Below are 230,686 nucleotides of genomic sequence, written 5' to 3'. Positions count from 1 at the left end.
ATACCGAGGAACATGGTGCGGCTATCTGTAAAGGTTCAAAAGGCATTTTGCACGGAGCTTACACGTTTATTATGCAAAACCAAGACGGCCAGATAGAGGAGTCGTATTCCGTATCTGCTGGACTTGATTATCCCGCCGTAGGTCCTCAACATGCGTATTTGGCTGAAACTGGTCGTGCGCAATACGTTGGCATCACAGATGACGAAGCGCTGGATGCGTTCCAAGCCTTAGCAAAAAATGAAGGGATTATCCCAGCGCTTGAATCAAGCCATGCCCTTGCGTACGCGCTAAAATACGCCGAAGCGCAAACCGAAGAGACCATCCTTGTTGTGAATCTAAGTGGACGAGGCGATAAAGACCTAACCCATGTTCACCAAGTATTAGCGAAGAGAGGTTCACTATGAGACGCTATGACGAACTGTTCGAACAGTTAAATAAGAAAAATGAAGGCGCATTTGTACCGTTTGTAACACTCGGTGATCCTTCTAAAGAACAGAGCATTGAAATAATCAAAGCCTTGATCGATGGCGGTGCAGACGCGTTAGAACTGGGTATTCCGTTTTCTGACCCTATCGCAGATGGTCCAGTAATTCAGTCTGCCAATATCCGTGCTCTGAACGCACATATTAATACCCAAGACAGTTTTGACATAATTAAAGCCATACGAGAGTACAACGCAAACATTCCTATTGGTTTGCTGCTGTACTCAAATTTGGTTTTTGCCAAGGGCATAGACTCATTTTATGAACAAGCTCGCGCCGTTGGTGTCGATTCCGTGCTCGTTGCTGATGTGCCTCTGCATGAATCTAAACGTTTTAGACAGGCGGCTATGGCAAATGAAATAGCCCCTATTTTTATCGCAACACCGAACGCGGACGATGATACGCTTCGCCAATGCGCGTCCTATGGTAGAGGTTATACCTATCTGCTTTCTCGTGCTGGCGTAACAGGTACAGACACCGTTGCTGAAATGCCTGCTGGGGACATTGTTGATAAATTGCTAAGCTATCGAGCGGCGCCTGCACTTCTTGGCTTTGGTATTTCCACACCGGAGCATGTAAAGGCTGCGTTAGAGGCTGGCGCTGCTGGAGCAATCAGTGGTTCGGCCGTCGTCAAAATCATCGAACAAAATCTTAGTGACTTTCCGAACATGCTCACTACGTTGACTCAATTCGTCCGTAGCATGAAAGCAGCGACACATCGATAAGTCCCCCCTCTTTTTGGCACTTTCTTTAATTAGAAAGTGCCTCTTTCAGCGCTTTGGCAGGCTTAAACAACACTTTGTTTGCACCCTCTATTAAAATTTTCTCACCTGTCTGTGGATTACGACCCTCTTTGGCAGGATGATAACTCAGGGTAAACGTCCCCAAATTGTGAAGTTGGACTTGGTCACCTTCAGATAGACGTTTTGTGATGATTGCAAGTAGGCTATTTAATGCAGCGTTTACGTGAGTTTTCGGTAGTTCAGCTTGTGCTGACATAAGCTCAACAAGCGACTTTTTGTTCATCCGTTTTCCTTCTGTTTCTCGCAACGACACTCGAAAAGCTCGGCAGGCTATGGGAATTAAAGAGTAAAGTCAATCTTGAACTTCTTTGAACAACTTGGTAAAACCACGTTATCTTATTAGGAGAGACTTATTTTATGGCACTGTTATTCGAGTATTTGCCACTTATTTTATTTTTTGTCGTTTATAAAGCCGTCGACATTTTTTGGGCAACTGGCGTTTTAATCATCGCTGCGATTGTCCAATTGGTGTATTACAAAGTTTCTACTGGAAAAATAGAAACCCGACACTGGATTTTTGCGGGGATTGCCGTGGTGCTTGGAGGGATGACTCTGGCATTTCACGACGAACAGTTTATTCAATGGAAAGTCTCTATCATCTACGCACTACTCGGCTTGTCCATCTTATTTGGGAAACTGCTCTTTAAAACCAACTTAGTGGAAAAAGCATTAATGGGCCTTTTCTCTTCAGTGCAGAAAGAGCAAGAAGTTGAAATTAATATTCCTAACGCAATTTTTAATCAGCTTCTGGTACTTTGGGTTTTCCTATTTTTAAGTATTGCGGTCTTAAATCTTTACGTGGCGTTTAACTATTCGCTCGATACGTGGGTGAATTTTAAAGTGTTTGGATTGATGGGTATTACTTTTATCGCAATCGTATTTACGATGTTTAAAGTGTACAAGTTCTTACCAGAAGAACAGTAATCACATTCTGCCGCGCCTAACTAACTTAATTTTAGGCGCGGCATTCAAAATTTTCTCAAGTCTGTGAATTTCGTCACAAAGCTGCCTTTCTTGGTCTATAGTCTGAACATACAGTCCATAAATTGAACAAGACCTTGAACTCTTCTCAATATCGGTGGTGTGAACTGATTTTTGTGTTTTTTGGTTTGCCTTTAATGGCATATCAATTCCGAGCACAACTTGCTAACTGGCTGCTTCCTGCATTAATAATCCTTATGGCGATCTGCGCCTTTTTGTTACTTACCGACCCGCATTTCAAGCGCTTTAGGTTAACAACCTTAGGTACATTTTCCGCAGTGAAACAACGTCTTTTCACCTTTTTCCTAATCGGTGCGCTATTCTCTGGCATGCTTTATGGCCTTATCAATCAAGACAACTGGTTTGCCCTACCACGGCAATCTCCATTAGATTGGCTAAGACTACTGATTGTGTACCCGCTGCTCTCCGTGTTGCCACAAGAGCTTATATTTAGGAGTTATTTCTTTCATCGCTACAAACGAATTATTCCGAAAAAATCACACCGTGTGATCCTAAGCGCGTTAACGTTTGCTTTGGCTCATTGCGTCTACGATAACTTGATGGCTATTCTGCTGTCGTTTTGTGGGGGCTTGTTATTTGCGTACACTTACGCACAAAGCCGTTCACTTTTGGTGTGTGTACTAGAACATAGTTTGTGGGGGCTTTGGATATTTACGTTGGGATTGGGTGGATATCTAGACTCTGGGGCAAATTGGTAAGGTGTATACACACCCTACCAATTTGAACACTTAGAAACCGAATAGACTGGTACCGAAAAATTTCGTTGCGACAGTATTAATAAAAATGGCGAGCAAAATCACAGGAATAAAGGTCGATAGCGAGAAGTTAACGTACTTCTCCATCCAACTGCCTTCATAGCCTTCACAACCTTGAGCTAGCTCTTCAGAAAGTTTCGCTTTTTTCCATTTATACATAACAAAAATACACACGATTAACCCGTTCAAAGGCAAAATAGTGTCGTAGAAGATATCGTAAACCAAGTCAAACATGCTCTTGTTAGCACCACCATACCAAGTAAACTTGGTTAACCATTCAACCATGCCAAATGACATCGTACACATCACAGTAAGAATACCGATAGATGCAGCAAGCACCATAAGTGCCTTTTTACGACTCAGGCGAGCTTCTTCGATTAATGTAGCGGTAGGTACCTCAACAATTGACACAAGCGATGTAATAGCAGCAAAGAAAACCAGCAGGAAGAACACACCCGCAACTAATGATGCGCCAACGTAGCCAATGTCTGATTGCAATGCGAGTAACAGTTTAGGCAAATAGACAAAAATCATAGAAACTGACGAGTCTGACAGTTCTTCAGGATTGGTGTTTGGGTTAAAACTGAAAATTGCAGGCAGTACCATTAATCCCGCGATAAACGCGACCAGTGAATCGGTAATGGCAACCATACGCGCACCACCAACTATGTCGTCTTTTTTAGATATATAAGACGCGTAAGTCATTAGAATCCCCATACCTAATGACAACGAGAAAAACGCTTGTGAAAGCGCGCCGTTCAATACACCTGCATTAAGTTTGGAAATGTCCGGCACAATATAAAATTTCACACCAGCCATCGCGTTATCAAGTGTAAGCACATAAGCCACTAAACCAATCAATAACACAAACAATGCTGGCATTAATACTTTAGATGCCTTTTCAATTCCTTCTTTAACGCCACCAACTAATATCAAATTAACAATGACAGCCACTACTATCATGTACCAGAACACGTTGGTGTTGTTGATAAATGTATCAAAATGTTCAGGTTGCGCTAACAGGTCCAAATTACCGAGTGTTGTCTGAGCAAGATAACCGAAAATCCAGACAGTGATGACCATATAAAATACCGCGATCATAAATGGCGTGATCACACCAAGCATACCCGCTATTGACCATTTCGTTGAACGGTCCGACAGTTTCTTGTAGGCACCATATGGGTCTTTTTGGGCTTTTCGACCCATCGCCATTTCGGCCATCATGACAGGTAAACAAATGAACGCTACAAACAATGCGTAGATGAGAAGAAATGCGCCACCACCGTTTTTTGTTGCAGAGACAGGGAAACCCACTAGGTTTCCAATACCTACTGCCGATCCTGCGGCCGCTAAAATAAACCCTAGTCGCGAGCTAAAATGCTCTCGATTGCTACTCATGCGAACTACCTTATTATTATTTTTTCCAATATCCGGCCGACTCTACCAGTCTTAGCTCAACGATTTCAAGTGTTATGCCGTTAAACCCGACTAATTACTGGCGCATTACGTTTACACATACCCATGAGACAGTCTAAGATACGCCATAGAACCACATAAAAAGTGCCAAGGATTAATATGTTGTACATGATTTACTCTATCGATGTTGAAAATTCGCTCGATAAACGCTTAGCAACTCGCCCACTACATCTTGCACGATTAGAAGCGCTAAAAGAAGAAGGAAGATTATTTACTGCGGGTCCTCTTCCAGCTATCGACAGTAATGATCCGAGGCTCTGCTGGATTCACAGGTTCATTGGTTATCGCAGAGTTTGACTCGCTTGAAGCCGCTAAAACTTGGGCTGCTGCTGACCCTTACCTAGACGCTGGCGTCTACAAGGAAAGTATCGTAAAACCGTTCAAACGCGTGTTTTAAGGTATTCATTTTAATTCAGGAAGAGTTCAGAGCGTCGCGACTAGGCTTGTACCATGCCTTGCATTTGTAGTCTGTGTAAAAGCCTACGATGTCGTAACCCAGAAAATTGGAGTTAGATGATGAGATTGTTCACTTTAGTTGCGGTGATTGGACTGAGTATTTGGTCTTTGCCACCAGCCTTTGGGAAAACAGACTCTGACACATTGACTAAAAAGGAAGCCGTTGAATTAGCATTAAAGGAATACAGCGGTAAGACACTTAAAATTACAGATCAAGGCTCGTACTACATCATTCGAATTCTCGGTTCAAATGGCCGGGTGCTTGATGTACAAGTAGACAAGAAGACAGGCGCTGTGCGTAAGGACTAAACCATGCGAATTTTGGTAATTGAAGACGATTTGCATTTGGCAGACAACCTGCGAAATGCTCTAGAAAAAGAAAAATACAGTGTTGATGTTTGCCATGATGGTGAGTCTGGCTTATTCCATATAAAAGAGTACCCGCTCGACATGGCGGTTATCGACTTAGGTTTACCTAAACTTGATGGTATTGAGCTGATTAAAAAAGCAAGAGCTGCTGAAGTTGATATCCCAATCCTCATTTTAACAGCTCGCGACAGATGGCAAGACAAAGTTGAAGGTCTCGACGCTGGCGCAGACGATTACTTAACGAAACCATTCCATGTAGAAGAATTGATTGCGCGCTGTAATGCGCTTATACGTCGCAGTGCAGGCCAAGCGAACCCTGAAATTATTATCGGCCCAATTAAACTAAATACCCGCTCTCAACAAGTTTGGGTGAACGATGAAGAAATGAGTTTAACGGCTTACGAGTATAAAGTCCTCGAATACATGATGGTAAACCCACAAAAGGTTATTTCTAAGGCTGAGTCTCACTGAACATATCTATGATCAAGACTTCGACTTAGATTCAAACGTTATCGAAGTTTTCGTACTACGCCTTCGTAAGAAACTTGACCCATCGGGCGAACTTAACCCTGTTGAGACGCTTCGCGGTAGAGGATATAGGTTAAAAACACAGTGGTAATTGGACCGCAAATATCCCTAAAAATAAGACAAGGATTTATCCTTGTCTTTGTTTTAGTTGTTGCTTTACCTTCGCTTTTCTTTTCGATTGGTCGTGCTTATTACGATTCTCTGGTCGAAGCCACGCGCAATACACTTGAAGCACACTTATATTCGCTTATCTCAGAAGTTGAATTTTTGGATGAGGGAATTGGCATGCCCAGAAGCATCTTGGCACCCGAACTCAATCGCCTCAACTCAGATACTTACGCGCTAATTTATCAAGGTAACGAACTCATTTGGTATTCCGAGTCTGCTGTAAATCTCTCCGTCTCACCCGAATTCAGTGATGCGCAGGCTGGTAACTCAGATTTTAGACGTGTTGATTACCAAGGCGTTGCCTATTGGCAACTCAGCTTAACGGTTATCCTCGGCAACGCGGAGCATTCACAGCAAGCCCGTTTTATCTTATTAAAGCAAAACTCTGCTCTACTCGCTCAAATGGGTCGATTTAGGGATACACTCGTCACGTGGATGCTGATAATGGGGATTGTGATTGCAGGACTCATGGCGCTTGGCTTTATTTGGAACGCACGACCGCTGCAACGACTGGACAAAGAAATCAAAGAAATTGAAGCTGGCAATCGAGAACGAGTGTCAGGACTCTACCCTGTCGAACTTCGAAATATCAAGCTCGACTTAAACCTTCTACTGGAATCACAGCAACGTCAGAAAGAACGGTATCGAGCCTCATTAAGTGATCTCGCGCATGCCTTAAAAACACCTTTAGCGGTTTTGAAATCGAGTCTCCTTAGCAAACGATTTAGACGCTCAGGAGCAACTTGACCGCATTAACGCAATGATTGAGCATCAATTAAAGCGAGCTGCAACGGGTGCTTCTGATGCTTGGAAAAAGCAAACTGAAATTGAACCTATTGTACAGTCTATACTTAATGCAATGAGAAAGGTTTATCACCAAAAAGACATTGAATTTACGTTTTCATGTGAAGAGAAAGCCGCTTTTCTTGGAGACAAAACAGATTTAATGGAAATTTTTGGCAATTTAATTGATAACGCGTGTAAAGCTTGCGCATCCAAAGTCGATATAACGGTGACCCGTTTGCAAAACAAAGGTGTTCGCTTGTGCGTTAGTGATGATGGGCCTGGTGTCCCAGAGGACAAGCGAGAAGATCTTCTTACCCGAGGCAAACGGCTAGACACATATGAAGCAGGACATGGCGTAGGTATGGCGATTGTGTCAGACTTGGTCAATTCCTATCACGGTAATTTAGTGATAGGTCAGTCAGAGCTCGGCGGCGCAGAATTTGTGGTAGAATTTAAAAATGAAAAGAACTAATTTAATGGCTTTGAGCTTACTTTTAGCTCCTTCTGTACATGCTCTAGACAATTTGCGCGATTGCAGTGCTCTTGAAAGTGATCATCCTGAAAAAGCTAAAAAGTATATCCAATGTTTAGATCAAAATATCGAACTGTTAAAATCATCTGAACAGACTTGGTTTCAAAAGCTCAAGCTAGACATTGAAAAAATACAGGAAGATACTGGTAACACTCAGCTCCTGCCTATCATTAAACGAGCTGCCAGTAACCAAGTAAATTATATGGAAGACACCTGCAGATGGCGTTATTTGCATAAAATGCCTAATCCAACGAAGGCGGCAATTGCCTATAAAACCTGCGAAATTAATTTACGTAAACAAAACTTAGAAACGCTTAAGATGCCCTATTAGTGGGCATCTTTGTTTTCATCAACGTTCCCTAGTAAGACCGCAAGCCACTTCCCTTTCTCTGTATTTTCTAAACCTATCTTAACGACCATAGTGAGAGGAACCGACAACAACATACCCACCGTTCCGAGTAGCCATCCCCAAAAAATGAGTGATAAGAAAACAACCAACGTTGATAACCCAAGCCCTTTACCCATAAATTTCGGTTCAATGATATTGCCCATCACCGTATTAATGATGACATAACCAATTGCAACAATTCCAGATTCCAACGGACCGAGTGTAACAAGTGCAAGTAAAACAGCGGGCACGGCGGCGATGATTGAACCAATGTTTGGAATGTAATTCAAAAAGAAAGCAATAACGCCCCATAACAGAAAATAATCCAACCCGAGGATCCAGAGGAAAACACTCACCAACACACCGGTGGCCAGCGAAACAAGCGTTTTGATGGCAAGATAACTGTTGATAGACTCTAAGAATCGGTCAATGGCTTTCATTTTCATTTCAGGGTCATCTAATGCGAGATGCACTTTTTGACTTAAGGTTGGCGCCTCGAAAAGCATAAAGATAACAGTTAACATGATGAGGAATATGTTTGCCATCACACCACCTAGGCTCGACAAAGTATTTGTAGCCACATCAAATACTTGGCCTGGATCAAAGAGCTTAATGAGTTGCTGCTTGTCAACCGGTACGCCATACGTTGCCGCGATATTAATTAACCACACGAACTTGTCTTGTAGCTGAGCCTTGTAACTTGGAAGCTGTTTCGAAAAATCCGTTACAGATTGCCCGACCAATCCAGCTAAACTCACACCTATACCAACCACGATTGCGATAATAAGCAAAATAGAAATGCCTTTTGGTATATGAAACCGAGCAAAGAAATGAAGCATTGGACTACAAATAATGGCGATAAACGCTGCCAATATAAATGGAATAACTATGCTACTAGCAAGCTTAATTCCGGCAAAAACAATAACCAGACAAGCGAGTATTACTAGTGTTCGATGTGCGGGTGAAACTTGAGACATCTTTTTCCCTTTCAAACGGTTGAAACACGCATATACCACAATGTGTTTCAAATAAATTCGTGGCGCTCGCGCTAATCTAAACCATCCACTATACCGTATATAGAGTATATTTCAGTCACATAAACTTCTATGAAAATATTAATAACAGGTGGAACTGGTTTAATCGGTAGCATGCTTTGTGCTCAATTAAACGCACACTCGCTTTTTGTGTTAACAAGAAACACTGACAATAAACTGTTCAGTGGCTCAAATCATATCACTCCAATCTCACACATTGAAGATGTTGATTTTAATGATATTGATGCAGTAATCAATTTGGCTGGTGAGCCTATCGCTGAAAAACGGTGGAATGAGCAACAGAAGCAGTTAATTGTGCAAAGTAGACTTGGGATAACGCAATCGCTCGTTTCGAAAATAAATAACTGTGTAAATCCACCTAGCGTTTTTATCTCGGGAAGTGCAATTGGCTACTACGGTAGGCAATCGCCAAATCTACTGATAGATGAATCGTTTGAAGAAGCCTTTATTGAGTTTTCACATGAATTATGTTCGATGTGGGAAAATGAAGCACTTAAGACCAACCAGAATACTCGCGTATGCATACTCCGAACTGGCATTGTGTTGAGTAAAGACGGTGGAGCACTAAAAAAACTGCTGCCGTCGTTCAAGCTAGGAATAGGTAGTGTAGTTGCGGATGGCCGGCAATTAATGTCTTGGATCCACATCCAAGACATGGTCAAAGGCATCATTTTTTTGCTTGAAAATTCAACTTCAAACGGCATTTTCAATATGACTGCACCAAACGCGGTTAACAACCATGAATTTTCAAAAACACTCGCTGCACAACTTCACAGGCCTTGCTTACTCTCTATGCCTGCATGGGTAATGAAATTACTATTCGGTGAAATGGCAGATTTACTCATCTATGGGCAGGGAGTTTATCCAAAACGTCTGCTTGGCGCGGGCTTCAATTTTGACTACCCTACATTAGACAAGGCACTCAATGACTTATTGTGAAAGAAAAAACGCTCCAAATACTGATACCTAAAGAACGGTGAAAAGCGCAAGGTCTCACCGTTCTTGTACAGGCTAAATAATTTCCGCTTCAAGCAATGACAATGCTCTGCGTTCTTTGTCATCAACCGTGCCATCCGCTTTTGACACTTCAGTAGCTAGTTTCAAAGCCAAGTCTCGCATTGGTGCATCTACAATATGCTTCAAACGGTGTTGAATAAATGACTCAACCTCGTTACTTTGGATGGCAAGAATACACTTCCCTTGCATGTCCGTAATGTAATCATCGAGGGGAATAACAGAATGCCAGTCTAAATTGCGAGCAAACGATTTAACGACAAGCTTTTCTTTATCATCAATTGCGCCATCAAGTCCCATAAACAAAATAGCAATGTCTAACAGTGATTCTTTCTGTAATTGCTCGATGCTAATGCCCATATCAAAGTGTGTAAGTAGCTGTTCAAATTTCATTTTTTATTCCTTTTAAATTTGAAAAGCCGCACCAGACTATTCTCTCTTTGATGAATGCTTTTCGTTGCAAGTTTATTTTTATAGCAGCTTTTACCGCGCTCAAAAATAGTATCAGCATATGATTTTTTTTCATTTTGCAATAAACGAAAACTGGTCTAGCAAGTTTATTTTTTTAACCAAAAATAACACTTTACGCTACACTCATAAGGGAATCGACGGTACTTATTCATGCAAAAAACCTGTTTAACCTTTTTGACCCTCATGTCGTTATGCACATCCGCTTCTGATGGGTTGGAAGTGCCTATAACTATTGAAAAAGATATTTACGAATATACCCAGACACTCTTAGGTAGTGACTCACCACTGACCATCGAGCACTTTCAACACGAAGTATGTCAACGTGATGTTGTTGACTTTATACTGGTACAAAGAGCAATTGCCTTGGGGGGATTGAACTTACAGTTTGAATTTGAACTTGGCAATTATGACGCGCGCAATTTAAGACTTTTAAAAGATGGCTTGTTATTAATTAGTTTTGACACCATTTGGTACAGTGACGCAGCAAAATACGAAGACGAAGTTTACATTTCAGATCCTATAATTCGTAAAGGGGAATACTTTGCCGGTATCTTTACCTCCCCTTCTAGAATAGCTGAAGTAAGTAAAAAGATAACCTCCGATTTAAGCGGTGTCTCAATTGTTTCTAGCCAAGCGTGGTATGTTGATTGGAAGACAATTAACGCGCTAAAGCCAAAAACACTTGTTGATGAATCAGATTGGATAGTCATGGCTAAAATGGTTAGTCGCGGCTGGGTCGATGTAATGCTCGTACCTTTTACGAATCATCCCCCTTATGAATATCAAGGTACAGGCTATAAAATTGAGGCAATTCCAAAATTAAAAATTGCACTTTTAGACAGTCGACATTTTGTTGTATCAAAAAAGCATCCTCTTGGAGCAAACGCATTTCAAGCATTGCAAACAGGGTTATCGATTCTTCGTAAAACGGGTTTTATTGAACGAGCTTATCAAGAGTGCGGATTTCTAAATCAAAGCGTAACGAACTGGAAAACCTTAATGCCGCCTCAGTAAAATTGCACTTTCGAATACAATTTCTTCAAGCCACCATCGAGTTTATACCGCTGCAGATGCTTTTCGATATATTTAACGTGTTATTCATTTGTTATATTTCAATGTGTTATAACTAATATCAAAATACAACCTCAAAAATTAGTGATTTTGTACTACCTCCACATTTCCTCCATTTTGTTCCATTAAGCTAAACACAATCAAAAATGTAGTGAGTTGATGACATGAGAGAATTACAACTAAACATTAATAAATCTTTTTATGTGCTATTGTGCGTATTCGCCGTCGCGATCTGGGGATTTGGCGCGTTGTTGAATGATTTTGGAAAGTCGTCATTCAATCATGTGGAGCTGTTTCTTGCATTAGTTATTGTTCTATTTTGCGCTTTCCATTTAGCCTTGTCTCTGACAGGTCAGCGTAAAGCCGTCTTTTGCTCTCAAGGACTATACTACATAAATGCGCTAGGCAAACGTCGCTATGTTTTAGCAGAACAAATTACTGGAGTAAAAGTACTTTCTGTTTTTGGACTAAAAGTTACTAAAATCTCACTTGTTGATTCGACCTTACTGTTCGTTGCGTTCAATCCATGTGAAAAGCAACTTGCACAACTTCGTGTGCAAGGATACGCGATTTAGTCTAACCACCCTATTTCACTTGCTAAGAAAGCGCTGCTTTCTTAGCATAATGGCTACCTTTCAAAGTAATGGCAGCTTAAATGAATAACATTTATCCAATTGGCACACCTGGTGAGCCATGGCAACAACACCACAAAGAAATGTGGTTTTCCTCGCAAGTATCTCACCGCAGTTATTTTAACGAAGTTGTATCTAAGATTGATGAATTAACTGAGAATTTTGATAAAGTTCAGTACGGAACGTTAGACTATGCTCAGCGTTTTCCTCTTTTTATCCTTAAAAGTAAAGTTTGGGATAATACAAAACCCAATGTACTCATTACCGGAGGTGTACATGGCTATGAAACGAGCGGTGTGCATGGCGCGCTTGATTTCTTAGCGCGTTTTGGCAAAGAGTACGAAGCTAAATTTAATCTCATCGTTGCACCTTGCATTAGCCCTTGGGGTTATGAAACGATAAATCGCTGGAATCCAAATGCAATCGATCCAAACCGTTCTTTTTACAGCAACAGCCCAGCGCCTGAAGCAGCTTCATTTATCAAATACCTAGCTGACAGTGAACTCTCCTTTCTAATGCATATTGATTTGCATGAGACGACTGACACTGATAACTCGGAATTTCGTCCTGCTTTGGCAGCCAGAGACGGTAAAGTCAACCACAACTGGAATATCCCAGATGGGTTTTATTTGGTCGGCCATACCCAAAAACCACAACCAGAATTTCAAAAAGCGATCATTGAAGAAGTCCAAAAGGTAACTACGATTGCGCCAGCTGATAGTAATAATGAACTAATTGGAGTTGCACTTGAACAGTTTGGCGTCATCAATTATGACGGTACAAAGTTGGGACTTTGCATGGGCGTAACTAATGCTCCTTATGTCACAACGACAGAAGTTTACCCAGATGGTGAACTTTCCACGCCAGAAAACTGTATTGCGGGGCAAGTTGCTGCAATTGTTGGTGCACTAAATTACGTGGGACAATTAAATCGAGAAGTGCAATAGCGTAAACGCGAATTTGGCTGAACAATACAGGTTGGCGCTCTCCAACCTGTATCTAAATAGATTTTGCTAGGCGTCTAATTCTTCTCTATCGTGGATAATTTCGAAAATCGACTTAAATGACCGAGCTTTTTCTAAGATATTCACCGGCATGTGCAATGCTCTTGCAATGTCACTTGCCGAAATCATACCTCGCAATGCGCCTTTGTCGTCAACCAATAACACATGTTGTTGACCTATATCTTGAAGTGTTTCAACGACGTCGCCAATTTTTGCTGATTCCACAAGACGATATGGCATTGCTTGAAGCTCAAATCGCTTAGTCATCATGTCTTCTACCGTTAAATCAGCACGACCTAAGCTTTTCTTTTGTGCTGTTGCTAATACTTTTCGACCCGTTAAATCTTTCGCGGTGATCACGCCAAGAAACGTATCATCGTGATCAATAACCAACTTCGATCTTACATGCCCATTTATCATCATATACAACGCATGGTCTACATCCACATCTTTCATGATGACTTGAGGTTGTCTACGAGTGAAATCTGTAACGACTTTAAGCGCTGAACTCGATAGTGAAAGCGGTTCAGAATCATAGTGGTCGCAAAACTGGAAAACCTCGTCTAGTTTTATGGTTTTAATTGCGCGGTATTCACCCATAACGGTACTCCTTAGCGGCAGTGCAGTGCCTTTCAAATCACTGCAAAAAAAGAAGGGAAAGGAAAATTTCGTGGTCCTTCTGATTAAAATATGGTCCATCCTTTTTTTGGTCGCAAGTAAAAAAAGCGCTAATTTGAAACAATCATGGTGTAATCCGCTGTAATCGTATAATCAACAAAATTACGGTATCATCTGGTCAAGACAGCAAGAATCAATTTGATTGATACTCTCCATTAACGATATGGTAGCCTCGAATAACAATGCCGACCAAGCGGCGTATACAAAAAAGGCGCTATTTTTAGATAGAAGGAATTTCAATGGCTTACTTAATTGATGAACAGAAATTAGAAAAGGTATATCTAAAGAGCTACCATACCGTTGGCAGACAGAAATTAAGCGTTGATACCATCATTGATAAGCCGACGATTTCTCGACATCATGCAATTATCGAATTGGCTGATGGTAAATGGCAAATTCGTGATGTAAGCACAAACGGTGTGTGGCTAAACGACAAAAAATTAGACAAAAACTTAAGTTATACGTTAGCCGTAAATGACAAAATCGATTTCGCCGTTGCCGGAGAAAACTCCTATGTTGTTGGAGATTTGGACACAAACTGTCGTTATCTAATTTCACAGTCCATTCCTCGCCAAGTAATCGAAGTGACGGACCAACACGTTATACCAAATGACGACGAACCCTCCTTCATTATTTACCATGACAAAATCATTAATTATTGGTTTATTGAAGACCTAAACACCAACGACCGACAAGCTCTTTTTGATGGTGGAATCGTCAAAGCGTTAGGCACTCAGTGGCAATATATTTGCGCAACAGAACACCAATCGACTGAGATCATGAACAACGAACACAATATTGCGCCTTGCTCACTGATGTTCAACGTAAGCCAAGATGAAGAGAACACCCAGCTTTCGATTAATGTCGATAATAAAGAATATGATCTCGGTACTCGCAGCCACCATTACCTTCTTTTGCTTCTCGCGAGACATAGAATCGAAGACAAGGAAAATGGCGTTGAGCTATCACATCAAGGTTGGCAATATCGTGAACACATGGCAAAAGATTTAGGTATTCAAATGAATCACATGAATATCATGTTGCATCGTGCTCGTAAGCAACTTTCTGATTTAGCGGAGCAAGGTGCGCCAGACTTAAGCTTTTTGTTAGAAACCTATTTCGGCAAAATTCGATTGAATTGTCAGGACTTAAGTATCATTAAAGGGGCACATTTAGAGACCCGCGTTACTTTTTAACTCCCTCATTTGACGCATTCTTGCCTGTTCAAGAATGCGTCATTTTAAAACTGACTCGGTTTAACTGAATCTAACGGTATTCACCTGCTTCACGAATAATGTCTTGTTCTAGTGGTTTGTGAAAACCTAAGATAAACAAAAATTCAGCCATCACGAACAGTGGGCCAATCGCAAGCCCAATCAAGTCATCAACAAATGCAGGCTTTTTACCTTCGTAATAGTGACCAACAAACTGAAATATCCAACCGACCACGAACAATATAACGCCCATAATAAGCATGCCGTAGTGTGAAAAAGAACCTAGATATGGTGCTGAATAACAGACAATCGCATACATTGCTGCAAACGCAGCGGCCATCGCGAAACCTAGAGATAGACTAAGCATAAGATAGTAAACAAGTGATAATGCAATCACGACTAACGTTGCGGTAACGGTGAATGAACCGACTTCCAAAACCGGAAAATAAAGCAAGTACATCACTGCAATCACAATAAGCGGAATACCGATAAAATGAGTCGCGATATTTCTTTTATCACGATGATAGCGTGCGTACTGACTGAGTTGTTCAACTAATGTTTTCATATTCTTGTTCTTAGAGTAGTTACTTTAAACTTAGGTTAAAACACGTCCAAAGTGAAAAGTCAATCGTTGCTATTTCACTCAGTGCATTCTTCCTTCTTAAGGCACTTGCCTTTGATGTTTTCTCGATGTTATTGCTTAAATCGACTCAAAGTTATGGTGTTTTAACGCAAATTTCTTTCATGGTTTACAATTGCGCCATACGCTAAAAAGAAAAAGGAAGCACAATGCGTCGCTCATCACTTTCTCTACCCTTCGTTCTAGCAATCTGTACGATGTCAGCATCGGCCAAACAAAATTCAACCATTACCGTATCCGCCGATTTACAGCAACAAGTTATCGATTGGCGCAGACATTTTCACGAGTTTCCAGAACTGAGCAATCGTGAATTTAAAACCAGTCAAACGATTTCTGATAACCTCAAAGCACTAGGCTTGGATGTTCAAACAAACATTGCACACACCGGTGTCGTTGCAATGTTAAAAGGTGCAACGCCTGGCCCTACAATCGCTTTTCGCGCCGATATGGATGCTTTACCTGTCAAAGAACAAGTCGACCTTCCCTTTGCTTCAAAGCAAACGGCAACTTATCGAGGTCAAACGGTTGGCGTGATGCACGCGTGTGGACATGATAACCACGTCGCAATTTTGCTTGGTGTGGCACATCAATTAAACGAAATGAAGGATCAGCTTTCAGGGAATGTGATGTTCATTTTTCAACCGGCAGAAGAAGGAGCACCTGAAGGTGAAGAAGGTGGCGCAGCATTAATGCTTAAACAAGGTCTATTCAAAGACATCAAGCCGGAGGCTGTTTTTGGATTGCACGTAACCAACCGTTTGCATTCTGGACAAATCGGATACCGAAGCGGCCCTCTGATGGCGAGTGAAGACTCTTTCGAAATGACCATTCATGGGAAACAAACCCATGGTTCACGTCCATGGAATGGCGTAGACCCTATTGTTACAGCTGCTCAAGTCATTATGGCTACACAAACTATCGCGTCTCGACAAGTTGATGTAACCAAAGCACCGTCCGTCGTGTCATTTGGCGCGATCAATGGTGGGATCAGATCGAACATTATTCCTGACGAAGTATCTTTGATTGGCACTATCCGTAGTTTCGACCAAGATATGCGCGCCGATATCAAAGAAAAGCTGGTGTTTACTGCAGAAACAGTAGCTAAATCACAAGGCGCAACGGCAGAGGTCAAAATTAAACATGGCTATCCTGTAACAGTAAACAACCCGACTCTGACCGAGAAAATGATCCCATCGATAAAACGAGTAGCAGGTGATGACAACGTCATGGAAGTTCCACTTGTCACAGGCGCTGAAGATTTTTCTTATTACGCGTTGGAAACACCCGGACTCTTTTTCTTTCTCGGTGTGACACCAAAAGATATGCCTTTGGATAAATCTGCAAGCAACCATTCACCTCGCTTTTATGTTGATGAACCGGCGCTTCAAGTTGGTGTTCGCGCCTTGACACAAATTGCTGTAGATTACTTAAAGTAGTTATTCAAAATCTTCCTACATAATGGGCGCTAAGCAAAATGCGCCCATGTATGCTCAACCAAATTAACTAATTAGTCGTTCATAGAGTCCTGAACTTCGCTGCACAGATTTTCGCATAGCCAGTTTTAACACCTCAGGTTGAGCCACCAATTCGAGCTTAAGCTTTGCTCGCGTTATACCTGTGTACACGAGTTGTCGATTGATACCTTGCTGTGCTTTTTGCATAGGTGGAAGCAGTATTGCAGTGTGTGGGAACTCGGAACCCTGAGATTTATGTATGGTCATAACATAGGCTAGCTCAAATTGAGGTAACCGTGCAGGATAGAAGAAACGCGTTTCACCTGCATCGTCGATAAAGCTTGCTTTAAGCTCCCCATCATCATCTAACATCAAAATGCCAATGTCACCATTAAACAATTTAAGTTGGTAATCGTTGTGCGTGATCATGATTGGCATACCCAAATAAAACCGCCCTGTTCGCAAAATCAAACCTTGCTGAACCAGCGCCTGTTCAATCTTGAAGTTCAACTCATTTGCTCCATATGCGCCTTCTCGCACTGCACATAGCAATCGGTATTGGTTAAACAATTCATGAACCATACTCGGTTTTTCATTGCGTGCTATCGCGGTTAGATATTGTGCATAGCGTTGTGCAGAACCAAGAATGAGATTCGTGTAACTTTGCTGTGACAGGTTTTCTAATTGGATATCGGCAAAGCCTTGTGCCAAGACCCAGTCTAGATGTCTGGAGTCATTGTTGTTAACAGCAAGTGCCAATTGACCAATGCCACTTTGCTCATTGAAGCGGTGACTTTTTTGCAAGAAGGACAAAGAATCTCTAAGCTTAAAATCATCTTGCTCACTAACCGCAGCCGAAAATACCGCTTCGCATAAGTTCTCTAGTTGGAGTCGATGTTCCGGCGTATAACTGGGGGTTACACCTAACGTTAATTTTTGACACAAATCACCCAACACACAGCCAGTATCGACCGACGCAAGCTGATCTTTATCTCCCAGTAAAATCAAGCGCGCGCCTTTTGGCAACGCCTTCACTAATTTTGCCATCAACGATAAGTCAACCATAGACGCTTCATCGACGATCAACACGTCTAAATGCAAAGGATTGGATTCATTGTGTCTAAATTTATTTGAAAAAGGGATGACTCCCAGTAAACGATGAAGCGTCTGCCCGTCTTCTGGGATCAGCGTCGACAGCATCTCAGGCAGCGCCAATTTATGTTTGGCCGATTTTATCGACTCGCTTAACCTAGCCGCGGCTTTACCGGTTGGTGCCACTAGCTTTATGTTAAGCGGAGCACCTTGATACAAAGACTGCAAAATCGCCAATAATTTGGTTACCGTCGTTGTTTTTCCAGTTCCTGGGCCACCTGTAATAATGGAGAAGCCGTTTAAAACAGCATTTGCACATGCGACTTTTTGCCAATCTACTTCATCGCTTTGTTTTGGAAAATACTCTGCCAATAACCATTTCAGTTGTTCTGCATCCACGTTGATTTGACGATTAGCCATTTCAAGAAAGCGCTGACTAAGCGTTGCCTCGTAACGAGCATGCCTCGAGAGATAAAGTTTTGAACCAAACAGTGAAAGTGGTTTGTTATCACCTACCGCAGGGTGTTTTTCGAGTAAATCGATTGCTTCAACCGCATCCTTAATCGAAATAACATCAAGTGGAAAATCAATGACCTGCTCTTTATCTCTAAGTCCGAAAGGGTTCATCCAATCAAGGTGACGTAACTCTAAACAGGTATGCTGTTGTTGTTCGGCAATGAGCAGCAATAAAACTAAGAAATAGACAGCATCGTTATCAAAGGCGACCATCTTTGCTAGTTTTACATCGCTGTGCCTTATTTTTCCGAGCGCTAAGAGGTGTTTGGTAATTTGCGTGACATCTAATTCACGAGCATCGAAATCAAAACCAACTTGCATGGACATTTTAACCCTCCCCCTCAACAAATAGTGCGTCAAATTCAGCCAAATCTGAGCTTGTGAGTCGATTGAAATAAATCCCTTGGTTATCCGGTAACGCACGCAAAAACAAATAGAGCGAACCGCCTAAATGCGTGTCTGGGTCATAATCCGCAACTCGAGATTTAAGCAAGCGGTGGAGAGCCACTGTATAAATGATGTATTGAAGATGATATTGGTGGCTATTCATCGCAGTTTGTAGATTTTCAAAATCATAGTCAGCAGGACTGTCACCCAAATAGTTAGATTTATAATCCAAAACAAAATAGCGCCCTTGCCATTCGAAAATTAAATCGATAAACCCTTTCAGTAGGCCCTGTACCTCATCAAAATGAAGATAAGCAGAGTGCCCAGTGATCCGAGTTAAGAGCTGATTGAGTTTCAACGCCGTAAGTGGTTTTAATGGCAGATGAAACTCCATCTCAACTAAACATTGCGCCATCGTAAGCTTTTGCAGCGAAAGCAACTGCTCACCGTCAACAATCAATGTGGCGTTCAAGCATTGCAGAATCCACCTAGACGTTGTTTCTTGCCATTTCTCATCAATGGCATATTTAGCCAGACATTTCTCTACAGCTTCACTTAACGTGATTTTTTCGCCACTCGGTGTATTCGGCGCATTAAAATCTATTAGCTCGAAAATTTCATGTAGGCAACTACCTGCTTTGGCACCTTTAGGAAATGTGTAACTTGATAGTGCGTCATCAGCTTGCGCGGGTAAATCTAGTAGGTGATTTTCATCTATTGCACCGGTAGGCCTTTCATCAGAGCCAGTATGGTAAGTGAGTTGACTGAAACTGGTTGAGCGCCAATTCCGTTCAACCAGACCGCCAAATTCTCTTACGGCTAGAGGCGTTTTGCTGCTGGTTTCAGCCGGTAACATGACCACGTCGATTTCCCCCTGCAACATACGCGACGTTAGGCCCTGCTCTCTTGAGATTGTGTCTAATGCTTGATGCCATTCATGTGCAGCAGAAAATTCTCTGGCTCCAAACAACACAAAACCAAGCGCAGTATGCGTTATCGCCAATTTTTTACTGCGTCCCATACCGACGTTAAACAGACCGATTGAACAATGGTGTACAGCTCGCGTTAACGCAACGTATAAAAGTCGAATATCTTCTGCCAATCGCTCTTTTTGTGCAGCGGCTAATGCCGCGTCTGATTTAAGAAGGTCAACGAAAGTCTTGCCATCTTTGTGGAACTTCGCTTCGTCGGTTTCGCGATAGCTTGTTGCAAACGGTAAGTAAACAATTGGATATTCTAACCCTTTCGACGCATGCATCGTTATAATCTTGACTAAGTCTGCATCACTTTCTAGGCGTAACTGCATTCCCTCGTTAGCAGTATCGGCAAGCTGTTGATTAAGCCATCGTATAACTCGATGTGTGCCTTCCAGTTCTAACTGTTTTTGCTGTAGGAGTTCAGCTAAATGTCTATAATCCGTCAGAATTCGTTCCACATTGAAACCTCGGGTTGCCCAAAGTCTCGGGAGCGCATTGTCGACCAATAATAACTCCAGCATCGCCATGGCCCCTTGGCGATCCCAAGACTTCCTTAACAAGAAGAATCTATCTAGGTAATGTTGCCAAGCTCGCTCGTCTTGTTGGAGATTGTAAAGCTCTTGATGAGTTAGACCAAATAACGGGCCAGCTAACACGCCTCGGATCAGCCCTTCGTCATATTTACCGTGTAGTACGGAAACAAAGTGATATAAATCTCGTGCAATTGGTTGGTTGAATACGCTGTCTCTAGAGAGAAAGACACTACTGACACCGACGGCTGACAGAGCCTGCTTCATTGCACCGGCTTCTTGTCTATCGCGAACCAAGACACAAATGTCACTTGCTTCAACAAATTTGTCGCCAATTCGAGCATGACCATGCTTCGCTTTACTTAACAAAGCAGCGATTTCTGTCGAAAATGCTTTGGCTAATTGCGGTATAGCAAAACTTTTAGCGGTGACATCAACGTCATCACACAATACATTAAAGGCCAAAGGAGAAGGTTTTTGTCCTTCGATGGTCAAAGTATCTGACTCTGATTTTCCTTGCGCATCTACTTTTTGAAAAGGAATATCTCGGTTAAAAATAAAGCTGTCTTCATGCTGAGTAAAAACCGCATTGACGGCATCCACAACGGCCTTGTCTGATCGGAAATTTTTCGCAAGTGTAAATTGTCTTTCCCCATCAACGGTATGCTTCGCCTTGATATAGGTGAAAATATCCGCACCGCGAAAGCCATAAATTGCTTGTTTGGGGTCGCCTATCATCGTCAATTGTGGCAGGTCATTGACTTCCGCGCTTGAGTTGTAGATAGCGTTAAATATGCCATATTGAATGGGATCGGTATCTTGAAACTCATCAATAAGCGCAACGGGATATTGTACAGCAATATTTCTTGCCAGTGTCTCGCCAAGCTTACCATCCAGTGCAAAATGCAACCTTGTTAACAAATCATCTGGTGTTAGGATCCCAAATTTTTCTTTTTGACTAATAAGCTTCGCGCGAATAGCCACCAGCGATTCTTGCATAATCGCAATAGGTAGCTGATGTTTAACGATATGGTGCAACTTTGCAAAATGATCAAATTGTGCAGTCAGCGCATGCTGAAATGGTTGCCCATTTTTCTTATAGATTTCTGGCTGAGAAACACTCTCTGTTGACCAAGTTTCAAATGATTTGTGACTTGAGCCAAACTCGAACCACCAATCTGTGCTGGTAATATATGACTTTAAAGCACTCAGATTAGCTTTGTGTTTAGGCGCTTTATTTCCGCTAATGTCCGATGCTTCAATCGCTTCAATGAAGCCTTGTTCAACGAGGGCTTCTTTAAAATCAATAACGTCATTTCGATAAGTCGTTTTCGCCGCGAGGACTTCTGACAACGTCACTACAGGCTCAAGTACAACTGAAGCGTTACTGATAAAAGGTGCTACCGCTTTTAACAACTGAGCAGGGTTTGCAAAAACATCAAGAATGGTTTTCGTTTTTTCCAAATCTAACGGGTATACAAACTGACGCCAGTAATCATGAACCGCTTGTTCAATAAGCTCTCGTTGATCCAAGATAAATTGCTGATTAAATGCAAGATTGGACTCAAAAGCATGCTGTTTCAACATTCTCTGGCAGAACCCATGAATAGTAAAGATAGCCGCTTCATCCATACTTTTCGCAGCCGCATCCAGTAAATCAAAGGCTGCATGCTTATTCTCTATGCGCGACAAAATCTCATTGATCAGCGCATCTTTCACTGGCGCACCTATGAGAGCATCCCTTGCATCAACAATGCGCTTTCTAACTCGGTCTTTAATCTCTTGGGTTGCAGCATCGGTAAACGTAACAACTAATATTTTATCAATCGATAGTGGTTCAGCTCCCTCACCGGTAGCGCCATACATACCCAGTAAATAACGCAGATACAACCCCGTAATAGTGTAAGTTTTTCCGGTGCCTGCACTGGCTTCAATGAGCGCATGGCCGGTAAGCGGCATAGTAGACGGATTAAGCACTCTCATGTTCAATCACCTCACAGACAGCAAGAATCGGTTTCAATAGATCATTTGCAAGTTCAATAAACTCGCTTTCGTAGGCTTGCAGCACTTCACCAAAACACAACCTCACGTAGGGGTCTTCGCAATCTCCGCGACCAATGTATTGACCTCCTTGATATTTCTGGATTGCTTTTCCCATGTCTTCCGATTGTGCGAATATTAAAGACGAGGTTGGGAAAAAGGGCTTCGGCGTTTTCATTGCAGACAAATAAAATTTAAGCCAACGCGTTAATTCGAGCATGGCCGCTTTAGCATCCAATGGCTTAAATTCGGCGCGTTCATCCAATCCCACGACACTCGTTGTAATGGCTTCATTTAGACCACAAGCAACACAATGCCAAATAAATCCAGCAATGAGGTCTTTCGCTTTAATGGATGCACTCCGATAGAACACCTGCTGACGCTCATAAAGTGAGGAGAGCCACCCTTGCAATTCAACGCCCTCTATAGATAACGTTACTTCTACTGGTTCTTTAGAGTTAGCAAGTAAAGGTTTGAGAAAGTTGGCTTGACGTTCAACTCGTTGATGCATTGTGGTGAGTTGCAACTTGCCAACGTTAGACTGTGGCAGTGCACCTCGTTGCAACCACTGCTCATCGTCGACGTGTTTTCCTTCAAGCATACATTCGAGGAATTCGCTCAAGTATTGATAACGCGATAAAGCATCTAACGAAAACGGTTCATCATCACCATCTAAATCCTCAATTTGTTGCAAGCGAACACCCAGAGTTTGTTGATAAAACAAGGCCTGAGGGTTTAACACCCCTCGAATGAGCTGGGTAACGTCAAGTTGAGGCAAGGCAATTTCCGATAACACTTCTTTTAATTGTTCTGCTTCATGTTCACTTTGCTCGTGAGTGACAAGCCAAGTAGGGTTATAACTATGAAACTCGCCTTGTTGATAGTGCAACGCATTAAAAGGTTGAAGCGGAGCTTGCTTCCAAATAAATTCACTGACGGATTTAGCCTCCTGCTCAACATAGAACGCTCTGTCTAAGTACTCTAATAACTCGCTAACAAGCACCGAAGGCACCTGGAACTCGTTATTGAAGCAAGAACGCCCGTTGAAACTAATGTAAAACTTGTCTCGTGCACTTAACAAAGCTTCTAAGAATAAGTATCGATCATCTAATTTTCGTGATCGGTCACCTTTTTGTCGAATGGATTTCGCAACCAAGTCAAACCCTATTGGTTGGACTTGGCGAGGGTAATCTTGATCATTCATACCAAGCAAGCACACAACTTTAAAGGGAACTGCCCGCATAGGCATAAGCGTGCAGAAGTTCACTGAGCCAATTAAAAATCGTTGACCTACTCCTTTTTCGTTAAGGCCTTGTTGTACTAAATAAGTTAAAACTTTTGGCGAAATTGCATCGACATAATCACGATTACTGTAGTGACTTTCTAAGCCATCAATTACGTGTTGAATTTGCAGAATATCCCAACTCGATTCCGAGTCCGGATGGTAAAAAACACTTACAATACCAAGTAGTACTTGGGCTTTCTCGGCAAGAGAAGCTTCAAGTGCCAACGCACTTTTCGCTTCAATAAGTGCGTCGACGAACGCAATGAATTTGCTGAGCGTGTTAACTGACATGCCTTCAACTTCATCAAGGCCAAAGACACCATTAAACTCAACAGTTTCGTCTGCCATCGCATAACCAAGGAGCAGTTTGTTAAGTCCTAATTGCCACGTATTCAAATCAAGTTCTGGTAACTCAAATTCTTGTTTATGTTGGCCATCTATACCCCATTTGACCGCGGCACGATCTAGCCACACATTCAGTTGTTCAAATTCTTCTTGCTCGATGCCAAATTGTTGTGCAATCGGCTCTACCGATAGAAGGTCCATAATTTCGGACCGTTTAAAGCGACTAAATGGTAAATTAACTAGCTGCAAAAACGACTGCAAGATCGGTTTTTCTTGCTCCAAAGAGAGATCCGCAATTGCATAAGGAATACTGCGTTTGCCACCAGCTCCGCCAAAGACCGCTTCAATGTATGGGCTGTAACTACCCACGTCAGGCATCATCACGATTATGTCTTTTGGTGTCAACGTGGAGTCTTGTTCTAAACAGGACAGCAAATAATCGTGAAGTATTTCCACTTCGCGAAGAGGTGTATGGCAGTCTTGCACTCGGATAGAACAATCATCTTTCTTTATTTCAAATCGACCTATATCGGAGACGTACCAATCAGGCTCTTGTCCTATAGATTGTCCTTTGAATGCCAGTTCATATATTTCCCGTTGCACATGACCTAATAATCCATTGTCAAAATCAGCAACAAATCTATCTAACCATGTCGCATCGAGTGCCAAAAGTTGTTCTAAATACTCTTTGCCAAGTTTACCCCAAGAGCTCAAAAGAGGATTACCAACTTGAAAATACTCGTCAATCCCCACATCGAGATTAGGCATCTTTGCGTACTTCGCCTTAATCTTCGCCTGCGTTTTTTCGTCAACCAGATCGCCCCAATATGAATCTGAGGGATTAAAAAAATAGAGTAGTACGTCGATACGACTTGCAAGTTGATTAATAATTTCAAGTTGGCTAGGGGGCAGCGCTGAAATACCAAAAACACTGATACGTTCTGGGAGTTTAGCTAACGGGGATGTTGCAATCGCATCGAGTAAACTCTGATGCATGTTTGCTCGATGCCATGGACTTTGTCCGAGATTGGCGGTGTGAGAAACCAATTTGCGCCATAAATCAGGTTGCCACGGAGCGCTTTCAACATCGGTATCATTTAACTCATTAATACCACTTTCCCATATCTCTAACCAATTCGGGCGGTACATTAAGTATTGGTCGAACACGTCTGCGATTTTTTCACTTAACATAAACGACTTCAAACCATCTTGGTCGTCTTCTAAATAACGCGCAAGCGGCTCATAAAGGGGATCCGATAAACATGCTGGTAAAATAGCGCTAATTTTCCACGCTAAGTTCGGTTTATTAAATGCCGATTCGGCAGGAATATTTTCAAGTAATTGTTGGTAAAGACGCCAAATAAAGCTTGAAGGGAGCGGAAAATCAATTTGCGCCGCGACACCAAGGTCTTCACACAGACCGATTTTCAGCCACTGCGACATACCCGGAGATTGAACAAGCACAACTTCTTTTTTAAATAACGAATCTAAGGGTGCATGCTTAATGACGGCGTTGAACTGAGTTTGCAACGCTTCCATTCGGTTTGACTGAATAATACGCAACATGTTGTGTGCCAAGCTTTTTTATACTTGGCACTAGTGTAAGCAATTTACAGTTAAGACGGTAGCGGTTTAAAACAAGTCGATGTCAGACTGCTCTTGATTCGATTGTATTAAATCCTCAGCCACTAATTCATCATAGAATCTTAACTGATCACGACCATGATCTTTAGCGTAATACAGCGCTTTGTCCGCATTCTCGAGTACCGTAATTGGGAAATCGTAAGGGCTGATTGGTGACATGCCCACACTCACCGTAAGCGCTTTAACAAAAGGGAAATGTGTAGTTCGGATAAGCTCCATAAACCCTTCCATTTTGGCTTTGATCGCCTCGTAACTTGTCGGCTCAAAAACCAAAACGAATTCCTCGCCACCAAAGCGGAACAGCAGGTCTGTTGCTCTAAAATACTGTTTCATTTTTTGTGCAAGTAACAGCAAGACTTCATCGCCACAGACATGCCCATAGGTATCGTTCACGCGTTTGAAATGGTCGATGTCCATAATAGCAAGCCAAGAACAGGCTGCCTGGTGCTTTTTACGGTTGTCCTCATTCCAAACTCCACGATGCTGTTTAAGAACTTGCTTTTCAATCAACTGTTTTAGTTTGCTTTCAAACGTTTGGCGGTTAAGTAAGCCAGTTAATTTATCGCGTTCGTTTTCATTTAGAATCGTAAGGTAGTTTTCAAAAATACGGCAAAACGCATTGAGCAGCACTTGATCACTACTTTTAAGTCCTTTACTGACAATCGCTATCGCGCCAACAGGCTTGTCATGTAGATTGATGGGAACCCATCTACGCTCGACACCATCATTAGATTGTACAGTGATAATACAAGCACTTTGCAAACAACTCAGAAGTTCAGGGGGCGGATTTTTAATTAACGTACGTTCACCCCACTCAAACTCACTTTTACCAATCAACTTTAGCGATAAACTGAGTTCGACGGTAAGCTCTCCTGGCACCTGCAAGTCTTTAAAAACAGAAATTTCATCACAGCCAATAAATTCCTGTATCGTTGATATCAAGCTGTATTCTAACGAGTCAATATCACGATTTTTGGTTATCTTAATAACGGAGTTAAGTAGTTCTTCTTGCATAGTGACCTACCGCATAAGGCACGGATTTATAAGCTTTCAAGCCAAGGACTATATCATTTATGTGTATCACAAACGACATTCGTCCACGAATTATTGTTGCAACAATGCTTTGGGGTCGAGACGGGTGAACAAGCCAACAACCTCACGCCATATAAAAGCATCGCGCTAATGCTCTTCATTATTCCCTAACTATACTCTCTGAATCCCGATTAATGAAATCAATCGCTTCATTTAGCGGTAGCGCCTTTTCAAAATACCACCCTTGGATCTTTTCTATACCGAGACTTTTTACATATTCGTATTGTTTGTGACTTTCAACCCCTTCAGCAACAAGCCGATGTCCTTGATCATGGAGTAACTTAACCACATTACTATATAGCGTAAAGCCTGAGCTTGAATCACACCTATCGAGAAATTGCTTGTCTAATTTCACTAAATTCACCGGTAAATCAGCCAGCATAGACAGACTTGAATAGCCAGAACCAAAATCATCCAGTGCTGTTTCTATAAAATGTTCACGTAACTTCTCGATATGGTGGATAAAATTAACTCTATCACTTAAATAACTCGATTCGACTACTTCAATAATGAGCTGTTTAGGGTAACGCTTAAAACGACGTATGATACGATTTACAATGTCGTCTTTTAACAGACTATCAGGATGTAGATTAATACTTATGCAAGGTTTTAAGCCAACCTGTTGAAAATGTTCTAAATCTTTTGCTGCTGTGTCAATGACCCATAAGTCAATTAACACTGACTGATGGTGAGCACCGAGAACATCCAGGAAATACGGTCCCACTACATTACCGTCTTTTGTTTTTAGCCGTAATAACGCTTCAAATCCACAGCAAGTGGTTGTTGCACTGTACACCTGCGGTTGGTAATACAGCATTAGGGTCCCTCGAGAGAGTTCAGTAATAACCGCTCGAATCTCCTTATTTATGTGCCCTTGTTCTGATTGTCTTGCGATATACTTTGACTCTTGTTGCATATTGAATGCATTCGTTAACGCAAGCTGTTCCGATAGCTGCTCCAACGACTGTTGGTAATTCACTCGATGATGATGCCAGCTCAGGAATGGGTAATAAATTGCGGTGTTAATCAGTATCAAAAAGCCCTGCAAAGCAACTGCGTGCCAACTATTTCCGACAATCCAACCGTTTACGAGTGTCGGTGTCATCCAACTAATTTCAATGTCATTAAAAGGGATCCACCCTGCATCCAAAACCCAGTAAGCGACCACAAAATTAAAAATGGGTGTCAGAAAAAAGGGAATCATTAGAATTGGATTCAGAAAAATAGGAAGACCATAGAGAATAATTTCGCAGAAGTTAAACACACTGAACGGAATTGATAAAAAAGCAATGTGCCTTTCATGTGACCTTTTCGGCAATAACATCGCGGCTAAGACCAACCCGACAAAACACCCTGTTCCTCCAATTAACACAAAGGTATCATAGAACGTTTTTGCGCTTATCCCTGGTAAAATATCTTCCGTTAAAAAACGACTGTCAAAAAGTAAATTATACGTATTGTCGCCGTGTACACCGACAAACCAGAAGGCATGAGACAGCAGCATACGCTGTGCGGTCAATTCAACAACACTTGAATCTTTCATGAGCGATTGCAATACCGCCGCGATATACAAGCCGATTAAATCAAGTAGTGGCAGCCAGAGGAAAAAACTAAAGAAAACGAGAGAGAAAGGTAGCAGCAACAGTAACTTTTCTTTAAGAAATGGACTGACACTGCCAAGCCAAATCGGAAACTTCGGTGACCACTTTAACAATGCTTTAAGTTGGATGCTGCTTAATATAGGGATCACGATTGAATAGGCGCTTGCGCCTTGATAGTTGACAATGAAATTCCCTTCGAATTCTGTGACAAAATGCCCATGTATTGCGAAACACAAAAGTGCTAATAGCCCGCCAACGATGCCACTAGTTCCATAGTTTTTGGACAGAAAAAAACCAAGAGAAAAGCTCACCATGACGGGAAATAAAGCGAGTATGAGACTCAGCCCCCTGCTTTACGCGTGAGACGACTCCACTGTCGCTTTGATACCAGCCAAATGCTGTTACTGTATTGAGAAGAAGAATGGCAACCGCACTACTGACAAAGTAAGGAAGTAAAGCAATAAATGCTTCACGCACTGAGAGTATAAAACGGCTCTTAAGAAACTGGTCTACCGTACTAAAAATTGAACGGATAAACTTTTTCAATGGACAACGCTCATACAGCTATTACCTCTGAACACTTAATGTAATGGCAAAAAACCAATTTCGCCCCTTTCAACGGAATGAAATCGCTAGTTAATTGCAAGCGATACATCCGTGTTCAAAAATCATCCATGCTCGTGTTCAGTATAATAACTGCTAGAACGTTATAGCAAAAAATTTACAACTTTATTATTAAACTAGTGAAGTTAGCATTTCATCAGAGTAAGCAACAAGTTCATCGCCACGTTTTGCTTTTGCTATTAGGTCTGGGTTTGCAATAAATGGGCGACCGATTGCGACAAGATCAAAACGCTTATCTTCAATCGCTTTAGCCCCAGATTCAATGGTGAATCCACCAACACCAACTAGCGTCCCCTGATAAACTTTGCGCATGTAATCTGAAACTCGGCCATCTAAGTAATCAAACTCCATGCCGTCGTCAAATATACCGACATGCAGGTATGCTAATTTCACGTTGTTTAATTGTGCAATCAGAAAATCAAATACTTCCCTATCTTGCTTATCCGCCGGCATATTGAAGTACGCGCCAGGCGACAATCTAAGTGCCACGCGATCGTGCCCAATCGCAGACGTTACTGCATCTACAACTTCTATAGCAAATCGCGCCATATTCTCAGGTGAACCGCCATATTGATCAACGCGCGCGTTGGAAGCATGGTGTAGGAACTGATCAATTAAATAACCATTCGCACCGTGAATCTCTACTCCATCAAAGCCTGCCTCGATTGCGTTTTTTGCAGCAGTAGCATAATCAGATACTAACTGTTTAATTTCTTCAACCGTAGCTGCTTTTGGTGTGACATACTGTAAATCTCGCATACGCGGAACTGTGCCTTCAACACCGATGGCAGATGGAGCAATGACATCGCCACCAAAGAAATACGGGTGTGCTACTCGTCCAACATGCCAAAGTTGCGCGAAAATCTTGCCACCTTTTTCATGGACTGCTGCTGTAACCTTTTTCCACCCTTCTACTTGAGCCGCTGAAAACAAGCCAGGCGTGTTTGGATAACCTTGTCCATCTGGGCGAATGATAATCGCTTCACTGATAATGAGACCTGCATCCGCCCTTCTAGCGTAATATTTTGCCATTGCATCAGTTGGTACTAGATTGTCACCAGCCATACACCGTGTAAGCGGTGCCATCAAAATATGGTTTTGTAGTTCAATTGATTCGTTTAATTTAAATTTTTGAAACAGTGTATTCATAAACTCGGACTTCTTTATTGAATGTACGTTCAAGATATTTTATTTTGAATGTTCATTCAAGTTCTTTTTTTGAATAAGCAATCAACTTTGGTTATGATGTCCATAAGTTAAACTTAAAATCACAATTGAGAAATGAGAACCGCTGAATTCGACAGAACTTTTGTGCTGCGCCAAGCAATGATGACATTCATGCAGTTTGGCTATGCCAAAACCAGCATGCAGAAATTAACAGAAGCGACCGGTCTGCACCCAGGTTCCATTTACTGTGCATTCAAGAACAAAAAGGGACTACTTCTTGCCTCAATCGAGCAGTACCAGATGGACAAACGTGAAAAAATGCAATCGCATTTCGAACAATTTACGTCCATCAAAGAAGGTTTGAAGGCGTTTTTGTCAACTATCGTGTTTGACTGTACTCAAGAAGAATGTACAAAAGTGTGTTTACTAACAAAAACCTTGTCTGAACTTGACGGTCAAGATGATGAGGTGAGCAGCATTCTTTCTAAAAATATGCACCAATTTGAAGAATCAATCACAGCGCTCATCGAAAAAGCGGTAGAACTTGGTGAATTACCTGAGACGACAAATGTAACCGCCAAATCTCGTTTTTTAACGATGGGGATACACGGTTTAAGAACGTACGCGTATACCAATCCAAATGTAGAATGTTTGTCAGAACTTGCGGATCAGCTTGCGGATTATGTGTTTCAAACTTCTCGTTAAGTTGAAGCACGAGTCCAACGGCGAAAAATAAATCGCCAAATCACAAAAACGACCTGTTTAGAAATGTTAAAAGAGAGCACTGCTCTCTCTTTGTACTTCAAAATTGCCCAACATCCGTTATTTCGAAATTGAAAAGTCTACTTTTTTTATTTTAGACTTCTAGACTCAATCAAAATTGATTTAACAGTTCGGGTTAGTCAATTTCGCTTAATTTCTGCCAGTCACTTGCTCGGTTAGAATTCCACTTTGAGACTGCCTAAGCGCTTCTTTTGAGGCCTCGCGTGCTTCATCTCGTTGTTTCTTAGTTGAACATAATTTAGAAGGAATGGTTGTACCAAGGCTTGACTGCTTTTCACATCGAAACCCCTGATCCGATTTAACTGACGCTGTTTTGTTCGTGTTAGCGCAGCCGGCTAAGACACTTACACTCAACATAGCTAAAAGAATTGTTGCTTTTTTCATCGAAATATCTCCTTTTCAAAAAAATAGGCTGCAATGCAGCCTATTTATCAAATCAATTCTTAGAATGTGTATTCTGCGTTTACGTAGAATGTTCTTAAGAATTGGTCATAGTAACGGCCTTCATAACCAACTAAGTGACCAGCTGGGTCGCCAAGTGACAATGGAGGCTCTTTATCAAAGATATTGTTCACACCAACAGAGATAATCGCGCTTTCAATACCTGTGTAATCCAACTTGTAGTCAACCGTCGCATGTGAAGGGACGTCGCGTTGAATTGTTGTAGACGCAAGGCTACCGTCTTTGTTGTAGTATGGGAATGCAATTGAACCAACACCAACAGATTTTTCAGCGTCTGTCCAACCAGATTTATACTTCCAACGTAGGGTGTGAGCAAAATCACCGTGCGTGAACACGTTTTGGATATTAATAATGTTACGGAATACAACCGCATTATCAACGCCGTAACGGCCTAAGCTCGTTGCCCACTCGAATGGAAGTACACCACCAACAGTGTATTCTTGCTCATCGATGTATGTACCTTGAACCGTTGTCTTAAGAGTACCTAAATCGAAATCGTTACGGTATGTTACTTTCCAGTCATAACCAGCAGTAATAGACTTACCGATGTTGATTGAGCCTTGAACAAGCGCAAGAGTTTGCGATGTAGAGTCAGAACGGTCTGGCTTCACAACAAAGAACTTGTCAAATAGTTCACGATTTTGGAACATAAACGCTTCGTCTGGCGTCTGTACCATGTCTTCGATTTCTACTTTCCAGTAGTCTAATTCAAGAGACAACTCTGTCGATGGTGAATATACAAAACCAATTGAATGTTGCTTCGACGTCTCAGGCTTCAGATCTTTGTTACCAAGTAAATATACATCATATTGCATATTATCTGGTGGACAGTACTGAGCACGAGGGTCACTTGAAGGAACAGGACAGTTGTAATTATCTCCTGTTACGCCCCACGCTGATAATGGACGCGCAATTTGAGTCATTGTTGCAGCTTTAAAACCTGTGCCATATGACGCACGGAATACTAAGTCTTCTGTTGCTTCGTAACGTAAGCTAACTTTGTATGTTGTGTCTGACTCGTCTTCGTTCACTTTACCAGCACTGGTCAAGTTATCTTCAACACCACCAATGCTGTCATAACGTAGAGCCGCATTCATGCTTAAATTCTCAAGAATTGGAATTTGTAGTTCAGCGAATGCACCGTAGCTTGAACGCTCTAATTCATAGTCGAAATCACCACCGCCGTCACCGAACTGCGTGTCAGCAACATTTTCTGCAGAACGAGTTAATGCATAAGTATTATTACGGTATTCAACACCGTAACCAATGTATGCATCACCTGCTGGTAATTCAAAAATAGGCTGAGAAGCACGAATATCGAAAGACAAGTTTTCGGTTACTGTTACGTCACTATTGTGACGCCATTGTGCCGCTTCTAAAGCATCGATACTCGCTTGATCTTGAGCAAATTCTTCTGGTGTTAAGAAGATATTTACGCGACCACTGCTGATAGCGTCAACAAACTTGTCTGCGTAGAAGTAACCGTTTTTAACGTCTTCTGTACGTGTACTTTTTGAGTACACTACCGCAGTATTAAAGTCGATAGTATCAAATAACACACCGTCCAATCCAAGAATTGTGTTGTACGTTTCTGTGTTATATTCACTCGAGCGGTTACCACCTGGAAGTGCACGCCATGTAGCGCGGAAACGTGTTGCGTTTGCAGCTTGCTCTTCAGTTAAGTAAGGTTTTACGTAGTTAGTGTAAAGTACGCTATCTAGTGGAATGTTGATAAAACCAGTTGGGTTAGGTGCAATACGTGGCGTTGTTGTGTAATCAGTGTAAAGTGCTGATGCGAACGCTTTGATATCGTCGTTTACTTTGAATTCACCTTGTAATACGAAAGATTTACGGTCGTATTCTGGGTAAATTTCTAATGTGCTAGTAAAGTCGTACGAACATAGCGGGCTGTTCAAAGTCGCATTGTTATCAGCGCATTGACCATTTTTTGCTAAGTAAGGGTTTAACTGAGCTAACTTAGATACTTCTTTACCATCAACTGTCGTTTTGTAGTCAACGAACGCGTTTGCTGGAATCGCGTTTGAAGAACCGTTGATGTCGTAATAGTTTTGACCATCGTATTCAAACTCAAGGAAACCTGTTTTAGCAAATTCACGTGCTGTTGATTTAAGTGCAGAACGCTCATCATAGCTAAGTGATGCAACAAGGCTAAAACCATCTGCATCATAATCGCCAAAACCTGTCGTAATGCTAGCAGAATATGACTCTGCGCCACCACGTGGTTGATCCGTGCGAACTGAAACTGTTGTTTCAGATACTTCTTTCTTAAGAATAAAGTTGATAACACCAGCGATAGCATCTGAACCATATAGTGCTGACGCACCATCGGTTAATACTTCAACACGTTCAACTGCTGCAATTGGAATACTGTTTAAGTCAACAGAACTACCCGAGCCTGAAGGAGCTAGACGACGACCATTTAATAATACTAGCGTGTAACCGTCACCGATTGAGCGCAAGTTCGCAGTCGCAACACCTGCACCACCACCGCCTACTGATTGAGCTGGCGTAGTAAAACCTTGCATTGATGGAATTTGAGAAATCAACTCAGGAACACTTACTACACCTGTTTTTTTGATGTCGTCTGAACTGATAACACTGATTGGAAGCGCACCTGCAAGGTCAGTACCTTTGATACTTGAACCTGTTACTTCAATACGTTCAACTTTTTCAGCTTCGTCAGCAGCGAATGCTGACATTGAAGCAACTGAAGCAGACGCTGCACCAAACATAAGTGCCAAACGTACCGCTTTAGATACTTGATTGTTTAACATTAATTATCTCCCTGAATAATTACGTTATAGTAATTAAATATTATTAAAACCCGCTTAGTGTTTTACTCCAGCTAGAAGAAAAACAATTTTATTAATTTATTCACGAGCGAAACCGATACTAAACCCGAACACACTCAACAGTCAACAACCATAAAAAATATAATTAATCACCCACACACAACAACTTTTCATTTATAACCCATTGTAAATACAGCTTTTGAACAACACGCACATGCCATTAACAAGGATACAAAAAAGAAACAAGTCATATTATTTAACATATTTAGATCAATATGGCCCACTTTTAGATACGTGCGAAATCATCAACAATCCGAAGTTAACATAGGTTTATTTAATGTAAAATACTATTTTACCCCCAATTTGGGTAACTTTTTATTTAAACAATTAAAGTACATCGACACCCCCTAAAGGTGCACTTTTTATTGATATTTAATGATTTATATTTACATTGGAAACACTCGTAAAATGCACTTATCACGGGCTAATACGAGTAATCATCAATCATGTTCAATTTTGAGAATCAAACTTAAAACTAGAATTAAACCTTATAAATTCAAAACATTACAAACATCCTCCATTCCTGAAAATAACAGAGCACCAAAAACACTTTGCTTTAATGAGAGGTGTATAGCTTTGGAGATTGCGTATCTTGGGGATCCAATGAACTCACAGGAAAGAACATGTGCTAGCCAACAAGCTTTTCATTAACAAATGTGGCGGATGTAAGATTGACGATGGTGTCGTCGTAATTTGACACTGTATTGGTAAATGTTGCCGTCCTACACTTTGCTTAAAATGTAAAGTGCTAAAAGAATCTATTTGCTTAAAAGAAAGTTAAGAGGTCACGCATTTGATGAAGGAACGATCGAGTGGATTTTGGGGTTAGCTGTAAATTTCACGTTTTCATTATGAAGTGAGGCGAACTATACCGCACAAAATTCTTAACAAAAAAAGGGGGCCTCAGCCCCCTCTTTTGAATGTAAATTAATTACCGTTGACTGTTCTGCGTTCACTTTTCATATAACGAGCAGCTTCCTCTTCGTCTTTTTTCATCTGAGACTCGAGTCTTACAAACTCGCTTTTTCATGTGAGAACCGACTGAGGCACGTGACTCACAAACAACATCATTATCAGCCATCTGCGTATTGGCTTCTTTGCCTTCTACATCAGATTGTGCCGACTCTGTGGAAGCACAACCCGCTAAAACACACAAACTTAGAGCAGTGAACAAAGTTTTCAATTTCATTATTTTTATCCTTACTTGTATTCATTTCACTAAAGGCCTGAGTTAAAAATGTCGGCCTTGCAATCCCTAAACATTACCAATTCCAAAATTAGCAATAAATTCATACTACGCCAGTGAAACAGAAAGTCAACAAAAGTTAACCAATAAAGGTACGCGCTTAAAATAGTTCAAAAATAGCCTATACTCTCGCGAGCACAATATTTTTCTTACCCGTTTTTTAGAAACGCTGTCTGTTAATGATGTTCATACTTGAACAACCAGCCTATTTCGGCTAGAAACTGGCTGTTGTCGCTTCAAAAATCACTTTTCATCGCTTTTACTCAATCCCAACAGAGAGACCTTCTGTTATATGTAGCTCACGCTATCGAAACGAATCAAGATGTCATTGATATATTCCTGTCAGGAATTACCTAAGAGGTGTAACTAAATAAAATACAACTCAGCAATAAAATCTAGGCAATAAAAAGGCCAGCAATGCTGGCCCTTTTCAGTTAACTTCTAACTCAAGTGATTAGAATCTGTAATCAGCTTGTAGGTAGAATGTACGACCGTATACATCAGCATAACGTGGGTCGAAACCAACTTGGTGACCAGCACCACCTGTACGTAGTGACATTGGTGGTTGCTTATCTAACAGGTTGTTAATACCGAACGTAACTGTTGTGTTATCGTCGAAGTTATAAACTGTTTGATAGTCCATTAGAGTGTAAGAAGGTACACGTAGTTGTACGCTTACACAGTCACCAAACGCATCAACCAATGAAACCGCACAGTCATCAGCTGATTGGAATTGGTCTTGGTAGCCAGACTTATAGTTTAGACGTACAGTGTGAGCGAAGTCACCGTGGCTCAACGTAGAAGAAATCTGTTGAGTCAAACGGAATGTAACTTCTTGGTCGTCACCAAAACGGCCTAAGCTAGTGATCCAGTCGTCAGTTGTACCTGGACGAGTATATGTACTTTCGATTGTGTAAGTACCAGACCAACGAGTCTTCAATTGACCGAACGATAGGTCGTTAGTCAAATCAACACTCCAGTCAACACCTGAGTATTTTGCACTACCTACGTTAGCTGAAGATTGGATGATTGCCAATTCTTGGTCACCCGTTGCAGCATTTGTACGTGTAGTAAATAGGTCGCGGTAACGAACTGGATCTGCGAAGATTTGGTCTTCAGTTAACTGAGTAACACGATCTTCCATTTCTACTTGCCAGTAATCAAGTGTGATACCGAAGCCAGTAGATGGAGCGAAAACGATACCAACAGTTGATTGCTTAGACGTTTCGAATTTCAGGTTTGTGTTACCTTTTTGGTATACACCGTACTGTACGCGGCCACCTTGCTTATCAGGACATGCTTGATATAGCGCGTCTGATGGGCTGAATGGACATACATAGTTACCACTTGTTACACCGAAATCAACTTGTGGACGTGCGATTGCAAGTAGTGAAGGTGCTTTGAAGCCTGTACCGTATGAAGCACGTAGTAATAGGTCTTCAGTTGCCTGCCAACGAGCACTCAACTTGTATGTGAAGTCGCTGTCACCTTTACTGATTTCGCCAACTTCACCAGTGTAGTTACCAACTTGAGCAGCATCTACGCCTGAGAAATCATCGTAACGACCAGCGATGTTCACTGTTACGTCATCGATAACTGGCATATCAAGTTCTGCGAAGATACCCATTTGTGAACGTTGTAGATCGTATGAAGTACCAGCTTCTAAGAATAGTAGTCTAGCTTCTTGGTTTGCTTCAGATAGTGAGTTTTCATACGTGTAATCACGGTAATCAACACCAGCAGCTACGTAAGCAAGACCACCTGGAAGATCAAATACTGGCATTGAACCTTTGAAGTCCGCGCCTTTCATCGTGATCTTTGTATTTTCCCAGTTACCGTGGTAGATAGCTGGAGCTAGCGCTTGACGGCTTGCATCGTCAAGTTCTTCGTTAGGAACAAATACGTTAACCGCACCAGTACCGATAACGTCTAAGAACTCGTCAAGTAATAACCAACCTGTTGGGTAGTTTTGATCTTGATCGCTCACAGAGTAAGTGAACGCACCTTCCCAATCGATTTCGCCAGTTAGACCACGAAGACCTGCTACGATATGTGTCGCAGTTGTTTCGTACTCAGTTGTACGGTTACCAGCAGGAAGTGAACGCCATTGAGCCTGAACACGGTCAATAGACGCGATTTCTTCTGCTGTCATACCTGATGGTAGGTTAGCAAGAACTTCATTCTTAACAAGATCAGAGACTCATATCAAGGTTGAAGAAACCTGTTGGGTAAGGAGCAATACGTGCTGTCATTGCTGTTTTTGTGTACATTGCAGTAGCAAAACCAGTTACGTCGTCAGCAACATTGAACAAACCGTTTAGTACAACGCTGTCCAATTTGTTTTCAGGCACTAGTTCGATTGTAGACGTGTAGTCAAACCAACATGCAGCACCGATTGCAGATGTGTCTTGTGCACAAGCACCAGTTTTGTTTGCATATGGGTTGTAAGTAGTTTGAGTTGAAACTAGCTCACCATCAGCGTTACGTGTTTGGTAACGGATACGCGCGTTACCTGGAATAGCGTTACCTGAACCGTTGAAGAAATAAAGTGGGTCAGCGAAATCTGGGTGTTCAAAGCTTAGGATACCAGTTTGACCAAATTTACGTTGTTTTGCTTTTAATTGCTCTTGGTCTTCATGAGTGAATGCAGCAGTTAAAGAGAAACCGTCACGGTCTAAATCACCAAAACCAGTAGACACGTTGAAAGTGAACGTAGAACCACCGTCTTCTTGTGGACGGTCGTAACGAGCTGAGAAAGTAGTTACATCAACGTTGTCTTTAAGAATGAAGTTAACAACACCAGCAATAGCGTCAGAACCGTAAAGTGCAGATGCACCATCAGTTAGAACCTCAACTTGCTTGATAGCAGAAACAGGGATTACGTTAAGGTTAACAGTACCGCCTGACGTTGCAGGAGCAATACGGCGACCGTTTAATAGTACAAGCGTGTAAGATTCACCGATATCGTGGATTGAAGCAGTAGAGATACCACCACCACCGCCACCTACTGAATCAGCAGATGTAGTGAAACCTTGCATTGCAGGAAGTTGTTGGATTAGGTCAGTTACGTTAGTAACACCAGTTTTTGCAATGTCAGCTGCACCGATAACTTGAACTGGTAGTGAACCTTCTAAATCAGTACGTTTGATTGCAGAACCTGTTACTTCAATACGCTCTACCTTTTCTTCTTCGGCACCTTGTGCTGCAGCACTTGCAGATACCATTGCGGTAGAAGCCGCACCAAAAGCGATCGCTAAGCGAACTGCTTTTGTAATTTTATTGTTTAACATTTATTTCTCCCTGGGCCACTAGCTGTGGTTTTTTAATAATATTTAGCTTTGTTAGTACCTATTGCTTACACAATAGAAACCAGACAAACGAAATACTAAACAAATTAACAACATCAGGTCAACACTATTTAGTTATATATTTGCAACATGCACAAAGTGTTAGTTTTCATTTTAGAAACAAATGAGAAATATTGTCAATGAATCAGAAAGTTATTAACGATTAAAAGCTGAGTACTTGTTGGGCATCCACAGAGGTCGAAGAAAGGTCAAACGCTTTAACCATGTCAAAAATAGGGTTCAGCTGCTTTTCTATATAGTAATTATAATCTATTGATATTAATGAAGGAAAAAGTCTAGGACCTTGCATAGTCTGAACGTATTCGACCATAAACCCAGGCTTTGGAATTGAGATTTCGCCATTTGCGATTGCCTGCTTAAGCGCTTTAATGTGAGGAGGTATATTTTTTGTGTAAAGTTCTAGTGATTGTTGCATCCTCTTTTTGTAAATTAATAGTTCATCAAACTCCCCTGCTGTTAATTTATTTTTGTAACGTAAATAAATATCTGCAAGCATCTTTGTTTCAAATAATGAAACAAAGAGTTCTTGTTGGAACAAGTGTGCTAACTTTGTCCAGTCACTTCGTACCGTCTCCATACCTTTGAAAACCAAGTCTTTATCACTACTTCCTGCGACTTTTCCGACGTAACGTTTCTTGCTGCCCGTCGCAAGGTGCCGAATTGTTGGCATAAAAAAAGGCTGATAATGTACTTCAAACTCAAGCTCTAAATGACTCTCTAGTCTGTATCGTTGTTGAAGTTCGCATCGCCAATTATGGTTTATTTTTTCAACAATTCTTTCTCCAATCCTAACACAATCTTGATGCTCTAAGTGTTCAGAAAGGTTTACAAATGTACTATCCGTATCGCCATAAATTACTTCGTACCCCATTTCTTCAATCCAATGTCGAGTCTGCTGCATGATTTCATGCCCTCGCAAAGTAATCGAGCTGGAGAGTCTGGGGTCATAGAAACGACAACCTTTCGATCCGAGCACACCATAAAGGCTATTCATGATAATTTTGATTGCCTGCGACAGTTGAGCGTCTTTTTCGCTTTTAGCTTTTTCTCGAGCCTCTCCTAATGTCGCAACTAGGCTGGGCAAATGATGATCAATCCGGGAAAATTGAGCATGGTTAAAACCCTCAATTGTATTTTCAGAATTATCGTTAGCTAATCCCAATATAAGACCCAAAGGATCAATCAAAAAGGTACGGATAATGGATGGATAAAGGCTTTTAAAATCGAGCACAATAACATTCTGATAAAGACCCGGCTTTGAGTCCATCACGTAGCCACCGGGGCTGTCGAAGCTGAGTCCATGCTCACCTAAATTGGGCGCAATGTAACCACTTCGATGTAACAGCGGTAAATATAGATTAGTAAACGCGACGACCGAACCGCCTTTTCGTTCTAGTTCCAGCCCTGTAAGCTGTACTCGGCGAATGGCAAATTCGAGAAGGTGTAGCTTATCAAAGATTTTTAACACCAAGTCACAGTCTTGAAGGTTATATAGCGCGAGAGCCTGCTTATCTTCTTTGAATAAGCGATTGATTTCTTCCATCCGATCGTCATGGCTGATTAACTTATTTTCACCCAGAACTTCTCCGGCGACTCGATTGAGTTTGAAGCTTTCAAATTGGTAAGTTGCGTTTTTGAGTGTATCAATACCATCTAACACGACACGACCAGGCACCGTCAGTTTGACAAATTGGCCTTGCTGTAGATACACAGGTTCATTGTTACGACCAATATTGAGAACGATCCCCAATGCATCTGCGCGCTCTTTTAACACTCTAAAATCGAATTCTATTACGTTCCAGCCGATGATGATGTCGGGGTCAAGTTGCTGAAAGAACCCATTTAACCGTTCAAAAAGCGCAATTTCATCTTTTACCCATTCAAGCTCGCCATTTACAGCAGCATCAGAATTGTCTCCAATCATGATAACTTTGTTACCGAACTCGCCTTTCAAACCAACGCAGTAAAGAACGCCACTAATACTGCACTCAATATCTAAAGAAACTACGGAAAGTTCGGGCACATAACGTTCATTGGGCTTAACTTTTGCGTTACGGATTTCTATGTAACTGTGTTTAACCGTCATTTCACCCGCAGCCCAAACTCCGCCTTTGATAAACCGTTCCATTAGAAATCTATCAGCTACACGAACGTCATCTTCATAAATTGGCAATGATTCTTCTAACAACGCTCGAGCGGTGTAAAATTCATTTAGAACGTCAAAGTAGCAGGCAGATACAGCCTCGCCATTAAAGTGCTTTAAGTTTAACGTCCGAAACGTGCTCGCAATTCTATTTGTCCGTAAAATTCGCTGTGCTCGTTCAACATGCTTATTTAGTATAAAAAGCACCGCTGGCTGTGGTTCTGAGATAACTTTAATTGGCCCTTGCGATGAACTCAGCCACAGCACAACATACGTTTTACCGTTTGTTGTGACTGTTTGCCTCGATAACAAGAACCCTTCGATTACAACTTGTGTCAACTTACTTCACCACCTACAATGTCGAACACTGTAAGTATATACATATTAATTTAAGAACTCGAATTCACACGAATGCTATCCGACAGACTTAAAAAAACGATTCGCGATGCTCATTTACGGATCGCAGAGCAATTACCAGACTATAAAAGTAGACCTAGTCAAAATTTTTTGGTCGCGGAAATCGCCAAGACGCTGGCTGGTGAATATCATCGCACGCAACGCATCTGTGTTATCGAAGCTGGCACCGGAACGGGTAAATCATTGGCGTATGGACTTGGCGCGATTCCGCTTGCCCTTTCTCAGAAAAAGAAACTGATTATTTCAACAGCAACTGTCGCGCTACAAGAACAATTAATCGGTAAAGAATTACCTTTCCTACAGCAGCATTCTGGCTTGGATTTTAAGTTTGATTTAGTTAAGGGTCGCCAACGGTACATTTGCGCTCAAAAATTATCGAGCGTTTTTCAAGAGGATTCTCAGAGTAGCTTTCTTCCAACACTCGCATCACCGCTAACGAATCAAGAACAAACCTTGCTTGAAGATCTTCAAAAAAGCTATTTTAGCAAAACATGGAGTGGGGACAGAGACTCTTGGCCAAGTGCTATTCCCGAGACGGTTTGGAATCTCATCGTTTGCGATAAACATGCCTGTCAGAGACAATTAAAGTCGCACCAAACTTGCCCATTCCACCTCGCTCGGCAAAAAATTCTGCAGATGGATGTACTCGTCATAAATCATGCATTGTTACTGGCTGATTTAGAGTTGGGCGGCGGGAAGATTTTACCTGAGTTAGAAGACTCCTATTACGTCATTGATGAAGCCCATCATTTACCAACGATTACTAGAGACTTTTCTTCTGCAGCAGCGACTATCAAGGGAACAATAGAATGGCTCGAGAAACTGTTAAAGTTTAGCGGTAAGCTATCCGCGCTTATCGTATCTCAAAAAGCAATTGGGCAGAACTTCAAGTTAAACGACGCAATAAATGATGCAACCAAACACTTAAAACAAGTGAGAGACATCCTCGACAACGCTGACTACGAATACAACGACGATGAACACTATCGCTTTGCCCACGGTCAAATACCTGAGAGTCTATTAAACCAGGCAAGTAGTATTGCAGAAGCGACATTGGACGCACTTCGATGCCTCACAAAAATGCATGATGCGCTTACTTCTGACATGGCCGATGGCGACGTTAAAGGTCCTATTGGGGAACCTGCACTATTAGAATCAGGCCAATACATTTCTCGCTTAGAATCTTTAAACAAACTCTGGTTTTGTTACGCATCAAAAGCTGAAAGTAAAACCCACGCACGTTGGATAAAACGGTTAGTTTATAAGAATCACCACGACTATTTGCTGTGTGATTGTCCGATAGAAGTGGGCTTTTATTTAAAAGATGAGCTTTGGCAAAAGTGTGCAGGTGCAATCCTCTGCTCAGCAACATTAACAGCTCTTGGAAACTTTGATCATTTTTCCTATGAAAGTGGATTGGCGAAGGAGCCTGGCGTGAAATTCATCAAAGCGCCCTCTCCTTTTGATTATCCGAAACAAGCTATCTTACATATTCCAAAAATGGATGTTGAACCTACTGACACAAAATACAGTGACTATCTAAGTCAAATCTTGCCAAAACATTTAGACAAACAAGGGGCAAACCTTGTTCTTTTTGCGTCTTATTGGCAAATGGAGCATGTTGCGAAAGCACTTCGGAAAAAAGGATGGTCGTTACTCGTTCAAGGTGAAGCGTCACGAGAATCAACGCTGCAACTGCACCGCTCAAAAATAGATGGTGGCAATGGCAGTATTTTGTTCGGCACGCAAAGTTTATCCGAGGGCCTCGACTTACCGGGTAAGTATCTTGAAAATTTGATTATTACAAAAATTCCATTTGCAGTGCCTACCTCACCCGTTGAAGAAGCTCAGGCAGAATTTGTCCAAAGTAAAGGCGGGAACCCTTTCTTGACTATTACGGTTCCCGAAGCCTGTAAGAAATTAGTACAAAGTTGTGGTAGACTCCTGCGCAAAGAGTCTGATTTTGGCAGAATTACTATTTTGGATCGTCGACTTATCAGTAAGAAGTACGGTCAATCTATGCTGGATTCACTCCCGCCTTTTACTCGGAAAATAGAATATTAATGATGGAATTTGCCTTAGAACCAGCTACTTGGGCTTTGTTGTGTGCCGTTGCTATGGCTGCAGGCTTTATTGATGCAATTGCCGGTGGTGGCGGTATGCTTACGGTGCCTGCATTATTAACCGCTGGCCTCCCCCCTCATCTTGCACTCGGCACAAATAAACTCGCTGCAAGCTTTGGTTCAGTGACCGCGAGTTTTGCCTACTATCGTCAACGTCTGTTTGACCTTAAGTTTTGGATGCAGTCGGTATTTGCGACTGCAATTGGTGCGCTGTTAGGGACGCTTTTAGTTGATCATTTGAGCATCGACTTTCTCAATAAGCTTATTCCCGTTATTATTATTGCCGTGGCGTTTTACAGTTTGTTTGGAACGTTAAGCCACTCAGATAGTCACAACTTACCTCACGTTACTCGATCTTTGAAACTTAAACAGTGGATACAAGGACTCAGTCTGGGTTTTTTCGATGGTATGGCAGGCCCAGGTACAGGTACGTTTTGGACCGCTTCAAACAGCCTACTTTATAAAATGAGCCTTTTGTTGAACTGTGGTTTGGCTCGTTCAATGAACTTTGTCTCCAACTTTATCTCGCTCATTACTTTCGTTGCACTAGGCCACGTTAACTTCTTACTGGGCATTTCAATGGGGGCTTTTTTAATGTGTGGTGCGTGGTTTGGCGCACAATCTGCGATTAAGTTTGGCAATAAGCTCATTAAGCCTATTTTTAATAGTGTGGTGATAGTTCTGGCAATAAAGTTAATTTACGAGGCCTATTTATAAATGATGAAAGCGGTCGACAAATTAACATGGCATGTCGAAAATCTCGTTTCTCAAGCGGAGGAATTTGATAAGGCTAAATGGTTTGATAAAAACCGCTACATTCAGTCTCAGCCAAGCCTTTTTAGTAATCGATTGTTCGTAAGTAAAAGTCTTAAGTTACGTGATTACGTTGATGAAATAGTACAATCACTCGCATCACTGCCCCCTGAAACTCATCGTCATGCGTATCAATTTGCTATCACCAAAATCGGTGAACAAATTGAAGCCGTTATTAAAGTACTAAAATCAACACCTGTTTGGGCAAAAGAAAATAAACCCAGCACTCAGAAGCAACAACAATATCGAAAAGCTGTTACGAGAATCATGCAGTCATCGCATGAACTTTATCAAGAGCTTTCACAGAATCACGAATTTGAAAGACGTCTGATGGACATGATAGAAGAGCGAAAACGGCTCCTCGATGACGCAAGCAAAACTGACGTAGAGAAATTAAATAAAGAAATTTTCGCACTACATATGCGACTTGGTCGATGTCGAAAAGCCATCGCAGCAACGGAGGAGAAAATTCTTTTTGCTGAGAAACAAAGTCGGTCATGATTTTCTATTCCTCAAGTTACTCCAATCTAGACTTACCTGAGCGGCATCGTTTTCCAATTGAGAAATATCGAACGCTCTATGAAACCTTGTTAGCGTCAGAGCTTGCGCCTTTACTCCGACTTCGTGACGACCCAATCGACGTAAGTAAAATTAAATTATGTCATCAATCCGATTATGTCGACGCGTTTCTAGCTGGATGCTTAGACCCAACAGCGGTTAAAAAAATGGGTTTCCCTTGGTCTCCCGAACTAGTAAACCGCACTCTCATTTCTCTGGAGAACGCTCGGCAAAGTGCCTTATATGCCCTTAATCATAATTGGGCTGTAAACTTGTCAGGCGGCTACCACCATGCTTTGCCCGCCGCAGGGGCTGGATTTTGCATATTTAACGATTTTGCTGTGGTTGCACATGACTTAATACATCAAGAGTTGGTTGACCGAGTTCTTATTTTTGATTGCGACGTTCACCAAGGTGATGGTACCGCATTACTTTGTGAGCATAATCCAAGTATCATTACCTGTTCTATTCATTGTGAGCAAAATTTCCCACGTTCAAAAGCTCAATCTGATCTCGACTTTCCCCTACCAATCGGAACGAATGACACTCCGTACTTAAACACAGTGCACGAAGCATTAGACTTAGCTATTCGCCTTTATCAACCCGATATTGTCCTCTACAACGCTGGAGCCGACATCTCAACACATGACGAATTGGGCTTATTGAAGGTCAGCCTCCAAGGTGTAAAAGACAGAGATAACATCGTACTGAGCCGCTGTTTTGAAGCATCCTTACCCATTGCCATCGCGCTTGGTGGCGGTTATCAGCGAAATACTGAACGGCTAAATAAAACGCACAACCAACTTTTTAATGCATTACTCGATAACCTGATTAACTTGGTATAAACTCATTTAGGGTTAACAAGTTAGGGAAGGTTAAAAGATGCGATTACATGATGATGTTCATAACTACTACGAAAAGATCATGCTCGATAAAATCGTCGCGAAAGGACTTGATAAACAGTATGACGAAGATGTGATGGCTGACTTCTGTTGCACTGTATTAAACCAATTACCGTCTCGATATATTCGTTATGATGTTGATATGGCTTTTTATTTGTCACAACACGAACGAATTCAAATGGAGAAGCGAGTCGATGTGGCGATTGATGTCGCAATTTCTCAAGTTGCAAAAAAACGTACCGAGGTTAAGGAATGAGCGAGTTGAAAAGTGCCCCTGTTCATATTCAACTTGCCGTTGATTTAATCCTGTTGCTTGAGCAAAATGACATTCACCCAGCTCAAGCACTGGACGCACTAGACATCGTTAAGCAGGATCTAGAACGTAAACTCGCACATTCAAGCGCCGCGGTTGAGGGCTAACGCCGCTCGTTTAGTTTATGCTGAGCAAAAAAGGCTGCATCTTGTTCACCTTCTGAATCACATAAAAAGTAGGCTACATCATCTCGAGTTGGTGTTGGTTTTTGATGTTTGCCGTTTTCCCAATAAAGCACCGCAAACTTAATGAGTTCCCGTAAATAACAATGATCCCAAGCATAGTGGCAGTATCCATGATTTGGGCTTAGATATGGTTCATAACTCAGTGATACTGAATTCACTAAACGGCTATTTTTGAATTCAGCAAACGCCTTTGCGTCATGTTCAGCGGCTTCTCCACAAAAATAAGCGACATCTCGCCTCGGAGGTAAAGCCTGAGGTAAACCGAACTTTTCACCTACCCCCCACATTCTACGACAATCCATGAGATAAAGTGCTGTGCTATCGCATGATCCCAGCTTAATGCAATAAACATATTACGACTTCCTAGTTAGTTGTTAAAACCTTATTTTAGCTAAAAACGAGACAAACGTTTTGAGTTAGCGCAAGCACACAGATAACATTTAGTGCATATCCATATACTCAAGGTGAATTTTTAACCACCCTTTCACTTTGAGTATTTGCAACTAAACTCCCACAAAAACGACATTATTATGCAAAAGGCAAACTGTTAACATGAAAACAAAACATACCTACTCCCTGTTTTACATATTTAACAACATTATAATCCAATAAAATTTTGCAATATTTTTTGCATAAAAACCCTTATAATGTGGGTAAAAACCTATATAATCCCATCTTTCTTGCATAATCATATTTGTACCACTTTTGCTGGTCTTGTTTATCTGTTTACACAATGTTTAGTTATTGGGTTGCTAAAAACAAATAACAGGATTGAGGATTAAAATGTTGATAAAAAAACTACAACCGAGTTTAGTTGCGCTCGCCATTGCTGCGAATATTTATGACGTGCCGAATGCCTACGCTGATGAAGCGTCGGCAGACAAAGGCATTGAAACTATCCAAGTTACAGCCACACGTCGTGCAGGCACGGTCCAAGAAGCACCGTTAAACATCACAGCTGTTGATGCTGATGTAATGAGTGATCAAAATATTGGCGACTTGGAAGATGTTGCGCGTTGGGTACCTGGTCTAACCGTAACGGACCAAGGTGGCCGCGAAGGGTCACCGATCATTGTTCGTGGTCTTAATACCAACTCTTCTGAACGCGCTTCTGATTCCGGCACAGTCGCAACTTACCTTGGTGAAATCCCTCTTAACCTCAATCTCAGGTTGACCGACATCGAACGTGTCGAAGTTTTAATTGGGCCACAAGGTACGCTATATGGTGCAGGTACACTCGGCGGTGCTATTCGCTATATGTTAAAAGCCCCTGTGTTGGACATGATTGAAGGCTCAGTCTCCGCGGATGCTTTTTCAATGAATGAGAGCGGTTCAACGGGTAATGAACTCGGTGTGGTCTTTAACTTACCCTTGATCCAAGATGAACTCGCTGTGCGCACGAGCTTGAATCGTTATCACAATCCAGGCTTCATTGATTACAACTATGTGTCGAAAAATCCAGGCTTTAGTAATCAAGATCCAAATTGGACCGACAAACAAGACGTTACTGAAAACATACGTAAAGTCGAAGACGCAAACGATGAAACAATTACAACTGCACGAGTTTCTGTTCGCTGGGAAGCAACTGAATCAGTCAACGCGACACTAAATTACTTTTACCAAAAGCAAGAAAATGGCGGCAATGCAATAACACAATACCAATCACTCGCATCAAGCCACCCGCTCAATGGTACTATTGGCCGTTACGAATCAGCATATCGTGTTGAAGAACCAAATGAGCAAAAAAATGATCTTCTTAGCTTAGAAATTAATGCTGATTTAGAATTTGCCGATTTAGTATCAGCGTCCGGTTGGTCAAGCTATGACCAAGTAGGTCAACGCGATCAAACGGATCTTCTTTACGATATTTGGCCAGGCTACGCTGACTACCCAACATTTACAGCTTTAACAAAAGATACCAGCAAGCAAGACAGCTTCACGCAAGAAATACGGTTAGTTTCAAAGGGTGATAGCAAGCTTAACTGGATCGCGGGAATTTACTACAACAAGGTTGAGAGTAAGTCAGATGACCGTGAATACACTCCTGGATTGACTGAGTTTTGGGGTGGTGGCATCCCAAATATCGAAACGGATTTGGAATATATTGCGCTGAGCGAAACCAACAGCAAAGAGTCTGCGTTGTTTGGCGAGATTGGTTATGAAATCACAGATGCTTTCAATGTCACACTTGGTGCGCGTTTTTATAAGTATGACGTAACTACGTCATCGGGTTCGGCTACACCTCTTTATAGTGGTGATGTTAGTGATTTCAACCAAATTACACTCGAGTCTATAAATGCGAACGACAACGGTAGTTTGTTTAAATTTAATGCTAACTACACTCTAGATAACGGTGTTCTTACGTATTTTACCGTGAGCGAAGGTTTCCGTCTTGGCGGCGGTAATGGCTTAGAAGCCTGCCCAGAAACATTACCTGACCAACAAATTATTTGTGCTCTGCCTCATGAATTAGATTACCAGCCTGACACAACGACAAACTATGAGCTTGGCTTTAAGTCAACATGGTTTAAAAATCGCCTGCATTTCAATGCTGCGCTCTTTAGCGTTGATTGGAACGACGCTCAAATTTCAGCTGTCACGGTCAATGGTCAAGAAATCATTACCTCAAATGCTGGCGCTGCTAATTCAAAGGGGGTTGAATTATCAACTCGCGCAATTTTATCGGATAACTGGACTGTCTACGCAACCTATTCCTATGCAAAAGCAGAGTTAACGGAAGATGCCCCTGCATTATTTAGAGTGTTTAAAGAAGACGACGGTTACACTCCTGAACAAATCGCGCTTTATCAGCCTTATTATAACGGCAGTAAAGGCGACCGTTTACCTGGGGCGCCTGAACACCAAGCATCATTCGGTGTTAGTTATGAACAGGAAGTCTTCGGCGATACCATGGTGAACATTAACTACGGTATTACCGCTCAAAGCGACATTTACACGAAAGTTGGTTTGAAAGCCGATGGCGAAATTTTACCGGGTTACGCACTTAGTAACCTAAGTGCAAAATTTGCCAAAGATTCGTGGTCAGCGACCGTATATGTCGATAATCTATTCGATAAATACGCGTTTACCTCTGTGCGTCGTGATAAATCTTGGGCTGGAATGGGTCACTTTGAAGAGTTAAACAAAGCTTTGCCTGAGCTTCAGCGAGTATATGGTCACTATACTACCAAGCCTCGTACGATTGGTGTTAAAGTCACCTATAACTTTGAAATTTAAATGGTGAGGGGCGGCAGCCCCTTTCTTCTATGTTGAATTACCAAGCCTTACTTGACGCAATCGAACAAAACAAAATTAAACCTGTGCATGAAGCTATTGTGTCACATCTCAGTCAGTATCCTGAAGATCACGTTGCGTATTATGTGCTCGCGATACTTAACATAAAATTGAGAAATATTGCGAAAGCCATCGCCATTTTAGACAAATGCCTTAGCATCCAACCTTGTTCAAAATACACCGTAGAAAAAGCAAAACTCTTATTGTTTTCGAATCAACCATTACAAGCAAAAGCAATCTTAGATGCTATTACGCCCGAGAGTACCCTCGTGGCGGTGGAGTTAGATACCATTGCTAACATGCACCTGCGTTTGAGCCAGTTTGCAAGCGCCAATGTATTTTTCGAGCGAGCTTACAATGCCGCATCCGACAACCCCAACATCAGTCTTAATTTCGCAATAAACGAAAAAATGAGAGGAAATGTAGAAAAAGCACATAGCATATTGGTCAAACTATGCAAAAAACACCCTGCATTCATTCGAGCTCAAGTTGCTCTTTCTGAACTTTCTGACTCAACGAGTTCTCAGGAAAGAATTGGTGAATTAGAAAAGTTGTTAACCCAAAGCAGTACTATTCCACAGGCACAGTACGACCTATACCACGCCCTTGCGCTCGAATTTGAAAAACTAGGAGAGCTTGATTCTGCTTGGCATTGTTTCAATCTAAGTAAAGTTGCTGTTGAAAGTCTAATTGGTTTTGACAATGCAACATATGTTCGTTTCATTGAAGAACTTAAAGGGGCTACAAATACCCCTATTCAATTTGAGGCCTTTGATGATATTGAGCCAATCTTTGTCGTAGGCGTGCCTCGTTCTGGCACAAGTCTTACTGAACAGCTTTTGTCTCATTCAGACCATTTTAAAGCGCTAGGTGAACTCGCTACCTTCCCTCAATGTTTAGGTGTCAACAACAACTTGATTCAAACTCTAGAAGCATTAAAACAAGAATACATCACCGGTGAGGCATGTCGTCGATATCGCGAAATGTATCTATCGCTAAGCCAAGGAAAACGCGGCATTGACAAGTTTCCATTCAATTATTTGTTTGTCGATATACTCGCAAAAGCGTTCCCTAAAGCCAGTTTTGTCTTTGTACATCGAGACTGCAAAAACTCTGCTATTGCTAATTTTAGACAACATTATCAGCCAAATAGTCCTTTTCATCACTACAGTTTCAACTTTGAGCATTGCCAACTCGTCACAGAACTCGCCGACAGTTTAAGGCTACATTTCACCAATAAACACCAGCAAGTGTTTGATTTATCTTATGAGAAGTTAGTACATAACCCAAGTGAAGTGTTGACGGATCTATGTCACTTTTTGAACGCTGACTTTGATCCAGAGATGCTCAATTTTCATCAAAAAAACTACTATTCTGCGACGGCGAGTAAGTTGCAGTTACGTAAGCCACTGAACCAAGACGGTCTATCTCGCTACAATGGATATATAAAATTGATTGGTGGGAAAAATTAAAGACTAAACACGTTCGCGACCCATTATATAAAAGTAGCGAGTCTCACGAACGTGTTTAGGCTTACCTACATTTTTTGTATACCGTATTGGCGTATTGCATTTAACACCTGACGGTTCTTTTGTAACTGTTGTTGTGCTTTATGTTTTAACTGTTCTACGTGGGCAAAACATTGTTTGGCGACTTCATCTCGGTGACAAGCAAACTGATAGGCTAGCGCATCAACCTCGAATCCCATGCCATTTAAAACGTATTGATAACTATCTTGAGGGAATGGCTCAAAAACATGCTCAAAATCGTATTTACTCACCGGCCTATCGTGCCAGTCTTCTAACATTAGACTCAAACTTTGCGGTATAGACTTTGGCAACTTATTCGCTTGCCAAAACGGCTCTTGTCGTTTGGAAAGCACGTAGTGCATCTTGATAAAATCGATGGTTCGTTGCCAACGAAAGTGAAAGGACTGATTGTATTTTTCAGCAGAGCGGTTCATCTGACGGTCATTGCGAGGAAAAAGTTCAGCGATCATATTTGCCGAAGCTTCAATCAAAAAAATAGCCGAGGCTTCCAGTGGCTCCACAAATGCGGCAGAAAGCCCTACCGCAACACAATTTTTGTGCCAGAACTTTTCTCGATAGCCACAATTCATTTTAATATGCTTGGCGTTTAGTTTTCCTTTTTCGTCTCCGATGTATGTTCTAAGAATGGATTCTGCTTCATCGCTACTCATATAATCAGAACAAAAAACATGTCCCGTGCCCCGCCTTGACTGAATGCCAATATCCCAGATCCAACCAGCGGATTGGGCTGTAGAAATGGTCGCACTCGCAATATCTTGCTCTGCTGATTCATAAGGCACTTGTATCGCGATAGCTTGATCAACCAATAGCTGATCTTTGATAGAGCAAAACTTTACGCCAAGACTCTTGCCAATCAATAGTGCTTCAAAACCCGTGCAATCAATGTATAGATCGGCAATCAGACGCCCTGCATTGTCGGTGTCAACCGAAGCAATTCCCGTATCGTCAGAATGAACTTGCACTACATTTGCGATAAGGTGCTTTACACCTAATTGTTGTTGTGCATGTTCTTTAAGTAATTCCACAAGCTTACCGGCATCTAGATGATAAGCGTAATTCTGAAGACCTTCATAGGGCCGATTTGTAATGAGCTTGGGTGACAACCCTGCTTCACTTAATGCGGGTTGTACACTGACAGTATCAGCATAACTTTGACCTTCCGAATACTTATACCAATAAGGTGTAAGGTTGAGTTCAGCGCTATCTAAAATGGAGGTAAAAGCATGATAATAGTGATGATTCACGCCATTTATTGGGGGCTGATGCCAATTTACAAACTTGGTGCCTTGTTTAAAAGACGCGTCAGTTCGATTTAAAAATGTTGCTTCATCAATACCAATACTCGCTAGCGTTTTACGCATAGTGGGCCAAGTTCCTTCCCCTACACCTATCGTTGGTATATCGCTCGATTCCACTAAGGTAACTTGGACCCCTTCAGGTGAATTCGCACTCAGTGTCCTTGCCAATTTTGCTGCTGTTAACCAGCCCGCGGTCCCCCCTCCAACAATTAGAATTTTTTTCATAATTTAAATCCTCGTAAACCCATGGAGTTGAACTTTTTTAAGTAAGTCTCGGTGTGAAGGCAGATGTTTCACGAGCTTTTCTGATAACTCAGCAACAGCCGTCATTTTTTTAGCAGCAAGATGTTCATCAACAATCAATGGGTGGCTTGCCTCAATCTTTGTGTCAAACTCTAATCCATAAAGCACGTAAAGATAGCTATCTAAATTAAAAGGCTCCCATGCTTGTTCGAAATCATAACGAGTAGGAGGACGAGTTTTCCAGACCTTAAGGTTTTCTTGAAGGTTAACAGGGATAGAATTCAAATCGCAGTTGTCTTGCCAATATGCTGTATCTCGTCTGTCAGAGATACAGTAATGTAACTTAATAAACTCAATTGTCCGCTCCATTCGCATTGTAAATGAACGATTAAATTTATTTTCTACGTACAGCATGTGTTCTCGCGAGGCCGGCATTTGATCCGCTAACATATTTGCTGCCGCATCAAACAAAAATATGGCTGATGCTTCTAACGGTTCAACAAACCCACCCGACATACCAATTGCGACACAGTTTTTATGCCAAAATTTTTCTCGGTAGCCTAATTTGAGCGGAATAACTCTTGCTTCACATCCCTTTGCATCATCACCTAAATAATCTCTAAGCGTTTGTTCTGCAGATTCAATTGTCGTGTATTTGCTACTAAAAACATGACCGACTCCACGACGATTAGTCAACGCAATATCCCAAATCCAACCGGCATCTTGTGCCGTCATTATCGTATGGCTTGGAATTGTGACATTTTCTGATTTATACGGGACCTGTATAGCAATCGCTGTATCATTAAAAATAACATCACTAATGTCATGCCATGGAATACGATACGTTTTTTCGATAAGAATTGGGTTACTTCCGCTACAATCAACAAATAAATCACCGTCAATTGTTGGTGCAGTATCACTATCGGTATGAAGTTTTACAATGTACTCTTGTGCATCAAGTTCAACCTCTTGTACATTCGCAAGAACATGGTTAACACCAAGTTTTTCAACGCAGTGCTTAGTTAAAAATGCCGCAAATTTACCTGCATTTAGATGATATGAATATTCTTGTACCGCCATATACTCTGGCGTGGTCATTTCCTTAGGGCCACGATTAGCATCACAAACATGGCTTTGCGATGCTACAGCGTAGTCGTAACGCTGTGAGGTTCTATTCATTAACCAATAAGGCGCTAAACTGAAATCGTATGAAGAATGATTAACTGTATTTAGAGGATGGTAGTAACGATGAGTTTGACCATTTTTGGGCACATTCCAATTAACAAATAATGCCCCTTGTTTGAATGTTGCGTCACATTCCCGCATAAAATCCGCTTCAGCAACACCTATTTTTTTGAGTGTTGCGCGTAAATTAGGCCAAGTACCTTCTCCAACACCTAAAATAGGAATATTTGGCGATTCAACCAATGTGACTTTCTTATTTGTATTTGACGTCACTTTAAGTTGTTTAGCAAGCGTCGCTGCAGTTAACCACCCTGCTGTGCCGCCGCCCACGATAACGATGTGATTTATTGGCTGTGTCATTTTAACTCCCTAACAACTCAAGTTAAATTAAAACAGAGTAGATATAATGTGAACCAAATCTTTTCAATTTATTGAAGTGTCGCTGACGAATCATTATGTTTCTAAGCGACTAAAAACGGAGATACTCTCATTGACTTCAGTCTATTTCGAATGGTTTGTCGTCAGTGAAAAGTTGCATAAAAGGAAGGCATAAGCCTTCCTTTTAATACGACCTTAAAAGCGATAAGACACTTTTAAGTACGTGTTACGACCATTGTCTGCATGTAAACGCATGGCGTTGTACACACTGAGACGTTGGACGGTTGTTTCTTCAAGCAAGTTTGTCGCTTCTAAGCTTAAATCTACATTTTCATTTACATGCCATGTCGCAGAAAGGTCAAGGAAGGCATGCGCATCCCAGAATGCATTACCACCGATGCCTGTACTTTCTGCAATGTAATCATCGCGATAGTTATAAGCTAGGCGAAGTGCAACCAGTTCAGTCTCATAATAACCGGTTAAGTTATAGGTGAGTTTAGAAAGTCCTGGTAAACCTTCTTTTTTAACGCCAACAAGCGCACCGTTGCTATCAAGTTGGTTAGCAAGCCCATATCCCTCAGCATAAGTAACGTTAGCAAGTAATCCAAAGTCGCCAAATGACTGCTGATATTGGAACTCTATGCCTTCTATCTTGCCACCTAAGCCTTGAACGTTCTCTTTAAGTATTCTGGTTTCACCGTCCACTTCTAATTTACTCACCTTACCACCTGAGATAACGAATGATGAGATGTCTTTATTGAAGAGTGTGACAGAGAAAAGTGAAGACTCGTTGAAATACCATTCAACACCGATATCCGCTTGCGTGGCGCGATATGGGTCTAAGTCAATCGAACCACGTGTATAGGTTTTCGTCGTATCGTTATAACTCGAAGCTGGATTCATATAGCTGTAGTTAGGACGACTCATCACTTTGGATGCAGAAGCGCGAAGAATTACATCTTCCGCAAGATCCACAGCTAAGTTGAAGCTTGGCAACCAATCGGCATAGTCATTCTTTTCTTTTTCAATGCTGCTTAAGCTCACGAAATCATAATATTGTGCAGAGGCTTCTGTTGATACGTAACGTAGACCAACGTTTCCTCGGTAACTTTCACCAGAAAAATCACCTTGCACATAAGCTGCAAAGATATCTTCTTTAACTTTACCCCAACCAGCTTTTTGAAGCGTTGAACCCGTCTTGAATTTGTCAACGTGAGCACGTACTTTATCGCCATCAACACGAGCAACATTGCGTGGAGAACCGTCAATTAAACCCACACCAGAGTGATCAAATGTACCATCTGCAAAATCAGCTTTAGTAAGCAAATTGCCATTAGCATCAAGATTTACTCCAGCACCTAAATCCCACTTATTAGCATAACTAGAAAATTCGTGGTCACGGAGTTTTAGACCGGTTTTGATATTCGTCACAGCGCCAAACTCAACTGGGAAATCGAAATCAATTTGTGCAAAAGATTCTTCGTCTGAACGAATTGTTTCAACAACGTTAGGTACACCCATCACGTATTCTGCATGATTACTTGCATCTGTTCCAACTGGCTGAAGTAACATGTCTTTTGAATGAGTCATATCAAAGATGATTTGTTGGTTAGGTGCTTGCGACGTCCAACCAATTCCATAGTTGCCGCCATCACCACCAGATGCTTCTGTTTTACCAATCTTAGCGTTTAGTGAGTAGTTGTCCGCTTTATAGTCGACATCAACTGAATACACTTTTGTGTCCACTTCAGCATTTCGTGTATTTTGGTCATCATAAGGACCTCCCGCAAAAGTACCATTTACAGCGAAACCTTCTGTTGGGGAAAGACCTGTCGCACCGGTAACTTTACTATTAAAATCTGCAGCATCACTGCCTGCGATAATCAAATAGTTTTGGTTCGAGTTACCAGCATCTAAGTCGACACCGAAATAGTTTAACGAGATGTCTAAATTAGCGCTTGGGGCGTACTGGACAACGAAATTCAGCGCATCACGTTTACGAGTTTGATTAAACTCAGCAATACCTGCACCCGCCCAACTGTCGTCTAAATAGTTTTCTGCTTTATGCGCACGGCCAACCGTTTCAAGCGTGGATAGTGCACCTAAGAACCCCCACGTTTCTTCATCGTTTTTCCAACTTACAAGCCCAGTTCCACCGTAACCTGTACCATCAGAAATGCTATTATCTTGTGCTTCAAGTGATCCAAAAATAGTTAATGAATCTAATTGCAGAGGTTTACGTGTACGCATGACCACCGTACCACCTACACCACCTTCATCAATAGAAGCAGTCGGCGATTTGTATACATCAACGCCCGCAACCATTTCCGTTGGCATGAGATCCATGTCAAATGAACGTGTCATTGCTTGTTGAGAAAACCAACCCGTCGATGCTACGTAATTACCATTTAAAGATACGTTGGTTAGCTCAGGGTTTGTTCCCCTAATTGACACTGAACCACCTTCACCCGCAAAGTTACGAGTGATCGACACACCCGGAATACGTTGCAGCGACTCTGCAATGTTCTTGTCCGGCATCTTACCAATGTCTTCTGCCGTAATAGAATCGACGACTGCATTAGCAAAACGTTTGGTATTTAATGACGCTTCCAAAGAGCGTCGAATACCGCGAACTTCGATGACTTCAACACTTTCGCTAGCTTGGTTTTCGTCTGCGGCATAGGCGATGTTAATGGATGCTGTACCAGACAAAATCAAACCAACGTTTACCGCCAGTAAGCTTTTCTTAAAATTATTGGTAAACACAGAATTCCCCTTGTTATTTTTTTGCATTCAACCTTGCAATAATGACAACGCTGTCAATCTTACTTTGTACAACATAGCGCCAAAAGAACAAATAATCCACAACTTATCCAAATAATTTATTGTAATTTTTTCATCTTTAACATTTAAGTATCATTTTCTAGGGCGGAGTATTGAAGTAGAAGATTAAAACATCAGAAGGGATAGAACAAAAAACATACTACCCAGTAAGGAGAAACCGCTTTTGCATTATTGAAAAGCGGTCTTTATTGCTAAAGGAGTATATGGATGCTCAGCGCTCTAGCCGCGCCATCGCTTTGTTAAGCCCATCGAGCCATTGGCGGTGTAGCATTAAATTACGCTTTGCATTATCTAAGTGTACCGGATTTTCCCCAAGTATCTGCTCACATTTCTCAAATTCAATATTGTTCATATTAGGTAGATCAGTCGAATACTGCATGCCATACAACACATACTGGAAGTTTTTATCATCAAACAACTCAAAACGACTAAAAAAATCGGATTGGATGGGAGGCCTTAGCTTAAATTTCTGCAACTTTTGAGTTAGTTCCTTCGACCACGTTCTAACATCCCTATTTTCTTCCCAAAAGCCGCTGTCTTGTCGGTCAGAAATACAATAATGCAGTTTGATAAAGTCCACAGTTCTATCCCACGCATACCTAGTCGCTCGATTAAAATCTTCTTGGAGCGTAGGAATATCTTCAATTGTTCTTGGAAAATTGCGACACAATAATTCCGCAGAAAAATCTGTCAATAAAATTGACGTAGCTTCCAATGGCTCAACGAACCCCTGTGCCAGTCCCAACGCTACACAATTTTTATTCCAAAAAAACTCTCTATAACCAACTTCCATTGGTATTTTTCTCGGATTGAAATCGGATTCAGGGATTTTTAAATACTTCGCGTATTGTGTTTTAGCCTCCTGTTCACTCATGTATTTACTGGAATACACAAATCCAGTGCCACGCCTATTCGTAAGCGGTATATCCCATATCCACCCAGCCGAATGGGCAGTCGCGGTCGTGTACGGCCTTATTTCTTCATTCGCAGCCAAATCCACTTGTTGAACGAGCGCGGTATCCACAATGAGTTCTTCTGACTTAGAAACAAAAGGAGTTTGCAGTGTTTTATCGATGACAATGGAAGAAAATCCACTGCAATCAACATAAAAGTCAAACTGAAGCTCCTCGTTATCTCGCGTGACTAAACTGCTTACATTACCAAATTCATCTTTTGTCGCTGATTTAATTGTCGCGATTAAGTGCTTAATACCAAATCTTCTTTTTGCATTGTTCGATAACAGCTCTGCGAATTTAAGTGCGTTGAAATGATAAGCATAGGACACGACGCCCTCGTAATCACCATTGGATTTATGCTTTGGCGACAACCCAAGTTCGCATAAGTCTGCTTGAATACCTACAGAGTCAAAACGTAACCCTTTGGTCAACATATAAGAGGTGACATTAAATCCCTTCGGATAAGGCACATCAAATGGATGATAGTAGTGATTATCACCATGAATGTTTGTATCTAACCAATTAACAAATTTAATCCCTTGTTTGAAGGTCGCATCGCATTTAACAAGAAACTCCGCTTCAGAAATTCCAAAGCGCTTTAGGCTGTTCATAATATAGGGAACAGTCCCTTCCCCCACACCAATAGAAGGCACATCTTGCGATTCAATTACGGTGATTTCCAACAATGAATTGTGGCTTAGTTCTGCACCAAGGTGATTTGCAGCTAACCACCCTGCCGTACCGCCACCGATGATAGCCACTTTTTTTATTTGCATACGCTATCTCCTACCAAAAAAAAACCCAGCATACACTGGGTTTTTCTCAACGTTCGAGCAATTAGAACTGGAAGCTTACACCTACACGGTAAATCGCTTCTCCACGGAATGACCACGTTGGGAAGTCATCTTGTAGAGCCGGTTTTACCGCAGTGCCAACACCCGCTGCACCGTATTGAACATCGTCTTCTTCTGTTAAGTTAACAATTTCAAGACGTGCAACTAGGTTCTCGTTAATGTTCCAACCGAATGTTAAATCAAGTGTACCGAAGTCATCATGCATACGGTTACCATAGTACGCGCCGTATTCACGGATCATGTACTCTGAACGCCAGTTATATGCTGCACGAGCTGAGTAAACATCGTTTTCCCAGTATGCCACAAGGTTTGCACTGTGCTCAGATGCTTCTGTAAATTTGCTTAGGTTATCAGTATATACTTCTGCTGGAGCTTGCGCATCCGCGTATGTATAGTTCACGTTGACGCCAAAACCATTATCCCAAGCGTGGTTGACTTGAAGTTCAAGACCGAAAATCTCACCACCGCCAGCATTCTTATAGTTGTTGACTGTCCAAATGTCTGCAGGCGTAGGAATATCGTTATTAATTACACCGATTTGTTGATTTGTTTCAGTTGTAGCAACGATAAAGTTTGAAATATCTTTGTAGAACAACGTTGCAGATGCAAGGTTGCCATCACCATAATAGTATTCAAAACTTAAATCAGCTTGAGTTGCCTTCATTGGTTTAAGGTCTGGATTACCATATGTAATTTGTTCGTTGAAATCACGATCATCAGGGTAACCCGTTGAAGCAGATAAGAATAAGTTATCGTAGTTCGGGCGCGTGATCGCTTGACCAGCTGCAAAACGGATAATCTTATCTTCAGATAGGCTGTACGCAACGTTCAAACTTGGTAAAAACTCACTGTAACTGCCATCTACAGAGTGTAGCTCTTCACTCCAACCAGCGTTAACGCCTAAAATATCTGCTGGAGAGTTATCGATTACGTGGCCGCTCGATGTTACGTCAGTCTTAACATAACGTACGCCAAAATTACCACGATAATCTTCAGAAGCAAACGAGAACATACCGTATGCAGAGAAGTTATCTTCTTCTATTTTTCCGTAAGCTGGACGGCTATAAGCGAATTGATCAACGAGTGACAACGTTGCATTAATCATTGCATCAAGGTTTGCTTTAGGAATTGTCCAACCGTCATAACCTAAAGGCATTGTGCCGCTATAAAGGTCCGACGTTTGGAAACTATTTTCTTTGTTTGCATCGTAGATAGCGCGATATTCTTGTTTAACAAATTCATGTTTAGTAACACGCACACCTGCTTCAAACTTGTTGATTACATCAAAATCTAAATCAAGATCTAAATCAACCTGAGCGTAGGTTTCTTTATCTTCGTTTGGACCTTTAATACCAGTCCAAGTTGACGTGCCTACTGTTGTATCAAGTTGCTCGCGTGTAAAGCCCATGTCCTTACCATCGATACGGATTTGTTTACCCGTTGCATCAACAGTACCACTCCATTTTACCGCACCAAACTTGTCACCCCACCAACCGTAACCGAAGTTCGCACTCATCTGAGTACCGCCTTCCGCTTTTGTACGGCCCACAGTTGCAGCGATTGAATAGTTTTCGCCCTTGTAGTTTCCATTGAACTCATAAGTGTCAGACGTCATTTCGCCTTGACGAGTTCCAGTTTTGGAAGAAGATTTTAGACGCTTTATCTTCTGGTGTTACGCTAACTGTACAAACACCAGCACCATTGAATTTTTGACAGAATGAATCACCATCACCCCAATCTGTGTCAGTATTGATGTACATGTTAGCACCAATACTATCCGCACCCAGCTTTAGTTTTAATACATGAAAATCAAAGTCTAAGTTTTCAGAAGGACGGAATTGGAAAGTTGTATCTAGCGCTTTGCGCTCTTGTGATTGGAGGAAGCTTGAAGGCTGGATAGACGAACGACCACCCCAATCTAAGTCAGCTTCTGTACCTTGGCGTAGATATTCACGGTCAACGTACGCTCCAGCAACTAGAACACCAAAAGACTCTTCTTCGTTTTTCCAACTGTACAATGCAGAAATATCAGGAGCTACATTTTCGTTTAGCGTGCCGTATTCGCCTTTTACAGATGCAAACATTTGGTTAGCTTTTAAATCAAGTGGCTTACGAGTTTTAACGATAACCGTACCACCGATACCGCCCTCAACAATGTTTGCCTGAGTTGATTTGTAAACTTCCATACCACCAATCAATTCTGCAGGTAGCATTGAGTAGTTAAATGAACGGTCAATGTTCATTTGGTCGTACCAACCCGTTGACGCAACATTTTGACCATTTAACGTGGTTAACGTCATACGAGGATCTGTACCACGAATCGATACTGATGAACCTTGACCAAACGCGCGACCTACGGTGATACCAGGAATACGGCCAAGTGCTTGACCTACGTCTGCATCAGGTAATTTACCGATGTCTTCCGCATTCACCGCATCTACGATGCTGTTTGCAAAACGCTTTTCATTGATGTTGGCCTTATTTGACGCTCGTAAACCACGAACTTCAATAACTTCAACACTTTCTTGAGCCTGCACTTGATCAGCAGCTTGAACAGCACCAATCGAACCAGCGCCTGCGAGAACGATACCTACATTTATAGCAAGTAAGCTTTTCTTAAAATTATTAGCTAACACAGGATTCCCCTTGAATCATTTTGTTGGTTTTTAAATCACTTCTGCCCAGTGAAGATGACAACGCTGTCATCTAATAACAAACCATACACCCAAAATTACAATTTAGCTACACTTTTTTTCGTAGTAAAACACTACCAAAAAGAGTCTATTAGCCATTGTTTTTATTGGGTATTTTAAAAATTAGTTGTGATTTGTTACATTTAAACGCGAGGAATATAACACAATAAAGACAGAAATTAGAAGTAAAACACGGCAAAAACAACGCCAACTTTACCTTTTTTGGGTATGTCGATAATTTAAAGAATTGCTCACTGGGCAAAGTTTGCGATTCAGGGAATTGAGATTACCTATCAATGACAGCGCTGTCATTATATAACCCAAGCATCATTATTTCCACCATTAAATGACAAAAATCGCGTTAAGATGTTTTTCAGATCAGTCACGTCTAGTCTGTTCACAACGTTTTGCTTTAGAAAAAGGGCAAGAGCTTAGCGGTTCGTTTAGTGTTGGCTAAAAAAATCGAGAAAATAAATATAAGCTTTTGATTTATAGTTTGATTTTTTTAGATATGCGGTGTGTGTGCTGTTAAAATTTAAAAAGCGCCTTTCGACGCTTTTTATGATCTGATTTTGGGTCTTACGGCGACCAAAATACGGTTAATTTCAAATCTTTTTGATTCAATACAGCTCGAAGCGGCATGTCTTCTACTACCCCACCCGCTTTAGCTTGTTCATAAACAGCTTTCTTATCTTCACCACTAATGAGTAAGATAACATGTTTACTTGTTGCAATACCATTTAATGAAAGTGTCATTCGCTCAGTAATGGAACCTGTCACTTCGCTTTCAATCGCATTAATCGCAGCGGTCAGATTATCGGTTTTTAGTGCTTCTTCGAGTCCATCTGCGTGAGGAAATAAAGACGCAGTGTGTCCATCAGAGTCCATACCAAGTATTGTTACGTCGAACGGTTTTCCGATTGCACGATACGCGTATTCGACATCACTATGCCCTAGGATTGCCGTTGGTGCCGAGTTTTTCATCGTAACAAACGATGCTGCTGCGCCGAAATTTTGTAAAAGCGTCGCTTTTATAAACGCCTCATTTGACTTTTCATGTGACGCATCAACCCAACGCTCATCAACCATAGCAACGGTAATATTGGCCCAACCAAGATTGACGGTCGACAAATATTCATAAGCCGCTTTCGGTGAAGAACCGCCAGACACGCCAAGTACAGCTTGATTTGATGTCCTAATCGCTTCTGAAAGTTCATTTTCAAGCAACATTGCAAGCTTAGATGTCATTACCTCTTTGCTTTCGAAGAAATGTTCCGTGATTGTCGCCATTAACACTTCTCTCCAGCGTTGAACCAAACGTGATTGTTTTCTTGAAGTAACTCATCAGCGTCATCCGGTCCCCAGCTCCCAGCTCGGTAAAGTGCAGGACTGCCTTTTTTCTGCCAGCGTTCGATGATTGGATCAATCCATTGCCAAGCTTGGCGCACTTCGTCACGGTGAATGAACAATGATGGATTATTCGCTGCAGCATCCAACATTAGACGCTTATACGCATCTGAATAATAGGTGTTCGTATATTTTTGGCTCAGTTCAATGTTTAACGTAACTGGCTCAAGTTGCATTTCTAAATTGTCCATTCGCTTTGACATCAGCGTTAATTGAATGCTTTCTTCTGGCTGTAAACGAATGACTAAGCGATTTGGTTGAATAGGACCTACCCCCTCGCCATAGACGTTATGAGATACCTTTTTGTATTCTACAACGATTTCGGCACAACGCTTTTTCATACGTTTACCCGTTCTAAGGTAGAATGGCACCCCAGCCCAACGCCAATTATCGATGTGCGCGCGAATAGCGACAAAGGTCTCTGTTTTACTTGACCCTTCACCGAGTTCTTCCAGGTATCCAGGCACCAATTTACCAGCTAAGTCACCCGGTACATATTGGCCACGAACAATATTTTTGTCTACGTTATCATCAATAAGAGGACGTAGCGCTTCAAGCACTTTAAGCTTTTCTGCTCGAATACTGTTCGCATTTAATTTGTGCGGAGATTCCATAGCCACAAGGCAAAGTAGCTGCAATAAGTGATTTTGGATCATGTCTCTCAGTGCACCAGCTTTATCATAAAAGCCAGCTCGGCTTTCTAAACCGACCGTTTCTGAGATGCTAATCTGAATATTGTCGATGACTTTTGCATCCCACATGTTTTCAAACAATGAATTTGAAAAACGCAAAGCCATTAAGTTTTGAACGGTTTCTTTACCTAAGTAATGGTCGATTCGGAAGATTTGGTTTTCTTCAAAGTATTGTGCTATTTTCGAGTTAATTTCTTCTGCAGACTTACCACAATAGCCAATTGGTTTTTCTACCACGACGCGTGACGTTTCGGTAATCAGCCCTTTAATAGATAAGATTTCGCAACAACGACCATAAACAGCAGGAGGTAACGACAAATAGAATACGCGAGAGCGGTCTTCAGCTTCCGTATCCAAAATTGATTTTAGCGTGTCCCAATGGTTATCTTCTTCTGTAACATTAATAACAACGGGAACTAGATAGGCAGAGAAGGCTTGCCAATCCTTTTTATTGTATTCGCCTTGACCTAAATGAGCCTGAAGCGCCTGATTTGCCATTTCAACGTATTCTTCTTGTTTGGCCGGCTCTCTGACTGTAGGTAGGATACGCGTCCCTTCAGGCAAGTTCCCTTCTTGATATGCTCTGTACATTGCAGGAAGCAACTTGCGAAGGGCAAGATCTCCACCACCGCCAAAAATCACAATATCAAAAGGATTAAGCATAGTCGTCTCTCTACTCGTTGAGGCCCATCAGTCATACCTGATTGGGCAAGAATATGGATTACTCTAAATTTAAACAGTATCAAATGTTTGTTTAAATGAACGTTGAATTCGATTGCAATAGTCAGGCTGAAGTTGTTGTTATTCGATTAAATGAGCCTTAGGGGCACTGTAATTCCTCTCACAAAAATACAGGCCCTAAGAACTCCAGCGCTACCCGTTCAAAGGTATTCTATCTCACATTGCGTGAATTCGTTTCTGCTGCGTAGTGCAACCAATTCTTTATCGGCGGGATTTATAGTAAGCAATTAGACTTGACGTTGAACTATCATGCTCATGGTTTACATCTTCGTTCAACAACTCGCTTTCAATCTTCGAAGCAAGACCTTTGCCTAACTCTACGCCCCATTGGTCAAAAGAACAAATTTGTAACAAGATACCTTGGCTAAAGATCTTATGTTCGTACATCGCAACTAAGCGACCGACCGCCTTAGCATCAACGGTATCCAAAATAATAGACGTTGTTGGTCTATTACCTTGATGAATTTTATGCGCGAGTAAAGCCTGAATTTCGTCTTCCGACTTTCCTTTAGCGACTAAATCTGCACGTACAGCTACTTCATCAACACCGGCCATCATAGCTTCGGTTTGCGCAAAGAAGTTCGACATCAAAATATCGTGATGAGCTCCCATCGCCACTTGTGGCTTGATCGACGCGATAAAGTCCGCAGGCACGATTGTATTGCCTTGATGTAAATACTGATAAAACGCGTGCTGACCGTTAATACCAGTCATGCCCCAAATAAGCGGGACCGTAGTGTAAGGTACAGTTTGTCCATCAAAAGACACTGATTTACCATTACTTTCCATCTCACCTTGTTGCAAATAAGCAGGCAACATGTGCAGCGCTTGGTCATATGGGAGTATCGCCTGAGCTTTATGACCGAGAAAACTCGTGTTCCAAAGACTCAATAACGCCATTAACAGTGGAATATTTTCACCTGCTTCTGCCGTTTTGAAGTGCTCATCAATCTCAAATGCGCCTTCAAGAATATCTTGAAACGCCTCAAAACCAAGATACAACGCAATTGGTAACCCTATCGCACTCCACAAAGAGAAACGGCCACCTACCCAGTCCCACATTGTAAACACGTTTTCATCTGCTATACCAAATGCACGTGTTTTTTCCAAATTTGTACTGACAGCAACAAAATGTTTTGCTATTGCAGCGTCGTCTTGTGCTGACGCCAAAATCCATGCTACTGAAGAGCGTGCATTTGTCATTGTCTCTGACGTGGTGAACGTTTTAGATGACACGACGAATAACGTTGTTTCTGGGTCTAGCTTGTTTAACACATGAGCTAATTGCACCCCATCAACGTTCGAAACGTAATAGATATCCAGCGTATCATCAGCAAATGAAGCCAGCGCTTCAGTCACCATTTGAGGACCGAGATTCGAACCACCAACCCCGATTGCAACTACGTTTTTTACCGCTTTGCCTGTATAACCACGCCAATCGCCAGAACGTACTTGTTCTGTAAATTGTTTTATTTTCGCCAGTTCAGCATTTACTTGTTCCGTAACATTCACTCCATCAACAATCAATGGAGTGTTGTCGCGATTACGCAACGCTACATGCAACACAGAACGATTTTCAGTGAAATTGATTTTTTCACCTGAGAACATGCGATTGCGCCATTGCGCAACATTACATTCTTCAGCAAGCTGAATTAACTGAGATTTAACTTCAGGAGTTATGAGCTGCTTTGAATAATCAAACAACACACCTGGAATTTGGCATGAAAATTTTTCAAAACGCTGTTTGTCTTGTTCAAAAAGTGATTTCAGGTGAACACCACCTAATTTCTTAGCACTTTCTGACAACACTTTCCAACTGGTAAGTTGTGAACGGCAACTCATATGTAACTTTCCCCTAAAACACAACAAGCTGAATAATAAGATTTTTTATCTAGCTCATTGCAAAATCTGCAAAAAGATATTGTTCGTTGTAGTTAACGATAAGTTAAAATGACAACGCTGTCAAACATCTTCTTTTCCAGTTTATATTGCGCATAATAGCTGAATTTTTCGCTTTTGACACCGGTATCATAAATTTATTTATGATCTTTTTGCTGCTAATTCTTTTTGACTTCCGATAGACTAGCTATTAAGCATGATATTTTAATGAAACAATTGCTCATTTTCTGATAGAAAGGTTTAAGAATAATAAAATGAAAGTCACTATTAACGACGTAGCGAAACTCGCTGGCGTGTCGATGAAGACCGTATCGCGTGTTATAAACAATGAGCCTTCGGTTCGCAAAAAAACCTATGACATCGTGATGAGCGCAGTAAAAGAGCTTAACTATCAGCCTAATTTAGCCGCACGAAATCTAGCAGGTACTTCATCGTTTACCGTAGGACTCGTGTATGATAATCCCAACGCCTACTACGTCATTGATATGCAAAATGGCGTATTATCACGATGTAGAAGAGAAGGTTATGAACTGGTTATTCATCCGTGTAGTTACTCAGATGAGAACATGGTTGAAGAATTCCAAACAATGATAAAGCGTTCTCGCTTAGCCGGACTTGTCCTCACGCCGCCTTTGTCTGAACAACAAGATATTATCGATTTGCTCGAGTCACTCGATGTTGAATTTGTTCGCATTCTTTCTGGACGCCCTTCTCAAGACGAAAATGAATCAAAAAACTGCATTTACGTTAACGACTATGCGGCCTCATATGAAATAACCGAACATTTAATACGCCACGGTCACACGAACATTGCATTTTTGTGTGGTGACGAAGAACATAAATCAACTGCTGAGCGCTTAAGTGGATATCAAGATGCACTCAAAGACAACCGCTTAGTCTTCGATGAAAAACTCGTCTACCGTGGTAACTACTCTTTTGAGTCCGGTGTACAAGGTGCTAAGGCGTTTCTGGAAGATGGCAATAAATTCAATATTTCTGCGATTATGGGTGGTAACGATGAAATCGCCGCAGGTGCGTTGTTCGCAGCAAGATTGATGAATGTCGCCATTCCAGCACAGTTATCAATTACTGGTTTCGAAGACTCTCCATTCTCGAAGCAAACTTGGCCAAAGTTAACTACAGCGCATCAGGAAAACGACGTCATTTCACAGCACGCTGCCCGTTTATTGTTTAGTAAAATTCGTGGACCTCGGAATCTGGACAAAGAAATCATGACGGTGTTCACCCCGTCTATGGTTGTACGAGAAAGCTCTAACAAAAGTGAGTAATTTCAGATTACGATTGCGGTGGCGCTAACTTAGCGCCACGCCTCCTTTCAAATTGCACACCTTGGTGAACCCCAAATTGCGTAAAGTCGTTGCGGCTTGTCGCGAACGATTGCCTGTTCTACAAAGCAACACATACGCATTATCTGGCGTGATAATCCCACGCAATATCGCATCCGCCATACGACTGAGAGGAATATTTAAAACTTCTTCGGATTCTTGGATCACTGAACAAGGGGTGCATTGAGCGCTGTGCTCATAGGCTTCTCTCGTATCAATGAGCGTCGCGTTATTTGCGTGCATCCACTCGACTGCATTTGTCGCATTCAACTCTTCGAACGCACTGTTTTGTACTGCATTGATAAAACCACACAGATCCAATTGCTCGGGTTCCGCTTCTTGAACACTCTGTGCAGCCTTATCCGCGACGAAATCTTCGACACTTAGCGCACCGGAAGTTAACGCAAACAACAAAGGCAACTGACCTTTTTGCACTTTCCACGTGATTGCAAAGCATTGTTTGTAGTCGTGTGCAGAACACATAACGGTATCAGGACTTAGAACCGTATCTAAATTCATCAAACTGCTGGCCATTGAGAAGGCATCTCCACCCTCTTTGTGTGTCGCCCCTAACCCATGCGGTAACACCAAGTCGCCACAAAAGCACAGCACAACTCGCTCAGTCTGATAAAGCAAATAACTCACACTGTCCGTAGAGTGTCCCGGTGTTTTCACTGATTTTAACGTTGCGTCACCAACTTTGATTTCATCTAGGTTGCGAGGCCAACCCAAGGCATCGCTTTGTGAGCTATCAAAACCAAGCATGTCACTTAATATCACGTGACCTGATGATCTGTCTTGGTGGTTATGCGTGTCTAGTACCGCTTTGACAATTAGTTGTTGCTTTTGAATTAAGCGTTCAAGTCTTGGCAGAAGTTCTACAATTGGGTCAATAATCACAGCTTCTCGATTGGCAGCTACATAGAGCCAACAACATGCACCTTGATGACGAAATTGGGTGACTCCAATTGCGCATGCCTCCTGATTGGGGTATTGGCTGTCTGAGACGATTAAACAATTTTGCGCTAGGATTGGTTTTAAAGAGCGAATACGTCTGCACGCTTCCTCTATCTGCTCCATAGTATCCGCTGGCCCAAAAGACATGCGGATCGCATTTTCACTCTGCCAATCAGATAATCCCATGGCATCCAGCACGAAACTCCGGTTTGACCCTGAACTGCACGCAGATCCACCACTCACACGAATGCCTGCAGCATCAAACAAATCGATAACCTCTTTAGAGGTTAAATTATCGACGGAGAAGTTAAGCGTAGTCGGCACTGAACGTGCAAAATCATGATGAAAAGACACTTGCTCAAAGGTATCGACAACCGCCTCTTTAAGCATGTCACGGTAATGTCCGAGTTGCTCATGTGATTGAAACGGCGATTGTTCCGCGTCAAGCAGTAGGCGACATAGCTCATTTAAACTCGCTATACCGGGCAAATTTTCCGTGCCAGAACGCATTCCACTTTCTTGCCCACCTCCGGCGATAAACGGCGTATACGGTGCATTATGGCGGATGTATAACATACCAATTCCTTTTGGTGCATAGAGTTTATGCCCAGAGAATGGTGCGTAATCAATGGTTGTTTCACTTAAAACTAGATTCCGTTTACCTAACGCTTGAACACAATCTACCATCCAAGCACATTCCATATTTTGGCTTCGAATTACGGCTTCTATAGCATTCAGATCTTGAATAACACCAGTTTCGTTATTCACAGCCATAGTACAAAGCATTAGTGCATCTTTGGCATGCGCTTCGATAAACGCGAGATCAAGTAAGCCATTTCTATCAACAGGAATGGACAAAATTCGTGCGTTTATGCCCAGTACCTGATTCCAATGTTTTAACGTGTTAGGTACCGCCTTATGTTCTGTCGCCCCGTACAGCAACACAGACTCCGGAGTAACATTTTTCTTCGCATTTAGTAACGCGGAAACTATTGCGGTTTGAATGCCTTCGGTTGCGCCAGAGGTGAAAAGAATATCACCATGCCCTGCCCCAACTAGTTCTCTCGCACGCTGTCTCGCCTGTTCCATGAGATGTTTCGCTTGCACTCCCGTAATATGGGAACTTGAAGGATTACCGAAACAAACCTGCATGGCATGCGTCACAACCTCAACGATAGAAGGCAAAACAGGTGTCGTAGCGTTTGCATCTAAATAGACGGGAGAACCGGCGCTCATGGACTCTAAAGACATTAACGGAACCTTATAATAATTTGAAATATCTTATACCCATTTTTACATTACTAAATCAAAAAGCCTAATAATGATTTGCTTGGACACTTTTCTCTTTTATGCGATTTTTAATCGTTTCACTGCTGAATTGCGCCATGAGAATCAGCCTTCTGCCGCTTGGCGGCATTGAGATAAGTATTGTTTAGATAATTGATAAAGGAAGATGCAAAACGAAAAAAGGCACCGAAGGTGCCTTTGACAAGTAACTGAAATCTTTATTTCTCAAGTGGAGCCGTTGACTCTCTGCAAATGAGTTTTGCTTCAAGAACGGTTTGGAACACCATATCCGGCGATTCTGTAATCGATAGGATCAAATGCTCTACCGCCAATCGCGTCATTTCCTCAACCGGTTGAGCAATCGTCGTTAAGCCTGGCCAAATATGGCGCGCAATAGGTGCGTTATCAAATCCAGCGATGGAAAGTGCTTCTGGTACTTTGAGTTGACGTTGTGTTGCCAATTTTAATACCGCAGCAGCCATGTAATCATTTGACGCAAAAACAGCCGTAGGACGTGGATTTAGGTCCAAAATGGTCTTCGCACTATCAGCCCCTGAATGATAACTAAAGTTACCTTCTGCAACTAATCGAGGTTCAAATGCAATACCATGATTTGCTAGTGCTTTCTTGTAGCCACTAAAACGAAGTTCCGTCGCCGAGTGATCAGGGTGGCCTTTAATAAACGCGATTTCTTTGTGCCCGAGTTTAATTAAATGCTCAGTAAGCTCAAGCGCCCCCTGTTCATCATTACTACGAACGCTGATTGAATCGTCTTCTTCAATAGCAGAAGCTACACGCGCGTATGGCAGTCCTTTTTTCTTCAAAAAGGCAACAAGCTCTTTTGAATCCGAAAAGGGTGGAGTGAGCACTAAACCATCCAAACGTGACGTTTGTAAAAGTTGTTCAATGTTTTCAATTAGTGCTTCACCGCGAAGTTCGCACGGGTGAATAAGAAGGTTGTAACCAAATTTATGGCAAGCCTCAAGCGCACCACTTTGGACTCGTGTGATGTAACTTTTACTTGGATTGTCATATAAACAACCGATAATGAAACTACGATTTCTCGCTAAACCACGCGCAATTGGATTTGGCGTGTAGTCCAATTCCTTAAATACCTTTAACACCTTTTCACGTGTTGCAGGGCTTACGTTTGGTTCATTATTCAATACGCGAGACACCGTCTTTTTAGACACACCCGCGTAGGTTGCTACACTATTAATGGTTACTTTTTTCATAAACGCCGACTACTTACCTCGTCCATGTAAACACGCTGCCGCCCCAATAAACGGAATGTTTTCTTGAGTAACGAGTGTCACTGGGATTTGTTTAGTATATTGAGACATCAATCCCTTTTCGCTAAAACGGTCTACAAAACGACTGCGCAACAAGCGTTCAGTCATTCGTGGCAATATCCCACCACCTATATATACACCGCCTAATGCACCAAATGTCAATGCTAAATCACCCGCTACACTGCCAATCCAATCACAAAAGTGATTAAGTGTCGCATCACACATTTTGCATTCCGGTGCTTTCGCTGCTATTTCAGCAGCACTCAAATCTTCTGGTTCTTGTCCATGTACTTCGCACATTGCTTCATACAAACGCACGATGCCGGGGCCAGAAAACACCGTTTCGATAGAAACGTGCTGATTATTTGCCTGCAACACCTTTAATAATTGTTTGTCTAGTTCTGTCACCGCTGCAAGCGAAATGTGCCCTGCCTCACAACTCATAACCGCACTGCCGTTAATATCACGAGCAAGACAAGCCGCACCAAATCCGGTACCTGGTCCCATAACGGCAATGTTACTATTTGCCTGAGACTGTCCTGATTTAATTTGTAAATTTTGTGATTCGTCCAAATAAGGCGCTGCAAACGCAAATGCAGCGAAGTCATTGATCACGAGGAGTGATTCAAATCCAAATTCCGCTTTCACTTCTTCTGCATTGAACTGCCAACCTAGATTTGTAAGATAGACCTGCTGCCCTTTTATTGGCCCCGCAACGGCGAGACAAGCACGTGTCGGCCTATCAATATCAAGCTCATTTAAAAAACGGGCGATTGCTGCTTCAAAAGCGCTAAAGTTGGCACTTGGATAAATAGAGAGGTGTTCAATAACAAAACTATTGGTTTGAATGTCGAAATCAGTAGCAACTGCAAAACGAGCATTGGTGCCACCGATGTCAGCTACTAAGATAGGTGAAAAGTCAGTTTGACTTTGATTCGTTGTCCTTGGACTTGTTGTCTGTGTCATGTTGTTTTCTCGTTTGTCGTGGCCTTATCGACCGTTATTAAGGTGCAGTCACCTTTTTGCTCTTATTTACTTTGATTTAATTAGTTGCACGCCTATCAAAGTAAAAAATGCTGCCCTCGGCAAAGGGCAGCCAATACGTTTTGACAACAAAATGATAAAACAGTGACATTATGACACCGGTGTCAGAATTCAGCAATAAAAAATTTCCAGCAAACGCAAAATTGGTTGAAAAAAATGTCAATTCACCGACAATGACGTAATGATTTTAGTTGAGGTAGTTTATGAAAGGTAAAGCAACTTCCTTTGACATCGCGCATTACGCTGGCGTATCTCAATCGACTGTTTCTCGCGCATTGAGAAACAGCCCTCTGGTGAATGAAGAAACCAAGCGTCGAGTTCGCGAAGTTGCGCGAGAGTTAAACTATAAAGTCGACAAAAACGCAAGTAATTTGCGCACGCAACAAAGTAGTACACTTGCTTGTTTGCTTTTTGAAGACCCCACAGGTGACGACTCTCAAATAAATCCTTTCTTCTTAAACATGCTAGGCAGCATTACACGAGCATGTGCAAAAGAAGGTTACGACCTACTCGTTTCCTTTCAGCAAATTAGCGATGACTGGCGAGCTGATTACGAAGATAGCCATCGAGCTGACGGTATTATTTTACTCGGGTATGGTGACTATGTGGATTACCAGTCACGACTCCAGCGGTTGCTCGACAACAATACAAAATTTGTATGCTGGGGCGCAACCGTCGATGGTCGTCCGGATCTCACCGTCAAGTGTGATAACTACGGTGGCGGCAAACTCGCCGCAGAGCATCTAGTACAAATTCGTCGCACGAACGCCGTATTCATCGGGGATGCGTCCAATCACAGTCCTGAATTTTTTGACCGTTATAAAGGGTTTCGAGACGGTTTAGCCGAACACAATGTCTTGTTTAGCGAGCGGAATATTGCCAATGCAATATCAACTGAAATGTCTGGATACCATGCAACTCGGTCACTCATCGCCAACAATGTCAAGTTTAACGCTCTGTTTGCTGCAAGTGACCTCATTGCAATCGGCGCGATTAAGGCTTTGCAAGAAGCCGGGATAAACGTACCTAAAGAAGTCAGCGTCATTGGTTTTGATAATATTTCAGCGGCAAGTTATGTGTCACCCGCATTAACCACCGTACAACAAAATACTACGCTAGCAGGCCAAATGATCGTCGCGAATTTACTTAACCTGATCCGGGGTGAAGCCGTAGAGTCAACGTTGCTCCCGCCGAAACTAATTGTACGTTCATCGACAAGTTAATGACCTCAAATATAATGGCCTAGAAAGCATAACTCATTGCGACATCTCCCAATAAAAAAGCCGGCATTTGCCGGCTTTTCACTATTTATTCAGCTTTTCTTCGACAATCGGGTAATAGTCCCAAACTTGTTTGTCTGACACCGAGCGAATTAGCTTAACATACTCTGCATGTGTCCAAGCCAGTGGCGTCGCTGAGTTTGTCCCTTCGCCAAATTGATAGTGTTGAGTATTTTTTCCTACATTATCCCACACCTGTTCTGGCAACATCATGCCCTCATTGGCAAACAACTCCATGCCTTTGACATAAGTGTGACGAATATCATCTAGTTGCTGTGTTGTTACTTCACCCTTTTGAGTTACCGCTGCGAGTTCATAATGACCACGTTCACCTGTGAAGAATGGCCAAACTCGGCCACGCTGGTTATCCGAATTGTGACCCATGGACGCGTAATTTGCACCACTCACCAAATCTTCTCCGTAACCGTCATTGCCGTATCGGCGGTATCCAGGAAAAGTACCTTCAACTCCGTCGAACGAGAATGAGTAGTGAACACGTAGATTGTCCTCAAGGCTTTCGTCGTCATATTCAGGCAAACTCGCAACGATGCTCGGTGCTGTTGCTTGACGTACGCCATAACGAACTAACTCTAAAAAGCCACCATCAATGATTTGCTTTTTATCCATCCCAATTCGACCATTATTTGGATTTAATGTACTGTCGCTATTCGGATTTGCATCTTGACCAATGCGGATGAAATACTGACCATCCGATTGTTTAGACGGTAACGTACCTTTAGTGGTGAACATGGTTTCTTCAACCGCATCGTCATATCGCATTGCAGTCGCAAGATACAACGTGCTGTTTTCATCGTCTTTGACTTGTTTCGCAATATCACTTGCGGTAATCAAGCCAGCAATAACTGCGGCTGTCGTTGAAGGCGAATAACCGGGTTGTTCCTCCCAGCGCTCCTGTTGCGTCATTGGTGGTTTAATGTCAGTGTCATTCCACAGAATTTTCGCTTTTCCACCATGAACAAGAAAATCCGCTGCAGGTTTCAGCATATTGAAGTACCAGTATTCGAGCTTTTCGGTACTTAATTCCCCTGCTTGCCAAAGTTTCCATGCCAACATAATTGGCATTGCGGTTTGGTCGAGTTGTACTCCAACCCACTCAAGCTCACCGTCCACATGTGTTTTCTGTAGAAACCAACCTGAATCGCCTTGATTGCCCGGAGTCGATTCAGAGACTTGCACTTTTTGTAGATATTCAAAGGCTGTCAGTGCTGTTTTTGTATCGCCCATCGCCATAAACGCCATGGCGACTTGATAGAAGTCACGTACCCAAACCGCTTTGTAACCTGTTTTCCCTTCTTCTGCTGAAACGGTGTCCCCCCAAGGATTAGATAGCGACGCGATAAGAGCGCCCGCATACGTTTTATCTTCCTGAGCTTTCAATACCATCGCAGATGTATTTAACAACTTGCCATTGTCGGTTGTCGTCGCATACAAGGTATTCAGGGGTTTTAAACTGGCTAAATAATCTTCCCAACCATAGGCCTCGCCAACGCCGTTAAAGTTACTAAGTACCTTTTGATAACCTGCTTTTAGCGACTTTTCACCTTCGGCAAAACTGAGTTTTTCGCTAAGCCCGAAACTCAAGGCGAAATCTACTGCCTCACCGTCCTTAATTTTTCCGACCGAAGCTAACCAATTGATGTTACCTGTCTCTTGCCCAGTATTTTGATAGGCTTTTTTAATTTTCTGCGACGCTTTGAGGCTCTGCTAAATTGTCACTTTGACCCGTAAAGCCCACACTCGCTACAGCAAAAGGCTTACTTGCTTGGAGCGTGAGGTATTTATCTGCCTCATGTGCAACCAAACCCTCTTTTGCAACAAACGCCGTGTCACCAATTCCACTGTTATTCACGTATGGATTCACATTCACGTAAAGTTGAAGGTCGGTCCTTTGAGTATGCAAAATGGAGCGTACGAAAAGTGTTTGGCTGTCAGGATCGGTGAAAATGTGCTTTTCAAGCGAGAATCGGCCTTTAGGATCTTTGCTGACTACTTTATAGGCTAATGATAGAGGACGTCCTTGCGAGTCTTTGTAAAGATAATCCACCGACACGTCCAATGCATCTTTTTCCGTTACCGTAAAATCGTCGCCCACAACGACAAATTGCATATCTCGGATTTGTGCTTCATGGATAAGCCCAAACATGGATTCAGTAATGATACCTTGGGCAATTGAAAACCATACTTTCGAGACAGGCCCAGTGACTTCATTCTCACTGTATCGACCTTCATGATAGGCTTCATAGGAAGTACCGATGCCTGTTTTGCCTGAATATGCCCAAAATGGCTTATCACCAGGGGCGCCTGGCGCAACAGATTCAACCGACTGTGTGACTGGTTGACTACAACCGACTAAGTTACCAGCTAGCGCCAATGCACTGATAATGCTTATTTTTTTCATATTATCCTCGTTTATCATTTTGAACGATGACAGAGCTTCTTCGTTATGTCTATGCTCTGTCATGTGCATTTTTGCTTTACACCTTAACCCTCGAAACCGCGATGGCACCCAATAAAAACGCCACACCACCGATAATCAACGCATATATTGGTTCGTTTCCAAACGCATGCTTTAAAATTAGACCGAGTACGCTCGCGGCCATTAATTGTGGAATGACGATGAAGAAGTTGAAGATCCCCATGTACACCCCCATTTTTTTAGCTGGTACAGCGTTACTTAACATAGCGTAAGGCAGTGATAAAATCGAAGCCCATGCAAAGCCGACCCCAATCATCGGGACCCACAACAACGTCGGATCGCTTATAAACTTGAAGCTGACAAGCGCAACGCCCCCCAACACTAAATTGAACGCATGGGAGACTTTTAGCCCAAATCGACGTGTTAAAAACGGAATACACATGGCGGCCAATGCCGCAAATCCATTGTAAGCAGCGAATAAAACGCCCACCCAATCTGCGCCATCATTAAATGCTTTAGAGGTTGCATCTGTACTTTGGTAATGAAAGCTTGTAACGGCAGCGGTGGTGTAAATCCACATTGCAAAAAGTGCAAACCACGAAAAAAATTGCACCCAAGCAAGTTGACACATGGTTTGTGGCATAGAAATTAAGTCGTACATCACGTGAAAAAAGCCATTCTCAACGTTTTGCTTGTTCTGCATGTATCCGGCAATCAACAAAACAGCACTGAAACCCAATAACAAAATTGCCAATAAATACAGCTCTTTTTCTAAATGCAGACTTGCCACAGTTAGCAATACCAAGCCACCCGCGCGCCGAGGGCCAATGCAACTTTACTAAAGTTAAGTGTGCGTAGAGCGGCGCTTTCTTCAAAACCCTGTTCCGCCGCCTCAAAAGAAGCCAATTCTTCAGGGGTATATTCTTTTGTTTTGAAAATGGTCCAAAAGACGGCAAAAAACAAAATCGCGCCACCAAAGTAAAACGCATACTGGACTGATTGAGGAATAATCCCTTCTGGTGCGGTATTACTTAAACCAAACCAATTTGTCATTATCCACGGCATTAACGAAGCAACAACGGCACCGACACCAATAAAGAAACTTTGCATTGCGTAACCTGATGCTCGTTGTTTTAAAGGAAGGTTGTCTCCTACCAACGCACGAAATGGTTCCATGGTGACATTGATGGATGCATCCATGATCCAAAGCATTCCGGCCGCAATCCAAAGTGTCGGTGAATTAGGCATAACAAACAAAGACAACGTGGTCAGGACCGCCCCGAGTAAGAAAAAAGGTCTTCGTCGACCCAATCGACCCCACGTTTTATCACTCCAATAACCAATTATTGGTTGGACAATAAGACCTGTAAGTGGTGCCGCAACCCATAGGATAGGAATGTCATCGACCTGAGCACCGAGAGTTTGAAAAATTCGGCTCACGTTGCCGTTTTGTAGGGCAAATCCAAATTGAATGCCCAGAAAACCAAAGCACATGTTCCAGATTTGCCAAAAACTCAACTGTGGTTTTTGTTTTTGCATTATTCTTTCTCAACTTGATAAACCGCGCTTGAAAGTGGCGCGAGTGTAATATTCAGAGTCTCTGAACGTAATTCTTGTTTTGGGTTATTCTCTAATATGTCGACCAAGATACTGTTTAAGTGCTTTGGTAAAGACAAAGCGATGTCTTGCGGCTGTGCAGAGAAGTTACTTACTACGATTAAATTCGTGTCTTTATCAGCACGCTCGAAGGCGATTACGGGTAATGTATCGTTGGATGGTAATAGAGGATATGTCTGACCTGATTTTACAACCTCCAGCGACCGTAGATTGAGTAACTTTTGATAGTAATCGCGCAGTTCTCGTTGCTTTGATGTCAGCGCTCCACCATCAAACTTCCCCCCATTCATCCACGCTTGATGAGCAGGAACCCCAATATAATCGAAAATACTGGTACGACTTGGCTGCCCAAAACCGGCATTTTCAGACCCATCCTCGCCTTCTGTTTGACCGAAATAAATCATTGTCGCGGCAGTTGAGATCAAGTGCGACACAACCATCGCAGGTTTGCCCTTTTCGGCACTTCCAGCAAATTCAGGAGACGCAATGCGTTGCTCATCGTGGTTTTCAAGAAAGTGCAACATGTGCGATTCAATGTCACTTACGGATTCATATGCTTGCCAAACTGCCTTTGCATTACCATGACCCTGCATTAAATATTTGAGGTTGTCGTAGAACCCGACTTTATCATAGAGGTAATCCATTTTACCTTGGTGTACAAATGGTCGATAAAGAGTTGGGTTATAAACTTCCGCGAGTAAAAAGGCGTCAGGATTTTTCATTTTTATGGAGGAATTCAAATAACTCCAAAATTCCACAGGGACCATTTCGGCCATATCATAGCGAAATCCATCGACCCCTTTATCTAACCAATACTCCGCGATTTGTCTAAATTTGGTCCAGCTACTCGGCACCGATTTTGTTGCCCAAAAATTTGCATGAGCTTGATAAGGCAACGACGAAAAGTACTCTGGGAGCTGTTCGAAATCATAACTGCCATCAGGCTTTACCCCGTAGTTTACTTTAACCGTTTCATACCAATCATGAATTCCCGGTTGTGCTTCTCGACTACCGTTTCCTGTCCATTTGGCAGGCATCTCTTCGAATTTTCCGTCAAGTAAAGGGTGTTCTTGTCCGCCGAGAGGTCGATAATTCACATCTTCGGGTACAGCAAACGCTTTGTTGGGAATGTAGTAAAAATTATTGTCACGGCGGTACTCAACTGTGGTGTCATCCGTTTCACCAAAGTTTTGAACTCCATGTGGCAATGTGATCGAATGATAATTTCGCGCAATGTGGTTGGGGACGATATCAATGATGACCTTTAATCCTGCATCGTGAGAGCGCTTTATTAACGCCTCGAACTCTGCAAGACGCTTGGCTGGATCCTCTGCAAGATCAGGGTTGACGTTGTAATAATCCTTAATTGCGTAGGGTGAACCGGCACGTCCTTTTACGACATCGGGATCGTCATTTGTGATGCCGTATTCTGAATAGTCTGCAATAACATCATGATGCAAAACACCGGTGTACCAGATATGCGTTGCGCCTAACGCGCTTATTTCCTTGAGTGCCGTTGGAGTAAAATCAGAAAACTTACCAACCCCGTTTTCCTCCAACGTCCCCCAAGGTTTGTTTGTTGAATTCTTATTACCAAACAAGCGCGTGAAGACTTGGTAAACGACAGGCTTGTCTAACGACTTACGCGGGTTAACCATTGCCACGTTATCCGTGACAGAGCTAGAGGCGATAGCGGATACCGAGACACTATTCGTCATTAGTCCTGCCATTAACGCAAATAGACCGCGCACATGATGCTGTTTTTTAAGTTTTATCATATGGATGTTGTTGTCATCTTATTATCACATTGAGTCTACTTTTATGACTCTATGACGGAAACCATTTGCATACGTATTCAACCTTTAGTCACGCAGTTTTGCGGGCAATTTGCCTTTACCAATGGTCCAACCTCTGTTCTGGATTTTAGAGGATGAACCATTTTTTCCGTTACACTCGCGACGTAATTAGAAATGTTCATAAGGATACTTTTGGATTGCCCCTAGTGACTTCATATTCCTCAAAGCGCCAATAATAATGCTGACTTTGCACCAATCATCACGTTTTCGAGTTCATATTTCTGACCACTCAACAACTCTGTAGCTGATACTTTTCCACGTATAATTTCTGCGAATCGATTCATATCCACGGTTTTCTGTACATTACCTTTGTTCAAAATAATCAGAATGGGATGTTCGTCTCCTCTTGCATAGGCGTACATTTCGTCAAATGGACTAAAATGAATCAAGCCGCCATTTTGCAATGCAGGATAGTTATTTCGAATCTCAAGTAACTTTTCTGTGTATAGTTGCATCTCGCGCTGTTCGCGCGACAGTCCTTCACCCGTAAAGGCATTCGCCTGCTGATTTTTAAAACCACCAGGAAAATCGATACGAATATCACCATGGTCGTCCGATTCACCATTATCTAACAAGACTTCAGTGCCGTAATAAAGCTGGGGGATACCTCGCATCGTTAACAGCAAGGTCATCGCAAGTTTTGTATTTTTAACATTCTGGTGGAGCTGAGTATAAATACGGCTCATATCATGGTTATCACCAAAAATAAGAAGATGATTTGGGTCTGCGAATTGAAAATCTTTCGCAATTGACTGATAAACATGGATCCATCCTGTGTTCCAGTTTTCCTCCTCATTCAGCGCCTTAACCAACGCTTGTTGTAATGAGAAATCCATCATCGTAGGTAAGTAAGACTCATACCCATCTTTATTTTGATGCCCCTTTTGCCAATAAGCAGAGATTCCGGCTTCAGAGGTCCACTCTTCACCAACGATATTAAAGTTCGGGTATTCCGCAAGAATGGATTTTAACCAGAACTGCAAAAAGGTTTTATCTGAGTAAGGGAAAGTGTCGACTCTAAATCCGCTTAAATCAGCAAATTCAATCCACCAAATTGCATTTTGCGTAAGGTAATTGCCTAGGAATGAAACACGTTGATTCATATCTGGCATCGTCGGCACAAACCACCCGTCCGTAAAGCGTTTTTTATCAAATTCGCTCGCATGAGTATCTTGTACCGTTTGCCTAGCATGACTAGTACCAACAAACTGGCCTTTATAGTTAATCCAATCTTGTGTCGGTAAATCGTTCATCCAAGGATGTTCACTTCCGATATGATTGGGAACCATATCCATAATAAGTCCAATTCCTCGCGCTTTTGCTTCTACTGAGAGCGTTTTGTATAGCGAGTTATCACCCATGCGAGGATCGACCTGATAAAGGTCGGTAATCGAATAACCATGATACGAATAAGTTTCCATATCATTAAGAAGTGCGGGGGTGAGCCACAATTGAGAAACTCCGAGCTTCTGTAAGTAGTCTAAATGCGTTATTACACCAGCAAGGTCTCCACCATGACGCCCACCGCGGAAAGTGGGGTCCGCTTTTTCTTTCATGGTTGGGAGAGAGTCATTGTGTTCATCTCCATTAGCAAATCGGTCTGGAGTAATTAGGTAAATGACGTCTTTGGTTGAAAATCCCTCTCGATCTGCACTGCCTTTCGCTCGGGCTGAAAGCGTGTAGTAAAAACGATATTTATCATCGTTACTGGATAACTCTAGTTCACCGGGTTTAGCTTTTTCTGAGATATTTAAATTAATAAAGGCGTAATTTGGGCTATCGCCAAACTCAACCGATTCAAGTGTCACACCATCATAGCGTTTTAGTGCCCATGACTGTTTTGCGCCTGGCGCGGTCACCATAATCTGTAACTTTGGATTGCTCATGCCAACCCACCAATTGAGTGGTTCAACTCGTCTTACAGAATCAAACGCAAACGTCACAGGGCTACAAAGTAACATCGAAATTAAAATAGTATTGATTGATTTACGCACGTATTACTCGCTTTAAAAACTCGTTGTGTGAAGGCAAATTTCTTACTGTTTGTGTGACCAACGTATTGAGACTTTCTAACATATCTTGGAGTTGTGCTTTTGAAAGCATCTCACCTAAAGGGTGATAGTCATTGGGTAAAAAACCTTGTCCAATGAGAACTTGCTGCCAAGCTATTTCGGTAAATAGTTCTTCATCGTCTCGGTATAACTTGCCTGTATCTTTGAATAATGTGAGCTTATTTGCCAACGATTCAGGCACATCCATTTGGGCGCAATGTCGCCAAAATGCACTGTCATTTCTCTCATTTAGTTTGTAGTGCAAAATAATGAAATCGCGAATACGTTCAAACTCAACCCGACTCTGTTCGTTAAATTTTTGAACCTGAACTGAGCTAATGCCATGATGAGGAAAGTGTTTAATCAACCTAACCGCGGCAGTTTGAATTAAATGAATACTGGTCGACTCTAACGGTTCCAAAAAGCCACTCGATAAACCTATTGCAATGACATTTTTTGTCCATGGATTATGGACTCGCCCCGTTCTATACTTGATCAGTCGTGGTTCACCAATTGGGTTTCCAGGTAAGTGAGTTAAAAGCGATTGTTTCGCTTCATCATCCGTCATGTAGCGACTCGAATAAACGAGGCCATTCCCGATACGGTGTTGAAGTGGGATTTGCCACTGCCAGCCAGCCGAGTGCGCAATCGAGCGCGTGTAAGGCACAATATCCAATGTCTCATGTTCACAAGGTATTGCTATGGCTCGGTCACATAGTAACCAGTGAGACCAGTCATCGAATCCCGCATTAAGTGTTTTGTCGATTAATAAGGCGTGTAGTCCCGAACAATCGACAAACAAATCCCCCTGGATTCGCGCTCCATCTTCCAGTTGAAGCTCAGTCACATAGCCTGTTTCTTCCTGTTGATTGACATGTTTGATTTTTCCTTCAATGCGCTTTACACCAGATTGCTCGGCAAAATTACGAAGAAAACGAGCATATAACCCTGCATCAAAATGATAAGCGTAAGAAAGGCCAGGTAATTGTGTATTCGGTATATTGGACAGGTGGCTAAATTTACCCGCTTTTGCAGCTTGGTAGTTTAGTGAGTAGTCCCAAAAATCTCCGCCAAAGCCTTCGTTTCTAGCCTTCAACCAATGGTGGTAAAAATCGCAGAATGGGAAGTTCTTACCAATCCCCCCAAATGCATGCATATACGAATCTGTACTTTTTCCCCACCCTTCAAATTGGATACCAAGTTTTATAGTGGCTTTGGTTTGACTCATAAAAACCGATTCATCTATACCCAATGCACTATTGAAGGGTTGCATAGGAGGAATGCTTGCCTCACCAACGCCAATGGTTGCAATGTCATCAGACTCTACAAGGGTAATGTCAACGACTTTGCCTAAAACTTTGGAGAGCAAGGATGCCGTGATCCATCCAGCAGTGCCACCACCAACCACCACAACTGATTTGATTTTATTCTTATTCATTGCGTAACCCTATTATGGAAAAGCCCCTGTCGTACAAGTACAACAGGGGCTTTTGATTCATTCCGCAACTTTGTCACGAATTAATATTTGTAACTAAAGCCAAGTAAGTAAGTACGACCATAATCTTGGTAATCACGAACTTGCAGTGCGTTATCGCCAGATAGCGATGTAAACGGCTCTTCGGTGATATTTTGAACTTGGAACGTCACCGTTAGACCTTTCAAGCTGTCAATGCCACCTTCACTGAAATCGTAACCAACTTGCGCATCCCAAATTGTTTCACCAACGATATCTACTTGATCTGTGTTAAAACCAAGACCGTATACTTCGCCTTTGAAATCATCACGCTTACGCATGCTAGTACGGGCTTGGAAGCCGTTACGCTCATAGTATACCGTTAAGCTTTGAATCGTATCAGAAAGACCTGGTAACTGATAATCATCGCCTTTGTGGTCTTGAATGTCAGACTTCACCTTAGTGTGACTAGCAATTAAACCAAATCCCTCTAAACTTTCGTGGAATAGGTTGAACGGCAGTGCAAGTGAAAGCTCGTAACCCCACAGAGTACCGCCACCACCATTTACCTTACCTTTACCTGTACCTTGGCTGTTTGGTGGCACTTCACCTGTAGATGGGTCAGCAACACCCGTCATATCAATCGCATAGTTACCGTCAAAGATCCAATTCGTTAGGTTTTTATTGAACACCGCAACGGAGAAGTAACCTTCTGGGCTGAAGTAGTTTTCATAAGTAAGGTCAACACCAATCGCTTCTTTAGGCTCAAGAGTCGGGTTACCACCCTCTACTTCCCAGTAATTACCATTTGAATCTGGTGTTAGATTGTATTTTGCATTAATCGACGCATTCATCTCATCCAAACGTGGGCGAGAAATTGTTTTTGCAGCACCAAAACGTAGTGTTTGAGTATCATCAAGCGTCATCGACAAGTTTAGGCTCGGCAACAAGTGAGAATAATCGTGCTCAATGTGAGTTGGTGATAATTGCACTTTACCTGCGACAACACCAAAAGCATTACCATCTGACGCTTGTTGTGTACGAACGTAACGAAGACCTGCATTACCTTTTACAGGGAAACCTGCAACTTCAGCATCAATATTTGCCTGAACAAATGCCGCAGTCACTTCTTCAGAAACAGACCATGACTTAGTTGCATGGCTTGGATTCGTTAGACTTTCCGCAAGTAACCCAAACATGCCATCTGCAACCATTTGACGTGAATCATAGGCAATCATGTTACCCATGCCGATAAAATCAAGATTGGCAGTACCTAAACGGTATTTCTCAGGCACAGTTAACATACCTGGATTATCTGGGTATGAGAATGAACTTACCGTCATGAAGTAACCTTCTGACACTTTCGTTTTCTCACGGTCACGGTATGACACACCAAATTCTACCGCGTTGACAAAATCACTTTCGATGGTCTTTTTAGCAGCCAATTTTAGTGACTTAAGCTCATCGTCAACCGTCGGAGCGTTAATAAAGCCGTCTTGAAGTTGGTTTTCATATTCAGTTCCAACCACGCCGTATTTTTCATTCAGCGCAGAGCTCCAACCCCATGACAATGGACCACCGATTTTGATCAGGTTGTAATCACTATAATCAAGGTTGTGCCCGAACTGCGCACCAGCATTGCTGCCATTGAAAGCGTAAGCAATGTTATCTGCCTCACCGCGTCCATCACCACGACCAGTGCCTGAATAGCTTTCTAAACTCCAAACTTCACGCTCTACTTTTGAATAGCTCGCATCAAACTCAACACGCCATTGGTCGTCGATATCGTATTTGGTATTGAAACCGAATGATTTTAGGTCCGCTTTACGATCTTCATAGTCATTACGAACTACAACTCGTTGTCCAATCGTTGCTGCACTGGTGATAAAGCCTGTAGCATCATCTACTGTCGCGTATTCTGCTGGAATTTGACCTTGGCCCCACGCAAATGGGATTTCGATACCACGAAGAATCTTCTCGTCTTTAAAATCAACATAAAGCGCATCGAAAACCATCGACAATTTGTCTGATGGCGCGGCTTCTAGTACGAACATAACCGAGTCACGCTCAAGCGTAGACGAACGTACAAATGGTTTTGCACCACCTAGAATAGAGTAGTTTTTACCACCCGCTTCAAACTCAGGGTAACCCCACGCATTCCAGCGTTTTTCTTGGTTTGGCGAGCTCATTGACGTGTACGCAAACGCAATACCAATCGTATCGTCTGCAAATTTATCAATGTAAGAAATCGTGCCACGGTATCCGCGCTTATTTCCATCCGGATTCAGTTTGTCAAAACTGGTTTCTTCAACTTGGCCATTAAACTGCAACGCACGCTCATCAACACTCAATGGCTTGATTGTTTGCATGTTAATAACACCAGCAATACCTTCAGCTTCGAGCGAAGCGCTTGGTGTTTTATACACCGTAACCGCACTCATGATTTCTGATGGGTAAAGATCAAATTCTACGCCACGGTTGTCTGAGATAGACACTTGCTCACGGCCATTAAACATCGTAGCACTTTCGTTTTCACCGAAACCACGAATAGACACGCGACTTGCACGTCCATCAAGACGCTGAGCTGTCAAACCAGGTAGTCGAGCAATTGACTCAGCAATTGAAGAGTCAGGCAGTTTACCGATATCTTCTGCTGATATTGACTCTACCACTTCAGTAGAAAAACGTTTGGTGTTGATTGATTCCACCACACTTGCACGGAAACCTTTTACTTCAATTACTTCTACCGCTTTTTCGTCTTCTTTTTGTGCTTGCTCTTCTGCTGCATATGACGAGTAACTACTCACACCAGCAGCAACAAGTGCTAAAGTGAGCATACTTGGTTTGAACATTGACATAGTGTTTTATCCCATTAAGCCGTTTATTTGCCAGTAACCGCATATCGCGGTGTATTCAACTTTGATTTTTTGTGTTTTTTACTAGCGACGTTTGTTGTCATCGCAAATAGTAGCTCTCACCTTTTTTCTTAAACAACTTTATGCATACGTATTCAAACGTAGGTCAAAATCTTTAACTTCACAAAATATTCACATGCGTTTTGCGTATACCTCTGTTTTAATTGAAAAATTATATGTATCGATAGAACTTTAAAAAGTTCACTTTTATTTTAAACTTTTTTGCCCCAAATTTAGGTTCAGAATCATATACTTGTCATTTATTATTGTTAATATGGGTGATTAATGTGTAAAACCAGCACCTAAAGTAAATTGGTCATACCAATGAAGCATTCGCTTCGCACAGCAAACTATCCATCTCAATAAGGCTACAGAGGACATCAGACCTCTACATCAATTACTCCTTCCTTTATTGGTAAACTAATCTGACAATGTACTTTCTAATTTCAGTCACATTCTTTAACAAAAACTGAAAGACGATTTCCCGTGCATACGTATGCAGGCTTTTTACTCTCCAAAGTCTATAACGTATTCTTCATACAACTTAAGAAGGCCTATGGACGCAACGACGGAGAAGGTGCATGGCAAACAACGAGTGGTGGAAAGGTGCTGTTATTTATCAAGTGTATCCACGTAGTTTTCAGGATACGAATGGTGATGGCATTGGTGATCTGCAAGGGATCATAAAGCGACTAGATTACATAAAAAGCCTGGGTGTGGATGCTATTTGGATTTCACCATTTTTCAAATCTCCGATGAAAGACTTTGGCTATGATATTTCGGATTACCGTGATATTGACCCAATGTTTGGTGATTTAGAAGACTTCGATACGTTAATTGAACAAGCGCACGCACGTGACATTAAAATCGTAATAGACCAAGTGTTAAGCCACACTTCTGATCAACACCAATGGTTCCTAGAAAGTCGCGAAAGTAAAGATAACGACAAGTCAGATTGGTACGTTTGGGCCGATTCTAAACCAGATGGCACACAGCCTAACAATTGGCTATCCATTTTTGGCGGCCCAGCATGGCAATGGGAACCACGACGTGGTCAATATTACTTACATAACTTCTTAACAGAACAGCCAGACTTAAATTTCCATAACCCGGAAGTAAGGGCTGCCGTACTAGCCAATGTTGAATTTTGGCTTGCAAAAGGAGTAGATGGCTTCCGTTTGGATGCAATTAACTTTTGCTACCATGATAAACAGCTGCGCGATAATCCTGCGAAACCGAAAGAGTTGCGCCAAGGCCGTGGTTTTAGTGAAGATAACCCTTACGCCTTCCAATATCATTACTACAACAATACACAGCCCGAAAATTTGGCATTTATGGAAGAGATCCGCACCCTTCTCAACCGCTATCCGGGGACTGTCAGCCTAGGTGAAATTTCGTCAGAAGATTCTCTCCAAACAATGTCTGAGTACACGTCTGATGGCAATAAATTGCATATGGGTTACAGCTTCGAGCTTTTAACCAATGACTACAGTGCGAAATACATTCGTGAAACCGTGTCGCGTTTAGAAGAAGTGATGACCGAAGGTTGGCCGTGTTGGGCGTTTAGTAACCATGACGTAGAACGAGTCGCGTCGCGTTGGGACCAATCTGGCGGCAATGGACAACCACTCCAAGCTGCTATGTTGACTTCACTACTGGGCTCTTTACGTGGCAGTATCTGCATGTATCAAGGGGAAGAACTTGGGCTTGGTGAAGCCGATGTTGCTTTTGAAGATCTACAAGATCCTTACGGTAAAACATTCTGGCCGAACTTTAAAGGCCGTGATGGTTGCCGTACTCCGATGCCTTGGACTGCGGATGGAGATCATTTAGGTTTCAGTAAAGCGAAACCATGGCTACCTATGGGTAAACAACACGCGAATCTAACGGTTGACCAACAAGCTTCAAAACCCACGTCTGTTTTAAACCGCTATCGTGAATTTATGGCGTGGCGAGCGGACAAATCCATTTTGAAGTATGGCAACATAGAATTCATTGACACCGATGAACCGATACTAGCGTTTTACCGTACGTTTGAAGGTGAAACAATGTTGTGTGCGTTCAACCTAGGCGCTGTCGAAGCTTCTATGGACATTGATCTTGCATCTATGTTTGAACACAAAGAGCTTACTCACCATAATGGCGAATACAGCTCTGGTGAACTTAGACTTCCTGGATTTGGTTGCTTTTTCGCAACTATCTAACTCTATAGGCCCACAGAAATCTGCGGGCCTATCTTCTCTTCCGACCGAGAACTAAAAAACAGGCAAATCAGGTTGTTATTGAACACCCTCTTCATGCCAAGTTGCTAAACTCGGATACTCTTTTAATACTTCAACAAGTGTCTGATTTAAAGTTTTAATCACTTCGTCATCAACCGCTTTATTGCACGCCATCCCCAAAAACGATTGATATAACGGTGCGATGATTTTGTAATTGTTCGGATCTATATGTGCCCGTGAAAACTGAAAGCGTGCAATTACATCTCCATATGCAATCAGATCGACCCTTTTTAATTTCAGCATACGGACGAGCTCATAACCTGTTTTTAGATAAACAAATTGATACTCATGAAAGCCTTCTTTAACGAGAAGTTGATGGCCAATATCATTTTTCACAACGCCAACTTTGAGTCCAGGTATATTTTTCAAATCGACATCTGAATAATCGCTTTCTTTATGCCCGATCAGTGAAACGGTGTTATGGATCATCGGTCCAATAAAATTAAATTGCCTCGCTCTTTCTTCTGTATACGTTATGGAGAATACGCACGCGTTAGGGCTATCTTCGAGTGTTTTATAGACACGTGCCCAAGGCATCAAAAGAATGTCTTCTTCATCAAACGTCCAATCCAATTGCTTGTACATAGCACGTAGTACCTTAATTGAAATGCCTTCAATTTGTCCTTCATGCATGTAATTAAAGGGAGGATAGTCTTCGGTATACCAATTAATCTTAGGCTGTACCGCACTAGCGGGACACATAAAGAAAATACTCAACATAATGAATAGATTAGCCCGGTTCAACTTCATCAAATGTATCCGCAAGTTCAAAATCATGGAAAACGCAAAATGGTTTATCGTGCCGAATTACAAAACTAAGATGGTACTGTCACGCCGAGTGACAATCATTTAATAAACTAGACGCTAGTATAATGCTAGTCGAAAAGGCTTAAGATTGATGTACTTTTTAAGAATTCGGTTAAATTATCAGCAATACACAAATAAAAAAGCGATAGGTTTCCCCTATCGCTCAATAACACTCGCCTAGGTTGCAGTTATTTAACTGACACACCTAAGTCTCGTAGATCGAGGCTTGCAGACAACACTGTTCCGTCCTTTTTCAACGAAGTAATAACATCGTTCAAGTTCGTCTTTGACGCTGTAACAATATAATATTGCTTATAAGCTTGTTTAAGTGTCAAACCATGTGTCTGTGCTAATTTGTCAGCATCTGCAACAGACGCGAGTTTGATAACAACCTCACCAGTTGCTCGATAGGCATCTAGACCATTCTCCCCCACGAGGATCTGGCCTTTTTGTACATTTTCCGCGCCATCAACTGTTACAAAAGCAGAACCATCTAATACAGTCTCTGGTTGGATCTGTAGCCCTTGAAGTTCTTCTACATTGATTGGTGATTTGGCAAAAACACTAGGTGCAAGAACCAAGACTGCTAGCAAAGATAAATTTTTCATTGATTGCTCCTTAGTGACCGTAAATTTTCAATGACCAGTCTTTCAATACACCAGCTAGCTCATTGTTTTTGTTATTATAACCAATTAGACCAGCTGATTGATTGTAAATTAAGGTGTAGGAATTACCTTTGTCAGTATCAAGCACTTTGATAGTCCAATTGCCTTTGGAGTTTTCACCGTAGAAATGGTGAGTTAACATCAGCGCATCCGTGAATCCGCCTTCGTTTCCACGCAGGAAACCCGTTCTAGGGCTTAAAACTACACTTCGTGTGCCAGACGGCGAGGTCAGTTCAATAGCGATGTCGCGAACGCGCTCGTGGTCAATGTTCACTTTTAATTGAACCGCTTCGATTGTTAAATCTTGATCAACTTGCATCGCACTTACTGCGCCAACAAGACTCGCGTCAGGAATTGCAATGTCTGCGACTTCTTTTTGCCAATCGGTCACTTGCAGCTTTGGTAAAGATACGCCCGTAAACAACGCTTTGAATACCGCATCATCGACATTGACAGCGCCGAGACCATAAAAATAATGGAAGTTGTAACCTGCCGCGTTAGTTTGCCAACTCGGTATAGCGTCATAGGAAACCATCTCTCCTTGAGCATTCTCAAACTGTAGCATCACACCCGGATTTGTTGGGTCGGTTTTTCGTGCTGTTGACGCTAACAGATGGCGAATAGTGCGAGAATCCAGTGCAGGATTTGCAGACATGACGGTCGCGATAGCACCTGAGGTGTTTGGCGCCGCGGAAGACGTACCGTTCATCGTACCTGCGTAGTTACACTCTGGGTCAAGCTCGGTGCCACCATGAAGCGAATTTCCATGCGGTCCTGTCCGGTTCATCCCTTTGTCGCAGCCCGTTAGGTCTGTTGTAACCATAGCAGGTGCATCTTCACCGTATTCGCCACCAGGTGCACTTAAGAAGATATTAGACCCGACAGATGAGTAAGAGGCTAATTTACCGTCCGCATTGAGCGCTGAGACGACTAAGTTCCAATTTGACGCATTATCTACCGTGATATTTGCATCATGAAATGGTAAACCTTGGTTATTGAAAAACTCTTTATTTTCATAAGGCAATACGAGGTATTTCACACCATTGATGTATGTGTTGTAGTATCCAAACGAGTTACCTGCAGATTTCACGTATATTGCTCCACGCCCCCAATGGCTGTTGAGCGTGATATCTTGCATTATAGCTTCTTCAAGTTCAGCGGCAGGATCATTTGATAGATCACCATTGCGAGGTGATGCCGGTGTACTTCCGTAACTTTGGTTGAACACGCGAGGATCAGTAAAGCGATCTAATGCTCTAAAATCCTCAGATAGGCCGTGTGAAACCATCCAAGAAGCCATAGACTGTTCATCTAGATAGTTGAAACCAACTAAATTTGCGTATGGAGCAACGCCTCTACCACCAATATTATTGCCCTCTACTGCAGCAATAAGTCCAGCGACGGATGTACCGTGACCATGGTTATCTAGAGGGTAGTCCGAGCCATCGATTAAGTTACGAGAACCAGGTACCACATTGTCCGCGAGATCTGGGTGACTAATTTCTACTCCCGTATCGATTACAGATACCGTAATGCCACGACCTTTAATGCCCATTCGATCAGCAAAATCGACGTTAAGGTCCTGCCCCACGGTGCCCGCCGATTTAGAGAAACCTGTTTGGCCAGTATTTTGTAGATGCCATTGTTGGAAAGTGAGCGGATCTCGTTTCGTTAACGGTAACTCAGGTGACGTGTTCGCATAGGCACTTGTTGCTGTACTCAGTATCGAGAGTACAATTAAATTCTTCTTATAATTCATGTTATCCTCTGACTATAGACCCCGAAAGGGGAACTATTGATAACACCTTGTTCACCATATAGCAACAACAAAAGACAGCGCTGTCAGCCTTTATATTGCAACCCTATGAAATATATGTGAATTTATTTGATAACAATTTTATATAATTTATACCTAATACAGGTCTTTACTATTCTGAATAGACCAATGACACTTAGAAAGAAATGTCTCGATTTTTAGCTATATATATCATCAAGTTAAATTTTAATCGCGTGATTAAATTCGGAATGTAAACAGGAAAATAAATGAATAAAAAGCAATAAAAAAAGAAGAGCGACTAGGAGTTTTATTGAAAAATTAGACATGCGTCTTGAGTGATGGCGGAGCGGACGGGACTCGAACCCGCGACCCCCGGCGTGACAGGCCGGTATTCTAACCAACTGAACTACCGCTCCATAGGGGAATTTTAACGCGTTTATTCGCAGCTGTTTAAGACTGTGCTGTCTAAATTGGCGGAGCGGACGGGACTCGAACCCGCGACCCCCGGCGTGACAGGCCGGTATTCTAACCAACTGAACTACCGCTCCATAGGGGAATTTTAATGCGTTTATTCGCAGCATTTAAAGACTGTGCTGTCTAAAGTGGCGGAGCGGACGGGACTCGAACCCGCGACCCCCGGCGTGACAGGCCGGTATTCTAACCAACTGAACTACCGCTCCATAGGGGAATTTTAATGCGTTTATTCGCAGCTGTTTAAGACTGTGCTGTCTAAAGTGGCGGAGCGGACGGGACTCGAACCCGCGACCCCCGGCGTGACAGGCCGGTATTCTAACCAACTGAACTACCGCTCCATAGGGGAATTTTAATGCGTTTATTCGCAGCTGTTTAAGACTGTGCTGTCTAAAGTGGCGGAGCGGACGGGACTCGAACCCGCGACCCCCGGCGTGACAGGCCGGTATTCTAACCAACTGAACTACCGCTCCACTTTGGGTATTTTTAAGTGTTAATTCACTGCGTTTGAGACTGTGCTGTCTGAAAGTGGCGGAGCGGACGGGACTCGAACCCGCGACCCCCGGCGTGACAGGCCGGTATTCTAACCAACTGAACTACCGCTCCACTTTGGGTATTTTTAAGTGTTAATTCACTGCGTTTGAGACTGTGCTGTCTGAAAGTGGCGGAGCGGACGGGACTCGAACCCGCGACCCCCGGCGTGACAGGCCGGTATTCTAACCAACTGAACTACCGCTCCACTTTGGGTATTTTTAAGTGTTAATTCACTGCGTTTGAGACTGTGCTGTCTGAAAGTGGCGGAGCGGACGGGACTCGAACCCGCGACCCCCGGCGTGACAGGCCGGTATTCTAACCAACTGAACTACCGCTCCACATTTCTTTGCTGCTGGGCATGTGCCCTGACAGCGGCGTGAATAATACGAATCACCCCTATCTGAGTCAACAGTTTTTTTGAAAAAAACTGCGAAATTTAGCGTTCCTTCATCGAAAGGTTCAAAATATCACCTGAGTCGTTGGTTTTTTGTTCAGAATCACTATTCTCACTTTGTTCAATTTCTAACTCGTCCAAATCTAAAGACTTTTTCTTGAACAAATTCGGCATGCTTGGCATCGCTAATTTTGGTAAAAGAGGCTTGTTTTGGACGAAAACGCGCACAGCAGCCCAACCTAGCAACAAGATGACCATGTTACCAAGCACAATAATCGTCACCATCATCTCAGTAGAAATTTCGGGTTCCGGCGGGAGTTCTGGCTCAAGGGTCGTTTCCACCAGTGGTTTCAGGATCTCCGGCACTTTTTCTATTGGGCGTTCAATTTCAAATTTATAAAGCGGCAGCGTCGCCATAAATTCTCGACCATTAATATTTTCACCAAATGCCGATATCTCAATACTGTAACGTCCCCAGTCATAGTTTTTAACTGAAAGCTCTCGGTATAAACTCGTTTCCTTCCCTAATGTAAAGAGTTGCTCTTCGCCATTGGGGTAGAAAATTTTCCCTTGGAAAATCACAGTATCTGGTTTGGCGACATTGGGATCTATGCGAATTTGTAATAAATGATCAGATGGGTCTCCATCTGAAGCCAATGTCATGTTGAAGTTAAACGGAGGCTCTGCAACCACCAGCGGCGCTTTGACAACGCGACGTTTGAGGATTGGCGTTTGTATTGAAAACTCAGGCCTCCACTCCCCTGCAGGAAACGACAACTTAAATTCCCCTGTAAATACGCCATCCATTGGACGTTCATCAAAGTCTTGTCCATTATCTCGAAACTCAGTAACACTTTTTGTACCCGCTCCGAAATTGTCGTACTGGTCGTTGTTCGTGCTAACAAACTCAACATACAGCGTTACGACATCACGAAAATAACCAACGCTAATTGGGCTGCCATCATTTAATACTCGTGCGGTTACTTTAAGCGTTTCACCTTGGAATATCAGTGGAGGTAATGGGTCAACATCTAGCGTAATGTCGCCCAAAATCATAATTCGACTGTCTTTTTGAATTTGTCCGACGACTTGCCAAGGACCCGGTGTTGGGTGGCGGATAATCACTAAGTCGTAGCTGACTTCGTCATACCAATCTAGGTTTTCATTATCCATAGCATGTGTAGGATAGAGCTTACTCCCATCAGGTTGCACAAGCACAACTGGCGGTGCACCAGGACGACGGAAGAACAGCATGGTAATTTCTTCGACCTTATAATCGATACGAAATCGATTGTTCAGTAGCGGTACTTCATTGACTACACCATCACGCTTCAACATGGTCAGGCCATATTTCTTTGTGTCTTCGTCAGTTTGAGCATGTACAAACGAACCAACTAAAACCAAAACCGCGAAAAAACAAACGCGAAGTATTAACGTCATTTCTATCCTCTATTGTTTAAACCACAAAGAGCCACCTGAGGCTTTTTCTACTAATTGCATACGTTCTTCGTGCGCAATTACTTCATCGGCAGATGCATAAACAATCTTGAGTGGTTTTCGATTTTCACTAAGACGAACAATCCCGCCCTGCTCGCTTTGGTTTGACGATTCCACATTTTGGCCCAAATTGAGCTTAGCTTGGCCACCTGTCATACCTAAGTAAACATCAGCTAGGATCTCAGAATCCAGCAAAGCGCCGTGAAGTGTACGTTTGGAGTTATCAATGTCGTAGCGGCGACATAATGCATCAAGGCTATTCTTTTGCCCTGGATGCATCTTCCTTGCCATATCGAGCGTGTCTAAAACCTGACACATTTCGCGAGTTGGTTGAATATGCTGGTTCAGTGCGGCAAATTCATGGTCCATAAAGCCAACGTCGAACGGCGCGTTGTGAATGACCAACTCGGCACCTTTTATAAAATCGATAAACTCTTGTGCTATCTGGTGGAAACGTGGCTTATCGCGTAAAAACTCATTCGTGATACCGTGTACATCAATCGCTTCGTCTTCTATGTCGCGGTCAGGATTAATGTATACGTGGAAATTATTGCCTGTTAAGCGTCTATTTATGAGGCTCTACGCAACCAATTTCGATAATGCGGTGCCCTGCTTTTGGGTCAATACCCGTCGTTTCTGTATCTAGTACTATTTGTCTTTTTAGCATGTCTAAACGCCGTAACTTTGATATGGTTAGCGATTAATAATGTCATTCTACATAAAAAGCGGTAAATACGTGCAAAAAACAGTAGAGATTTATACAGATGGTTCTTGTTTAGGTAATCCTGGTCCAGGCGGTTACGGCGTTTTAATGATGTACGGCAAGCATAAAAAGGAACTTAACCAAGGTTATACATTAACAACGAACAATCGCATGGAGTTAATGGCTGCGATTGTTGGTTTAGAAACCCTAACTCAGCCTTGTAATGTAAAACTCGTCACAGATAGCCAATATGTCAAACAAGGCATTGAAAGTTGGTTAGAAAACTGGAAGAAACGAAATTGGCGTACCGCCTCCAAACAACCCGTCAAAAATGTTGATCTTTGGCAACGCCTTGATGAGGCGGTAAAGCGTCACCCAAAAGTTGACTGGTTCTGGGTTAAAGGTCATAGCGGTCATGATTTCAATGAACGCGTTGATACGCTTGCACGTGAAGCCGCAACGTCGTCCAATTTAATTACAGATGTTGGCTACAAACCGGAATAGCAAAAAACATTAAGCTCGATGCTTAAATATTAATCATGACTCTCACACTTATGATCGCACGTTTGGCGCAGTCCCGCATTTTTAACCTGTGCAAACGTCGGTCTTGTGCGAGCATGCCACTTCGGTTTTATGGGCGTAAGCGGTGTTACGCGCTTTCTTGCGACCAGCATGTACACACTTCCCATCGGCCTTAAGTAATGCTTACAAAATCTTCGCCAGGGTGCAAAGCGGGATAATCGACTACCTCTTGCGAGTGAAGAATGTATAAAACGCTCATCGGCAATAATTTCAAACCCCAATAAATCGAGCCAATCCTTAACGCGTGCTGGCGTAAAAAAGCGCCCTGACCAAGGTAACTTTTGACTGCTAAAGGGCAGTAAATGTGCAAGGCCTGTTAAACTAAACGGATTAAATCCTGAAATCAGAATATATCCACCAGGAATTAACGTTCGATGGGCTTCACGCAAAATGTGATGTGGATCAGAATGGTATTCTAAGCATTGGCTTAAAATACAGGCATCAACGCTATTTTCAGCAAAAGGTAATTCGTCTATTTCCGCGTAAACACCCACATGCTTACCAAAGGGGGCAACACAAACTTGATGTTTAATCGGACTTTTAGATGTATCGAGCTGGCCACTTAAACTACCTAGTTTTAGCATATGATAACCAAACATTCTTGGCAGCCAAGGCGCCATTTTCCGTTCAATATCACAGCGAATATAATCGCCATGCGGAAAATCTTGCCAATCCAGCGGTTTGAAATCTGCAAGAAACTAAGTGCTGGTTTCATTTAATATGCTCGTTATACTAATCGCACCAACACTTTAACGAGCTAATCACAATGGTGCAAGTAGAGGCAATTCCCGCCTTTAATGATAATTACATTTGGCTTATCAAAAATAGCGCGACGCAAACCGCTTTTGTTGTTGACCCAGGCGATGCACAAGCGGTAAAGCAGGCTTTAAGTCGACATGCTTTGCAACTTGAAGGGATATTATTGACTCACCATCATTGGGACCACACGGATGGTGTAAATGAGTTAAAAGCAGCCTACCCTAACTCGTGCGTGTATGGCCCAGCAAATAGCCCATTTACCGGTATTGACGTAAAACTGAGTGAGCATGATACGGTGAAGGTGCACGACAAATCTTTCTTCGTTTTAGAAACGCCCGGTCACACCCTTGATCACATTTGCTACGTTTGTGATCAATTTGCGTTTACTGGTGATACGCTCTTTCATGGTGGATGTGGACGACTTTTTGAAGGAACTGCGACGCAAATGTGGCAGAGCCTTACAAAACTCGCAGGCTTACCCGACTCAACATTGGTATACTGCACCCATGAATACACGCAGGCCAATCTCGGCTTTGCTCTATCGGTAGAACCTGACAACACTGATTTACACCGTATCAAGCAGCGGGTTGATACGATGAGAGCCAGCGCTGAACGGACTATACCCACAAGTATTGGTGAACAAAAACGCTGTAATCCATTTTTAAGAGTACTCGCTTGCCCACATTTTAGAGAATTGCCCTCCTCAATATATTGATGACACAGCCTTACCTGAGAATCGATTTGCCGCTCTTAGAAAATGGAAAGACCATTTTTAAAGCGCAATATGACAATAGGCTTACAAAAAATCACCAAACTGAACGTGCCTTATACTTCAAAAATTGCAATGAAGCGGGTAGACTTGTCGAGTTTTTGCCAACACAAGGGTTAATAATGAGCAAGTCCCCTCTTATTGTATTACTAGCGGCTATTTTGGCTGGGTGTCAAATGTCACCTGATCAAGCGCAGCTAGATAATTCTTCAAAGAACTTAACCTTTGCATCACCGCAAGATGTATCGGATGCCTTGATGGCATCGGAAGAAGTTACAGAAGAAGAGGAACCCGCTCCAGTATTTGACGACGTGTGGGAACGTATTCGCTACCAGTTATCCATCCCAGTTCCTCAAAATCGCCCTGTTGTTGCAGAACGAAACTATTATCAAGCACACCAAGCGTACCTAGATCGCATCGCGAAACGCGCAGAGCCTTATCTGTATTTCATCGTTGAAGAAGTTGAAAAGCGTGAAATGCCGATTGAAATTGCGCTATTACCAATCGTCGAAAGTGCATTCGACCCGTTTGGTTTTTCGCACGCAAGTGCATCTGGTATTTGGCAGTTTATGCCTGTAACAGGCGAACGTTTTCAGTTGAAACAAAACTGGTGGTTTGATGGGCGTAGAGACATTGTGCAATCAACTCGTGCTGCGCTCGACTATTTAAGCTATTTGCATAAAACGCTGGAAGGCGACTGGTTGAATGCGATTGCTGCATACAACTCTGGCGAAGGCCGCCTGCTTAACGCTATTCGAAAAAACCGTAAAAAACACTTACCCACTGATTTCTGGTCTTTAGATTTGCCAAGAGAAACAACGGCATACGTCCCAAAATTACTAGCCTTGTCAGATTTACTAAGACGACAAGACGAGTTTAGCGTGAAGTGGAACCCAATAATCAACGCACAGGTCGTCGATACTGTCGATATTGGTGGCCAAATTGATTTAGCGCTCGCGACGGATATGGCAGAAGTTTCTTTAACAGAATTATACCGCTTAAACCCAGGGTTCAATCGCTGGGCAACGGACCCGGATGGCCCGCACGTTTTGTTACTTCCTATCGACAAAGTGGACGCCTTTAATGAAAAATTGGCCAAAACCGAGCTTAAAGACCGTTTGCGTTGGCAATACTATCAAGTAGCGAAAGGTGATAGTTTGTCAGTGATTGCGAAGAAGTTTTCAACCTCACCGAGCGCAATCCAGAAGCTGAATAACCTCGACAACAATATCATCCGAATTGGTCAACAATTGTTAGTGCCTCTGAGCGAAGGCGCTCTGCAAAGTGAGCATTTACCGAATGCAGTTCGTGTCGCCGCAAACAAAGTCACGCAAGAAAAAGTGACTCATGTCGTGAAAAGTGGCGATACGCTTTGGGACATCAGCCGCGAGTACGATGTTACAGTGAAAGAGCTAGCACGTTGGAATAAATTACGTGACTCTGCAGTATTGCGTTTGGGTCAAAAACTCACCGTATTTAAAGACACTAAGACAGCAGCTCAACAACCGTCGGAAAATTTGCAATCGGTAAACCGCACGATCACATACAAAGTGCGACGTGGAGATTCTTTAGCGCGAATCGCGAGTAAGTTTAATCTCACTGTCGATGAAATTGTGAAGTGGAATAATTTGGAAGGTCAGAAGTACCTACAACCTGGCCAGAAATTGAAATTAAAAGTCGATGTAAAAAGAACCTAAAAAAGGCCCCTTAAGGGCCTTTTTACATTATACCTAGTACATTACTGCTCGTTTAAAACTACTCGAGATGAGTTATCCAATCGGCTACCCACGTTTCTGCCGCTTCCCATGGTTCAAAATACTCACAAGCATCAACATCAAGCCGTTTTACGGGCAATGTCGCATTAAGTTCCTGAAGTAGCGTATCAATTTGACGACCGGCTCCGCAGTAGGTGTCGCCGTAACTGCTATCACCAAGCGCTATGACACCGCACAACTTGCCGGTCATCATTGGAAACTGACTTTGCATTTGTAAAAACAGTGGTTGCAAGTTGTCCGGAATATCGCCTTGACCCGTCGTTGAGCTGACAAATAATGCAGTGCTTGCTGTGGTTAAATCGGCCAAGGTTGCAGACGAGTACACGTTAGCTTCATGACCTGCAGCTACTAAAACCGACCGGATCTTTTCCGCCAGTCCTTCCGCATTACCATACATACTCCCCACAAATATTGCGACGTGTGCCATTATTGATAATCCTCTTCTGTCGTTGGCCAACCTAATTTTTCACACACTTTAAGCATCTCTTCTCCAAGATTTGCTCGTATGACAATCGGTTCATTGGTATAAGGATGTACAAAACTCAGTCGAGTTGCAAATAACATCAAACGTTGAACACCAAACTCATCATAGAAAAAATGATTTTGCGTGTTGTCACCGTGATTTACATCACCAATAATTGGATGAGCCAAGTGCTTAAGGTGGCGCCTTATTTGATGTTTTCGACCCGTTTTTGGAAAACACTCAACGAGACTGTATCGGACGGTAGGAAATTTACCCAGCGGGATGGGCAACGACGCTTGATATAAACAGCGAAAATCCGTAACCGCAGGTTGAGCCTCTTTGTCTTGCTGAGCGAACTTATCTGCAATCTTGTCCAACTCTTCTTTTAATGGCTTATCGAGTGTAATTTCCTCTGGCGCAAAACCCCGCGTCAATGCTAGGTAACGTTTTTGTATAGTCCCTTCGATAAACAATTGATTGATGACTCGAGCATCTTCTGAACTTAGTGCAAATAATAGTACGCCTGACGTTGGTCTATCTAGACGATGAACCGGAAACACATGTTGACCAATTTGATCTCGAAGCATCTGCATCGCAAAACGAGTTTCTCGTTTGTCGAGGAATGATCGATGGACTAATAAACCAGATGGCTTGTTAATGGCAACAAAATGCGCATCTTGGTACAAAATTTCTAATTCATCTTGCATAGTTCGTTTACTACTTTGTAAATAGTGCATCTAGTCGCGTAATAACGCCGTATACACTGCTCAGTCTTTGTGAATTTGGATAACTCATTTCAAGCATTGGGAGTAGCGACAGTTGACTGGGTAACGCTTGTTGACTATTGATGAGTTCATTCATTTTGGGAATAAAAACAAATTGTAGCCACTGCCCAAATGTCATCGTATCGCAGCAAAATGGTGCGCTAGAATGATAAGCACTGTGACTCAAAGGTTCACTTTGCCACAGATTTTCCTCGTGCATGGCGAGCTGCAGCGCAACCAACAAATCAGCGACTAATTCGTGGCGATTTTGCATTCTTAACCCCATCTAACTAAACATGCGAGTAATTGTACCTTGAATAAGAAGACTTCCCAACATTCTAAATTCTCAGCAAAACCAGTATAATAGGGATCAGCGGCATTTTGGGAATGTTTCGCGACTTTGAGCTACTCCCGCCGTATTCAACATGACCAAGACAGTTTCGTGCAAGTAATCAAAAGACGGTATAAATAATGAATTCAAATATTTCGACATTAGGTGAACTCTTAGAAGCGGCGGGCACACAATGGCGTGCTTATGACATCGGCCGACGTATCACTAAACTCGATAAAGCTGAATTTACACAAATTGAACTTGGCGCGCGCCCCTATCCTTACCCGTTAATGGGCCATGCCCACATTGCCATTCAATTCTGGGATAAAAATGCCACACAAGACCCTTATGTCTGGTTTTTAAAATTCCCGATTGACGAGCAAAGTAAGTTGGTTTTGGCTACACGTGATCATTTCGCGAATTTAGTGTTAGAGGCACTTGGCACAGAACTTACCAGCGAAGATGCAGATGGTAAATTGGATAACAATCCGTATGTATTCACACCGAATGCCAACAAACTAGCTGCATTCAACGCCCTGATGAAAGTAGAAATAAAACGCCCTGCTTCACAATATTATGAAGCAGTAGAAAATTATTTCCATGCGCCACTCATTCATGATTGGCAAACACTCGCAGTACAGGGCTTAGCGGATTTTGCGATGCGTTTAGAGCACGGACAAAACCAAGCACTTTTACAATCTCACTGGCAGGTACTTCCGGGAGAAGTTCAAAATACGCTTGCAGCGATGTTAGAACACGTTGCCATTTCAGTTTCCATCACAGAATTATTGTCGAAAAGCATAGATGATGCGCTTGAAAACCAGAATAAAGCAATGTTGATCAATAGTCTAAGAGCGATTAGCGGTTCTTCATCGAAAGGCATTTTAGAGAAATGCGTAGACAACGTACTGGATAGCGTCTTTGCTACTGACATAGAAATCTTGCTCATTTTAGTGGGAAGATTATGGCAAACGTTTATCTTGCCTGAACGACTATATGCATTGTTAGATAATGCAGCGCAAGTCAGTGAAGGTGACTTTTTCGCAGGTGTATTTGCAGATTTGGTTGCAATTCCAGCACTTCGCCCCCAAGTATTAAGCATTCTTAGGGCACCAAGTCGCGACGAAACGCTTTCGCGCGCAATCGGAAAGTTATTTAACGCATGATAACACTATGGATGATAATGGCTGTGGCGGCCGTGATTGCCTCATTCTGGATGAGTCGCGTCGTTGCTGACGCAGCAAAAGTACACGCAGAGCGTCAGGCCGAGTCATTGAACGTCCAACTACTGAGTGTTGCGATGAAACGATTTCGTTTAGGTATCAACCGGACGGGTAAACCCGGTATTAAAGCTGAGTTTGTCTTTGAGTTTTGTTCTGATGGTGATTCCGTTTACCAAGGTTTACTGTTTTTAGAAAACGAACGACTCGTTAAAGTAGATATTCCTCCACATCGCATTCGATAAAAAAGGAAGCGCTTGCTTCCTTTTTTAATTTCACTCTTTAAGGCACTTTTCTTCGACCAAAAATAAATGAAATTACGGTTAGAATAACAAAAATAAAGAAAAGTATTTTTGCCATACCTGCGGCTGCGCCTGCTATACCACCAAATCCCAATGCCGCTGCAATTAATGCTAAAATTAAGAATGTCACTGCCCAGCTTAACATAACGTTTCCCTCCTATTGTGTGATAACGTCAAGTGTACGCATTTCGTCATGACATAGCTTCATGCGCTCTTTAATTTGATATAGTGCTGCTTCACAAGGTGCAGGCACCGTTGTAGCGAGTGCTTTATTCACCTTTTCTAGTACTTTGTCTTCAAGCTCCTCAAGCTGACTTAAATAGAGATGGATGTTGTCTTTTTTAAACATGCCAATAAGGTGCGTGTAAGACTCACGAATTTCCACCGCAAGTGCATTACCCTCTTCAATACTACCTTCGTCCGCGACGACAAAAGGTTGGAGTAATGCTATAGCTCTTACTTTTTCCGTGATCATTCGTGAAAATACATCGTTATATCGATTGTCTGTCGTTTCACTTGCTGCTTTTTTGTAAAAATCAATTCCACTATTTAAAACTCGAATAAGTGATTTCACTGCATCAAAGTTATAATTTGAAAGTGTCATTATAATGCTCCTTTTATTTAATCAAGTCATATTACTCCTTTCAATTTACAGGCCAGATTATAACGTTCTGTATTTTATATACTTTTTTATAATAGACTTTAATACATCGGTAAATATTTCAATGGCAACCATTACACCTCGGTAATTTTTTCATTAACTAAAAATGAATATCCACAATGAAATTTTTACCGGAATATTTTTCTTACCATTCTCATCAAATCACATTCGACAACTAGAGCAAAATCATATTAACCTTACATTTCAACAGGTTATAATTTGGCACATTGTCTGCAGTATTTCATTCGAACAAACTTCAAAGGAGAGTAAGTTATGAACAAGTTAATTATTGCAGGTGTAATTTCTACTACTTTAATGACCGCTCCAGTTTTTGCAGCGCAAAATAGCTGGGAAAAGGAAGCAAATGATGCGTGGATTGATGGCAAAGCAGAAGCAACCTTGCTATTTAACGGCGAGTTGAACAACTTTGATATTAATACGGACGTGAAAAACGGTGTGGTAACTCTGACCGGTAAAGTAGAAAACAGCGTTGAGAAAAAACTCGCTGAAGAACTCATTATTGGTATTGATGGCGTTAAAGACGTCAAAAACGACCTTACGATTGTAAAAAGTAAAAACACGGAAAAGAAAGCCATGGAAAAAAATGACAAAGGCGCAGACTTCACTGACGCGAAAATAGCGACTGTCATTAAAACACGTTTTCTGTTTGATGGTGATGTCGACGGAACCGATATTGATGTCGACGTGGTTAATCGTAAGGTTACTCTGACAGGTACGGTCGCAAGCGAAGCGGAAAAAGACCTAGCTATTACTATTGCTAAGAACGCATCGGACGTGACAAGCGTGGATGACGAATTGGAAATCGTAAGCGAATAATTCGGACATATCACCTAAAAGTGGGCAATGTTGCCCACTTCTCTCGAAAACGCTAAGGACAAACTATGAAAAAATCATTGACGAAACTACTACTCATCTCTGTCGCTACTTTCTCTCTCTCCGCTACCGCGGCCATAAACAAAAAGCCCATTGAACAATTTGATGTCTACGCAGGTATCGGCTACGGTCAATATTCTCTCCAATGGGAAGATAGAGAACGAGACATGGAGTTTGACGACGATTCAAGTATGCTCAAAGCGTACGTTGGTACGTATCTCACGCCGTACTGGAGTGTCGAGCTTGGCTATGAAAACTTCGACGAGGCAAGCGATATAGACAACTATGCGGAGTTTGATGGGTTTACGCTCGGTACTCGTTTTATCGCGCCAATTACAGATTACGTAAGCCTCTATGCAAAAGGTGGCTGGTTCGAGTGGGATGGTGAATTCTATGCAGATGTCCCTGCACTTGGCCGTATCTCTTCAAATAGTCGCGGTGGAGACTGGTTCTATGGTGCGGGTATCGGTTTCGATCTTTCCTCAAATTTAGGTGTGCGGTTAGAGTACTTGCGTTACGAACTTGAAGAGAATATTGAGCCTGACCTCGATGTTGCCTCTATTTCTTTAGAGTACACATTTTAAGTTGCTAAGTATTTCCCCATTGACCCTTCAAGTGCGCTTATGCGCACTTTTTTTGTGGATAACATTGAACGCAACAGCGTTCTTCCTGCATAAACTAAGACGCTTCACGCTCAAATCCTTAACTTCCCCTCATTGGATAATACAGTGGATTTTCGTAATGAAGGTTATCCCAAAAATACCTTGTTATTTTTAGTCGGTAATTTTTACACGATTCCTGAAAAACATACTGGGCCACCGTTTTCCAAAAAGACAAACCTCTTGTTTTATATACAAAAATAAGTGGCAACCATCTTGCAATTATCAAAGAGAAGAATCATTCGTTATAAGGAAAGAAACATGGCAACTTCAACTCAACCAACTAAAGGAAATGGTGCTAATGACGAGCACCCTGTCTCAGATAACCTAGCGAAAACATTGCACAATTCAGTCGATGCACTTCATGAAACAACCGCCAATGCTGAAACAACAATTCGTGACAAGAGTGAGCATTCTAAACAAGCATTCGATGCTCAAGTAACTGATCTGAAGAAGAAATGGAACAAATCAGAATTGAAACGTTATGCGAGCGAAAACCCCATAGCTACCGCAGGTGTCGCTTTCACCATTGGTGTATTAACGACGCTGCTTGTAGGGAAAAAATAGTATGAACTCGACAAATACGCCCCTAAACACACAACGTCCCTCTGCGTCTGCGCAGGGGGGCAGTGAAGATAATTGGTTTATGTTATTACAAAGCCTACAAAACACTTCGTCCGCTTACCAAGACCTCCTGAAAAAAGGGATTGGTGCATTGCAAGCAAAATGGAAAGCCAACTTACGTGTATTGCTCATCGCTTTTTGTTTGCTCTGCTTTGCGGTGACCGTGGGTGTTGTATTGTGGTTTTGCTTACATGCATTACTCGCCTACTCCTTAGTTTACTTAGGGGTGAACTGGCTTGTAAGCGCAGGCCTTTTAATGACGATCAATGTGTTTATTATGTATTATTTAATTTCGACGGCAATGAATCTATTTAGCGCCTCAGCTCGTTCAATATTTCAAGATGATGAACACATCAATACGCCTTAAACCCCTTTTGCTGATTGGGAGCTTTGAAAAATGACTCGATTATCAAACTGGATTTGAGACTCAATGTCACGTGAAAAGCCGTAAGAAAAAAGCAGTTTTCGAATGGCAACGTCAATATTGTCATTCGAAGAAAGCCGATACTTTGAAGCAGATGAAAGCTCAATTTATGACGCCAGTCGGGATTAGCGCTATCGTCCTACTCGCATTGACCCTAAATAAGCTACCGAAACGACAGCTTCTACGTTGGGCTGTTTTCATAAAACGTGCATTATAAACATGTTTGACATACGCCACATTATGCTAAACACGATTTGAGCATGTCCAAACTTACCGGCTTAAGTAGGACATGTTCAATACCTAACTTTTCCAACTCCGCTTTGTCTGGCTCGTAACCGCTGGTGATGGCAATTCGCATGTTGGGGTATTGCAAACGAAGTTGAGTCGCCAAATCAAGACCATTTTCATCGGGTAGCCCAATATCCATCAACACCAAGTCCCACGAATTTAGCGATAATGTTTCTTTACAGTGTTTGGCACTTCCAACCCCCTGCACAGTCAAGCCCATTGCGTTTAACAAACGCTCTAATAATTTTCGACTATCTTCGTCATCTTCTACAACCAAAACACGTTTTATGGTTTCACGCTCAAGTACGTCGGATTTTTTCAATTCATCAATCCGCTCTATCACTTTGACAATAGCAGCCTTCAATAACATAGGTTCGATTGGTTTATTAATGACATCAAGACAACCCAAAGCACTTAACTCTTTGAGAGTACTCGCTTGTGCTGCCGCGGTTACCGCAATGACAGGAATTGACAAGTTCTTAGAATAGAGTGAGGCGAGGACTTGCCTGCCATCCATCTGTGGCAAATGTAGATCGAGTAAGAGCATCGCATAGTTTGAAACACCTTGTTCCAATTTATGAATGGCCTCAACGCCATTACTTGCAACATCTACACTAAAACCCCAATCTTCGACATGTCGCTTAATGAGCTGTTGGATGTCGAGATTGTCTTCAACAACTAATATCTTGGTATAATGTTTTGCCTGCCAATTGAGCAGGTTTGGGTCGAAAGAATGGCCTAAATCTAAATTTGTATTTTCACAGACTACACTCGGCAATGTAAAAGAAAAGCAGCTGCCCTCGCCGAGCTTTGATTCAACTTTTAGAGTTCCACCCATGAGTTCAACTAAATTAGCGCTAATTGCAAGACCGAGTCCTGCTCCTTCATGGGCTTTACTCGTCACATTTTGAACTTGGCTGAAAGGTTCAAAAATTCTGGCGAGATCGTCTTCAGGGATCCCAATTCCAGTATCTCGTACGAGACAAATAAGTTGTCCGTCTTTTTGTGTTACGTCCAAACAAACTTCACCTGAAAACGTAAATTTAATCGCGTTATACAACAAGTTAATTAAGATTTGCTTTAAACGTGTTTGGTCGCACAAAATCCAATAATCTTCCAGCGAACGATTTACGATGGTAAATTGCACACCTTTACTTTGAGCATTTAACTGGAATAAATCACTTAAGTTATGGATAAGTGCATGTAAATTTGTAGGTTTGTTATCTAATCGGATTGTACTTGATTGAAGCTTTGATAAGTCAAGCACATCATCAAGCAACTTTAACAGATGCTCACCATTGTTATATATAATCCCTAATTCTGAGCGGATTTCTTGCTGATCATTTTGGCGCATTAACAATTGTGTGTAACCCAAAATAGAGGTAAGTGGTGTCCTTAATTCGTGGCTCAAATGGGCTAAGAATTGATCTTTGGCACGATTTTCAGCTTCTGCTTTAAGTCGCTCCACTCGCTCTTTTTTCAGTTCCTTCCGAGCAAGTGCATATCGAATTGCCCGAATAAATCGAGCATTTCCGAGTTCAGATTTCACAACAAAATCTTCTGCCCCTGCTTGCATTGCAGCTTCGTCTAACGCCGAATCAGCCTGACCGGTCAGCATAATAATAGGTGTTTCGACGTGATTTTCTTTTGCTATTTTGAGAAGAGATAAACCGCTTTCATGTCCTAGACGAAAATCCAATAAACAAAGATCGAATGACTCGTCAATAAGTGCAGCGATTGCACCATCTAGGCGACGGTGCCAGGAGATGTCGAAATGAAAGTCAGCAATGTCTGAAAGCCTGTCCTGCGTCAACACAAAATCATCTTCATCATCTTCGACTAAAAGTATTTTAACGTGCTTGGCATTTAGACTCTGACTTAAGTGCTCTCGGTTCACATTGCTTCCTTTCAACGAAACTATCTAGGTAATTCGACTATCTCTATCCAATACTTGCCAAGCTCTCGCATCAATGTAACGAGACCTTGAAAATCAACAGGTTTACTAATGTAAGATGCCGCGCCCAAATCATATCCTTTCAACTTATCTTCTTCTTGAAGTGATGTGGTTAAGATAACAACGGGGATCGAACGCAAGTTTGCATCTTGCTTTATTTGTTCAAGTGCTTCGCGACCGTCCATCTTTGGCATATTCAAATCAAGTAAAATTAAATCAGGGCGTACATACTTTGAAACATCATCATATGGTGGGTAGTTTCTTAGGTAATTAAGTAGCTGCTCGCCATCTTTAACAAATTCAATTGCATTCAACACTCGACTTTCCGCAAGTGCATCTCGTGTGAGCAATTGATCGTCTTCGTCGTCATCAGCCATAAGAATTTTTATTGGAATGGCTTTTCTATTCATATTCAGGGATCTCTGTATTTATTGTCGGTTGTATATCACGTTGCAACGTGATGTAAAAAGAAGCACCTATACCCACCTCAGAATGAGAGGTAATTACTCCTCCATGTCGTTCCACAATCCTACGACAAAGCGTTAGACCTATCCCGGTTCCTGGATATTCAGAACGTTCATGTAAACGTTGGAAAGGCGAGAAGATTTTTTCTTCGTATTGCGGATCAAAGCCAATTCCATTGTCCTTCACTAAAATACACACACTTTGGGGGTCGTCCGTAGGCACTTCTGCGATTGATATTTCAGGTACTACGTTTGATTTTCTGAATTTCAGCGCGTTAGCTATCAAGTTAAAAAACAATTGTCTGAGCTGACTGTCATCACAACTGACGGTCGGTAATGATGCTATCTGTATGTTTGCCTTTGTTTCTTCTATTACGACTTCTAAATCGTCAAGGACTCCATCGACGATTGGCTTAAGCGGTTGAGTCACAAACGGTTTCCGTTTTGTTGCGACCCTAGATAAAGCGAGTAAATCATTGATAAGTAAAGACATTCTCGCTGCTGCATTCTTCATTCGCATCAGGTAGTCTCGACCTCTGTCATCTAATTCATTTCGATAACTGTTTTCCAAACGGTCACTAAAAGCCTGAATTTTCCTTAGCGGTTCTTGTAAGTCATGTGAGGCAACAAACGCAAAATCTTCAAGTTCACGATTACTTTTGTTAAGTTCATCTGCCAGTAGTTGAAGCTTAGCTGTTCGAGCTTGCACTTTTTCCTCAAGATCTGCATTCGCGTTTGATAACGAAACTTCTGCTCGCTTTGAGTCGCGTAAATTTTTAAACACCAAGGCCATCGTCAGCAACACTAATGAAATACTGATAAAGGAAAACCACACAATGTTACTAATGGCCTCACGCTTCACGTTGTTCAGAAAGTTACGCTGAATATCACGAATCGCCGTTTCTTCCTCAAGAATCCGGTTATATTGCTGTCTCAGATCTAACGCCGTTTTTTCAATTGTTCTGACCAGCGCCAACGCACTTTGTTTATCTTCGCTCGCTTTGTCTGCATGTTGTTTAAGTTGAGAAACCTGAAGAATAGCGGTATTTAAGTATGTTTTTATTCGTTTTTGTTGTGGGAGACTTTCTGATTTTTCTGCAGTTACTCGTGCAATGTTTTCATCAAGCTCAGTTAAACTTTCAAGCAATGGGCCAAGCGTCGATGACTCTTTTGTCAGTAAGTAGGACTTAGTACTCGACTCGGCGTTTAACGATGCTATATGCAAATTGTCGATTGCTAGGATTAACTCACTTGTGTTTTCCATCCCTTTTTGCAAAGTATCTAAGTCTTCAACATTCTTAAAACCAACAACAACGTTACTAACTAGAAAAGCAGTGCAAATTGCCATCGTTAACCAAACAATTAACAAGCTTGAAGACAGTCTATTAAAAGCATTCACTAAAGAACTCATGGCTCTTCCTTTGGGTTAAACGCTTTAAGTAGCTCACTGCAATCCAACACACTTTTTAAGATATTGTCAGCGATGCCTTGGATTTCTTCATTTTCAGGTCCAGTCGAGTTGACCAGTTTTAACAGCTCAGCGTTCATCGAAATTTGATTGAGTGTCTTTCTGACATCATGCAAGAGTTCATCCTGCTTCATGGTGTCATCCATAATAATCCTTATCTTTATTCAGTGATTTGATAACTTGTAAGACGGTTGTACAGTGTTTTCGTACTTATCCCAAGCATCTTAGCTGCAGAAGTCTTGTTGCCATCCACCGATTTCAGTGTTTCAAAAATAAGCGCCTTTTCAACTTCTTCTATCGTTTTCCCCGCCTGTACATTGTGCAAAGTAGCCCCAGATGAAGGTGACACGATATTATTTGATAACTCATTGAGACTAGGCTCAGAACGCGGCGACGAATACAGTGAAAAGGGGGATGAAAATGCGTTGTCAAACACCAGCTTATTTGTCCTCTGATCGGCCAAAATATAAGCCCGATGAACACAATGCTTTAACTCTCGAACATTACCTGGCCAATCATATAAACTCAGTTTTTTCAGATCCTGATCGCTCACTTCATAACGCGTGTTTCCCTGTTGATTAAATTTGTCGAGGAAAAATGCGACCAACAGTGTGATATCTTCTTTGCGATCTCTCAACGGGGGAATAGTGATAGGAAAAACGGCAAGTCGGAAATAAATATCCTCCCGGATCACATTTTGGCTCGCAAGTTCTTCCATTGTGCGGTTTGTCGCGGAAATTATACGGCAATTTGTTTTTATTACTGATGTGCCACCAACTCGGGTTAGGGAATTTGTTTCCAATACCCTCAGCAGGTTCGGCTGCAAATCAATTGGCATTTCCGTCACTTCATCCAAGAACAACGTCCCTTTATTCGCCTGCTCAAATACACCCATTTTTTGCGCTACAGCGCCTGTGAAGGCTCCTTTTTCATGCCCAAACAGCTCACTGCCGATTAATTCTTTTGCAATTGCTCCGCAGTTAACACCAACATAGCTTCCTTCAACTTCACTGGAATTGTGAATAGCCTGCGCAACCATTTCCTTGCCTACCCCACTTTCTCCCTGAAGCATGACATTTGCATTTGTTTTGGCCACTCGTGCAATTAAATCATAGAGTTGGTTCATCGCTGGCGAATTGCCTATCAAACAACCAAACTTGAGTTTGCTCGTGATTGCTGGCTTTTTCTTGGGAGACAAAATGCTCGCGAAGTCTTCCGCAACAAGGGGCTTCAATAAATGCGTGATGCCATCTACGCATAATTTATCAAGCGCTGTTTTTACCGATGGATGCCCAGAGATAAGCGTTACAGGAACTTGATTCCCTTGTTTTCGTAGCCAATCCACAAGATGGAGTCCACTGCCATCTGGCAGCATGAAATCGATGAAGAGATGATCATAATGTTGATGTTGGAGCAATGCTTTTGCTTCTTCCACACTTAATGATATATCGCACAAGCAACCCAGATGTTCCAATATACGAGCTGCTATTTGAACAAACTGATCATCATCATCCACTAGTAAAACGGTTTTCACTGACTCTCCTTGCTGAACTTCACGCTTTTGGCACCATCATGACCAAACTTTTCGGCCGAATTTCAAAAGACATTTCGTCAAATTGATGCACTTCGCCATCAATCGCAACATTTAGCGATTCTTGAAATTGTAAATGCAGTTTCTTGCAACAAAAATGGCGTACCATGTTGTCTTTACTTGGTTTTTCACCAAGTAACACTTGAGCAACACTTAAGTAGTCTTGTACATTTTCTTGATGAGGTACAATTGTTACGTCCAATTGACCGTCTTGATAGTCCGGTTCGGTCTGTCCTCCTTGCGCTAGAATAGTGACTTTAGGTGCTGCGTTTGCAACAACCAGGCTTGCACAATGCACGACCTGCGTTTTATTTTCATCCACAGTAACCTGTACCGTGATGTCGTCATTGTCCAGCAAGGCATCCATGAAGTGTCGGATATAAGCGAATTGCCCTTGCTCATTTTTACTTTCTCGGTCTGAGTCGGCAATCATTTTTGCTTCAATGCCAATGGCCGCCACGAGTAACATGGTGATGCCATTACAATCTATGGTGTCGATAGTTTGTAATTTGCCGGAAAGTAATGTACGACAAGCCCTATCAATCGGATCAAACTTGGTTACTACACCTTGCAAAACATGCGCAAGTGAGTTGGCAGTACCAAGTGGAAGTATCCCAAACGTGCATTGATTTTCCATTGCAATTTCAGACGCTGCTGCGAGCGTGCCATCACCACCTCCGGCTACAAAAACGTCGAACTCATGCTCGTTAAACAAAAGCTTAGCCGATTCGCTGGGTGTTTTATCTGGTTGTGTTTTAGCAATCACTAAGCGATAGCGTTTGGTTAAATACCCCAGAATATCGTTTTCGTAGCTCATCCATTTTCCACCTCCAGCCACTGGATTGACCAACATTCCAAGCTGTTCTTTATGTTGTAAAAGATCCTTTTGGTGCAAGGCAGTCAAGGCCCTGCGTTGTTGTTTGTTCAAACGAGCCTTTATTCGGTGCTGTTGAATACTTTCCATTACCGTGTCTGTGTTCGAAGAGGCACTTTGCGCTAAAAAATAGGCAGCACAGACAAACACTGAACGACCTCGCCCAAGTGCACAGTGCACTACAACGCGGCGCGATTCGTTATGCATAACTTCAATCCAAGCGAGCGCTTGCGCTATTTGAGTTGGACTTGGAATATGATGATCGAGAATGGGAATATTGAGGTAGAAAAAACCTTCGTCGCTTTGACTTAAGTTAAGGCCATCGTATTCAGCCGTGACATCTAATATGGCCGAGATCCCCTCAGCTCGGAGCATTGGCACATCCGATTTTGAAAGTCGGCTCGCAACAAAGACGTTGTCGCTTAACTTTGAACAGGCAACATGACTTTTTTGTCTGCAAACAATCCAATTGTAGGATTGAGCGACGAACAGGTAAGGAAGTAAAACGAGTTTTACTAAAAGAGGTATTTCACCCGTACTGCGCTTTCTAAATATGGTTGGTCGATTAAATAAATAAGCTTCAGAAACGAGGGCTACCGCACTGAACGCCCAGAGCAACGGATAAACAAGCCAAGAGTTTTTAAAGAAGACAACACATAAAGCCAACACTAATGAAATAACAAAGTTGTATTTGAACATTTTCACGTAAGCTCTCCCTTGTGTGGTGTGTCCTTGCACTTTCAGGTTGAACGTTTACTGTAGCTTTTTGTTCCTTAACCACAACTGATTTCGCGGGTCTAAAATGAATCCTTACTTACCCTTCATGTGAAACAGGCTCGTTGCGTCATAAATGGGCTTGAGTACCTGTGAAAAATTAGTCTTTGGCTTATTAGCAGCCAACTAGATAGGTTCTGCGGCAATGAATCGATTTTGAAGACAAGGGAAACGAAAGAATGGAACTTAGGATGCGTATGTTTACGTGTAAATAACTCGTACAGACATAATTACAATGCAAAAACGAGGTGAAACGCTCAGCACCGAGTTGAGTCTAAATGTTGTCAAACGCAGAAAAAACTAAGGCGCAAACAAAAGTCGCGCCTCAATCTCTAGTAATCCTATTTTGGTATCCATTCCTCGGATAGGTCCATTTTATCTCCCCTGATCGGGTATGTGTCCAGTATACCCGCCGTCACTCCATTTTGCTCCATCACTAACGCATCCCGCGTATCTCGCTGCATCCTACATGCGTCCCTCACACAGCCTTGTGTTCATTCCCTTTTTAAGCGTCCCTAAATGCTTCTTGCTGTCCGTAAGAGGTAACATCCATGCCAACTACTTCCTGTAGTTTTACCCCATCGCTTCCTGCTTGTCCTTTGTTATCCTAACTAGTGAATTTCCTATTCACTACAATTCAGTCCTTGTGAATCCATTCTAACTTCCACTGTCTTTGACGTCCTGTCCTAGGCTTCCTGCCGTGTCCTTTTGTCGTCTTGACGGTATATATAATAGGACATATGTCCGCCAATCCAACCTATCAATTCAAATTCAATTTTAGTCACATTAAAGAAATAAAACTTACCTTATTGTTTTTACTGAATTTTAAATAAAAAAATAAGCCGTAATGTGCGGCTTATTCCTCTACTACTTACAATCTCGTGAGATATATCTCACAGTATAATTTCCAATTTACCCTACACATTTTACTTGGCAATGGCTTTAAACATTACTTCGCCACGAACTTTATTGAATTCCAAAATGTCGTGAACCTGATAACCTAAATGTGCGAAAAACGACTGATGCTTTTCATGAGTAACGAACACGCCAATACCAGAAGCAGCAGGCACATCGTGGATCATTTCTTCCAAACCTTGCAGCAGAGCTTTGCCAAACCCTCGCCCATGTACATGCGGGTCTACGGCAATAAAAGCAAGGAAGAAATAGTGCCCACATGGTGCTAGAGCTTCTCGAATTGCCGATTCTTTGTCTATAAGGGCTTGAGTTTGCAGGTAACCCGCACTCATCATCAATCGTAATCGCCAATGCCAATAACGCTGAGCTTGCAGCTCGCTGTCCGCTTCAATTAGGCATGCCACAGCTCGCAAACGGTCGTCTTCATACAGACCAATCATTGGCTGCTGCCCGTGTCCAAAGCTCGACAACTCTTCGCGGATCAACGCCCTGAGTTTCGTTTCAAACTTCGTTTCATTGCTTGAATCTAAGACACTGCGAAGCACTGGGTCATCATGATAGGCTTGATACAACAAACTCGCGGCAACATTTGTGTCTTCTGGACTCACATACCGAATGGTTAACTCAGTCTGTAATTCTACATTCATAATCGTTCCTTTATTGTTATTCTAAACATTCGCGATATGCGCTGTTCCAACTATAGTTAGTGTGTGATTTTTAATCAAACGGAGGACAAAAATGGATACAACTACGCCTTCTATAGAAAGTTTGTTTGCCCAGCTTGGTTTACCAAATGGACAACAACACATTGATAAGTTCGTAGAGCAACATTGGCTCGAGGCCAGCATTTCATTATCTGATGCCCCTTTTTGGACAGATTCTCAAAAACACTTTATCGAGGAATCACTAAGAGAAGATGGAGCTTGGAGTGAAGTAATCGATGAACTGGATAGCATGCTCAGATAGTGTGTGTAAAATCGCTCATACCTTGATAACATGCGCTTTATTTTATGTAAGTAAAGCGCATGGATCCTATCGTATTAGATGCCTTGTTATCGCTAATTTCTGAAGGCAAAACACCTACCGTCGCAACGACGAAATCCAGACTAAAATCGCCAGTACCAATGCCGACAATTATTGCGGGTATCGCTGCTTATAGGCAGGATCCAGAAGGTGTTGCAAAACTCGACAAACCATCCTTTGGCACTACAGCTAAGGCAGATTTAGTGCACCAATCCCAGCTAGATAGAATCGAGGCGAAATTGGACAAACTCCTTGCTTTACTCGAAAAGGATGCCTAAATGTTTGTCGTTGATTTAACTTTCGATTGCTACCAAGACACAACTTTAGACAACGCGGAAGCCGCCATCAATCGAGTGGTAAATGCACTGCGCTTTAACGGCCAAATTATTGGTGAAGAGTTTCCCACGGTATTGAAAGATGGCTTCTTTATCACCCGAGTCATGTGCCCAGAGGAAGATTCTCTTCACCCACTTAATCACAGCCCTTTTGTCAAACACAGCATTGGATTGCTACAAGAAGCAGGGTTACTAGCACCCAAGGTGAAAGTAATTGGACAAGATATACATTCGAATGGCGCGGATATGTGTCATGAGCCGAGCTGTTTTATTTTGTACACGACATACGTGCACACTTGCAGTCCGCTTTATTGTGGTGATGATTTCCAACCGGTACCTTTATACAAGATCCCTGCTATTGCAAACGGGGATTACAAGGCTCTAATCAAATGGCAAGAAGATTGGCAAGCATGCGATCAAATCCAAATAAACGGCGCGACGCGTTGCGAATTTCCAGCACTCCATGAGATCTCAGATCCAACAAGCGATCTATCACGGCGTGGTTTAGATTTAAGTAAGCGTATTCGTTATTTGACTCAAAAACCGGTCTATTACTATTTATATCGCGTCGGTGGAGAGAGTTTAGACACCGAGTTAGCTCGCAAGTGTCCAAGCTGTAATGGCGATTGGGCTTTGCATGAACCTTGGTTTGGTCTTTTCAATTTTCGCTGTGACAGCTGCCAACTCGTCTCAAATTTATCGTGGGATTTCCAGTAAACCGGAATAATTCCTTCCAGCGGGTAAGTTCACCTGCATTGTTTTTACAAGTGAACTTATCCAGCGTTATATAATAGAAAGCTGCTCTACAAAAGCTTCTAGACTGCTTGCTAGTATATGATGTGGTTTTTTACCAAGTTGTTCTAGACACACATTTCCCGTTGCCAGCTCTACGGTAATGAGCACATCGTCTTGCTCCGTTAAACCGATAAACACTGTCTCAGGCTGTTTTAAACGTCGCTTCATCAATACATGTCCCGTGATATTTTCTTGCAAACGTTCAAAATCGTCTTTCGACCATGGTTGAATTAACTCGATGCCATGACCTTCGAATGTTGCTTGGATATTAGGTGCAAAAAACTCGCTGTAAAATTGATGCAGTGCAATAGGGAATTGCACTTCTAATGCCTTAGCCAAAGCGTTTAGAGACTCACCTTCACGTGCGACAGGTAGCCATGCTATCTGCTCATCGTCGAGAAGGCCCCCGATTTCGCAAGGACTCGGCCAAGCATCATCATGAAAAGTCGTTGGGTGTAGTTGATTAAATTGGTTTAAAGTTTGTTGCAATAACAAAGTCTCAGACATGCTGTGAACACCAGTATAAATTGTTATAATTGCGTCATTGTAACGAGATTAAATTGAACATGACAGACTACAGCAACGCACCAGAACTAAAAGCCTCCGTTTTAGGCAAAACGACGAAATACGCAGACCAGTACGACGCCTCATTGTTGCACCCTATTGCAAGAAAGCTAAATCGCGATCAAATCAACGTAAGTGATGACGCATTGCCATTTAAAGGTGAAGACATTTGGACAGGCTATGAACTTTCTTGGTTAAATGCAAAAGGAAAACCCGAAGTAGCTGTTGCGACATTTGCCTTTGCGTGTACGAGTCCTTACATCATTGAATCCAAGTCATTTAAGTTATATCTAAACAGTTTCAATCAAACACGCTTTGACTCTTTTGATGTCGTAAAAGAGACGCTTACACGTGATTTATCTGGTGCATCAAATTCAAATGTTATAGTAAATCTCTTCAAAGCTGATGACTTTAACTGTCTCCCCTTTAGTGCTTTGCCTGGGGAGTGTATTGATGACCTTGATATTGAAGTTGAAACCTATTCCCCTTCCACTGCGCTATTAAAAAGCAAGAGTGACGATGTCGTTACTGAAACGCTATATAGCCACTTGCTTAAGTCAAACTGTCTGATCACTTCTCAACCCGATTGGGCCAGTATCATAATCCGTTATACTGGACGAGAAATTTGTCGAGAGGGCTTACTAAAATACCTGATTTCGTTTAGAAGTCATAACGAGTTTCATGAGCAATGTGTGGAGCGCATTTTTTGTGATTTACAAAATGCCTTTGCTTTTGACAATTTAGAAGTATGTGCTCGATACACGCGTCGTGGTGGATTAGATATCAACCCGTTTCGCTCAACAGACAGTGCAACGACTACACTGAACGTTCGCACTAATCGCCAATAATTTGCATCAATGTTGCGAGCAGTGTGTTTGTTGCTCGCAACTTTGACTTGACGGCTTTATTCTTTTTCTAAGCGTTTAGTTGGTATTGCGACGGAACAAACGTCCGTAAAATCAGGTCGAGCTAGAAACCACGCCTCAGGGCGATGTGCTCTTGCTTTAATTAACGCACTAAACTCGTCAGACTCTGTGTTCATCACCTGAAATTTGGTCTGCTCCGAGGCTACCACATCGTTCAAAACAACCACGTCGGTGATTAGGTTAAACACTTTGCCCTCTGCCGCTTCTCGGTCCAATTTTTGAACATGCTCCATGCCCGCTAACACACGTCCAAAAACCGTGATATTCAAATCAAGATATCGTTGAGGTGCTAGAGTAATATAAAATTCCGTACCGCCCGTATCAGGACCATCGCCACGGGCCATTGCAAATGCACCTGTACAATGTGTCTGCCAAGTTTTCGTTCCTTGCGCATTTTGTGCAACAGCAAAACCATGATAGAAACCAGTGCTTGCTGCATAGCCATCTTGGTAACCGAGTTTATTGATTAAAAGCGGCTGTTTGGTGGATAACGCAAACTCGGCGGGAATGGCTTTTTTACCTAGTTTTGGCGTTTTGGTTTCCAAGGCATCGCCACCTTGCGCTACGAAGCCTTCAACAAATCGATAAACACTCAGTCCCTTATAAAAGCCTTCTCGTGCGAGCGCTTTGATATTGTCTACATGACCCGGCGCCAGCTCTGGGTTTAACTCCACATAAACATGACCTGTAGGCAAAGTGATACGAAGTACATTTTCATTGGCGACCGTGCGCCATGCGCTTGGTGGCGCTTTTTGAATAATTTCATGTGGAGACAAATTACAGTACCCTTGTTGAGAGCACACTAACATCGCAGCCGCCACGATTGATTTCAATCCATTCATTTTATTACCTTTCTTGTTCTTACTTTGTGGTTATCTTTGGACTTTTGTTGTGAGCCAGACCCATTCTATTCCCAATCAAAACGGTACAGTAGGTCGATACTGTTGTATAAACCGCTCGTAATTTCAACATACAATTTGGACATAATCTGGTAGCGAACGGCGATTTCACTCAACGAATCAAACACCCCTACACTGTACCTTACCTGCACACTTGGCGTTAGAAAACCTGTCAACTCAACTTGTGTATCGACGCCTGATCCTTTAGTGCCGACATTTACATCTTGTAAACCAACCCCGCTTCCCACTTTTTGTAATAAGCCCTCACTCCGGCCGAGTCCTTGACTTATCAACAAGTTTGCGAGTAACACGCTTTTATCCGCATCATCACCACCTAATGGTCTTCCATTTAATAGGTAGGATAACGCCTGCGCTTGGTCCATTGCTGGCTCCGAATACACGGTTAATACAGGTTCTGTCGCAAGACCTGTTAGCTGTACTCCAGCAATAACACCATCTTGGGTTGTTTGTGGATTACGAATCGCATTTACGTGTAAGAAAGGTTTATCTAATGCACCACTAAAGCCAACTTGACCTTTACTGATAATTAAGTCTTGTCCAAACGCTCGAAATTGACCTTGTACTAAAGACAGTTCACCACTCCCCACTAATGGTGTATCGTTTTGCTTGTTGATCAATAGATTACCATTTAGATAGCTTTTAAGGCCGAAAGAATCGATTTTTACATCATCCACGACCGACACCTGCAGTGAGATATCGTACTTTACCGGTAACGATTCAGTTTCCAATTCAGCTTCATCTACAAACACTTGATCCGAGGAAACAGCAATTGCATCTTCTGGTAACGACTTGATGGCAATGCGTCCATACGGAACGGTGACTTTACCCTTTAACGTCGCTTGATCTCCGGCCCAATCTAGGTGGACATCGGTATCAACTTTAAACTCAACACCTTCTTGTGGACGCAGCCAGAACGACTTACCGTTGATATGCATGGCTAGGTTTAAAGCGTCTTGCCAATTTACATCACCGTCTAGGTTGAGTGTTCCTGCATCTAGGTCTTTAAGTGCACCATGTAATTTCATGGTTTGCCCATTGAGCGTAATGACAAGCTCTGAGTCACTGAGTTTTACAGGACTTCGTTCATTTTGTGCAGCAAGACCTGTGACACGCAAATCGCCAAAGATCTGTGGAGACTCAATCTCTCCCTGTACTTTTAGATCACCTGATAAATCACCTTGTAATTTAAATTCACGATTGAGTAGCTGAGTAAGCATTGGGTCTAGGTAGCCTAAATTAATGCGGTTAAGTGCAAGCTCCGCATTAAGCGATGGTTTGGTTTGGCCAAGCTGCGTTTCAATATTTGCGAAAATACGACCTAAAGGACTCAACGTATTTTGCAGTTGGACATTTATCTTCGCGCCTCTGCCTTTTACATCTAAATCAATCGTACCTAAATCAACCGCATTTAAAATACCTTCTTGTGACACCAAGACCGTTGTTTTCTCACTCGTTAAATTAGCGAACAATGACGTTTCTTGATTGCCTTTCGCCTGGAAACTTGCCTTGCCCGATAAATGCCCCAGTATATCAATATCCTTAGGCATGAAGTCCTTAACGATGGCTAAATTGATGTTATCCAACTTCACATTTGCATTAAATAACTGCGCGGCACTATCGCGCTTCGAATCTAAGCAGAACATATCTTTACCTGATTTAAAGCACATAGGTGATACGGTAAAATCCCCTTCTTTTGCAACAATCAGATCTGCCGTTTCGCTTTGAATAAAATCGTGTCCATTTAGTTTTAAGGCCGATTGACTCAGCGTGGCATGCCATCGATTTGACGCATAAGTACCTGCAATATTTGACTGAATATCACCCAACTCTGTTTGGACATTGATACTAATATTCTGTTCTTTCAACGTACCTAACGCATTGGCCGTGATTGAATCAATTTTAATGTCTTGGACTAACCCGTTATGCGTTTCGAATCGCACATTCAGTGCTTCTTTGCCTTTCTCATTAAAATCAACAAAGGCTATAACATCATTAAGCTCAAAATCAGGTGATGAAATCTGTGCAAAGGTCGCATCTAGAAAAAGGCGTGGCAGAACGCGTGTACCATTCACGTTTAGCGACCCTTTCCCTTTCAACGTGTAAGGTAAAGAGGACGTAGGGCTTAAATCGATGTCCCAATCGCCTTTGATCTCTAATTTATCAGCCACTCGGCCTGACAAGGACACTTCGCTTTGCCCAAACTTTGCATTTAAAGAGCGAATATTAACGTCGTAGTTTTCATTTACCGACGCACTCAGTTTCGCGTCCAGAGGCAACCCTTCCACATTACCTTCTGCCGAGAAGTCTTTGACATCAATAGAATAGCCTTTATCAGAGTTATTAAGTTGAAACTCGAATTTTCCTGATAAATCAGTCTGATAAGGTACAAATTTAGCAACTTTAAGGTTTTGCCATTGTATACCGCCCTCAAGACTTAGGCTTTTCTCGAATCCCAAGTTAAAGTCAGCTTTTGCATTCACGAAATCACTTTCAATCAGTGTGGCGGCTGATGAAAACTGAGTAAGTGAACCTGAAAAAGTCGTTTGTAAAGACAACTCACCAAGCTTTTCGTGCATGGCTGACAAACTTGCATTTCCTTGATAGCCGTCAACTTGGCCTGCCAGTTCAACGGTTCCCGTTAGCGCACTCACCTCTGGCAATGTGATAAAAGGCAGATCCTGCCAAGTACCAACGTTTAGCTTCGCTTGAAATGGCCAATTGTCTTCAAGCGGGTTTACACGGGCAAGCAGCATTCCCTCATGGATTGTCTCGCTTGTTAAAGACAGATTGACGGCGTTCCAAGGACCCTTAAGTTCTGCTGTAAGGGTGTGATCATATCCTTTTATCTGTGCATGGAAATCCACCTCAGATAATGAACCAGATCCGCTAATCGAAATTGAACCATCATCAATACTCAACGAGGTATTTTTAACACTCGCAACATGGTCCGTAAGTGCAATATTGGCCATGAAAGAACGTATTATGAGCGGAGCAGCTTCACTATTTTCACTTTTCGATGTGACGCGGATCTGCTCAACAGATGCTGCGTTCAAGAAAACATCAAACGCAATGGGCAGCGACGCAGGAAGCGCTAATTTAGGCACTTTTGTGAGCCTAGTTTGTTCAGGCTCGTCGGCGTTTTTATTTTGCTGTAGCGCAATGTCTGCAATGTTGATGTGCTTAATATTTACTTCTGATGGCTTTATACTTGCTTCAAACTCGGTGTGCTTGATCTGCAAATGGTTGTTTTGGTCTTCATAATTGAACTTATCCACCAAAACATTCAAGTCGATAAAAACATTTGGCAGTGTAATGAGCGATACCGATCCGTTTTCGCTATTTTCACTTGATTTAACTGCTCGGTTATTGTGAGTCTTAACACTACCTTGACCTAACGTAGCTCGGATTTTCCAGTTAACTATTCCACGAGGCGTGAGATCGATAGCAAGATCCGTAAGTTCCAGGTCTACGTCTTCGCTGTGATAGGAAAGTGTAAAAGGTTCATCGTCATAGAAACGGTGTTCTAATTGAGAAATGGTAACGCCAGATATGGTGTGATTGACGACCCAAACTATTGCTTTGTTGCCAGGAATTGTAAAAACAACACAAAATACGATTGTCGCCAGTGCAACGAGACTATACCCAAATAAAGTAAATAGCTTTCTTAACTGCCTATTTTTCATAGTTATATTTCAGGCCCTAAAACAATGCTAATCCGTGGACTGCTTCTATCACTATTAAGTGGCCATGCTAAATCGAATCGAACAGGGCCTATTGGCGTTAAATAACGTACACCAAATCCTGCACCAACGGACACTTCTTCACTAAAATCATTCGTTGCAGTCCCTGCATCCACAAAAAGCGCTGCTCGCCATTTTTCTGCGAATTGATATTGGTACTCCATTGCCCCCGTCACCATGTAGCGACCACCTGTTTTAACGTCGTCTTCAGTGGGCGATATGGTTTGATAATCGAATCCGCGAATACTTTGATCGCCCCCTGCGTAAAAACGCAAAGAATATGGAATATCCGTAATGTCTGGGCTAATAATGGCCCCTAAATCAATTCGGCTATAAAGGTAGTGTCGTTCATAGCTGCGCAGCCACGCATTCTTCCATTGCACTCGGAACATGTTACTGGAGGAGGCCAATTTTTGACTCGCGCCTTCAATTGCAACCAATCGCTCTTCGCCCCACGTAGGTAACGTGCCACCACGTTTTTGCTTCTTAGCCCAGCTAATGCCAGGAATTGTCATGTGCGTCGTTCGAGAAAGACCTTCCAAACGATAGTTTTCTTTTTCGCGACGAACAAACGCGGTTCTGACCCAATTAGATGAAGTCAACCACTGACGTTGTAGCTGGACCGTAAGAACCTCACTGAAATTGTCTTCAACAAGCTCATCTTCTAGTTTATAACCGGTGTTAATACGCCACACATCAGCTACAGGGTCATCCACTGGTATTGTATAACTAGCCGTAACATCCCGTTGTTTTTGAGAAACAGACAAATTGGTATCAACATAATGTCCGTCATCTGAGATCCACGGTTTACTCCACTTGAATCGTATTTTTGCACCAAGGTCAGTACTGAATCCTCCCCCGATTTCATAGCTATTAGCAGGCTTATCGACGACTTCTACTTGAACATCAATTTTGCCATTTTTACGATTGTTTAAAAGCGGGTATACCCTGACGGAAGTAAAATAAGGTGTTTGATTAAGTGCCAAGCTGTATTGCGACAACTTAGCGGAAAGGTAAGGTTGCCCTATGGAAAAAGGCGCTAGACTCAAGACAAACGTTTCCGCTTGAGTAGACTTCGAGACGATAACTTGCCCAAATTGATAACGTTCGCCAGTCTCCACGTGCAAAACCGCTGAAGCCTTTGCTTCCTTTTTTGAGACTCGCAACTGACTTTTAACCCATCTAAAATCAAAAAAGCCCATTTCAAGCAAGGCATCTTCTATTTGTTTTTTACTTGCATCAAACGTTTGATGGGATACCGCTTCGCCCTGTTTTAAAGGCAGGCTCTCAAGTAGCTTATTCAACAAGGGATCCTGTTTGCCTGCACCTGAAAGGGTTATCGATACTTTGCTCCAATCGAGCTGCTTATTCGGAGACACTTGCACTATCAAAGCCGTACCTTCATTTGCCCACTGTAATTGCACATCCGGTTCATAATAACCAAACACACTTAACGCGAGACTCAGCTTGAGAGATGACATAATCAGCATTAATTTGCTCAATCCCTTTGTTTAAAAGCGGGTTGAGATACATGCGAATGTTTTTAGCGATTGGGTCAGGAAGGTTTGGTACTTCGATGGATTTTAGACTGACAACTTCATTTGCACGCAAAGGAGATACAAAAACGACGCACAGTAGCGAAAGCAAAATGAAAAACGAGCGCAAAAGTTCATTCCGTTGAGTGGGTTTTGTGCATACTAACATATTTAAAATTAACGCCACATAGACGTATAACTTAAATTTCAAGCTTACCCTTTTTATTTATCTGTAAATCACGGACAATAGCGGCAATTCGAACACAGAGTTATACAAATGCAATATCCTAATGACGAAAATGGTCAGTTACTCGCCGAAATGGCTGAAGCTGGCATTGATTTGACGACACTTTTACCAGTCGATTTCTTTATCTTATTCGAGCAGAAGCCAAGCGCTGAGTCGTTTATTAAAGCAATGAATGAAGATGAACTGGCACCAAAAATGGAATTGCAAAAATGCCCAGATACAGGCGTTTGGGAAGTTAAAACAACCGTAACAATGGTACCTGAACATCAACTGCTTAGCCAAACAGAACAATACTTGGAAAGTATTGCCGATCAACACGACGGCTATGGCGATGGTTGGGGAATTCTTGCCGACTAAAGCGAGTTGGCGGTTCTAAAACGACCTTGGTAGTCAAACAGCTTATCTGTCACCTGCCAACCAAAACGTTTGTGTTTATGTGCAATCACAAAATCCGGAGCGGTAAGTAGCCGCTCTGCTGCAATTACGTCAGCTACGCTTGCCAGGGCATTATTTGGGGTTTTAGTGTTTAAACGCTTTAAATAATCAAACTGAAATGCCAACTTGCTCGCCGGCTTGGTAAAATCATAACGCTCAGTGAGTTCAGCGCCTTCCTCATCATGATAAATTACTTTAAACCGCTGGCAGCTTTCTTTTTCGATTGAAATACCCTGACAACGTAGCACCATCGCATTTTTCAAATTCAATGCTTCGCGCAATTTGTCATCAGGATCCACCAATACCAACGAACATTGGTGGCAACGCTTTGCGGCAATGTCATTTTCTGCACCACAACCATTACACGTTTTGAATCGAAATCGGAAATCACACTGCTGTGAGGTTTCATCATCTTCGAGCAATCCTTGGCAACGACGTCCAAAATGTTCCGTTACTTTACCGTCAGCGCCCACCCTACCCCAGAAGGTGTTTGCAAATCCACAGCCAGGACAGAGCACTTGTACAGGTTCGGTGTCTGGAGCAGGCTTAGGTGACCCAACTTCAGGGTAAAAAAGGTTAAATCGATTCCCAGCATAGTCAATCAATAAACAATCCTGTTTATCTGGAAATAAGCGAAGTCCCCTCCCCGCAATTTGTTGGTATAGGCTTATAGATTCTGTCGGTCGTAAAATAGCAATAACGTCCACATGTGGCGCGTCAAATCCGGTTGTTAAAACAGAAACATTGACCAAATATTTAATTTTTTGCGCTTTAAATGCATCGATGAAACTTGCTCTTTCAGTCTTAGCGGTCTCTCCCGTGATAAGCGCCGTTTTCTCGCTAGGTAGATAACCCGTAATTTCTTTAGCGTGTTCTACTGTTGCTGCAAATATCATTACTCCTCGCCGCGTTTCGCTTAATTGGACAATATCCTGAACAATTGAAAATGTGGCTCGTGTTTGCTGATTCAATAAACGATTCAACTCAACATCACTATAACTGCCTTGAGGACTTGGTTGAATTGATGAAAAATCATAATGTTCTATCGCGGGGTTAATGGTTTCTGGTGGGCACAAATAGCCCGACTTGATCATATAGTTGAGCGGTAATTCAAATATACATTTATTAAATACCGCATTTTTTTCACCACGCACAAACCCATGGTAATGCTCGTGGTAAATCCAACCTGTGCCCAGACGATACGGGGTTGCAGTTAGTCCCAAAATCTTCAAATTTGCGTTGTTTTTTTGCAGTTGCTTGATCACTTGCCAATACTGACTTGTGTCATTTTCACTAATGCGGTGACATTCATCTACTATAATTAGTGAATAATATTCGTTTAATTGCGCTAGATTACGCGCCAAAGATTGAATACTTGCAAATGTTACTTGTTCCGATAATGACTTTTTGCCAAGTCCTGCTGAAAATATACTGGCTTTTAATCCGAAACTTTCGTATTTGTCTGCATTTTGTTCAACAAGCTCTTTGACGTGAGCGAGTACTAGGATTTTATGTTTCGCGAGTCTTGCGAGTTCTGCGATAACAAGACTTTTCCCAGCCCCAGTTGGCAACACGATGACGGCAGGATTTGAGGTCTTACGAAAATGTTGAAGGGTTCGTTCAACCGCTTCCTGTTGATAAGGACGAAGAGAATACTGCATAAACAAAAATAAAAAAACGCATGCTAATTAGATTAGCATGCGTTTTTTTAAAACTTAAATTAAATTAGATGTTCTTCTAATTTTACACCTTGGAAAGCTTTAGGTGTTTTGCCACGTCCAGTCCACTCATGAACTTGACCGTCAATTTCAATACGGTATTTAGGTTCAACTTTTGAACGTTTGTCTTGAGCGACTGAAGTTCCACTAGGTCATCTAACGTTAGTCCTTTTTCTTTTAACATTGCCAAAACTTCCTCTTTGGCTTTTTCTTGTTCGCGTTGTGAGTCAATAGCTTCACTGATCAACTCTAAAGCTTTATTTAAATCTGCGAAACTTGCTGATTTGATAAAGGATTTAATTTCACGCATTTGCATCTCTCTTTGTTAAAAACAGGACCTTATATAGGCACTAGTAAAATACTCTACTAAATATAAATAAAAATCCGTTTATACGCAAATTATTTAAGGAAAATGATAAATTAATAGGAGACAATTTAAAAAATGAATGTATTTCATATTTCTTGATTGTCAAAGTGAGGATACTGTATTCCTAAAAAACGTAAGATTTCCGTAGGGAATATTACCGCGTTAAAGTCGCATTCATTGAAAAAATGTGATTATTGTTTCCATACAAAATGTGACGTGAAACAGAATTCAAATACCATTCCGAATTATATAAAAATAAAGCACCCGAAGGTGCTTTTATTCTATTTTACCGTCCAATGTATTTGGTCACCGGCTTTAATCGGAACGACATTGCTGTCCCCCAGAGGATAAGACTCTGGTACGTCCCAGCTCTCACGTTCCAACGTGATAAAATCTGAATTTCTTGGCAAACCGTAAAAATCCGGACCAAAGAAACTAGCAAACCCTTCTAGTTTGTCTAACGCGTTTGCATCCTCAAACGCTTCAGCATACAGCTCAATGGCCGCGTGAGCGGTATAAGCACCTGCACAACCACAGGCCGCTTCTTTCTTATCTTTAGCATGTGGAGCCGAATCGGTACCCAAGAAAAACTTTTTATTACCGCTTGTCGCCGCTGCAATAAGCGCTTGCTGATGAAGATTGCGTTTCAATATCGGTAAACAATAAAAATGTGGGCGAATGCCACCAGCCAACATATGGTTGCGATTGTACAACAAATGGTGTGCCGTAATTGTAGCCGCCACATTCTCTGACGCAGCTTCGACAAACTCGACGGCATCTTTTGTGGTAATGTGTTCTAATACAATCTTTAAATTAGGGAATGCATTAACTACTTTTGCTAATTTCGTTTCCAAAAACACTTTTTCTCTGTCAAAAATGTCTATGCTGGAATCCGTTACTTCGCCATGCACCAAAAGTAGCATGCCTACTTCTTGCATCGCTTCCAGAACAGGATAAATGTTCTCAATATCAGTAACTCCAGAATCTGAATTGGTCGTTGCACCAGCTGGATACAATTTTGCGGCGACAATATGTCCAGTTGCTTTCGCTTTTTTTATTTCTTCTGGAGATGTTTTGTCCGTTAGATAAAGTACCATAAGAGGTTCAAATGAACCGGTTTCTCTCGCGGCTATAATACGTTCACGATACGCCAACGCCGTAGCAGTATCTGTTGCTGGAGGGACAAGATTGGGCATGATAATCGCACGGCCCATGTAACGACCTGCATCTCGTACTGTGTCTTTTAACACCGCGCCATCGCGCAAGTGAATATGCCAATCGTCCGGTCTGGTAATCGTAATTCGCTCTGTTTTATTCGTCATTGCCTTTTTCCAACGGTGAGTTTGCACGATCATAGGCAGTTGCTACTAAGGTGTAAAGCCCAACACGGGGAAATGACAACGCTGGCATGAAATTTACACATTTTTTTACGCGGAAAACTCGAGATTATTTGTCATTTTAGTGACAAGTAAGTTAACTTATCGTCTCACTCTTTCTTCGGTGTTGTTATGTTTTCTGAAAAAAAAATAAAACTAGAATCGAAAACGGAACAGCTTGCTATCATCAATCAGTTTTCATCGAGTTTATTGCACATCACGCAACTGGATGAACTCTTTGATTACGTTACACGCGAAGTCGTTAGCAAACTCGGTTTCGTAGACTGCGTTATTTATTTGACCGACAAATCGAGCTCAATGTTGCAGGAAGTCGCGTCGATGGGCGTTGGATATACCATGCCAAGCGACACATCGATGCATTTAAGCGATAACGACGCGACACGTGCACTAAGCGACACGCCCTACCAAATTGAAGTGACCCAAATTCCTATTTCTGAAGGAATAACAGGTTTTGTTGCAACCAGCCAACAACCGTTTGTCAGCGGTGATGTGTCACAAGAAGCCCGCTACGTCGCAGATTCTCGTCCGGCACTATCGGAACTATGTGTCCCTTTAGTTTACGAATCAGAAACCTTAGGTGTCATCGACTGCGAACACCCTGAGCGAGATTACTTTACCGAAGCACACATTCAAATTTTATCAACCGTTGCACACTTACTTAGCGCAAAAATCTACCAACTACGTACTTTTGCAAACCTTCAAGCAACGGTAAAGCAGCTAAACGAAGCGCAATTAATAGAACAGTCACTATTGAAAATTGCCAACGTTACCTACGGCTCGCGTAAGCTCGACCAATTCTATGATGATATTTATCAAGTAATCAGCGCGTTGCTGCCTGCCGATAATTTTTTTATTGGACTTTATGACACCACTCAAGATGCCTTAGAAATCGATTTTCTTGTCGAAGCCGGCATCAAATGTGATGCACATCATCGAGTGTCTAAAGACCAACTAAAAAACACAGCATCATATTATTTGTTAACAAAGGGGCAATCCCTGCTATGTAGCGAGTCACAATTTCATGCACACATAGAAGCTGGTGATTTTACCCTTGTTGGACGAGCACCCAAGTCGTGGCTTGGCGTCCCTTTTCAAGTCAATGATAATGTCAAAGGCGTGATCGTTATACAGAGTTATCACAGTGAATCGACCTATGACGAACACCATCAAAGCATTCTGACCTACATCAGCCGACAAGTCGCGATGGCAATTGACCGTCAACTCTCTAGGCGAGCTTTGGAACATCGAGCATTGCACGATGAACTCACGGGGCTTGCCAATCGTTATCTACTAATAGAACACATGAAACACGCTATTTTGTGTCTTGACAGGAAAGCGTCTGAGCAACTTCATGCATTACTTTATCTGGACTTTGACCGCTTTAAGAGTATCAATGACTCTTTGGGTCATGATGTCGGCGATCGTTTTTTAGTCGCGATATGTGGCTTAATTAAGTCGTGCATTCGTAAAACAGATACCTTTGCGCGCCTTGGTGGTGATGAATTTGCGATTTTTATGGAAAACGTTAACAGTAAACAGCAAGTGGCCATCGCGATTGAACGGATAATATTGGCGCTTTCTAAACCAATACAAATTGATAGTCACGTTTTACAAGCTTCCGCAAGCATTGGCGTTGCGTTTACAAATAATGTCGATGACAAAGCCCTCGAGTTACTGCAACAAGCTGATGCAGCAATGTACGAAGCAAAAAGCAGTGGTCGAGGCCAAATTCGTTACTTCAATAACGCCATGCGGAAGAAGCTAAAACGCCAAGCAGACATTGAAAATGACCTTCAAACAGGCATTAAAAATCAAGAGTTTGAATTATATTACCAACCAATTTTCAGCCTCAACAATCCTAAAGTGATCAGTTTTGAAGCGCTCGTGCGTTGGCATCATCCAAGAAATGGTCTTGTGTCACCGATGGAATTTATTCCTGTGGCAGAACAAACCGGTCAGATCATGGAACTTGATTTGCATCTGTTACGCCTTGCCGCTAAGCAGCTTTACGCTTGGCAATGTGAAGGCATGCTGACTCGAGTAACGGTAAATGTGTCATCTCGCCACTTTGCGAGTCTCGACTTTGTGAAATATATTCACCAACTTTACGAAGATTACGACTTGAAGATGGGCAGCCTGAGTTTAGAGATCACAGAGTCTGGCCTGATTGAAAACCTGAGTTTAGCCACTAAGATTATCAAAGGTCTAGAACCTATGGGGGTGAAGCTTTACCTCGACGATTTTGGTACAGGTTATTCAGCGCTTGGTTATCTACATCAGTTACCAATCCATGTCATTAAGATTGATAAGAGTTTTGTCGACCAATTAACCAATCGGGCAAATCCTTTGGTCGACGCGATTCTATCGCTTGCACGATCACTTGATTTAGACGTTGTTGCGGAAGGTATCGAAAATCCGAAGCAGTGGGCGTTGTTAAAACGTAAAGGCTGCCAATTTGGTCAAGGTTACCTAGTCTCTAAACCTCTGCCAAAAGAAGAAGCGTATCGTTTTTATCAAGAATACGAACATCAAGAAGAAGCACACCTCTAACTGTTTTTTCACGTTTGTTTGCTATCACGTTCGTTTCTTTTTGTCACACTGCGCTAATTGGCGCAGTGTGAGTGTTAAACGATTCCTTTTTGCGCTTTACTCACGAGGCTTAACACTGAGGCTCCTCGCGCAATGCCTTCAGCTGCGCTTACCATATTTCTGAGTGCTTCGCGGGTTTCGTGCCAGGCTCTCGTTTTTAAACCGCAATCCGGGTTAACCCATAAACGTTCTACCGGTATTTTCTGAGCCGCTTTGTTCATAAGTGATTTAATCCATTCAACCTCTGGAATATTGGGAGAATGAATGTCATAGACACCAGGGCCAATGTCGTTTGGATAGTCAAATGATTCAAACGCACTAAGCAACTCCATATTTGAACGAGATGTCTCTATAGTAATCACATCAGCGTCCATGTCAGCAATCGCTTCTATAATGTCATTAAATTCCGCATAGCACATATGGGTATGGATTTGAGTTTGGTCTTTAACCCCACTCGCACTGACTCTGAAGGCATATGCAGCCCAGTCTAAATAATGTGACCATTGCTTTCTTTTTAGTGGCATACCTTCTCGAAATGCGGGTTCATCAATTTGGATAATATCAATACCTGCCTTTTCCAAATCCAAAACTTCGTCTCTTATCGCCAAACCAATTTGCTTCGCTATCGTAGCTTTATCTAAGTCATCTCGAACAAATGACCAGAATAAAATGGTCACAGGTCCTGTCAGCATGCCTTTCATTTTTTTAGCGGTAAGCGACTGAGCGTAGGTTGTCCAACCAATCGTCATTGGATTTGGTCTCGACACATCTCCCCAAATAATTGGCGGTTTTACACATCGTGACCCATAGCTTTGCACCCAACCAAACTGTGTAAATGCAAAGCCATCAAGTTGTTCGCCGAAATATTCAACCATATCGTTACGCTCAGCTTCACCATGAACTAAAACGTCAATATCAAGCGCCTCCTGTTCTTCTACAACATAACGGATCTCCGCTTCCATTTGTATTCGATATTCACTCTCATCCAATCGACCAGCTTTAAGATCTCGACGAGCCTGTCGTATCGCCAACGTTTGAGGAAAAGAGCCGATTGTAGTGGTTGGCAATAGTGGTAAACGTAAATGCATCTTTTGTTTGACGATACGTTGCTCGAATGGCGATAAACGTCTTCCGTCGTCAACCGTCAACGCCGCCACTCTTGCCTGCACATCGACATTATTGACTGCATTCGACGTTGCTCTCGCTTTGACCGGTGATGAATACGCCTTGAGAGCGGTTTTGTCCTCAGATAAAAGTGCCTCTTTTAATAACGCAAGTTCTTGCCCTTTTTGTTTCGCGAAGGCGAGCCAAGACTTTATGTCCTCACTCAGTGTCTCTTCTTGATCTAGGTCGACAGGCGAATGGAGTAAAGAACACGATGGCGCTATCCACAGATTGTCGCCTCTCTTTCTTGCGACTTCAGCTACTTGCTCATAGACCTCTTCTAAATCGGCACGCCATACATTGCGTCCATTTATCACACCAAGCGATAGTACCTGATCTTCACGAATGAGCGCGTGCAGCTCATTAGCGTCTACGTCACTGTTTACAAGGTCAAAATGCACACCTTGAACAGGGTACGATCTGATGTCTTCAAAATACGCGGACACGCTATCAAAATACGTTGCGAGCAGAAGTTTTATATTCACCTCACTCAATGCATTAAAACTGTTTTTCAATGCCTGCCGATATTCCTCACTAAGCTCTAGCGCTAAAATCGGCTCATCAATTTGCACCCACTCGACGCCTTGTTCAGTAAGCTTGGATAAAACCGATTGGTAAGTGACGAGAATAGCGTCTAAATGTTTTAGCTTATCAAACTCAGTGTTAGCGCATTTTGCAAGATACAAAAAGGTCACTGGTCCTAGAAGTACAGGCTTGACTTGATACCCTTGCGCTTGGGCTTCCCGAACATGTTCAAATAGCTCTGTCCAAGCATTTGAGAAACGTTGATGTTCCTCCAATTCAGGCACAATATAGTGGTAATTTGTGTTAAACCATTTCGTCATTTCACTTGCTGTACAAGCACATCCCGAAGGAGCTCGACCTCGCCCAATCCTAAACAACGTGTCGATATCCACATCTTTGGTTTCCTGTCTATGACGCTTTGGAATTACATCTAGCATTAACGCTGTATTCAATACATGGTCATACCATGCAAAATCACCTACAGGTAACAGCTCTATGCCGCTGTGTGCTTGCAACGCCCAATTCTCTTTACGGATTTCGTACCCTTTTGCCAACAACGCTTGCTGAGAGAGTTTTCCTTCCCAATACGCCTCAATTGCAAACTTCAACTCTCTTCGTTTACCGATACGAGGAAAGCCCAAATTGTGAATCAATGCCATGTCACGCTCCTTTTTAGATGTTTAGACGTCTAAAAAATAAGGCTATCGGTTGAATTCAACAATTGATGCTTTCTCAGTAACAACTTGAAGAAAACTAATTTGGGTAAATTACAAAAAAATTAAAATATTTAATGACAACGCTGTCATTATTGGTGTTATAGTAGAAATGTGAAAACAAGGTAAATTTACCCTCTTTTTTTAGACGTCTAGACATTGAAACGTAAGTTTTAAGCGCGTAGACTGTGTTTAACCTGAGCTGAGTTTCACTATTTTTATGAGATTTATTAAAGATGATTGATGTAAAGCACCTAAAGACAATTTCAACACTCAAAGAAACGGGTTCTTTGGTTAATACCGCGCGTGAATTGTACTTAACGCAATCCGCCCTCTCTCATCAAATAAAGGATCTCGAAAATAAGTTGGACTGCCAACTGTTCGAACGGAAAACACAGCCAGTTCGATTTACGCCTCAGGGTATGCTTTTACTTGAGTTGGCGAATGAAATTTTGCCAAAGATAGAAGCAACCAAATGTCGCTTGAAAGAAAGTCTCAATCAGCCAATCTCTCAATTGAGATTGAGTGTTGAATGCCACGCCTGTTTCCACTGGTTATTGCCAACCATTCGTGAATTCAATAATTTTTGGCCTGATATTAAAGTCGATTATGAGCGAGGCTTTAGCTATGACGCCATACCAGAGCCTCATGAACGATGAACTTGATTTAGTTTTAACCTCAGACATGCGCGAACCAGAGCATCTAGAATATGCTCATTTATTTGATTTCAAACTCAAATTGATCGTAGCGCCTGACCACGAGTTAGCGAAGAAAGCGTATGTTACGGCCTTGGACTTGAAAGATGAGACCATTATCTCATACCCTATCCCAAGAGAGCGCCAAGATATTTTTAAGCATTTCATTCAAAATGCGCGTTTTGATGGAACGTTGAAAACGGTTGACCAAGGCTTACTTATATTCCAATTAGTCAGTGCAGGTATGGGCGTTGCAGCTTTACCAGACTGGTTAGTAACCCCCTATGAAAGCCAAGGGTTAATAAAATCCATTCCTCTTGGCGCTTTGGGCCTTTCTCGTCCTATGTATCTTGCAATGAAAAAATCAATGAAAGATAACCCTGTTTATCGTCATTTTTTAACCACTTGCAAACAAACCAATAGCAGATAAAGGCTCAAAACGTTAGACTCTGCAATCAAAGGATACCTGTAACTAGACGTCTATGTTTGAATTAAAGAAAATCATTGGCAGCTTGCTTATGCCGCTGCCTTTTATACTCATTGCCCTGTTCATATTGCTGATGTTGAGCAACAAAACGCGAAAAGTGCTATGGTCTATGTCACTCTTATGCGTTATATCACTTTGGTTGATTAGCTCACCTTGGTTTGCCCAATTTATCGTTGCACCGCTTGAAGGACAATATGTTGCTTTCAACAACAAAAAGCACCCTGAGATCGATCAAATCGTCGTCCTTGGATGTGATGTCCGTTCAAATCCTAGAGTACCGCCAAATAGCCAAATGGGTGGTTGTGCATTAAGTCGAATCGTTGAAGGTATCCGCATCTTAAATCTTTATCCAGATGCCAAGCTGATAGTCAGTGGTGCAGGTATTGGAAAAGTGACAAACAGCAGCTTGATGACCAAGGTTGCAGTATCAATGGGTGTATCAAAATCACGTATTTCGCAAAACCCTTTGGCCAAAGACACAGCCGAAGAAGCAAAACTATTAGCGCCTAAACTCGTTGACCGCCATGTTGTACTCGTGACAAGCGTAAGTCATATGAAAAGAGCACAAGACTTATTTGCTAAACAAGGCGTAGAAACTATCCCTGCCCCGACAGAATTCGCCAGCCTATCCATGTGGGCTGACTACAAATTGTTCATCGCCAATGCGGAAGTGCTGAAGATTGTCACCACGCACATTCATGAGTGGGTAGGACTTGCATGGCTCGAAATTGTTCGCTTTGTAGATCCTGAAGCGATGTAATATTGTGTAAAACTCGACGTTTTACGAACCATTTTCTACGCTAATTGAGTAATATTACGCAAAAAATTGAAAATTGGTGTAAAACTAGGTATAAATAGTGTTTATTCTCAATCCCGCGATTTCGCGTACAGAAGACTAGGAACTAGCATGAGTAAACTAGACAAAACTGAAGTGTTGAGCGCTTTTGAAGCGGCTTATGAAGCAAAAAACGGCAAAAAGCCAGATATCGTTGCTAAGTCAGGCTGGTTCAGTGTTGATGGTGGCAAAAATATTCGTTTAGCTGAAGTAGCTGCTCTTACTGAAGAATTAACTTCTGGTTCAGCACCTGCTGCAGAAAAGAAAGCTGCCCCTGCTAAGAAAACGAAAACAACGAAAAAAGCAGAAGCTAAGTCAGCTAAAAAAGGTTCGTTTACCGTAATTAAAGCAAACGAAGATGGCGATAAAGCTGAAGAGTTATGGATTGCTATCCTTGCTCGTAAAGACCACGATTGTCGTTTGCCACGTGGTGTTGTATAAGAGAGTAATCTCATAAAAAAAGCCGCTTTAATAGCGGTTTTTTTTATGCCTGAACGACGTGTTATGAAAGAATAGCGTGTTTTCAACCACCCTATTCTTTCATTTAAGTCCTCAAACTAACTGACTTATTGCGCCTCGAAATACAATTTTTCGCGCGCTTGTTTGCCGATCTCATTCATTGTAGCGGCATCAAACAAGCGTCCATTTAGCATGGTGTACTCGACTTTGTCCGTATCTCGAATATTGGCCAGTGGATCGCCATCAATAACAACCAAGTCAGCCAGCTTTCCAACTTCAAGCGACCCAATATGCTTATCAAGTCCAATATATTTTGCAGGGTCAATTGTCGCTGCTCGGATTGCTTCAAGTGGTGTCATACCGCCTTGTGCGAACATCCAGATTTCCCAATGTGCCGCAAGCCCTTCACGCTGACCATGTGCACCTAAATTCACTGTTACACCTAAATCTTGGAGCTCAGCCGCGATGCGCGCACTGTTAAAGTGATTGTAGTGATGTTCAGGCGCTTTAACTCGACGCATAGATCTTGGCAACAACTGGTTTTTTGGCACAAATTTACTTAAGCGCGGATGATTCCAAACATCCGTTTTGTCGTACCAATAGTTTTCACCCCAAATGCCGCCATAAGCGACGCCAAGCGTTGGTGTATAACCCACATCTGATTGAGACCACAACTGACGAATATCATCGTAAATTTTTGCCGGTGGAATAGAATGTTCAATCCCCGTATGACCATCAACAATCATAGTTAGATTGTGCTGAAGAAGAGAACCTCCTTCTGGCACAACCATCATGCCAAGTTCGCGGCCCGCCTCAACAATTTGCTGGCGTTGGTCACGACGCGGCTGATTGTACGATTTAACGCTAAATGCACCGACTTTTTGTAAACGTTCAATATGGAACTTCGCGTCCTCAAGCGAATCGACTTGAGAAGTATACCCTGCCAAATTCGCGCCATACAAAATGGTCCCTGTCGAGAAAATTCGAGGCCCAACAATCGTCCCTGATTTTTGCATTTCGCTTGCCGTAAAGACTTCACTCGTGTCGTTCGAAGGATCATGTATGGTGGTCACACCAAGCGCTAGTCCAGCCAAGTTTTTCCAATTTTGCTCAGGAATGATTTCATCGCTGCCTTGATCGCCGTGTGCATGCGCATCAACAATACCCGGCATGATTGTTTTACCCTTAACATCAATGACTTTGGCGTCTTTTGGTATGTTAACTTCAGTCACACTTCCAACCGCCTTGATGTGCTTACCATCGGTTAAAATGACACCTTGTTCGATGACTTCCTTGCCGTTCATCGTGATGATTTTCGCACCGACCAACGCAATCATTCCCTTGGGTTCATCCATCTTCTGCTTGAACCCAATGTTTGTCCCATTTGCCACTTTAAAGTCGGTTTTTTCGTCCGCTTTAATATCAAAGATATTTTTCAAATCAGCATGATAAAGTTCCGGCCCTAACGTCCAGTAGAGTTTATTCGATGAAGAAGTCCAGCTCAGGCTCTCACCCGCTCGAACAGACAGTTGCTCGACAGGAATTTGCTTATCATCAGGACCAATTTCAATGGGACTACCGCGCTCAACCATTGGCGTCACAAAGACTTTAAATCGTTCTGCAAATGCAAGGTACTTACCATCTGGAGAAACCCTAAATTCCGTTGCATGTTTAGATTTGTAAAGCGTATGTGTTGTTTTCTCTTTTAAATCAACCACGTTTAATTGCGGCGTTGGCGCGCTGTCCATCAAGTATAATTTATCATTGCTTGCGCCAAATTGAGGCTGAACGCCCTCTTTTGCGACAAGGGTAGATTCCCCTCCTTTGATAGACACTTGATAAATCCCTTCATGCAATGACCAATCTTTTGGCAAAATTGAAGAGCCTCGCACCTTGCGATAGACCACGCTATTGCCATCTGGGCTAAAAGTGGTTTCAACGTATTTACCTGGTTCTTGGGTCAACACGGTGCTTTTGCCACCTTTTGCAGAGATAACGCGAACTGCTCCTTGGTTTTTATCATCCCAAGTTGCATAGACAATCTTCTTACCATCACGAGAAAACTGTGGGAACAATTCAAAATGTTCGCTTTGCTTAGTCAACCGCTTTGCTTTCCCAGATTTTAAGTCACGTACATATAAGTAGCCCAACGCTTCAAACACCGCTGTTTTACCATCTGGCGCGATTTGTACGTTGCGCAGCATTTTTACATCGAAATCTGCAGTATCGATATTTTGAGCAAATCGCAATGCTTTTTGTACTTTCTTTGTCGTTTCAACATTAAACTCGATGGTATCGACCTTCTTATCTGCAACATTTAAGGAGTGGATCTTGCCAGCTGCCCAAAATACAAGCTTTTTATTATCCTGACTCCATGCAATTGTCGGGTAGACGCCGTGAATTGCCCAGGTTTCTTGCATGTCGCGGTCGAGCTTGTCATAAAGTTTGGTTTCTTTACCCGAATGCAGATCATACAAATACAATGTGGATTGGAAATCATCACGCTTTATGTAAACCAGCGATTTTCCATCCGGTGATGGTGTCGGTCTGATGGCACCACCAGGGCCTGATATTATCGTTTCCATTTCTCCCGTTTCTCGGTCAAGGCGCTTAATTTTGTAAATACCAGCCGTAGAGTCTTTTGAATAGTGGAAAGTTTTCCCAGGTGTATCGTCTTGTGAGAAATAGACATAACGTCCATCAGGTGAAAATGCGGGACTCACCTAAGTCCTTTTGATCATTCGGTCGTTTTGTGAGTTGAACACCACTGCCACCTGACTTGTGGTACATCCAAACTTCGCCAGCTCCTAACGAGCGCGTCGCCGTATAATGTTTACGTGCGACAATAAATTCACCATCTGGGCTCCACGATGGGCTATTCAAAAGACGGAAAGTTTCCTTTGTGACGGGGCGTTGATTTGAACCATCTACATCCATTATCCAGATATTATCGCCACCCCCTTGATCTGAGGTAAACGCGATGGTTTTGCCATCTGGGCTAAATCTAGGCTGCATTTGCCAACCAATGTCTGAGGTCAATAAAGTCGCCTTGCCACCGCTGACTGGCATACTATAAATATCACCTAGTAAATCAAACGCGATTGTTTTGCCATCTGGACTTAAATCCACGTTCATCCACGTTCCTTGGCTCACGTTGATTTTCGCGTCGTGGAAATCACCTTTTGGCGAGTCAACTTGCCACTTCTGCGTGTCCTCTTGTGCGTAGCTAAAAGAACTGAGCGCTAGGGCAATACTCGTTGCAACAACGGTATGCAGCATTTTTTTCATTATTCTTACCTTTCAAGTGTGCTTTTCCATATAAAAGCAAATTAGACGAAGAATAACTAGAGAAATGCTACGGATACCCGTTTAACAGGGTCTAAAAGGTTGGTGTAGGATGCCAGTTTTCTGGGTCGAAGCGGAAATATTCAACCATAAGGTGATAAAGTTCAGGCTCTTCATGCTTAAATTGCCTTGGTTTCTCTATAAACGTTTCTGTAGCAACAGCGAAAAATTCCGCTTCATTCGTCGCGCCATACGGGTGGAAAGTATGTGGCATATGATACGCAATCTGTGTTTTCAAACGTTGATAAGCACGTGTAAACACCGTTCCCCAGCGCCCGTAAGTAATGCTTTTTGGTAAAAGAGGCGTACCATTCGTCTGTCCCGTCTGCTGATCTAGTTGGTGTGCAAACTCGTGAAAAACCAAGTTGTGACCGTCTTGCGGAAGGCGATTGCCTTCAAGCACATCATGCCAACTTAGAACGAGCGTTCCACCCGGCCAAGATTCGCCTTGTCGAATGGTAGTGTGATAACTCACTAAACCGGCACCATCTCGACTACTTTCAGGAACGTAGTAGCTGCTTGGATAAAGCAAAACTTCCTTAACATTTGGGTATAAAGGCCATGACTGATTTATCACAAGTAAACACGCATCAGCGGCCACAATTAACCCCATCGGACGGTTAACTGTCAAACCATCCTTACCTAATATCCGCTTCTCACCTAGAAACCATACGATATGTGATTCCAATCGAGATTGCTCTTCATTGGAAAGTTGACGATAAATGGGCATATATCGCCGCAGTATTTCTTTATCTTGGGCTGACAGACTATGTTGTTGATATTTACGTTGCCAAAAGTAACGTTGAATGTCGTTAATTCGCCAATATGCGACGACAAATAGAATTAATAAGAAGATCAGAATGACATTGACCATGATTAAACTCTCGCTGTGTTCAATTTCTACATCCAGCCAAGAGTGCACTTTTTCGCCAAGGCCATGATATTGTCATTAATGGTTATCCTTTTCTTGGTTTTCAAGGATTCTTTGTTAGGATCAGCGAAAAAGAATTATATAGTCTGAAAATGCCGTTACCCATAGACCCATTAAAAGCCCCTTTTTTAAACGCGCTTGAGCAAGGCAACGTAGTCGTCAGCGCTGCGACAGGTTCAGGTAAATCAACTCGTTTGCCAATTTGGGCCGCAGCATCGGGTTCAGTCCTTGTTGTCCAACCTCGCCGTATTGCCTGTACCGCATTGGCTGAATATTTAGCAGAGCAATCGGGGGCACCTTTGGGCCATCACATTGGCTATGCCATTCGATTTGAGCAGGCGATAGAGGAAAACTGCAATGTTGTTTTTGCCACGCCCGGTGTTGCATTACGTTGGTATTTCGAAAATAGGCTAGAGAAATATACAACGGTTATTCTCGACGAGTTTCATGAGCGCCGCTGGGACATGGACCTGCTTCTCGCTATATTACAAAAACGTGCTCAGCACCGCCTTGTATTAACCTCAGCGACCTTACAAGGTGAGTTGTTCGCCCAGAAACTCAACGCAACCCTGCTAAATTCTGACGGTTCTCTCTTCCCTGTTGAGGAACACTTTATCGCAAGCGACATGCGTGCAATGCCAACTAAAGAGCATTTAGCTGAGCGAGTAAAACAGGCTTGTGAAATTGCACTTGAAGACACAACTGGCGATATCTTGGTGTTTTTGCCTGGAAAAGGTGAAATCCAGTTCATTAAAACGGCACTTTCATCACTTAACATCGAGGTGATCCCACTGTTCAGTGGCTGTGATAAGCGGTTCCAAGAAAATGCCCTCAAAGTCCAAACTCATCGACGAATAATACTCGCGACCAATGTTGCGGAAACCTCTCTCACCATCCCCAACGTCACGTGTGTGGTTGACAGTGGTCTTGAACGACGAACCCATCTTCGACAAGGGCGCACCGTTTTAGGGCTGGAATCTATTGCCAGAGATTCTGCAAAACAGCGAAAAGGCCGAGCAGGCCGAACCCAATCTGGATTGTGTATTCGGCTTTACGGGCAACATGCGCCACTCATCGAAAAAACGCCGCCCGAAATCCATCGTGAATCTCTCACTGAATTAGTACTCGCGGCGGCATGCTTGGATGACGGAGTTGATGGTTTACCGTTTTTCGAGCCTTTACCCGAAAGCGCTAAGCAACTCGCAGTAAATACATTACAAAATTTAGGCGCTATCGATTCGAGTTCTGGTCAGGCAACTGAACTTGGCAAAAGTCTCTATCCTCTTCCTTTAGACGTAGAGCTTGGGCAGCTTATCATATCCATGCCCTCTTCAACGCTCAGACAAGCCGTTATTGACTTAGTGTCTGTCATTGCAGTTCCAGCAACCGTGTATAGCTTACCGACTAGTGTTGATGCATTAGACGCTTTGAATAAACAGTTTCCAGACGCTTGCGATATAACCATATCTATTGCGGTACTACGTGGGCTTATCCCTGACATGGCTGTTGACGCGGAAGCCCTTAAAGAAGCGAGGCAATATAGTGAAATGCTCAGAGCACACTTCTTATTGCCAGAGCTTGCGAAAGCGTCTAGTTACGATAAAAGTGCATTATTACATGCCATTATTCAGGCCCAACCTGAACGATTATTCATTAAACGAAATAACCGCCGAGACACTTTTGCCAACGGTAAGATTGAAATCAGTTTAGCAAAGCAATCTTACGCGCAATCCACTGCGCAAAGTCTTCTCGTCATGAGCACATTTACGCTTGCAGGCCGAGGCACAAAAAACGCCGTCACCTTGGCGACAATTGCCAGTCCCATTGTTTTGAATCGCGTTTCTGAATTAATTCCTACTCAAGAATCGATAGTCAGTGTTCAATTCATCGACTGTCAGTTAAGCGTTACCATTGAAAAACGTTATGCCGATGTTGTGCTTACGCAATATCAACGCTCTCCTTCGACTGAAGAATTTCCCAGTGTTTTAGCTAAAGCCATTGAACAGCAAATGCTTATGCCCAGTCTCTTTGAACAAGTAAAGATGGCCATCCGCTATCATCAAATTTCAAATCAATTGAAAAAAGATCTGAGCCAAGTACCTGAACCTATCGATTACTTAACTCAACAAGTCATTAAGTTAGGTATAGAGTCTTTCGACGACCTTGAACTCGTCACCGAAGCGGATTTTCAATACGATGGCATCGAAGCTTGGGAAATAGAATCCCTAAAAGACAAGTTCCCGCTTAAGTTAGTGCTTGCAAACCAGAACCTAAATGTTCGCTATGCTCTACAAGGCAAAAAGGTGACGATTGAATATGAAAGCGGTAGCAGAAAGGAAGCCCCGAAACGATGGGAACTCCCCGCATGGAGCGGCTTAGCGATTACTTATCAACGGGCAAGCAAAGTCGTTCCAATCAAATAGCGATTACTTACCCTATACCTATAAAAAAGCCTCGTTCAAAACGAGGCTTTTTTCTTCTTTAGGCTACTAGCCAATGTGCCATTAAAGTAATAACGGGTAACGTAACAATTGTACGTAAAATAAATATCAGGAATAACTCCCAAAGATTCACTGGGATTTTACTGCCAAGCAGCAACGCGCCCACTTCTGACATGTAAATCAACTGCGTTACACTCATCGCGGCAACAATAAAGCGCGTAACATCACTTTCAATGCTGCTCGCAGCAAGTATGGATGGTATAAACATATCCGCAAAACCAACAACAATGGTTTCCGCCGCTTTCTCTGCTTCAGGAATTTGCAGCAATTCTAAGAATGGAATAAACGGTTTGCCCAAGTATTGGAAAATCGGTGTGTATTCAGCGATGATGAGCGCGGTTGTACCTACCGCCATAACTACAGGCAATACAGCAAAAACCATGTCCAATGCGTTATGAGTACCTTCTTGCAACGTTCCTTTCACGCCGGGTGCTTTTTGCGCTTTCAGTAACGCTACATCTAGCGCGTGTTTAAACAAGGTTTTGCCCTCAGGCACCGCTTCTGCGTTTTCATCTGCTGGCGAACCATCAATGTAAACTTGTTTTTTGAAACGAAGAGGTGGAAGACGCGGAACAATAAACGCGGCAACAAAACCGGCCAAACAGACGGTGAGATAAAACGGCGCAAATAAGTATTCTAATTTCACCTGTCCGATTACCACTAGACAGAATGTAATAGACACCGCTGAAAACGTCGTACCGATAATCGCAGCTTCGCGCTCAGTGTAAAATTTTTCTTCATATTGGCGTGCAGTCATCAAAATACCTACGCTACCATCACCTAACCATGAAGCGACACAGTTCACCGCACTTCGGCCAGGCACACCAAACAACGGACGCATCACCTTAGTAAAAAGCGTACCAACGAGTTCGAGTAACCCGAAATTAAGCAGCAATGGTAACAATAAACCTGCCAAGATAAAGACAGAAAAGAGTACAGGTAGCAGATCATGTAACACTAAGGTCCCAGTATTGTCTGAGTGAATAGCATGGGGGCCAACCTTAAAATAGGTCATCAGAATAAACACCATGCCTGCCAAGCGAGTCACTAACCAAATAGGGCTTACTTTGAACAAATGCTGGATGATATGTACATGACGAAACGGTTTAACATTAAATACCGACACCGCAAGGCTCATCAGCCCCGTAATACAAACGATAGCGACGATCAGCGGATGAATAAAGGGCGCAACAAATTGTTGAACATTTTTTGCCATTACAGCAATAGGAATGGTGACAACATCGCCAACAGGCACTGGAGTCATAAACAAGAAAACCCCAATCAATGAGGGGACGGTGAACGCAAACAGCGTACGCCAGAAGTCTGGCGAGGTGCGACTGATAGCCATAGAATTTTCCACTTAAGTAAAACGAAGAAAAGAGCTTGCGCTCTTTTCTCTACCCTATATTTCTAATTATTTTAGAGTCTTACGTCCTTTTGACGCACTGCATTTAGAAGGCCTTGTTGTAGCGCCTGAACTGCTTGAGCATCGAGTACTTGGTCATTTCCGTTTTGCCAAGTTAACACACTTCCACCTTCTTTATTGGAGGAAATCTTGATGGTGTACTTGCCGTTTTCCAGAGGTAGTGATGGTATTGAATCACCCCAAATTGAATTCCATATGCTGTCTTCCGGCTTCTCGTAGGTTACAGCTATCGTTGATTCATCAACATTCACTTTGTCGACCGTGAAGCTTAACCCTTCAAGTAAACCAGATACTTTATCGAAAACATGTTCGAACGCCGTTGACAACACGAGTGCCGAATTACCTTCTTCATCTGACCCGATTTCAATCGCTAACTGGCCTTCCGATTGTCTTATTTCTGCTAATAAACGGCGATATTGATAATCGTATTCAGTGACGACTTCGTTTAGCGCACGCACTTCAAGTTGTTGCTTCAAAAGGTCGGTTAACGGAATATCATCACTACGATAATCAATCAATTCGACAACTAAACTCGCTGTACGTTTGTGTTCTTGTTGTTCGATGCGAAATTTGAAACGCTGCTGAGACGGTGACTTGGTATCTTCCCAAAACCAGCCATCTTTTGGCTTGATGAGCGTGAACCAACCACTTTCGATTGTCCCGGTTGCTTTATCTGAGCGTTCCGCAGTCACGTTATTTGAAGTCAGTGCACCTTGGGTCGCCATCCAAATTGAATCCGCTAAATCTTTGATGCCATCATTTTTGTCAAAATAAACGCGTGAAACTTTATCGCCCTCTTCTATCCATGTGCCTTGCGCAACAGTCAATACTTGCTGTGGCGGACGAAACCCTTTGGGTTCTTCTTGGCTCTCATATTGAGCGATATCCATTTTAAAATCAGGATCGATTTCTGGAGCTTTTAATGTACTTGGAACTTTGACAGGCGCATTTGCTCGGTAATTACGAGGATGGTGCGCGTCATTGGTAAAAATACTACAACCAGATAGTGTTAATAGAACACCGCAAGCCAATGACGTTTTAACCCAATACTGCACTAAATTTCTCCTTAGCAAACCCTTTATTGTCGTTCTCGTATATGAGTGGGTAATGCCGAAATGGTTCATTTACTTTGATAATTTTTTTACCGCTAGCCTAAGGTATTCGCCAATCTACGACGGCGATTAGTAAAATTGAGCCTTATGTTACTTTCAGCCGCATACAAACACAAGTAACTATGCCAATGATGGTCGTAAATAGAAAATTTGCTATAACGCGGTAAAGTTTAGAGATGGCGATAAAGAAAGCATCTATGTTATTCTCGGACGCTTGCCATCTAGATGGTGGCAAAAATAGCAATTTATAACTAGGCTCTGTCGCAACACTAGGTATTTTTCATGGCAACTTTTGCAAATCAACAATTAGTTTTGACAGCAATTGGCGAGGATCGCCCTGGAATAGTCAGTGAATTAACAAAATTAGTGAGTGATTGTCACTGCAACATCATTGACAGTCGCATCGCAATTTTGGGAAATGAATTCACCTTTATCATGCTTTTATCTGGGGATATGGCGGCATTGTGCCGTGTAGAGCATTTGCTGCCCCTAAAAGGTATGGAAATGGGTTTATTGACGATGATGAAGCGTACTTCACAGCATATTCCGGGAGAATATAGTGCAGGTTATACGCTCGAATATCACGGTGTGGACACACCGGGCACACTCAGTAAATTTACCGGATTTTTTGCTGAGCAGAACATCAGCATTTGTTCTCTTAAATCGGATACTTACGAAGAAAATGAACAGTTAATGATGCGCTGTGAAATAGAAGTAAATATTCCTGTTGAAGTCGACAGTGACGAATTCAAAATGAAATTTGAAGATCTTTCTCGCAAGCTAAACGTAGATTATATTTTCAGACGCATTCGCTAAGGATATCCAATGAATAGACTTCAAGCGGGCGACAAAGCCCCTCTTTTTACACTATTAGATCAAAACGGTCGTGAGGTAAGCCTTGCTACACTGTTAAAAGACCAACAAGTACTCGTCTATTTTTACCCCAAAGCACTTACCCCTGGTTGTACTGTTCAGGCGGAAAACTTAAGAGATCAGAAAGATGCTTTGGCACAGTTAAACACCATCGCGGTTGGCATTAGCCCTGACGCGGTTAAAAAGCTAAAAAACTTTGAAGATAAAAAAGAACTAAACTTCCCCCTTCTTTCAGATGAAGATCACGCAATTGCAGATGCATTCGGTGTATGGGGACCAAAGAAATTTATGGGTAAAGAATACGATGGAATTCACCGTATTTCCTTCCTAATCGGTCAAGATGGCCTTGTGAAGCACGTATTCGATAAGTTCAAGACAAAAGACCATCACCAAGTGGTAATTGACTTCTTGTCAGCGTAAACCTTTAAAAAAGCCCGCATCTGCGGGCTTTTTTAATTGATACCTAAATACTTATGCACTTGCACGGAAAGGCGCCAGTTTTTCGCTTTACATACTTCAATCGCCAGTTTCGTTGCTTTCGCTTTTTGGCTAATAGGCTGCAGATATACTAGCGCTGGACGTGTACCAGTACGCTCAAATAACGCCTCTAACTCTTCAACGTGCTTGTTCATAGCAATTGGGTGCTTAATTTCGTTTGCTCGCTGCATAGCTGACGTTAGTACTTCGTATCCGCCACGCATATTTATCTTTGGTGATACAGTTACCCACGTTTTCTCTGGGGCAAGTATTTCAAATGTGCCGCTTGTTTCTATTTGAGTGGTATAGCCATGTTCGTGCAGCATATCACAGAGTGGATTTAAGTCGTACATACACGGCTCTCCGCCGGTGATGACAACGTGTTTGGCTTGATAACTACGTTGTTGGAATAATTCAAATATTTGCTGTGCTGATGCATTCGCCCAAAGATCAGAATCTGCTTTCTTTTCTACGGTTTGCTCAAGACTAACTAAATACGTGTCATTCACTTCCCAAGTTTGTTTCGTATCGCACCACGCACATCCAACAGGACAGCCTTGTAGGCGAACAAAAATAGAGGGCGTGCCGGTGTAACTCGCTTCTCCCTGGATAGTTTCGAATATTTCGTTAATTTTATACAAAGCAAATCTCTTCTTTACGACTCAATCAGTTTCTTAATTTGCACAGGTAAATTTGTCATTTCTCGTGCGGCCGTGTAGTATATCGCGCCCTGACTTAAACCTCTATCAAAATCGAGGCATTTATCTATGAGTGAAAAAGTTGTCGTAATCTATTCTGGTGGTATGGATTCATTCACCGTATTAAATAAAGCCGTACAGCAAGGATACGAGGTTTACGCGTTGTCGTTTAATTATGGTCAACGACATGTAAAAGAATTGAAGGTTGCGGAAGATGTTTGTCGTAACCTAGGTGTTAATCATAAAATCGTTGATATTTCGGCCATTAATCAATTAATTGGCGGTTCGTCACTGACCGACAATATCGACGTGCCTGAAGGCCACTACGAAGAAGAAAGCATGAAAAGTACGGTTGTACCAAACCGAAACATGATCTTACTTTCTCTTGCTGTGGGCTACGCCGTTTCGTTAAAAGCGAACAAAGTTTACTACGGTGCGCATTCAGGTGATCACGCTATTTACCCTGATTGCCGCCCCGAATTCGTGAAAAAAATGGATGATGTTTGCCGTATCGCAAACTACGAAGAAATCGAAATTGTTTGCCCATACCTAAATGAAAGCAAAATTGAAATCTTAGCCGATGGTTTAAAAATGGGTCTCGATTACGGTCAAACATGGACATGTTATAACGGTCGCGAAAAAGCTTGCGGCAAATGTGGCGCCTGCCAAGAGCGCCTAGAGGCGTTTGAAATTAACCAAGCTCAAGACCCGCTTCCATACGAAGTTTAATAATCGCTTTTTATGAGAATAGCACAACATAAGTGCTATTCTCATCGCCCCCGACTATTGATACCACCTGCATTTCAGACGCGTTTATTGCCTGTCAAACAAGTCGTCCTGAAAATCGCCAAGAAGTCGAATTGTAACAAATGACTTCTGTCACTATTTCTACAAAGCGTTTCAACCTATACTACTGTTCAAAACAGAAGGAGAAACGTATGGCTTCAACAACAATGGCTTTTCTAATCGCGACCATTGCTATCGTTTTTAGCGTGATAAGCAAAATATTTACTCGGTATTTTGACTATAAGAAAAACTCAGCAAAGGATGCAGAAGACAATGCCCAACTCACGAATGAAATAATCGCGCTAAAAAAGCGTATTGAAGTGCTTGAACAAATCGTGACGGAAGATGGTTATCAGGTAAAGCAACAGTTTAAGAGCTTATAAAAATAAAGCGGTTTTAAACCGCTTTATTTCCTTCCATATTCGGTTTTTTCGTTTTGTCGAATATCCCTAAGCGAATACGGATAAAATGCAAAATTTCACGAGCAACATCAATATCAAGCGCGTTTTCTAATCCTTCAAATCCCGGACTTGAATTCGCTTCGCATATTTTGAAATGTTCATCATCAAAGAGTAAGTCTATACCTGCCACATCCAGATTCAGAATATTTGCCGTTTGTGTTGCTAACCATTCTATTTCTGGCGTGATTGGGTGTGGTGACCCCTGCGCACCAGCGCTAATATTGGCTTTGAAATTCTTGCCACCTGAATTTCTTTCCATGCATGCCACCGCACGACCACCAATCGTGAATACACGCAGATCGCGCCCGTGACTTGATTTAACAAACTGCTGTAAAATAATGTTTGCTTTAGGGTTAGTCGCTTCAATTAGTTGCATTAAATCATCAAATTCGCTGCGCGTTTTTGATAAAAACACGCCACTCCCCTGAGAACCAGACAACGTCTTAATCACAACCGGAAAGCCTATCTGTGATTCGACTAAATCGATGTTCACGGGAAACTTGACCAACATCGTCGTTGGCGTAGGCAAATTTTGCTGCGCAAGGATCTGCTGTGCATAAAGCTTATCTTTTACCACTTCGATAGAATGCGAACTGTTAAAACAATGCACGCCTAATCGTTCTAAATGACGAATAATAGCTAGGGCAAAGTATGTTGTTCCAGCACCCATTCGAGGTAATACGAAATCAGGAAGCTCCACAGGTGTACCATCGATAAGTACGCTCTTCTCGTCTTCTCTGGTAACCATCAAGTCAAATTGATCGGGTGAATAGACTTTCAGATCGATGTTTTCTTCTTTGGCTACTTGCATCAATCTATCAATTTCATAGGTCTCTTGTTTGATTAGATTGGCAACATCTTTATAGATTATCCATCCACGCATGTCATGCTCACTTAAATTTGAAGTGTATGCTGGAATAAACTTATCGTCGCATTAAGAAAGTAGCTTTTGTTAAAAATCAAGCTACTAAATGCACAAATTTGAGTTTATCTGGCATAAATTTTTGCAAAGACGCGAATTATCTGAGTAATTTGACACCCTGTACAACAAAAATATTTTATCTTTTCGATATATTAATCAAATCAGGACGGTCGCACATATGGGGTGAAACCAAACTTTCGCTTGGCAAGTATAGCGCGTAGCCAACAGCCTGTTATGACAATTCTGCGATAAAATCACTTGGGTTTGATTTGTCGTAAATAAGGAATACCTGTTTTTTGGCACGAGTTAATGCAACATAAAATAGTCGTCGTTCTTCAGAATCTGGAAATTGATCCTGCGGTGGTAATAGTTTATCGAGCAAGCCGGGTAATTTTCGTCTACTCGGAAAGCCATCTGAACCATTTCGTAGCCCTAACACTATCGTGTAGTCGGCCTCTTTACCCTTTGCAGCGTGAACCGTCATTGTGGTGATAGAGGTGTTTGGAAAGCGTACACGCAGTGTTGTAAGCATTTCCTGAGATGGTAAGTCTTTTGAAAAGCGCGCGAGTACAAGCAATGTGTTTTGTGTATTGGGCTGCTCTTTTGCTATTTGCTCTAGTGTTACGTGGATCAATGCGGCTAAATCATCCAATTCACGATCCTGTGGGATTAAGCTAAATGGCGCGTGCAGAGCTTTGTCGAACGCACTCAGCGCTTTGACACACTGATTCGGATTTCGACAGATGAAATCACTCGATACCGATAGTAAATTCTGATGGAATCGAAAGGTTTTATCCAACGCTTGTACCGTCGATGGAGAGAAGTAGGCTGAGAAATTCGTTGTTAAACGAATATCAGAACCGCTAAAACGGTATATTGCTTGCCAATCATCGCCTACCGCAAACAGTTGTACGTGGCGACCACGTTGCTGAATGACTTGCAACAGCTTGGCGCGACTTCTTGAAATATCCTGAAATTCATCGACTAAAATATGTGTCCACGATGGAACAAATTGTCCTTTTTGAACGTAACCAATGGCTTTTGCGATCATGTCTGAGAAATCAATTTCGTTTCTAGACTTCAGATGCATGGTGTACTCAGAGAGTAGTTTGAGCACGACATCTAATTCATCCGAATGATTAACGCGCAATGCATCCAACGATTCCGTGATTTGATATTCTTTAAAAGCCTGCATCAAGTCGGTTAGGAGTTTAATGGTACGTTTACCCGCGAGAGTACCTAAAAACACTTTTAGCTCAGAGTTCAGCTCTTGTTTAATTGGGTTAAGAAAGTCACTATTTAACTCAACAAATTTTATAAACTGAAGTTTAAACGCACTTTCATCAAGCAAAGTAAGTAAGGTGCGGTAAACAAATTGGTGAAATGCATTAAGGTCCGTTGCGAACACGCTCAATTTCGGCGTTTCACCCTCAACTTTTCTCAGAATGGACAACCCTAAGCTGTGAAAAGTTTGCGCCTTGACACCGTCTGCTGATGAGGATTTAGATAAACGCTCTTGCATTTCTTTTGCCGCATCGTTGCCGTAAGCTAAGAGGAGTATTTGTGATGGTGAAGCATACCCCGCTTTAACTAAATACCCTGAGCGAGCCACCATGACACTGGTTTTTCCACTTCCCGCAGCAGCCAGCAACAACTGATTTTGTTCTTGCCGGATACAGGCTAATCGCTGCTTTTCCGTTAATGGATTACGCTCGATGGTATCGAAATAAGACTTATATTTTTCAAGATAATGAGCTTCAAAAGACGCTTTAAACTCCTCAGCATCTTGCAATGACCACTGTGCAATTTCTTCCAATGTACAAAGTGCGTGCGTAAGTTCGCTTTCCAGATCTGCTGTTTTCCACCAGTGTCGCCAAGGCTTAAGTGTGGTTTTTGCCTTCGTTTGAATTTCGTTGAAAATCGCCTCGGACAAATAGCGACGAGAAAGGAATGACTCCAGCTTAGCGACTTGCATTTTAACTCTAGAGCCATGTGCTTGTGCCCACAACGTTTGACATGACAGGATAAACGGCTTGCTGTTACTCGCCAAACCCGAAAATCGACTTTCATGAGTTTGCTTTGACAAACCTAACGTACACCAAGGAAAGCGTCGAGCTAAACTAGGAGGCGTTTCAATTTGAGTCCATGAATAGGATTCGCTACTTGTTGGACGAGTGATTACTAAGCCCTCATCTGTTGCAACAAGGCGTTTCCATCGGACAAACGGGCGAAAAATACGACTGGGGAACTGAGAAAAAGCGGCCAAAGCGACAGTCCATTGAAACTTTGTGCCATGATAGCAGATTCAAAATAGGGAGCAAACGAGAACGTTGCTCCCTATCGTCTTAGGCAAGTGTGGAATTACAGTTCGAATTCTTTTTTGAATTTGATACCGAATTCGCTGCGGTCGTTACTGCGCATTACGCCAACAAAACCACTTTGTTGTAAACGACCAACGTCATACACTTCATTAAAGATATTCTCGCCGTATAACGTGACTTCCATATCGCCGTATGGGTTTGTGTACGACAAGTTGAAGCCGAATAACTCTCGAGATTTAATTTTCTCACTCGGGCGAGATACTGACTGACCTTGCATATCACTGCGATACGAGTAGTTTGCGTTAAACGCGATCGTTGCACCGCTATCCAAATCATAGAAATAAGATGGGGCAATCATCACTGTCCAACGAGGTGTTAGCGCTGGTGAATCACCTTTGCCAATACCAAGAACACCGTCGTCTACTTTTGTGATTTCAGAATCTAAGTAACCTACCGCTGAGCGAATTGAGAAATCATCTGTAATTGCTACGGTTGTCTCAAGTTCAATACCTTGAGCTTTTGATTCACCTGCGTTTTCAACGATTGTGACAAAGCCACCACCCGCTGTTGGGTCATTAAATGGTAGCGCCAAATCGGTGTAATCAGTCACAAACATCGCCAACATCATTGAAACACGCTCGTGGACTTGTCCTTTGAAACCAACTTCGTAGTTAATTGCTTTCGTTTCTTCAAACGACACGAATTGAGCAGGACCACCAAAAGGACGTGGTGGGAAGCCGCCACTTTGATAACCTTTTTGGACTTGAGCATACACGTTCATATCATTATTCAGTTGATACGACGCGTTCATATCCCATGTAACTTCATTGAAGTTAGCCGTTTCGTATTTACGAGCAGGAAAGCTTGGGAACAATGCGTTCGCCGCCTTTTTATCTTCCGAATAGCGAAGACCACCACCGACTTTAAGTGCGTCACTTAAGCTATAACTTACGTTAACGTAAGCCGCATAAGCATCCGTTTCTTGATTTACGTCGAAATAGCCATAGTCACCAAACGAGGCTGTTGTACCATCGTTTAGTAGGCCGTTAGGCGTGTTCCATGGGCTGAATACGAATGGACCGGATTTAGTAAATCCGTCTTCGTTAAAGTAATAAAGACCAGATACAAAATCCATGTTATCGAAAGAACCGTTAAGTTGAAGTTCAAACGAGTATTGGTCTGCGCCACCCTCTTCTGGGAACTCGGATAAATTTAATGCAACTGCATCATCATCCAAACCACCTGTGTAATCAGACGTACGGTAGCTGGTAATAAATTTCGCTGTGTAATTATCATCTAATTGCCACTGTGCCGTAATTGCAGAACCCCAGCCAGAAAAATCTGTACTTTCGATACCCGCAACAGTTGTTGCTAGGTCGTCTGGGTTACTTGGTAGCATATCAGGCGTTAGTAGCGGGAAATCACCATTAAACGGATCATTTGCATCAAGTGGTGCCGTAAATTCGATTGTGTATGGAGATTGACCTGATTCATTGTTTACCGCATCAAACGAAGCAGTCAAAGAGAAATCTGAGGTTGGTTGCCATTTGAATGCAACACGTCCGCTCACTTCTTGCTCTTCACCAATTTCTTTTTCAGGATTCGCTAAATTGATGGCTGTACCAACGCCATCACGTTGTTTGTAAGACAAGCTACCAGAGAAGCTAAGCTCATCATTTAAACGCGTGTTTGCGTATAAGTCCGTCGCAAGACGGCCACGTGAACCAACTTTTGCTTGTACCGTTGCGATGTCTTCATCACCAGGTTGTTTTGTGATGACATTTACCGCACCACCTAGCGTATTACGGCCATACAGTGTGCCCTGTGGACCACGTAGTACTTCTACTCGCGCAATGTTAGGTAACGAAAGGTTAGAACCCATCTGACGACCTAAGTAAACGCCGTCGACGTATACACCAACGCCTGGATCCGTCGTGATGATGTGGTCCTGAAGACCAATACCACGGATGAATACAGATGCGTGTGCCGCATTACCCACACCGTAACGTGTAATATTTAGATTTGGAACATATTTGCCAATGTCATCAAGATTACCGATATTGGCTTTCTCAATGGTGTTTTCACTGATTGAAGTAATGGCTGTTGGGGTTTCGAACAGGCTTTCTGTACGTTTACGCGCGGTAACTTCGATTTTTTCGAATACGTTATTTTTTGCTTCTGCGTTGTCAGCAGCTAGTACTGAAGCAGGCATTGTAAGCGCGGTTAAAATGGCAGCCGAAATGGCAGTTAGGCCTCGACGAGGGAAAACTGAATTCATACTATCTCCAAAGGAAAAATCACCGTGTGTTCATGCAAAAGCATGTTGAAACAAATTGCACTTTGTTTCGGGCATAAAAAAAGATGCTGACGCATCTTTCCTCTGGAAGGGTATTATAATCATCTTTTCTACAAATTTGAATAAATAAATTATAATTTCCCATTTTGTCGACTAATCGTTTCAATTCACGAGACAAAAACAAAAAAGCCAGCAATTAGCTGGCCTTTTTAAATTGGTGCGAATGGAGGGACTTGAACCCTCACGCCCGAAAGCACTACCCCCTCAAGATAGCGTGTCTACCAATTCCACCACATTCGCAAAATTCAATAAAACAACTTGGTGCAGATGGAGGGACTTGAACCCTCACGCCCGAAAGCACTACCCCCTCAAGATAGCGTGTCTACCAATTCCACCACATCTGCGTAATTAGTTGTTTTTTTTAACGTTCACTTAGTTAGGAACGTCTGTAGCTGGTTTCTCTTCGCTAACCGGCACGTCAGAAGCTGGCGCTGCCTGCTCTGTCGCTACTGGTGCTTGTAGGTTTTCCCACTCATCAGTCTTTTTAATTTGACCGGCAGTTAGGTTACCAAGAACAATGCTAAGTACGAAAAACACTGTCGCTAAAATCGTTGTTGTTTTCGTCATGAAGTTGCCAGCACCTGATGAACCGAAAACGGTTGCTGAAGCGCCCGCGCCGAATGACGAACCCATGTCTGCGCCTTTACCTTGCTGAATTAACACCATTCCGATCAGGGCTAAAGCAACAATTAAATAGACGACTAATAATACTTCGTACATCTACACATTCCCTACTGCACTTTCACAGATACGTTTGAAAGCCTCTGGTTTTAGGCTTGCGCCACCAATTAGACCACCATCAATATCTGGTTGTGCGAATAATAAATCACAATTTTCGTCGTTTACACTACCACCATAAAGTAGTGGTAGTTTAGCCGCGAGAGACGCATCAGATTGCGCAATCAACTCACGAATAAATTTGTGCACTTGTTGTGCTTGCTCAGGCGTGGCAGTTTTACCTGTCCCAATTGCCCAAACGGGCATCGTATGCTACCACAGAGTTTTCGAGCGACGCTACACCTAATTGGTTTATTACCGCATTTAGCTGCACAGAAATGACCTTTTCAGTCAAACCAGCTTCGCGCTCTGACTCTGTTTCACCAACGCATAAAACGGGCGTTAATCCTGCTTCCTGTGCTTTGGCAAATTTTGCAACGAGTACTTCATTTGATTCTTTGTATAACGTTCTGCGCTCAGAGTGGCCAACGAGACAGTACTCACCGCCAAGCTCTGCGACTAACTTCGCTTCGACTTCACCAGTGTATGCACCCGCATCATGTTCTGAAACAGTCTGGCTGCCTGTTTTAAGTCCTTTCGCTGCAACGTTAGATAGCAGTGGAAATGGAGGAAAGACAACAACTTCTACACCTGGAAATTCTTTTGGTTGAATTGTGCTAGAAAATGTCTCAATTAGGCTTAAATTGCCATTCATTTTCCAATTACCAGCGACAATTCGCTTTCTCTGCGTCATAGTTAGCTCCGCACGTTAAGCGGACGAGATACTAGCTAAACTCGTCCTAAGTTACAAGAAGATTTTTATAGTTTTCAATTAGCTGCTCACAGATTCGACAACTTTAGCAATTTCCGTTGCAAAATCGATCACCTGTTTCTCTTGAAGCGCTTCAACCATTACTCGGACCACCGGTTCAGTTCCCGATTTACGCAGTAATACACGCCCTTTTCCGGCCAACTTTTGCTCCACATTTGCCACGGCGGCAAGAACTGCTTCGTGAGTTGTCGGATCCGTTCCTTGAGGGTAACGAACATTAATCATTTTCATTGGGTATTTAGTGAAACCCTCACGAAGATCATGAAGCGTCTTGTTTTGTGCGACCATTGCTGCAAGTACTTGCAAGCTTGATACAATACCGTCACCTGTGGCGATCAAATCCAAATTCAGTACATGACCTGAACTCTCACCACCGATTTTCCATCCTTTTTCTTTCAATAGTTCAAGAACATAGCGATCACCCACTTTTGAACGAGCAAACTCAATACCTCGCTCTTTCAACGCATTTTCAAGACCCATGTTCGACATCACGGTACCGACCACACCACCACCTAGTTGGCCAGTTTCATTGGCTTGATTTGCGATAATGTAAACAATGTCATCACCGTCAAATACGCGACCTTGATGATCGACCATCATCACACGGTCACCGTCACCGTCATACGCAATACCAACATCGGCGTTGTGTTCTAGCACCTTGCGTTTTAACGAATCTACGTGAGTCGCGCCGCATTCTAAGTTGATGTTTACGCCATCAGGAGTACAGGCATGACAAATTACTTCCGCTCCCAACTCTCGCATTACAGCAGGTGCGATGTGATACGTCGCGCCGTTCGCACAGTCTAAGACAATTTTTAAACCTTCTAGCGACAGCTCCTTGGGAAATTGGCCTTTACAGAATTCGATATAGCGGCCATCTGCATTTTCTAGTCGACGTGCTTTACCCAATTTATCTGAAGCCACGCACGTCATCGTCTGTTCAAGCATTGCCTCAATTTGCAGTTCAACTTCATCAGGCAATTTAGTCCCTTTACCGCTAAAGAATTTAATCCCGTTGTCATGATATGGATTATGCGAGGCACTAATAACAATGCCTGCTTCAGCGCGGAACGTTTGGGTTAAATAGGCAACGGCAGGCGTCGGCATAGGGCCTAACAAGACAACATCGATACCTGCAGCGATGAGTCCTGCTTCTAACGACGTTTCTAGTAGATAACCTGAAATACGCGTGTCTTTTCCAATAATGACCTTTTTAGTACCTTGCTTAGAAAGCACTTTGCCTGCAGCCCAACCTAATTTAAGCGCAAATTCTGGGGTAATTGGGAATTCCCCAACAAGGCCACGGACACCGTCCGTACCAAAATATTTTCTATTACTCATGCTCTACTCCGTTGCACGCGGCATGTAATACATTTAAAACATCAACTGTTTCTTTCACATCATGGACTCGAATGATATGAGTCCCTTTCTGAGCACATAACATGGCGCCCGCGAGGCTCGCGGCCAATCGCTCATTCGCGTCACGACTTAATAATTGACCAAACATCGACTTGCGAGACAATCCAGCTAGCACTGGCAGTTTTTGTTGCTCGAAAGCCTCAAACTGACCCAAAAGTTCAAAATTATGCTTAAGTGTTTTTCCAAAGCCAAAACCGGGGTCAAGAATAATTCGTTGTCGTTGAATACCGGCTGAAACACAGGCTTCAATTCGCGCTTCCAAGAAAGCCTGGATCTCGGCTAATAAGTTGTCATATTGAGGGGCGACTTGCATAGTTCTTGGTGCACCTTTCATATGCATCAGGCAAACTGGTACATCTGGATACCTAGCCAACACCGCTAAAGCGCCTACTTCTTGAAGTGCGCGAACATCATTAATGATGTCAGCACCAGCTTCAATTGCCTGCGCCATGACTTCAGGTTTACTCGTGTCTATTGAGATAACACAATCTGAGATAGCTCTAAGTGCTTTGACAACTGGAATGACACGTTGCAATTCGTCTTGAAGGGAAACATCAGGTGCACCTGGTCGTGTACTTTCGCCACCGATGTCAATAATCTGGGACTCCTTCATCAAGCAGCACGAGTGCCTGTTTGACAGCGTTGTCGATTTGATTGAACTTGCCACCGTCTGAGAACGAATCAGGAGTCACATTCAGTATGCCCATCACAATAGGGCGAGCGAGGCTAAGAGTTCTGCCTCGGGGTAATTGCAAAGTAAACATAATCACCTAAAAATCTAAAGTGTAAACATCCTGTTTAGGTACCTTTCAAATACTCGGTACTGTAGCCACCTGACGAAGACACAGCATCTAAGTAAGTAGAATGAGAATATGCAACACCTTACCGCTTTGTAGAATGTCGCTCTCTTTGTTTACTCGATTTCACTGTGTTAATGAAACATGGCCTAACTCATTCCATTAAACGCTTTGCTATAAAAAAGCCCCTGAGCGGGGCTTTTGAAGATTGCTTATTCTAACGCTTGTTACAGGTTATCATCAAGCTTGGTTTCAGTATTTTCTGAAACAGGCTTTGCATTTTCGTTGCTTGACGAAGGTTTGCTTGTCGTGCGCTTATCGTGAGCGTCACGAGGCTCGCGAACTTCAACTCGCGCCATTAAGTCATCAATTTGAGCCGCATCGATCGTTTCATATTTCATCAATGCGTCTTTCATTGCGTGCAGGATATCCATGTTGTCTTTTAGGATCTGCTCAGCGCGTGAATAGTTACGGTCAATAACTGATTTGATTTCTTCATCAATAAGTTTAGCCGTTTCGTCTGACATCGCCGTAGCTCTTGAAGAACCACCGCCCATGTACATTTCACCACTTTCTTCGATGTAAAGCTGTGGACCTAACTTTGTGCTTAAACCCCACTGAGTGACCATCTTACGGGCAATTTCTGTTGCACGTTCGATGTCATTGCTCGCACCCGTTGTCACTTTGTCTTCACCGTAAATAATCGCTTCAGCTAAACGGCCACCATAAAGACTTGAAATCATTGACTCTAGGTGTTGTTTAGAGTGACTAACGCGGTCCTGTTCTGGCAAATACATCGTTACACCAAGTGCACGACCACGAGGAATAATTGACACTTTATAAACAGGATCGTGCTCAGGAACCAAGCGACCAACAATAGCGTGACCAGCTTCGTGGTACGCTGTCATTTCTTTCTCTTGCTCGCTCATGACCATTGAACGACGCTCAGCACCCATCATGATTTTGTCTTTCGCCGCATCAAACTCTGCCATGCTGACGAGACGTTTGTTGCCACGGGCAGCAAACAATGCCGCTTCGTTAACTAGGTTTGCAAGGTCTGCACCTGAGAAACCAGGTGTACCGCGTGCAATCGTTGCAGCATCAACATTTTCATTCAACGGCACTTTGCGCATATGCACTTTCAGAATTTGCTCACGGCCACGAACATCCGGTAAACCAACAACGACCTGACGGTCAAAACGACCTGGACGTAATAAAGCAGGGTCAAGTACATCTGGGCGGTTTGTCGCAGCAATAACGATAATGCCTTCATTACCTTCGAAACCATCCATTTCCACAAGCATCTGGTTGAGTGTTTGTTCACGTTCATCGTGACCACCGCCCATACCCGCACCACGTTTACGGCCTACCGCATCAATTTCATCAATAAAGATGATACATGGGGCTGCTTTCTTGGCTTGCTCGAACATGTCGCGAACACGTGATGCACCAACACCGACGAACATTTCAACGAAATCAGAACCTGAAATCGTGAAGAAAGGTACTTTTGCTTCACCCGCAACCGCTTTCGCAAGTAGCGTTTTACCAGTACCTGGAGGACCCACCATCAAAACACCTTTCGGAATTTTACCACCAAGCTTTTGGAACTTTGATGGATCGCGAAGGAAATCCACTAACTCTGTTACGTCTTCTTTCGCTTCATCACAACCAGCGACATCCGCAAATGTGGTTTTGACTTGGTCTTCACTCATTAAACGCGCTTTGCTTTTACCAAAAGACATCGCGCCTTTACCGCCACCGCCTTGCATTTGACGCATGAAGAAAATCCATACACCAATAAGCAGTAACATCGGGAACCATGAAATGAAGATATTCGCGAGTAGCGATTGTTCTTCAGGTTGAACACCTTTGACGTTGACGTCATTGCGTAACAGATCATTAAGCAGATCTGGATCATACATTGGCATTGTTGTTTGGAAACGTTCGCCGTTGCTCTTCACACCGGTAACACTTAACGTACCACGGTCAATCACCACTTCGCGGATTGCTCCGCTGCGTGCTTCTTTGACAAATTGAGTGTAACTAGTTTGACGATCGATTTGATCGCCACCGTTAAAACTCTGAAACACTGACATTAGCACGACCGCTATCACCAGCCAGAGTATGAGATTTTTCGCCATATCGCTCAAGGAGTTAACCTCTTTAATCCAATTATAATGAAATCTGCTTGAAACTCTTGTTCACTGTACTACAGTTTATAGCCCGTCGCCACTATATACACCTCACGTGAACGTGGTCTTGACGCTTTTGGCTTGCGGATTTTTACTGTTTTAAAACAATCGCGCACACTTTGTACAAATTGGTCAAAACCTTCACCTTGGAAAACTTTAACCGCAAATGCACCATCTTTTTTCAAAACTTGGTGACACATGTCGAGCGCCAGTTCGACCAAATACATACTACCCGCTTGGTCTATAGACATGTTTCCGCTCATATTCGGCGCCATATCTGAAAACACCACATCAATGTTTTTGCCATCAATGCGTTTTAAAAGCGCATTAAGCACTGCCTCTTCACGGAAGTCACCTTGTAAAAATGCAACACCGGCAAGTGGATCCATTGGCAAAATATCACATGCGATGACTTCACCACGTTCACCAATTTGCTCAGCCAAGTACTGTGACCAACTTCCCGGTGCTGCACCAAGGTCAACCACATTCATGCCTGATTTAATTAGTTTGTCTTTGATTTGAATTTCTTCAAGCTTAAAAACCGCTCTCGAACGGTAGCCTCTACGCTGCGCTTCGTGTACGTAAGGATCATCAAAATGCTCTTTTAACCAACGTTTCGAGCTTGCAGAGTGCTTTTTATTAGCCATATTTACGTTTAACTCATTAGTAATATTGTTTAGATGGCGGTAGAATAACGATTATTCAAGCCTATTTATAAAGTAAATTGTACCAATATGACATTATCAAATAAACAAAAGCAGTTCCTTAAAGGGTTAGCACACGATCTTAAACCTGTGGTATTGCTCGGTGCGAATGGACTCACTGAAGGTGTATTAGCTGAAATTGACAGCGCTTTAGACATTCACGAACTGGTAAAAGTTAAAGTACCAAGCGAAGACCGCGAGATGAAAAAACTCGTGATCGAAGCGATTGTACGTGAATCAAAAGCAGTGAAAATTCAGACTATCGGCCACATTGTAGTGCTATTCCGCCAAACACCAGATAAGAAAATTCAGCTACCACGCTAATCTTCTTCTGCTACGAGTTGAGCCGAATTCCGGTTCAACTCTTGTTCTCGTTTAAGCACCTGCTCAACAAAATCTGTCGTTAACTCGTTCAACACAGCAGCTTCGGCGTTCAGCAATAAGCTAAACCCAATCTGTAGGCGAGGCATAATCACCACATCCGTTCGGTATCCTTGAACCCATCCACTGTGATAATAAATAGTTTCTTGGTCAAAATCATAAATCCGCCACCCTAAACCATAATGTGCGTCATTCACAAAATTTCGCCATGTACGACGTCGCAATTCCCGTTTAGTCAACGTATACGGACGACGTTGATTAACTAGGCCATCAAGTGGCAACACCGCCGGTTGTAACCCTAACTGCGCTTCAAGCCACTTTTCCATATCGGCTGCACTTGCATTGACCCCAGCTGCAGGTAACACTTTATAGTAGTTAGATTTGAGTTTTGCCGTATACCATCGCTTGCGACCCTTAACGTGAGGGAGCGCGTAATTGCCATCTCGCACCATATTGTCGTAACCAATCCCCCCGTCTTTCATGGATAAGGGGGCAAAAATGAAATCTCGGATCCATGTTTCATAGCTGATGCCCGTTGCTGCAGCAATCACATCACCAACAAGGCTAAACATCACATTTTGATAGCCATAACATTTGCCCGGCTCACAAATAGCCTCGACATTTAACAATCGTGCCTTAATGTCTTCATAAGGCATTCTAGACTCAATTAAATTGTCATAAGCATTAGGTACTAACCCACTAGAATGGCTAAGCAAATGGTAAACACGCAAGGTTTGATAATTGGAACCATGAAAGTACGGCAAATAGTCGGATACTAAAGCATCCAGTTTCAATTTTCCTTCCGCCGCAAGTTTTGCTGAAAGCGAGCCGGCAAAGGTTTTAGAGACGGATGCAAGACGAAAACGAGTGTGAATATCGACCTTCGAACCGTTTTTAATTTGTGTAACGCCAATCCCTTTCACTAAATTTTGATTGCTAACACTTACAATTGTCAAAGCAGCACCAGGTACCGATTTTGCTTTAAGTTTGCTCTCGACCTGCTTAGAATAGTCGCTCAGAAATTGTTTCCAACTTGTCGCAGGCGCTATTTTTGTTGTTGCGAAAAGTGGAGTCGAGAATAGTAAAGTTATAAAAATCAGATACTTCATGTTCGGATACAGTAAAAAATTCGACACAATAGTAACATGAACTTTGCAGACTTCTCACGTACAATGTCATTTTTTCAAACTCATAGGCGGACGTGCATGACCTTTCGGTTTAGTTTAATTTTAGCGATGCTTTTGCTTTCTGGCTGTCAATTGACTCAAAAGCCGGCTCCATTAATGGCTATTCCAAAAAAGCCGCCTTTGGCTAAGCGTGTATACGAAGTCGCTTACAACACCCCTGTTGAAAGTGCGCGCGTAAAATCCGTACAACTGCCAGCTCATCCTATTGCACGTGGCGATACCGTGAGCTTAAGTGCAAGTAAAGTCAGCTTAACGGACACATTAAAGGACTTTATCGTGTCAAACTTAACAGCCAAAGGGTTGAAAATCGTTGATGGCAACCAAGGGCATTACGTGCTCACAATTCACCAACTTGATTTGGAATTTGCAAAAGACCGCCTATATCAGTTGCAAGTTTCGGGTAACGCAGAACGCCTTGAAGTATTAAGTTCCATACCACAGCAGATGGAATGTAAATCTATTCTAGCGTCTGTCAGCATGCGCTTAACACACCAAAAATCCTCGGATGTCGTGTGGTTTGCAAAGGCATCCATTGACTCAGCAAGTTACCAAGCCCAGCCCTTGCGCTTCCAAATTAGTAAAGAACAACAAGTATCAAACGAGCAACAAGTGATGGAATTCGTTGAGTCACAAAATACAGAAGAAGCCCGAAAATCACGAAGCTCAACCCAAGTAAAAGTGCCAAAGTATGTCGTTAAAGACGTCATTTCACCACTTCAAAAACAAAGTGGCGCGTGTAATGAAACCGAAGTGAGTGCGCTAACTGCGGATATGCAAAAGCAGCTCTCGAAATTACTTATTGATAAAATCAACGTTAAGTAATTTCATTTCATCGAAGAGGAGAAGACCATTCTCCTCTTTAAAATTACCTCTCTCGCGTAAACGCCCACTTAAATCTTTATTCACTTTCCGAGTGACACGACCTCTTACATTTTTTTACAACCCAAAAACAAGACATTGTTTACAATGGACAAGTTAAATCGCTCGACCTATAGGCCTATTCATTTTGCTCCGTTTATTTAGTCTTTTATTGCTACTCATGGCTTTTACAAGCCAAGCTTCCAATCGCTTGTACGCCGACAATAATTTAGACTCTAGCGATGGCTTTTTGTGGGACTGGACGTTTGGCGCAGAGTACTACCACGAAGCACCCTTTCTTGTTGGTTTAAAAAACGACAACAATGGTCTCGAATTTAACGTCAACCTAGCCCTTTCATACAACGATTTCTATCTCGATTTTGATCAAAGCCAACTGACCGGCGGTGCGGTATTGGGCTACAAGCTATTTGACTCAGAGCCTTGGACTTTGGACATTATTGCCGTGCAATTACAGTCCGGTTTTGATGAATACGGTGGTGCAATTTATTCTGGACCACTAATTAAAGAATTAGAGGGTATCACTCCACGCCAAGCCGATTACGACGCAGGTCTTCGCCTTACTCGGACGAATGGAGACACTCAACTTAACCTTGAAATATTGCACGACATTGCGGGTGCGCATCAAAGTTTAATTGTTTCAACATTTATAAGTCACATTAGACCATGGAAAAACTGGGAGTTTCGCAGTGGCGTAGGTCTGAGTTACTACCCTAAAACGTATACAAATTACTATTTTGGTGTCACGCCAGAAGAAGCCCGAGCATTTCGTCCCGTCTTTGAAGCATCAAATGCCTTTGCGATGCAATTTGAGTTTCATGCAGAGTATCCGCTCAGTCGACATTGGGTCTTTTTAGGCGGCTGGCTTACAACTTGGTTTTCAAGTGGAATTGGGGACAGTCCGCTTGTAGAGCAACCTTATCAGCATAAAGCCAAGGTAGGCATCCGTTATGTCTTTTAAGTGGATCCCGACAAAAATCTGGGTCTTGTCCCTGTTTATTCTTCCGCAAGCAAAAGCGGACAATACTTCGTTGTCTGTTTCCGATCCGCTTTTCGAAGTACAACCAAACATCTGTGTTGCGCTTCGCGAAGGACGGCCTTGCTACACTGAAGTGACGTTCCAATGGCAATCTCCAGAAGCAAGTTCATACTGTATTCGTAACACGGAAACGGAACAGCTCATTGGGTGTTGGGAGAATCAATTAAAAACGCTGATTTGGTTTGAATTTAATGAAACCGAAACGCAATCCTATGAACTCATCAATCAGCAGTCTGGTCACACTGTCGCAACTGCAGAAATTCAGGTACAGTGGGTTTATACGAACCGGCAAAAGAAACGTCGATGGAGACTTTTTTAATGGAAAACTACGGCACGATTTTACTTGTAGAAGACGACGCTTCACTCGCTCAGTGGGTTGCGGAGTATCTCACCAATCAAGGCTATCAGACCTTTTGTTGTCCAAGAGGTGACCTTGCAGTCGAAGAAGTGAAGAAACTAAATCCAGATATTGTGCTGCTTGATGTCATGTTGCCAGGTCAAGATGGTATTAGTGTGTGTCGTTCACTGCGTCAGTTTTATCACAAACCAATTTTAATGATGACTGCTAAAGACGAAGAAATGGACGAAGTCATCGGCCTCGAAGTGGGTGCCAGCGATTACATTATCAAACCCGTAAGACCTCGTGCTTTGCTCGCCCGAATTAAATCGTCTATGCGTCCAGCGGCTGAACATGAACCGCTTAAAAGCAACAATAAAACCATTGCCGTTGGCGGACTTACTATTGATACCGAGGCTCGTAAAGTGCTGTTAAAAGGTGAGGAAATCAATATTTCCACATCAGAATACTTACTCCTTTCGTTTTTAGCCTCTAATGCAGGTGAAGTACTCTCTCGAGATGCGGTGTTCAAAGCCACTAAAGGTCGAGAATACGATGGTCTGGACCGAAGCGTTGATGTCCTTATTTCTGCACTGCGCAAAAAGTTTAATGACGACCCTCAAAACCCTGAAAAAATTAAAACCATTTGGGGTAAAGGCTATTTGTTTGTTCCGAGTGCATGGTAACGGTGTGGAGCAGTTGATTGCGTAAGCTCTATCTTTATTTGCTCGCCAGCGCGATATTGTCCCTCGTGATTTTGGGCTGGCTTATCGACAGTTTTAGCCAGACAACATTAGAAGTTGAAGACCGTTTCGCTTGGGAAAGTAAAATTGCGGCAGGTGTCGCCACGCATGTTTCCACCCTTCCAAGTGCTCTTCGCGCGAAAACAGCAGCCGCCTTAGCAAATGAATTCGATATCGACATACGCTTAAAGGAAGGTGCTACTCTCGCGCTACCTAAAGAACTCAAAACGGCAATGCTCGACCCTGAAGGGTTAATCCTTGAAGATCAAGCTGGTTTCTACCTATTGAAAAGTACACCAGATTTATTACCTGATTATCTTGAATTTCGTTTGGATAAAGTAGAAGACACCAGTGAACGCGACGACATGGCACTCACTCTCCTTTTCTACGCGGGTGTCTGCCTGTTTATGTGGTTTATCCTCTCACCACTTGCTAAGCGACTCACGGCCTTGACCAACGTTGCAAAACGATTTGCATCCGGTGATCTCTCTGCACGTATCGAAGTAAACCATTTTACGTACATTAAGGATGTTGAACTTACCTTTAATCGCATGGCAAACCAAATCGAAAAACTGCTGGCCGAAAACAAGTTGATGGCGTCTAGTCTCTCCCATGACATCCGCACGCCCGTTGCATGTTTACGTTTTGGTGTCGATGCGGCGCAAGACGCAGAAAGTTTAGATGAGGCACAATCGTATCTAACACGAATGGAGAACGATTTAGATCAAATGGAAGCGATGCTAAAAAGTTACCTTTCATTCGCAACGCTTGAGCAAAAGGCACAAGCGTTAAATTTCGAAGAAACGGCGCTTCGCCCTTATCTTACTTCATTGGCCGACCAACTCATGCCAAAAGCAAAAGAACGACATGTACAAATCAAAGTAAGCTGCCCAGTAAACTTTCCCATTGTCGCTGATTTGCATTGGCTTGCTCGTGCGATAGGTAACTTAATCAGCAACGCCTGTGATTTTGCCAAAGAACATATTTTGCTGAGCGCGTTTATCAAAGATAACCAAATTTTTATTACCGTTGAAGATGACGGTCAAGGGATTGCGAAAGAAAATTGGGCGCAAGTGTTTAAGCCGTTTTATCGGGAACAAACTCATCGAAATCGCGAGGGACAAAGCTATGGACTTGGACTTGCAATCGTTGCCAAGGTTGCGGATTGGCATCATGGCGATGTGTCGGTAGGACAAAGCGATGAATTACTCGGAGCCAAGTTTGTTTTTTCATTTCCATTGAAGCCTGTTCGAAAACTGTAAAATTCGCAGTACAGGCATACAATGGACACTAACATAATGATTTTAAATAGTTAAATTAGACATTAAGTCAAATAAGCGTTAAAGCTTGCTTTACAGCGATTTTTTGCCTCTCGCGTTGCTTTAGATCAAACAAAATAAGCCTTTTTATTTGCGTTTTTTTCCAGTAGATTGTGGGCGCAGTTAGGAATTTGAGAAATATAATAATATGAGTAGTGTACGCGGAGAGTTCAGCTCTCGCTTTGGTTTTATTATGGCAGCAGCGGGCTCCGCTGTTGGTCTTGGCAATATTTGGGGCTTCCCAACGCAAACAGCGAGTAACGGTGGTGCTGCGTTTGTTTTGGTGTATCTCGTCCTTGCATTCTGTCTTGCCTATCCTGCTTTAATGGCAGAGCTAGTGATTGGTCGTCATGGACAAGCCAATGCAGTATCATCTTTGAAAAAAATCGCACCAAATCAACCTAAAGCCGCTTTTGTTGTTGGCTTCGGCGGTATCATTTGTGCAGGCTTGATTTTAAGTTTTTACGCGATTGTCGCAGGCTGGATGTTGTCTGCCACACTTTCCCCAATTGCCGAAATTTCACAATTATCAGCGACTGCAACGTGGCTAAATACTCAATCTTTAGGTCGTGACCTTATTTTCACTGCAATCTTTATCATGATGACTATCGCCATTATCAGTAAAGGTGTTGAAAACGGTATTGAAAAATGGTCTAAGCGTTTGATGCCGGCACTCCTTGGTATTTTAGCCGCACTCATCGCTTATGTGCTTACACAAGATGGTGCAGAGGCGGGCCTTAAAGCGTATTTGGTGCCAGACTTTTCACAAATTTTGAATCCAGATCTACTCGTAAGCGCGTTAGGGCAAGCGTTTTTCTCGCTGTCGCTTGGTACGTCGGTGATGATCATTTATGGTTCATATATTTCAAAACAAGAAAACCTCGTTTCGCTTGGTGCTTACGTCACCTTAATTGATGTGTTAATTGCTTTTGTTGCAGGTCTGCTTATCATTCCTGCAATGTATGTTGCCCAAGAGCAAGGCGTGCAAATTTTCTCGGAAACTGGCGCGTTGCTTTCAGAAGACACGCTTGTTTTCCAAGTGTTACCCGCACTTTTCAATAGCATGGGCGATATCGGCTATCTCGTGGCATTGGCCTTCTTTGCGTTGATGAGCATTGCAGCCCTCACGTCATCGATTTCCATGCTAGAAGCGCCTGTGAGCTATACGGTTGAAAACTTCGGTATGAATAGACTGCAAGCCACATGGATTATTGGTGGCCTAATCTCCATTATCAGCTTTGTCATCGTTTTTAACTTCAGTACGTTATTTGGTTTTGTAATTTCGCTAACCACACAATTCGGTCAACCGTTAATTGGCATGCTGTGTTGTATATTTGTTGGTTGGATGTGGAGCCGCCATAAACTCCTGACTGAAATACAAATGGGCTATGGCGACGTTGAACACAGTGTGTTTTGGAAAATATGGCCATGGTACATAAAGTTTGTATGTCCAATTGCCATTGCGCTGGTGTTTTTCAACTCACTGTAAGTGACATATCTTGGTGAGGAATTCCATCTTCTAAGTATTCCTCGCCAACTTCCATAAATCCATAGGATGCATAAAACCCCTTTAAATACACCTGAGCACTTAAAAAGCAGCAAGTAACGCCCTCTTGGTTTTTGCACACAGACAACGCCTCATCCATGATCTTCTGAGCTAACCCTCTTCCGCGAGCCTCGACATCAACGACAACTCGGCCAATAGCGAAGGTATTGTCTTTTTTGCGATAGCAGCGCGCATATGCACTAAGCTTGCTGTTTTCCCATATCATCACGTGTTGAGTTTCCGTCTCTCTATCTACCGAGTCGAGCTCCGGATACGGGCAGTTTTGTTCCACGACGAAAACATCCACACGCAGCTTTAACACTTCATAAAGTTCATCTAGTGATAGTTCACAAAAGGATTTCGTTATTATAGTTTGCATGTCTACTCCAAGAAAAAGCCCAGCGGATGCTGGGCTTGAAGATACTAGGCGAATAGCCGTTCCAGCTGGTCGCATAACTGCGACAAATTGACCTGATCATGTTCTATGGTGAGATCAACATAACCGTCGCCACGAAATGCTCTATCCAGTTCAATCAGAACATGGGTTTGATGTGTTTCGGGAATAAATGACAATTCCACTTCTTGGATCCCAAACATTGAGCGCGTTTGAGGCCTAAACTCAAGCTCTTGATAACAACCTGAGACAGAGTGGAAATTACTCGCGTTAAGAAAACCTTTTTCAACGTCGGCTTTTACCAAGGCAAAACCCAACTTCTCCATTGCCATTAAACACGTTTTGACCGCATCATTTGGATAAATATGAAGGTAGTCTCTATCTGATGGGTCCATTGCCAAATCAATATCAAGTCCGGTTTCTAACCATACATGCGTTTGGTTAAAACCCGTGGGTAATTCAGTAATAGACGTTTCTGAGTGTAAGCGAGCTTCGAATGGGACAATTTTCGTTTCACCGGGTGCAATCGTAAATTGTTCTGCAATGCGCCATTTGTCAATGACGTGGTTTATAAAATAACTGCCATCATCGCCCTCTACTTTCACTTTTGTCATCAGGGCTAACTGTAGACCGGAAATATCTTGCGCTACGTTTCCACCAATGATGTGGATTTTCGCTTGAAACTTTTGACCTGGGTGTAAATGTTCCGTTTCTAATATCGTATCTACTTTCGCCGCACCGATACCAACTGATGCGAGTACTTTTCTAAACATCGTCTCTCCTATCGAGAATGTTCCTTTCACTGCATCTTAACCACATTTTTTCTGGCTTGTCAGCGAAAATTTGCTGTTCGTTACATCAAAGTAAACATTCTGAACAAATGCTCATCAATTAAGACGAGAATATAATTTATATATCAAATAGTTTTGATACACTGACCACAGGAATATTTACTTTGGAAGGCTTATGGAACTCTTGTTCTTCGCTGTCGCGTTCCTCTGCGGCTTCTCGGTTTACCAGCTGAAATTACCCCCTCTCATCGGGTTTCTTATCGCAGGTTTTTTATTAAACGGCTTAGGGTATAGCTCAACCCCGTTGCTGTCACAACTCGCTGATCTTGGTGTCACGTTACTGTTATTCAGTATCGGCCTCAAATTGAAAGTTGGTACCTTGACCAAATTACAGGTCTGGGCACCTGCGACATTGCACATTATCGTGAGTACCTTCCTGTTCACGAGCCTAAGCTTAATGCTCGCATCGTTGAGTTTGCCTTTGTTTACTGAGTTGAGCTGGCAAAGTGCTGCGTTAATCGGATTCGCATTTAGTTTTTCTAGCACCGTTTTTGCCGTAAAGGTTTTAGAAGAACGCGGTGAAATGAATAGTTTCCATGGCAAAATCGCAATCGGCATTCTTGTTATGCAGGATATTTTTGCGGTGATTTTCCTTGCGGTAAGCACCGGTAAAACTCCTAATATTTGGGCACTCGCGCTTTTGATTGGATTGCCGCTCGTACGCCCAGTCATGTTTTGGATCTTAAATCGCTCTAAGCACGGTGAATTGCTTCCGCTTTTCGGCTTTTTCTTTGCGCTTGTACTTGGCTACCATGCATTCGAATTTGCCGGACTCAAAGGTGATTTAGGCGCGCTCATCATTGGTATGATTTTCGCGCCACATAAGAAAGCGGGTGAACTCTCAAAATCTTTACTCAATGTGAAAGACATTTTACTTGTTGGGTTTTTCTTAAACATTGGCTTGAACGCCCACATGAGTTGGGAAGCGCTGATGGTAGCCGTGTTGTTAGTCCTTGTATTACCAATCAAAGTCGCGATTTATTATGGCTTCATGAATATCTTTAATCTTCGTGCACGTACGTCGCTACTCAGTTCATTTTCGCTTGCGAATTACTCTGAGTTCGGACTCATTGTGTGTGCCGTTGCGGCAACTGGAAATCTGATTACAAGCGAGTGGCTTGCCGTCGTTGCAATCGCCGTGTCCATCACCTTTATCATTGCTTCTCCGCTTAACAAACGTTCCAACGATATATACGTCAAAATTGAAAACTGGTTACTTAAGTTTGAGTCAGACACTCGATTAGAAGAAGAAATGAACGTCAGTTTACCAAAAGCAAAGGTACTGATTTTCGGTATGGGTCGTGTGGGTACAGGGGCGTATGAAACCATAGAACAAAGTCATCCTGGCCTGATAACTGGCGTAGACATTAGTGCAGAAGTTGTAAGTAAACATACCGAGCGCGGGCGTAGAGTAATTGTTGCCGATGCAACCGACCCTGACTTTTGGCAACGAATTAATCACTCCAGTGTTGAAATGGTCATGTTGGCTATGCCTAAACATAACCAGAACTTGTTTGCCCTAGAACAGCTCAAAGCCTCTGGGTTTGGGGGACAAGTAACCGCTATTGCAAACTATCCAGATCAACAAAAGGAACTTGAAGATTTGGGTGTTGATTCGACTTACAACTTCTACCTAGAGGCAGGTAGTGGTTTCGCCGAACACGTTAAACAAAAACTTTTTAGTTAACGTAAACAATTGTTCTCAGACCCGCGATGGGTACTGAGAACAATTTTCATTTCACACTCAACACGTTACATTTAACCGTTTAAAAAATCAGCGTTTCTAAAACAGAAAATGATTGCAAGTTGATTTACAAACCTTTACATCGAAATTGGCAATTCTCAGACTAAACAGAGTAAACTAAACTTATTGAAGGCATGTAAGTCTCGATTTTTAAAACAGAAATCAATTTTCTTCTTATCGGAACTCATTCCTACGTATTCAGTCGAATTCACATGTAAGGGGGCAGCAATGTTTAAAAGTAAATCAACTTTATCATTGACCGCAGTTGTAGATGATGTAAAAGCAAGTCCGTTCACGGATATTCAAAAGCAGCTAGACCTTCTTCAGGATAATGGAATGACAGCGCTAGACATACGCAACGTGTTATTCCACAAAATGCTCGACTTGCATGCGGTACCGAAAGACCACTTTTTAAGAGACGCTGATACACCAGAAAGATTGGATGATCCTGCGATTCTTACAACGTTAAATGAACTTGGTTTTCATCGCAAAGCACGTTATCCAGTTCACTAGTTTTTAAAATTGGGAGCCTACTCTCCCTTTATAGGCTGGCAATGCCCGTCGCCAGCCTATTTCCTCCAAATCCAAATCCAAATCCAAATCCAAATCCTTGTCTGCATGTTCATGCATAAGCTTTATCTCTTTATTCGAAATCGTTAAAAATTGTAAAAATTACGCGAGATACGATTCGAAATGTTTGCGAGCAAAGCATAGCGTACTTTACTTCCCATTTATTCTTTTAAGGATTGAAAGGGACTTTTGCACAACAATGAGAGGTAGTCAGAAAGAGGAAAGGAACTACTTGAACGTTGTTCCTTTTGCAGTTGAATAATATCGACAACTAGAAGGCATCTGGGATCAGACAATAGCCTTGTTTCCAAACCGTTTTTATCATTTCAGGACTGGTTTCATTGTCCCCTAATTTTTTGCGAAGCTTCGACACTCGCACGTCAATACTGCGGCCAAGTCCATCATATGGACGACCTAAGATCTGTTCAAACAGTGTGTTTCTATCAACGACGCGACCCGCGTTTAGAGCAAGCATCACAAGCAATTCAAATTCGTGACTGGTGAAGTTCTACTCGCAGTCCATTTAGCTCTATTTTGCGGCTTATTTTATTGACAACTAAACCACCGATCTGAATAGTTTCATTGCCTGAATCAAAGGTTGTTTCAGAAGATTTGATGCGTCGTAAGAGTGCGTTCAATTTTGCAGCCACCATACGAGGTTTAGCACTGCGAGCGACAACATCATCGGCACCCAGCTCTAAACTTATTATTTGCGTTGCATCGTCACTTTCTTTTGTCGAAACGACGATCCCGCCTTGGTAATGGCCACGTATTTCTGGCAAACATTTAGTGAGATCTTTAATTTCACCGTCGATGATTACAATTGATGCGTTGGAATATTGCTGCCAATCTTGCAGGTCCACAAGCTGAGATGTTTCAAACCCATAACGTGCTAGATACGCGCTGTATTGATTAAACACATCAGTGTTGTTTTCATTAAACAAAATTTTAGTCATAACGCACACTCATTTGAATTATTTTCAACTCAGTGTACTTTCGTTGACTGAATACTGGCTTTATGAACCAAATATTTCCTCGCTGCAGGACCAAAAAGCCGACACAATGGACTCGTTCACTCGACGCTTCTGGGCAACCAAGCCGATATCAATGTGTCCTAAATCCTTAACCGGCAAAATGCTAACTTTCTCTTTAAATGGGCTTCTGCTCCAACACAACCTCTGGCACAACGGCCAGTCCAAATCCCAGACTGACGAGTGACACTAACGCTTCATGACCGGCAACGTACGCGTAAACAGTGGGAACAAATTGGCGCTTTTTAGCCCATGCCTCGAACCGAGTTTTAAGCACACCTTGTTCGGAAACAATAAATGCTAATTCATTGACCGGCGCACCTTCCTCAAGTCGTTGTTGTACAGGACAACTCACCTTTGGTGCTATTAGCCTAAGTGGAGAGCGACCTAGCCTTTGAAAACTTAAATTTTCGGCTAATGTGGCTGGCTTAACCGCCACCGCGATGTCAGTCTTGTCCTCTTGAACTCGTGTTATCGATTGTGCCGGGTCGCCTGTTGTTAAATGTAACTCGACTTCAGTGTGTTTAGCTCTAAATTTAGACACGAGTTCATAAACGAAACTATAGGTCGCCGTTACCGAGCAGAATAAATGAAGCTTACCAGTCAAAGGAGCTGACTCGTCTAAACATTCATTCTTAAAGTGTTGCCAGTTTGACAGCGTCGATTTTGCATAGCCAACAAATGCTTTACCCATAGCGGTAAGTTTCACGCTTCGGTTATCACGATAAAAAAGCGCCCCGCCCACTTCTTCTTCGAGCTGTTTTATCTGTCGACTCAATGTTGGCGCACTGACAAAACAACGCTCACTCGCTCGGCCAAAGTGAAGGGTTTCAGCTAACACTAGGAAGTTCTGTAAATGCTTATGGTCCATCGTTATGTTTCATAAAATGAAATATTATATTTTAAATATATCATTTTACGTAAGAAAAGAAGACTTATATGCTCAGAGTCGTTCAAATTCTTCTTTTGTGAAATAGGATCTAACATGGCGAACTACTTTAATTCTCTACCTTTGCGCGAACAGTTAGCGCAATTGCAGCAGTGCGAATTTATGGACCCACAAGAATTTAATAACGGCGTAGAGGCGTTGCTTGGTAAAAAACTTGTGATTGTGGGTTGTGGCGCTCAGGGCCTTAACCAAGGCCTGAACCTGCGTGATTCAGGTTTAGATGTAAGCTATGCACTACGTCAATCAGCGATTGATGAAAAGCGTCAATCTTATCTTAATGCTTCTGACAATGGCTTTACTGTTGGAACGTATGAAGAACTCATTCCATCGGCGGATCTTGTCCTTAATCTAACACCAGACAAGCAACATACTTCGGTGGTGAGCGCTATCATGCCACTGATGAAACAAGGTGCAACGCTTGCCTATTCTCATGGCTTCAACATTGTTGAAGAAGGCATGCAAGTGCGTCCTGATCTTACCGTAATTATGGTTGCGCCTAAGTGTCCAGGTACCGAAGTACGTGAAGAATACAAACGTGGTTTTGGCGTACCTACGCTTATTGCGGTTCACCCTGAAAACGACCCAGAAGGTAAAGGACTTGAACAAGCTAAAGCGTATGCCGCAGGCACTGGTGGCCATCGCGCAGGGGTACTTAAGTCGTCTTTTATCGCGGAAGTTAAATCTGACTTGATGGGCGAGCAAACCATTCTATGTGGTATGTTACAAACCGGTTCTATTCTTTGTTTTGACAAAATGGTTGAAGAAGGCATTGATGCAGGTTACGCGTCAAAGTTTATTCAATATGGCTGGGAAGTGATCACCGAAGCACTGAAGCATGGTGGGATTACCCACATGTTAGACCGTCTAGACAACCCTTCCAAAATTAAAGCTTTTGACTTAAGTGAAGAACTTAAGGGAATTATGCGTCCTTTGTATAACAAACACATGGATGACATCATCAGCGGTGATTTTTCTGAAGGTATGATGGCCGATTGGGCTGAAGGTGATGCAAAACTTCTTGCTTGGCGCGCAGAAACTGCGGAAACCGCCTTCGAGAAGCAAGAAAACGCTGCAGTGGCTATTACTGAGCAGGAGTTTTTCGACAAAGGTATCTTGATGGTGGCAATGGTTAAAGCGGGCGTTGAATTGGCTTTTGAAACCATGACAGCAGCAGGTATCGTGGAAGAGTCTGCATACTATGAATCGCTGCACGAAACACCACTGATTGCAAACACGATTGCACGTAAAAAACTGTATGAAATGAACCGCACCATTTCAGATACTGCGGAATACGGCTGTTACTTATACAACCATGCGTGTTTGCCTTTACTTAAGCCGTTTATGGCAACAGTCAAAGCAGACGTCATTGGTAAAGGCTTAGAAAATTCAACCAATCAAGTTGATAATCAAAAATTAATTCGCGTAAACCAAGCGCTTCGCAGCCACCCTGTAGAAGTAATTGGTACAACGCTTAGAGGCTACATGTCAGCAATGAAAAGCATTGTTTAACATTCGGTTCGCTTGTTAGAAACCAAGCCCACTTGCTTTATGCAGTGGGCTTTTTTTACAATTTGGTGACAAATGGGATTGACGAGATGCGCAACAATCCGACACTATGCTAGAATGAAATTTCCAGAAGTAACTATATAGACGCCAATGCTAATCACGCGTTTTACGATAACACAAAAAATTACCCTTTTAGGGAGCCTCATTGCATTATCTGTTTCAATCTTAATCGGAGCGACTGCACTATATCGCTCAGAAAATATGATTGCGCGACGAATGATGCAGTCTGAATTGCCAAGTAAAGTTGAAAATATCAACCGTGCACTGGGCGAGCAAATTAATGAACTGAAGAATGCTGCAGAGCAATTGTCGAGCAATGAACTTATTTTGGCGGCTGCGCGAAATAATACGTTGGACGAATCGGTGCTTATATCCGAGTTGACACGTTTAACGAAGCAATACGACCTAGTTACAGCATCTTGGGCAAATAGAAAATCAGCACAATATTGGAACCAAAAAGGGTTTTTACGTGTGCTAAACCAAAACCAAGACGGTTGGTTTTTCGGTTTTACCCAATCTTCAGAACCTTTTTCCATCAGTATCTACCAAGAGTCGCCTGGCGACGTGAAGATGTTTGTTAATCATCAACAAACCAATGGAATTGGACTGGCGGGGCTTGCCAAAAGCATCGATGACATGCAAGCAATGTTGTCAAAAATGACAATTGAGAAAACCGGCTTTGTCTTCGTTGTTGATAGCCGTGGGCAGGTACAATTGCATCGTGATGCAAGTAAAGTGGCTAAAGCAACCCTTAGTGACTTTTACGGTACTTCTGCTTCACGATTACTGAATGGCCAAACCTTTACCGTTGAAGAAATTAAACTCAATGGCGAACAAACCATTGTTGCATCGAGTTCCAATTAAAGGCACCGCACTTTACGTTATAGCTCAAGTACCAAGTAAAGAAGTCTTCGCAGGGATCACCACACTGCAATGGCAGATTGTTAGTTTTTCAATCGTAATTGCTGTGATAGCCTCGCTGTTAAGTTTTTTCCTTGCGAGAACCTTAAGCGCCCCGCTGTCCACGATGGCAAATACGTTTAGTCGTTTAGGCAGCGGTGAAGCTAAACTGAATTATCGCGTGCCAGAGTCCCCTCAACCGGAGCTGCAAGCGCTTGCAACAGGGTTTAACCAATTTATCTCGAAGATTGAACAAGCGATTGCTCAAGTTGCTTGTGAAAGCAGTGACATTCGCCAAGCTAGCGAAGAAGTATTCAAGCAGAGTAAACGAAATTCACAGCAATTGGATGAACAGAAATCACAGACTATTTCTGTCGCCGCGGCTATCAATGAAATGGGTGCCACTGTTCAAGAAATAGCAGGTAGTGCAAACAACACAGCCAAACTTACTGAAGACAGTAAACTCAAGTCAAACCAAACTCATGAACATGTTCTATCGAGCCAAAAAACCTTGCTGGTGTTGGCAACAGACATTGAAGCAATGGCTGAACAAGTGGGCATGCTGGCGACGAAAACTCAGGCAATAGCAAATATTGTTGATGTTATCCGCGGAATTTCAGAGCAAACCAACCTGCTTGCGTTGAACGCTGCTATTGAGTCTGCTCGTGCTGGTGAACATGGTCGAGGTTTCGCGGTGGTTGCCGATGAAGTTCGCGCACTTGCGAGTCGTACTTCGAAGTCAACAGATGAAATTCAGTCGATGATTTCGGAATTGACTTTGGCCTCCGATTCAATTGTTGCGCGCATTGAGCAAGGTAAACGTCAAGCCGATAACAGTGTTTCTACGATGCAAACGTCTGTTGAACTGATTAAAATTATCAGTGATACCGCAGATCAAATTAACGACATGACTACGTTAATTGCAGCTGCAACGGAAGAACAAAGCAATGTTGTGGCGGATGTTGGAAGAACGATTGAACAAATTAGTGGTATTAGTGACGATGTCATGAGTGATCAGCTTGCCACTGAAAAATCAATCCAAGCACTTGCCGATTCCGCTCGCGCATTGGATACACTGGTTGCCACGTTCGAACGATAACATTACGTTACAATCTAACATAGTCTGTCCTCAATTTTCGTACTACACTGAAATGAACAGTAGTAAAAAGTTGAGGACAGTGCCATGCGCCAAACAACTTTTAGAGTTACCTCCGTTTTAATCATTTTTTTGTCGCTTGCGGGATGCCAAACAACTAATCAAACAACCGCCTCGCACCCTTATGAGCTTCTAAACCAGCCTCAATTTCGGTCTATGCCCGTTGAGTCTCAAAAGGAAATTTTTGCTTTAGATCCCGATATTCGAAGCAATTTAGACCGATTGTTTGGCGATGAAGATGGCAGTGTAATGCGCGCCAAACAATTAATGGCCTTTTTGATGAAAAATGGTGATAACGCCATGTCGTATCAATCTGGTGCCAATTTAACGGCAAGTGAGACCTTTAGAAATCTCAATGCTAACTGCTTGTCCTTGTCTATTCTCGCACACAGTATGTCTGAATACGTTGGCTTAAAGTCTCAATTTCAACGGGTCATGATCCCTGAGTTTTGGGATCAAAGTCATGGCTATAGCTTGTTAACTGGCCATGTAAATTTAAAGGTCTCTCAAAAACGTCTTCGCAATAATGGCTACTATTCTTACTCGCTCACCGAACCGGATTCGCTGATTGTTGACTTTGATCCAAACAGTAGACAACAGCACTTCAAAACCGAATACATTACCAAAGATCGAATCACCGCAATGTTTTACAACAATAAAGGCGCAATTGCCTTAATTGAAAGAAATTATGACCAAGCGTTTAGTTATATGAAAGCGGCTATTGAACTCGATCCTGAATACTCTTCATCGTGGGGTAATTTGGGGGTACTGCTTCGAGCAAGCGGCGCAATGGAGTCTGCAGAGAAGGCTTATGATCACGCCTATGAACTCGACAACAATGTTACCGCTCTTGGTAATTTAGCAATTCTCTATCGCATGACAGCAAGAGAACATAAAGCGGCCAACATAGAAAGTCGGTTAGAGCAGCGTCGAGCTGCAAACCCCTACTACCAAATCATGTTAGGGAATGAGGCATTTGAGAGCCATGATCTAAATGGAGCGCTTGCACACTATCGAAAAGCACGTACGTTAGACCCTCAACTGCATTTCAGCTATTTTGGCATCGCCAAGGTTTACTACATGTTAGGTGATAGCTCAAAAGCCCGAGAAAACTTAGAAGCTGCTTATAAACTCGCGGATTACGACCACGACAAGCTAAAATATACCAATAAATTACGGTGGTTGAATGCGGTTGTTAAGAATTAGCTTTGTTGCACTTATTCTTTCGAGTGGACCATCTGTTGCAAATCCTCAGTTAATTGGGGATTTGCAAACCTTAACAAGTCCAACGTTTCTAGGTCGAGAGTCGGGGTCATTAGAACCGAACCAGAGTGCGCAGTATTTGTATACTCGTCTTAGTGAGTCAGGCTATAAGCCTCAAATTCAATCGTTCGATTTCCAAGCTGGATGGTCCGCCAGTCAGCGAGGCCATAATGTTCTCGCGGTTCTACCCTGTCAGAAAAATCCTTGTCTACCGAGCATTATCATCACCGCACACTATGACCATTTAGGTGGAATAGAAAGTAGATATTATCCAGGTGCAAATGATAATGCGTCAGGTGTGGCTGCCTTGCTATTTCTCGCAGATAGACTGAAACAACAGCAAACTAATCGAGACATCGTATTTCTCGCGACTGATGCAGAAGAAAAAGGCTTATTCGGTTCACATTATTACACGAGCAATGTACCGCTTGAGAACATTGGGTTGAACATTAATCTCGATATGCTGGCGGTCAACAAAAAGCGAACATTGTATGTTTTATCAAGCAGACACTCAGGCTACGAACAAATCGTGCAACAGTTAGCACCTCGAAATATTAGATTTCGCTACACGGAATCCGCAAAACGATTGGGAAAATGGACTGACACACCAAGAACTGATTGGCTTCGCGCATCCGATCATTACCCTTTCTTTAAACAAGGGATCCCATTTCTTTACATTGGCATGGGTGAGGATGAAAAACATCACTCTGTTAAAGATACATTTAAAAACGTAGATGTTGACGCGTATCAAGATGCTGTCTACGCGGTTTCAGAACTGATCGATTCAATTGTCGCACCACAGGTTGATACGTAGAGGCGTTTTTTCGCTTTAGTTAGTCGTTTTACTTTATATTCAAGTATTGCAGCTTCGCTTTTGCTACCTACCACTTTTTGAAAAATAAGCTTTAAAGGACCCTTCCCTCGTAAGCTTTTAGCACCTTTGCCAGATTCGTGTTTTGCGATACGCATTTCGACGTCTGGCGTAATGCCGGTGTACCAAATCCCTGTTGCTGTTTCAACGATGTACAATGACCAAATTACCGCTTTTTCTTCACTCACAATAAACTTTCTTCAATTTGAATGGTCGAACTTAGCCAAAAGAGTATTTAATCTTCTTAGCCACTACAGTATGATGCTCGCTATAAAAAATAAGGATACACCAAATCATGTTGTCTTATAAAACGCTTCTAGCGCGACTTTTTTCAGCGCTACTCATTGTTTCTTTGTCTGGTTGTGCAAACTGGGTTTATCGTATCAACATTCCTCAGGGTAACTATTTGGAGCAAAGTGATATAGATAAGCTACGGATCAATATGACACGTGAGCAAGTGTTGTTTGTACTTGGTAATCCTGTTGCAAAAGACGCCTTTGGTAACGACTCATGGCATTATGCATATACTCTGAATTTAGGTCGTGACACTGAAGAACGCCAAAAGCTCACCGTTTATTTCGAAAACGACAAATTGACCAAAATTGAAGGTGATTTTGAAACACCTAAAGATTTTAACGTACCGCTTGAGAAATAAGTAAACTTAGCGTGGACATTGGACTTGCTCACAGTCAGTCTAAACAAAACAGGCACCATATGGTGCCTGTTTTGTTAGCGTCATTTAAGCGGTCTTCCGCCTGTCACCGGGTTTGCTCGACCTTCTTGCTTGGCTTTTTCTGCTCGGTTTCTACGAGCTGCTTTAGGGTCTGCAATCAACGGGCGATAAATTTCAATTCTGTCCCCTTCGCGAACAACTTGATGACCTTTACAGGTTCGATTCCAAATGCCCAACGTTAAGTTAGTTGGGTCAATTTCTGGACATTTATCCAAAATACCAGACTGTAAAACCACCTGCTCAGCTGTTGAACCTTCTGCCACATCAACAGACAAACTCGTGGCCTGCTGTGGCAATGCATAAACAACTTCCACCTTGATCACTATCGGACTCCGTATACCTGTTTAGCTCGTTGCGTAAAAGCCGCCACCATATTTTTGGCAACCTCGTTAAACACTTTACCAAAAGCAAGCTCTACCAACTTATTCGAAAACTCAAAGTCTAATTTAAGTGCTACTTTACAAGCGTGTTCATCCAACGCGATAAATTGCCAACGACCTTTTAAAAATTTAAAGGGACCATCGACTAGCTGCATAGCAACTTCTTGATTTTCTACCAGCTGATTTTCAGTAGTAAACCATTTACTCATACCTGCTTTGGATATTTCCAAACTCGCAGTCATTTTTTGACCTTCTACGGAAATGACTTTTGCGCCAGAACAATGCGGTAAAAACTCAGGGTATGCATTCACTTCATTGACTAAGTCGAACATCTCTTTGGTGCTATACATGACCAATGCACTTTTTTCTATCTGCGGCATAGTTACTCCAAATACTTTGCGGTATTCTATCAGCCTTTCTCGTTGATATGCCATGTTTTAGTCGCTTACGACATTTTTGAACGGAAAAGAAAAAGCACTGTCAAGTTTTCAGCTTTAAAGGTAAACTACGTCATTATGACAAAGAAAAAATCTCCTAAATCAACCAGTAATACCATCGCGTTAAACAAAAAAGCACGCCATGAGTATGCACTGCACGACAAATACGAAGCTGGCCTTGAGTTACAAGGTTGGGAAGTAAAAAGTATTCGCGCAGGTAAAGTAAACATCTCAGATACCTATATCCATTTAAAAGATGGCGAAGCATTCCTGTTAGGCAGCCAAATCCAACCTCTCAACAGTGCATCGACTCATGTTATCTGCGATCCAATGCGCTATCGTAAACTCTTATTGAGTCGTCGAGAATTAGACCGTTTAGTCGGTGCTGTCGAACGCGAAGGTTTCTCGCTCATTGCAACTGCAATGTACTGGCGCAAGTGTTGGGTGAAACTTGAATTCCATCTTGCCAAAGGTAAGAAAACTCACGATAAGCGAGCAGACATTAAAGACCGTGACTGGAACTCGAGACAAAGACAGATTAATGAAACATAAGGCAAGGTAACTTGCCTTTTTTGTGCCTGAATCCCCCCAGCCCTTAAACGACTCTTCGCTACGCTGTACTCAACTCATTTTTCTGTTCGTTCATCTTAACGATACATGTTTTGTTGCAATTTATGCGTTATCTAGACACTCATTTATCACTACACTACAGTCAGGCAGTGGTATACAAAAAATAGAATTATGAACTTAACCAAAATTGCACTCAAAAATCCAGCAGGCGTCATCGTTGTGCTGGTGTTAGTTGCCTTGTTTGGCACACTCAGTATTTTTAAACTCCCTATCCAACTCACACCGGATATCGAGCAGCCTCAAATTACCATTATTTCGGGATGGCGACAGGCCGCGCCAGAAGAAATGGAATCCATGATTATTGAACCCCTTGAAAACGCGGTGAAAAACACCCCTGGGGCACTTGAAGTCAACACTGATATTAGCCAAGGTTTTGGTTCAATTAATCTGACCTTTGCTGTTGGCACAGATATGCAGCAAGCAACGCTCGACGTGCTTACTAATTTGAATCAAGCTCCTCCGTTACCGCTTGATGCAATGGATCCTATCGTTAGTGCCGGAGGCAGTGGTCAGGCAGGCGGCCCCAATGTCGCCACTTTACTTGTCGTGCCATTGATATATGGCGAACATACAGATATGGCACAGTACCAAAAAGCCATCGATGACTTAATAGAACCACGTCTTGCTCGTATCCCTGGTATTTCTCGAGTCAACTTGGCCTCCGAGCGTCCCAAAGAGCTTCGAGTCACATTCGATCCTCACAAAGCGGCTGCGCTGGGCATAAGCATTAACGATATTCGTCGGACACTCGCTTCTGCAAACGACACTTCTGGTGGCGTCGCTGATGTCGGAAGACGTCAATATACAGTGCGATTTACGGGGAAATACGATGTCGACAACCTTTCGCAGATGCGTATAGGCTATTCTCAAGAAAGACCTATTTACTTAGGGGATATCGCGGAAGTATCTGAAACCACAACAGATCGCAGAGCACTTACATTAAGAAATGGAAAGCCCGCCTATTACATTACACTGTCGCGAAGCAATGGGGCTAATACCGTTGCAGTTCTCGATGAATTGAACCAAACACTCAAAGAGCTTAATGAAGGTGTGTTGAAAGAAGCAGGTCTATCAATCGAGACTCAGTTACGATGCATCCGTTCATATCCGTAATGCTCTGCAATTGGTGAAAAGCAACCTAGGTCTCGGTGTATTACTCGCTCTCAGTATCTTATGGTTATTTTTACGCGGTATTCGAACCACGTTGATTATTGCCTCGACGATACCCGTGTCATTGTGTGTCTCATTTCTTGCGTTAGCGGCATTTGACCGTAGTTTGAACGTCGTTTCTCTTGCCGGACTCGCCTTTGCCGTTGGCTTAGTGTTGGATGCGGCCATCATCGTGCAAGAAAACGTAAGCCGTCTTAAAGCGGAAGGAACTGAAAACAACAAAGCAGCGCTTCGTGGTGCAACACAAGTTGCAGGTGCCTTATTTGCATCAACAGCAACCAGTGTAGCTATCTTTCTACCCATCTTATTTATGGCAGGTATCGAGGGCCAACTTTTCTCCGATTTAGCACTAACCCTATCTATCGCGGTGGTTGCCTCGCTGATTAGCGCAGTTACATTAATTCCTATTGCAAACCGCTATTGGCCTGAAACACCTAAAGTCGACCCTTTTTCTAAGTATTGGCATCGTTTAACCGCAACAATCATGAAATCGACCAACACTAAAGTAAAACAACTTACGTGGATAGGTGCGCTTTTGGGCGGTTCTGCAGCCATTACCATTTTAATGCTGCCACAAACAGACTTTATGCCAAGAGCACCAACTGACGGATTCTTTTATTCACTTATCACACCTCCGGGCGGCAACATTGGTTACATGGAGGACGAACTTGCGAAACGCGTCAAAGCAAGGCTCGACCCACATTACCGTAAAGAGAAAGCGCCCTATATAAAAGATTACAATTTCTATGTTTTCGGTTCGAATGCCGGGGGCTTTGTCTACTCCGCTGACCCACAACGTGTTGAAGAATTGATGAAAGTCGCACGTGAAGAAATTTTCACGGACCTACCTGATACACAAGTGTTTCTCTTCCGTGGCTCGATGATCCAAGTCGCAAATGGCGGAGATGGTCGCACCATTAACTTAGATTTGAGCGGCCCAGACATGCCCGCATTGTTGGATGCGGCAAAAACTGCCCTAGCTGCGGTAACTGAGGCCATGCCTGATGCAACGGCTCAACCACAGCCCAGTCTCGATTTATCCGAACCAGAATTGCGGCTAGCACCAAACGATCGTCGAATCACACAAGCGGGACTAACACGTCAAGACGTCGCGCAAGCAGTGCAAGCGTTCACCAATGGTATGTTTATCAGTGAGTACTTTAACGGTAATGAACGCATGAACGTCATTTTACGTTCCAAACCATGGCAAAATCCGGAAGAGTTGTCCGAACTCCCAATTTCAACACCGTTGTCAGGAATTCAAACTCTTGGTGAATTGACGTCGATTGAACGCACTGTGAAGCTCTACTCAACTTCGTCGGATTAATGGAAAACGAACCGTGAGTGTCCTAATTACACCACCTGCGAGTATGAGCTTACAAGAAGCGCAAACAATCCTTCAGACCCAAGTATTACCTAAAGTGAAAGCCGTACTCCCCGCAAGTTCCAGCGCTATATTGGCGGGTAATGCACAAAAGATGAATTCTGCTATTGATGAAATGACCATCAATTTCTTCCTAGCTCTGTTTATTCTTTTCTTATTGATGACGGCATTATTCAAGTCTGCAAAAGACAGCATCTTGGTGTTGCTTGTAATGCCTATGGCCGTTGCCGGTGGAGTCATTGCGCTTTGGTTACTCAATTTGTTTACTTTCCAGTCTCTCGACTTACTCACGATGATTGGTTTCATCATTCTGCTGGGTCTAGTTGTCAATAATGCCATTTTGCTCGTTGATCAAACACGCGAAGGCGAACGTGACGGTTTAACAAAATCAGAAGCGGTGAAACAGGCCGTACTGATTCGAGACTCGACCCGTGTACCTAAGTACTTTAACGAGCCTCTTTGGCATGTTGCCATTGATGCTTATGCCTGGAGTGGAACTCAGAAATTTATAGGGGCCTCGCGACCGTCATCGTTGGCGGCATGGCGATCAGTGCAATATTTACGCTTTTCTTGATGCCAAGCCTGCTACTTCTTGGGAAACAACCAAAACCAACAAGTAAACAAGAATCGCAGAAGCCACATCTCAATTTAGTTGCCAATCAATAGGAGTTATTATGTTAGGCAAATCAAAATTTCTATTATTGTCTGCATGTTTGTGGATTTACCCAGAAGCGTGGGCAGCACTTCCCGTAAAAGTGGAAAACTTAACATCGGATCCCCTTATTTCTGAGTTACAAATCCATGGCACGGTCAATGGCAAAAACGATGTTGAACTAGCTGCGGGGACTGCTGGATTGCTTGAAATGGTGATGCCTCCGGGTTCCTATATCAAGCAAGGTGAGCTGATTGCAAAAATTGATACCATTCCGCTCGAGCTTGAAAAGGCGCAGTACCAAGAAACACTCAATCGCGCCAAAATCAATTTACATTTTTACGAGCAAGAACTTACCCGATTGACGTCGCTTGCCAAAACGAACAGTGCCGCAGTGTCACAAGTGGACTCCATGCGAAACCAACGCGATCTGGCTAAGTCGGACATCGCGATGGCTGAAATTCGTTTGCGACAAGTCGAAGATAAGATAAACCGCGCTTCGCTTCGCGCCCCTTTCGACGGTGTGGTAAGCGAACGGATGAAAATGGCAAACAGCGAGGTTAATCGTGCAGACGAACTTGTAAAATTTATTGATATTAACAACTTAGAAGTCAGAGTGTTCATCCCAGTGAAATACATTGACGCTGTCTCTTTGCAACAGGTTTTAAAAATTCACTCGAGCAGTAGTTTCAACACTGCACGAGCGGAAGCTCAAGTTGATGCCATTATTCCTGCTACAGATACTCGTTCTCAAACATTTGAAATTCGCGCAACACTTGAAAACCAAGCATCAGGGAAATGGGCAAGTGGCCAGTTGGTTGATGTTACCGTACCTCTGTTAAACCAAAAGAATGTGCTGCTTGTAGACCGAGATGCGCTTATCCTTCGTCAAGGTGGCGTACATATTGTTAAGATTAACGATGACAATACAGCGAAACGAGTTACGGTTACAGTCGGTAAAGGGCAAGGAAATCGTGTCGAAATCACCCCTGCAGATACGTCATTATTAAAAGTCGGTGACAAAATTGCGGTGCGTGGTGCTGAACGTTTAAATGACGGACAAGCTGTAGAAATCCAATAACCTCTACGCAGGCAGGTTGTGATTCAACCTGCCTTGTGACCTCATCTTTCTAAAACACCAACTCGACTATAAAAATGCAAGTAATTGATGTCCTGCTGCAACCGAATGTGTTTCACCATCAAATACATTGTCTGCAGTTTGGCTGACGAATACTCCGCTTAACCAATCAAATACTTCTTTGTTGAAAGCAATCAAAAAAGGATAAGGAATATCTTGTGTATTTTCGACAATCGTCAGTTTTTTCGCTACTTCATCAATGATGAGCGCCCCATCGTTGAACTCAATACAAAAATACAGGTTGTTAGCCACTTCTTGAAAGCGTTGAGCGATATTTTTAATTCGTTGTGGTGATATGCCTTGTGATTCCAAGAATCCAATTTCTGTGTCCACTTCTTCAATAGATTCAAGAAGTGCAGATAGGTCACTGGCTTCGATTGGCTGCTCAGACATAAATGCTTCAGCGGAGATCGGGGGTTTTTCTTTTCTGCCTGAAAGCGCTCCATTCGTACCGGGCGAAAAGTCGAAGAATGCCTCTTCAAACAATTCGCTGGCATCTGCGTCTCGCAAACTCGATGCGTAAATTTTTTCGTTTTGGATTAGCGCATCGACCACCTCGTGCTCATCCTGTACTCCGCTCTCAATACTTGCTCTGTGTTTTATATAGAATTGTTTAAAGATTTTATTTGAATCGCGGATCTGGGTCGCCAAATGCTTCATGTTGGTCAAATCTTTTTGAATTGAAATGTAATGCGTTACCTTTCCGTCCGTATCTTTAATTTCACTGATATTCCATTCAACAGGATAAATCGAACCATCTTTGCGGTAGTTTATCGACGCACCATAGAAAAACCCCTTCTCGGCTAATTCTGGTTTTATCCTTTTTATCACTTGAAAATTGCTTTCAGGGCCTTGAAGTATTCTCGGTGACATGCCAACGAGTTCCGCCAAGGAATAGCCTGTATTTTTACAAAACACCTGATTTGCATAAACAATTTTATGCCCTCTGTCCTCATCGGCGTCAGTAATGACCACTGCATGGTGCGAGTGCATTAAAAGCTGTTTCAAAAGTTCTAGAGCCGAACATTGTGCGACGAGTTGACCGAAGAACATGTGTTCTTCAAGTTCTTGTTCTCTCACTGACATACAAATTCTCCAAAGCAGATTACTGAAAGTCTAGTCAGCAATTCGTACCTTGTCAGAATCTAGCGAAAGAATTATTTCCCATTACTTCGCTGTTGCCACCGCAAAAATTCTTGCTGTTCACGTGTAAGACTTCCCCCCTTAGATTCCACAACCTGACCATGCTCGGCAAGCATAGTTTCAGCGTTGTGCTCAATGGCGGCAAGAGTCACTTTCAATCGTTCGATATCATCATTTTCCAAACCAGCAAGCAGCTTCTCTGTCCTAAATTCAATTAATTCAACCAGTTTTCGATAGAGAACAACGCCTTCGTCACTCAACATTACGGGCTTTGCTCTGCCCAAGGAAAGTTCTGCCGGTTTAACTAAACCACGTTTAGTTAAGTCGTTTATTGCTCTGGTCACAGAGTACGGATCCAGTCTCGACTGATAGGCAACGTCTGCTGCTGTAATCGGTGAGTACGACCCGATGTTTAAAAGTACTCGAATTGAACGCGCATCGAGATCCATTTCGTAGCGAATTAAAGGATCTCTATCCAAGATCAATAAGTTGCTTACTATCGCGATTCGATACGGAAAATGTGCCAACAAATCAAAAGGCTTTTCAATCTCTGTCGAAAGAACAAAGGCATCTCTTCTTGCTTGCGTTGGTTTTTTTGTAGACATTTATTTAAAACACTCTTACATTATGTTGCATATGCAACATAAATAAACAACAGGAAATATACCATGCCATTAGTTACCCCTTTGCCGCAAGATGCAAATGAAGAAGTCAAAGCGCTCGCGACCTTTTTCAATGAAACATTAGGGTTTTGTCCAAACAGTGTATTAACTATGCAGCGTAGACCGCATATTGCAAAAGCGTTCATTAATTTAAACAAAGCGGTAATGGAAAATCATGGCCGAGTCACCTCCGAACAAAAGCGACTCATTGGCTATCTAACTTCAGCAAACACAGGATGTAACTACTGCCAAGCCCACACGATCTTAGCAGCTCAGCGCTATGGTGGTAGTGATGAACGCTTGGCTGCCATTTGGCAATTTAGAGAAAGTGCTTTGTTTAGTGCCGCGGAAAAAGCAGCATTTGAATTTGCACTTGCCGCTTCAAGTGTTCCTAATGCGGTAGATGAAATCATTGAACGCAATCTATCTTTGCATTGGGACGAAGGAGAAATCGTCGAAATTCTGGGCGTTATCTCGCTTTTTGGCTATTTAAACCGTTGGAATGATTCTATGGCAACAACATTGGAAACCGGTGCAATTAATGCAGGAGAAACCTTATTAACCACATCGGATTGGCAGGTAGGTAAACATACCCAGTAATGAAATGAAAGCGCGCTCGGCGCGCTTTCTTATCGCGCTTGTGTCAATGCTGACAAATCTAGCTTTAGAATTTTTGAGCGACGTTGGTAGTTGTATAGCGACTTTTTCTTCGCCGGTAAATCTTCAACATCCGCAAATTCAAAGCCCTGCTCTAGAAACCAATGAATACTGCGTGTTGTTAACGCAAACAGTGTTTTGAACTGCATGTGTTTCGCTTGGTTAATCACGGAGCGCAGCAACACACTGCCTCGGTCAGCATCACGATATTGAGGGTGTACCACTAAACACGCAAACTCCCCAGCTTCTTCTTCAGGAAATGGGTAAAGCGCCGCGCAACCAATAATCAGACCGTCACGGTCTATTACGCTAAATTGTTCAATTTCCATTTCAAGCTGTTCACGAGAACGACGTACCAAGAAGCCTTGCTCTTCAAGTGGACGGATCAAATCCAGAATACCACCAATGTCGCCGATACAAGCGCGTCGAAGTTGCTCCGAACTCTGTGGTGCGATTTGTGTACCAATACCATCGAGTGAGAACAACTCCTGCAGCAATGCGCCATCTTCGCAGTAACTCACTATGTGGCAGCGATGCACGCCTCCTCGGCACGCCTCAATGGCGGCTTGTAAAAAGGCAACGGTACTCATGCATGGTGGAATAATTTTGCGGTAGCGCTCAACGACTTTCTCGGCTTCGTTTGGCATAAGTTCAGGAATAACTTCCCCTTTCTCATCGACCACACCACTTTCCATACAAAAACCGATCATTTTGTCGGCTTTCAACTTAAGCGCTACTTGAGTCGCCACTTCTTCTGCCGTCAAATTAAAACTTTCACCGGTAACAGAGGCAGCTACAGGACCCAGTAATACAATTCCGTTGGTATCTAATTGGCGACGAATACCATTTACATCAATGCGCCTAACACGCCCGGAATGACAATAATCCACCCCTTGGTCAACGCCCAAAGGTTGAGCAATTACAAAGTTACCACTCACCACGTTAATGTGATTTCCCGTCATTGGCGTACTGCTTAAAGAAGTACTCAAACGCGCAGTAATATCTAATTGCATCGCGCCTGCAACTTGTTTGATCACTTTAAATGAAGCATCGTCCGTCACTCGAACGCCTTCATGAAATTGACTATCAATGCCCGACATCGCCAATGCTTCATCAATCTGAGGACGAGCGCCGTACACCAGCACAATTTTAATCCCAAGACTATTCAATAGCGCCACATCGTTAATAATACTGCGGTAACCTCGTTGATTTACCGCTTCACCACCGAGCATAACCACAAAGGTCTTGCCGCGGTGAGCATTAACATAAGGTGCTGACTGACGAAAACCATCAACAAGTTCGGTTGTACGCACTGATTTACTTTCCTCTTTATGAAACGTGAGCCAATCTCAACAATAGAAAGGCGACTATAGAGAATTTATATTCACAAATAAAGAATTAATATTCGTTTTTGCCATTTTTTTATCTCGTTAATTTATGTCCTTCTCAATTTCCCCGTAAACATTTGTTTATGACCGCTCTACCATAAAGTTTATGCATGACACTTTGACGATTCTTTAAATGCTAACGTGGGCTTAAACGTAATGCGACAAGACTCACAATGCGTATTTATTCATCACTAAATTGTATTATCACGTTGCTGCTGTATTGGAGCACCTATTTTTACCTCCACAAGCCATCTGAAGACACGCCTTCAGCTTTTTGATAGCTAAAATAATAGTCAGTGATTTTCTCTCCGCCAATTTGGAAGGCTTCTTTCTCAATCGACATCAGTGTAAAGCCCGCACGCTCTAGTACTTTCATTGACCCCACATTGCCCTCAGAAACGACCGCGGCAAATTCGGTTACTTTTATCTCTTTTTCACACCAACGAATCAGTGCATTTAGTGCTTCACTTGCGTATCCTTTACCATGAAATTCAGGTAAATAAAGATAGCCAATTTCACGGACCTGTTTTTCATTAAGTGAATACCCCAAAATCCCAATTTTTTGGCCATCCTGCGTAAGAACACATAAACACAATGGCATTGATGTGCAATTGTTCCAACTCCCCAAACGAGCAGCAAATTTCTGTTGAAGCTCTTTGTTGGTTGGCGGGTCAAAACATTGAGCGATAATACTTGGCGTTCGATGCAATGTTTCAAAAAGCATCCAATCTTCCTTTGCCAAAGGCCGCATAAGCAAACGCTCCGAGTAAATTTCCAATTCCTTGTTCATTTTAGAATTCCTTTAAAACCATATTGATAAACTGATAATTACAATTTCTTACTTGAATCTCAAGCATGGCTTGGTTACCGTCTAACTTAAAGCTTTTACGTTCAAGGAATGACATGCTCAAGCGAATTACCTTTGCAATATCCTGTGTTGTCATAATTTGCGTAGGTAGTTGGCAGTATAAAAATTCAATTGCGCTGTACGCGATTAACCATTATCTGAAGCAGTATGACGCCCAAGTGACATGTTTGGCCTTTTCGTTGGATAAGCAAGCAAACATCCATATTGAGTCCATGTGCATGAGTTCCCCTGTCGTTACTGGGGTAATCAACGATATCGACATTAACTGGACCCTCGAAGATAGACTTGCGCCTCGCGTCCACTCTATTTTTATTCAATCTGCAGCCATCGAGCAACTGACTATAGCGCCGAAGCCAAGTGCTCAGCCAGAGTCGATAGAAGACCAAGTCAATTCTGCGTTTATTCAACTGACCTCGATTGAAGTCCCCTTCACCGTAGAGATCGCCCAGTTGCAAATGCTGCTGCCTGTTATCAACGAGCCTGTTTTGCTTCGCGCAAATTTAGCCAGCACAAAAAAGTCGTTCGACATTAAAAGCACGGAGCCAGCACAAAACCTTGCTTTGGCAGTAGTGATTGGCGAAGACGAAATACACGCCGAGGGTAAGATAAACCTCCATTCAATTCATAACCGACTCAAAGCTGTTCCCACTTATGATGAGTGGTTAAATACGATCGCTAAGCTGGAAGGCAAGCTCGCATATGAAATAATGTGGGACAAAAATAGATTGAATGCGCGTGTAAAGACAAACGGTCTTGGCCTTGCGCTTAGTAAAAAGAAGCCCGACGATCCAATCTATGTATCAGGTGAGACTCAATGCCGATTTTACCCTAGAGAACAGCCTACTTTCGATTGATATGCGTGAACAGCCTAAATTTAATGTGCATTTTTCGACGCGCCACTTCAAGGAATTGCTAGCAACGTACCAGTTGTCCGCCGCCTCATCGCAGTTCATTTTGGAAAACATATCTCCTTTATTCGAAATTCAACCGAAAGGACAACTTACATTAAACCTTAACACGCTTGAAAGCACAGCCGACGCGTTCCTTATTACGAACCAAAATCTCCAGTTTGAACTCGGATCGTCTGCGTTATCACTTGAACAAGGAACTGGTGGTTTTATCTATACTAAGCAAGGGAGAGCTATCTCTTGCATCTCTCTCACCCCAATTTGTAAGTCCTATGCATTACAACGGTCACGTTCAACTGGTCCATGCAAAAGAACAAACGAATGTCATCATCGCACCTATTGAGCTATCGACATCTTTACTGAGCGATGAGTCAACAGCGCTAAAGGTGCAAAAACCAACTCTCTCTTTAACTGGCCATGTGGACTTGACGCCGAATCAAGCACCTGAGTTTGAGTTAAAACTTGCTGCGAAAAGTGAGAGTGTGACTAAAAACTCTGACTTCACCATACCGAAAGCAATGACAGCTCTCACTGTTTTAGGTTCTGATGGGCATGTTACGATAAGTGGTGATGTGCTTAGTGACACACTGCCCCTTGGCCGATTAAACGTGCAAGGCCCGATTAACGCGACTCATATGTCCTTCAGTGGTGAAAAGTTAAATGTGGCAAAAGTCTTAAAACAGGTTAAAGCTCACGCTCTATCTCCCTTAAAGCCAACCAGTGGAACGCTCACTTATAATTTTGAATTAAACAAATTCAATCTATTTGAACCAAAACTAAATACCGCAAACGCGTCAGTAACCCTTCATAGGCTGTCAGGCAAGTGGCAAGATACGGCGTTTTCAACTTTAAGTTTCCACGACCAATTTAGTTTTGAAGACTCTCATTGGCAGAGCCAATCCACTGATGGAGTGCTTACTGTTGCCAGCATGCTGCCAGACAATACGCTGACGTCCTTGCGTACAAACGTAAAATTACGTCAAGTTCAGGAGTCATTCACTGTGCAATTGCAAAATTTATCTGTAGAGATGATGGGCGGGAAGTTGAGTGTACCAGCCTTGCTATTGCCATTTGGTGACGTGCAATCTGTTGTCGTCTCCGTTGATCGCTTAAATTTAAAGGAATTGGTCTCGGCACAGCAGTCGCAAGGTATTGTTATTGAGGGAACGATTTCAGGTCAGCTCCCCGTGGAAATTAGCCAAAACACGAAAGGCGATGTTTCCATCCTTATTGCCAAGGGCTGGTTAAAAAATGATGGAAATGGTGTGATAAAAGTAAAAGATAATCCCGCGGTGTCTAGAATGAAGTCGCAACAAAGTAACTTGAGAATCGCATTTGAAGCCCTAGAAAATCTGCAATATCACTTGCTGAGCGCAAAAGTAAACATGGATGAAACAGGAGAAATGATACTGGATACCAAAATCCAAGGATATAACCCAGATATTGATAACGATGTAAATTTTAACTTGAACTTGAACTACGATTTACCCGGTTTACTTCAATCTTTGCTGATTGCCGAGCAGCTTGAGAAGAAGTTAACGGATCGCCTGATCCCAAAGGAGTCAAAATGAAACAGTTACTACTGAGTTTGCTTGTTGCAAGCGCACTTGCTGGCTGCACACACCGAATTGAAGTTGCAGCAAAAGAGCCAATCACCATCAACATGAATTTGAAAATAGATCATGAGATCCGCGTCAAAGTAGACAAAGAACTCGACACATTATTTGAAGAAAACGAAAGCCTATTCTAAGGAGCAGACATGAACTTATTACGTGTAATTAAAACTTCTGCCATGACTATGATTGCATTGGCGTTCAGTGCAAGTGTGTTTGCTATGAGCTTACAAGACGCCAAAGACCAAGGTTTAGTCGGTGAACTAAGAAATGGCTATTTAGGTGTTGCTGTCTCCAGCCAAGAGGTTGAAAGTTTGGTCAAAGATATCAATCAGAAACGTAAGATAGCTTATGCCGATATTGCTGAGCGCAATAACCTCACGCTGGACCAAGTTGCAGCTAGAGCTGGGATAAAAAACCTCGAGCGAACGCAAGTGGGATTGCTGGTCGAAAATGCTCAGGGCCAATTAGTAAAAAAATAAACGTTAAAAACAAGGGGCATACCGATTGCCCCTCAGTGTTTTAAGACCTGCTAATAAATGCAGTAAAGTTTTTAAGATGAATTCGATTAACAACACACCGTCTAGTCTAACATCCTACATCCCTAATAAAGGAAGGTGTTTGCGTTGGTGATAGGTAAGCGCTATTTCCACACAATGTCTGATAGACGAAACAGGCCAAGGCTCTGCTAGATTCAATACAATTGCTCGATTGCCCTGAAAAACCAGCTCTGTGCCATACACTTCTTTGAACGTCTCAACTAATCGTGTTTGACAATGAAAAAAGAGAAAGCAATTTGTCGGCGAAGATGCTTTCCAATCCATTCTAAGCGGACTACCTTTGCTTACACTGAAACTGGGCTCACCCCATTTAAGGCATTCCGTCACGTCCCCCAATTGCAATTCATTGGCAAGTTCGATCACCATTTCACGAAGGTGGCCTAACCTCACACGTACATCTTCAGGGTAGTTTGCAAAATGCTGTTCAACATCTCTGTTCATTTGCACTCCTTGTCATTGCTCTTGCCACTTTGTATAACGCCTCAACAATACCTTGGATAACAGAAGCCTAATTACTGGCTTCGGTTCGCTTGCAGTTGTTGAAAGATACTTAGACGGTCCGCAACTTGCCAATGTCCCGATATTTTATTATTTTCAAAAAAATACACCGTAGCGCCTGACATATGAAGTGTCTTTCCTGTTGGAGGAATACCCGCGATTTCACCTAAGTGTGTCCCTTTCCAAAGCCATGTCATACAAACACTGTCTTCATTTTCAAACAGCGATTGTATTTCAAAGCGTTGATCCGGTACTGGAGCTCGTGAAATCGATACCCTATTCTGAAATCCTGCAACATCTAATGTCATGCCATTCCATGGATCACCTGGATCGTGCATAACGTGATAAGAATCAGCCAAATATTCTGAGATAGCGCTAATATCACCCTCATTCCAGACTCGTTGAATAAAATCTTTTAATATCTCTTTGTTCATCGCATATCGCCCTTTTTATGATTAAACATCCGTGTATTGCATCCGTTACAGTAAGGTCTTCAACAAAACAGAGAGCTGATTTTGTTGAGTGTTATCTAACGTTGAAAACAACACACGAGACGATTCAGTAAATGACACTTTAGCCTCTTCATAAATCTGTTTTCCCGTAGCTGTAAGTTTGACTAAGCTTACTCGGCTGTCTCGCGGATTCGTTTCTTTTTCTACTAGACCGATTTTTTCTAGCGGATTTAATAAACGAGTGATCCCGGACGGGCTTCAAACCGACTCGCTCTGCTAATTCATTGCGACTCATTATGTGTGAAGTCGTAATATACAACTGATTTAAGACGAAATAGTCTGATAAACCTAAACCATGAATAGACAGCGAACTGCCTACACGCTTTTGAATCTTACTTTGCAGATTCATTAAATTGATCACCAAAAGATCGACTGACTCTTCTAACATTTCACATATCCTTGATATATCTTTGACTAAACAAATATATATCAAGGATACTTGCGTAGTCAAGCATATATCTAAGATCAAGCATCGAAATTCATCCAGCTCAGAATTATTTGAGGAATGAGGCATGTAGAAAATGAAAGGATTGAATTTTTTATTATATAATATCAATGCATTACATGAATACCTCATCATCCACGAACAGTGATAGCAGCCGTCCGATGAGCCGCCATTTTAGCAAAATTAACTGACTACAATATCTGCGATGTTTTTAATACAACGCCTAGCCGTTTCGCTTATCCCTGATAATTGGAAAAATCCATGTATTACACCGAGATAACGCTCACAGTACGCATCAACACCATGCCTCAACAAGTCTCTATACAACGCTTCACCTTCGTCTCGGAGCGGGTCGAATTCGGCCGTAAAAATGTAAGTAGCAGGCAAACCGCTATAATCCATTGCTTCAACTAAATTAAGTTCAGCTAACGTTTTTTGCGATGCCCCGTTACCCGCGTAGAGTGAAAAACCAGAAAGTAACATTTGTGCGGTAATGACAAAATCTTCACCAAATTGACGGTAACTTTCAGAGCGACCAAATGGGTCAAGCATTGGATAAATTAAAACTAATTTGCGCGGCTGTGCAAAGTTATTACGTTTCAAACGTAGTGCAGTTGCCAGTGCCAGGTGTCCACCTGCACTGTCTCCAGCGAAAATCACGTTAGCAACGTCGCCGCCAACAATACAACCTTGCTGCATAATACCTCGCACAGCATGAAACACATCATCATGTGCTGCGGGGTAAGTAAATTCAGGCGCGAGACGATAAGAAATACACACGACAATTGCATGCGCCTCAGTTGCAATTTGCCGCAGCTGCATTTCATGGGTTTCAGTACCACCGCTGATAAAGCATCCGCCGTGAAAATAAATGACAATAGGTAACGTTTCGCCATGAACTGGACGATACACTGTAATTGGGATGCCATTCGCTACATCTGTATGCTTTTCAATCGCACCGTGACATTCCCCCGCTAATACCGTACTGGCTAGGTAGCCTGCTCGTCTTTCGTGGATACTGCTTTTGGAGGGACAAGGCTTCCCGATTGCTTGAAACTCATCGACTAGCTTTTGGATCCCAGATTCAAGAAATTTGCTCATGTTAATTTAGTTTAAATTACAACATATGGCCTCAATCATACCGTAACAACTCATGTATATAAACACAGTAATGATCAAGAAACTGTGGTCGATGACAATGTGTATTCCATGGTGAAAGGTCAATCAACCTATTGAGAGCGTTGGAATTTGAGCGTTGCATCCGCCGTCAAAGTTCACGTATGCTAAACAGCACAACGCCAATTCTTTGAGCTCATCTGTTCACACTTCAAAAGGACCATACATGAAATTTCCTCTGCTGACGCTACTTCTCATATCCACAAAGTTGTTTGCGTACACCGGTGAGATACAAGATGCACGCGAGGGCGCACCAGCACATATTTCGGCTAAAGCGAGCATCATGACATGTAACGATGGAAAGTTTGCTGTCGCCGAACAAGGCGAAAACGGCTTTGTCTGCCTCGTGCTCCGAGATGAACAAGGTCGATTTGAACCTTCTTGTCTAAATCGGGCAGCCATGACCGCGATTTTTCCCGTGTTCGAGTACCAAACACAAATGCTTTCGAAAGGGATACACATAGAGCAAATTTACAAGAAGATTGAAGAAAAATACCAATCCGGCGAGTTTTTAACACCAGAGGCTGGCGCACTAGTTTATATGATGTCACCGCGCAACAAATTCTACGATCACTTCAATCAGCGTTTGATGGAGGTAAAACCACATATCATGCTTTACACGCCAAGGCTTGACCCAGCGCAGCTTGGGTTGAATAACAAAGATGGTCTACCCGGTTACTACAACGAATATCCCCATTTGGGCGTTGTGCACATTCAGACAACTCCCGTGCAGTTAACTAAGCAATAAATTTCAGCATTTTCTTGACTGCAAATCTATTGTGATGGTTTCTGAATATTTTCGTTTGGTTCTTTTGTGTCACTCTCTTTATCAAAGGTGCTGTCACTAACCCAATCAGTAAATCGGCCTCGTACAACGACTGTATTGGATATTTTATCTTGAATGGCCTGACGATTCGGATCCCAATAAATTTGCAAAAAGCCCATTAAGCCTGTTGCAAATCCAGCACCGTAACCACCATAACGACCAAACGAGTCCATTAACGAAAGTGCTTTACCGTTGAGGTTCACGACACTGATACCGAGAAGTCGTTTACCTGGTGTTTGTCCATCCCAAAGTAAGGTAAACAAACTAAAATAGGCAGCAGCCCATCCAAATCCGAAACCCAAATCTTCAATTAAGTCGCGGCCATAATCTAAAATGCTGGTTGTGGGCTGTTGTGTGTCTTTTGTTAGAGCGGCAATTTCAGCTGGTTGACTCGTTGCTGTATCCTTGGGCGCGACAAACGGCGTTGTACTCTCAGGCTGTGTCGAAACCAAATCAACCATTTCACCAACAACAACCAATGAAGTGATGACCATAATTCCAATCGCAATCAGTTTAGCGGGTTTTCGCCAAAGGAATTCTAGTCGGTGGCTCATACCTCGTTTTTGACTCAGATAGAAACCATAAGAGGCAAACAACCATAAAAGTGTACCGCTCACCTCCGTAGCAAAAAAAATTAAGGCCACATCAATCATTATCGCTAAACCGCGCTCCCAAGGCTTCGCAAGTGGAAACCCTAAAAGCGGTTTGTGCACTTTAAATGCATAAGGTGTAATGATTTCACGCGTTTCTTTATTCGTGAGGTGTAACGCTTCAAAATCTTTGGGTTCCATGTCTAAAGTCTCTTTTTTATTTTTGCACTACCTTTGCTCAGTTTCACTGTGCCATGAAAGCCGCTAAGATAGAGTTGACGCTAGCATCTTAACGTGTCCATTTGTTGTCAACAAGTTGGACTTTACTAAGCACTTGAGAGCTCGCATTTTGAACCTAATAGACCACTATCATCTACGGAGAGCGCCATGGATAACGCAGCTATCGAGTTTTTAAGCTTACTCAAAAATCGAAGCAGTCAGCAAATTCGTGACGCGTTTGTGCAGCTGGACGATTCTGCCAAAAAACACGTTTTAGAATGGCTATTTAAACAGAGTTCAAACCCAGAAGTATACTCGGACATGCAAGGACTCAGCGTTTTACTCATCGATGGTGACTCAATCCCAACGGGCTTTATGTCTTCGCTCGTAGAGGAAGATAGATTTGCCTTTTTCTACCTTGCTCTGCAATCAAAACAGCTGCTGCAAATGCAAAATCACCAAGGTAATACCCTACTCCATCTGATGTTTGCGAACCCAAAGAAAACCACGCCACCATTCAATTTTATTCGTTCCCTACTGCTTTTTGAACGCAATGAAGACATCGCAAAATGCTTGACGGTTCGCAATCAGCAAGGCCTAACGCCGATTGAAACCTATCTAGCCCATCACGCATCACTCGCGCCAATCGCCACACCCGAAATGGGCGCACTGATTGGTCTGATGGAAGCAGAGAAATCGCGACGAGCCTCGGTAGATTTGAACAACTTAGGGTTGATCTTAAAACACCTTTGCCATGTTCATGGCAAGACCACGCTGCTTAATGCAAAGCATCGCCTAATTTTGCTTGGTGCGTATTTCAATTACAGTGAATCTGACATAGAGCAACGCATACACGCAGCTCTATTTTAAGGAGAGACAGTTACAATGCCGTTTGTCCGACATCAAAGACAACAAGCGCATTATTTTTCCCAAGAGCCACAAACAATAATTGTTTGTGTTCATCCAACGTAATGGATGAAATGCCGCTGAGCTTTACTTTTGCAGTATGAACAAGCTTGCGTTGTAAACTTAAATGCCCTTTTTTATCAATATTGAATTCTAATAACCCTTCGCCCCCTTCTCCTGCGGCGAAAAGTCGTTTTCCATTACCTGAGAGTGCCAAACTACTAGCCCCCTCCAACCCGCTTCCGCCGATGTCTTTGCTATCAATAATGTCGAACGGGACAAATAAGTCATCTGGAGAACGCTCAAACACGTTGATTACCCCACTTTTTGCAGAGGCAATGTAAAGAAAACGCCCATCTTCAGACGCGATAATTTTTTGCGGTTGAAGTAATTCCTTAACACCATTTTCGCCATTTTTGATGACTTGCTTTAAAGCCAAGGCTCCGTGATCATCACGGTGAAACACGGTGACTTGATTTCCCTCGAACCCGCTGACATACAGTTCATGATCGTTGTCAGCTAATGCAAGCCCAATTGGATTACCAAGTGATGGTGCACCATCCTTAGTTGATTTTATAATGTGTGATAGGGTCAACGTATTCGTCACTGAGATGTTAAATATCACAACTGCATTACTCATGTAACTTGCAACAAATAATTGGGTCGAATCCTTCGTTTTAACGACATCCCATGCGCCAAGCAGTCCAAGCTTATCTAAAGCACCAACAGACTCGTTGCCATGGAACACTTGTTCATACCCAAGTTTATCTGAAAGAGTTTGTAATGAAAGAAGGCCATCACTATTGGCCGTAAAGATTGAGACTGCGCCGTCATAGAACCCTGAGACAACAGCCGAACGTTCACCTAGCGCAACAACACCGGTTGCACCTTCTAGACCAAAGGTATTTGGCTGCGAATTCTTAGCAATACCTTGAAACGATAGTGTTCCAGTGGCATCAATTGCAAATGTAGCTAACGCATTGTCATCACCGCTTGCAACAAAGACACGTGAGCCATCACCCGATACGGCTATATTACGAGGGTTTCCTAGTCCATCTACTCCCTTCACGTCATCTTGAAGATATTGTTTCAGAGCCAATGGATTTGTTGCCTCGTTTGCGTTGCACAGCCAAGTTAAACCCACGCATAACCCAAGTATTACGCTTCTTTTTCGCATAGTAAGATTCAACTTCGTTTCGCTCGTATCGTCTTTATTTTGATTGATGCTTGGTCATGTCGTGATATTGCCAGAGCACATTGATAATTTGCCAGTTACCTTGTTCATTTTTGACTAGATGCATGTAATCTATCCAATCATCCGCGGTCAATTTAACTGAGGCAACGCGGTTGGTGATATCTAAGATTTGGATATCCTTTTTAGGCACCTTGGGGAATTTATCCCCTGCGATATTGTACGTTTTCGCGACATTCAACATAACCTGTTTGTCAGTTTCCAATATGGTGTCTTTACCCTCTGCGTCAAGCCAATAAGTCCGTTTTGCAAGTTGAGAGTGTAATGCCCTATCCATTCTCGCTTCATTTGGTTGATGTTGTGATTCAATGTAGTCAAGAGCGGCTTGTCTAACCTTGTCCTCGTCTGAAGCCTGAACATGTCCCGCTATGGATAAAAATAGGAGGCTTCCTAACATCCACAATTTCATTTTCTCAATTCCTTAATAAATTCAATTTCACCGTCATCATACTGCTTAACGAGCTTCCAGCCGTTTTTCAGATAAAAACGAGCAGCTCTCGTCTTGTTGTCTGTTGATAGATTCGCCTGTGTATGGCCTAAGTAAGCTAACCAGGTGAGCATTTGTGACATTAATTTTTGACCGATCCCCAGTCCTTCAAATTCAGGGTCGATAAACAGTGCCCAAATGTTCGCTGTTTCACGATTCGCTGCAGCAAAACCCACAATTTTACCTTTGCTTTCACACAGCCAAGTACGTCCACATTTATCCAGATAGTCTTCGTACATCTCTGCCGTCACTTTTCGAGGGTCGCTCAAAATGTTCTCTTTAACTGCTCCACGGATAACTTGTAATTGAGGTATGTCGTTAGAAACGGCTAAACGATAGATAAACTGACTCAATGGGATTCCTTATGAAAGTTAGGTCTCAGTACTAGACCTTTATATTGTTGAATTTATTTCAAGTAGTTTACCTGATTAACACGCATTCGCCTGTCGTAAAAAAGTTTGCATTTCGTAACAATATGTTAAGTTTGATTAGTTCGGGTCCAACATATCAAGTAAGGAAGCACATTGTGGAAATAGCTATTTATCAGATAGACGCATTCGCAAGTCAGGTATTTTCAGGCAATCCAGCCGCGGTCTGTCCCCTAGTTGAGTGGCTTGAAGACGGCATATTGCAATCAATAGCCGAAGCAAATAATTTGTCTGAAACGGCCTTTTTTGTCGTAAAGCAGAACCTCGTTGAACTCCGATGGTTTACCCCAAATAGCGAGGTTGACTTGTGCGGGCACGCCACGCTTGCAGCCGCTCACGTGTTGTTCCAGCATCTCAATTACAGCAGACCAGCCATCCGTTTTCAGACTCGTAGCGGTGAACTCGTTGTGGAGAAAACCGGTGACGCTTACACGTTAAATTTTCCAGCCTCAATGCCAACCCCTGTAGCACCACCACCGGCGCTTATTGAGGGTTTAGGCGTTACGCCAAAAGCAGTCTATTGTGCATTTGATTATATTGTCGAACTGGAAGATGAAGCGAGTGTTAAGTCGCTCGAACCTAATTTAACGGCGTGGAAACAATTAGATAAACGCGGAGTCGTCGTCACGGCGCCTGGCCTAAACGTTGATTTTGTGAGTCGCTGCTTTTTTCCTCGTCTTGACGTAGATGAAGACCCTGTAACGGGTTCAGCGCACTGCGAAATCGCTCCACTTTGGTCAAAAGTACTGCAAAAACAAATATTACAAGCGAAACAATGCTCAAAACGAGGTGGCAAGATGACGTGTATCGTCGAGAGCGAACGAGTTACGCTCATAGGTCATGCGGTTGACTATATGAAAGGCACCATCACCCTAGAGTAGACTTGGCGGTAACTGTTTTTTGTCATTACTTTGTGGCGACGCATAACACGGCATGCTTCGCCATTCTTAGATTTCATTAAAACACATTAAACATGTTCAAATTTGTAGCCCACCCCATAAATAGAATGAATGAATTCAAGTTCTGGAGCGATGGTCGCAAGCTTTTTACGCACCTTTTTTATGTGACTGTCGATTGTGCGGTCGCTCACAATACGGTCATCTTCATAAATGCTATCCATAAGTTGGTCGCGGTTATAGATTCGCCCAGGGTGCATATATAGTTTATGCAGCAATTGAAATTCAACGGCTGTCAGACTGACTTTATTTGACTGAAAGGTCGCGAACAACGTCGTTTCATCAATAACTAACCCTTCATTTTGCTGGACTTCCACGGGTGTTTGCATAAACGATACCCGTCTCAAAATGGCTTTAACACGGGCAACCACTTCTCTTGGGCTATAAGGTTTACACACGTAGTCATCGGCCCCCAGCTCAAGCCCTAACAAGCGATCAACCTCTTCCACTTTTGCGGTAGTCATCACAATAGGCACAATTGAACGTTGACGAATGTGTTTACAGATTGTGATACCATCAACGTTTGGCAGCATAAGATCCAAAAGGATCAAATTTGGTTGGAACGCTTCATAAGCCGATATCGCCTCACCGCCGTCGTACACCACTTTTACCGAATAATTACTCTGTTCAAGGTATTTCGCTAGTATATCCGCAAGTTTCTTTTCGTCCTCAACTACTAGAATGCGCTCAGACACCTATCACTCCTTAAAAAACTCGATTTGCATTGACACACCACCTAATGGACTGGTTCTAGCTTGAATTTCACCGTGGTGGGCAGACACAATGCTACGACAAATCGCCAAGCCGAGTCCAGACCCACCTGAAGCCCGGTTCCTATCGTCTTCAACGCGATACAAACGCTCAAATAGCTTCTCAATTTTATCCGCACTCACACCCGGCGCACTGTCTTCCCAATTGACAAAAATACGCTCAGCCGATTCAGCAATTGTTACCTGAATTTGCCCTGGCGCAGCAGTACTTGAATCAGTATAGCGCAATGTATTTTGCATGAGATTATCAAAAAGTTGAGTTAAGCGCTCTGCGTCGCCGAGCAACTTACCACTTGAAACCGCATCAAACTGCACTTGGAATCCCCTTTGCAGCAAGATCCCCTCGTGTTTATCCAACACCCTGCGCACCACATCGCTGACATTGATTGTTGCCATGGTATAAGTCAGCGCGCCTCGGTCTGCAAGCGACAATTGATGTAAATCGTCAACTAAGCGGGTCAATCGAGCCATTTCATCGTGCAACGATTTAACCGCATAGTCATTCATTTCAATAATACCATCCATCATGCCTTCGAGTCTCTGCACGAATAACGGCGATAGGCGTACGCAATTCGTGGGAAATATCCGCAATCCATTGCCGTTGCGCCAACCTATTTGCGCTCAACGTTTCTGCTAGGCGATTCATATCGCGTGCAAGCTGCCCAATCTCATCTTTGCTTTTGGGTTTTAATTTTACTTGATAGTTTCCACTTGCCAGTTCACGAGCGTTGAACCGCAACGTTAGAATGGGTTTGACCAGGTATTTACTGAAAGGCAATGCAACGACGAAAGACAATACTAGGACAATGATTGCAATGTAGGTAAACTGCCTTTGTTGTTCTTTTTCAAACAACAGGTCAAACTTTGCGTTAACGCGAGAGCCATTCTCAATGCCCAAATAGCCTAATAGTCGGCCAGTTCCTGCTGTTTCACCGCTATCATCGCCTTCACGTAACGGTATCCAAAGTGCGGATTCCGCCATTCGCTCAGTACCAAGAATGATTAAGTTCGACGCTGTTTTGAACATTAAACGCTCTTCACCCGCTCCTCTACCTGCGGGTCTAGGATCAAATCCTGAATCATCTCGAGGCCGGCGGAATTCACCTTCGTCCTCTGGTCTTGGTCTTCTTGGTCGGCCTTCATCTTCAGGTCGCGGTCTCGGAAAGCCATTATTGTCATCAAACCTTGGACGTCTTTGCCGTTCTCCTTGCTGATCTTCCCTTGGTGGAGGAGGTGGTGGCGGCCTTCTTGCGAAGCCATCCTGTTGATTTTGCTGATATCCAAGCTCATTTCTGCGCTGTATGGCACTCGGAGAAAGGTCCCCTTTTTGGCGATAAACCATCACGATAGCTTCAAACGGCTCACTGCCTGGATGGATCCAGTCAACATTTTGTTGTTGCTTGAGGCTCTTTAACGAATGCTTCAATGACGGGAATCAACGAAACCCGTGCAGTACCTTGAATATATTGAGAAAAACTCTTTTCGAACGCGATTTGATTCGCAATAAAAATAGCCAATACGACAAGCGTATTGGCTGCTAAGATCATTACAAGTAGTTTGGCTCGAATCGAGTTCAACATTTTAAAGCGGATTGCCTCGCCCATCGGTTGCATTAAGCCTTAAATTATCAGGATTAGTTTGTTGATTGCTAGGAATAAATTGAGAAATACACGTTTTATCTTTCGCACAATGATCAGTAAGTGATTCTAAGAACGCCACCAAATCCTGTTGTTGCTCTTGGTTTAGTCGAGCGGGTTGGAAAGGTGATTGCCCAAGTAAACGCAATGCTTCTTCCGAATTTTCAATTGCATTTTGGTTTAAAGACTCACAATCGGTAAAACGACTGAACTGACGAAGGCTACATGCACCACCTCTTGCAAAGAACGCATCAACACTCGCTGGCGGATTGGTATAATGGCGTACAACTTCTGGTAAATTACGATAAGCGCCAGCATGTCCGTACGGTGCTGTAAGAGCGACGTTAATCAAACTTGGTACTTTAAAAGCAAACTGGTCACGTGGTACGTTTGACACTAGACCTCGACCCTTATCACTGTGATCGGCTTCCTTTCCAGGACCAAGCTGCGGAAACGCTAAGTTAAAGAAACCGTCATTGGTAAAGCGCTCGCCACTATGACATCCAACACAACCTGCTCCACCTTGGTTTTGCGGTGTAAAGAATAAAACCGCGCCGCGTTTTTGCGCGTCATTTAACGCTGCTTTGTCACCACGAACATAACGGTGCCAATCCGTATCCACAAAGGTCATGGATTGTTGGTAGCTACTTAGCGCCATGGCAACACTGTCAAACGTGATCAACGATTCTCGGCTTTCATTCGAATTAAATGCACTTCTGAATTCTGCGAGCCAATCATTTGTCGCTAAATCACCTTCTTCTGAACCATAATCCCCAATTCGAGAAGCGATGTGTTGGCGAATTTCTGCGGTAGTCGTAGCATCTGGAAATCCAGTACCACGCATTTCTTCTGTAGACGTTACTGGAAAACGAGATAACGCATCGACTAAATTATCTGGTACGGCCGTATCAATCACACCTAACCCTGAGTCTGGCGTACTAACACCCGTTACAACACTGCCATCCGGTTGTGTCTGAGTCACTCGCTCAACACGCCCGTCCCAGAAAAGCGCTCGCGGAGCGAGTCCTGTGTTAAATACGGTGGGTGAGTTGCGAGGAATATTAATTTCCTCATCCGCTGGGCGACGACCAGGCCCTACAACGTCTTCTCGAACGGCATTCACGCCGACGGCCAACGACAACGCATCCGTGCCGCCGAGCGATGGATGGTGACAGCTTGCACAGGCAACCGATTTCTCGCCACCGATCCCTTTGGTAAAGAAAAGTTTCATACCAAGTTGAGCAATCGGATCGCTAATATTAGGTTGATGTTCTGCTGCAGGGATAACACCTGTCAGCCCTTGATTTTGAATAATTGTCGCCAGTGTATCGTCTAGCGCACCAGTCTCTACCGTTGGTGGAGGCGGGTTACGTGGCGGAGGCGGTGGTGGTAATGGTCTAGGTGCAAACGCTGCTACACTCGGTAAACTCACGACCGCAGTTGATAAAATTCCAATCGCTAAAGCCTGTTTCATGACGTTCATTGTTCTTCTCCAACGGTATCCTTACCATGAAGATGAACCAGAATTGTGCAAACAATATGCACAATTCAAAAATAGTACAAAAAAGCCTATTTAATTTACTCGCGTTCATTTGGGTAATGAACTACGGGAAAACTAAAGGCAACTTTCGTCATAAATAAGAAACTAGCAACAAACATCCAACGTGGTAAATCGAGTGCAGAAACAAACAGTAAGCCAACAGCCAAACACAACCCAGCAACAAACAATTGCAAACGGTGACCGTTCAACAAGTTAACTAGAGTAGCCGTTAAAATGGTCACTAACCACACTGAACTCGCTTCTAGAAAAAACGCATTCAATAATAAAGAAAAGAGAAGAATATGAACGTGAGAGGCTATAAACCACCAGCGACTTTTCGCGTTTTCCATGTAATAGCGATTTGTCCCTCGAGTGAAATTTGCCAGGCAACCGCAAAGGACGTCCGCGAGAATAATATATGCAATAACAACACGCCAAGGGCTGACCGAAGTGTTCGTCTCAAGCCACGGTGTATAGAAATACAACCAAATAAATAGTGTACCAACCACACCAAATATTAATGTGGCCGTGATTTCAAATGGACTTTGTTGCTTGCCAAATACCTCATGAAGAGATTTTGGCATCGGGTTAGGTTCAAACATAAACAACTCCTTGCCGTTCAAAAAAGTTTGAAAACAGTCAGCGTGAATTTGACACTGAATGAGTATGACACCAGTAATAGATTAACTCGGGGTTTTGGTCAGCCGCCACCCATTTCTCACCACCATTGTGCTCAATGACTTGTTGTGACGCCCGATTTGATTTATCTGCAATAACAAGGACTTTGTCTAATCCCAAGTTTTTCGCTGCAATCAACGCTTGTTTTAGCATTTTTGTCGCAACACCTCGGCCGCGAAAGCTCGGTGCGACGTCGTATCCGATATGCCCCACTTCCCTTTTTAAAAAAGGACTGTCGATATGATGCCGAATCCTTATCGCGCCAACAATTTGATTTATTTCATCACAAAACCAGAAATGATGGCACGGTGGCATATCTCCGTGGTTTTTATATTGCTGAGCATGTAACCATTCAACATATTCAGAAAACGAAAGTTTGGATTGATAATATGTCGCATTGTCAGGGTCTCGCGCTTTAAAATCAGCTAAAAAGGCATGAAAAGCGAATTCGAGTTCTTCGCAGGGTGACACTAACCGCATGGGATTTCCTTATTTCAGATTTGACGCTCAACGTGCATTTCCAATACAAACGTCTAACTCGACAGCATTAATAGCCATGTCGATGTATAAGCCGTAAGTTTGGAAAGTAAATCTGAGATTAGGTAGGCAAATTTCGGATAGCAAAGTGATTGCGACAGACGCACTTTCTGTCGCGTTAAAGGTATGGAACTAAAACAAAAATCGCTGCAACTGTAACAATTTTCGACTTATCTGAATTTGGATAGCAGATGATTTTTCACACTAGGCCATTCGTGGGCTAAAATTGAATACACCGCAGTATCTCGGATTGAACCATCCTTTAAAATTTGATGACTGCGCAAAATCCCATCCTGTTTGGCACCCAGACGCTCAATCGCTTGTCGCGAAGCCTGATTAAACACATGTGTTCTAAACTCAGCTGCGATAGCCTTTTCTCGTTCAAACAATTGAGCTAACAACATCAATTTACATTCCGTATTTACCGCTGTGCGTCTAACCGCATCCGCGTACCACGTATAACCAATACATGCCCGTTTATGTTCATGACTTACGTCGTAATAGCGGGTTGTACCTACCACCAGACCTGTTTGATTCTCACGCACGGCGTACGCAATATTCCCCTTCTTCGCCATTTCCATCGCGTTTAACACATACGCACCCATTTCTTGCGGCTTAGGCACATTCGCATACCAAAGGTTGAAATGTTGGCCGTCCATAACAGCTACTTCCAATGCTTCTATATGCGCTTCACTTAAGAGTTCAAGGGTTACGTGCGCCCCTTTTAATTCAGAGGGTTGTTCAAACATTTTTATTCTTCTTCCGTTATTTGAGTTACATCCGTCATGCTCACTGTAGCGGAGTGTAAGGCATCCAGTTTAGCAACCCAAACATTAAATTGTGGTTTTTCGCGCGTAGTTAACTGCACATCACTCACGCCTTTTAATGAAAGCGGATTAATGGCTTTGTCGAATTGATGAACTTCATAGTGGAGGTGGCGACTTTGACTCAAACCAGTATTGCCAAGGTATCCAATGACTTGCCCCTGCTTTACTTTTTTACCAACTTTGACGCCTTTGCCGAAGCCTTTCAGGTGCGCGTATAACGTGGTGTAACCGTTATTATGTTTAATTTTTACCATGTTGCCAAAGCTACCAGCTCGACTCGCGTGCACGATTTTGCCATTTCCAGCCGCCATAACAGGTGTACCGAGTGGCGCACTAAAATCTAACCCTTTATGTAGGCGCGTATAACCGAGTACGGGATGATGCCGCTTGCCAAATTTAGAAGATAGCTTGGCGCCATCTACTGGCGTTTTCAAAAGAAAACTTTGTGCCAGTGTGCCATCTTTATGGTAAAACGCGCTGTTTCCCTCTTTATCAGTAAAACGGTAAAGCGCTAACTGATGTAATTGTCCCATTAAGGCAACTTGTTGCAGCTCACCGACCTGCCGCTCTCCACGGCTATTTTCAAGAACTTCATAGACAATATTGAGCGTATCACCTTGCCGAATGTCTCGTTGAAAATCCACAAAGTGTGAAAGCGCTAGCATCATTTGGTTAAACACATCCATAGAGACATTTGAGTTGCTGACTAACTCATACAAACTCGACTCTATTTGAACAGACGCCGTGGCGAGTTGACTCGTGACGTCAAAATTCTGATCTTCTCGATGCCATTCAGAACCGACTTTAGCCAAACAAATTTCCGTTTTAAAACTGCTTTTCGTGCATATTTTTGTAAGAACATTATGCTCCTGTGTAATTGTAAATTGCACTCCAGACTTTAATTTATCCACTTTAATGTCGGGTGATACCAGTTTTGCAAACAAATAGAGCTCTTGCGCAGAAACCCCTAATGGTTCAAACAATGACGTTAATGTTTGACCTGAGCGTAATGTTAAAACCTCTTGATGTACTGTTTCGAGTGCCAGAGATCCATCTAATTCACGTTGCAAACTTGGCGCTTTCGATTCGCCTTTCTCAGTCACAATGTCGGTTTTTTCAACTTCAGTTGGTGTTGCATTGCTTTCCTCCTCACAACCTTGTAAGAAAAAAAGCATGCATAATCCTAACCCTCTAACCAATTTGGCCAAGGACTTCGTGTTTAACGTTTTCATGTTTAATCCAATGCTATAGGGTTTACGACTCGGTTGTTTTCATGAATTTCAAAATGAAGATGGGGTCCTGTTACCTTCCCTGTTTGCCCAACCGTACCTATTATTTGACCTGCTAAAACATAACTCCCTGCTTTAACCGTGATGGAGTCTAAGTGAGCATAAACAGACTGAACATGAACATCATGTTCAATCACAATGACATTACCGAAATTTTCTGGGTAAGTCTGGTTATCCGCTATACGAACACGACCAAATTTAGCAGCTAAAACAGGTGTCCCCACTGGCGCAGCAAAATCGACACCGCGGTGAGGATTGTTATTACGAAAAGAATGCACATGGCCAAATCGACTGCTGATGTTTGGCTTAACAACGGGAATAACCCAATCACTGATTTCTTGTGTAACCAACGTGCACCCGAGGAAGGAATAAATGACAGTGCACACAATAAGCTCATAAACACCATTGAGAGCACAGTAGCGCGCGTAGATTTTGGACGTACAATCACTTTGAGCCGCTCTTCAATCATGCTACTTGGTAACGCATGTGCTGCAATTACTTGATGGAAATCATATTTCAGTTGTTGCTTGGCAAATTTTAGATTTTCAATAATGGTGTTTGCATACAAGCGACTCGCATCAGTGAATGAAAGCTCATGATGTCGAACTAAATGCTTTACTACATTCTTATCACAACGAAATTCTATCGCTTCGTTATACCAAACCGGCAACGCACGAAAAAGCGGGTTGAACCACAACAATGACTTTAAGACAGAGAATAGCGATAACCACATCGGATCCCTAAAATGAATATGTGTTTGTTCGTGCGTTACAACCACTTGCTGCTGCACAGTCGTTAACTGATGAAAATAGCTTGGTACGTAAATTTTCGATTGCCACCAACCAATAGCAAATGCACTTGGCATTTCATTTGATTCGTAAAGTGCAGGTCCCAACACATATGCACGTCTTAATCGACACCTAAACTGCCATTGCCGATAAAGTAGGCACGTCAGGTTTATTAAGCTCATCGCCAGGATTGATAAAAGAAGCAATGCCTCGTCCTGCAGCCCCCCAAGCATAGAATCTGATTGAAGCTCAACGACATCCAACGCGTTGACTAAAGAAATACGCTGAAATGACGTCGCGTTCAAGTTAGGTAAATTAGGGGATGGCGAACTAAAACAAAGGTACGTGACCGTACAGTTTAAAAGTACGAATAATTGCAGCTGACGCGGTGAAAACTGGATTGCACAACGCCTGCAAATAGACACGCCGAACCAAATGAACACTCCACTACTAAAAAATAATATCAAGAGCACCAAAATATCAGTCATGATCTTTCTCATGCTCAATATTATTAACAAGCTGTTCGAGTCGTTTGATTTCATCTTCAGACATCATTTTACTGTCTGAAAACATCGCAACAGGTAACGGTCCTTCGAAATCAAAGACTTTCTTAAAAAAGTCTTTGGCGACGCAAGCGAGTGTTGGTACTTTTTCAAGAGGCGTGCGATAAAAATTTTTATTGCCATGACTGACTACACTCAAAAGGCCTTTGTCGGACATTCTCTCAAGCGTTTTTCGCGTTGACGAGTAGGTCCAATCAAATTGGGCGGTCAGTTCGTCGTGGATTTGTCTTGCACTGCGAGGTTGCTCACGCCACAACGATTTGAGAATTGCTAATTCTGGCTCGGTTAACATCTTTACTTTCCAACTTCTTCCGGATACATATATAGTGCGACAAATGTCGCACTATATCAAAGGAAAAATCCGATGAATGCTGATTTTTATAATAAATCTATTTAAACCATAAAGTTAGAGACAATACTAAAGGCGTTAAATTGGCGCAGGCGACAACCATAGCCATTGTTTTTGGCGAGCGCCGAATATCCTTTTTGAGTTCAATTAATTTGGTCAACGCCACAACACCTAGCAGTAAAGGCATTAAAGTCAGCAAACTCACGACAGGCAACATTGCTGATGCTACTAGGCTTATCAACAAGATAATGGCTAACAGGAGAAAAACACTGTACACCGTAATTGCCATGTCATCTCCATAGGCTATCGCCAAATGACGGCGCCCCCCTTGACGGTCAGCTTCAATATCAGGAAGTTGATTGACTATCAGTAAATTATTTATTGGAAAAAGGGAAACAAACGAGACTAACCAAATCAGCATGCTTGCTGGGGCATTTTGGGTTAGATACCCACCAACGGACATCAACACGCCAAATCCAACACCCGGCGCTATTGCACACAGCCAAGGTAATTTGTTCAGTTGTCGAGTGTACGTCAACACAATAACAACACCTAAACAGCCAATGGGTAAGAGCGAAGTGCCTAACTCATAGACAAGCACTGTGCCGATTAACAACGTGACCACCGCACTGAGGTAGAGCCACCCTTTCACCGCGTTAAAAAGCGCTGGTGTTTGCACCAACACACCACTTCCACCGCTAAAGGGGGTACGCAGTGTTAGAAAATCCAATCCACTGGTAAAATCCTGGAGTTCATTAAGCGTATTCACCCACATCGCAGCAAAAATGGCCCCAACGAGGGCGAGTATGGCAAACCACGCCGAAAATGCATGACCTTCATAGTGCGCAGTTGCAAGCCCTACGTTAACACAAATAGGCGCAAGAATAAGAAACGGCGGTCGAATTGCGGGGATCGCTTTGATAAATGATCGCATAAAAAACTCCCTTTAGCCGCGATACACTTCAGTTTAAAAAATCGCCTCAACTACCACAACCTTTAACGCTTTTCCCTTTGATAAAGATCATGACTCTTAGGCTCACTATTTCGCCAATGAGTAAAAAGGCTTGGCGACGCTATAAAACTTGAGATAACCATTGTTCGAATTGAACTCGTGGCAAGGCGCCAGACATTCGAGCAACTTCCTTGCCCTGTTTAAACACCATAAGTGTAGGAATCGAACGGATCTGATAGGTGCTTGAAACCTGTTGATTCACATCGGTATCCACTTTAGCAAACACCGCTCGGGTGCCCCAATGCTGAGCTACTTCTTCAAAAATCGGCGCAAAGTTTTGACAAGGACTACACCAAGTAGCCCAGAAATCAACGACAACAGGCAAATCCGTTTTCTCAATACTACGCTGGAAATTACTATCAAGTAATGCGATCGGTTTACCAACCAAAAGCTTCTCTTTGCATTTACCACATAAAGGGTTAGCGTCAATTTTTGCACTTGGAACTCGATTAATACCGCCACAGAAGGAGCAAACAAGTTGTATCGAAGAATTCATTTAAATAGCTCAATAGGTAATCTAGGTGTGTAAACTAATAAATGGGGCTGCGTTAAGCTTTTTCAAGAAAGCGTGTCGCCACACGCAGATCAATTACTCGTGCAAATCACGTCTCATCAGCATAGCATGTTCGCCATAAGTGGCTGATAACTGCTCTCCAACAACACATTTGAATTCAAAACGAGACCAAAAACCTTGACTGTTTTGAATGGAAATTAACATCGCCTCTCTCAGCCCACATGATGTCGCTGCTTGCAATACCGCTTGAACAAGTTGTTTACCAATAGAGCGACCACTACCTCGCTTTGATACCGCTAAGTCATGAATAAACAACACGGTTCCTTCATTTTTAGTTGTGGATGTATAGAGAGATGGAGGATGCGACTCATTCCATTGATGCGCGAGAATATAAGCGATAGGAACGCCTTTTTCATCTCGGAACACGAAGCAAAGCTCCGGTGACGTACTCCACTTGCTGCGCAAAGTCTCTAAGGACTCTGGTTCAACGTCAAAATAAACTTGTGACTGAATAGCAAGAATGTCTTCCCAGTCTGAGGTTTCAATACTCGATATACCGATCACGCCGTGCTTTCTCCTGAGATAACGACAATATAACTCTGTTTAGCCATGGCATTTTAACTTCTGTGAACCGATTTTCCGTAAAGATGAGACCAAAACCTAAAAACTAGAGTTCGGCATGGAAAGGAAGGCAATTTCCTCGTCAGTGGACTGCCTACCCAGTTGTTTATTTCGGTGTGGATACCGACCGAACTGCTCGATGATACAGCGGTGCTTGCGTTCAAAATCAACCGTCGAAGCGGATGTAAACTCTTGGAAAAATGGCTCGGCATAATGATGAATAGCGAGTGATTCACTGTGCATAAAAGGTAATAGCAAGAAATTACATTCAATTTGCGTTAATCGATGCAACGCTCCATGAGAGATAGCCTCTTGAGCTAGCACCAACGCCATCGCGTCATTTTTAAATGCATCGGCCTGACCTCGATACACATTACGAGAAAACTGATCCAACACGATGATTTCCGCCAAACGCCCTTCTGAACTGTTTCGCCACGGAAATAACTCGCCAGCTTCAGCCTGTTGTAACACGTCACCAAATCGCAGTTGGATTAATTCATCAAACTGTTCGTCAACCGTAAACCATTGCTTCGACTCAACTTCTTCAAACCAAAAATGCAGTACTGCTTGTTGCATAATCGTCCTCCCTGAAAGGCTTTGACCATACTGATGTTAATATCTTGATCCTAGCCTACTGTGAACCGAGTTGCCAAATTCACGAGTGGGAATTGGCCACCTTGTGAGGTGGTCTGTGTGACAGACTCACGCGTTACAACTTAGAAGTCTAAACCAATAAAAGCGCCCCGATTACGCTTTGCCACGGCTTGCATGAACGCGGCGAATTGTGCTGCATTACCATCATGAGGCCGATAAAAACCAACACCATGTATACGCATTTTCGGTTTTCCCTGACTATCCCGATTTAGACGCGTGATGTCCGTGACGACATCATCCAATGTGCCTGGTCGGTAATCATCTCCAAACACATACAGCGAGACTTTGCCCGACTCTTTTTTGTACAAAGTGAGCGCTCGTTTTATGCCTACTTCAGGGGCACTCGCGCCACCAGTAAAACTGGTCAAGCGTGATATCACTTTCTGTCTGAATGTTGGTGTATCGGTTAACCAACGCCCTTCTCGGCCTGAATACATGTGTTCACCATCTGCCGCTAAAATCTGAAAGCCTTTCATTTGTGGATGATTTTTCAAAATGTCAGAAACAACAGACACAACTTGTTTCCACTTTCCGCCCGATGACATCGATCCAGAATTATCAATAACGAAAATCACGTAATCCGCGTCAGTTGGTATTCCTCCAACAGCCTGATCTGGCAAAGCTGGTTTACTTTCGTTGTTGAGACGGGCATTGGCAATTTGCAATTCCTGCTGAAGACTGGCTGCTTGGTCACGCAATTGCTGGAGTGTTGCTTCTGCTCTAGGGACAGCACCACTCATTTGGTTCGCCTGCGCCTTACGTTCTGCTAAAGTTAACTCGGCATTATTGACCTCTTGTTGGGTTTCGTTCACTTGCGTTACGAGGCCATCAAGCGATGCTTTTGCTTTCGCAACCTCTTTAATCAAATTTTGGATTGGAGTAGAGATGACGGCGACATCCTCGTCACCTTTTTTGGACATCAACACGAGCATCACTATCGCTGCAAATGCACAGGAGATAATGTCTAAAAAACTTAACGTGAAAATCTCAAGCGGCGGTCGGGCTATTTTCCTCATTGCGGCCACTCCTGTGCAGGCGCTAAAAATCGACCTCCTGTGACTTGAGTCCAACTCCAATACATTGACGAAGCGTAGGGATCGCCTTCAATTGGCAGCAGTATCACGTTTAAATGAACTGACTTTTTGAATCGCGAGATAGTTTCTAATAGCAATTGCTGTCTGCATTCTGAAGAAATGGATTTTTTATTGGTGAGTAATCCTTTACAGCGAAGATTCAAACCATCTCCAAGCGTCGGTAAACCATCCGTAATTAAGTAAATATCACTCACGCTCGGCTGTGTAGACAACGCGGTTTGCAAGCCTAGTTGTAAATTTGTTCCTCCGTCTGGCAGCACAGCGTGTGCAGACTGCGCTAACGCATTCAACAGGCGACTGTCCTTTCCATTAATTGTTTTACTTTGTCCGAGCGTTTTCGCCGTATCTGAAAATGCGATGAGAGAAACTTCCGAATCAGGTGGCACTCGTGCAAGCAGCCAATTGACTACTCGTAAAGTTCGTTGCCATTTTGCTTTCGCCTTTCTGCCTTTATCATCGAGCGCCATCGCACTCAACACCCCCACCAAATTGTCGTCCATCATCGAAGCACTTTTATCAAGCAAAACAACAATGTGTTTGCCTTCAACTTTCATACCTGTCAGGTACTGCTGCGCAAATTTACCTTGTATTTCAAGCGCAGATTCTTTGGCTGGAATACTCGATACGGCTTTGAGTTCTGCTTCGAGTTTTGAAACTACAGCTAGCTGGGTCGATATCTCATTGAGAAGCGCGGCTTGCTCATCATTTGCAGCCGCATCCTTCGCATTTTCGGTTTTCAGCTTAGACTTAATGGTCTCCAGTTGAGCCAATAACGAGTCATGAGCACGTGTGTATTCTGTAATTTTTTCTTGAGTCGACTGCAGTGATTGCTCCAGCCGCGTTTCTTCCTCCGTAGGAGGTTGCCCACCCGAAAAATCCACCAAAATAAAAATGAGGATAACAGCCCCCAAGCCACATGCCATTACATCTAAGAATGACATATTAAAGCCATCAACTACCGCTCGCTTTTTTCTCATGGGCAATATCTTCTACTGATGAAGATGAGCAAGTAAATGGCGCTCACAACTTTCTTGAGTTTTCAACACCATAGAATCTTGGCGACTGTTAAGTAAATGCATGAAGTACATCAAAATAAGCGAAATAAACAGCGCAACTAACGTGGAGTTGAAAGCAACACCGAGTGAGGCGGTCATTCCTGAAATGTCGCCTGCAAGCGCCTTATCTGCCTGCGCTAACGCTTGTCCTATTCCTCGAACCGTACCGACGAAACCAATGCTTGGAATTGCCCAAATAATATATCGGATCATGTTATTTCCGCTTTCTAACTGAGCAGCAAGACTGTCAACAGAAGCTGCGATGGCGCTCGCGGCATGCTGTACATTGCGGGTGTTTTTATAACGGCGGATACAATTAATCCACGTTAACATCGCTGGATTTTCACAGAATGTAGACGACTCCAACTCATTTAGGGCAATGTCTATATCCAATGGTTTTGACTTGTCGTAGTCTGCAAGAAAATCACAGGTATAAATGGCTTCTTCATCCAGTAATCGCCAGAGTTTATAACCCATCAGAAACAAGCAATAAAACAGCAGTGAGAAACAGATCTGCTGTTCCATGTCTTTCAAAATAACCCAAATAGAAGAAAGCGATTGCGACCCTTGCGCCATTAATACCGCTTCAGCTTTAGGCGTGATCCACCCTGCGAACAGCACCTGCATCAATGTGAAACAGCCGAGCAAGACCAAAGCGCTTAACCATAAAGGTGGGTTCATTGTTGCATTTGATGTTCTGTTACTCATACCACTGCCTCTAAATATTCACAGGAAAATCTTGTGGTGCGTCCAAAGACACAAAATACGCGCTGGCGGCGCCCATCAACATGAGCAGCGTCAAGCCAAGCAATAGTTTCTTTTTCATCTGTAATCCTATTTCCTATAACCAGTTTGACTAACGTGCTACGTAGCGCGCAATCCTAAATCCAACGTCATCTAATTGACCATCGCCTTTCCCTTTGACGCTTGCACGGAGCATCTTTAGCCGTCCTGTTTTGAACGACCCCCCCTTAATAACGTGGTTCACTTCTTCTATTGCCATAATAGGATTTATCAAAACATCGGAGTCATCCGCTTTTATTACTTGATACCCATCGCTCACCCATTCACGCACGTTGCCATCAAGATCATAAAATCCATTTCGATCAGCATTAAAACTTTTTACAGGGAGCTCTTTGTGCAAAACCATCTTGATACTTTTCTAAAATAAAGGTCTGCTTTCCTCGTATACTTTCATCAGCAAAATTGCCTTGTCCTTTACGAACACGTTCCTCATTGCCCCACACAAAGGTGGTGCGCGCCGCACGTTGAAAATGTTTAGCAACAAATTCCCACTCGGCTTCCGATAGCAGACGGTAACCTTCTGTTAATTCTGGAACTGACACTCTGGAGCCTTGTACTCGATAAAAAGGTCTCAACCCTTCTTGTTCACTTAACCAATTACAATAGCGTACTGCGTCAAGCCAAGTCACATTCACAAGCGGTAAGTTGGAAGGCGTAACAGACTGATCAAACTTGTGATATTGCGCTTCTGTAATTTCAGTTGCTGCAACCAAAAAAGCCTTCGTCAACTCGACAGGTAACTGATGCTCATCTCTGAATCGCTCGGCTTCATTGACCGGCGACCCGGTTTCAAATTTGCCTCCTGTCACTTTGATAAAATCAATACCGAGTTTAGATACAAATGATGGCTTGCCTTCTTTTCGACGCGCCTCAAACTCAGTGAGTAATTCCACCTCAACATTCAGCACTTTTTTACTCAACGGCATAATGGTTCTAGTTTGGCTTCGGTAGCCTTGTTTTGAAAAGGTGACTTCGAGTGGCACAGTCTGTAACGACAATGACAAAGGCGCGTGACCGAGCGTTTTACCGTTGACACTAACTGTCGCATTAACGTTGCTTGAAAACTTCACTTGACCCAAATCGGGTTCAAGCGACAACGCCAATGCGCCTTGTTGCTTTGGCGATAACGTAACGCGTCGAACTTGCGTAATAAATCCTTGTTTTTGATATTGCACAGTGAGCAACGTATTTGCATCAACACTGATTTTAGTGCCTTCATCGGGTGTTTTCGGTAAACCGTTGACGGTTAACAACCCTCCTTCTGGCGTAAGTGCCAACTCGAGTGACGCTTGCAATGGCAGTAACGTATAGGTGCGTTCAATTGCCGTAATCGATTTATTGAGCGAAAATTGGTCCAACGATTGCTCGTAGCCTCCAGCTTGGATACCAAGTTGATAATCACCAGCGCTCCACGTTGCTTGATACGGCGTTATTCCAACTACCTCTCCATTTATGCTGACGGCAGCCCCCTTTGGCACAGAAGCAATCGTAACGGTCCCCACTCGTTTCGTCGGATGAAGTTGAACTTCGTCGTCACTCGCTTTGACTGCATCGTAATTGAGTATGGTGTTTTCATACCATTCATGTTTGGCGATAATTTCATGACTTCCTGGAGCCAACTCAATTTCAAGGTCATTGCCACGTGTTTTCCAGTCTCCATCGACCAGCCAATCGAACTGCACCGATTCGACATCGGTCGTGAATCGCAGCACCGCTGGTTTGGGCAATAATTCAATTAATAGATTCGACGGGGTTTGTGCGTTTACCTGAATCGATGTTGATTTAAACGTCGTTGCTTCAATTTGAAGTTCCGCTTCACCAAATAAAACATACGCGGTTTGATTACGCACAATGCCAAGGCCTTTATGTATCGAAATGCTTGCTTCCTGCTGCGCGTCTAAGGGTGAAATTGAAACGTTAAAACCCTTCGCTAAAAATAGAACCGACAAATAAACACTCAAAAAGGCAATGAATACGGTAATGCCCGCAAGCACTACACTTTTTCGACGTGTTTTTGCCTTTTTTATTTGACTGTCGATGGTATGCTCAGATGCCATACTACACTTTCTCCTTGCACATAAGTGTTACTTCGAGTGGCTTTATCGTCTGCTGGACATCAACCTCTAGAATTTCAGTTTTGTAGCCTTTTCGGCTTGCTTCAAAACGATACCGACCTGGCTTAAGCTCAATTTGCTTATTGTTAACTTCACCTATTACCCCAACCCCTAAAACTTTAAGTGTTGAGCGGTTATCACTGTGTACTATCACATTGATTTTTAAACTGTAACTCTCAACTTCTCTGCTCAACAGGTCTGCACGCGTTGACAATTTTGGACTCTGGAGCAACAACGGCTCAATGGATTTTAGAAACTCCGTGGCTTTCGTTTTAATCCCAACATCACTCAACCTTTCAGGACGCGATAAATAACTAGCGAGCTTTTTATCCGCACGCAGTATTTCTTCCGCAGTCTGACTCAACTGAGCAAAATTCACATTGTCAGGAAACTGAGCAGTTGCTTTGTTGGCAATAAGTGCCACCGTTTCCCACTCATCACTTTGTTGGAACAATTTGAGTTGTTCGCTAAATTGCTGGGTCTGTTGGTTATCCGATAAAGTCTGAACTTGTGTTTTTAACGTCGCTATAATTGGATTTTGTGGCTCGGCTTGCTGGGCTTTGCGTAGCGCATTTTTAGCCTCTTCAACCTGTTGGTTCTTGATGGCTTCGAGCACCTGCTCAACTAATCGCTCAAAATGGTTAATTGCACTCTGTTGTTTTATTTGCGCGAGCAATTCGTGTGCTTCGTGATTTTGTGCATCAGCACTGACTATTTGTTCCAACGCCCTAATTTGCGTTTGAAAGTCACCTTTTGCTTTTGCTGCTTTGAATTGTTCAAACCATTTCGCAACGTCGCCCTGAATAGCAATACGTGTCAGTAGATTTTCAGCATCAACGTAGCTTGGGTTGATTTGAAGTACTTGTTCAAGCAACCCCTTTGCGGCGTCATATTCCATCTTTTTGAACGCAATAACACCAGCCTGATAAGTGCTTTCTAGAGTGGATTGATAGTCTTTTGCGATTTGCTGTACGTCATCTAGCAACGCCTCCAATTTATCCGATAACCCAGCAAATTGTCCCTGAGCATAGTTAGCATAAGCCCCCTGTAAACCAGCCGACACCGAATCAATTCGTTTAGCAGCCCATTTTGACATCGCCTCATCTGCCTGAACGGTATCAAGTGCATTTTGTAGCGCCAGCAACTTTTCCTGCAATTGTTGGCGCTTCGCTTGCGTGACTTCGCTCGCTTGTTGCACTTGTGATAGTTCATTGGGGGTCAGCTTTGGTGTAACCTCACTCGATTCAATCGAGAAATAAACACCAATCACCAACAGCATGCCAACCAGAGCCACACCGCCTAGCACCTTCCACTTCTGTTGCTGCTGATGTTTTACCGCATTTAATGTGGAATCGAGCGACGAGCCGTTTGGAGTCATTTTTTCCATCACAGTGCAGTATCCGGTGTCGCTTCTAACTGATAGATTTCATACAATTTTTGGCGCAGTTGAACGTATTGTTCTTTCGCTGTACCACTCAATTCAATTGTTTGATCGTTAAACTCAACAACTTGTGGTGTCACTTTAATGTCTAGGTTTTGGCCTTGCTCTTCGAGCATTTCTCGCTGAGCACCAATCGCTTTGTTTTGCTGAACTGCTTCCGCCAAATTATATGCGCCAATCGCTGTAGCCACCGCAGCACCGATATTTCCCGCGGTCGAATCAGAATTCTTACTCAATAACACCCCTCCGATGATACCAACTGCAGCCCACGCTTGTGCTTTGGTACGCTGTGCTTTCTTACGGCGGATCTCAGCTGCAATAGGCAATGCTTCTCGTTGATATGTACGGTAGGCTTCATTCGTTTCAGCGTAAAACGCTTCGTAATTGGTCTGCAGGTTGTCTACAAACTGCTCGTCTTTGGCTTTAACCTGCTCAATTCGTTGAAACATGAGGTCTTGTTCAGACGGTAGGCCATTTAATGAAAATTGCTGCTTTCGATTTTGGTTAAGATAAGCGCCAAAGCTCTCAGGGCTGTACATCGCCGCATATCGCATATCCGCAATCTGCTGTACTTGCTCTTTTTCAGCATCACTGCGTTTCACCATTAATCGAAAAACATAATTTGCAATGTCACGAAATACCGGGCCGTAAGGGTCTTCATTTTGGCGTAACGCGTCTCGGAAAAATCCTTCACTAACTTGATGTTCGAAGGTTTTTTCACCCCAAATCACATTGCTTGCATCAATCACTCGTACGCCGATATTCACAACTTCTGCATCAGAATGGTTTATCCGACCAATTATAAAAAGATCTGCCGATGAGGAGGCATCTGGCGTAACACTAATCGCCCCAAAAGCTTTAGTTTTTGCTAGGGCCTTTTTAGTCTCGATGGCAAAACGATTCGCTTCTAAGCGACGGACTTGTGGCCAAATATCTTGTTCAACCATTTCTTCATCATCGATTTGACCATTCTTAGTTAAAGGAAAACCAGGGTCGAAAACCGGAATTGCAACGTCCATAAAAACACGACCATCATACGAATACGGCTTTTCCGACGTGCCTTTCAAGGACGCATTACTTGGACCTGAGATGCTAGGTCCAACTGTAGTTACTCGACTGAGCTGATTACTGGAAGTGGATTGGCAACCCGATAAAAACACCAAGAGACCGAAAAAAATCACTCGAGTGACGGTTAGCTGTTTGCCAAGTTGAGATAAAAAATTAACTTTCATTGCGTGTATCCTTTTACTCGCGACGGTATTCTTTTGCTAGTTTTCCAAAATGTTGTTTTTCTTTGTCGGTTTTCGCCTGTGCTAAACCTTGCTTGATAGCATCACACACCGCAGAAGAGCCGCCTGAAACTTTCCCTTTGATGTGTTGTTTGGAATTCGATGTCTGGGTGGCACTGGTTTCTTTGTGTTGTGATGACACTGAATTCATGTCTTCTGAAAGTGACTCCTCGTTTTGCTCTTTCGCTTGACCGTCACCAATCGATGAAGACTCCCCACTGCGGCTATTGGACTCTCTAAGTCGTTCTTGGTTCGATTGCATCGCCTCATCCATGCATTCGGCTGAGCTATTTAAGCTTGCCTCAAGCTTTTGTTCTTTGAGTAAAATGCGCTCTGCTTGGGTCAATTCCGATTCATCAATGTCCTCAAACTTCATCACGGAACAATCTCGGTAGTAACTCGGTTTGTTTGGCGTGGAAGTTTGAATGTTAGATTGAGATTGCGTCGCATGGGCAAGCATGTTTTCGGCATTGAAAACAGTCAGTAAAGAAACAAAAGTAACCACGATTCGATTCATAACAAGTCCTACATCACATTACTCACAACAAATAGTTGCTCGTAATAAACGTTATACAAAAACTTTTGCTTCAACACTTTAGGAAAATTGTAAAAACTCGTAATGAGTCTTTACAAATTATCCTAGCAACTCGGTCTGTCAGTCTATCGCGTAAACGGGTTTATCTTTTCCTTCAATAATCCAGTTAACCCATATCTTGTGGTCAGTGCCCATTTTCAATGTAGTGAAATTGCGCGTACGAATATATTTATCACCGCCTGTCGGTTTAATCATGCGTGCCACAATATGTTTAGCACCATCTAAATATTCGTCATCATCGTTGGTCAGCGCACAAATGCCCAGCCACTGCATAAAAGTTGGTGATGGATGCACTATGCCTGACGAAATAACTTGGTGAATACGCGTGATGTCTGACTGACTTTCGTCACGGATAATACCAAGCGCGCCAACATGCACATCGCCGGACAACAATACCGTCTTACCTTGACGACGCTTTGCATTTGCCAGTAAACGCATGATAAGTCGGCTTCGCTCACCTTCATGTTCTTTTGCTCGCCAGTGGTCTTTCAAATCATCGGTAACTTCTTCTTCCCATGGTGTTGCATCGACCGCTCGCTCTGCAAAGGAAAAATCACGGTACACTACAGGCACGCCTGTCATTACAAGTAAATCACCCGTAGTACAATTATCCAAAAAGTGAATAACATCCTGCCAATGTTCCTCGCTCATGACACGATTTAATGTCCGTTCACTGCGATTATCGAGTACTAATATTTGATAGTTCTTGAACTGAACGACAGCACCAAAGTGAGATACTTTAGCTTGGTTAGCGTTTGCTGAAGCGTTCCTTAATAAGGTGGAGTTTTTGTTGGCACTTCGCAATTGCAGTAAATCAAAATGATTTTTCGCTTCGGCAAAAATAGCACTGTAAACCTCGCACGTTTGAATGTCTTCGGGGTAGCTACCCCATCCATCGAAAATATCGTGATCATCCCACATCATAATCGAAGGAATAGACGCGAGCATTTTAGCGACGTCTGGTTTGTTCCACCGGTCTAAGTACAACTCGCTATAAAAACGGCGAATTTGCGCTTTCATTTGTTTACTTGCCTTGGCTTTAATTTTCTTTTCTCTTGGCAATTCATTCCATTGTTTAAGTGATGGAACCATCGTCCAAATCGAGTCAGCGTAAATCTGGTCACCGCCCATTAGCAGCAACGAAAAAGGTGCTTCGTCATGCTGTTCCGACATAGCTTGCCAAAGCGCATACGGCCGCTCTGTTGAGGTCATTAATTTGAAATCTGAAAAACCATTACACGAGGCATAAGCGAGTTTAGGTGTTTCAGTTTGTGCAGGAACATGAAACGACCACTGAGAGTCTCCTGATTTACTGGTCGCAAATTCATTTTCTATCAGTATTCGGTAATTAACACTGGAGTTTGGTTCAAGATGCGGGTCAAATTCAACTCGCCAAACTCGCCCTACATGTAAAGTACCGACCAGTTCAAACGACAAAGTATCTTGATGGATTTCGAGTAACACACTGGACACCGTATCGTCAGTAACCACTAATGTGGTGTAAAGCGTGTCAGATTCAAGACCTAAAATTGGCCCGAGCAAAAGTTGATTGGACATATCAATCCTTGTAAAGAATTCCAAAATCAGATCCTAGATTTTAGCAGTATATTCTTGGAATGTTTGCTTTTCGATCGAGTTCGAATCGTAAGTGAAGCGCATTGTATTCGAATTAATTTACCCAGAGCGCTTGAATAAAGCCGATTGAAATTAAGACGACAAAAAAAACAGAAATGCGGCGTTGGTTCTTTTGAAAATCTTTTATTTTGGGGTCATCCACTGTCGCCAGAAAACCACTCAGCATCGATGCCTCTAGATTAGCCATAAATGCAGCTCTGGCGCTCAATTTCATGGGATTTTTTTGTAAACGGTCCCATTCATCAGGGTAGTGTTTTTCAATGTGTTTAGACAGTAATTTCAGCTGATGTACTCGAATCCACAAATATAATGACACCAATACGACGGGGATCCACATTATCATTTTATGTCGCGCTCTTCATTGTGTTAACCAAACAAGTATGCACGAGTCTTCTTTGCGAAATCAACAAACTATGTATTTTCTTCTATTAAAGACTCTCGTTAATCGTGATGCTTAGTCGCCTCGATTATTTCACTTTATACAAAAACGTTTCACTAAACCGTCATCGATTTGTAAAAAAGCACTCTTAGGATAAGGGATATTAAATCTGGACTAGACCAGAAAAACTTAACCCAAAGAGACTCTAAATTATGAAAAAGCATTTACTCACTGTGGCCACCTTGTTGGCATTAAGTCCCCTGTCCTCTTACGCAGCCAGTAAGATTGTTGGTTCAGTCAACGATGGCAAGCACCAATTGTCTGGTGCGACTGTGCGCATCCAAGGCCAAACCCTGTCTGCGGTGACAGATTACCAAGGCCGCTTTGAGTTACCTTCTTTGGAATCTGGTCAATATACGTTGGTTGTGACCTATTTAGGTTATCCAGAAAAAACGCTCGAGGTCACCGTAGTTGATGGCAAACTGACGCAAGTGGCACCTATTGTGCTTGTCAATCAAGCATCTGAAATTGAAGAAGTCGTTTCAATTGGGCGCATCGTACGTGGCGAAATGGCGGCTGCAAATAACCAAAAAAATGCCAGCAACATTCGCAACATTATTTCGGCAGATGGTATTGGTAAATTACCAGATCGTAACGCGGCAGAAGCTGTTCAGCGTATTCCTGGCGTCTCCATTGAACGAGACCAAGGCGAAGGCCGATTTGTGGCGGTTCGCGGTTTACCATCGCAGTGGAGTTCCGCAAGTATCAATGGTAATCGTTTGCCAACCGCAGAAGAAGAAACGACCAGCCGCGCAACTGCATTTGATTTCTTTCCGAGTGAACTAATCGAATTTGTTGAGGTATCTAAAGCGATAACACCGGATATGGAAGGTGACGCCATCGGCGGTAACGTGAATTTTGTAACCAAAAAAGCAGCCGATGATTTCCTTCTTAAAGCGTCGGTGGCTGCAGGGCAAAATGAATTAGCCGACGGCACCAACTACTCCGCAAATTTGGTGTATGGCGACCGTCTGTTAAATGACAAACTGGGCTTTATCGTCAACGCGACCGCATGGAAACGCGAATGGGCAACGGATAACTACGAGCCTCGTCGCGGCAACGATGGCATTGGCATTTATCGCTTAGAGCTGCGCGACTACACAGGTACCCGTGAAACCTATGGCCTTAACGGTTCGATGGAATATCAACTCGATAACGGCTCACTCAGTGCCAGCGCTCTTTATGGCACACTTCGTGATGACGAAACGCATTACAAACATCGTATGCGCTTTGACAAAGACCGCGTCGAACTTCAACACATTCGTAATGAATTGATCACTGAAATGAAAGGCTTTGAATTCGCTGGCGAACACGATTTCGGTTTTGATAAGTCGCTTAATTGGCAAGTCGCCAGTTATGAAAATGAATTCCGATACGGTGATAAGCCAAACGCTGACGACCATAGCTATTTTGTTGTGCGTTTCGATCAAAAGAACGTTGGCTATGTAGGGCTTGAAGACCGTGACACTGGCAAAAACTACGCCTACAACACCGTTGATGGAGGCCAAGATCCGTGGAATGCCATCAGCAACCATCTACCAAGCGGATTTGCGATGGACCCAACAAAAAGCAAGCTTTCGTGGGTCGAACTATACAAAGTGTACGTAAATGAAAAAGACCGAGTTGTCGCGAACGTCGATTTTGATTGGCAATATTCGCAGCAGCTAGCGCTGAAATTTGGTGCTAAATATCGCGATAAAGTCCGCTCAGCCGATTTTTCTGATGAGTTTTATAGCTGGAATAGCGACGTATATGGTGATGCCCCTACGCTGGCTGATTTTGCGCTGTCGGACCAGCCCGGTCGAAAAGATTATTTAAGCGAAGCAAGCTTTGACTATCAATCTCAGTTTTCGCAGGTGGCTAATACCGACACCCTCGCAAAATTCTGGACGGCAAACCGTGAAAAGTTTGTCCTCGACCCAAGTGAGTCTGCGCTTGTTAGTAACGGTGGCGCATTGGGCAGAAATTTCGACGTCAACGAAACACACACATCCGTTTATTCCATGGGTACATACCAACTCGATAGCCAATGGGAAATCCTTGCTGGTTTACGGTTAACGCACACCGAAACTGAGGTCAAAGGGTTTACGTATCTCGCAGACACGAACGAAGTCACAGCGAATGCAAGCAGTAACGATTATTGGTCGGTGCTACCGGCGCTACATGTTACTTACCGTGCAGATGATTCAACAAATTATCGTTTGGCGCTCACTCGTACTTTTGCTCGCCCTGATTTTGGTTCATTAACACCTGGTGGGTCGTATCTAGAACAAGACAACCAACTTATTTCGGGTAACCCGAGTCTATCACCGACTTACTCAAACAACCTCGACTTAATGTATGAGTATTATTTCGACCGCGTCGGATTATTTTCTGCAGGGATTTTCTACAAAGACATCCAAGATCCGATTTTCCAAGCAACGCGCGTAGGCGAATACAACGGAAAACAAGGCGTTACGCTTATTCGTCCAGAGAATGGGGATAGTGCTTGGCTTGCTGGTATTGAACTGGCGTTCAACCGCTCACTTGAGTTTGTGGATGAGTCACTGAGTGACTTCGGGATAATGACCAATGCCACATTTATGGATTCAGAAATGACCATCCCTGAACGCGCGGATAAAGTCGCCATCCCACGCCAAGCGAACGCGTTATACAACTTTACGCTGTATTACGACAACAACCGATTTGCCGCACGTTTAGCGGTGAACCACAAGGGTGCTTATATCGAAGAGCATGGCTCTGATAAAAACACGGACAGCTATTACGGTGCAAACACCAGCATTGATTTCACCACTTCGTATCAGCTTAGCGACAACGCGCAGGTTTACCTTGAGTTGAATAACCTAAGCAATGAACCACTGAAGTACTACTTAGGTAACGAAGACCGTCCATTGCAAGTCGAATATTACGGCGTGCGCGGCATGCTTGGCTTTAGCTACGAGTTTTAAGTCCACGTTTTCGATTTACTGACCAACTCGCCCAAGCCTACTGGCTTGGGCATCGAGGTGTTAGATGTTTGCTCCTTTATTTCGTCATCCACCCGCTTGGCTCGCAAAAGCCCAAGGGACCGCGTTTGTGGTGTTTGCGGCCACCAGCGCATTTTTAACCTATTTTAGTATGTACGCTTTTCGAAAGCCTTTTTCGGTCAATACCTACCGCGAATTCGACAACGAACACTGGTTGGTGAGCTTCAAAATTGCCCTGATTTTAGCGCAGGTGTTTGGCTATTTGTGTGCCAAATTTATTGGCGTAAAAGTCGTTTCGGAAATGACCCCTGCTCATCGTGGTAAAGCCATTCTGTTGATGATCTTAGGGGCGCAGTTTGCGTTGGTGATGTTTGCTATTACGCCAATCGGTTGGAATATCCCGTGGTTATTCGTCAACGGCCTATCGCTTGGCATGATCTGGGGGATCGTGTTCAGCTTCTTAGAAGGTCGTCGTACGACAGAAATTCTCGGCGCGGTGCTCAGTGTCACCTTTATTTTAGCCTCTGGGTTAGTCCGTACGGTCGGTAAATGGCTAGTAACCGAAGTCAACGTGCCCGAGCTTTGGATGCCTGCCGCAACCGGTGCGTTGTTTTTACCTTTGCTAATCCTCAGTGTCGCGTGTTTAACCGCCTTACCAAAACCGACGCTCGACGATGAAGCGGCTCGCCAAAAGCGTGCACCGATGGACAGTAACGCGCGCTGGTCGTTTTTTAAAGCCCATTGGTTTGGAATTACCGTTCTTATCTTAAGTTTTTTGCTGTTTACGGGTTTTCGCGACTTTCGCGACAACTTTTCGGCCGAGATTTGGCAGGCGCTCGGCTACGGCGAAGAACCCGCAATCTTTGCCTACGCCGGTATTCGTATCGCGTTTATCGTACTCTTTGCACTCGGTGCACTCGTGTTGATAAAAGACAACACCAAAGCCTTTTTTGTCAATCACGGCTTTATCCTCTTTGGTGCCCTCCTCCTTGCCGCGAGCACCTATGGATTTGAACAGCATTGGCTGGACGCTAAATCATGGATGGTATTGCTTGGCGCGGGCTTATACATCAGCTACATCCCGTATAATTGCTTTTTGTTTGACCGCATGATCTCCGCGCTTGGCAGTACGGCAAACGCAGGGTTCTTAATTTATTTAGCGGATTCGGCGGGATACGTTGGTTCCGTTGGCATTTTGCTTTACCGCACTTTCGAAGCACCCGAATTAAGTTGGCTGACATTCTTTATTTCGGCGTGCTATTGGGTTGCGCTGTTGGCAGGTTTGTTAGTGATAAGTAGCTTACTCTACTTTATTTCGCGCTTGCCAAAACACCCGCAACCATCGCTAGAAGCACCCGCTTCTTCAACCCCTTCACTTATCAAAGGTACTGTATGAAACATTTAGAAGCGCTCATTTTAGATTGGGCAGGCACCGTCGTCGATTTTGGCTCAATTGCCCCAACCAGCATTTTCGTTGAAGCGTTTGCGAAGGCCTACGATTTCACGATTTCGCTCGATGAGGCTCGCATTCCCATGGGCATGGGCAAATGGGACCACATCAACACCTTGCTGAATTTAGACGTGATCCAAGTACGTTGGCAGAAACAATTTGGCCGTTTGCCGAGCAAAGACGATGTTGACCATATTTATCAAACATTTATGCCATTGCAACAAGCTAAAGTTGCCGAGCGTGCTGAACCGATTGCGGGTGTGCTACCCGTTTTGAACCGCCTAAAAGCACAAGGGATAAAAATTGGCAGTTGCTCCGGCTACCCGAAACCCGTGATGGACGTCCTACTGCCAGCAGCCAAGGCACATGGCTATGAACCAGATCATAGTGTCGGCAGTGACGAATGCGCGGCGGGTTCACGTCCTGGTCCTTGGATGGCTCTGGCGAACGTACTTGCTCTGGGTATCAATCGTGTCGCGGCGTGTGTCAAAGTGGATGACTCTGTTCCTGGGATCAGTGAAGGCTTAAATGCAGGAATGTGGACTGTAGGTATTGCAGTAACCGGCAATGCCATTGGCCTTAGCGAAGAAGAATGGAATGCCCTTTCAATGAGCGAACAAAAAGCGCTCACCTTGAATGCTTACCATACTCTTTATAGTGCTGGTGCACATTTCGTGATTGATTCACTGGCCGATATTGAACCGGTACTCTTTGAAATTGAAAGTCGTCTGGCTCGCGGGGAGCGCCCTTAATGCGCTTCCAACCTTTTTGGTTTGACAGCGCCATGAGCGCTGAATCGCCTGATCCCACATCACAGTCCCTACCCAAAAGTGCCGACGTCGTCATCATTGGCGGCGGCTTTACTGGGCTTTGGACTGCCATTATGACCAAGCTACAATCCCCTGAAACCGACGTTGTTGTCATTGAAAAAGGCTTCTGCGGGCAAGGTGCTTCGGGTCGTAATGGCGGAGCCATGCTCACTTGGTCGACCAAGTTCATGAGTCTGATGACGTTGTTTGGTCGGGAGCAAGCTAAATTTTTAGCTGTCGCGTCCGAGCAAGCCGTGCATGAAATCAAAGCATTTACTGAAAAGCATCAGATAGCCTGTGATTGCTGCGTTGATGGAACGTACTATACGTACTCGAATCATGCCCAGCATGGTGCACTTGAACCCGTGATCAAAACGCTTAGCAGCAACGCAATCAATCAGTGGCGAAAAATGACGGCTCATGATGTGACATTGACGGGGTCTCCAACCAATTCCGCTGGATGGTATTCCCCACATGCAGGCAGTGTGCAACCAGCCCTGCTAGTGCGAGGTTTGCGTCGTGTCGCAATCAGTCTGGGGGTAAAGGTGGTTGAACACACGGAATATCACCAACACGCTGAAATGAACTCGTTATCGATTGAAACCAGCAAGGGAACCATCAACGCACGCAAGCTGGTGTTTGCGGTCAACGCTTGGCTACCAAGTTTGATCCCACGCTTTGCCCGCAAAGTGGTCTTAGTGTCAAGCGACATGGTCATCACCAAACCCATGCCCGAAACCCTTCGCGAGCTTAATTTAACGCATGGCGCCCCCATCATCGACAGCCGCATCTTTGTGAACTATTACCGCACCACTTCCTGTGGCCGTTTGATGTTAGGTAAAGGCGGCAACTACTTCAGCTTTCATAATCGTGTCAGTGACACGTTTGATGCGCCAAGTCGCTATCAAACGATCCTAGACCACTCATTAAAACGGTTTTTCCCTAATCACGATTTTGCTATCGAACGCAGCTGGACGGGTCCGTCGGATAGAAGCGTCACGGGTATGCCGTTTTTTGGTCATCTCAACGGCAGTCCGAACGTACTTTTTGGTTCGGGTTATTCTGGCAATGGGGTTGTGCAATCCTTTTTGGGCGGCAAAATTCTCTCTAGTCTTTTGCTTGGCTTGAATAACGAATGGACGGACTGTGCGCTGGTCGACCAAACGCTCCCTGATTTCCCGCCAGATCCAATTCGAACCCTCGGCGCCTATGTCGTACGTGATGCGATCCGCCGTAAAGAACAGGCTGAAGATGCCAATAAAACACCTTGGCCATTGGATTCGTGGCTTAGCCGCTTGAGTGGCTCAGCGGCGAAAGTCGACATGTCAGCAAAGGAGCCAGCATGAGCGCCGTTCTAGAAATCGTCCAAGAACTGCAAGACTTGTTTGCGCTATATGGCCAAGATCATTACGAAGAGGCCTGCACCCAGCAAAGCCATGCAGAGCAATGCGCTACGCTTGCAAAGCAACATGGGTGTGATGAAGAAACGCAAATTGCGGCATTTTTGCATGATATCGGTCATTTCGTCGCCAAGTATCAACACCACCCCGATTTTACCGCGTTTGGGTTTGCCGCACACGCGTCACTCGGAGCCTGTTATTTAAAGGAACTCGGCTTTAGCTGCAAAGTCGTTGCGTTAGTGGAAGGCCACGTGCTAGCAAAACGTTACTTGTTGAGCGTGGATAAGCAGTACCAACATCGTTTATCTAAGGCAAGTTGGGAAACAGCCCTTCAGCAAGGAGGCACACTTTCAGAAACAGAGATCCGACAGTTCGAGTCCTCACAATGGTGCAATGAATTGATTTTATTGCGCCGCTT

General features: G+C 42.8%; 189 protein-coding genes, 10 tRNA genes and 16 pseudogenes (2 of these 215 running past the window's edge). 80 read left to right on the top strand and 135 right to left on the bottom strand.

Annotated elements, in window-relative coordinates; genetic code table 11:
• Positions 1-404 carry the final stretch of a tryptophan synthase subunit beta gene (gene trpB, locus J5O05_RS17100; RefSeq protein ID WP_208841717.1) on the top strand. The gene continues 781 nt to the left of window position 1, outside the view, so 404 of the gene's 1,185 nt are visible here — the last part of the coding sequence; the start codon falls outside the window, past its left edge; its stop codon occupies positions 402-404.
• Positions 401-1,207 (top strand): tryptophan synthase subunit alpha, encoded by an 807-nt coding sequence (gene trpA / locus J5O05_RS17095; RefSeq protein ID WP_208841716.1) that lies wholly within the window; start codon positions 401-403, stop codon positions 1,205-1,207. Before trpB ends, trpA begins: the two co-directional genes overlap by 4 nt.
• Before the next feature lie 25 nt (positions 1,208-1,232).
• Here the strand turns inward: trpA and J5O05_RS17090 are convergent, their stop codons facing one another.
• Positions 1,233-1,508 (bottom strand): HU family DNA-binding protein, encoded by a 276-nt coding sequence (locus J5O05_RS17090; protein WP_208841715.1) that lies wholly within the window; start codon positions 1,506-1,508, stop codon positions 1,233-1,235.
• A gap of 134 nt (positions 1,509-1,642) precedes the next feature.
• Here J5O05_RS17090 and J5O05_RS17085 point away from each other — a divergent pair, with 134 nt between their 5' ends.
• Together J5O05_RS17085 and J5O05_RS17080 are read left to right on the top strand one after the other, a co-directional pair.
• Positions 1,643-2,209 (top strand): inner membrane-spanning protein YciB, encoded by a 567-nt coding sequence (locus J5O05_RS17085; protein WP_208841714.1) that lies wholly within the window; start codon positions 1,643-1,645, stop codon positions 2,207-2,209.
• 134 nt (positions 2,210-2,343) lie between these two features.
• Positions 2,344-2,985, top strand: a complete 642-nt coding sequence (locus J5O05_RS17080) for a CPBP family intramembrane glutamic endopeptidase (RefSeq protein WP_208841713.1) — start codon at positions 2,344-2,346, stop codon at positions 2,983-2,985.
• Between the two features lie 30 nt (positions 2,986-3,015).
• On the opposite strand, the gene J5O05_RS17075 is transcribed toward J5O05_RS17080, so the two are convergent.
• Entirely contained in the window at positions 3,016-4,440 is a 1,425-nt protein-coding gene (locus J5O05_RS17075) for a sodium-dependent transporter (RefSeq protein ID WP_208841712.1), read from the bottom strand.
• Positions 4,441-4,617: 177 nt separating this feature from the next.
• On the opposite strand from J5O05_RS17075, the pseudogene J5O05_RS17070 reads away from it, so the two are divergent.
• The 5 genes and pseudogenes from J5O05_RS17070 (at position 4,618) to J5O05_RS17050 (ending at position 7,688) form a co-directional block, all read left to right on the top strand.
• Positions 4,618-4,915, top strand: a pseudogene (locus J5O05_RS17070) (YciI family protein).
• A gap of 116 nt (positions 4,916-5,031) precedes the next feature.
• Positions 5,032-5,283: a PepSY domain-containing protein gene (locus J5O05_RS17065; protein WP_244369500.1), complete on the top strand. Its 252-nt coding sequence runs from the start codon at positions 5,032-5,034 to the stop codon at positions 5,281-5,283.
• 3 nt (positions 5,284-5,286) lie between these two features.
• A pseudogene (locus tag J5O05_RS17060) lies at positions 5,287-5,962 on the top strand (response regulator transcription factor).
• A pseudogene (locus J5O05_RS17055) lies at positions 5,956-7,297 on the top strand (ATP-binding protein). The pseudogenes J5O05_RS17060 and J5O05_RS17055 overlap by 7 nt, the downstream one beginning before the upstream one ends.
• On the top strand, positions 7,284-7,688 hold the full coding sequence (locus J5O05_RS17050) for a hypothetical protein (protein ID WP_208841711.1): 405 nt from the start codon (positions 7,284-7,286) through the stop codon (positions 7,686-7,688). The pseudogene J5O05_RS17055 and the gene J5O05_RS17050 overlap by 14 nt, the downstream one beginning before the upstream one ends.
• Here the strand turns inward: J5O05_RS17050 and J5O05_RS17045 are convergent.
• On the bottom strand, positions 7,685-8,722 hold the full coding sequence (locus J5O05_RS17045; RefSeq protein ID WP_208841710.1) for an AI-2E family transporter: 1,038 nt from the start codon (positions 8,720-8,722) through the stop codon (positions 7,685-7,687). The two genes, J5O05_RS17050 and J5O05_RS17045, sit on opposite strands and share 4 nt — an antisense overlap.
• Before the next feature lie 129 nt (positions 8,723-8,851).
• Here J5O05_RS17045 and J5O05_RS17040 point away from each other — a divergent pair, with 129 nt between their 5' ends.
• Positions 8,852-9,739, top strand: coding sequence for a TIGR01777 family oxidoreductase (locus J5O05_RS17040; RefSeq protein ID WP_208841709.1), 888 nt, complete (start codon positions 8,852-8,854; stop codon positions 9,737-9,739).
• A 72-nt stretch (positions 9,740-9,811) separates the two neighbouring features.
• Here the strand turns inward: J5O05_RS17040 and J5O05_RS17035 are convergent, their stop codons facing one another.
• A complete protein-coding gene (locus tag J5O05_RS17035; RefSeq protein WP_208841708.1) occupies positions 9,812-10,207 on the bottom strand; it encodes a tellurite resistance TerB family protein in 396 nt (131 codons plus the stop codon).
• 228 nt (positions 10,208-10,435) lie between these two features.
• Here J5O05_RS17035 and J5O05_RS17030 point away from each other — a divergent pair, with 228 nt between their 5' ends.
• From J5O05_RS17030 to J5O05_RS17020, 3 genes are all read left to right on the top strand, one after another.
• Positions 10,436-11,299, top strand: a complete 864-nt coding sequence (locus J5O05_RS17030; RefSeq protein ID WP_244369498.1) for a hypothetical protein — start codon at positions 10,436-10,438, stop codon at positions 11,297-11,299.
• 221 nt (positions 11,300-11,520) lie between these two features.
• On the top strand, positions 11,521-11,931 hold the full coding sequence (locus J5O05_RS17025) for a hypothetical protein (RefSeq protein ID WP_208843078.1): 411 nt from the start codon (positions 11,521-11,523) through the stop codon (positions 11,929-11,931).
• An 80-nt stretch (positions 11,932-12,011) separates the two neighbouring features.
• Positions 12,012-12,935 carry a M14 family metallopeptidase gene (locus J5O05_RS17020; RefSeq protein WP_208841706.1) on the top strand — a complete coding sequence of 308 codons (924 nt, stop codon included), beginning with the start codon at positions 12,012-12,014 and terminating at the stop codon, positions 12,933-12,935.
• A gap of 66 nt (positions 12,936-13,001) precedes the next feature.
• On the opposite strand, the gene J5O05_RS17015 is transcribed toward J5O05_RS17020, so the two are convergent.
• The gene (locus J5O05_RS17015; protein ID WP_208841705.1) at positions 13,002-13,592 is read right to left on the bottom strand and encodes a CBS domain-containing protein; all 591 of its coding nucleotides are present in this window, start codon (positions 13,590-13,592) and stop codon (positions 13,002-13,004) included.
• 317 nt (positions 13,593-13,909) lie between these two features.
• Between J5O05_RS17015 and J5O05_RS17010 the strand changes: the two genes are divergently transcribed.
• The gene (locus J5O05_RS17010) at positions 13,910-14,866 is read left to right on the top strand and encodes an FHA domain-containing protein (protein WP_208841704.1); all 957 of its coding nucleotides are present in this window, start codon (positions 13,910-13,912) and stop codon (positions 14,864-14,866) included.
• 70 nt (positions 14,867-14,936) lie between these two features.
• Here J5O05_RS17010 and J5O05_RS17005 read toward each other — a convergent pair whose 3' ends face one another.
• Positions 14,937-15,449 (bottom strand): Mpo1 family 2-hydroxy fatty acid dioxygenase, encoded by a 513-nt coding sequence (locus J5O05_RS17005; protein ID WP_208843077.1) that lies wholly within the window; start codon positions 15,447-15,449, stop codon positions 14,937-14,939.
• Between the two features lie 272 nt (positions 15,450-15,721).
• On the opposite strand from J5O05_RS17005, the gene J5O05_RS17000 reads away from it, so the two are divergent.
• Positions 15,722-16,960 carry an amidohydrolase gene (locus tag J5O05_RS17000; protein WP_244369502.1) on the top strand — a complete coding sequence of 413 codons (1,239 nt, stop codon included), beginning with the start codon at positions 15,722-15,724 and terminating at the stop codon, positions 16,958-16,960.
• Positions 16,961-17,023: 63 nt separating this feature from the next.
• Here the strand turns inward: J5O05_RS17000 and recD are convergent, their stop codons facing one another.
• The 7 genes from recD to J5O05_RS16965 all read right to left on the bottom strand — a co-directional run bounded on the left by recD (position 17,024) and on the right by J5O05_RS16965 (position 30,260).
• A complete protein-coding gene (gene recD / locus J5O05_RS16995) occupies positions 17,024-18,907 on the bottom strand; it encodes an exodeoxyribonuclease V subunit alpha (protein WP_208844562.1) in 1,884 nt (627 codons plus the stop codon).
• A gap of 7 nt (positions 18,908-18,914) precedes the next feature.
• Entirely contained in the window at positions 18,915-22,463 is a 3,549-nt protein-coding gene (recB, locus tag J5O05_RS16990) for an exodeoxyribonuclease V subunit beta (protein ID WP_208843076.1), read from the bottom strand.
• On the bottom strand, positions 22,450-25,716 hold the full coding sequence (recC, locus tag J5O05_RS16985; protein WP_208843075.1) for an exodeoxyribonuclease V subunit gamma: 3,267 nt from the start codon (positions 25,714-25,716) through the stop codon (positions 22,450-22,452). Before recC ends, recB begins: the two co-directional genes overlap by 14 nt.
• 66 nt (positions 25,717-25,782) lie before the next feature.
• Positions 25,783-26,808, bottom strand: coding sequence for a GGDEF domain-containing protein (locus tag J5O05_RS16980; RefSeq protein ID WP_208843074.1), 1,026 nt, complete (start codon positions 26,806-26,808; stop codon positions 25,783-25,785).
• Positions 26,809-26,986: 178 nt separating this feature from the next.
• Entirely contained in the window at positions 26,987-28,801 is a 1,815-nt protein-coding gene (locus J5O05_RS16975; RefSeq protein ID WP_208843073.1) for an EAL domain-containing protein, read from the bottom strand.
• Complete coding sequence (locus J5O05_RS16970) at positions 28,752-29,033, bottom strand: hypothetical protein (protein ID WP_208843072.1); 282 nt, start codon at positions 29,031-29,033, stop codon at positions 28,752-28,754. The genes J5O05_RS16975 and J5O05_RS16970 overlap by 50 nt, the downstream gene beginning before the upstream one ends.
• 189 nt (positions 29,034-29,222) lie before the next feature.
• Positions 29,223-30,260: an alkene reductase gene (locus tag J5O05_RS16965; RefSeq protein WP_208843071.1), complete on the bottom strand. Its 1,038-nt coding sequence runs from the start codon at positions 30,258-30,260 to the stop codon at positions 29,223-29,225.
• Positions 30,261-30,392: 132 nt separating this feature from the next.
• On the opposite strand from J5O05_RS16965, the gene J5O05_RS16960 reads away from it, so the two are divergent.
• Positions 30,393-30,983: a TetR/AcrR family transcriptional regulator gene (locus J5O05_RS16960; RefSeq protein ID WP_208843070.1), complete on the top strand. Its 591-nt coding sequence runs from the start codon at positions 30,393-30,395 to the stop codon at positions 30,981-30,983.
• Positions 30,984-31,190: 207 nt separating this feature from the next.
• On the opposite strand, the gene J5O05_RS16955 is transcribed toward J5O05_RS16960, so the two are convergent.
• From J5O05_RS16955 to J5O05_RS16930, 6 genes are all read right to left on the bottom strand, one after another.
• On the bottom strand, positions 31,191-31,445 hold the full coding sequence (locus J5O05_RS16955) for a hypothetical protein (RefSeq protein ID WP_208843069.1): 255 nt from the start codon (positions 31,443-31,445) through the stop codon (positions 31,191-31,193).
• 59 nt (positions 31,446-31,504) lie between these two features.
• Positions 31,505-34,318 (bottom strand): TonB-dependent receptor domain-containing protein, encoded by a 2,814-nt coding sequence (locus J5O05_RS16950; protein WP_208843068.1) that lies wholly within the window; start codon positions 34,316-34,318, stop codon positions 31,505-31,507.
• A 1,030-nt stretch (positions 34,319-35,348) separates the two neighbouring features.
• Entirely contained in the window at positions 35,349-35,585 is a 237-nt protein-coding gene (locus J5O05_RS16945) for a hypothetical protein (protein ID WP_208843067.1), read from the bottom strand.
• A 511-nt stretch (positions 35,586-36,096) separates the two neighbouring features.
• Complete coding sequence (locus J5O05_RS16940; protein ID WP_208843066.1) at positions 36,097-37,794, bottom strand: TonB-dependent receptor domain-containing protein; 1,698 nt, start codon at positions 37,792-37,794, stop codon at positions 36,097-36,099.
• Between the two features lie 40 nt (positions 37,795-37,834).
• A complete protein-coding gene (locus tag J5O05_RS16935; RefSeq protein WP_208843065.1) occupies positions 37,835-38,932 on the bottom strand; it encodes a TonB-dependent receptor plug domain-containing protein in 1,098 nt (365 codons plus the stop codon).
• 220 nt (positions 38,933-39,152) lie between these two features.
• A complete protein-coding gene (locus J5O05_RS16930; protein WP_208843064.1) occupies positions 39,153-41,492 on the bottom strand; it encodes a DNA polymerase II in 2,340 nt (779 codons plus the stop codon).
• Positions 41,493-41,564: 72 nt separating this feature from the next.
• On the opposite strand from J5O05_RS16930, the gene dinG reads away from it, so the two are divergent.
• The 6 genes from dinG to J5O05_RS16900 are packed head-to-tail and all read left to right on the top strand — an operon-like array spanning position 41,565 to position 46,386.
• Positions 41,565-43,634, top strand: a complete 2,070-nt coding sequence (gene dinG / locus J5O05_RS16925; protein ID WP_208843063.1) for an ATP-dependent DNA helicase DinG — start codon at positions 41,565-41,567, stop codon at positions 43,632-43,634.
• Complete coding sequence (locus J5O05_RS16920; RefSeq protein ID WP_208843062.1) at positions 43,634-44,410, top strand: TSUP family transporter; 777 nt, start codon at positions 43,634-43,636, stop codon at positions 44,408-44,410. The genes dinG and J5O05_RS16920 overlap by 1 nt, the downstream gene beginning before the upstream one ends.
• Positions 44,411-45,007, top strand: coding sequence for a primosomal replication protein (locus J5O05_RS16915; protein WP_425281507.1), 597 nt, complete (start codon positions 44,411-44,413; stop codon positions 45,005-45,007). It abuts the gene before it with no gap.
• Positions 45,004-45,909 carry a histone deacetylase family protein gene (locus tag J5O05_RS16910; RefSeq protein ID WP_208843061.1) on the top strand — a complete coding sequence of 302 codons (906 nt, stop codon included), beginning with the start codon at positions 45,004-45,006 and terminating at the stop codon, positions 45,907-45,909. The genes J5O05_RS16915 and J5O05_RS16910 overlap by 4 nt, the downstream gene beginning before the upstream one ends.
• Before the next feature lie 37 nt (positions 45,910-45,946).
• On the top strand, positions 45,947-46,222 hold the full coding sequence (locus J5O05_RS16905; protein ID WP_208843060.1) for a late competence development ComFB family protein: 276 nt from the start codon (positions 45,947-45,949) through the stop codon (positions 46,220-46,222).
• Positions 46,219-46,386, top strand: a complete 168-nt coding sequence (locus tag J5O05_RS16900) for a DUF2496 domain-containing protein (protein ID WP_208843059.1) — start codon at positions 46,219-46,221, stop codon at positions 46,384-46,386. The genes J5O05_RS16905 and J5O05_RS16900 overlap by 4 nt, the downstream gene beginning before the upstream one ends.
• Here the strand turns inward: J5O05_RS16900 and J5O05_RS16895 are convergent.
• On the bottom strand, positions 46,383-46,766 hold the full coding sequence (locus J5O05_RS16895) for a hypothetical protein (protein ID WP_244369701.1): 384 nt from the start codon (positions 46,764-46,766) through the stop codon (positions 46,383-46,385). The two genes, J5O05_RS16900 and J5O05_RS16895, sit on opposite strands and share 4 nt — an antisense overlap.
• A 481-nt stretch (positions 46,767-47,247) precedes the next feature.
• On the opposite strand from J5O05_RS16895, the gene J5O05_RS16890 reads away from it, so the two are divergent.
• On the top strand, positions 47,248-49,701 hold the full coding sequence (locus J5O05_RS16890; protein ID WP_208843058.1) for a TonB-dependent receptor: 2,454 nt from the start codon (positions 47,248-47,250) through the stop codon (positions 49,699-49,701).
• 29 nt (positions 49,702-49,730) lie between these two features.
• Entirely contained in the window at positions 49,731-51,230 is a 1,500-nt protein-coding gene (locus J5O05_RS16885) for a tetratricopeptide repeat-containing sulfotransferase family protein (RefSeq protein ID WP_208843057.1), read from the top strand.
• A gap of 65 nt (positions 51,231-51,295) precedes the next feature.
• Here J5O05_RS16885 and J5O05_RS16880 read toward each other — a convergent pair whose 3' ends face one another.
• The 9 genes from J5O05_RS16880 to pgi form a co-directional block, all read right to left on the bottom strand.
• The gene (locus J5O05_RS16880) at positions 51,296-52,831 is read right to left on the bottom strand and encodes a tryptophan halogenase family protein (protein WP_208843056.1); all 1,536 of its coding nucleotides are present in this window, start codon (positions 52,829-52,831) and stop codon (positions 51,296-51,298) included.
• A 3-nt stretch (positions 52,832-52,834) separates the two neighbouring features.
• Entirely contained in the window at positions 52,835-54,394 is a 1,560-nt protein-coding gene (locus J5O05_RS16875) for a tryptophan halogenase family protein (RefSeq protein ID WP_208843055.1), read from the bottom strand.
• Positions 54,395-54,607: 213 nt separating this feature from the next.
• Complete coding sequence (locus tag J5O05_RS16870) at positions 54,608-57,178, bottom strand: TonB-dependent receptor (RefSeq protein ID WP_208843054.1); 2,571 nt, start codon at positions 57,176-57,178, stop codon at positions 54,608-54,610.
• A gap of 289 nt (positions 57,179-57,467) precedes the next feature.
• On the bottom strand, positions 57,468-58,988 hold the full coding sequence (locus tag J5O05_RS16865) for a tryptophan halogenase family protein (RefSeq protein ID WP_208843053.1): 1,521 nt from the start codon (positions 58,986-58,988) through the stop codon (positions 57,468-57,470).
• Between the two features lie 61 nt (positions 58,989-59,049).
• The gene (locus J5O05_RS22015) at positions 59,050-60,681 is read right to left on the bottom strand and encodes a TonB-dependent receptor (protein ID WP_244369700.1); all 1,632 of its coding nucleotides are present in this window, start codon (positions 60,679-60,681) and stop codon (positions 59,050-59,052) included.
• Positions 60,671-61,702 (bottom strand): TonB-dependent receptor plug domain-containing protein, encoded by a 1,032-nt coding sequence (locus J5O05_RS22010; RefSeq protein WP_244369698.1) that lies wholly within the window; start codon positions 61,700-61,702, stop codon positions 60,671-60,673. Before J5O05_RS22010 ends, J5O05_RS22015 begins: the two co-directional genes overlap by 11 nt.
• 636 nt (positions 61,703-62,338) lie before the next feature.
• A complete protein-coding gene (gene pgl, locus J5O05_RS16855; RefSeq protein ID WP_208843052.1) occupies positions 62,339-63,049 on the bottom strand; it encodes a 6-phosphogluconolactonase in 711 nt (236 codons plus the stop codon).
• Positions 63,049-64,521 carry a glucose-6-phosphate dehydrogenase gene (zwf, locus tag J5O05_RS16850; RefSeq protein WP_208843051.1) on the bottom strand — a complete coding sequence of 491 codons (1,473 nt, stop codon included), beginning with the start codon at positions 64,519-64,521 and terminating at the stop codon, positions 63,049-63,051. Before zwf ends, pgl begins: the two co-directional genes overlap by 1 nt.
• Positions 64,522-64,800: 279 nt before the next feature.
• Positions 64,801-66,441 carry a glucose-6-phosphate isomerase gene (pgi, locus tag J5O05_RS16845; protein ID WP_208843050.1) on the bottom strand — a complete coding sequence of 547 codons (1,641 nt, stop codon included), beginning with the start codon at positions 66,439-66,441 and terminating at the stop codon, positions 64,801-64,803.
• Positions 66,442-66,752: 311 nt separating this feature from the next.
• On the opposite strand from pgi, the gene J5O05_RS16840 reads away from it, so the two are divergent.
• Positions 66,753-67,787, top strand: a complete 1,035-nt coding sequence (locus J5O05_RS16840; protein WP_208843049.1) for a LacI family DNA-binding transcriptional regulator — start codon at positions 66,753-66,755, stop codon at positions 67,785-67,787.
• Positions 67,788-67,811: 24 nt separating this feature from the next.
• On the opposite strand, the gene J5O05_RS16835 is transcribed toward J5O05_RS16840, so the two are convergent.
• The 3 genes from J5O05_RS16835 to glk form a co-directional block, all read right to left on the bottom strand.
• On the bottom strand, positions 67,812-70,052 hold the full coding sequence (locus J5O05_RS16835; protein ID WP_208843048.1) for an aminotransferase class V-fold PLP-dependent enzyme: 2,241 nt from the start codon (positions 70,050-70,052) through the stop codon (positions 67,812-67,814).
• A gap of 254 nt (positions 70,053-70,306) precedes the next feature.
• Positions 70,307-71,323 carry a LacI family DNA-binding transcriptional regulator gene (locus J5O05_RS16830; RefSeq protein ID WP_208843047.1) on the bottom strand — a complete coding sequence of 339 codons (1,017 nt, stop codon included), beginning with the start codon at positions 71,321-71,323 and terminating at the stop codon, positions 70,307-70,309.
• A 9-nt stretch (positions 71,324-71,332) separates the two neighbouring features.
• Complete coding sequence (gene glk, locus J5O05_RS16825; RefSeq protein WP_208843046.1) at positions 71,333-72,346, bottom strand: glucokinase; 1,014 nt, start codon at positions 72,344-72,346, stop codon at positions 71,333-71,335.
• Positions 72,347-72,627: 281 nt separating this feature from the next.
• Here glk and J5O05_RS16820 point away from each other — a divergent pair, with 281 nt between their 5' ends.
• Entirely contained in the window at positions 72,628-73,647 is a 1,020-nt protein-coding gene (locus J5O05_RS16820) for a LacI family DNA-binding transcriptional regulator (RefSeq protein ID WP_208843045.1), read from the top strand.
• Between the two features lie 81 nt (positions 73,648-73,728).
• Here J5O05_RS16820 and J5O05_RS16815 read toward each other — a convergent pair.
• The 6 genes and pseudogenes from J5O05_RS16815 to J5O05_RS16790 all read right to left on the bottom strand — a co-directional run bounded on the left by J5O05_RS16815 (position 73,729) and on the right by J5O05_RS16790 (position 85,976).
• Positions 73,729-76,123 (bottom strand): annotated as a pseudogene (locus J5O05_RS16815) (glycoside hydrolase family 15 protein).
• A 76-nt stretch (positions 76,124-76,199) separates the two neighbouring features.
• A pseudogene (locus tag J5O05_RS16810) lies at positions 76,200-77,680 on the bottom strand (MFS transporter).
• Complete coding sequence (locus J5O05_RS16805; protein WP_244370033.1) at positions 77,680-79,416, bottom strand: alpha-amylase family glycosyl hydrolase; 1,737 nt, start codon at positions 79,414-79,416, stop codon at positions 77,680-77,682. Before J5O05_RS16805 ends, J5O05_RS16810 begins: the two are co-directional and overlap by 1 nt.
• 359 nt (positions 79,417-79,775) lie before the next feature.
• Complete coding sequence (locus tag J5O05_RS16800; RefSeq protein ID WP_425281521.1) at positions 79,776-81,575, bottom strand: glycoside hydrolase family 13 protein; 1,800 nt, start codon at positions 81,573-81,575, stop codon at positions 79,776-79,778.
• 25 nt (positions 81,576-81,600) lie between these two features.
• Entirely contained in the window at positions 81,601-83,103 is a 1,503-nt protein-coding gene (locus J5O05_RS16795) for a tryptophan halogenase family protein (protein ID WP_208843043.1), read from the bottom strand.
• Positions 83,104-83,183: 80 nt separating this feature from the next.
• Positions 83,184-85,976, bottom strand: coding sequence for a TonB-dependent receptor (locus J5O05_RS16790; RefSeq protein WP_208843042.1), 2,793 nt, complete (start codon positions 85,974-85,976; stop codon positions 83,184-83,186).
• 638 nt (positions 85,977-86,614) lie between these two features.
• Here J5O05_RS16790 and J5O05_RS16785 point away from each other — a divergent pair.
• Positions 86,615-88,237: an alpha-glucosidase family protein gene (locus J5O05_RS16785; RefSeq protein WP_208843041.1), complete on the top strand. Its 1,623-nt coding sequence runs from the start codon at positions 86,615-86,617 to the stop codon at positions 88,235-88,237.
• Positions 88,238-88,312: 75 nt separating this feature from the next.
• Here the strand turns inward: J5O05_RS16785 and J5O05_RS16780 are convergent, their stop codons facing one another.
• The 13 genes and pseudogenes from J5O05_RS16780 to dnaQ all read right to left on the bottom strand — a co-directional run bounded on the left by J5O05_RS16780 (position 88,313) and on the right by dnaQ (position 95,127).
• Positions 88,313-89,065 (bottom strand): substrate-binding periplasmic protein, encoded by a 753-nt coding sequence (locus J5O05_RS16780; RefSeq protein ID WP_208843040.1) that lies wholly within the window; start codon positions 89,063-89,065, stop codon positions 88,313-88,315.
• A 245-nt stretch (positions 89,066-89,310) separates the two neighbouring features.
• Entirely contained in the window at positions 89,311-89,730 is a 420-nt protein-coding gene (locus J5O05_RS16775; protein ID WP_208843039.1) for a hypothetical protein, read from the bottom strand.
• Positions 89,731-89,740: 10 nt separating this feature from the next.
• Positions 89,741-91,546: a S8 family peptidase gene (locus tag J5O05_RS16770; RefSeq protein WP_208843038.1), complete on the bottom strand. Its 1,806-nt coding sequence runs from the start codon at positions 91,544-91,546 to the stop codon at positions 89,741-89,743.
• 357 nt (positions 91,547-91,903) lie between these two features.
• Positions 91,904-91,980, bottom strand: a tRNA-Asp gene (locus J5O05_RS16765).
• 55 nt (positions 91,981-92,035) lie between these two features.
• Positions 92,036-92,112 (bottom strand) — tRNA-Asp (locus J5O05_RS16760).
• A gap of 55 nt (positions 92,113-92,167) precedes the next feature.
• Positions 92,168-92,244, bottom strand: a tRNA-Asp gene (locus tag J5O05_RS16755).
• A 55-nt stretch (positions 92,245-92,299) separates the two neighbouring features.
• Positions 92,300-92,376: transfer RNA gene (locus J5O05_RS16750), tRNA-Asp, on the bottom strand.
• A gap of 55 nt (positions 92,377-92,431) precedes the next feature.
• Positions 92,432-92,508, bottom strand: a tRNA-Asp gene (locus J5O05_RS16745).
• A gap of 56 nt (positions 92,509-92,564) precedes the next feature.
• Positions 92,565-92,641: transfer RNA gene (locus J5O05_RS16740), tRNA-Asp, on the bottom strand.
• A 56-nt stretch (positions 92,642-92,697) separates the two neighbouring features.
• Positions 92,698-92,774 (bottom strand) — tRNA-Asp (locus J5O05_RS16735).
• Between the two features lie 56 nt (positions 92,775-92,830).
• A tRNA-Asp gene (locus J5O05_RS16730) sits at positions 92,831-92,907 on the bottom strand.
• Between the two features lie 98 nt (positions 92,908-93,005).
• Positions 93,006-94,403, bottom strand: a complete 1,398-nt coding sequence (locus tag J5O05_RS16725) for a TIGR03503 family protein (protein WP_208843037.1) — start codon at positions 94,401-94,403, stop codon at positions 93,006-93,008.
• Between the two features lie 9 nt (positions 94,404-94,412).
• Positions 94,413-95,127 (bottom strand): annotated as a pseudogene (gene dnaQ, locus J5O05_RS16720) (DNA polymerase III subunit epsilon).
• A 69-nt stretch (positions 95,128-95,196) separates the two neighbouring features.
• Here dnaQ and rnhA point away from each other — a divergent pair.
• On the top strand, positions 95,197-95,667 hold the full coding sequence (rnhA, locus tag J5O05_RS16715; RefSeq protein ID WP_208844559.1) for a ribonuclease HI: 471 nt from the start codon (positions 95,197-95,199) through the stop codon (positions 95,665-95,667).
• Between the two features lie 29 nt (positions 95,668-95,696).
• On the opposite strand, the pseudogene J5O05_RS16710 reads toward rnhA, so the two are convergent.
• Positions 95,697-96,460, bottom strand: a pseudogene (locus J5O05_RS16710) (class I SAM-dependent methyltransferase).
• A 51-nt stretch (positions 96,461-96,511) separates the two neighbouring features.
• On the opposite strand from J5O05_RS16710, the pseudogene gloB reads away from it, so the two are divergent.
• Both gloB and J5O05_RS16700 read left to right on the top strand, forming a co-directional pair.
• A pseudogene (gloB, locus tag J5O05_RS16705) lies at positions 96,512-97,280 on the top strand (hydroxyacylglutathione hydrolase).
• A gap of 115 nt (positions 97,281-97,395) precedes the next feature.
• Positions 97,396-98,970, top strand: a complete 1,575-nt coding sequence (locus J5O05_RS16700; protein ID WP_208843036.1) for a LysM peptidoglycan-binding domain-containing protein — start codon at positions 97,396-97,398, stop codon at positions 98,968-98,970.
• A gap of 58 nt (positions 98,971-99,028) precedes the next feature.
• On the opposite strand, the gene J5O05_RS16695 is transcribed toward J5O05_RS16700, so the two are convergent.
• From J5O05_RS16695 to J5O05_RS16685, 3 genes are read right to left on the bottom strand one after another with little or no spacing between them, the layout of a single operon-like run.
• Positions 99,029-99,475 (bottom strand): flavodoxin, encoded by a 447-nt coding sequence (locus J5O05_RS16695; RefSeq protein ID WP_208843035.1) that lies wholly within the window; start codon positions 99,473-99,475, stop codon positions 99,029-99,031.
• Entirely contained in the window at positions 99,475-100,218 is a 744-nt protein-coding gene (gene truC / locus J5O05_RS16690) for a tRNA pseudouridine(65) synthase TruC (RefSeq protein ID WP_208843034.1), read from the bottom strand. Before truC ends, J5O05_RS16695 begins: the two co-directional genes overlap by 1 nt.
• A 10-nt stretch (positions 100,219-100,228) precedes the next feature.
• Positions 100,229-100,549: a YqcC family protein gene (locus J5O05_RS16685; RefSeq protein WP_208843033.1), complete on the bottom strand. Its 321-nt coding sequence runs from the start codon at positions 100,547-100,549 to the stop codon at positions 100,229-100,231.
• A gap of 197 nt (positions 100,550-100,746) precedes the next feature.
• Here J5O05_RS16685 and J5O05_RS16680 point away from each other — a divergent pair, with 197 nt between their 5' ends.
• Positions 100,747-101,772 (top strand): DUF3549 family protein, encoded by a 1,026-nt coding sequence (locus J5O05_RS16680; protein ID WP_208843032.1) that lies wholly within the window; start codon positions 100,747-100,749, stop codon positions 101,770-101,772.
• Positions 101,769-102,071 carry a DUF3301 domain-containing protein gene (locus tag J5O05_RS16675; RefSeq protein ID WP_208843031.1) on the top strand — a complete coding sequence of 101 codons (303 nt, stop codon included), beginning with the start codon at positions 101,769-101,771 and terminating at the stop codon, positions 102,069-102,071. Before J5O05_RS16680 ends, J5O05_RS16675 begins: the two co-directional genes overlap by 4 nt.
• A gap of 37 nt (positions 102,072-102,108) precedes the next feature.
• Here J5O05_RS16675 and J5O05_RS16670 read toward each other — a convergent pair whose 3' ends face one another.
• Both J5O05_RS16670 and J5O05_RS16665 read right to left on the bottom strand, forming a co-directional pair.
• Positions 102,109-102,273: a DUF1328 family protein gene (locus tag J5O05_RS16670; protein WP_208843030.1), complete on the bottom strand. Its 165-nt coding sequence runs from the start codon at positions 102,271-102,273 to the stop codon at positions 102,109-102,111.
• A gap of 12 nt (positions 102,274-102,285) precedes the next feature.
• Positions 102,286-102,732 (bottom strand): PA2169 family four-helix-bundle protein, encoded by a 447-nt coding sequence (locus tag J5O05_RS16665; protein ID WP_208843029.1) that lies wholly within the window; start codon positions 102,730-102,732, stop codon positions 102,286-102,288.
• Between the two features lie 330 nt (positions 102,733-103,062).
• Here J5O05_RS16665 and J5O05_RS16660 point away from each other — a divergent pair, with 330 nt between their 5' ends.
• The 4 genes from J5O05_RS16660 to J5O05_RS16645 all read left to right on the top strand — a co-directional run bounded on the left by J5O05_RS16660 (position 103,063) and on the right by J5O05_RS16645 (position 105,333).
• On the top strand, positions 103,063-103,626 hold the full coding sequence (locus tag J5O05_RS16660) for a BON domain-containing protein (protein WP_208843028.1): 564 nt from the start codon (positions 103,063-103,065) through the stop codon (positions 103,624-103,626).
• A 65-nt stretch (positions 103,627-103,691) separates the two neighbouring features.
• The gene (locus tag J5O05_RS16655; RefSeq protein ID WP_208843027.1) at positions 103,692-104,267 is read left to right on the top strand and encodes a porin family protein; all 576 of its coding nucleotides are present in this window, start codon (positions 103,692-103,694) and stop codon (positions 104,265-104,267) included.
• Positions 104,268-104,603: 336 nt separating this feature from the next.
• Positions 104,604-104,909 carry a hypothetical protein gene (locus J5O05_RS16650; RefSeq protein ID WP_208843026.1) on the top strand — a complete coding sequence of 102 codons (306 nt, stop codon included), beginning with the start codon at positions 104,604-104,606 and terminating at the stop codon, positions 104,907-104,909.
• Between the two features lies 1 nt (position 104,910).
• Positions 104,911-105,333 carry a hypothetical protein gene (locus J5O05_RS16645; protein WP_208843025.1) on the top strand — a complete coding sequence of 141 codons (423 nt, stop codon included), beginning with the start codon at positions 104,911-104,913 and terminating at the stop codon, positions 105,331-105,333.
• A 295-nt stretch (positions 105,334-105,628) separates the two neighbouring features.
• On the opposite strand, the gene J5O05_RS16640 is transcribed toward J5O05_RS16645, so the two are convergent.
• The 7 genes from J5O05_RS16640 to J5O05_RS16610 form a co-directional block, all read right to left on the bottom strand.
• Positions 105,629-107,575: a hybrid sensor histidine kinase/response regulator gene (locus tag J5O05_RS16640; RefSeq protein ID WP_208843024.1), complete on the bottom strand. Its 1,947-nt coding sequence runs from the start codon at positions 107,573-107,575 to the stop codon at positions 105,629-105,631.
• A gap of 20 nt (positions 107,576-107,595) precedes the next feature.
• Positions 107,596-108,042, bottom strand: a complete 447-nt coding sequence (locus tag J5O05_RS16635; protein WP_208843023.1) for a response regulator — start codon at positions 108,040-108,042, stop codon at positions 107,596-107,598.
• Positions 108,035-109,507, bottom strand: coding sequence for a sensor histidine kinase (locus J5O05_RS16630; protein ID WP_208843022.1), 1,473 nt, complete (start codon positions 109,505-109,507; stop codon positions 108,035-108,037). Before J5O05_RS16630 ends, J5O05_RS16635 begins: the two co-directional genes overlap by 8 nt.
• Positions 109,504-109,710: a histidine kinase gene (locus J5O05_RS16625; RefSeq protein WP_208843021.1), complete on the bottom strand. Its 207-nt coding sequence runs from the start codon at positions 109,708-109,710 to the stop codon at positions 109,504-109,506. Before J5O05_RS16625 ends, J5O05_RS16630 begins: the two co-directional genes overlap by 4 nt.
• A gap of 14 nt (positions 109,711-109,724) precedes the next feature.
• Positions 109,725-111,098: a sigma-54-dependent transcriptional regulator gene (locus tag J5O05_RS16620; RefSeq protein ID WP_208843020.1), complete on the bottom strand. Its 1,374-nt coding sequence runs from the start codon at positions 111,096-111,098 to the stop codon at positions 109,725-109,727.
• A gap of 19 nt (positions 111,099-111,117) precedes the next feature.
• Complete coding sequence (locus tag J5O05_RS16615) at positions 111,118-112,728, bottom strand: diacylglycerol kinase family protein (protein ID WP_244370024.1); 1,611 nt, start codon at positions 112,726-112,728, stop codon at positions 111,118-111,120.
• 1,001 nt (positions 112,729-113,729) lie between these two features.
• Positions 113,730-114,365 carry a GNAT family N-acetyltransferase gene (locus J5O05_RS16610; protein WP_208843018.1) on the bottom strand — a complete coding sequence of 212 codons (636 nt, stop codon included), beginning with the start codon at positions 114,363-114,365 and terminating at the stop codon, positions 113,730-113,732.
• Positions 114,366-114,456: 91 nt separating this feature from the next.
• Here J5O05_RS16610 and J5O05_RS16605 point away from each other — a divergent pair, with 91 nt between their 5' ends.
• Genes J5O05_RS16605 through J5O05_RS16595 form a run of 3 tightly spaced genes read left to right on the top strand, consistent with a single transcriptional unit; the run spans position 114,457 to position 115,793 of the window.
• Positions 114,457-114,684: a DUF2789 family protein gene (locus J5O05_RS16605; RefSeq protein ID WP_208843017.1), complete on the top strand. Its 228-nt coding sequence runs from the start codon at positions 114,457-114,459 to the stop codon at positions 114,682-114,684.
• 59 nt (positions 114,685-114,743) lie between these two features.
• Positions 114,744-115,019, top strand: a complete 276-nt coding sequence (locus tag J5O05_RS16600) for a hypothetical protein (protein ID WP_208843016.1) — start codon at positions 114,744-114,746, stop codon at positions 115,017-115,019.
• Positions 115,020-115,793 carry a Zn-ribbon-containing protein gene (locus tag J5O05_RS16595; RefSeq protein WP_208843015.1) on the top strand — a complete coding sequence of 258 codons (774 nt, stop codon included), beginning with the start codon at positions 115,020-115,022 and terminating at the stop codon, positions 115,791-115,793.
• A 66-nt stretch (positions 115,794-115,859) separates the two neighbouring features.
• Here the strand turns inward: J5O05_RS16595 and syd are convergent, their stop codons facing one another.
• Positions 115,860-116,378: a SecY-interacting protein gene (syd, locus tag J5O05_RS16590; RefSeq protein WP_208843014.1), complete on the bottom strand. Its 519-nt coding sequence runs from the start codon at positions 116,376-116,378 to the stop codon at positions 115,860-115,862.
• Positions 116,379-116,437: 59 nt separating this feature from the next.
• Here syd and queF point away from each other — a divergent pair, with 59 nt between their 5' ends.
• Positions 116,438-117,283, top strand: a complete 846-nt coding sequence (gene queF, locus J5O05_RS16585) for an NADPH-dependent 7-cyano-7-deazaguanine reductase QueF (protein ID WP_208843013.1) — start codon at positions 116,438-116,440, stop codon at positions 117,281-117,283.
• A 56-nt stretch (positions 117,284-117,339) separates the two neighbouring features.
• Here the strand turns inward: queF and J5O05_RS16580 are convergent, their stop codons facing one another.
• The 4 genes from J5O05_RS16580 to J5O05_RS16565 form a co-directional block, all read right to left on the bottom strand.
• Positions 117,340-118,203 (bottom strand): peptidylprolyl isomerase, encoded by an 864-nt coding sequence (locus tag J5O05_RS16580; protein WP_244369694.1) that lies wholly within the window; start codon positions 118,201-118,203, stop codon positions 117,340-117,342.
• 65 nt (positions 118,204-118,268) lie between these two features.
• Entirely contained in the window at positions 118,269-121,964 is a 3,696-nt protein-coding gene (locus J5O05_RS16575) for a translocation/assembly module TamB domain-containing protein (RefSeq protein WP_208843012.1), read from the bottom strand.
• Positions 121,965-121,966: 2 nt separating this feature from the next.
• Positions 121,967-123,511, bottom strand: a complete 1,545-nt coding sequence (locus J5O05_RS16570) for an autotransporter assembly complex protein TamA (RefSeq protein ID WP_208843011.1) — start codon at positions 123,509-123,511, stop codon at positions 121,967-121,969.
• Complete coding sequence (locus tag J5O05_RS16565; RefSeq protein ID WP_208843010.1) at positions 123,453-123,767, bottom strand: hypothetical protein; 315 nt, start codon at positions 123,765-123,767, stop codon at positions 123,453-123,455. Before J5O05_RS16565 ends, J5O05_RS16570 begins: the two co-directional genes overlap by 59 nt.
• Before the next feature lie 66 nt (positions 123,768-123,833).
• On the opposite strand from J5O05_RS16565, the gene J5O05_RS16560 reads away from it, so the two are divergent.
• Positions 123,834-124,160, top strand: a complete 327-nt coding sequence (locus J5O05_RS16560; protein ID WP_208843009.1) for a ribonuclease E inhibitor RraB — start codon at positions 123,834-123,836, stop codon at positions 124,158-124,160.
• On the opposite strand, the gene radD is transcribed toward J5O05_RS16560, so the two are convergent.
• From radD to pyrC, 3 genes and pseudogenes are all read right to left on the bottom strand, one after another.
• Positions 124,157-125,899, bottom strand: a complete 1,743-nt coding sequence (radD, locus tag J5O05_RS16555) for a DNA repair helicase RadD (protein WP_208843008.1) — start codon at positions 125,897-125,899, stop codon at positions 124,157-124,159. The two genes, J5O05_RS16560 and radD, sit on opposite strands and share 4 nt — an antisense overlap.
• A 59-nt stretch (positions 125,900-125,958) precedes the next feature.
• Positions 125,959-126,266: pseudogene (locus tag J5O05_RS16550) on the bottom strand (H-NS histone family protein).
• A 338-nt stretch (positions 126,267-126,604) separates the two neighbouring features.
• Complete coding sequence (gene pyrC, locus J5O05_RS16545) at positions 126,605-127,645, bottom strand: dihydroorotase (protein WP_208844557.1); 1,041 nt, start codon at positions 127,643-127,645, stop codon at positions 126,605-126,607.
• A 186-nt stretch (positions 127,646-127,831) separates the two neighbouring features.
• Between pyrC and J5O05_RS16540 the strand changes: the two genes are divergently transcribed.
• A complete protein-coding gene (locus J5O05_RS16540; RefSeq protein WP_208843007.1) occupies positions 127,832-130,270 on the top strand; it encodes a bifunctional diguanylate cyclase/phosphodiesterase in 2,439 nt (812 codons plus the stop codon).
• Between the two features lie 74 nt (positions 130,271-130,344).
• On the opposite strand, the gene metE is transcribed toward J5O05_RS16540, so the two are convergent.
• On the bottom strand, positions 130,345-132,657 hold the full coding sequence (gene metE / locus J5O05_RS16535) for a 5-methyltetrahydropteroyltriglutamate--homocysteine S-methyltransferase (protein WP_208843006.1): 2,313 nt from the start codon (positions 132,655-132,657) through the stop codon (positions 130,345-130,347).
• Between the two features lie 290 nt (positions 132,658-132,947).
• Between metE and J5O05_RS16530 the strand changes: the two are divergent.
• The 3 genes and pseudogenes from J5O05_RS16530 to J5O05_RS16520 all read left to right on the top strand — a co-directional run bounded on the left by J5O05_RS16530 (position 132,948) and on the right by J5O05_RS16520 (position 135,169).
• Positions 132,948-133,836, top strand: a pseudogene (locus J5O05_RS16530) (LysR substrate-binding domain-containing protein).
• A 52-nt stretch (positions 133,837-133,888) separates the two neighbouring features.
• Positions 133,889-134,653 (top strand): ElyC/SanA/YdcF family protein, encoded by a 765-nt coding sequence (locus J5O05_RS16525; RefSeq protein ID WP_208843005.1) that lies wholly within the window; start codon positions 133,889-133,891, stop codon positions 134,651-134,653.
• Between the two features lie 147 nt (positions 134,654-134,800).
• Positions 134,801-135,169, top strand: a complete 369-nt coding sequence (locus tag J5O05_RS16520) for a hypothetical protein (RefSeq protein ID WP_208843004.1) — start codon at positions 134,801-134,803, stop codon at positions 135,167-135,169.
• A 125-nt stretch (positions 135,170-135,294) separates the two neighbouring features.
• Here the strand turns inward: J5O05_RS16520 and J5O05_RS16515 are convergent.
• Together J5O05_RS16515 and J5O05_RS16510 are read right to left on the bottom strand one after the other, a co-directional pair.
• Positions 135,295-138,475 (bottom strand): annotated as a pseudogene (locus J5O05_RS16515) (amidohydrolase family protein).
• 91 nt (positions 138,476-138,566) lie between these two features.
• Positions 138,567-139,406 (bottom strand): M90 family metallopeptidase, encoded by an 840-nt coding sequence (locus tag J5O05_RS16510; RefSeq protein ID WP_208844556.1) that lies wholly within the window; start codon positions 139,404-139,406, stop codon positions 138,567-138,569.
• Between the two features lie 149 nt (positions 139,407-139,555).
• Here J5O05_RS16510 and J5O05_RS16505 point away from each other — a divergent pair, with 149 nt between their 5' ends.
• Positions 139,556-141,886, top strand: a complete 2,331-nt coding sequence (locus J5O05_RS16505; RefSeq protein ID WP_208843003.1) for a DEAD/DEAH box helicase — start codon at positions 139,556-139,558, stop codon at positions 141,884-141,886.
• A 58-nt stretch (positions 141,887-141,944) separates the two neighbouring features.
• On the opposite strand, the gene J5O05_RS16500 is transcribed toward J5O05_RS16505, so the two are convergent.
• Both J5O05_RS16500 and bamC read right to left on the bottom strand, forming a co-directional pair.
• Complete coding sequence (locus tag J5O05_RS16500) at positions 141,945-143,312, bottom strand: YjiH family protein (RefSeq protein ID WP_208843002.1); 1,368 nt, start codon at positions 143,310-143,312, stop codon at positions 141,945-141,947.
• Positions 143,313-143,383: 71 nt separating this feature from the next.
• A complete protein-coding gene (gene bamC, locus J5O05_RS16495) occupies positions 143,384-144,445 on the bottom strand; it encodes an outer membrane protein assembly factor BamC (RefSeq protein ID WP_208843001.1) in 1,062 nt (353 codons plus the stop codon).
• Between the two features lie 339 nt (positions 144,446-144,784).
• On the opposite strand from bamC, the gene J5O05_RS16490 reads away from it, so the two are divergent.
• Together J5O05_RS16490 and bcp are read left to right on the top strand one after the other, a co-directional pair.
• Positions 144,785-145,318 (top strand): glycine cleavage system transcriptional repressor, encoded by a 534-nt coding sequence (locus J5O05_RS16490; protein ID WP_208843000.1) that lies wholly within the window; start codon positions 144,785-144,787, stop codon positions 145,316-145,318.
• Between the two features lie 9 nt (positions 145,319-145,327).
• Entirely contained in the window at positions 145,328-145,795 is a 468-nt protein-coding gene (gene bcp, locus J5O05_RS16485; protein ID WP_208842999.1) for a thioredoxin-dependent thiol peroxidase, read from the top strand.
• A 32-nt stretch (positions 145,796-145,827) separates the two neighbouring features.
• Here the strand turns inward: bcp and queE are convergent, their stop codons facing one another.
• Positions 145,828-146,493, bottom strand: a complete 666-nt coding sequence (gene queE, locus J5O05_RS16480) for a 7-carboxy-7-deazaguanine synthase QueE (protein WP_208842998.1) — start codon at positions 146,491-146,493, stop codon at positions 145,828-145,830.
• A 126-nt stretch (positions 146,494-146,619) separates the two neighbouring features.
• Here queE and queC point away from each other — a divergent pair, with 126 nt between their 5' ends.
• Together queC and J5O05_RS16470 are read left to right on the top strand one after the other, a co-directional pair.
• Positions 146,620-147,279 carry a 7-cyano-7-deazaguanine synthase QueC gene (gene queC / locus J5O05_RS16475; RefSeq protein ID WP_208842997.1) on the top strand — a complete coding sequence of 220 codons (660 nt, stop codon included), beginning with the start codon at positions 146,620-146,622 and terminating at the stop codon, positions 147,277-147,279.
• A 209-nt stretch (positions 147,280-147,488) separates the two neighbouring features.
• The gene (locus tag J5O05_RS16470) at positions 147,489-147,719 is read left to right on the top strand and encodes a hypothetical protein (RefSeq protein WP_208842996.1); all 231 of its coding nucleotides are present in this window, start codon (positions 147,489-147,491) and stop codon (positions 147,717-147,719) included.
• A gap of 13 nt (positions 147,720-147,732) precedes the next feature.
• Here the strand turns inward: J5O05_RS16470 and J5O05_RS16465 are convergent, their stop codons facing one another.
• The 11 genes and pseudogenes from J5O05_RS16465 to rlmE form a co-directional block, all read right to left on the bottom strand.
• A complete protein-coding gene (locus J5O05_RS16465; protein ID WP_208842995.1) occupies positions 147,733-148,680 on the bottom strand; it encodes an ATP-grasp domain-containing protein in 948 nt (315 codons plus the stop codon).
• Positions 148,681-148,951: 271 nt separating this feature from the next.
• The gene (locus tag J5O05_RS16460; RefSeq protein ID WP_208842994.1) at positions 148,952-150,985 is read right to left on the bottom strand and encodes a UvrD-helicase domain-containing protein; all 2,034 of its coding nucleotides are present in this window, start codon (positions 150,983-150,985) and stop codon (positions 148,952-148,954) included.
• A 95-nt stretch (positions 150,986-151,080) separates the two neighbouring features.
• Positions 151,081-153,318, bottom strand: a complete 2,238-nt coding sequence (locus J5O05_RS16455) for a TonB-dependent receptor (RefSeq protein WP_208842993.1) — start codon at positions 153,316-153,318, stop codon at positions 151,081-151,083.
• Positions 153,319-153,551: 233 nt separating this feature from the next.
• Positions 153,552-153,636: transfer RNA gene (locus J5O05_RS16450), tRNA-Leu, on the bottom strand.
• Positions 153,637-153,655: 19 nt separating this feature from the next.
• Positions 153,656-153,740, bottom strand: a tRNA-Leu gene (locus J5O05_RS16445).
• A 28-nt stretch (positions 153,741-153,768) separates the two neighbouring features.
• A complete protein-coding gene (secG, locus tag J5O05_RS16440; RefSeq protein WP_208842992.1) occupies positions 153,769-154,116 on the bottom strand; it encodes a preprotein translocase subunit SecG in 348 nt (115 codons plus the stop codon).
• Positions 154,117-154,867 (bottom strand): annotated as a pseudogene (gene tpiA / locus J5O05_RS16435) (triose-phosphate isomerase).
• A 78-nt stretch (positions 154,868-154,945) separates the two neighbouring features.
• On the bottom strand, positions 154,946-156,286 hold the full coding sequence (gene glmM / locus J5O05_RS16430; protein ID WP_208842991.1) for a phosphoglucosamine mutase: 1,341 nt from the start codon (positions 156,284-156,286) through the stop codon (positions 154,946-154,948).
• A pseudogene (gene folP, locus J5O05_RS16425) lies at positions 156,279-157,128 on the bottom strand (dihydropteroate synthase). Before folP ends, glmM begins: the two are co-directional and overlap by 8 nt.
• Positions 157,129-157,388: 260 nt before the next feature.
• Positions 157,389-159,302 (bottom strand): ATP-dependent zinc metalloprotease FtsH, encoded by a 1,914-nt coding sequence (ftsH, locus tag J5O05_RS16420; RefSeq protein ID WP_208842990.1) that lies wholly within the window; start codon positions 159,300-159,302, stop codon positions 157,389-157,391.
• A 68-nt stretch (positions 159,303-159,370) separates the two neighbouring features.
• Positions 159,371-160,000 carry a 23S rRNA (uridine(2552)-2'-O)-methyltransferase RlmE gene (gene rlmE / locus J5O05_RS16415; RefSeq protein ID WP_208842989.1) on the bottom strand — a complete coding sequence of 210 codons (630 nt, stop codon included), beginning with the start codon at positions 159,998-160,000 and terminating at the stop codon, positions 159,371-159,373.
• 87 nt (positions 160,001-160,087) lie between these two features.
• On the opposite strand from rlmE, the gene yhbY reads away from it, so the two are divergent.
• Positions 160,088-160,381 carry a ribosome assembly RNA-binding protein YhbY gene (gene yhbY / locus J5O05_RS16410; protein WP_208842988.1) on the top strand — a complete coding sequence of 98 codons (294 nt, stop codon included), beginning with the start codon at positions 160,088-160,090 and terminating at the stop codon, positions 160,379-160,381.
• Here yhbY and J5O05_RS16405 read toward each other — a convergent pair.
• Complete coding sequence (locus J5O05_RS16405) at positions 160,378-161,547, bottom strand: serine hydrolase domain-containing protein (RefSeq protein WP_208842987.1); 1,170 nt, start codon at positions 161,545-161,547, stop codon at positions 160,378-160,380. The genes yhbY and J5O05_RS16405 overlap by 4 nt on opposite strands.
• Positions 161,548-161,643: 96 nt before the next feature.
• On the opposite strand from J5O05_RS16405, the gene J5O05_RS16400 reads away from it, so the two are divergent.
• From J5O05_RS16400 to J5O05_RS16375, 6 genes are all read left to right on the top strand, one after another.
• On the top strand, positions 161,644-162,447 hold the full coding sequence (locus J5O05_RS16400) for a hypothetical protein (protein ID WP_208842986.1): 804 nt from the start codon (positions 161,644-161,646) through the stop codon (positions 162,445-162,447).
• A gap of 217 nt (positions 162,448-162,664) precedes the next feature.
• Entirely contained in the window at positions 162,665-163,462 is a 798-nt protein-coding gene (locus tag J5O05_RS16395; protein WP_208842985.1) for a MipA/OmpV family protein, read from the top strand.
• Positions 163,452-163,859 carry a DUF3019 domain-containing protein gene (locus tag J5O05_RS16390; protein ID WP_208842984.1) on the top strand — a complete coding sequence of 136 codons (408 nt, stop codon included), beginning with the start codon at positions 163,452-163,454 and terminating at the stop codon, positions 163,857-163,859. The genes J5O05_RS16395 and J5O05_RS16390 overlap by 11 nt, the downstream gene beginning before the upstream one ends.
• Positions 163,859-164,563: a response regulator gene (locus J5O05_RS16385; RefSeq protein WP_208844555.1), complete on the top strand. Its 705-nt coding sequence runs from the start codon at positions 163,859-163,861 to the stop codon at positions 164,561-164,563. Before J5O05_RS16390 ends, J5O05_RS16385 begins: the two co-directional genes overlap by 1 nt.
• Positions 164,564-164,580: 17 nt before the next feature.
• Complete coding sequence (locus J5O05_RS16380) at positions 164,581-165,882, top strand: ATP-binding protein (RefSeq protein WP_208842983.1); 1,302 nt, start codon at positions 164,581-164,583, stop codon at positions 165,880-165,882.
• 205 nt (positions 165,883-166,087) lie between these two features.
• On the top strand, positions 166,088-167,428 hold the full coding sequence (locus J5O05_RS16375; RefSeq protein WP_208842982.1) for a sodium-dependent transporter: 1,341 nt from the start codon (positions 166,088-166,090) through the stop codon (positions 167,426-167,428).
• Here the strand turns inward: J5O05_RS16375 and J5O05_RS16370 are convergent.
• Together J5O05_RS16370 and J5O05_RS16365 are read right to left on the bottom strand one after the other, a co-directional pair.
• Positions 167,415-167,864, bottom strand: coding sequence for a GNAT family N-acetyltransferase (locus tag J5O05_RS16370; protein ID WP_208842981.1), 450 nt, complete (start codon positions 167,862-167,864; stop codon positions 167,415-167,417). The genes J5O05_RS16375 and J5O05_RS16370 overlap by 14 nt on opposite strands.
• Positions 167,865-167,908: 44 nt before the next feature.
• Complete coding sequence (locus J5O05_RS16365) at positions 167,909-168,652, bottom strand: sporulation protein (RefSeq protein WP_208842980.1); 744 nt, start codon at positions 168,650-168,652, stop codon at positions 167,909-167,911.
• Between the two features lie 193 nt (positions 168,653-168,845).
• Between J5O05_RS16365 and J5O05_RS16360 the strand changes: the two genes are divergently transcribed.
• A complete protein-coding gene (locus J5O05_RS16360; protein WP_208842979.1) occupies positions 168,846-170,417 on the top strand; it encodes a cation:proton antiporter family protein in 1,572 nt (523 codons plus the stop codon).
• A 285-nt stretch (positions 170,418-170,702) separates the two neighbouring features.
• Positions 170,703-170,987 (top strand): hypothetical protein, encoded by a 285-nt coding sequence (locus J5O05_RS16355; protein ID WP_208842978.1) that lies wholly within the window; start codon positions 170,703-170,705, stop codon positions 170,985-170,987.
• A gap of 328 nt (positions 170,988-171,315) precedes the next feature.
• Here J5O05_RS16355 and J5O05_RS16350 read toward each other — a convergent pair whose 3' ends face one another.
• The 3 genes from J5O05_RS16350 to ilvY all read right to left on the bottom strand — a co-directional run bounded on the left by J5O05_RS16350 (position 171,316) and on the right by ilvY (position 172,946).
• Entirely contained in the window at positions 171,316-171,519 is a 204-nt protein-coding gene (locus J5O05_RS16350; protein ID WP_244370016.1) for a winged helix-turn-helix domain-containing protein, read from the bottom strand.
• A 10-nt stretch (positions 171,520-171,529) separates the two neighbouring features.
• Entirely contained in the window at positions 171,530-172,000 is a 471-nt protein-coding gene (locus J5O05_RS16345; protein ID WP_208842976.1) for a response regulator, read from the bottom strand.
• A 193-nt stretch (positions 172,001-172,193) separates the two neighbouring features.
• Complete coding sequence (gene ilvY / locus J5O05_RS16340; RefSeq protein WP_341874697.1) at positions 172,194-172,946, bottom strand: HTH-type transcriptional activator IlvY; 753 nt, start codon at positions 172,944-172,946, stop codon at positions 172,194-172,196.
• Between the two features lie 114 nt (positions 172,947-173,060).
• Here ilvY and ilvC point away from each other — a divergent pair, with 114 nt between their 5' ends.
• From ilvC to J5O05_RS16320, 4 genes and pseudogenes are all read left to right on the top strand, one after another.
• Entirely contained in the window at positions 173,061-174,533 is a 1,473-nt protein-coding gene (gene ilvC / locus J5O05_RS16335) for a ketol-acid reductoisomerase (RefSeq protein ID WP_208842975.1), read from the top strand.
• 147 nt (positions 174,534-174,680) lie between these two features.
• Positions 174,681-176,589: pseudogene (locus J5O05_RS16330) on the top strand (methyl-accepting chemotaxis protein).
• Positions 176,590-176,673: 84 nt separating this feature from the next.
• Entirely contained in the window at positions 176,674-177,852 is a 1,179-nt protein-coding gene (locus J5O05_RS16325) for a tetratricopeptide repeat protein (protein ID WP_208842974.1), read from the top strand.
• Positions 177,833-178,723, top strand: coding sequence for a M20/M25/M40 family metallo-hydrolase (locus J5O05_RS16320; protein WP_208842973.1), 891 nt, complete (start codon positions 177,833-177,835; stop codon positions 178,721-178,723). The genes J5O05_RS16325 and J5O05_RS16320 overlap by 20 nt, the downstream gene beginning before the upstream one ends.
• Here the strand turns inward: J5O05_RS16320 and J5O05_RS16315 are convergent.
• Positions 178,669-178,968 (bottom strand): GIY-YIG nuclease family protein, encoded by a 300-nt coding sequence (locus tag J5O05_RS16315; RefSeq protein WP_208842972.1) that lies wholly within the window; start codon positions 178,966-178,968, stop codon positions 178,669-178,671. The genes J5O05_RS16320 and J5O05_RS16315 overlap by 55 nt on opposite strands.
• A gap of 107 nt (positions 178,969-179,075) precedes the next feature.
• Here J5O05_RS16315 and J5O05_RS16310 point away from each other — a divergent pair, with 107 nt between their 5' ends.
• Positions 179,076-179,435 carry an outer membrane protein assembly factor BamE gene (locus J5O05_RS16310; RefSeq protein WP_208842971.1) on the top strand — a complete coding sequence of 120 codons (360 nt, stop codon included), beginning with the start codon at positions 179,076-179,078 and terminating at the stop codon, positions 179,433-179,435.
• Between the two features lie 80 nt (positions 179,436-179,515).
• Here the strand turns inward: J5O05_RS16310 and J5O05_RS16305 are convergent, their stop codons facing one another.
• Both J5O05_RS16305 and J5O05_RS16300 read right to left on the bottom strand, forming a co-directional pair.
• On the bottom strand, positions 179,516-179,836 hold the full coding sequence (locus J5O05_RS16305; protein ID WP_208842970.1) for an RnfH family protein: 321 nt from the start codon (positions 179,834-179,836) through the stop codon (positions 179,516-179,518).
• The gene (locus J5O05_RS16300) at positions 179,836-180,273 is read right to left on the bottom strand and encodes a type II toxin-antitoxin system RatA family toxin (protein ID WP_208842969.1); all 438 of its coding nucleotides are present in this window, start codon (positions 180,271-180,273) and stop codon (positions 179,836-179,838) included. Before J5O05_RS16300 ends, J5O05_RS16305 begins: the two co-directional genes overlap by 1 nt.
• A gap of 135 nt (positions 180,274-180,408) precedes the next feature.
• On the opposite strand from J5O05_RS16300, the pseudogene smpB reads away from it, so the two are divergent.
• The 3 genes and pseudogenes from smpB (at position 180,409) to J5O05_RS16285 (ending at position 185,247) form a co-directional block, all read left to right on the top strand.
• A pseudogene (gene smpB, locus J5O05_RS16295) lies at positions 180,409-180,892 on the top strand (SsrA-binding protein SmpB).
• A 179-nt stretch (positions 180,893-181,071) separates the two neighbouring features.
• Positions 181,072-184,180 (top strand): annotated as a pseudogene (locus tag J5O05_RS16290) (efflux RND transporter permease subunit).
• 8 nt (positions 184,181-184,188) lie between these two features.
• The gene (locus tag J5O05_RS16285; RefSeq protein ID WP_208842967.1) at positions 184,189-185,247 is read left to right on the top strand and encodes an efflux RND transporter periplasmic adaptor subunit; all 1,059 of its coding nucleotides are present in this window, start codon (positions 184,189-184,191) and stop codon (positions 185,245-185,247) included.
• A 66-nt stretch (positions 185,248-185,313) separates the two neighbouring features.
• On the opposite strand, the gene J5O05_RS16280 is transcribed toward J5O05_RS16285, so the two are convergent.
• Together J5O05_RS16280 and J5O05_RS16275 are read right to left on the bottom strand one after the other, a co-directional pair.
• Positions 185,314-186,390 carry a PAS domain-containing protein gene (locus J5O05_RS16280; RefSeq protein WP_208842966.1) on the bottom strand — a complete coding sequence of 359 codons (1,077 nt, stop codon included), beginning with the start codon at positions 186,388-186,390 and terminating at the stop codon, positions 185,314-185,316.
• A gap of 71 nt (positions 186,391-186,461) precedes the next feature.
• Positions 186,462-187,052, bottom strand: coding sequence for a MarR family winged helix-turn-helix transcriptional regulator (locus J5O05_RS16275; RefSeq protein WP_208842965.1), 591 nt, complete (start codon positions 187,050-187,052; stop codon positions 186,462-186,464).
• A gap of 63 nt (positions 187,053-187,115) precedes the next feature.
• Between J5O05_RS16275 and J5O05_RS16270 the strand changes: the two genes are divergently transcribed.
• Positions 187,116-187,709 carry a carboxymuconolactone decarboxylase family protein gene (locus J5O05_RS16270; RefSeq protein ID WP_208842964.1) on the top strand — a complete coding sequence of 198 codons (594 nt, stop codon included), beginning with the start codon at positions 187,116-187,118 and terminating at the stop codon, positions 187,707-187,709.
• Positions 187,710-187,738: 29 nt separating this feature from the next.
• On the opposite strand, the gene argA is transcribed toward J5O05_RS16270, so the two are convergent.
• Both argA and J5O05_RS16260 read right to left on the bottom strand, forming a co-directional pair.
• Positions 187,739-189,079, bottom strand: coding sequence for an amino-acid N-acetyltransferase (argA, locus tag J5O05_RS16265; RefSeq protein ID WP_208842963.1), 1,341 nt, complete (start codon positions 189,077-189,079; stop codon positions 187,739-187,741).
• 310 nt (positions 189,080-189,389) lie between these two features.
• The gene (locus tag J5O05_RS16260) at positions 189,390-189,944 is read right to left on the bottom strand and encodes a GNAT family N-acetyltransferase (protein ID WP_208842962.1); all 555 of its coding nucleotides are present in this window, start codon (positions 189,942-189,944) and stop codon (positions 189,390-189,392) included.
• 113 nt (positions 189,945-190,057) lie between these two features.
• Between J5O05_RS16260 and J5O05_RS16255 the strand changes: the two genes are divergently transcribed.
• From J5O05_RS16255 to J5O05_RS16240, 4 genes are all read left to right on the top strand, one after another.
• Entirely contained in the window at positions 190,058-190,876 is an 819-nt protein-coding gene (locus J5O05_RS16255) for a hypothetical protein (protein WP_208842961.1), read from the top strand.
• Between the two features lie 326 nt (positions 190,877-191,202).
• Entirely contained in the window at positions 191,203-192,501 is a 1,299-nt protein-coding gene (locus tag J5O05_RS16250) for an intermembrane phospholipid transport protein YdbH family protein (RefSeq protein WP_208842960.1), read from the top strand.
• The gene (locus tag J5O05_RS16245; RefSeq protein ID WP_208842959.1) at positions 192,498-192,680 is read left to right on the top strand and encodes a YnbE family lipoprotein; all 183 of its coding nucleotides are present in this window, start codon (positions 192,498-192,500) and stop codon (positions 192,678-192,680) included. The genes J5O05_RS16250 and J5O05_RS16245 overlap by 4 nt, the downstream gene beginning before the upstream one ends.
• A gap of 9 nt (positions 192,681-192,689) precedes the next feature.
• Complete coding sequence (locus tag J5O05_RS16240) at positions 192,690-193,025, top strand: YdbL family probable chaperone protein (protein WP_208842958.1); 336 nt, start codon at positions 192,690-192,692, stop codon at positions 193,023-193,025.
• A gap of 114 nt (positions 193,026-193,139) precedes the next feature.
• Here J5O05_RS16240 and J5O05_RS16235 read toward each other — a convergent pair whose 3' ends face one another.
• The 3 genes from J5O05_RS16235 to J5O05_RS16225 form a co-directional block, all read right to left on the bottom strand.
• Positions 193,140-193,544: a DUF1801 domain-containing protein gene (locus J5O05_RS16235; protein WP_208842957.1), complete on the bottom strand. Its 405-nt coding sequence runs from the start codon at positions 193,542-193,544 to the stop codon at positions 193,140-193,142.
• 71 nt (positions 193,545-193,615) lie between these two features.
• Positions 193,616-194,035, bottom strand: coding sequence for an ester cyclase (locus J5O05_RS16230; RefSeq protein ID WP_208842956.1), 420 nt, complete (start codon positions 194,033-194,035; stop codon positions 193,616-193,618).
• 706 nt (positions 194,036-194,741) lie between these two features.
• Entirely contained in the window at positions 194,742-195,659 is a 918-nt protein-coding gene (locus J5O05_RS16225; protein WP_208842955.1) for an alpha/beta hydrolase, read from the bottom strand.
• 241 nt (positions 195,660-195,900) lie between these two features.
• Between J5O05_RS16225 and J5O05_RS16220 the strand changes: the two genes are divergently transcribed.
• A complete protein-coding gene (locus J5O05_RS16220) occupies positions 195,901-196,482 on the top strand; it encodes a hypothetical protein (protein ID WP_208842954.1) in 582 nt (193 codons plus the stop codon).
• Between the two features lie 26 nt (positions 196,483-196,508).
• Here the strand turns inward: J5O05_RS16220 and J5O05_RS16215 are convergent, their stop codons facing one another.
• Positions 196,509-197,351, bottom strand: coding sequence for an RDD family protein (locus J5O05_RS16215; protein ID WP_208842953.1), 843 nt, complete (start codon positions 197,349-197,351; stop codon positions 196,509-196,511).
• 186 nt (positions 197,352-197,537) lie between these two features.
• Here J5O05_RS16215 and J5O05_RS16210 point away from each other — a divergent pair, with 186 nt between their 5' ends.
• The gene (locus J5O05_RS16210) at positions 197,538-198,239 is read left to right on the top strand and encodes a hypothetical protein (protein WP_208842952.1); all 702 of its coding nucleotides are present in this window, start codon (positions 197,538-197,540) and stop codon (positions 198,237-198,239) included.
• A 10-nt stretch (positions 198,240-198,249) separates the two neighbouring features.
• On the opposite strand, the gene J5O05_RS16205 is transcribed toward J5O05_RS16210, so the two are convergent.
• The 3 genes from J5O05_RS16205 to J5O05_RS16195 all read right to left on the bottom strand — a co-directional run bounded on the left by J5O05_RS16205 (position 198,250) and on the right by J5O05_RS16195 (position 200,367).
• Positions 198,250-199,419, bottom strand: coding sequence for a lactonase family protein (locus tag J5O05_RS16205; RefSeq protein ID WP_208842951.1), 1,170 nt, complete (start codon positions 199,417-199,419; stop codon positions 198,250-198,252).
• 67 nt (positions 199,420-199,486) lie between these two features.
• A complete protein-coding gene (locus tag J5O05_RS16200) occupies positions 199,487-199,936 on the bottom strand; it encodes a nuclear transport factor 2 family protein (RefSeq protein ID WP_208842950.1) in 450 nt (149 codons plus the stop codon).
• Positions 199,933-200,367, bottom strand: coding sequence for a GNAT family N-acetyltransferase (locus tag J5O05_RS16195; protein ID WP_208842949.1), 435 nt, complete (start codon positions 200,365-200,367; stop codon positions 199,933-199,935). The genes J5O05_RS16200 and J5O05_RS16195 overlap by 4 nt, the downstream gene beginning before the upstream one ends.
• Before the next feature lie 173 nt (positions 200,368-200,540).
• On the opposite strand from J5O05_RS16195, the gene J5O05_RS16190 reads away from it, so the two are divergent.
• Positions 200,541-201,323, top strand: a complete 783-nt coding sequence (locus J5O05_RS16190; RefSeq protein ID WP_208842948.1) for a PhzF family phenazine biosynthesis protein — start codon at positions 200,541-200,543, stop codon at positions 201,321-201,323.
• An 86-nt stretch (positions 201,324-201,409) separates the two neighbouring features.
• On the opposite strand, the gene J5O05_RS16185 is transcribed toward J5O05_RS16190, so the two are convergent.
• The 26 genes from J5O05_RS16185 to J5O05_RS16060 all read right to left on the bottom strand — a co-directional run bounded on the left by J5O05_RS16185 (position 201,410) and on the right by J5O05_RS16060 (position 223,547).
• On the bottom strand, positions 201,410-202,093 hold the full coding sequence (locus J5O05_RS16185) for a response regulator (protein WP_208842947.1): 684 nt from the start codon (positions 202,091-202,093) through the stop codon (positions 201,410-201,412).
• A 3-nt stretch (positions 202,094-202,096) separates the two neighbouring features.
• Positions 202,097-202,714, bottom strand: coding sequence for an ATP-binding protein (locus J5O05_RS16180; RefSeq protein ID WP_208842946.1), 618 nt, complete (start codon positions 202,712-202,714; stop codon positions 202,097-202,099).
• Positions 202,677-203,594, bottom strand: a complete 918-nt coding sequence (locus tag J5O05_RS16175) for a HAMP domain-containing protein (RefSeq protein ID WP_208842945.1) — start codon at positions 203,592-203,594, stop codon at positions 202,677-202,679. Before J5O05_RS16175 ends, J5O05_RS16180 begins: the two co-directional genes overlap by 38 nt.
• Entirely contained in the window at positions 203,551-203,748 is a 198-nt protein-coding gene (locus tag J5O05_RS16170) for a hypothetical protein (protein WP_208842944.1), read from the bottom strand. The genes J5O05_RS16175 and J5O05_RS16170 overlap by 44 nt, the downstream gene beginning before the upstream one ends.
• Before the next feature lies 1 nt (position 203,749).
• Complete coding sequence (locus J5O05_RS16165; RefSeq protein WP_208842943.1) at positions 203,750-205,288, bottom strand: cytochrome-c peroxidase; 1,539 nt, start codon at positions 205,286-205,288, stop codon at positions 203,750-203,752.
• Between the two features lie 95 nt (positions 205,289-205,383).
• Complete coding sequence (locus tag J5O05_RS16160; protein WP_208842942.1) at positions 205,384-205,947, bottom strand: hypothetical protein; 564 nt, start codon at positions 205,945-205,947, stop codon at positions 205,384-205,386.
• A 37-nt stretch (positions 205,948-205,984) separates the two neighbouring features.
• Positions 205,985-206,503: a GNAT family N-acetyltransferase gene (locus J5O05_RS16155; protein ID WP_208842941.1), complete on the bottom strand. Its 519-nt coding sequence runs from the start codon at positions 206,501-206,503 to the stop codon at positions 205,985-205,987.
• Positions 206,504-206,730: 227 nt separating this feature from the next.
• On the bottom strand, positions 206,731-207,309 hold the full coding sequence (locus J5O05_RS16150) for a GNAT family N-acetyltransferase (RefSeq protein ID WP_208842940.1): 579 nt from the start codon (positions 207,307-207,309) through the stop codon (positions 206,731-206,733).
• Positions 207,310-207,311: 2 nt separating this feature from the next.
• Positions 207,312-208,562, bottom strand: coding sequence for a M23 family metallopeptidase (locus J5O05_RS16145; protein WP_208842939.1), 1,251 nt, complete (start codon positions 208,560-208,562; stop codon positions 207,312-207,314).
• 59 nt (positions 208,563-208,621) lie between these two features.
• Positions 208,622-208,900 (bottom strand): M23 family metallopeptidase, encoded by a 279-nt coding sequence (locus J5O05_RS16140; protein WP_208842938.1) that lies wholly within the window; start codon positions 208,898-208,900, stop codon positions 208,622-208,624.
• Positions 208,882-209,952, bottom strand: coding sequence for a M56 family metallopeptidase (locus J5O05_RS16135; protein WP_208842937.1), 1,071 nt, complete (start codon positions 209,950-209,952; stop codon positions 208,882-208,884). The genes J5O05_RS16140 and J5O05_RS16135 overlap by 19 nt, the downstream gene beginning before the upstream one ends.
• Positions 209,945-210,319, bottom strand: a complete 375-nt coding sequence (locus J5O05_RS16130; RefSeq protein ID WP_208842936.1) for a BlaI/MecI/CopY family transcriptional regulator — start codon at positions 210,317-210,319, stop codon at positions 209,945-209,947. The genes J5O05_RS16135 and J5O05_RS16130 overlap by 8 nt, the downstream gene beginning before the upstream one ends.
• 97 nt (positions 210,320-210,416) lie before the next feature.
• Complete coding sequence (locus J5O05_RS16125; RefSeq protein ID WP_208842935.1) at positions 210,417-211,310, bottom strand: prenyltransferase; 894 nt, start codon at positions 211,308-211,310, stop codon at positions 210,417-210,419.
• A gap of 139 nt (positions 211,311-211,449) precedes the next feature.
• Positions 211,450-211,884 carry a thioredoxin TrxC gene (trxC, locus tag J5O05_RS16120; protein ID WP_208842934.1) on the bottom strand — a complete coding sequence of 145 codons (435 nt, stop codon included), beginning with the start codon at positions 211,882-211,884 and terminating at the stop codon, positions 211,450-211,452.
• Positions 211,885-211,977: 93 nt separating this feature from the next.
• The gene (locus J5O05_RS16115) at positions 211,978-212,466 is read right to left on the bottom strand and encodes a GNAT family N-acetyltransferase (RefSeq protein ID WP_208842933.1); all 489 of its coding nucleotides are present in this window, start codon (positions 212,464-212,466) and stop codon (positions 211,978-211,980) included.
• Between the two features lie 96 nt (positions 212,467-212,562).
• A complete protein-coding gene (locus J5O05_RS16110; protein WP_208842932.1) occupies positions 212,563-213,099 on the bottom strand; it encodes a DUF924 family protein in 537 nt (178 codons plus the stop codon).
• A 140-nt stretch (positions 213,100-213,239) separates the two neighbouring features.
• The gene (locus tag J5O05_RS16105) at positions 213,240-214,193 is read right to left on the bottom strand and encodes a VWA domain-containing protein (protein WP_208842931.1); all 954 of its coding nucleotides are present in this window, start codon (positions 214,191-214,193) and stop codon (positions 213,240-213,242) included.
• Positions 214,190-215,248, bottom strand: a complete 1,059-nt coding sequence (locus J5O05_RS16100; RefSeq protein WP_208842930.1) for a vWA domain-containing protein — start codon at positions 215,246-215,248, stop codon at positions 214,190-214,192. The genes J5O05_RS16105 and J5O05_RS16100 overlap by 4 nt, the downstream gene beginning before the upstream one ends.
• A 12-nt stretch (positions 215,249-215,260) precedes the next feature.
• Positions 215,261-216,034, bottom strand: a complete 774-nt coding sequence (locus J5O05_RS16095) for a MotA/TolQ/ExbB proton channel family protein (RefSeq protein ID WP_208842929.1) — start codon at positions 216,032-216,034, stop codon at positions 215,261-215,263.
• Between the two features lie 148 nt (positions 216,035-216,182).
• Entirely contained in the window at positions 216,183-216,476 is a 294-nt protein-coding gene (locus J5O05_RS22590) for a formylglycine-generating enzyme family protein (protein WP_208842928.1), read from the bottom strand.
• Positions 216,439-218,187, bottom strand: coding sequence for a PEGA domain-containing protein (locus J5O05_RS16085; protein ID WP_208842927.1), 1,749 nt, complete (start codon positions 218,185-218,187; stop codon positions 216,439-216,441). The genes J5O05_RS22590 and J5O05_RS16085 overlap by 38 nt, the downstream gene beginning before the upstream one ends.
• Position 218,188: 1 nt before the next feature.
• Positions 218,189-219,631: a tetratricopeptide repeat protein gene (locus J5O05_RS16080; RefSeq protein ID WP_208842926.1), complete on the bottom strand. Its 1,443-nt coding sequence runs from the start codon at positions 219,629-219,631 to the stop codon at positions 218,189-218,191.
• Complete coding sequence (locus J5O05_RS16075) at positions 219,631-220,917, bottom strand: hypothetical protein (protein ID WP_244369691.1); 1,287 nt, start codon at positions 220,915-220,917, stop codon at positions 219,631-219,633. Before J5O05_RS16075 ends, J5O05_RS16080 begins: the two co-directional genes overlap by 1 nt.
• Positions 220,918-220,930: 13 nt before the next feature.
• On the bottom strand, positions 220,931-221,491 hold the full coding sequence (locus J5O05_RS16070) for a hypothetical protein (protein WP_208842925.1): 561 nt from the start codon (positions 221,489-221,491) through the stop codon (positions 220,931-220,933).
• 138 nt (positions 221,492-221,629) lie between these two features.
• Positions 221,630-223,126, bottom strand: coding sequence for an alkaline phosphatase D family protein (locus tag J5O05_RS16065; protein ID WP_208842924.1), 1,497 nt, complete (start codon positions 223,124-223,126; stop codon positions 221,630-221,632).
• A 112-nt stretch (positions 223,127-223,238) separates the two neighbouring features.
• A complete protein-coding gene (locus J5O05_RS16060) occupies positions 223,239-223,547 on the bottom strand; it encodes a hypothetical protein (protein WP_208842923.1) in 309 nt (102 codons plus the stop codon).
• 248 nt (positions 223,548-223,795) lie between these two features.
• On the opposite strand from J5O05_RS16060, the gene J5O05_RS16055 reads away from it, so the two are divergent.
• The 5 genes from J5O05_RS16055 to J5O05_RS16035 all read left to right on the top strand — a co-directional run.
• Positions 223,796-226,591, top strand: coding sequence for a TonB-dependent receptor (locus J5O05_RS16055; protein ID WP_208842922.1), 2,796 nt, complete (start codon positions 223,796-223,798; stop codon positions 226,589-226,591).
• Positions 226,592-226,655: 64 nt separating this feature from the next.
• The gene (locus tag J5O05_RS16050; RefSeq protein ID WP_208842921.1) at positions 226,656-228,005 is read left to right on the top strand and encodes a DUF5690 family protein; all 1,350 of its coding nucleotides are present in this window, start codon (positions 226,656-226,658) and stop codon (positions 228,003-228,005) included.
• Entirely contained in the window at positions 228,002-228,811 is an 810-nt protein-coding gene (gene phnX / locus J5O05_RS16045) for a phosphonoacetaldehyde hydrolase (RefSeq protein WP_208842920.1), read from the top strand. The genes J5O05_RS16050 and phnX overlap by 4 nt, the downstream gene beginning before the upstream one ends.
• Positions 228,811-230,214, top strand: coding sequence for an FAD-dependent oxidoreductase (locus tag J5O05_RS16040; protein WP_208842919.1), 1,404 nt, complete (start codon positions 228,811-228,813; stop codon positions 230,212-230,214). The genes phnX and J5O05_RS16040 overlap by 1 nt, the downstream gene beginning before the upstream one ends.
• Positions 230,211-230,686, top strand: partial view of an HD domain-containing protein gene (locus tag J5O05_RS16035; RefSeq protein ID WP_208842918.1) — the 5' portion only. It continues 91 nt past the right edge of the window; only the first 476 of its 567 coding nucleotides appear in the window; the start codon lies at positions 230,211-230,213; the stop codon falls past the right edge of the window. Before J5O05_RS16040 ends, J5O05_RS16035 begins: the two co-directional genes overlap by 4 nt.

The sequence above is a fragment of the Pseudoalteromonas xiamenensis genome (assembly GCF_017638925.1).
Classification (GTDB): Bacteria; Pseudomonadota; Gammaproteobacteria; order Enterobacterales; family Alteromonadaceae; genus Pseudoalteromonas; species Pseudoalteromonas xiamenensis.
The sequence above is the reverse complement of the archived record's forward strand: the minus strand, read 5'-3'. Positions and strand labels throughout refer to the sequence as shown.

Bases quoted from the DNA above. Each gene is read 5' to 3' on its own strand.
- trpA (WP_208841716.1), top strand. From the start codon at position 401: ATGAGACGCTATGACGAACTGTTCGAACAGTTAAATAAGAAAAATGAA.
- J5O05_RS17090 (WP_208841715.1), bottom strand. From the start codon at position 1,508: ATGAACAAAAAGTCGCTTGTTGAGCTTATGTCAGCACAAGCTGAACTA.
- J5O05_RS17085 (WP_208841714.1), top strand. From the start codon at position 1,643: ATGGCACTGTTATTCGAGTATTTGCCACTTATTTTATTTTTTGTCGTT.
- J5O05_RS17075 (WP_208841712.1), bottom strand. From the start codon at position 4,440: ATGAGTAGCAATCGAGAGCATTTTAGCTCGCGACTAGGGTTTATTTTA.
- J5O05_RS17065 (WP_244369500.1), top strand. From the start codon at position 5,032: ATGATGAGATTGTTCACTTTAGTTGCGGTGATTGGACTGAGTATTTGG.
- J5O05_RS17050 (WP_208841711.1), top strand. From the start codon at position 7,284: ATGAAAAGAACTAATTTAATGGCTTTGAGCTTACTTTTAGCTCCTTCT.
- J5O05_RS17045 (WP_208841710.1), bottom strand. From the start codon at position 8,722: ATGTCTCAAGTTTCACCCGCACATCGAACACTAGTAATACTCGCTTGT.
- J5O05_RS17040 (WP_208841709.1), top strand. From the start codon at position 8,852: ATGAAAATATTAATAACAGGTGGAACTGGTTTAATCGGTAGCATGCTT.
- J5O05_RS17035 (WP_208841708.1), bottom strand. From the start codon at position 10,207: ATGAAATTTGAACAGCTACTTACACACTTTGATATGGGCATTAGCATC.
- J5O05_RS17030 (WP_244369498.1), top strand. From the start codon at position 10,436: ATGCAAAAAACCTGTTTAACCTTTTTGACCCTCATGTCGTTATGCACA.
- J5O05_RS17025 (WP_208843078.1), top strand. From the start codon at position 11,521: ATGAGAGAATTACAACTAAACATTAATAAATCTTTTTATGTGCTATTG.
- J5O05_RS17020 (WP_208841706.1), top strand. From the start codon at position 12,012: ATGAATAACATTTATCCAATTGGCACACCTGGTGAGCCATGGCAACAA.
- J5O05_RS17015 (WP_208841705.1), bottom strand. From the start codon at position 13,592: ATGGGTGAATACCGCGCAATTAAAACCATAAAACTAGACGAGGTTTTC.
- J5O05_RS17010 (WP_208841704.1), top strand. From the start codon at position 13,910: ATGGCTTACTTAATTGATGAACAGAAATTAGAAAAGGTATATCTAAAG.
- J5O05_RS17005 (WP_208843077.1), bottom strand. From the start codon at position 15,449: ATGAAAACATTAGTTGAACAACTCAGTCAGTACGCACGCTATCATCGT.
- J5O05_RS17000 (WP_244369502.1), top strand. From the start codon at position 15,722: ATGTCAGCATCGGCCAAACAAAATTCAACCATTACCGTATCCGCCGAT.
- recD (WP_208844562.1), bottom strand. From the start codon at position 18,907: ATGCAAGTTGGTTTTGATTTCGATGCTCGTGAATTAGATGTCACGCAA.
- recB (WP_208843076.1), bottom strand. From the start codon at position 22,463: ATGAGAGTGCTTAATCCGTCTACTATGCCGCTTACCGGCCATGCGCTC.
- recC (WP_208843075.1), bottom strand. From the start codon at position 25,716: ATGTTGCGTATTATTCAGTCAAACCGAATGGAAGCGTTGCAAACTCAG.
- J5O05_RS16980 (WP_208843074.1), bottom strand. From the start codon at position 26,808: ATGCAAGAAGAACTACTTAACTCCGTTATTAAGATAACCAAAAATCGT.
- J5O05_RS16975 (WP_208843073.1), bottom strand. From the start codon at position 28,801: ATGGTGAGCTTTTCTCTTGGTTTTTTTCTGTCCAAAAACTATGGAACT.
- J5O05_RS16965 (WP_208843071.1), bottom strand. From the start codon at position 30,260: ATGAATACACTGTTTCAAAAATTTAAATTAAACGAATCAATTGAACTA.
- J5O05_RS16960 (WP_208843070.1), top strand. From the start codon at position 30,393: ATGAGAACCGCTGAATTCGACAGAACTTTTGTGCTGCGCCAAGCAATG.
- J5O05_RS16955 (WP_208843069.1), bottom strand. From the start codon at position 31,445: ATGAAAAAAGCAACAATTCTTTTAGCTATGTTGAGTGTAAGTGTCTTA.
- J5O05_RS16950 (WP_208843068.1), bottom strand. From the start codon at position 34,318: ATGTTAAACAATCAAGTATCTAAAGCGGTACGTTTGGCACTTATGTTT.
- J5O05_RS16945 (WP_208843067.1), bottom strand. From the start codon at position 35,585: ATGAAATTGAAAACTTTGTTCACTGCTCTAAGTTTGTGTGTTTTAGCG.
- J5O05_RS16940 (WP_208843066.1), bottom strand. From the start codon at position 37,794: ATGACAGCAGAAGAAATCGCGTCTATTGACCGTGTTCAGGCTCAATGG.
- J5O05_RS16935 (WP_208843065.1), bottom strand. From the start codon at position 38,932: ATGTTAAACAATAAAATTACAAAAGCAGTTCGCTTAGCGATCGCTTTT.
- dinG (WP_208843063.1), top strand. From the start codon at position 41,565: ATGCTATCCGACAGACTTAAAAAAACGATTCGCGATGCTCATTTACGG.
- J5O05_RS16920 (WP_208843062.1), top strand. From the start codon at position 43,634: ATGATGGAATTTGCCTTAGAACCAGCTACTTGGGCTTTGTTGTGTGCC.
- J5O05_RS16915 (WP_425281507.1), top strand. From the start codon at position 44,411: ATGATGAAAGCGGTCGACAAATTAACATGGCATGTCGAAAATCTCGTT.
- J5O05_RS16910 (WP_208843061.1), top strand. From the start codon at position 45,004: ATGATTTTCTATTCCTCAAGTTACTCCAATCTAGACTTACCTGAGCGG.
- J5O05_RS16905 (WP_208843060.1), top strand. From the start codon at position 45,947: ATGCGATTACATGATGATGTTCATAACTACTACGAAAAGATCATGCTC.
- J5O05_RS16900 (WP_208843059.1), top strand. From the start codon at position 46,219: ATGAGCGAGTTGAAAAGTGCCCCTGTTCATATTCAACTTGCCGTTGAT.
- J5O05_RS16895 (WP_244369701.1), bottom strand. From the start codon at position 46,766: ATGGATTGTCGTAGAATGTGGGGGGTAGGTGAAAAGTTCGGTTTACCT.
- J5O05_RS16890 (WP_208843058.1), top strand. From the start codon at position 47,248: ATGTTGATAAAAAAACTACAACCGAGTTTAGTTGCGCTCGCCATTGCT.
- J5O05_RS16885 (WP_208843057.1), top strand. From the start codon at position 49,731: ATGTTGAATTACCAAGCCTTACTTGACGCAATCGAACAAAACAAAATT.
- J5O05_RS16880 (WP_208843056.1), bottom strand. From the start codon at position 52,831: ATGAAAAAAATTCTAATTGTTGGAGGGGGGACCGCGGGCTGGTTAACA.
- J5O05_RS16875 (WP_208843055.1), bottom strand. From the start codon at position 54,394: ATGACACAGCCAATAAATCACATCGTTATCGTGGGCGGCGGCACAGCA.
- J5O05_RS16865 (WP_208843053.1), bottom strand. From the start codon at position 58,988: ATGCAAATAAAAAAAGTGGCTATCATCGGTGGCGGTACGGCAGGGTGG.
- J5O05_RS22015 (WP_244369700.1), bottom strand. From the start codon at position 60,681: ATGACGTCTGACACTTATGAGTTCAATGGAAACTACAAGGGCGAAAAC.
- pgl (WP_208843052.1), bottom strand. From the start codon at position 63,049: ATGGCGACAATCACGGAACATTTCTTCGAAAGCAAAGAGGTAATGACA.
- zwf (WP_208843051.1), bottom strand. From the start codon at position 64,521: ATGCTTAATCCTTTTGATATTGTGATTTTTGGCGGTGGTGGAGATCTT.
- pgi (WP_208843050.1), bottom strand. From the start codon at position 66,441: ATGAGTTGCCGTTCACAACTTACCAGTTGGAAAGTGTTGTCAGAAAGT.
- J5O05_RS16840 (WP_208843049.1), top strand. From the start codon at position 66,753: ATGAAAGTCACTATTAACGACGTAGCGAAACTCGCTGGCGTGTCGATG.
- J5O05_RS16835 (WP_208843048.1), bottom strand. From the start codon at position 70,052: ATGTCTTTAGAGTCCATGAGCGCCGGTTCTCCCGTCTATTTAGATGCA.
- J5O05_RS16830 (WP_208843047.1), bottom strand. From the start codon at position 71,323: ATGAAAAAAGTAACCATTAATAGTGTAGCAACCTACGCGGGTGTGTCT.
- glk (WP_208843046.1), bottom strand. From the start codon at position 72,346: ATGACACAGACAACAAGTCCAAGGACAACGAATCAAAGTCAAACTGAC.
- J5O05_RS16820 (WP_208843045.1), top strand. From the start codon at position 72,628: ATGAAAGGTAAAGCAACTTCCTTTGACATCGCGCATTACGCTGGCGTA.
- J5O05_RS16805 (WP_244370033.1), bottom strand. From the start codon at position 79,416: ATGGTTAACCCGCGTAAGTCGTTAGACAAGCCTGTCGTTTACCAAGTC.
- J5O05_RS16800 (WP_425281521.1), bottom strand. From the start codon at position 81,575: ATGTTACTTTGTAGCCCTGTGACGTTTGCGTTTGATTCTGTAAGACGA.
- J5O05_RS16795 (WP_208843043.1), bottom strand. From the start codon at position 83,103: ATGAATAAGAATAAAATCAAATCAGTTGTGGTGGTTGGTGGTGGCACT.
- J5O05_RS16790 (WP_208843042.1), bottom strand. From the start codon at position 85,976: ATGTCAATGTTCAAACCAAGTATGCTCACTTTAGCACTTGTTGCTGCT.
- J5O05_RS16785 (WP_208843041.1), top strand. From the start codon at position 86,615: ATGGCAAACAACGAGTGGTGGAAAGGTGCTGTTATTTATCAAGTGTAT.
- J5O05_RS16780 (WP_208843040.1), bottom strand. From the start codon at position 89,065: ATGAAGTTGAACCGGGCTAATCTATTCATTATGTTGAGTATTTTCTTT.
- J5O05_RS16775 (WP_208843039.1), bottom strand. From the start codon at position 89,730: ATGAAAAATTTATCTTTGCTAGCAGTCTTGGTTCTTGCACCTAGTGTT.
- J5O05_RS16770 (WP_208843038.1), bottom strand. From the start codon at position 91,546: ATGAATTATAAGAAGAATTTAATTGTACTCTCGATACTGAGTACAGCA.
- J5O05_RS16725 (WP_208843037.1), bottom strand. From the start codon at position 94,403: ATGACGTTAATACTTCGCGTTTGTTTTTTCGCGGTTTTGGTTTTAGTT.
- J5O05_RS16700 (WP_208843036.1), top strand. From the start codon at position 97,396: ATGAGCAAGTCCCCTCTTATTGTATTACTAGCGGCTATTTTGGCTGGG.
- J5O05_RS16695 (WP_208843035.1), bottom strand. From the start codon at position 99,475: ATGGCACACGTCGCAATATTTGTGGGGAGTATGTATGGTAATGCGGAA.
- truC (WP_208843034.1), bottom strand. From the start codon at position 100,218: ATGCAAGATGAATTAGAAATTTTGTACCAAGATGCGCATTTTGTTGCC.
- J5O05_RS16685 (WP_208843033.1), bottom strand. From the start codon at position 100,549: ATGCAAAATCGCCACGAATTAGTCGCTGATTTGTTGGTTGCGCTGCAG.
- J5O05_RS16680 (WP_208843032.1), top strand. From the start codon at position 100,747: ATGAATTCAAATATTTCGACATTAGGTGAACTCTTAGAAGCGGCGGGC.
- J5O05_RS16675 (WP_208843031.1), top strand. From the start codon at position 101,769: ATGATAACACTATGGATGATAATGGCTGTGGCGGCCGTGATTGCCTCA.
- J5O05_RS16670 (WP_208843030.1), bottom strand. From the start codon at position 102,273: ATGTTAAGCTGGGCAGTGACATTCTTAATTTTAGCATTAATTGCAGCG.
- J5O05_RS16665 (WP_208843029.1), bottom strand. From the start codon at position 102,732: ATGACACTTTCAAATTATAACTTTGATGCAGTGAAATCACTTATTCGA.
- J5O05_RS16660 (WP_208843028.1), top strand. From the start codon at position 103,063: ATGAACAAGTTAATTATTGCAGGTGTAATTTCTACTACTTTAATGACC.
- J5O05_RS16655 (WP_208843027.1), top strand. From the start codon at position 103,692: ATGAAAAAATCATTGACGAAACTACTACTCATCTCTGTCGCTACTTTC.
- J5O05_RS16650 (WP_208843026.1), top strand. From the start codon at position 104,604: ATGGCAACTTCAACTCAACCAACTAAAGGAAATGGTGCTAATGACGAG.
- J5O05_RS16645 (WP_208843025.1), top strand. From the start codon at position 104,911: ATGAACTCGACAAATACGCCCCTAAACACACAACGTCCCTCTGCGTCT.
- J5O05_RS16635 (WP_208843023.1), bottom strand. From the start codon at position 108,042: ATGAATAGAAAAGCCATTCCAATAAAAATTCTTATGGCTGATGACGAC.
- J5O05_RS16630 (WP_208843022.1), bottom strand. From the start codon at position 109,507: ATGAGTTCTTTAGTGAATGCTTTTAATAGACTGTCTTCAAGCTTGTTA.
- J5O05_RS16625 (WP_208843021.1), bottom strand. From the start codon at position 109,710: ATGGATGACACCATGAAGCAGGATGAACTCTTGCATGATGTCAGAAAG.
- J5O05_RS16615 (WP_244370024.1), bottom strand. From the start codon at position 112,728: ATGTTCAAATACAACTTTGTTATTTCATTAGTGTTGGCTTTATGTGTT.
- J5O05_RS16610 (WP_208843018.1), bottom strand. From the start codon at position 114,365: ATGAATGTAGAATTACAGACTGAGTTAACCATTCGGTATGTGAGTCCA.
- J5O05_RS16605 (WP_208843017.1), top strand. From the start codon at position 114,457: ATGGATACAACTACGCCTTCTATAGAAAGTTTGTTTGCCCAGCTTGGT.
- J5O05_RS16600 (WP_208843016.1), top strand. From the start codon at position 114,744: ATGGATCCTATCGTATTAGATGCCTTGTTATCGCTAATTTCTGAAGGC.
- J5O05_RS16595 (WP_208843015.1), top strand. From the start codon at position 115,020: ATGTTTGTCGTTGATTTAACTTTCGATTGCTACCAAGACACAACTTTA.
- syd (WP_208843014.1), bottom strand. From the start codon at position 116,378: ATGTCTGAGACTTTGTTATTGCAACAAACTTTAAACCAATTTAATCAA.
- queF (WP_208843013.1), top strand. From the start codon at position 116,438: ATGACAGACTACAGCAACGCACCAGAACTAAAAGCCTCCGTTTTAGGC.
- J5O05_RS16580 (WP_244369694.1), bottom strand. From the start codon at position 118,203: ATGAATGGATTGAAATCAATCGTGGCGGCTGCGATGTTAGTGTGCTCT.
- J5O05_RS16575 (WP_208843012.1), bottom strand. From the start codon at position 121,964: ATGAAAAATAGGCAGTTAAGAAAGCTATTTACTTTATTTGGGTATAGT.
- J5O05_RS16570 (WP_208843011.1), bottom strand. From the start codon at position 123,511: ATGCTGATTATGTCATCTCTCAAGCTGAGTCTCGCGTTAAGTGTGTTT.
- J5O05_RS16560 (WP_208843009.1), top strand. From the start codon at position 123,834: ATGCAATATCCTAATGACGAAAATGGTCAGTTACTCGCCGAAATGGCT.
- radD (WP_208843008.1), bottom strand. From the start codon at position 125,899: ATGCAGTATTCTCTTCGTCCTTATCAACAGGAAGCGGTTGAACGAACC.
- pyrC (WP_208844557.1), bottom strand. From the start codon at position 127,645: ATGACGAATAAAACAGAGCGAATTACGATTACCAGACCGGACGATTGG.
- J5O05_RS16540 (WP_208843007.1), top strand. From the start codon at position 127,832: ATGTTTTCTGAAAAAAAAATAAAACTAGAATCGAAAACGGAACAGCTT.
- metE (WP_208843006.1), bottom strand. From the start codon at position 132,657: ATGGCATTGATTCACAATTTGGGCTTTCCTCGTATCGGTAAACGAAGA.
- J5O05_RS16525 (WP_208843005.1), top strand. From the start codon at position 133,889: ATGTTTGAATTAAAGAAAATCATTGGCAGCTTGCTTATGCCGCTGCCT.
- J5O05_RS16520 (WP_208843004.1), top strand. From the start codon at position 134,801: ATGAGTAAACTAGACAAAACTGAAGTGTTGAGCGCTTTTGAAGCGGCT.
- J5O05_RS16510 (WP_208844556.1), bottom strand. From the start codon at position 139,406: ATGGTCAATGTCATTCTGATCTTCTTATTAATTCTATTTGTCGTCGCA.
- J5O05_RS16505 (WP_208843003.1), top strand. From the start codon at position 139,556: ATGCCGTTACCCATAGACCCATTAAAAGCCCCTTTTTTAAACGCGCTT.
- J5O05_RS16500 (WP_208843002.1), bottom strand. From the start codon at position 143,312: ATGGCTATCAGTCGCACCTCGCCAGACTTCTGGCGTACGCTGTTTGCG.
- J5O05_RS16490 (WP_208843000.1), top strand. From the start codon at position 144,785: ATGGCAACTTTTGCAAATCAACAATTAGTTTTGACAGCAATTGGCGAG.
- bcp (WP_208842999.1), top strand. From the start codon at position 145,328: ATGAATAGACTTCAAGCGGGCGACAAAGCCCCTCTTTTTACACTATTA.
- queC (WP_208842997.1), top strand. From the start codon at position 146,620: ATGAGTGAAAAAGTTGTCGTAATCTATTCTGGTGGTATGGATTCATTC.
- J5O05_RS16470 (WP_208842996.1), top strand. From the start codon at position 147,489: ATGGCTTCAACAACAATGGCTTTTCTAATCGCGACCATTGCTATCGTT.
- J5O05_RS16465 (WP_208842995.1), bottom strand. From the start codon at position 148,680: ATGCGTGGATGGATAATCTATAAAGATGTTGCCAATCTAATCAAACAA.
- J5O05_RS16455 (WP_208842993.1), bottom strand. From the start codon at position 153,318: ATGAATTCAGTTTTCCCTCGTCGAGGCCTAACTGCCATTTCGGCTGCC.
- secG (WP_208842992.1), bottom strand. From the start codon at position 154,116: ATGTACGAAGTATTATTAGTCGTCTATTTAATTGTTGCTTTAGCCCTG.
- glmM (WP_208842991.1), bottom strand. From the start codon at position 156,286: ATGAGTAATAGAAAATATTTTGGTACGGACGGTGTCCGTGGCCTTGTT.
- ftsH (WP_208842990.1), bottom strand. From the start codon at position 159,302: ATGGCGAAAAATCTCATACTCTGGCTGGTGATAGCGGTCGTGCTAATG.
- rlmE (WP_208842989.1), bottom strand. From the start codon at position 160,000: ATGGCTAATAAAAAGCACTCTGCAAGCTCGAAACGTTGGTTAAAAGAG.
- yhbY (WP_208842988.1), top strand. From the start codon at position 160,088: ATGACATTATCAAATAAACAAAAGCAGTTCCTTAAAGGGTTAGCACAC.
- J5O05_RS16405 (WP_208842987.1), bottom strand. From the start codon at position 161,547: ATGAAGTATCTGATTTTTATAACTTTACTATTCTCGACTCCACTTTTC.
- J5O05_RS16400 (WP_208842986.1), top strand. From the start codon at position 161,644: ATGACCTTTCGGTTTAGTTTAATTTTAGCGATGCTTTTGCTTTCTGGC.
- J5O05_RS16395 (WP_208842985.1), top strand. From the start codon at position 162,665: ATGGCTTTTACAAGCCAAGCTTCCAATCGCTTGTACGCCGACAATAAT.
- J5O05_RS16390 (WP_208842984.1), top strand. From the start codon at position 163,452: ATGTCTTTTAAGTGGATCCCGACAAAAATCTGGGTCTTGTCCCTGTTT.
- J5O05_RS16385 (WP_208844555.1), top strand. From the start codon at position 163,859: ATGGAAAACTACGGCACGATTTTACTTGTAGAAGACGACGCTTCACTC.
- J5O05_RS16375 (WP_208842982.1), top strand. From the start codon at position 166,088: ATGAGTAGTGTACGCGGAGAGTTCAGCTCTCGCTTTGGTTTTATTATG.
- J5O05_RS16370 (WP_208842981.1), bottom strand. From the start codon at position 167,864: ATGCAAACTATAATAACGAAATCCTTTTGTGAACTATCACTAGATGAA.
- J5O05_RS16365 (WP_208842980.1), bottom strand. From the start codon at position 168,652: ATGTTTAGAAAAGTACTCGCATCAGTTGGTATCGGTGCGGCGAAAGTA.
- J5O05_RS16360 (WP_208842979.1), top strand. From the start codon at position 168,846: ATGGAACTCTTGTTCTTCGCTGTCGCGTTCCTCTGCGGCTTCTCGGTT.
- J5O05_RS16355 (WP_208842978.1), top strand. From the start codon at position 170,703: ATGTTTAAAAGTAAATCAACTTTATCATTGACCGCAGTTGTAGATGAT.
- J5O05_RS16350 (WP_244370016.1), bottom strand. From the start codon at position 171,519: ATGCTTGCTCTAAACGCGGGTCGCGTCGTTGATAGAAACACACTGTTT.
- J5O05_RS16345 (WP_208842976.1), bottom strand. From the start codon at position 172,000: ATGACTAAAATTTTGTTTAATGAAAACAACACTGATGTGTTTAATCAA.
- ilvY (WP_341874697.1), bottom strand. From the start codon at position 172,946: ATGGACCATAAGCATTTACAGAACTTCCTAGTGTTAGCTGAAACCCTT.
- ilvC (WP_208842975.1), top strand. From the start codon at position 173,061: ATGGCGAACTACTTTAATTCTCTACCTTTGCGCGAACAGTTAGCGCAA.
- J5O05_RS16325 (WP_208842974.1), top strand. From the start codon at position 176,674: ATGCGCCAAACAACTTTTAGAGTTACCTCCGTTTTAATCATTTTTTTG.
- J5O05_RS16320 (WP_208842973.1), top strand. From the start codon at position 177,833: ATGCGGTTGTTAAGAATTAGCTTTGTTGCACTTATTCTTTCGAGTGGA.
- J5O05_RS16310 (WP_208842971.1), top strand. From the start codon at position 179,076: ATGTTGTCTTATAAAACGCTTCTAGCGCGACTTTTTTCAGCGCTACTC.
- J5O05_RS16300 (WP_208842969.1), bottom strand. From the start codon at position 180,273: ATGCCGCAGATAGAAAAAAGTGCATTGGTCATGTATAGCACCAAAGAG.
- J5O05_RS16285 (WP_208842967.1), top strand. From the start codon at position 184,189: ATGTTAGGCAAATCAAAATTTCTATTATTGTCTGCATGTTTGTGGATT.
- J5O05_RS16280 (WP_208842966.1), bottom strand. From the start codon at position 186,390: ATGTCAGTGAGAGAACAAGAACTTGAAGAACACATGTTCTTCGGTCAA.
- J5O05_RS16275 (WP_208842965.1), bottom strand. From the start codon at position 187,052: ATGTCTACAAAAAAACCAACGCAAGCAAGAAGAGATGCCTTTGTTCTT.
- J5O05_RS16270 (WP_208842964.1), top strand. From the start codon at position 187,116: ATGCCATTAGTTACCCCTTTGCCGCAAGATGCAAATGAAGAAGTCAAA.
- J5O05_RS16260 (WP_208842962.1), bottom strand. From the start codon at position 189,944: ATGAACAAGGAATTGGAAATTTACTCGGAGCGTTTGCTTATGCGGCCT.
- J5O05_RS16255 (WP_208842961.1), top strand. From the start codon at position 190,058: ATGCTCAAGCGAATTACCTTTGCAATATCCTGTGTTGTCATAATTTGC.
- J5O05_RS16250 (WP_208842960.1), top strand. From the start codon at position 191,203: ATGCATTACAACGGTCACGTTCAACTGGTCCATGCAAAAGAACAAACG.
- J5O05_RS16245 (WP_208842959.1), top strand. From the start codon at position 192,498: ATGAAACAGTTACTACTGAGTTTGCTTGTTGCAAGCGCACTTGCTGGC.
- J5O05_RS16240 (WP_208842958.1), top strand. From the start codon at position 192,690: ATGAACTTATTACGTGTAATTAAAACTTCTGCCATGACTATGATTGCA.
- J5O05_RS16235 (WP_208842957.1), bottom strand. From the start codon at position 193,544: ATGAACAGAGATGTTGAACAGCATTTTGCAAACTACCCTGAAGATGTA.
- J5O05_RS16230 (WP_208842956.1), bottom strand. From the start codon at position 194,035: ATGAACAAAGAGATATTAAAAGATTTTATTCAACGAGTCTGGAATGAG.
- J5O05_RS16225 (WP_208842955.1), bottom strand. From the start codon at position 195,659: ATGAGCAAATTTCTTGAATCTGGGATCCAAAAGCTAGTCGATGAGTTT.
- J5O05_RS16220 (WP_208842954.1), top strand. From the start codon at position 195,901: ATGAAATTTCCTCTGCTGACGCTACTTCTCATATCCACAAAGTTGTTT.
- J5O05_RS16215 (WP_208842953.1), bottom strand. From the start codon at position 197,351: ATGGAACCCAAAGATTTTGAAGCGTTACACCTCACGAATAAAGAAACG.
- J5O05_RS16210 (WP_208842952.1), top strand. From the start codon at position 197,538: ATGGATAACGCAGCTATCGAGTTTTTAAGCTTACTCAAAAATCGAAGC.
- J5O05_RS16200 (WP_208842950.1), bottom strand. From the start codon at position 199,936: ATGAAATTGTGGATGTTAGGAAGCCTCCTATTTTTATCCATAGCGGGA.
- J5O05_RS16170 (WP_208842944.1), bottom strand. From the start codon at position 203,748: ATGTTGAACTCGATTCGAGCCAAACTACTTGTAATGATCTTAGCAGCC.
- J5O05_RS16165 (WP_208842943.1), bottom strand. From the start codon at position 205,288: ATGAACGTCATGAAACAGGCTTTAGCGATTGGAATTTTATCAACTGCG.
- J5O05_RS16160 (WP_208842942.1), bottom strand. From the start codon at position 205,947: ATGTTTGAACCTAACCCGATGCCAAAATCTCTTCATGAGGTATTTGGC.
- J5O05_RS16155 (WP_208842941.1), bottom strand. From the start codon at position 206,503: ATGCGGTTAGTGTCACCCTGCGAAGAACTCGAATTCGCTTTTCATGCC.
- J5O05_RS16150 (WP_208842940.1), bottom strand. From the start codon at position 207,309: ATGTTTGAACAACCCTCTGAATTAAAAGGGGCGCACGTAACCCTTGAA.
- J5O05_RS16145 (WP_208842939.1), bottom strand. From the start codon at position 208,562: ATGCTTTTTTTCTTACAAGGTTGTGAGGAGGAAAGCAATGCAACACCA.
- J5O05_RS16135 (WP_208842937.1), bottom strand. From the start codon at position 209,952: ATGACTGATATTTTGGTGCTCTTGATATTATTTTTTAGTAGTGGAGTG.
- J5O05_RS16130 (WP_208842936.1), bottom strand. From the start codon at position 210,319: ATGTTAACCGAGCCAGAATTAGCAATTCTCAAATCGTTGTGGCGTGAG.
- J5O05_RS16125 (WP_208842935.1), bottom strand. From the start codon at position 211,310: ATGCGATCATTTATCAAAGCGATCCCCGCAATTCGACCGCCGTTTCTT.
- trxC (WP_208842934.1), bottom strand. From the start codon at position 211,884: ATGAATTCTTCGATACAACTTGTTTGCTCCTTCTGTGGCGGTATTAAT.
- J5O05_RS16110 (WP_208842932.1), bottom strand. From the start codon at position 213,099: ATGCAACAAGCAGTACTGCATTTTTGGTTTGAAGAAGTTGAGTCGAAG.
- J5O05_RS16105 (WP_208842931.1), bottom strand. From the start codon at position 214,193: ATGAGGAAAATAGCCCGACCGCCGCTTGAGATTTTCACGTTAAGTTTT.
- J5O05_RS16100 (WP_208842930.1), bottom strand. From the start codon at position 215,248: ATGAGAAAAAAGCGAGCGGTAGTTGATGGCTTTAATATGTCATTCTTA.
- J5O05_RS16095 (WP_208842929.1), bottom strand. From the start codon at position 216,034: ATGAGTAACAGAACATCAAATGCAACAATGAACCCACCTTTATGGTTA.
- J5O05_RS22590 (WP_208842928.1), bottom strand. From the start codon at position 216,476: ATGGTTTTGCACAAAGAGCTCCCTGTAAAAAGTTTTAATGCTGATCGA.
- J5O05_RS16085 (WP_208842927.1), bottom strand. From the start codon at position 218,187: ATGGCATCTGAGCATACCATCGACAGTCAAATAAAAAAGGCAAAAACA.
- J5O05_RS16080 (WP_208842926.1), bottom strand. From the start codon at position 219,631: ATGGAAAAAATGACTCCAAACGGCTCGTCGCTCGATTCCACATTAAAT.
- J5O05_RS16075 (WP_244369691.1), bottom strand. From the start codon at position 220,917: ATGAAAGTTAATTTTTTATCTCAACTTGGCAAACAGCTAACCGTCACT.
- J5O05_RS16070 (WP_208842925.1), bottom strand. From the start codon at position 221,491: ATGAATCGAATCGTGGTTACTTTTGTTTCTTTACTGACTGTTTTCAAT.
- J5O05_RS16065 (WP_208842924.1), bottom strand. From the start codon at position 223,126: ATGTCCAATCAACTTTTGCTCGGGCCAATTTTAGGTCTTGAATCTGAC.
- J5O05_RS16060 (WP_208842923.1), bottom strand. From the start codon at position 223,547: ATGATAATGTGGATCCCCGTCGTATTGGTGTCATTATATTTGTGGATT.
- J5O05_RS16055 (WP_208842922.1), top strand. From the start codon at position 223,796: ATGAAAAAGCATTTACTCACTGTGGCCACCTTGTTGGCATTAAGTCCC.
- J5O05_RS16050 (WP_208842921.1), top strand. From the start codon at position 226,656: ATGTTTGCTCCTTTATTTCGTCATCCACCCGCTTGGCTCGCAAAAGCC.
- phnX (WP_208842920.1), top strand. From the start codon at position 228,002: ATGAAACATTTAGAAGCGCTCATTTTAGATTGGGCAGGCACCGTCGTC.
- J5O05_RS16040 (WP_208842919.1), top strand. From the start codon at position 228,811: ATGCGCTTCCAACCTTTTTGGTTTGACAGCGCCATGAGCGCTGAATCG.